This window comes from Streptomyces sp. NPDC043726 (genome assembly GCF_056436565.1).
Genome location: NZ_JBWKCI010000013.1, coordinates 112224 through 299705 on the forward strand (window position 1 = coordinate 112224; position 187482 = coordinate 299705).

Annotated in this window: 136 protein-coding genes and 5 pseudogenes (1 of these 141 cut by a window edge); 74 read left to right on the forward strand and 67 right to left on the reverse strand. The window is 71.8% G+C overall.

Annotated elements, in window-relative coordinates; translation table 11 throughout:
- Both AC068Z_RS32935 and AC068Z_RS32940 read right to left on the reverse strand, forming a co-directional pair.
- A protein-coding gene (locus AC068Z_RS32935; RefSeq protein WP_478563973.1) for an anti-sigma factor antagonist crosses the window boundary here: on the reverse strand, positions 1 to 52 show its beginning. The gene continues 329 nt to the left of window position 1, outside the view; the window shows 52 of its 381 coding nt (coding positions 1-52); the start codon lies at positions 50 to 52; its stop codon lies off the left edge, out of view.
- A 319-nt stretch (positions 53 to 371) separates the two neighbouring features.
- Complete coding sequence (locus AC068Z_RS32940; protein WP_478563976.1) at positions 372 to 1322, reverse strand: NADP-dependent oxidoreductase; 951 nt, start codon at positions 1320 to 1322, stop codon at positions 372 to 374.
- Positions 1323 to 1393: 71 nt separating this feature from the next.
- Between AC068Z_RS32940 and AC068Z_RS32945 the strand changes: the two genes are divergently transcribed.
- Positions 1394 to 2347, forward strand: a complete 954-nt coding sequence (locus AC068Z_RS32945; protein WP_478563979.1) for a GlxA family transcriptional regulator — start codon at positions 1394 to 1396, stop codon at positions 2345 to 2347.
- Between the two features lie 81 nt (positions 2348 to 2428).
- Positions 2429 to 3283 (forward strand): hypothetical protein, encoded by an 855-nt coding sequence (locus AC068Z_RS32950; RefSeq protein WP_478563982.1) that lies wholly within the window; start codon positions 2429 to 2431, stop codon positions 3281 to 3283.
- Positions 3284 to 3286: 3 nt separating this feature from the next.
- Here the strand turns inward: AC068Z_RS32950 and AC068Z_RS32955 are convergent, their stop codons facing one another.
- On the reverse strand, positions 3287 to 3850 hold the full coding sequence (locus tag AC068Z_RS32955; protein WP_478563985.1) for a TetR/AcrR family transcriptional regulator: 564 nt from the start codon (positions 3848 to 3850) through the stop codon (positions 3287 to 3289).
- Positions 3847 to 4209, reverse strand: coding sequence for a DUF1304 domain-containing protein (locus AC068Z_RS32960; RefSeq protein WP_478563988.1), 363 nt, complete (start codon positions 4207 to 4209; stop codon positions 3847 to 3849). Before AC068Z_RS32960 ends, AC068Z_RS32955 begins: the two co-directional genes overlap by 4 nt.
- A gap of 237 nt (positions 4210 to 4446) precedes the next feature.
- Here AC068Z_RS32960 and AC068Z_RS32965 point away from each other — a divergent pair, with 237 nt between their 5' ends.
- The 5 genes from AC068Z_RS32965 to AC068Z_RS32985 are packed head-to-tail and all read left to right on the forward strand — an operon-like array spanning position 4447 to position 8833.
- Entirely contained in the window at positions 4447 to 6228 is a 1782-nt protein-coding gene (locus AC068Z_RS32965) for an ATP-binding protein (protein WP_478563991.1), read from the forward strand.
- Positions 6225 to 6635: a roadblock/LC7 domain-containing protein gene (locus AC068Z_RS32970; RefSeq protein WP_451730456.1), complete on the forward strand. Its 411-nt coding sequence runs from the start codon at positions 6225 to 6227 to the stop codon at positions 6633 to 6635. The genes AC068Z_RS32965 and AC068Z_RS32970 overlap by 4 nt, the downstream gene beginning before the upstream one ends.
- On the forward strand, positions 6632 to 7003 hold the full coding sequence (locus AC068Z_RS32975; RefSeq protein WP_478563995.1) for a DUF742 domain-containing protein: 372 nt from the start codon (positions 6632 to 6634) through the stop codon (positions 7001 to 7003). Before AC068Z_RS32970 ends, AC068Z_RS32975 begins: the two co-directional genes overlap by 4 nt.
- Entirely contained in the window at positions 6984 to 7589 is a 606-nt protein-coding gene (locus tag AC068Z_RS32980; protein WP_478563998.1) for a GTP-binding protein, read from the forward strand. Before AC068Z_RS32975 ends, AC068Z_RS32980 begins: the two co-directional genes overlap by 20 nt.
- Entirely contained in the window at positions 7586 to 8833 is a 1248-nt protein-coding gene (locus AC068Z_RS32985; RefSeq protein ID WP_478564001.1) for a cytochrome P450, read from the forward strand. The genes AC068Z_RS32980 and AC068Z_RS32985 overlap by 4 nt, the downstream gene beginning before the upstream one ends.
- Positions 8834 to 8907: 74 nt before the next feature.
- Here the strand turns inward: AC068Z_RS32985 and AC068Z_RS32990 are convergent, their stop codons facing one another.
- The 3 genes from AC068Z_RS32990 to AC068Z_RS33000 form a co-directional block, all read right to left on the reverse strand.
- Positions 8908 to 10638 carry a hypothetical protein gene (locus AC068Z_RS32990; protein WP_478564004.1) on the reverse strand — a complete coding sequence of 577 codons (1731 nt, stop codon included), beginning with the start codon at positions 10636 to 10638 and terminating at the stop codon, positions 8908 to 8910.
- Between the two features lie 235 nt (positions 10639 to 10873).
- Positions 10874 to 12505, reverse strand: a complete 1632-nt coding sequence (locus AC068Z_RS32995; protein WP_478564007.1) for an amidohydrolase — start codon at positions 12503 to 12505, stop codon at positions 10874 to 10876.
- Between the two features lie 138 nt (positions 12506 to 12643).
- The gene (locus AC068Z_RS33000) at positions 12644 to 14140 is read right to left on the reverse strand and encodes an APC family permease (RefSeq protein ID WP_478564010.1); all 1497 of its coding nucleotides are present in this window, start codon (positions 14138 to 14140) and stop codon (positions 12644 to 12646) included.
- A gap of 124 nt (positions 14141 to 14264) precedes the next feature.
- On the opposite strand from AC068Z_RS33000, the gene AC068Z_RS33005 reads away from it, so the two are divergent.
- The 3 genes from AC068Z_RS33005 to AC068Z_RS33015 all read left to right on the forward strand — a co-directional run bounded on the left by AC068Z_RS33005 (position 14265) and on the right by AC068Z_RS33015 (position 15988).
- The gene (locus tag AC068Z_RS33005) at positions 14265 to 14978 is read left to right on the forward strand and encodes a TetR/AcrR family transcriptional regulator (protein WP_478564013.1); all 714 of its coding nucleotides are present in this window, start codon (positions 14265 to 14267) and stop codon (positions 14976 to 14978) included.
- Between the two features lie 58 nt (positions 14979 to 15036).
- A complete protein-coding gene (locus AC068Z_RS33010; RefSeq protein WP_478564016.1) occupies positions 15037 to 15501 on the forward strand; it encodes a pyridoxamine 5'-phosphate oxidase family protein in 465 nt (154 codons plus the stop codon).
- Between the two features lie 94 nt (positions 15502 to 15595).
- Positions 15596 to 15988: a VOC family protein gene (locus AC068Z_RS33015; protein WP_478564019.1), complete on the forward strand. Its 393-nt coding sequence runs from the start codon at positions 15596 to 15598 to the stop codon at positions 15986 to 15988.
- Positions 15989 to 16058: 70 nt separating this feature from the next.
- Here the strand turns inward: AC068Z_RS33015 and AC068Z_RS33020 are convergent, their stop codons facing one another.
- Positions 16059 to 16340 carry a DUF4235 domain-containing protein gene (locus AC068Z_RS33020; protein ID WP_478564360.1) on the reverse strand — a complete coding sequence of 94 codons (282 nt, stop codon included), beginning with the start codon at positions 16338 to 16340 and terminating at the stop codon, positions 16059 to 16061.
- A 66-nt stretch (positions 16341 to 16406) separates the two neighbouring features.
- Positions 16407 to 17420: a glutathione S-transferase family protein gene (locus AC068Z_RS33025; RefSeq protein ID WP_478564022.1), complete on the reverse strand. Its 1014-nt coding sequence runs from the start codon at positions 17418 to 17420 to the stop codon at positions 16407 to 16409.
- Between the two features lie 91 nt (positions 17421 to 17511).
- On the opposite strand from AC068Z_RS33025, the gene AC068Z_RS33030 reads away from it, so the two are divergent.
- Entirely contained in the window at positions 17512 to 18480 is a 969-nt protein-coding gene (locus AC068Z_RS33030; protein WP_478564025.1) for a cation diffusion facilitator family transporter, read from the forward strand.
- Positions 18481 to 18541: 61 nt separating this feature from the next.
- Here the strand turns inward: AC068Z_RS33030 and AC068Z_RS33035 are convergent, their stop codons facing one another.
- Together AC068Z_RS33035 and AC068Z_RS33040 are read right to left on the reverse strand one after the other, a co-directional pair.
- The gene (locus tag AC068Z_RS33035) at positions 18542 to 18991 is read right to left on the reverse strand and encodes a nitroreductase family deazaflavin-dependent oxidoreductase (protein WP_478564028.1); all 450 of its coding nucleotides are present in this window, start codon (positions 18989 to 18991) and stop codon (positions 18542 to 18544) included.
- Between the two features lie 43 nt (positions 18992 to 19034).
- The gene (locus AC068Z_RS33040) at positions 19035 to 19961 is read right to left on the reverse strand and encodes a sigma-70 family RNA polymerase sigma factor (RefSeq protein WP_478564031.1); all 927 of its coding nucleotides are present in this window, start codon (positions 19959 to 19961) and stop codon (positions 19035 to 19037) included.
- Positions 19962 to 20027: 66 nt separating this feature from the next.
- On the opposite strand from AC068Z_RS33040, the gene AC068Z_RS33045 reads away from it, so the two are divergent.
- The gene (locus AC068Z_RS33045) at positions 20028 to 20705 is read left to right on the forward strand and encodes an FMN-dependent NADH-azoreductase (protein ID WP_478564034.1); all 678 of its coding nucleotides are present in this window, start codon (positions 20028 to 20030) and stop codon (positions 20703 to 20705) included.
- A 2-nt stretch (positions 20706 to 20707) separates the two neighbouring features.
- Here AC068Z_RS33045 and AC068Z_RS33050 read toward each other — a convergent pair whose 3' ends face one another.
- Positions 20708 to 21259: a TetR/AcrR family transcriptional regulator gene (locus AC068Z_RS33050; RefSeq protein ID WP_478564037.1), complete on the reverse strand. Its 552-nt coding sequence runs from the start codon at positions 21257 to 21259 to the stop codon at positions 20708 to 20710.
- Positions 21260 to 21369: 110 nt separating this feature from the next.
- Between AC068Z_RS33050 and AC068Z_RS33055 the strand changes: the two genes are divergently transcribed.
- From AC068Z_RS33055 to AC068Z_RS33065, 3 genes are all read left to right on the forward strand, one after another.
- Positions 21370 to 21816, forward strand: a complete 447-nt coding sequence (locus tag AC068Z_RS33055) for a nuclear transport factor 2 family protein (RefSeq protein WP_478564040.1) — start codon at positions 21370 to 21372, stop codon at positions 21814 to 21816.
- 9 nt (positions 21817 to 21825) lie between these two features.
- Positions 21826 to 22362: a flavoprotein gene (locus AC068Z_RS33060; protein ID WP_478564043.1), complete on the forward strand. Its 537-nt coding sequence runs from the start codon at positions 21826 to 21828 to the stop codon at positions 22360 to 22362.
- A gap of 332 nt (positions 22363 to 22694) precedes the next feature.
- Positions 22695 to 23612, forward strand: coding sequence for a PfkB family carbohydrate kinase (locus tag AC068Z_RS33065; RefSeq protein WP_478564046.1), 918 nt, complete (start codon positions 22695 to 22697; stop codon positions 23610 to 23612).
- Between the two features lie 344 nt (positions 23613 to 23956).
- Here AC068Z_RS33065 and AC068Z_RS33070 read toward each other — a convergent pair whose 3' ends face one another.
- The gene (locus AC068Z_RS33070) at positions 23957 to 24811 is read right to left on the reverse strand and encodes a hypothetical protein (RefSeq protein WP_478564049.1); all 855 of its coding nucleotides are present in this window, start codon (positions 24809 to 24811) and stop codon (positions 23957 to 23959) included.
- A 184-nt stretch (positions 24812 to 24995) separates the two neighbouring features.
- Here AC068Z_RS33070 and AC068Z_RS33075 point away from each other — a divergent pair, with 184 nt between their 5' ends.
- The gene (locus AC068Z_RS33075) at positions 24996 to 25964 is read left to right on the forward strand and encodes an aldo/keto reductase (protein ID WP_478564052.1); all 969 of its coding nucleotides are present in this window, start codon (positions 24996 to 24998) and stop codon (positions 25962 to 25964) included.
- A gap of 1 nt (position 25965) precedes the next feature.
- On the opposite strand, the gene AC068Z_RS33080 is transcribed toward AC068Z_RS33075, so the two are convergent.
- Complete coding sequence (locus AC068Z_RS33080; RefSeq protein WP_478564055.1) at positions 25966 to 26760, reverse strand: phytanoyl-CoA dioxygenase family protein; 795 nt, start codon at positions 26758 to 26760, stop codon at positions 25966 to 25968.
- Positions 26761 to 26829: 69 nt separating this feature from the next.
- On the opposite strand from AC068Z_RS33080, the pseudogene AC068Z_RS33085 reads away from it, so the two are divergent.
- From AC068Z_RS33085 to AC068Z_RS33095, 3 genes and pseudogenes are all read left to right on the forward strand, one after another.
- A pseudogene (locus AC068Z_RS33085) lies at positions 26830 to 27063 on the forward strand (helix-turn-helix domain-containing protein); the annotation flags it as partial.
- A gap of 534 nt (positions 27064 to 27597) precedes the next feature.
- Positions 27598 to 28152, forward strand: a pseudogene (locus tag AC068Z_RS33090) (helix-turn-helix domain-containing protein); the annotation flags it as partial.
- A 206-nt stretch (positions 28153 to 28358) separates the two neighbouring features.
- A complete protein-coding gene (locus AC068Z_RS33095; protein WP_478564058.1) occupies positions 28359 to 30125 on the forward strand; it encodes a ricin-type beta-trefoil lectin domain protein in 1767 nt (588 codons plus the stop codon).
- Positions 30126 to 30127: 2 nt separating this feature from the next.
- Here AC068Z_RS33095 and AC068Z_RS33100 read toward each other — a convergent pair whose 3' ends face one another.
- Together AC068Z_RS33100 and AC068Z_RS33105 are read right to left on the reverse strand one after the other, a co-directional pair.
- The gene (locus tag AC068Z_RS33100; RefSeq protein ID WP_478564363.1) at positions 30128 to 30772 is read right to left on the reverse strand and encodes a DUF4232 domain-containing protein; all 645 of its coding nucleotides are present in this window, start codon (positions 30770 to 30772) and stop codon (positions 30128 to 30130) included.
- 82 nt (positions 30773 to 30854) lie between these two features.
- Positions 30855 to 33230 (reverse strand): SpoIIE family protein phosphatase, encoded by a 2376-nt coding sequence (locus tag AC068Z_RS33105; RefSeq protein ID WP_478564061.1) that lies wholly within the window; start codon positions 33228 to 33230, stop codon positions 30855 to 30857.
- A 254-nt stretch (positions 33231 to 33484) separates the two neighbouring features.
- Between AC068Z_RS33105 and AC068Z_RS33110 the strand changes: the two are divergent.
- The 6 genes and pseudogenes from AC068Z_RS33110 to AC068Z_RS33135 all read left to right on the forward strand — a co-directional run.
- Positions 33485 to 33961, forward strand: a pseudogene (locus AC068Z_RS33110) (glycoside hydrolase family 2 TIM barrel-domain containing protein); the annotation flags it as partial.
- Positions 33962 to 34115: 154 nt separating this feature from the next.
- Positions 34116 to 34505, forward strand: a complete 390-nt coding sequence (locus tag AC068Z_RS33115; RefSeq protein WP_478564064.1) for a discoidin domain-containing protein — start codon at positions 34116 to 34118, stop codon at positions 34503 to 34505.
- 164 nt (positions 34506 to 34669) lie between these two features.
- Entirely contained in the window at positions 34670 to 36913 is a 2244-nt protein-coding gene (locus AC068Z_RS33120; RefSeq protein ID WP_478564067.1) for a glycoside hydrolase family 9 protein, read from the forward strand.
- Between the two features lie 35 nt (positions 36914 to 36948).
- The gene (locus AC068Z_RS33125; RefSeq protein ID WP_478564070.1) at positions 36949 to 38067 is read left to right on the forward strand and encodes an effector-associated domain 2-containing protein; all 1119 of its coding nucleotides are present in this window, start codon (positions 36949 to 36951) and stop codon (positions 38065 to 38067) included.
- A gap of 27 nt (positions 38068 to 38094) precedes the next feature.
- A complete protein-coding gene (locus AC068Z_RS33130) occupies positions 38095 to 38277 on the forward strand; it encodes a hypothetical protein (protein ID WP_478564073.1) in 183 nt (60 codons plus the stop codon).
- Between the two features lie 137 nt (positions 38278 to 38414).
- Positions 38415 to 40271 (forward strand): HEXXH motif domain-containing protein, encoded by a 1857-nt coding sequence (locus AC068Z_RS33135; protein WP_478564076.1) that lies wholly within the window; start codon positions 38415 to 38417, stop codon positions 40269 to 40271.
- On the opposite strand, the gene fxsT is transcribed toward AC068Z_RS33135, so the two are convergent.
- The 6 genes from fxsT to AC068Z_RS33165 all read right to left on the reverse strand — a co-directional run bounded on the left by fxsT (position 40214) and on the right by AC068Z_RS33165 (position 50094).
- On the reverse strand, positions 40214 to 44032 hold the full coding sequence (gene fxsT / locus AC068Z_RS33140) for an FxSxx-COOH system tetratricopeptide repeat protein (RefSeq protein ID WP_478564079.1): 3819 nt from the start codon (positions 44030 to 44032) through the stop codon (positions 40214 to 40216). The genes AC068Z_RS33135 and fxsT overlap by 58 nt on opposite strands.
- The gene (locus tag AC068Z_RS33145) at positions 44029 to 44964 is read right to left on the reverse strand and encodes a MoxR family ATPase (RefSeq protein WP_478564082.1); all 936 of its coding nucleotides are present in this window, start codon (positions 44962 to 44964) and stop codon (positions 44029 to 44031) included. Before AC068Z_RS33145 ends, fxsT begins: the two co-directional genes overlap by 4 nt.
- Before the next feature lie 26 nt (positions 44965 to 44990).
- Positions 44991 to 46448 carry a VMAP-C domain-containing protein gene (locus AC068Z_RS33150; RefSeq protein WP_478564085.1) on the reverse strand — a complete coding sequence of 486 codons (1458 nt, stop codon included), beginning with the start codon at positions 46446 to 46448 and terminating at the stop codon, positions 44991 to 44993.
- Between the two features lie 132 nt (positions 46449 to 46580).
- Positions 46581 to 48056, reverse strand: coding sequence for a cytochrome bc1 complex cytochrome b subunit (gene qcrB, locus AC068Z_RS33155; RefSeq protein WP_478564088.1), 1476 nt, complete (start codon positions 48054 to 48056; stop codon positions 46581 to 46583).
- Positions 48053 to 48958 carry an RNA polymerase sigma factor SigJ gene (gene sigJ / locus AC068Z_RS33160; protein ID WP_478564366.1) on the reverse strand — a complete coding sequence of 302 codons (906 nt, stop codon included), beginning with the start codon at positions 48956 to 48958 and terminating at the stop codon, positions 48053 to 48055. Before sigJ ends, qcrB begins: the two co-directional genes overlap by 4 nt.
- A gap of 413 nt (positions 48959 to 49371) precedes the next feature.
- A complete protein-coding gene (locus tag AC068Z_RS33165; RefSeq protein ID WP_478564091.1) occupies positions 49372 to 50094 on the reverse strand; it encodes a 2OG-Fe(II) oxygenase in 723 nt (240 codons plus the stop codon).
- Positions 50095 to 50279: 185 nt separating this feature from the next.
- Between AC068Z_RS33165 and AC068Z_RS33170 the strand changes: the two genes are divergently transcribed.
- The 3 genes from AC068Z_RS33170 to AC068Z_RS33180 all read left to right on the forward strand — a co-directional run bounded on the left by AC068Z_RS33170 (position 50280) and on the right by AC068Z_RS33180 (position 52927).
- Complete coding sequence (locus AC068Z_RS33170; RefSeq protein ID WP_451728510.1) at positions 50280 to 50525, forward strand: hypothetical protein; 246 nt, start codon at positions 50280 to 50282, stop codon at positions 50523 to 50525.
- Between the two features lie 3 nt (positions 50526 to 50528).
- Positions 50529 to 50906, forward strand: a complete 378-nt coding sequence (locus AC068Z_RS33175) for a toxin Doc (RefSeq protein ID WP_478564095.1) — start codon at positions 50529 to 50531, stop codon at positions 50904 to 50906.
- 434 nt (positions 50907 to 51340) lie between these two features.
- Positions 51341 to 52927 carry an RICIN domain-containing protein gene (locus AC068Z_RS33180; RefSeq protein ID WP_478564098.1) on the forward strand — a complete coding sequence of 529 codons (1587 nt, stop codon included), beginning with the start codon at positions 51341 to 51343 and terminating at the stop codon, positions 52925 to 52927.
- Here AC068Z_RS33180 and AC068Z_RS33185 read toward each other — a convergent pair.
- From AC068Z_RS33185 to AC068Z_RS33205, 5 genes are all read right to left on the reverse strand, one after another.
- The gene (locus tag AC068Z_RS33185) at positions 52920 to 53885 is read right to left on the reverse strand and encodes a 2-hydroxyacid dehydrogenase (RefSeq protein ID WP_478564101.1); all 966 of its coding nucleotides are present in this window, start codon (positions 53883 to 53885) and stop codon (positions 52920 to 52922) included. The two genes, AC068Z_RS33180 and AC068Z_RS33185, sit on opposite strands and share 8 nt — an antisense overlap.
- Entirely contained in the window at positions 53882 to 55051 is a 1170-nt protein-coding gene (locus tag AC068Z_RS33190; protein ID WP_478564103.1) for a lactate 2-monooxygenase, read from the reverse strand. Before AC068Z_RS33190 ends, AC068Z_RS33185 begins: the two co-directional genes overlap by 4 nt.
- 77 nt (positions 55052 to 55128) lie before the next feature.
- Positions 55129 to 55824 (reverse strand): alpha/beta fold hydrolase, encoded by a 696-nt coding sequence (locus AC068Z_RS33195; RefSeq protein ID WP_478564106.1) that lies wholly within the window; start codon positions 55822 to 55824, stop codon positions 55129 to 55131.
- The gene (locus AC068Z_RS33200) at positions 55821 to 57410 is read right to left on the reverse strand and encodes a purine-cytosine permease family protein (RefSeq protein ID WP_478564109.1); all 1590 of its coding nucleotides are present in this window, start codon (positions 57408 to 57410) and stop codon (positions 55821 to 55823) included. Before AC068Z_RS33200 ends, AC068Z_RS33195 begins: the two co-directional genes overlap by 4 nt.
- Before the next feature lie 162 nt (positions 57411 to 57572).
- The gene (locus tag AC068Z_RS33205) at positions 57573 to 58145 is read right to left on the reverse strand and encodes a hypothetical protein (RefSeq protein ID WP_478564112.1); all 573 of its coding nucleotides are present in this window, start codon (positions 58143 to 58145) and stop codon (positions 57573 to 57575) included.
- A gap of 324 nt (positions 58146 to 58469) precedes the next feature.
- Here AC068Z_RS33205 and AC068Z_RS33210 point away from each other — a divergent pair, with 324 nt between their 5' ends.
- Positions 58470 to 58904, forward strand: coding sequence for a protease inhibitor (locus AC068Z_RS33210; protein WP_478564115.1), 435 nt, complete (start codon positions 58470 to 58472; stop codon positions 58902 to 58904).
- A gap of 179 nt (positions 58905 to 59083) precedes the next feature.
- Here AC068Z_RS33210 and AC068Z_RS33215 read toward each other — a convergent pair whose 3' ends face one another.
- The 4 genes from AC068Z_RS33215 to AC068Z_RS33230 all read right to left on the reverse strand — a co-directional run bounded on the left by AC068Z_RS33215 (position 59084) and on the right by AC068Z_RS33230 (position 61895).
- Positions 59084 to 59884: a VOC family protein gene (locus AC068Z_RS33215; RefSeq protein ID WP_478564118.1), complete on the reverse strand. Its 801-nt coding sequence runs from the start codon at positions 59882 to 59884 to the stop codon at positions 59084 to 59086.
- A gap of 132 nt (positions 59885 to 60016) precedes the next feature.
- The gene (locus AC068Z_RS33220) at positions 60017 to 60214 is read right to left on the reverse strand and encodes a CDGSH iron-sulfur domain-containing protein (RefSeq protein WP_478564121.1); all 198 of its coding nucleotides are present in this window, start codon (positions 60212 to 60214) and stop codon (positions 60017 to 60019) included.
- Positions 60195 to 60848 (reverse strand): HemK2/MTQ2 family protein methyltransferase, encoded by a 654-nt coding sequence (locus tag AC068Z_RS33225; RefSeq protein WP_478564124.1) that lies wholly within the window; start codon positions 60846 to 60848, stop codon positions 60195 to 60197. The genes AC068Z_RS33220 and AC068Z_RS33225 overlap by 20 nt, the downstream gene beginning before the upstream one ends.
- A gap of 21 nt (positions 60849 to 60869) precedes the next feature.
- The gene (locus tag AC068Z_RS33230; RefSeq protein ID WP_478564127.1) at positions 60870 to 61895 is read right to left on the reverse strand and encodes an iron-containing redox enzyme family protein; all 1026 of its coding nucleotides are present in this window, start codon (positions 61893 to 61895) and stop codon (positions 60870 to 60872) included.
- A 74-nt stretch (positions 61896 to 61969) separates the two neighbouring features.
- On the opposite strand from AC068Z_RS33230, the gene AC068Z_RS33235 reads away from it, so the two are divergent.
- The gene (locus AC068Z_RS33235; RefSeq protein ID WP_478564130.1) at positions 61970 to 62578 is read left to right on the forward strand and encodes a flavodoxin family protein; all 609 of its coding nucleotides are present in this window, start codon (positions 61970 to 61972) and stop codon (positions 62576 to 62578) included.
- Positions 62579 to 62653: 75 nt separating this feature from the next.
- Here AC068Z_RS33235 and AC068Z_RS33240 read toward each other — a convergent pair whose 3' ends face one another.
- Complete coding sequence (locus tag AC068Z_RS33240; protein ID WP_478564133.1) at positions 62654 to 63676, reverse strand: Ppx/GppA family phosphatase; 1023 nt, start codon at positions 63674 to 63676, stop codon at positions 62654 to 62656.
- A 97-nt stretch (positions 63677 to 63773) separates the two neighbouring features.
- Positions 63774 to 65276: an MFS transporter gene (locus AC068Z_RS33245; protein WP_478564136.1), complete on the reverse strand. Its 1503-nt coding sequence runs from the start codon at positions 65274 to 65276 to the stop codon at positions 63774 to 63776.
- 264 nt (positions 65277 to 65540) lie between these two features.
- Between AC068Z_RS33245 and AC068Z_RS33250 the strand changes: the two genes are divergently transcribed.
- On the forward strand, positions 65541 to 65873 hold the full coding sequence (locus tag AC068Z_RS33250; RefSeq protein WP_478564139.1) for an effector-associated constant component EACC1: 333 nt from the start codon (positions 65541 to 65543) through the stop codon (positions 65871 to 65873).
- A gap of 7 nt (positions 65874 to 65880) precedes the next feature.
- Positions 65881 to 67326: a caspase, EACC1-associated type gene (locus AC068Z_RS33255; protein ID WP_478564142.1), complete on the forward strand. Its 1446-nt coding sequence runs from the start codon at positions 65881 to 65883 to the stop codon at positions 67324 to 67326.
- Between the two features lie 124 nt (positions 67327 to 67450).
- Here the strand turns inward: AC068Z_RS33255 and AC068Z_RS33260 are convergent, their stop codons facing one another.
- The 5 genes from AC068Z_RS33260 to AC068Z_RS33280 form a co-directional block, all read right to left on the reverse strand.
- A complete protein-coding gene (locus AC068Z_RS33260; protein ID WP_478564145.1) occupies positions 67451 to 70267 on the reverse strand; it encodes an NHLP bacteriocin export ABC transporter permease/ATPase subunit in 2817 nt (938 codons plus the stop codon).
- Position 70268: 1 nt separating this feature from the next.
- Entirely contained in the window at positions 70269 to 72491 is a 2223-nt protein-coding gene (locus AC068Z_RS33265) for an NHLP family bacteriocin export ABC transporter peptidase/permease/ATPase subunit (RefSeq protein WP_478564148.1), read from the reverse strand.
- Positions 72488 to 73291 (reverse strand): hypothetical protein, encoded by an 804-nt coding sequence (locus AC068Z_RS33270; RefSeq protein ID WP_478564151.1) that lies wholly within the window; start codon positions 73289 to 73291, stop codon positions 72488 to 72490. Before AC068Z_RS33270 ends, AC068Z_RS33265 begins: the two co-directional genes overlap by 4 nt.
- A gap of 74 nt (positions 73292 to 73365) precedes the next feature.
- Entirely contained in the window at positions 73366 to 73581 is a 216-nt protein-coding gene (locus tag AC068Z_RS33275; protein ID WP_451728454.1) for a type A2 lantipeptide, read from the reverse strand.
- Between the two features lie 478 nt (positions 73582 to 74059).
- Positions 74060 to 74473 carry a PaaI family thioesterase gene (locus AC068Z_RS33280; protein WP_478564154.1) on the reverse strand — a complete coding sequence of 138 codons (414 nt, stop codon included), beginning with the start codon at positions 74471 to 74473 and terminating at the stop codon, positions 74060 to 74062.
- A 188-nt stretch (positions 74474 to 74661) separates the two neighbouring features.
- On the opposite strand from AC068Z_RS33280, the gene AC068Z_RS33285 reads away from it, so the two are divergent.
- Complete coding sequence (locus AC068Z_RS33285) at positions 74662 to 76032, forward strand: S1 family peptidase (RefSeq protein ID WP_478564157.1); 1371 nt, start codon at positions 74662 to 74664, stop codon at positions 76030 to 76032.
- A gap of 105 nt (positions 76033 to 76137) precedes the next feature.
- On the opposite strand, the gene AC068Z_RS33290 is transcribed toward AC068Z_RS33285, so the two are convergent.
- The gene (locus AC068Z_RS33290) at positions 76138 to 78288 is read right to left on the reverse strand and encodes a SpoIIE family protein phosphatase (RefSeq protein WP_478564160.1); all 2151 of its coding nucleotides are present in this window, start codon (positions 78286 to 78288) and stop codon (positions 76138 to 76140) included.
- Between the two features lie 692 nt (positions 78289 to 78980).
- Between AC068Z_RS33290 and AC068Z_RS33295 the strand changes: the two are divergent.
- A pseudogene (locus tag AC068Z_RS33295) lies at positions 78981 to 79376 on the forward strand (LuxR C-terminal-related transcriptional regulator); the annotation flags it as partial.
- On the opposite strand, the gene AC068Z_RS33300 reads toward AC068Z_RS33295, so the two are convergent.
- From AC068Z_RS33300 to lanKC, 4 genes are all read right to left on the reverse strand, one after another.
- Positions 79302 to 81332 carry an ATP-binding cassette domain-containing protein gene (locus AC068Z_RS33300; protein WP_478564163.1) on the reverse strand — a complete coding sequence of 677 codons (2031 nt, stop codon included), beginning with the start codon at positions 81330 to 81332 and terminating at the stop codon, positions 79302 to 79304. The pseudogene AC068Z_RS33295 and the gene AC068Z_RS33300 overlap by 75 nt on opposite strands.
- Positions 81329 to 83119 (reverse strand): ABC transporter ATP-binding protein, encoded by a 1791-nt coding sequence (locus tag AC068Z_RS33305; protein WP_478564166.1) that lies wholly within the window; start codon positions 83117 to 83119, stop codon positions 81329 to 81331. The genes AC068Z_RS33300 and AC068Z_RS33305 overlap by 4 nt, the downstream gene beginning before the upstream one ends.
- 95 nt (positions 83120 to 83214) lie before the next feature.
- Complete coding sequence (locus AC068Z_RS33310) at positions 83215 to 83331, reverse strand: SapB/AmfS family lanthipeptide (RefSeq protein WP_451728442.1); 117 nt, start codon at positions 83329 to 83331, stop codon at positions 83215 to 83217.
- A gap of 56 nt (positions 83332 to 83387) precedes the next feature.
- Positions 83388 to 86102 carry a class III lanthionine synthetase LanKC gene (lanKC, locus tag AC068Z_RS33315; protein WP_478564170.1) on the reverse strand — a complete coding sequence of 905 codons (2715 nt, stop codon included), beginning with the start codon at positions 86100 to 86102 and terminating at the stop codon, positions 83388 to 83390.
- A 193-nt stretch (positions 86103 to 86295) separates the two neighbouring features.
- Here lanKC and AC068Z_RS33320 point away from each other — a divergent pair, with 193 nt between their 5' ends.
- The 6 genes from AC068Z_RS33320 to AC068Z_RS33345 all read left to right on the forward strand — a co-directional run bounded on the left by AC068Z_RS33320 (position 86296) and on the right by AC068Z_RS33345 (position 93044).
- On the forward strand, positions 86296 to 88749 hold the full coding sequence (locus tag AC068Z_RS33320) for a SpoIIE family protein phosphatase (RefSeq protein WP_478564173.1): 2454 nt from the start codon (positions 86296 to 86298) through the stop codon (positions 88747 to 88749).
- 132 nt (positions 88750 to 88881) lie between these two features.
- Positions 88882 to 89301 carry a CBS domain-containing protein gene (locus AC068Z_RS33325; RefSeq protein ID WP_478564176.1) on the forward strand — a complete coding sequence of 140 codons (420 nt, stop codon included), beginning with the start codon at positions 88882 to 88884 and terminating at the stop codon, positions 89299 to 89301.
- A 38-nt stretch (positions 89302 to 89339) separates the two neighbouring features.
- The gene (locus AC068Z_RS33330; RefSeq protein ID WP_478564178.1) at positions 89340 to 90407 is read left to right on the forward strand and encodes a glucose-1-phosphate thymidylyltransferase; all 1068 of its coding nucleotides are present in this window, start codon (positions 89340 to 89342) and stop codon (positions 90405 to 90407) included.
- A complete protein-coding gene (rfbB, locus tag AC068Z_RS33335; RefSeq protein WP_478564181.1) occupies positions 90404 to 91384 on the forward strand; it encodes a dTDP-glucose 4,6-dehydratase in 981 nt (326 codons plus the stop codon). The genes AC068Z_RS33330 and rfbB overlap by 4 nt, the downstream gene beginning before the upstream one ends.
- A complete protein-coding gene (rfbD, locus tag AC068Z_RS33340; RefSeq protein ID WP_478564184.1) occupies positions 91381 to 92256 on the forward strand; it encodes a dTDP-4-dehydrorhamnose reductase in 876 nt (291 codons plus the stop codon). Before rfbB ends, rfbD begins: the two co-directional genes overlap by 4 nt.
- Positions 92253 to 93044: a class I SAM-dependent methyltransferase gene (locus AC068Z_RS33345; RefSeq protein WP_478564187.1), complete on the forward strand. Its 792-nt coding sequence runs from the start codon at positions 92253 to 92255 to the stop codon at positions 93042 to 93044. Before rfbD ends, AC068Z_RS33345 begins: the two co-directional genes overlap by 4 nt.
- On the opposite strand, the gene rfbC is transcribed toward AC068Z_RS33345, so the two are convergent.
- Both rfbC and AC068Z_RS33355 read right to left on the reverse strand, forming a co-directional pair.
- Positions 93041 to 93637 carry a dTDP-4-dehydrorhamnose 3,5-epimerase gene (gene rfbC, locus AC068Z_RS33350; RefSeq protein WP_478564190.1) on the reverse strand — a complete coding sequence of 199 codons (597 nt, stop codon included), beginning with the start codon at positions 93635 to 93637 and terminating at the stop codon, positions 93041 to 93043. The two genes, AC068Z_RS33345 and rfbC, sit on opposite strands and share 4 nt — an antisense overlap.
- 4 nt (positions 93638 to 93641) lie before the next feature.
- On the reverse strand, positions 93642 to 95570 hold the full coding sequence (locus tag AC068Z_RS33355; protein WP_478564193.1) for a glycosyltransferase family 2 protein: 1929 nt from the start codon (positions 95568 to 95570) through the stop codon (positions 93642 to 93644).
- A gap of 126 nt (positions 95571 to 95696) precedes the next feature.
- Between AC068Z_RS33355 and AC068Z_RS33360 the strand changes: the two genes are divergently transcribed.
- The gene (locus AC068Z_RS33360) at positions 95697 to 96197 is read left to right on the forward strand and encodes a metallophosphoesterase family protein (protein WP_478564196.1); all 501 of its coding nucleotides are present in this window, start codon (positions 95697 to 95699) and stop codon (positions 96195 to 96197) included.
- Between the two features lie 111 nt (positions 96198 to 96308).
- Here AC068Z_RS33360 and AC068Z_RS33365 read toward each other — a convergent pair whose 3' ends face one another.
- Positions 96309 to 97418, reverse strand: a complete 1110-nt coding sequence (locus AC068Z_RS33365; protein WP_478564200.1) for an XdhC family protein — start codon at positions 97416 to 97418, stop codon at positions 96309 to 96311.
- Between the two features lie 119 nt (positions 97419 to 97537).
- Here AC068Z_RS33365 and ddaH point away from each other — a divergent pair, with 119 nt between their 5' ends.
- The gene (gene ddaH, locus AC068Z_RS33370; protein ID WP_478564203.1) at positions 97538 to 98431 is read left to right on the forward strand and encodes a dimethylargininase; all 894 of its coding nucleotides are present in this window, start codon (positions 97538 to 97540) and stop codon (positions 98429 to 98431) included.
- Between the two features lie 63 nt (positions 98432 to 98494).
- Here the strand turns inward: ddaH and AC068Z_RS33375 are convergent, their stop codons facing one another.
- The 6 genes from AC068Z_RS33375 to AC068Z_RS33400 form a co-directional block, all read right to left on the reverse strand.
- Positions 98495 to 99541: a zinc-binding alcohol dehydrogenase family protein gene (locus tag AC068Z_RS33375; RefSeq protein ID WP_478564206.1), complete on the reverse strand. Its 1047-nt coding sequence runs from the start codon at positions 99539 to 99541 to the stop codon at positions 98495 to 98497.
- A gap of 170 nt (positions 99542 to 99711) precedes the next feature.
- Positions 99712 to 100650 (reverse strand): ketoacyl-ACP synthase III, encoded by a 939-nt coding sequence (locus tag AC068Z_RS33380; protein ID WP_478564209.1) that lies wholly within the window; start codon positions 100648 to 100650, stop codon positions 99712 to 99714.
- Positions 100647 to 100895 carry an acyl carrier protein gene (locus tag AC068Z_RS33385; protein WP_478564212.1) on the reverse strand — a complete coding sequence of 83 codons (249 nt, stop codon included), beginning with the start codon at positions 100893 to 100895 and terminating at the stop codon, positions 100647 to 100649. The genes AC068Z_RS33380 and AC068Z_RS33385 overlap by 4 nt, the downstream gene beginning before the upstream one ends.
- 50 nt (positions 100896 to 100945) lie before the next feature.
- On the reverse strand, positions 100946 to 101194 hold the full coding sequence (locus AC068Z_RS33390; protein WP_478564215.1) for a biotin/lipoyl-containing protein: 249 nt from the start codon (positions 101192 to 101194) through the stop codon (positions 100946 to 100948).
- On the reverse strand, positions 101191 to 102171 hold the full coding sequence (locus tag AC068Z_RS33395) for an alpha-ketoacid dehydrogenase subunit beta (protein WP_478564218.1): 981 nt from the start codon (positions 102169 to 102171) through the stop codon (positions 101191 to 101193). The genes AC068Z_RS33390 and AC068Z_RS33395 overlap by 4 nt, the downstream gene beginning before the upstream one ends.
- Positions 102171 to 103076, reverse strand: a complete 906-nt coding sequence (locus AC068Z_RS33400) for a thiamine pyrophosphate-dependent dehydrogenase E1 component subunit alpha (RefSeq protein ID WP_478564221.1) — start codon at positions 103074 to 103076, stop codon at positions 102171 to 102173. Before AC068Z_RS33400 ends, AC068Z_RS33395 begins: the two co-directional genes overlap by 1 nt.
- A gap of 400 nt (positions 103077 to 103476) precedes the next feature.
- On the opposite strand from AC068Z_RS33400, the gene AC068Z_RS33405 reads away from it, so the two are divergent.
- From AC068Z_RS33405 to AC068Z_RS33450, 10 genes are all read left to right on the forward strand, one after another.
- On the forward strand, positions 103477 to 103692 hold the full coding sequence (locus AC068Z_RS33405; RefSeq protein ID WP_478564224.1) for an MbtH family protein: 216 nt from the start codon (positions 103477 to 103479) through the stop codon (positions 103690 to 103692).
- A 156-nt stretch (positions 103693 to 103848) separates the two neighbouring features.
- Positions 103849 to 104418, forward strand: coding sequence for an LmbU family transcriptional regulator (locus AC068Z_RS33410; RefSeq protein ID WP_478564227.1), 570 nt, complete (start codon positions 103849 to 103851; stop codon positions 104416 to 104418).
- A 35-nt stretch (positions 104419 to 104453) separates the two neighbouring features.
- The gene (locus AC068Z_RS33415; RefSeq protein WP_478564230.1) at positions 104454 to 106013 is read left to right on the forward strand and encodes an amino acid adenylation domain-containing protein; all 1560 of its coding nucleotides are present in this window, start codon (positions 104454 to 104456) and stop codon (positions 106011 to 106013) included.
- A 16-nt stretch (positions 106014 to 106029) separates the two neighbouring features.
- The gene (locus AC068Z_RS33420; RefSeq protein WP_478564233.1) at positions 106030 to 106263 is read left to right on the forward strand and encodes a phosphopantetheine-binding protein; all 234 of its coding nucleotides are present in this window, start codon (positions 106030 to 106032) and stop codon (positions 106261 to 106263) included.
- A 9-nt stretch (positions 106264 to 106272) separates the two neighbouring features.
- A complete protein-coding gene (locus AC068Z_RS33425; RefSeq protein WP_478564236.1) occupies positions 106273 to 107460 on the forward strand; it encodes an NAD(P)/FAD-dependent oxidoreductase in 1188 nt (395 codons plus the stop codon).
- A 69-nt stretch (positions 107461 to 107529) separates the two neighbouring features.
- Entirely contained in the window at positions 107530 to 115311 is a 7782-nt protein-coding gene (locus tag AC068Z_RS33430) for an amino acid adenylation domain-containing protein (protein ID WP_478564239.1), read from the forward strand.
- Positions 115308 to 123089: an amino acid adenylation domain-containing protein gene (locus AC068Z_RS33435; RefSeq protein WP_478564242.1), complete on the forward strand. Its 7782-nt coding sequence runs from the start codon at positions 115308 to 115310 to the stop codon at positions 123087 to 123089. Before AC068Z_RS33430 ends, AC068Z_RS33435 begins: the two co-directional genes overlap by 4 nt.
- Positions 123090 to 123094: 5 nt before the next feature.
- On the forward strand, positions 123095 to 128080 hold the full coding sequence (locus tag AC068Z_RS33440) for a non-ribosomal peptide synthetase (RefSeq protein WP_478564369.1): 4986 nt from the start codon (positions 123095 to 123097) through the stop codon (positions 128078 to 128080).
- A complete protein-coding gene (locus AC068Z_RS33445) occupies positions 128077 to 128823 on the forward strand; it encodes a thioesterase II family protein (RefSeq protein WP_478564245.1) in 747 nt (248 codons plus the stop codon). The genes AC068Z_RS33440 and AC068Z_RS33445 overlap by 4 nt, the downstream gene beginning before the upstream one ends.
- Positions 128816 to 130048, forward strand: a complete 1233-nt coding sequence (locus AC068Z_RS33450) for a cytochrome P450 family protein (RefSeq protein ID WP_478564248.1) — start codon at positions 128816 to 128818, stop codon at positions 130046 to 130048. Before AC068Z_RS33445 ends, AC068Z_RS33450 begins: the two co-directional genes overlap by 8 nt.
- An 87-nt stretch (positions 130049 to 130135) precedes the next feature.
- On the opposite strand, the gene AC068Z_RS33455 is transcribed toward AC068Z_RS33450, so the two are convergent.
- The 6 genes from AC068Z_RS33455 to AC068Z_RS33480 all read right to left on the reverse strand — a co-directional run bounded on the left by AC068Z_RS33455 (position 130136) and on the right by AC068Z_RS33480 (position 135879).
- Positions 130136 to 131062: a phytanoyl-CoA dioxygenase family protein gene (locus AC068Z_RS33455; protein WP_478564251.1), complete on the reverse strand. Its 927-nt coding sequence runs from the start codon at positions 131060 to 131062 to the stop codon at positions 130136 to 130138.
- 299 nt (positions 131063 to 131361) lie between these two features.
- Positions 131362 to 132153 carry an ABC transporter permease gene (locus AC068Z_RS33460; protein ID WP_478564254.1) on the reverse strand — a complete coding sequence of 264 codons (792 nt, stop codon included), beginning with the start codon at positions 132151 to 132153 and terminating at the stop codon, positions 131362 to 131364.
- On the reverse strand, positions 132150 to 133112 hold the full coding sequence (locus AC068Z_RS33465) for an ATP-binding cassette domain-containing protein (RefSeq protein WP_478564257.1): 963 nt from the start codon (positions 133110 to 133112) through the stop codon (positions 132150 to 132152). The genes AC068Z_RS33460 and AC068Z_RS33465 overlap by 4 nt, the downstream gene beginning before the upstream one ends.
- A 217-nt stretch (positions 133113 to 133329) precedes the next feature.
- Positions 133330 to 134172: a DUF4097 family beta strand repeat-containing protein gene (locus AC068Z_RS33470; RefSeq protein ID WP_478564260.1), complete on the reverse strand. Its 843-nt coding sequence runs from the start codon at positions 134170 to 134172 to the stop codon at positions 133330 to 133332.
- A gap of 92 nt (positions 134173 to 134264) precedes the next feature.
- Entirely contained in the window at positions 134265 to 134783 is a 519-nt protein-coding gene (locus AC068Z_RS33475) for a toxin-antitoxin system HicB family antitoxin (protein WP_478564263.1), read from the reverse strand.
- 259 nt (positions 134784 to 135042) lie between these two features.
- Entirely contained in the window at positions 135043 to 135879 is an 837-nt protein-coding gene (locus tag AC068Z_RS33480; RefSeq protein WP_478564266.1) for a putative nonproteinogenic amino acid hydroxylase, read from the reverse strand.
- A 298-nt stretch (positions 135880 to 136177) separates the two neighbouring features.
- Here AC068Z_RS33480 and AC068Z_RS33485 point away from each other — a divergent pair, with 298 nt between their 5' ends.
- From AC068Z_RS33485 to AC068Z_RS33550, 14 genes are all read left to right on the forward strand, one after another.
- Positions 136178 to 136444: a phosphopantetheine-binding protein gene (locus AC068Z_RS33485; RefSeq protein ID WP_478564269.1), complete on the forward strand. Its 267-nt coding sequence runs from the start codon at positions 136178 to 136180 to the stop codon at positions 136442 to 136444.
- Positions 136441 to 137691: a cytochrome P450 gene (locus AC068Z_RS33490; RefSeq protein WP_478564272.1), complete on the forward strand. Its 1251-nt coding sequence runs from the start codon at positions 136441 to 136443 to the stop codon at positions 137689 to 137691. The genes AC068Z_RS33485 and AC068Z_RS33490 overlap by 4 nt, the downstream gene beginning before the upstream one ends.
- Positions 137688 to 138425 carry a thioesterase II family protein gene (locus tag AC068Z_RS33495; protein ID WP_478564275.1) on the forward strand — a complete coding sequence of 246 codons (738 nt, stop codon included), beginning with the start codon at positions 137688 to 137690 and terminating at the stop codon, positions 138423 to 138425. The genes AC068Z_RS33490 and AC068Z_RS33495 overlap by 4 nt, the downstream gene beginning before the upstream one ends.
- On the forward strand, positions 138422 to 141448 hold the full coding sequence (locus AC068Z_RS33500) for a type I polyketide synthase (protein WP_478564278.1): 3027 nt from the start codon (positions 138422 to 138424) through the stop codon (positions 141446 to 141448). Before AC068Z_RS33495 ends, AC068Z_RS33500 begins: the two co-directional genes overlap by 4 nt.
- Before the next feature lie 7 nt (positions 141449 to 141455).
- Positions 141456 to 146897: an SDR family NAD(P)-dependent oxidoreductase gene (locus AC068Z_RS33505; protein ID WP_478564281.1), complete on the forward strand. Its 5442-nt coding sequence runs from the start codon at positions 141456 to 141458 to the stop codon at positions 146895 to 146897.
- Positions 146894 to 153283: a type I polyketide synthase gene (locus tag AC068Z_RS33510; RefSeq protein ID WP_478564284.1), complete on the forward strand. Its 6390-nt coding sequence runs from the start codon at positions 146894 to 146896 to the stop codon at positions 153281 to 153283. Before AC068Z_RS33505 ends, AC068Z_RS33510 begins: the two co-directional genes overlap by 4 nt.
- A 1-nt stretch (position 153284) precedes the next feature.
- Entirely contained in the window at positions 153285 to 156389 is a 3105-nt protein-coding gene (locus tag AC068Z_RS33515; RefSeq protein ID WP_478564287.1) for a type I polyketide synthase, read from the forward strand.
- Between the two features lie 142 nt (positions 156390 to 156531).
- On the forward strand, positions 156532 to 159759 hold the full coding sequence (locus tag AC068Z_RS33520) for a non-ribosomal peptide synthetase (RefSeq protein ID WP_478564290.1): 3228 nt from the start codon (positions 156532 to 156534) through the stop codon (positions 159757 to 159759).
- Positions 159760 to 159885: 126 nt separating this feature from the next.
- Positions 159886 to 161235, forward strand: a complete 1350-nt coding sequence (locus AC068Z_RS33525) for a lysine N(6)-hydroxylase/L-ornithine N(5)-oxygenase family protein (protein ID WP_478564293.1) — start codon at positions 159886 to 159888, stop codon at positions 161233 to 161235.
- On the forward strand, positions 161232 to 162002 hold the full coding sequence (locus AC068Z_RS33530) for a thioesterase II family protein (RefSeq protein WP_478564296.1): 771 nt from the start codon (positions 161232 to 161234) through the stop codon (positions 162000 to 162002). Before AC068Z_RS33525 ends, AC068Z_RS33530 begins: the two co-directional genes overlap by 4 nt.
- 228 nt (positions 162003 to 162230) lie before the next feature.
- A complete protein-coding gene (locus tag AC068Z_RS33535) occupies positions 162231 to 163823 on the forward strand; it encodes an AMP-binding protein (protein ID WP_478564299.1) in 1593 nt (530 codons plus the stop codon).
- Between the two features lies 1 nt (position 163824).
- Positions 163825 to 164097 carry a phosphopantetheine-binding protein gene (locus AC068Z_RS33540; RefSeq protein WP_478564301.1) on the forward strand — a complete coding sequence of 91 codons (273 nt, stop codon included), beginning with the start codon at positions 163825 to 163827 and terminating at the stop codon, positions 164095 to 164097.
- A gap of 50 nt (positions 164098 to 164147) precedes the next feature.
- Entirely contained in the window at positions 164148 to 166133 is a 1986-nt protein-coding gene (locus tag AC068Z_RS33545; protein ID WP_478564304.1) for a B12-binding domain-containing radical SAM protein, read from the forward strand.
- Positions 166134 to 166156: 23 nt separating this feature from the next.
- Positions 166157 to 167431 carry a valine--pyruvate transaminase gene (locus AC068Z_RS33550; protein WP_478564307.1) on the forward strand — a complete coding sequence of 425 codons (1275 nt, stop codon included), beginning with the start codon at positions 166157 to 166159 and terminating at the stop codon, positions 167429 to 167431.
- A 73-nt stretch (positions 167432 to 167504) separates the two neighbouring features.
- On the opposite strand, the gene AC068Z_RS33555 is transcribed toward AC068Z_RS33550, so the two are convergent.
- Positions 167505 to 168242 carry a class I SAM-dependent methyltransferase gene (locus AC068Z_RS33555; protein ID WP_478564309.1) on the reverse strand — a complete coding sequence of 246 codons (738 nt, stop codon included), beginning with the start codon at positions 168240 to 168242 and terminating at the stop codon, positions 167505 to 167507.
- Between the two features lie 280 nt (positions 168243 to 168522).
- Positions 168523 to 169686, reverse strand: a pseudogene (locus tag AC068Z_RS33560) (IS701 family transposase); the annotation flags it as partial.
- A 749-nt stretch (positions 169687 to 170435) separates the two neighbouring features.
- Between AC068Z_RS33560 and AC068Z_RS33565 the strand changes: the two are divergent.
- Entirely contained in the window at positions 170436 to 171032 is a 597-nt protein-coding gene (locus AC068Z_RS33565) for an LmbU family transcriptional regulator (protein ID WP_478564312.1), read from the forward strand.
- A 50-nt stretch (positions 171033 to 171082) separates the two neighbouring features.
- Here the strand turns inward: AC068Z_RS33565 and AC068Z_RS33570 are convergent, their stop codons facing one another.
- A complete protein-coding gene (locus AC068Z_RS33570) occupies positions 171083 to 171727 on the reverse strand; it encodes an FMN-binding negative transcriptional regulator (protein WP_478564315.1) in 645 nt (214 codons plus the stop codon).
- Positions 171728 to 171948: 221 nt separating this feature from the next.
- Between AC068Z_RS33570 and AC068Z_RS33575 the strand changes: the two genes are divergently transcribed.
- On the forward strand, positions 171949 to 173118 hold the full coding sequence (locus AC068Z_RS33575) for a serine hydrolase domain-containing protein (RefSeq protein ID WP_478564318.1): 1170 nt from the start codon (positions 171949 to 171951) through the stop codon (positions 173116 to 173118).
- 77 nt (positions 173119 to 173195) lie between these two features.
- On the opposite strand, the gene AC068Z_RS33580 is transcribed toward AC068Z_RS33575, so the two are convergent.
- A complete protein-coding gene (locus AC068Z_RS33580; protein WP_478564321.1) occupies positions 173196 to 174710 on the reverse strand; it encodes an FAD-dependent monooxygenase in 1515 nt (504 codons plus the stop codon).
- Between the two features lie 292 nt (positions 174711 to 175002).
- On the opposite strand from AC068Z_RS33580, the gene AC068Z_RS33585 reads away from it, so the two are divergent.
- The 4 genes from AC068Z_RS33585 (at position 175003) to AC068Z_RS33600 (ending at position 180928) form a co-directional block, all read left to right on the forward strand.
- Positions 175003 to 176973, forward strand: a complete 1971-nt coding sequence (locus AC068Z_RS33585; protein ID WP_478564324.1) for a GTP-binding protein — start codon at positions 175003 to 175005, stop codon at positions 176971 to 176973.
- A gap of 72 nt (positions 176974 to 177045) precedes the next feature.
- Complete coding sequence (locus AC068Z_RS33590) at positions 177046 to 178899, forward strand: cellulase family glycosylhydrolase (RefSeq protein ID WP_478564327.1); 1854 nt, start codon at positions 177046 to 177048, stop codon at positions 178897 to 178899.
- A gap of 59 nt (positions 178900 to 178958) precedes the next feature.
- Complete coding sequence (locus AC068Z_RS33595; RefSeq protein ID WP_478564329.1) at positions 178959 to 179738, forward strand: MerR family transcriptional regulator; 780 nt, start codon at positions 178959 to 178961, stop codon at positions 179736 to 179738.
- The gene (locus AC068Z_RS33600; protein WP_478564332.1) at positions 179735 to 180928 is read left to right on the forward strand and encodes a nucleotide disphospho-sugar-binding domain-containing protein; all 1194 of its coding nucleotides are present in this window, start codon (positions 179735 to 179737) and stop codon (positions 180926 to 180928) included. The genes AC068Z_RS33595 and AC068Z_RS33600 overlap by 4 nt, the downstream gene beginning before the upstream one ends.
- Here AC068Z_RS33600 and AC068Z_RS33605 read toward each other — a convergent pair whose 3' ends face one another.
- Positions 180929 to 182191, reverse strand: a complete 1263-nt coding sequence (locus AC068Z_RS33605) for a YncE family protein (protein WP_478564335.1) — start codon at positions 182189 to 182191, stop codon at positions 180929 to 180931.
- 177 nt (positions 182192 to 182368) lie between these two features.
- On the opposite strand from AC068Z_RS33605, the gene AC068Z_RS33610 reads away from it, so the two are divergent.
- Together AC068Z_RS33610 and AC068Z_RS33615 are read left to right on the forward strand one after the other, a co-directional pair.
- On the forward strand, positions 182369 to 183025 hold the full coding sequence (locus tag AC068Z_RS33610; RefSeq protein ID WP_478564338.1) for a TetR/AcrR family transcriptional regulator: 657 nt from the start codon (positions 182369 to 182371) through the stop codon (positions 183023 to 183025).
- 75 nt (positions 183026 to 183100) lie between these two features.
- Entirely contained in the window at positions 183101 to 183925 is an 825-nt protein-coding gene (locus AC068Z_RS33615; RefSeq protein WP_478564341.1) for a tetratricopeptide repeat protein, read from the forward strand.
- Positions 183926 to 183928: 3 nt separating this feature from the next.
- Here AC068Z_RS33615 and lpdA read toward each other — a convergent pair whose 3' ends face one another.
- The 4 genes from lpdA to AC068Z_RS33635 form a co-directional block, all read right to left on the reverse strand.
- A complete protein-coding gene (gene lpdA / locus AC068Z_RS33620; protein WP_478564344.1) occupies positions 183929 to 185341 on the reverse strand; it encodes a dihydrolipoyl dehydrogenase in 1413 nt (470 codons plus the stop codon).
- Positions 185342 to 185457: 116 nt separating this feature from the next.
- Positions 185458 to 186663, reverse strand: a complete 1206-nt coding sequence (locus AC068Z_RS33625; protein WP_478564372.1) for a glycosyltransferase — start codon at positions 186661 to 186663, stop codon at positions 185458 to 185460.
- Positions 186664 to 186709: 46 nt separating this feature from the next.
- On the reverse strand, positions 186710 to 187048 hold the full coding sequence (locus AC068Z_RS33630; protein ID WP_478564347.1) for a hypothetical protein: 339 nt from the start codon (positions 187046 to 187048) through the stop codon (positions 186710 to 186712).
- On the reverse strand, positions 187045 to 187482 hold a 438-nt coding region (locus AC068Z_RS33635), incomplete at its 5' end, for a cbb3-type cytochrome c oxidase subunit I (RefSeq protein ID WP_478564350.1). The genes AC068Z_RS33630 and AC068Z_RS33635, both read right to left, overlap by 4 nt.

Sequence of the window (187482 nt, forward strand, 5' to 3'; positions counted from 1 at the left end):
GGTCCTGGCGTACGCGCAAGTGACGGCTGAGCGGCGCAGGCTCCTGCGGCACGACGACATCGCCTCCAACCTGCTCCTGTGGCGGCGGGGTTGCAGGTCACCGGGGGCCGGGGTGACATCGTGCAGCGAGCGTACGAGCGCAGGGCCGTCACCGGGGCGCCGAGTGAGAGCAAAACCGTTCCCCGCACTGCAAGTTACCCTCGATGGAGTGAATCTGCGCATGTTCGATTGACATATGTCTGTGAATATCGAATGAGAGCTTTCGATGGGCCGTCGAAGCCTCTACGACAGCGCGCCCGCGCGCCTGTGGCTGCAGGCGCGCGGGCGAGGCGGCCGGACCGTGCCGGTCTTCCCGCCACTGTCCGGTCAGGTCAGTCGACCACCAGGACCAGCTTCCCGGTCGTCCGGCCGGTGTCGCCGAGCCGGTGTGCCTCGGCGGCCTCGGCCAGCGGGAAGGTCCCGGCGATCGTCGCGCGCAGGGCGCCCCGCTCGACGAGGTCGGCTACGGCCTTCATCCCGGAGTGCGAGGCGTCCACCAGCATCCGCAGGGCCCGCACGCCGAGGCGCTCGGCCTCCGTGTACAGCTCGTCCGAGCCGACCGGCAGGATCGACACCACCAGCCCGCCGGGACGCAGCACCCGCAGCGAGCGCAGGCTGTAGTCGTCGCCGATGGTGTCCAGGACGACGTCGACGTCCCGCACGGCCTCGGCGAAGTCGGTCGAGCGGTAGTCGATCAGCTCGTCCGCGCCCAGCTTCCGCAGGAAGTCGTGCTTGCCCTCGCTCGCGGTGCCGATGACGTAGGCGCCGCGGTCCTTGGCGATCTGCACGGCCGCGTGCCCGACCCCGCCCGCCGCCGCGTGGATCAGCACCCGCTGCCCCGGCCGCAGGTCGGCCGTCTCGATCAGCGCCTGCCAGGCGGTGAGGGAGACCAGCGGCAGCGCGCCGCCCTGGACGTGGTCGATCACGGCGGGCTTCAGGGCGAAGGCGCGGGCCGGGCCGGTGACGTACTCGGCGTGCGAGCCGTGGCCGAACGGGTACGGCAGCATGCCGAAGACCTCGTCGCCGGGCTGGAAGCGGGCGACCCCGATGCCGACCGCCTCGACCACGCCGGAGACGTCCCAGCCGAGGACGAAGGGCGGCTGACCGAGGAAGCCGCCGTTCTCGCGGTGCTTCCAGTCGGTGGGGTTCAGTCCGGCCGCCCGTACGCGGACCAGGATCTCGTTCGGGCGGGGCGTGGGCCGCTCCAGCTCGGCTTCCTTCAGGACCTCGGGACCGCCGAGGACGTCCTGGGTGATGGCTCGCATCGTGTTCACAGTGCTCATGGTCAACCAGCGTGCCGGGCGCCGCCCGCTGGGAAAATGGCAAGATGGCCATCATTCGATAGGATCGTGCCATGCGAACGGAACGTGTGGTCGTCCTGGCGCTCGACGGCGTCTACCCCTTCGAGCTGGGCATCCCGGCCCGGATCTTCGGCGCGGCCATGGGCCGCTACGAGGTGCTGACCTGCTCCGTCGACGGCCGGCCGGTGCGCAGCAACGCCGACTTCACCATCGGCGTCGAGCAGGGCCCCGACATCCTGGCCACCGCCGACACCGTGGTGATCACGGCGATCGACCCCTACCGGATCCCGAAGGACCTGCCCGACGAGGTCGGCGCCGCCCTCGCGCTGATCCCCCCGACGGCACGCATCGTCTCGATCTGCACCGGCGCCTTCGTCCTCGCCGCGGCCGGACTGCTCGACGGACGCAAGGCCACCACCCACTGGCACGTGGTCGAGCACTTCCGGCGCCGCTTTCCGCACATCGACCTCGACCCGGACGTCCTCTTCGTCGACGACGGCCGGGTCCTCACCTCGGCCGGCGCGGCCTCCGGTGTCGATGTCTGCCTGCACATCGTGCGCAAGGACCACGGCAGCGAACTGGCCAATCTGGTCGCCCGTTCCTGCGTCGTCCCGCCGTTCCGCGACGGCGGCCAGGCCCAGTACATCCCGCAGCCCGTGCCGGAGCCGGGCGCCGCCAGTACGGCCGCCACCCGTGTCTGGGCCCTGGAACGCCTCGGCGAACCGCTGACGCTGGCCGATCTCGCCGCCCACGCCCGGATGAGCGCCCGCACCTTCGCCCGCCGCTTCAACGACGAGGTCGGCCTCAGCCCCGGTCGCTGGCTCATCCAGCAGCGCGTCGCCCGCGCCCGCCACCTGCTGGAGGCCAGCGACCTGCCGGTGGACCACATCGCCGGCGAGGTCGGCTTCGCCACCGGCGCCTCACTGCGCCAGCATCTGCACGCCGCGATCGGCGTCTCGCCGCAGGCCTATCGCCGTACCTTCCAGGAGTCCTCCCGCCAGGGCTGAACGTTCCCGGCCGCCGCCGAACGTTCCTGGCCGCAGCCGCGTCGGAGGAGCGAGGAACCGAACGGCGGACAAGGGGTGGGGATGCGCGCGAGGCTGATGGCGGTGGCGATCACGGTGGCCGTGACCGCGGTGGGCTGCGGTGACGACGGGGAGGGCCTGGTCGTCGAAGGGGCGGCACCGGCCACGCCGTACGACGGGCCGCTGCACGTGCCGGTGCGGAACCTCGACGAGGACAGCCCGGCGGCGGCGCGGGCCGGGTCGGGCGCCGCGGGCCGCGCCCTGGAGTGCGACGGGGAGATCTACTCCGGCGGCGGCGCCGACCGGTGGAGCGAGGGCGACGGGGGCTCGACGCCGGCGGAGGGGCTTCAGGTGTACTTCGACATCGAGCAGCCCGACGTGCCGCGCACCGGCTACCGCGAGGAGCGCAAGGAGGGCGACCGGGTGCTGTACTCCCTCGACGTCGAGGGCCGCACCAAGGTCGCGGTCGTCGTCGCCAAGGACGGGAGGAACCGGCCCGGTTGGGGACCGGAGACCAGCGCCTCCTGCGACCCGGCCGAACTCCCCGCGAGCTTCACCGACTCCCAGTGGTACGAGATCTGGACCGACCGGGACGGCGGGCGGGTGCCGGTCACGACCGTGCACAGCAACGCGGGCCCGGACCACTGCGACTGGCAGCGGGCCCACTTCCTGGCGATGGGCCGGGGCGTGGACGCCAAGACGTACGCCCGCGATCCGGCCGGTGTGCTGCCCCCGGGTGCGCTCACGTCCCCCTACGACGGGGACGTCCGGATGCCCGCCGACGCCCGCGACACCGGACACCGTTACGAGGAACGGGAGTTGTGGCTGGTCAAGGACGACCCGGCGAAGGTGTACGTCCGCACTCCCGACGGCGTGGAGGCCTGGCCGCGGCTGGCGGACGGCTTCGGCTGCAAGTGACCGTCAGCGGCTCGCGTGCAGGGCGACCAGCAACTGCCAGACCTGGTGGGCCACTTCCTCGGAGGTGGCCTCGATCAGGCCGTGCAGCCAGTCGGCCAGCACTCCGGCGAAGGTGGCGGCGACGGCGGACGCGACGAGGGGGGCGTCCGCCGCGCCCGCCAGTTCCCGCTCGCGCAGGCTGTACGCCCTGAGGTCGCGGTGCAGGACCCGGCCGAGTGGGCCGCCGCCGCCCGGGGCGAGCAACTCCCGGTAAAGCGCGGAGTGCGGGGCGAGGGAGGCGAAGAACTCCACGAGCGCGGGCGGCGCGTGCACCGGGTCGGGGCGGCCCCGCCAGGCGTGCAGGGCCTCCACGGCCTCGCGCACGACGTCCGCGCAGGCGTCGACGGCCAGTGCCTCCAGGCCGTCGTAGTGCAGATAGAAGGTGGCCCGGCCGACTTCGGCGCGGCGTACCACCGCGGCCACCGAGACCCGGGCCAGCGGCCATTCGGCGCACTCGTCGAGCAGGGCCCGGCGCAGCCGTTCCCGGGTGCGGGCGGTCCTCGGGTCCGCGGGCGGGGGCGCGCTCATCCGGCCACCAGGACGGCGGCCAGGGCGAGTGCGCCGGGCAGGGCCTGCGCCACCAGGATGCGGCGGTACGCGGTGGCCGCGCCGAACACCCCCGCGATCACCACGCAGACCAGGAAGAAGACCTGGACGCGGTAGCCCGTCGGGTCGTCCGCGACGAGCCCCCAGACCAGGCCGGCGGCCAGGAAGCCGTTGTACAGACCCTGGTTGGCGGCGAGCGGAGCGGTCGTGCGGGCCAGTTCCGGACCGAAGCCGTGCAGGGACCGTCCGGGCTTCTTCTGCCACAGGAACATCTCCATCACCAGGATGTAGAGGTGCAGCGCGGCCACCAGGCCCACCAGCACGTTCGCGACCGCGTCCATGATCGTTCCACTCCTTCACCGATAGACAGGTGTCCATAATAACCAGACACCTGTCCAGGTTCATGAATGACCGATTCCTGGCGGAGAGTGACGGAACCCTCACCTCCGTGGACCGGGAGTGGTTGATCCTTTTGCCCTCCAACCCGATAAGCTCCCCTACGGCGCCGCGAGTTGACCCGGTAGTGCGGCCCTCTTGCACACCCCCCCTGTTCGATCGCGTTGGTTCGAAGGATGCAGATGGAACTCGCCACTCCGCCCCCGGCGGCGCGGGCCCCTGTCGCCTGGTACAGCTGGTGGCTGATGCCGCTGGCCTTAGGAGGCGGGACGGTCGCCGCGACCTTCATGAGCTCCGAGGGAATAACCGCCGCCGTCGCGGGTGCCGCGGCCACCGCGGCGAGCAGTGTGTGCGTACGGCTGCTGATCCGCACCCGGACGCAGGCACGCCGCGCCGAGAGCGAGTTCCGCACCGCGCAGGCCGAGCACTCGCAGCAGTGGCAGCAGCACGTGGCGGGCCTGGAACGGAAGTTCGCCGCCGAGCGGGTCGCCCAGGACGCCGAACGCGCCGCCGTGGAAGGCCGGTTCGCCGAGCAGGCCGCCGGTTACGAAGCACAACTCGCCGAGCAGGCGCGGGCGTTCGAGGAGAGGCTCGCCGAGCAGGTGCGGGCGTTCGAGGAGCGGCTCGCCGGACAGGCCCAGTCCTACGAAGCCCAGCTCGCCGACCAGGCCGACGTCTTCAAGGACCAGCTGAGCCACCAGTACGACGCGGTGGCCCGGCTCGCCGGGGAGCAGTTGCCCGACGCGCTGGAGCGGCTGCGCGCCGGCGAGGCGGTCGACGACCTGCTGCCGGTGACGAACCAGTGCGCCAAGGTCAGCACCGAGCTCCAGGCCGAGCTGCGCAAGGTGCTCAGGACCGCGCTGATCGGCGTCGAGGCCGAGTTCAACCGCTCGACCTCCGCCGAGCAGGCCGTGATCAGCATCGGCAACCGCATCCACGTCCTGACCAGCAAACTGCGTGGCCGGCTGCACGAGATGCAGGGCGAGCACGGGCGGCTGCCGTCCGTGGCACGCGGCCTGATGGAGCTGGACCAGGCCATCGGCCCCGCCGACTGTCTCGCCGCCAGCGTCGGCGTGCTCGGCGGCTCCGACCGCCCGGGCCGGCAGTGGCAGGAGCCGCAGCGTCTGCTCAGTGTGGTCCGCGGCGGCATCGGCCGGATCAAGGACTTCCACCGGGTCGAGGTACGCCATCTGCCCGAACTCGGCGTCGACGGCGGCCTGGTGGACCACCTCACGCTGATCTTCGCCCACCTGCTGGACAACGCGGCCCGCTACTCGCCGCCCACCGAGCCGGTGGTCGTCTCCGGCAAGGAGGTGCCCAACGGCGTCGGCATCGAGATCCAGGACTCCGGCAAGGGCCTGAGCGAGGAGAAGAAGCGCGAGGCCGAGCACGCCCTGGCCGGCACCGCGGCGGGCGCGGGCCTCGGCGGCATCTCCGAGGACGCCAGCATCGGCCTGCGGGTCGTCGGCAGCCTGGCCCGCCGCTACGGCATCCGCGTCACCTACGCGGACTCGCCGTGGCTCGGCACCTCGGTGGTCGTCGTGGTCCCGCACAAGTACTTCAGCCCCCTGGCCGCCTCCGCCGCACCCACCGCGTCGGCCGCTCCGACCGTCCCGGCGCCCCGGACCGCGGCGACCGCCACCGGACTCGCGGCCCGCGCCACCGTCGCCTCCGCGCCGGCCGGGGCGGACGCGGGTGACGGCGTGGAGACCACGCCCGGTGGCTTGCCCCGGCGCCGCAGCAGGCGGAGCGAGGCGGCCCGCCACGAGCCGGCCGAACGCACCGAACGCAGCGAGGGGGCCGCGGTCGCGGCCGTCCCGCCGGACGCGTCCTTCGCCGGCCTGGCCGCCTTCGCCACCGCGGGCCGCGAGCCCGGCGCGGGCGGGCCCGGCGACGGCCCCGACGCCACCGCGGGCCGCGAGTCCACCGAGCCCCAGACCGAAGAGAGCGACAAGTCCGTATGACGCAGCAGGGAACCGACGTGAGCTGGGCGCTCCGCGATCTGGTGGAGTCCATCCCGGAGATCCGCTTCGCGCTGGTGGCCTCCAGCGACGGCAAGGCCATCACCTCCTACGGCGCCGAAGACCCCGACGACGTGGACCGCTTCGCCGCCGTGGTGGCGGGACTGCAGGCGCTGGCCCAGCCGGTCGCCGAGCAGTTCCCCGCCTACGCGGGGCAGCTCAGGCTGGCCATGATCGAGGTCGACGGCGGCCACCTGTTCGTCGTACGGGCCGGGGTCGAGACGTATCTCGGCGTGCTCGCCCGCGAGGGCCTCGACCAGGGGCTGCTCGGACATCAGATGAGGGACCTGGCGCGCAGGATGGGCGAGTTGCTCGGCACCACTCCGCGCCTGGAGGAGCACTCTGGATGAGTGCTCCCCGCCGGCCCACGGATCCGTCCGGTCTCGAGCGCTACTACGTCCTCACCAAGGGGCGCAGCGGACCGGGCGGTTCGGCGTCCAGCCTCGACGTGGCGACCCTCATCGTGACCCTCACGGCCCCCCTCCCGGGGATGCAGCACGAGCACGAGGAGATCCTCCGGCGCTGCCGCGATCCGCTGTCGGTGGCCGAACTCGGCGCCCATCTCGGATTGCCCTTCAACATTCTCGCGGTGCTGCTGGCGGATCTGCTCGAGGCAGGCCGCGTCGAAGCCCGTGACCCCATCCCGGCGCACGGCGCCGGCCGCGGGCCCGACCTCGCGCTCCTTGAGGAGGTACTCAGTGGACTTGAAAGGCTTTGACCACCCCGGCGGGCCGGCCTCCGGTGCCACCCGCTCGGTGAAGGTGATGATCGCCGGCGGGTTCGGCACCGGGAAGACCACCATGGTCCGCTCGGTGAGCGACATCAAGCCGCTCACCACCGAGGAGACCCTCACCCAGGCGAGCGCCGACGTCGACCACCTCATCGGGGTCGCCGACAAGACCGAGACCACCGTCAGTCTCGACTTCGGCAAGATCAGCATCAACGAGAGCCTGATGCTGTACCTGTTCGGCACCCCGGGCCAGGAGCGGTTCTGGTTCCTGTGGAACGGCCTGTTCAAGGGCGCGCTCGGCGCGGTCGTCCTGGTCGACACCCGCAGGCTCGCCTCCAGCTTCCGGGCGATCGAGGAGATGGAGCGCCAGGAGGTGCCCTTCGTGATCGCCCTGAACGTCTTCCCCGACTCCAAGGAACACCCCATCGAGGAGATCCGGGACGCCCTGGACATCTCCCCCCACACCCCGATCGTGGTCTGCGACGCCCGCGACCGGGCCTCCAGCCGTGACGTGCTGATCACCCTGATGCGTCACTTGAAGGAACGCTCCGTCGTCGCCCTGGAGCCCCGATGAACGACCAGAACCCCGACACTCCCGAGACTCCCCGCGGCTGCCCGGTCGCGCACGGTTCGGCCGAACTGGTCCGGCTCTACGGGCCCGAGGCCGCGACCGACCCGCGCGCCATCTACGAGCGGCTGCGCAAGGAACACGGCTCCGTCGCCCCGGTGCTGCTGGAGGGCGACATCCCCGCCTGGCTGGTCCTGGGCTACCGGGACAGTCGGCGCGTGCTCGACAACCCCAGCCAGTTCGCCCGGGACGGACGGATCTGGCGGGACTGGCGGGAGGGCCGGATCGCGGAGAACTCCCCGCTGATCCCGATGCTCGCCTGGCGCCCCGACTGCGTGTCCCAGGACGGCGAGGCCCACCGCCGACTGCGCGGCGCCGTCAAGGACGGGCTGCAGTCCGCCGCCGACCGCGGTATCCGGCGCCACGCCACGCACTTCGCCAACAAGCAGATCGACACGTTCGCGGGCACCGGCCGCGCCGATCTGGTCGCGGACTACGCCGACTTACTGCCGATGCTCGTGATCGCCCGCGTGCTGGGGCTCGCCGAGGCGGAGGGGCGGCGCCTGGTCGAGTCCTGCGCCCAGGTGATGAAGGGCGGCGAGGACGCCGTCAGGCACGACGGTGTGATCCGGGAGATCTTCGGTGAACTCGCCGAGCGCAGGCGGTCCGAACCCGGCTCCGACCTCGCCACCGGCCTGCTGGAGCACCACGCGGCGCTCGACCACGACGAGGTCGTGCTGCACCTGCGCGCGGTGCTGATCGCCGCGCACGTCACGACCAGCCTGCTGGCCCGGGTGCTGGAGCTGGTGCTGACCGACGCCTCCCGGCTCTCCGGGCTGATCAGCGGTCAGCTGAACATCTCGGCGGTGGTGGAGGAGGCCATGTGGAACTCCCCGCCGCTGGCCGTCCTGCCGGGGCGGTTCGCCGCCAGCGACGTCGAGTTGGGCGGGCACCGCATCGAGGAGGGCGACCTGCTCGTCCTCGGTCTCGCGCCGGGCAACCTCGACCCGGAGATCCGGCCCGACCCGAGCGTCTCGGTGCACGGCAATCAGGCGCACCTGGCGTTCGGCGCGGGCCCGCACGAGTGCCCCGGGCAGAACATCGGGATGTCCGTCATCGAGGTCGCGGTGGACGTCCTGCTGCACCGGCTGCCGGGCCTGCGGCTGGCCGTGCCGCCGGAGGAGCTCACCTCGACCGCGTCCACCTGGATGTCCCCGCTGGACAGCCTGCCGGTCGAGTTCGCCGTATAGGACCTGGGAGGACGCCGCCCGGCTGAACAAACGGCCGGGCGGCGTCCTCCTGTTTCCGGGACGAGATCCCGGCGTCAGCCGTCGAGCCAGTCGCCCGCCACGTCCCCGGGACGGTGTCCCGTGGCGTTCCAGAGGAAGTGCGGGTGGGCACAGCCGAACATGTAGGCGAGCAGTGCGGTGTCCTCCCGCCCGGTCCGCGGGTCGTGCAGGGTGTGGTAGTACTCCGCTCCGACCGCGCCGGAGTCCTCCTGGATTTGGCGAGCGCGGGCCGTGTCCGGTGCGGCGCCGGCCGCCTCCACGGCGGCGAGGTAGGTGCGGCGCAGGATGTCCCAGGTGGTGTCGACGTTGCCGTGCCAGGGGCCGTGCAGCGCTTCGAAGGCGTGCAGCTCGGCGTCGAACAGCTCCCACGTTCCGGGGTGTTGGACCCGGCAGCGCGCGGACAGCTCCGCGGTCCCGGGGCTCAGGGCCGGTGCGGTGGGCCGGGGGGCGATGGTGAGGGTCGTTCCGTGGGTGAGGATGCCGGTGCACGCGTTGGGCTGCAGGTCGCACAGCGGGCAGTCCTCGGCCGGGGGCAGGTTCTCGGTGATGCCGTCGAACCACAGGGCGTGGCGCCCCGTCAGCCCCATCCAGACGATGGTGCTGGGCATCAGCCAGGAGTTCCACATCGTCTCGTGCGCCTCGGGCAGGCAGCCGTACTTGATCAGGGCGATGGCACCGGCGGCGTAGAGGGTCTTGGTGTGGGTGGGCATGTCGGCGAGCCAGAAGTTGCTGATCTCGCCGGTGAGCGCGTCGGCCCGGACGTCGGACATGTCGTCGACGACGCGGCACAGCAGCAGGGAGGCGAGGTGTTCCTCCTGCCAGAGCTCGGTGTCGGGTGAGACGTGCCAGAACAGGCAGTCCATCATCTGCAGGAGCGAGTAGGTGCTCTGGCCGAGCGGGTTGGTCTGGGGGAGGACGACGTTACCCGCGTCGTGCTGCTGCAGCCAGTACTCGTCGACGGACCTCTTGTGGGCGGCGAAGAGCCCGCAGACCAGGGCCCGTGCGGTGTTGGTGCTGAAGTTCTCGGCCAGGCGGCCTTCGATGAGCCGGGTCAGGTGCGTGGTGTCGATGGTGTCGATCACGCGCTTGTACTCGTGGAAGAGCAGGATGTCGTCCTCGAAGCGGTGGCGGTAGCCGAGGTCGCCTTCGAGGTCGTTCATCAGCCGGGCCAGAACCCAGCCACCGGTGAGGACGCTGTCGAGTTCCCGGTGGTACGGCCAGGTCTTGACGGCGAGGGGACGGCCGGCGCTCTGCCGCCAGCCGTAGTCGGCCAGTGTGCGCTCGGGGGGCGTCGGCAGCCGACGGCACAACACGCATTCGCATACGTTGGTCCGCTCCTCCTCGCGCGGCGGGGCGAATGCCCGGCTCCGCCACGCCCCCTCCAGCATCGCGCAGGTCAGCCGGCAGACCTCGGCATCGGTGCTGACCTCGGGGAAGGCCGTCTCGATCAGGCGCAGGCCGGCGTCGAGCCGGCGCAGCCTGGCGCGGCCCTCCTCGTCGGGCGGGAGGAACGCGCGGGGCGCGGGCCGGAGGGCCCCCTCCACGTGCAGCGTGGTGCCGGATCGAGGGGAGCCGAGTGCTTCGAGCCGCCGTTGGGCGGCGTCCTGGCGTTCTCGGAACTCCTCCGTGCGTGTTCTGGCGAGTTGTGCGAAGAGGCGGGCCAGGGCGCTGCCCGCCTCCTCCGGCTGGAACAGGACGCCTGGCCGCGCCGGGACGGGGCTGCCGGTGGATATCTCCGGATCACTGCCTACGACTCGAGATCTCACACCGGGTTCCCTTCAAGCGGTGGTCCTGGCAAGGGAATCGACCGGCCGTGTGGTGGTCGGCCGGTCGATTCCGAGGGCGTGCCGAAGGGCAGGTCGAACCTGACGTCCTGGGGCATGGGGGTGGGGTCCTTTCGAACTCGCTTGCCCGATACGCAAGTTGAATCGAGAAGCGGAACGAGACTTCCCAGTCCGAAAACGATCTACACCGTGACCATGCCGTGATCTCCGTTACTGCTCAACCCTGTTGAGCTGCGTATACTCGCGCGCCCCCGACAAAGGTCTGCACCACTCGCGTGTCGGCGATCTCCTCCGGCGGCCCGGCGAACGGGTCGCGGTCCAGGACCACGAGATCCGCCAGCGCCCCCGGGCGCACCTGACCGGTGTCGTCGAGATGGTTCACATACGCCGATCCGGCCGTGTACGCGGTCAGCGCCTCGGCGAGCCCCAGCCGTTCGTCCGGCAGGAACACCGGCCCCGAGCCCCCGGGCTCTACCCGGTTCACCGCCACATGGACGCCCTGGAGCGGATCGGGGCTGCTGACCGGCCAGTCGCTGCCCGCGGCGAGCCGGGCCCCGGAGCGCAGCAGCGCGCCGAACGGGTACTGCCACCCGGCCCGTTCGGGCCCGAGGAACGGGATCGTCAGCTCGTCCATCTGCGGCTCGTGCGCCGCCCACAGCGGCTGGATGTTCGCCGTGGCGCCGAGCGCCGCGAACCGCGGCACGTCGGTGGGGTGCACGACCTGGAGATGTGCCAGGTGGGGCCGCGTGTCGCTCGGCCCGTTGGCGGACCGCGCCGCCTCGATCGCGTCCAGCGCGTCGCGTACGGCCCGGTCGCCCAGCGCGTGGAAGTGGCACTGGAAGCCGAGCGCGTCCAACTCGGTCACGTACTTGGGCAGTTGGCCCGGGTCGACGAAGCTCGTGCCACGGTTGGCCGTGGCGCAGCCGCACTTGTCCAGATACGGCTCCAGCAGCGCGGCCGTGCCGTTCTCCGCGACCCCGTCCAGCATCAGCTTCACGGTCCCGGCGCGGAACCGGCCGTGGCTCAACGCCTGCCGACGCTCGACGAGTTCGGGGATCTGCTCGGCGCCCCGGCCGCGGTCCCACCACAGGGCGCCGACGACCCGCGCGGTCAGCGAGCCGTCGCGGGCCGCCGCCAGATACGCCTCGGCCGGGTCGTCCATCCCGAGGAAGTCCCCGACGAGCGCGTCCTGCCAGGCCGTGATGCCGAGCGCGTGCAGATGGCGCTGGGCGTGCAGCAGTGCGGCGAGCCGGTCCTCGGCCGTGGCCGGGGGAGTGAGCCGCCCCACGAGCTGCATCGCGCCCTCCTGGAGCGTGCCGCTCGGCGCGCCGGACGCGTCCCGTTCGATCCGCCCGTCCGCCGGGTCGGGCGTGTCGCGGGTGACCCCGGCGAGTTCCAGGGCCCGGCTGTTGACCCAGGCGCCGTGATGGTCGCGGTTCGGCAGGTACACCGGCCGGTCGGGCACCACCGCGTCGAGGAGTTCCCTGGTCGGCGTACCGCCCTCGAACGCCTCCATCGACCAGCCGCCCCCGGTGATCCACTCCCGCTCCGGGTGCGCCTCGGCGTAGGCCCGTACGGCGGCGACCGACTCGGCGGCCGTTCTCGCCCCGGTCAGATCGCACTGCGTGAGCTCGAGACCCGCGGGAACGGGATGGACGTGCGCGTCCTGGAACCCGGGCAGCAGCAGCCGCCCGGCGAGGTCGACGATTTCGGTGCGCGGCCCGGCGAGTTCCCGTACCTCGTCCCGTCCTACGGCCGTGATGCGATCGCCGGTGACGGCCACCGCGGTGGCGGTCCGGCCCTCGGGGGTGAGGACGGGGCCGCCCGTGAAGATGAGATCTGCGTGCATGTTTCGCTTTCCTCGGAAGGTCGGAGGCAAGTCAACTACGGTTCGGTGGCGCCCCTTCGAGGGCGCGGGGCTGTATCGAACTGCGGCTCCGCCGCGCGGGTGCGACCAGCCACGATGGCGCCGCATCCGACCGACGGCCTATCGCGGCACGCCCAGCGCAGCGGGCAGCGCTTCGGCGTCGGTGCCCCGGCCCGTGCGGAAGTACGGCGACTTGCGCACGAAGCGGGCCCAGGCGGCGGCCAGGAAGCCGGAGGCGATCATCGCCAGGGGAGTGGCCAGCAGGAACCAGCCGTTGTTCGCGCTGACTTGGAAGTGGTCGGCGGAGGTGGCGAAGGACCAGCCCAGGTAGCCGCCGAGCCCGAGCAGGGTCAGTGCGCTCAGCGTGGGCAGCACCACCGCGCGGATCCCCTGCCGCCAGTCCTCGCGCAGAAGGGAGCGGAAGCGGACGGCGGCGGCGAGCGCGGTGAGCGCGTAGGACAGGGCGACCACGATGCCCACGGCGCTCACCGTCGCCATGATCATGTCCGCGAGCCGCGGGATGACCAGGGCGAGCGTCGCGACCGCCGCCGCGAGCGCGCCGATCAGCAGCGTCCCGGCGGCCGGAGTCCCGTACCGGGGGCTGACCTTGGACCACACCGGTCCGAGCGTACGGTCCCGGCTCATGGCGAACATGCCCCGGGCCGCCGGGATCACCCCCGCCTGGAGCGAGGCGACCGCCGAGAACATCAGCGCCACCAAGGGCAGCGCCGCCAGCGGCTGGTCGGCGAGCCGCTCCCCGAAGAAGGCCAGGCCCTCGGCGCCGTGACCGGCCAACTCCTCCTCGGACAGGACGCGCTGGAAGGCGACAGAGCCGAGCAGGAACAGCGCCAGCATGGTGAACAGGGTGGTGAAGCCGGCCTTCGAGGCCTCCCGGGGGTCGCGCACCTCCTCGTTGACGGTGAACGCCGCCTCGAAGCCCCAGTAGCAGAACACCGACAGCAGCAGTCCCTGGGCGAGCGCCGTCGGTGACGGTATGGCGAACGGGTCGAACCAGCTCAGGCTGAAGTCGTGCGGCCCGGTGACGATGCCGTAGCCGCAGAAGCCGAGCAGGACGGCGTACTCGAAGACCAGCAGCCAGCCCTGGAGGCGGGCCGCCTTGCGGACGCCGGTGACGGCCGTGACGGTGACCGCCGCCAGGACGCCGATGCCCACCGCGGTGGTCTGCGCGGTCGACCCCGGATCCAGGTCCAGGCCGCCGAGCCGGTGCACGCCCGCGTCCTCGGCGAGCTGGATGATCGCCGAGCCGGTGACCGCCGTGGTGTAGGCGAGGAAGGCCACTGTCGCCACGAGGGTCACCCAGCCGACCATGAAGCCGAGCCACGGATTCAGCGAACGGCCCACCCACACATAGCCGTTGCCCGCGTTCGGCTCCACCCGGTTGAGCCGCGCGTAGGCGCCCGCGATGCCCAGCACGGGCAGGAAGGCCAGCAGCATGATCGCCGGCAGGTGCAGGCCGACGACTCCGGCGGTGACCCCGAGGCCGATGCCGATGCTGGTGGTGGCCGCCGTGCTGGAGGCGGCGATGGCGACGCCGTCGAGGACGCCGAGGGATTTGCGCAGCGCGGGTGGGTCCAGGGCTGGGGGTGTGTCGGTCATGGCGGGCTCCGCTCGCACCAGGGGGCCGCGTTCGGCCCCGGTGACCGCACATGAAACTGGCCGCGCACTTCACAGGTCAACGGTGTTGTCATAAGGTGCGGCCACCCGGACCGAGGGAGGCAGCATGACCGACCGTGTCGTCCCCGCCGCCGACCGGCGGCGCAGGCGCCCCACCAAACAGGGCGTCGTGCTGTCCGAGGAGCTGATCGTGGCCACCGCGCTGCGGCTGATCGAGGAGCACGGCGCCGAGGCCCTGTCCGTACGCCGCCTCGGCCGCGCCCTCGGCGCCGACCCCAGCTCCCTGTACCGCTACTTCCGGCACACCGACGACCTGATGCTCGCCATCGCCGACGAACTGATCGGACGGACGCTGCGGACCTGGCGGCGCACCGGCGACTGGCGGGCCGACCTGCGCGAGCTGGGCCTGCGCATGCACGCGGGAGCGCTCGCCCATCCCCGGGCCGCCGTGCTCAGCGCCTACCGGGTGACCGGACGGGCGCACGAGATCGAGGCCGTGGAGACCGGCCTCGGCGTGCTGCGGCAGGCCGGCTTCCCCGACGCCGACGCGGTGCGCGTCTACCACGCCTTCGTCGACCAGGCCCTCGCCTTCGGCGCCCTGGACTCCGCCAGCAGGGCCCTGCCCCGGGCGGCCCAGGACGCCGAGTACGCCGTATGGCAGGCGACGTACGCGCGGCTGCCCGCGGACACCCACCCGCACATCGCCGCGACCGCTCCTCATCTCGTCGCCGACATGCGGCGCAGTTCCTACCCGGCGGCGCTGGAGCTGCTGCTGAGCGCGGCGGCGGCGGAACTGGCGGAAATCCGGGGACGTATGTGATCATCCGCTGCGAGACTGGGCCGCACCGAACACCCGCTCGTCCTGGAGGCAGCCCGCGATGACCCCGCCGCCCGCACGTCCCGCGAAGCAGCGCAAGCTCGACACCCTGCACCGCCTGGAGCACGACGAGGACGTGTGGGTCGCCACCGCCGCACCCGACGGGGGAGCGCCCTATCTGGTGCCGCTGTCCTTCCTGTGGGACGGCGAGACGCTGCTCCTCGCCACCCCGGCCGCGAGCCCCACGGGCCGGAACCTGAAGGCGACCGGAGTGGTGCGGCTGGGGCTCGGGCCGACCCGGGACGTGGTGATGATCGAGGGCGGTGTCGAGGCGCTCACGCCGGACGGGCTGCGTGAGGGCGAGGGGGACCGGTTCGCCGCCACGACCGGTTTCGACCCGCGCGAACTCACCACCGCCTACCTGTACTTCCGGGTGCGTCCGCAGCGCGTCCAGGCGTGGCGCGAGGCGAACGAGCTCGCCGGGCGCGAGCTGATGCGCGACGGGGCGTGGCTGGTCGCGGACTGACGGGTCGCGGACTGATTTCGGCGGGCCGGGATATCCGGACGGTAAAGGGCGCGGGGCAGTTCGGCCCCGCGCCCGTGGACCGTACGGAGGAGACATGGCACTGGTGAAAGCGGGGGTCTTGGTGCTCGACTGTGCCGAGCCCGAGAAGCTCGCCGTTTTCTACACGGAACTGCTGGAGGGTGAGCAGACGGAGGCGAACGCCAACCGGGTGGAGATCCGGGGCGCGGACGGCACCCGGCTGGCCTTCCGCCGCGATGTGAACGCCACCCCGCCGAGCTGGCCGCGCCCGGAGAACTCACTCCAGGCCCACCTCGACTTCGTGGTGGAGGACCTGGACGAGGCCGAGCGCAGGGTGGTCGGCCTGGGCGGGCGCCCGCTGGACACCAAGGACGCCTCGGGTCCCTTCGAGGAACGCGGCTACGCCGACCCGGCCGGCCACTCCTTCACCCTGCGCAAGGTGACACCCACGTCGCCGAAACAGGGCTAGGCCCTGTCGTCAGACGCGCGCGGCCCGCCCTCCGGGCGGACGACGGGAAGGTGACGACAGGGCCCAGGGCTCAGGCGTTCACCTCGGCCTTGGCCTTGGCCTTCTTGATCTCGTCGCCGGAGGGCCACACGCCCGTGGACCGTTCGACGGCCTTGGCGCCGGTGCGGTTCAGGGCGCTGCGGACCACCGCGAAGATGGCGCCCTGGATCGCGGCCGCCAGGAGGACCTCGCCCCAGCCGCGCTCCCGGTCCAGGGCATCGGGGGCGTCGTCCTCGTGGCGGATCGCCTTCCAGGTCGTCTTGAAGACGAGTCCCGCCAGGGCGCCGCCCGCCCAGCCCATCGCGAACCCCATGGGCTTGTAGGCCAGGGGGAGTTTGAGCTTCTGCTGCTTCTGCTTGGCCACGTCTGCCTCCTTGATTCAGGGTCGTCCTCGGTCCGCTACCCGCTCGGCCGCGGGTACAGGCCCGGGCGGTGTTCCCGTGCCGAAGGGCCGACCGCCCAGCCTCTCGCGCCCGTGCGGGCTCCGCCAGCCGGACAGGTCCGGTCCGAGGGGCACGACACCGGTCGGGTTGATACCGGTGTGCACCTGGTAGTAGTGCCGTTTGATGTGATCGAAGTCGACGGTGTCCCCGAAGCCGGGCGTCTGGTACAGGTCCCGGGCGTACGCCCACAGCACCGGGTCCTCCGCCAGCTTCCACCGGTTGCACTTGAAGTGACCGTGGTAGACGGCGTCGAACCGCACCAGCGTCGTGAACAGCCGGATGTCCGCCTCCGTGATGGCGTCCCCGACCAGATAGCGCCGCTTCTCGAGGCGCCGCGAGAGCAGCTCAAGCCGCCGGAACACGCCCGCGCAGGCCGCCTCGTACTCCTCCTGGTCCACCGCGAACCCGGCCCGGTACACGCCGTTGTTGACGTCCTCGTACACCTCCGCCATCACCTGGTCGATCTCCTCCCGCGACCCTGCGGGATACAGATCGGGAGCCCCCTCCCGGTGCAGGGCCGCCCACTCGGTGGCGAGGTCCAGGGTGATGCGCTGGTAGTCGTTGGTGACCAGCTTTCCGCTCGGCACGTCCACGATCGCGGGCACGCTCACCCCGCCGGGCGCGTCCGGCTCGCGCGCGTCGTAGGCCTCGGCGAGGAAGCGGATGCCGAGCACCGGGTCGCGGCCCTCCGGGTCGAGCGTGAAGCGCCAGCTGCGGTCGTCCTGGATCGGGTCGGCGACGGCCAGCGACAGCGCGTCCTCCAGGCCGAGCAGCCGCCGGGAGATCACCGCCCGGCTCGCCCAGGGACAGGCACGGCTGGCGACCAGCCGGTAGCGGCCCGCCTCCACCGGCCAGCCGTCCCGGCCGTCGGCGGTGATCCGGTCCGCGAAATGGCTCTTGGACCGGGTGAACGACTTGTGGCCGTATGCCGCGTTGCCGTCGTCGGGCATGTCGTGCTCCTCCCTCTCGGACACTCCCCGGGTCCCCCGTTTTCGGCGGTCGGCACGGTGTGATCGGCTCCTTGTGGGGCATTCGGCGGGGATGAGCGACAAGGAGAGGACCGCGGACCGCGGGACGCGGGTCACCGTGCTGGTGGCGCTTGCGGCGAACCTGGTCATCGCGGTGGCCAAGGCGGTCGGCGGACTGCTCGCCCAGTCCCCGGCCCTGCTGTCGGAGGCGGCCCACTCGGTGGCCGACAGCGTGAACGAGGTCTTCCTGCTCGCCGCGCTGCGCCGCAGCCGCCGTCCCCCCGACCGGCGGCACCCCTTCGGCTACGGCAAGGAACGCTTCTTCTGGTCGCTGCTGGCCGCCGTGGGGATCTTCGTCATGGGTGGCTGCTTCTCCTTCCTCCAGGGCGTCGAGGCCTTACGGAACGGCGGCGAGGAGAAGCTGGAGGGCTATGTCGCCGGAATGATCGTGCTCGCCGTCGCCCTCCTCGCCGAGGGGGCCTCGCTGGCGCGGGCCCTGTACCAGGCGAACCGGCAGGGCGGCCTCGCCGCGGGCGGCCTGCGCGACCCGGCGCTGCGCACGGTCGTCGCCGAGGACGGCACCGCGGTACTGGGCGTGACCCTCGCCCTGACGGGCATGGCCCTGCACATGGTCACCGGGCAGGTCGTCTACGAGGCCGCCGCCTCCCTCGCGATCGGGGGGCTGCTCGTGTACGTCGCCTACCGGCTCGGCCGCGACGCCCGGGCCCAGTTGATCGGCGAGGCCGCCGACCCCGAGGCCACGGACCGGATCCGGGCCCTGCTCCGGGAACAACCGGAGATCGACAGCGTGGAGGCGCTGTTCACCATGAAGACGGGCCTGGAGACGGCCCTGGTGGCCGCCCGGGTCGATCTGATGCCGGGCCTGGACAGCGAAGAGGTCGAGGAGGTCGCCGTACGGATCAAGCGGGCCGTCGCCGACGCCGTACCGGAGGCGGAGCAGATCTTCCTGGACATCACCGACCGTGCCGCCCAGGAGGCACGGGAAAGCCCCGCCGCGACGGGGGAACGCGGCGGGGCCTGACACGCGGGTGCCCGGCGGACGCGGGTTCATGCGTCCCCGGCGCAAGATTTCTCCCGGCGGGTCAGTCGCCGTCGACCGGCTCCAGGACGAAGACGGGGATCTCGCGGTCGGTCTTCTTCTGGTAGTCGGCGTACGGCGGATAGGCCGCGACCGCACGCTCCCACCACTCGGCCTTCTCCGCGCCGGTGATCTCACGGGCCGTCATGTCCCGCTTGTCCGGGCCGTCCTGGAGCTCCACCAGGGGGTCGGCCTTGACGTTGTGGTACCAGACCGGGTGCTTGGGCGCCCCGCCCAGCGAGGCGACCGCCGCGTACCGGCCCTCGTGCTCGACCCGCATCAGCGGCGTCTTGCGGATCTTGCCGCTCCTGGCGCCCCGGGTGGTCAGCAGGATCACCGGCATCCCGGTGTCCCGCAGGGTCGTCCCCTTGGTGCCGCCGGAGCTCTCGTACAGCTCCACCTGCTCGCGCACCCACTGGGTCGGGCTGGGTTCGTACTCGCCCTCGAGAGGCATGGCATCGGTCCCATCGTCGTGTTCGTGCGACTGGCAACCCCATTCAACACAGATGCGTGCGCGTTTCATCCGTCCTGGTGGTCCGAGTCGGCCCCTCGGGGTCGAGAACGGCCACCTCGATGTCGCGCAGCCGCTCCGGGGCGGCGATCACCTCGTACCCGGCGATCCGCTCCCCCTCGACCCGCACCTTCAGGGCGAGCAGCAGCCGGCCGCGCGGGGCGACGACGATGCCGACCCGCCCGTCGACGAGGGCCGTTGCCGCCCACCGGGCGCGGTCCCGCAGCAGCGCGGTCCCCTCCGCCACGGCTCGGGCGCCGCGCAGTTCGGGCGCCATCCCGGGCGGCAGCGCGGCGGGGTCCGCGTGACGCACCACGCCGGGGGCGAGGACGTCGAGCAGGGCGCCGATGTCCCCGCCCCGGGCGGCGGCCAGGAACGCCTCGACGACCCGTCGGTGCCGGTCGAGTTCGGCGCCCCGCACCACGGGTGTGCCCCGCACCTTGTGGCGGGCGCGGCTGGCCAGCTTCTTCGCCGCCGGCCGGGAGCGGCCCACGACCGGGGCGATCCGGTCGAAGGGCACCCCGAAGAGGTCGTGCAGCACGAACGCGACCCGCTCGGCCGGGCCCAGCCGGTCCAGGACGACCAGCAGGGCGAGGCCCACCGAGTCGCCGAGGACCGCCGCGTCCTCCGGGCCACCCGTGTCGCCCTCCCGCTCCGGCGGCCGCTCCCCGAACGGCTCCTCGCGCCGCGCGGCGGGCGCGCGGAGCATGTCGAGGCAGATCCGGGAGACGACCGTGGTCAGCCAGGCCGACAGACTGTCGATGCCGTCGTCGCCGGTACGCACCAGCCGCAGCCAGGCCTCCTGCACGGCGTCGTCCGCCTCGTCGGGCGAGCCCAGCAGCCGGCCGGCGATGGCCCGCAGACGCCCGCGCTCCGCCTCGAACCGCCGTGCCAGCCTCTCGTTCCCGGCCATGGGTCACCTTTCCTCGCCGAATGCCGTCACCTCTGTGACGCATCCCGCCGCACAGAGGTGACCGTGATGAACCTGCTGCACATCGACTCCAGCGCCGACACCGCCGCCGACTCCGTGAGCCGACGGCTCACCGCGCTGTTCGCCACCACCTGGCGTGCCGCGCACGGCACCGGCCGGCACCGGCACCGCGACCTCTGCGCGGACCCCGTGCCTCCGCTGACCGCGGCCCAGGCCACCCTCGGCCGACGCGTCCAGCGGGCCGGCCTGCTCGCGCCGGAGAAGGTGCCCGCACTCATCGAGAGCCCCGCGGAGGAGAGGGAGTGGGCCCTGACCCTGCCCCTGATCGAGGAACTGCGCGCTGCCGACACCCTGCTGCTCGGGGTGCCGATGTACAACTTCGCGGTGCCCGCGGCGCTGAAGGCATGGATCGACCGGGTCACCTTCCCCGGCGCGTTCACCGCCCCGGACACCGGGGAGAGCCTGCTGAGGGACCTGCGAGTGGTGGCGGTCCTGGCGCGCGGCGGCGGCTACGGGCCGGGCACGCCGCACGAGCACGACGACTTCCAGACGCCGTATCTGAGGGCCTACTTCGGCAATCTCGGCGTCGCCGCGGAGAACCTCCACCTGGTCGCGGCCGAGCTGACCATGGCCTCGCGGATGCCGCACCTGGCCCATCTCGCTCCCCTGGCCGAGGACTCCCTGTCCCGCGCCCGCGCGACGGTGACCTCCCTCGCGGCGGCCTGACCTCAGCGGGACTCCACCAGCCGCCGGGCCGCCTCCCGGGCCTCGGCGGCCGGACGCCTGCTCCCCGTGATGCCCGCGGTCACCATGGCGCCCTCGGCGAGCAGGAAGAGCGGCCCGGTCAGGTCCTCCGGCAGTCCCGCGTCGGCGACGAGACCGGCGAGGTAGTCCCGGAACGCCCGCTTGTGCGCCCGGACCTGCTCCGCCACCCGGTCGGAGGTCGTACCCAGCTCGCCGTAGGAGTTGATCCACGCGCACCCGCGGAAGCCGTCCTCGCCGAACCACCTCTCCAGCCAGTCGAAGACGGCGAGCAGCCGCTCCACGGGGTCCTCGGTGCGCGCCACATGGGCGGCGAGCCGTTCGCGCCAGCGTTCGTCGCGACGCTCCAGATACGCCTCCACCAACTGCTCCTTGGCGGGGAACAGTTGGTACAGCCGCTTGAGCGAGACCCCCGAGGCGCCACGGACGGCGTCCATGCCGACGGACTGGATGCCCCGGCCGTAGAACAGCTCCTCGGCGGCGTCCAGTGCCCGCTCCCGGGCGGTTGCGCTGTCCATGTCCGGCCACTCCCCGCACGACGGCTGCTTGACGCGAGAACGTGCGTTCTCCTACCGTGCCGATCGTAGCGGAGAACGCACGTTCTCCCGAATCCGCCCAGGAGGCCCCCATGACCGATCGCCCGCCCCTGCCGCCCTTCACCCACGAGAGCGCCGCGCGGAAGGTGCGCGCGGCCGAGGACGCCTGGAACACCCGCGACCCGCGCAAGGTGGCGCTCGCCTACTCCGAGGACTCCGTCTGGCGCAACCGCGACACCTTCCTCACCGGCCGCGCCGAGATCGTCGAGTTCCTCACCGCGAAGTGGGCGCGCGAGCGGGAGTACGCGCTGCGCAAGGACCTGTGGGCCTTCGACGGCGACCGCATCGCGGTCCGCTTCCAGTACGAGTGCCTCGACGCCGACGGCCAGTGGTGGCGGTCGTACGGCAACGAGCTGTGGGAATTCGACGAGCACGGACTGATGACCCGGCGCGAGGCCAGCATCAACGACGTCCGCATCGAGGAGCACGAGCGGCGCATCGCCGGGGCGCGAAGGGAGGAGCCGCTGCCGGTTCAGTAGGGTGCACGGATGAGCGAACAGACCGGGAAACCCTTCCTCTACGTCGTCGTCTGTGCCGCCGGAATCGCCGCCGGCGTGGGCAAGCTCGTCACCGCCGCGCAGGAGCGGGGCTGGGAGGTAGGGGTCATCGCGACGCCCGTCGCGATGAACGGCTTCTTCGACACGGCCGCCGTCGAGGCGCTGACCGGCCGCCCGATCCGCTCCGCCTGGCGCACCCCCGCCGACCCGCGCCCGTTCCCGCCGCCCGACGCGGTCGTCGTCGCGCCCGCCACCTTCAACACCGTCAACAAGTGGGCGGCGGGCCTCGCCGACACCCTCGCCGTGGCCACCCTGTGCGAGGCGTACGGCCTGGGCGTCCCGGTCGCCGCCCTGCCCTGCGTGGCCGACTCGCTCGCCGTCCACCCCGCCTATCGGGACAGCCTGGTACGGCTGCGCGACATGGGCGTCCGCTTCGGCGAGCCCTACACAGGAGAGCCCCAACAGGACGGCAGGCGGCCGGACTTCCGCTGGGAAAGGGCGCTCGACCTGCTCGCTCCGGCCGCGTGAACATCCCGGCCACGGGTACCGAGGCGGGCCGGAACCCTCACCGGACCACGGCGCGTCGGAGTCCTCGGCGCCGACCAGGCTGAGGCCGAGTGGGCAACGGGCAGACCCGCGCCGAATCCCTTGCCCCGCACTCCTTCCTGCCCCGCACCCGCGCCAAGCCGCTCGGCGTCCGGCTCCCCGGCACCGTGGGCGACCGCGGCCTGCGGCTCCGCCGTGCACGAGGCCGACGCCACCTGCTGAAACCAACTTGCCGAAATTTCCTGCAAGTTATTGCAGTCCCTGTGCCGGGCTGTTTGACTCACCTCTCCGAGCCGAGAGGAACGACGCGACCCATGAGCACCGAGACCGACGTCCTCGTCCTGGGCGGCGCGGGCGTGGACACCATCGTCCACGTCCCCGACTTGCCCCTCCCGTACGCCGACAGCTACATGATCCGACCCGGCATCAAGACCCGCGCCGGACAGAGCGGGGACTTCGTCGCGGTCGGTCTGACCGCCCTGGGCCTGCGCACCCACCACCTCGACATGATCGGCGACGACCCGGAGGGCGACCTGGTCCGCGCCCTCCACCAGGAGCACGGCATCGCCCTGACCGCCGTACCGCAGCCCGCGGGCACCAAGCGCGCGGTCAACCTGGTCGGCCCCGACGGGCGGCGGCTGTCCCTGTACGACGACACGCGCTCCCGTCCGGACGACCGGTTCCCCGAGGAGACCCTCCGCGCCCTGGCCGCCGACGCCCGCCACGCGCACGTCGTCATCACCCACCCGTGCTCCCAGGCCCTGCCCGTGCTGCGGGAGGCCGGACTCACCGTCTCGACGGACCTGCACAACTGGGACGGCGTCAACCCCTACCACGAGCCCTTCGCCCTCGCGGCGGACCTCGTCTTCGTGTCCACCACCGCCCTCGCCGACCACGAGGCGACCATGCGGGACATCGCCGCGCGCGGCCGGGCCCGTGTCGTCGTCGCCACGGCCGGCGCCGAGGGCGCCCACATGCTGGTCGACGGCACGCTCACGCACGTGCCCGCCGCGGCGCCGCCCGCCCCGGTCGTCGACTCCAACGGCGCCGGCGACGCCTTCGCCGCCGCCTTCCTGTTCGGCTGGCTGGCCGGCGAGGACCCCGACCGGTGCGCCCGCTACGGCGCCGTCGCCGGTGCCTACGCCTGCACGGTCCCGTCCACCCGCGCCGACGCCATCGGCCGCGAGGAACTCCTCGCCCGGGCAGCGGAGTTGGACGGTGACCTCGTATGACCGGTCACGGCTACGGCGTCGTCGTCAGCGGCGGGGCAGCGATACGGGCTGCGTCCTGGCCTCCCCGCTGAGCGAGGACCCGGACCACACGGGGCGTGCCTGCCGGACTACGGCCCCGATCACCCCTGGCGGCACAGCCTGCGGGACGCCCACGCCCTGCCGAGGGACGACGTCCGCGAGCACCGTACCGAGGCGCACCGCATCCGGGCCCGCGTGCCGGGCGGCCCCGCCTGGTCGGTCGCGGCCATGGCGCCGTACCGGCAGCGGGCCGTCGGGCCGATCCGCGCACCCTGCGCCGTCGGGGAGCGCCCCTGCGGGCCTGAGCGCGGGGTGAGTCGCAGGGCCTAGAGGCAATCCACCGTCGGCCCGGCCAGCATGCCGCCGGTGTAGAGCGCCTGTCCCTCCGGCATCCAGTAGCCCAGCTTCGACACGACGGTGGAGCAGGTGTCGCGCAGCGCGACGCGGACCACCACGGTGGCGGGGCGGCCGGGTTGGAGGTCGTTGAGGGCGCAGTCGAGGGCGTACAGGTTCCGGGTCGTCGCGGGGCGGCTGCCGACCAGCGGATTGACGCACCGGGCGTCGTCCGTGGCCAGCTCCACCCCCGACGCCTCCTCGCCGATCAGCCCGAACCGCGCGCTGCCGTCACCGCGTTCGCTGTCGCGGTGCACCGTGTACGTCAGGGTCGTCGCCGTACCGCGCCGCAGGGTGCTCCGGTCGACCTCGACGCGGTGCGTCGGCGCGGACTTGGGGGCGCTCAGCGTGAGCGTGGCCCGCACCGTGCCCCGCAGGTCCACGCCCGCGGGGTCGGAGCGGACCCGGACGTCCGCCTTGACGTCGTACGTGCCCGGTCCCGGGTACTCCCGCGAGCCGGGCAGCGTGCCGGAGGCGACCTCCTGACCGGCGCGCCGGGCCGTCCACGTACCCGACGTCAGACACACCGGACGGGCGGGCAGCGCGGCCCGGCGGCAGGTCGCGGGCGCCGAGACCGCCATCATCGGCGTACCGCCGCCCAGGCACAGCGACACCGAGGCCCGCTGCCCGCCCGGCCCGTGCAGGGTTCCGGCGGGCGCGCAGAGCGTCGCGGGGCCCTCGGCGGCGGGCGCGGGCGACGGGTTCGGCGCGCCCCACGCGGGCGCCACGACACCGAGCGGCAGCAGCGCGGCCGCCCCGAGCAGAGTCCTCAGCCTGATCAGACGCATCCGCACCGCGATCCTTCCGCACGCTCGCGACCGGCCGGCGCCGGTCGTCCGCACCGAGGATGCGCCGAGGGCACGGCCGAACTGCCGCTCCCACGCCGCACGGTCACCCTGCGGGCAGCAATGCGCTCCACCCCGGACGCCGTACGCTCGCCTCGTACCGACCCCGAAGGCAGGAGCAGCAACGATGCAGTACGTGAAGCTCGGTTCGACGGGCCTGGACGTGTCGCGGATCTGTCTGGGCTGCATGACCTACGGGCTGCCCGACCGAGGCGTGCACGAGTGGACGCTCGACGAGGAGGCCTCCCGTCCGTTGATCCGTCAGGCGCTCGAAGCGGGCGTCAACTTCTTCGACACCGCCAACGTCTACTCCGACGGCACCAGCGAGGAGATCGTGGGCCGGGCGCTCGCCGACTTCGCCCGGCGCGACGACTACGTGCTGGCCACCAAGGTGCACGGCCGGATGCGGCCCGGCGCCAACGGCGGCGGCCTCTCCCGCAAGGTGATCATGACCGAGATCGACCACAGTCTCAGCCGCCTCGGCACCGACTACGTCGACCTCTACCAGATCCACCGCTTCGACCCGCACACCCCGGTCGAGGAGACCATGGAGGCGCTGCACGACCTGGTGAAGGCCGGCAAGGTGCGCTACCTCGGCGCGAGTTCGATGTACGCCTGGCAGTTCTCCAAGATGCAGTACACGGCGGAGCGGCACGGCTGGACCAAGTTCGTCTCCATGCAGAACCACTACAACCTCCTCTACCGCGAGGAGGAGCGCGAGATGATGCCCCTGTGCGTGGACCAGGGTGTCGGCGTCCTGCCCTGGAGCCCGCTGGCCCGGGGCCGCCTCACCCGCGACTGGGGCACCGTCACCGAACGCAGCGCGAGCGACGACTTCGGCAGCCGCCTCTACCGGGAGAGCGACCGCACGATCGTCGAGGCCGTCACCCGCGTCGCGAACGACCGGGGCGTCAACCGCGCCCAGGTGGCCCTGGCCTGGCTGCTGCACCGTGACCCGGTGGTGGCCCCCATCGTCGGCGCCGCCAGGTCGCAGCACATCGAGGACGCCGTGGCGGCGGTGGAGCTGACCCTCAGCGAGAAGGAGATCGAGGAGCTGGAGCGGTCGTACACGGCCCGGGACATCGTGGGCCACTGACCTAGTGCGGTCCGTGCGGCTCGAACTCCGTGCCGCACGGACCGGCACCCGCGCTCTCCGGCAGCTCGATCCGCTCGCCCCGCATCGACAGGGTCCGGTAGTACGCCCCGATCCGCTCGGTCGACCGCCCGACGTAGTGGCCGATGAACGACCGCCGGAACCGGTCGGCGCTGCGGTTCGGGCGCGAGCCGTGCACCAGACTGCCGTTGAAGAACAGCACGTCCCCCGGCGCCATGTCGACCGGCACGGCTTCGAGGCCCGGCGGCGGCGGAACGTACTCCCGCGCGAACGACACCCCCTCGTCGGCCTCTTCGGGACAGAACAGCTCCATCCGGTGCGTTCCCGGTACGACTTCGAGGCCGCCGTTCTCCCGGTCGATCTCGTCGCAGGCGATCCACGCCGCCACACAGGTCCCCGGTTCGACCCGCAGATAGAAGTTGTCCTGGTGCAGGGCCTGCCCCCGGGCTCCCGGCGGTTTGAAATAGAACATGCTCTGGGCCGCCAGCACCTCCTCGCCCAGCAGCTCTTCGAGCACCGCGCGCAGCCGGGTGTCGAGCAGCACCTCCATCGACAACGCGTCGATCTCGTGCGGGTGCATCACCCGCGGATACTCCCGGAGCGGATCACCGTCCGCCGGACGCGGCTCGAAATGCCCCGGCACCGGGCCCGCCGCGTGCAACGCCGTGAACCGCGCGCACAACCGGTCGATCTCGTCGTACCGGAACAGTCCGCGCGCGACCATGAACCCGTCCGCGCGGAACCGCCGGAGTCCGGCGGTGATGTCCGTGGCTGTCATGCGTCCACTCCTTCGGTCAGGGGCATCCGTACGTCACGCTAGGCGGACGCCGGTTCGAGGAGGATGCCCATGCGTGCTGACGGATTGCCCAGGACCGCTGCCGGGGCCGGCGATCCGGCCCCGCCGCCCGGCCTGGTGGTCGTCGGCCGCTTCGACCAGCCGACGGGGTACGGCGTCCACCGGCCGGGCGGCGCCGACAGCTGGCTGTTCACCTGGACCACCGCGGGCCGGGGCCACCTGCGCCAGGGCGCGACCGAGACCCTCGCGTCCCCCGGCGACCTCGTCGTGCTCGCCCCCGGCGTCGCCCACCGCTACGGCGTCGCACCGGGTGCCGGCCACTGGGAGTTCTGGTGGGCGCACTGCACGGTCCGCCCGACGTGGCACGCCTGGCTGCGACCGTACGCCGCCGGGGACGGGCTGTACGTGATCACGCCGCGGCCAGGGCCACCGGAGGGCCGGGTCGAGGCTCCGCAGTCCGGCCGGGGTGCGGCGCAGCCCGCGGGGGCCGAGGCGGCGCCCATGGGGGTTGTAGCGGCCGACGACCGGTGCGAGACCGCGCCCGCGGGGGTCGAGGCGGCCTACGGCCGGTGGGAGTCCGCGCCCGCGGGGGTCGAGGCGGCTTACGGCCGGTGGGAGTCCGCGCCCGCGGGGGTCGAGGCGGCTTACGGCCGGTGGGAGTCCGCGCCCGCGGGGGTCGAGGCGGCTTACGGCCGGTGGGAGTCCGCGCCCGCCGGGGTCGAGGCGGCTTACGGCCGGTGGGAGTCCGCGCCCGCGGGGGGCGGGGCGGCCCATGACCGGTTCGAGGCTGTGCGCGCCCGGCTCCCGGTGCCGTACGCCCGTGTCGAGGCCGCGTTCCGGCGGATGCGCGCCGATGCCCGGTGGACCGGAAGCGGTGCGCCGCCCGGCCCGGGGGCCGAGGAGGACCGGGTCGCCGTGGCGCACGGGTCGGCGGCCCGTGAGCTCGCCCTGTGCGCTCTGGAGGAGGTCGTCCTGCTCACCGCCGCGTCCGCGCGCGAGCAGCCGGCCCCGCCCGGTGTCGACGCCCGGATCCGGCGTGCCGAGGAGCTGATCGCCGCCGATCCGGGTGCCCCGCACACCGTCCGCTCGCTGGCCGGGCAGGTGGCGCTGTCGCCCTCCCGGTTCGCCCATCTGTTCACCCGGCAGCTCGGCCAGTCGCCCATGCGTGCCCTGCGCGAGGCGCGGCTGCGCCATGCCGCGCGGCTGCTGGAAGGCACCGATCTGTCGGTGGAACGCGTCGCGGCGGCCTCCGGATTCGCCAGTCCTTTTCACTTCAACCGGGTGTTCCGTGAACGCTATGGGACACCGCCCGGCGCCTACCGGATGAACGGTCCAATGGCCGTCGGCACGGACGAGGGGACTGACGCGCGATGATTTCCGGATGCCTTGCTGACAGAAGTTCAATTTGCCGCGCGTCGCACCCGACTCACAAAACCCCGGCAACTCTTGTTCCCTGTTGCTGACCTGTGCAAAGGTGTGCCTCGCTCCCTTGTGTCGCATGCTCCGAAAGAGCCGCGCCCGGAGCATACCCCTTGGTATGGACCTTTAAATGCCGCATGTTCCTCCGGAGGAATGCCGCCGTGCACGACGCAGGCCTGTCGAATTCCCCAGGAAACGCTCGCCCCCTCGAATTGACCGACGCTCAACTGAGCGCCGAACTCAAGAAGTGGACGGGAGCGTCCCCCGCGCTCCACCCGGTGGGCGAGCTCCTGGACCGGCACTGGGCGGCGGGCTTCGCCTACGCGCGGCTGTGCACCAGCACGCCCCGCGCCGCGGGCATGCTCACCACGGCGGCGTTCACCCGGCTTTTCGGACAGACCCTGCGCCAGACCGGCCCGACCTCCGCCTGGCGTCCCCAACTCCTCGTCACCGTACGGCGGGTGGCGGGGGAGTGGGACACCGACCAGCGTCGCGAACTGCTCCACCCGGAGTTGCTCGCCGACTCCGCCGACGGCGAGCGCGCCGTGGCCCGGCTGCTGCCGCCGGCCGACCGCCGACTGCTGTCCGGAGCCTTCCAGCGGCTGCCCCAGTCGGCCCGCTGTCTGCTCTGGCACACCGAGGTCGAGGCCGAGCCGCTGGGGACACCCGCCGGACTCCTGGGCCTGGACGAGGAGGGCGCCCGCGTCGAACTCGGCCGGGCCCGCGACCGGTTGCGCGAGGAGTGCCTCCAGGTCCACCGCGAGCTGGCGCCCGACCAGGAGTGCCGGCAGTATCTGCGGCTGCTGGACGTCACGTACCGGCGCGGCGGCGCCGACGTGGACCCCGATCTGCGCGCGCACCTGGACGGCTGCCGGCACTGCCGCGACACCGCAGGCCAACTGGACTGCTTCAACCACGGACTCGGCCTCGCCCTCGCGGAGGCGGTGCTCGGCTGGGGCGCGCGGGAGTACGTGGAGTCCCGCGCGTACCGCGCGGAGGACGAGAGCGCGCCGGTCGAGGCGGCGGCCGTGCTCGGGGAGGACTTCGGCGCGGGACAGCCGGCCGACGCGCCGCGGCCGTCGTGCAGCCGCAAGGCCCGCAAGGCGGCCCGGCGTGCGGTGCGGCGGCGCAACCTCACCGTCGCCGTCGTGACCGTCGGCGCGCTGGTCGTCATACCGCTGCTGCTGTGGTCCGCCCTGGGCTCGGAGGACGGCGGCACCCCGGACGGCGCGGGCCGCTCCGCGGAGGCGGCAGGCCGTACTCCGACCACCGGCCCCTCCTGGGCCGGGGCGAAGGAGGCGGCGAAGGGCACGCTGACCGGACGCCTGCACAACATCGCCTCCGGGCTGTGCGTCGGCGTCGTGGGCGGCAAGATCGTCGAGGGCGCCGAGACGGAACTCGCGGAATGCTCGGCGCAGGCCGGCCAGCAGTGGGTGTACGAGACCGACGGCCGCCTGCGCAGCGCCGCCGAGCCGGAACTGTGCCTGGACTCCCACCTCGGCTACTCGGTGCGGCTCGCGCCCTGCACGCGGACCAGGAAGGTCCGCTACGACTTCACACTCCAGGGCACCCTGGTCCCGCGCTGGGACCAGGAGCTGGCCCTCACACCCGCCGCCACCGACGGCTCGGGCGCGCTGGTCCTCAAGACCCGCAAGGACGACGCCGCCCAGCGCTGGGTGATCGACACCTCAAAGCCGGAGCTCCAGCTGGAGGCGGTCAACTGGGACGCCCCCGCGACCACTCAGGCCCCCCGGCCGACCCCGACCCCCACCCCCACGCCGTCGAAGACCCCGAAGGCCACCCCGACCCCGACGCCCACGCCGACCCCCTCGGCCTCCGACGACTGCCACACGAACCCGTACGCCTGCGACTGGGGCGACGGCAACGGCTGGGGCGGCGGTGGCGGCTACGGCGACGGACGCCGCTGACGTCAGGGCCCCGAGCCCGGCGCGAACACCGTCAGGGTCACCGTGGAGGCGTTGCCGGACACGGGCACCGCACCGGCCGTCCAGGGCACCTCGATCGGCTTCCGCTCGTCCGGCGGGGTCACCAGCAGCGCCGCCGGGCGGGCCGTGCGCGCCCCGCTGATCTCCGGACTCGAGTACGACAGACCCGCCCAGGCGCTGTCACCCGGCGCCAGCGTCACGCGGGCCGGCGTGCCGGGGGCCCGCTCGGGGTCCGGGCCGAGCTGCTCGCCGGACGCGTCCACGAAGGCGGCGCCCGGATAGCCGTACACGGTGCAGGTGCGCGCGGAGGCGTTGGTCAGGACGACCGGGAAGTTCCGCTGACCGGCCCCGGGATCCACGCGGCCGACCTCGGCACGCAGCTGGCCGGTGTGGCAGCGGCGCGGCTTCTGCGCGGCCCCGGGGGCGGAGGGCGAGGACGCCGGTGCGCTGCCCAGGGCGGCGGAAGGGGACGGCGCCGGTTCCGTGGTGGTGGTTCGTTGGCTCGGGGAACCGCTCGTGGGCCCGCGCTGCGGAGCGGTGCTCGTGCCGTCGGCGCCGCCGCACGCGCCGAGCAGCGCGACCGCGCTCGCCAGCAGGGCGGCCCGGCGCACGGACGAGGACGTGTCCATGGTCTCCACGCTCCTGAGGGTTCGTCACGTCTCCGGGTGTCCGCCGGGCCGCGGGGAGAAACCACTTCGAGCGTACGCCCGCTCAGTCCTCGTCCAGGATCCCCAGTTCCGCCCAGATCGTCTTGCCGTTCTCGTGGTGCCGGCTGCCCCAGCGCTGGGTGAGCTGGGCGACCAGCAGCAGCCCTCGGCCGCCCTCGTCCCAGGTCTTGGCCCGGCGCAGGTGCGGGGCGGTGTGGCTGGAGTCGGACACCTCGCAGATCAGCGTGGCCGCGTCATGGATCAGCCGCAGCCGGATCGGCTGGGCGCCGTACCGGATGGCGTTGGTGACCAGCTCGCTCACGACCAGCTCGGCCGTGAACGACGCGCCGCTGAGCTCCCAGGCGGCGAGCTGCTCCACGACCTGCTTGCGGATCGGCCCGACCAGGGACGGGTCGGCCGGGATGTCCCACGTGGCGACCCGGTCGGCGGGCAGTCCCCGGGTACGGGCCAGCAGCAGCGCCACGTCGTCGGCGACGCCGCCGGACGGGAGCAACGCGTGCAGGATCCGGTCGCAGGTCTCGTCCAGCGAGTCGGAGGGGATCGCGAGGGCGTCCAGCAGCAGCGCGTGGCTGGTGTCGACGTCGCGGTCGCGGTTCTCGATCAGTCCGTCCGTGAAGAACGCCAGCAGACTGCCCTCGGGCACAGCGACCTCGGCCGACTCGAACGGCAGCCCGCCGAGCCCCAGCGGTGGCCCCGCGGGCAGCTCGATCCGCCGGGGAGGGCCGGTCGGCGGCATCATCACGGGTGGCGGATGCCCGGCCCGGGCCAGCGTGCAGCGCCGGGACACCGGGTCGTACACGGCGTACAGGCAGGTGGCGCCGACCTCGCCGGTGCCGTCCTCCCCGCCGGTCTCCCCGGAGAGCCGTACCACCAGGTCGTCGAGGTGGGTGAGCAGCTCGTCGGGGGCCAGGTCGATGTCGGCGAGGGTGCGTACGGCGGTGCGCAGCCGGCCCATGGTCGCCGAGGCCTGGATGCCGTGCCCGACGACGTCCCCGACGCACAGCGCGACCCGCATCCCGGACAGCGGGATGACGTCGAACCAGTCCCCGCCCACGCCGGAGCGGGCCGCCGGCAGATAGCGGGAGGCCGCCTCGACGGCGGGTGTGCGGGGCAGGCCGCGCGGCAGCAGGCTGCGCTGGAGGGCGAGGGCCGTCTCGCGCTCGCGGGAGTAGCGGCGGGCGTTGTCCACGCAGATCGCGGCCCGGGCCGTGATCTCCTCGGCCAGCAGGACGTCGTCGGCGGTGAACGGGTCGGGGCGCCGGAACCGGGTGAGCACCGCGACGCCGAGGGTCTGCCCCCGGGCCCGGATCGGCACGGACATCGTGGAGTGGATGCCGTACTCCCTGACCCGCTCGCCGCGGGCCCGGTCCTGGCTCAGCCAGGTGTCCAGGTCGCCGGAGGGCACCGAGGCGACGACCGTGCGGCCCGCCGTCAGGGAGGCGGCCTGCGGGGACTCCGCCGGGTACAGCTGCCGGTGCCCGGGCTTGACCACCGCCTCCGGGCTCCCCGGGTTCACCGAGCGGTGCGCGGCCCGGCGCAGCCCCATGGGCGCGGTGACGGGCGTCGGCGGGCCCGTGCCGTCCTCGTCCGGGTCGAGCAGGTCGACGCTGACGAAGTCGGCGAGCGCGGGGACGCACACATCGGCCAGTTCCTGTGCCGTCCGGGTGACGTCGAGGGTGGTGCCGACGCGCACGCTGGCCTCGTTGACCAGCTGCAGGCGCTCCCGGGAGAGGTAGTTCTCGGTGAAGTCGTGGGCGGCCAGGCACACGCCCCGCACCCGGCCCTCGGCGTCCGTGACGGGCGCCATCCGGGCCAGCCAGGCGTGCGCCCGCTCCTCGCCGCCGGTGCGCATAAACGTCTGCACGTCCCGGGCCCGGCCGGTGGCCAGCACCCCGGCCATCTGCTCCTCGAGCTCCTCGCTCTGCGCCTTGCCGCCGATCTCGGAGATCCTCAGCCCCTGGATGCGCTCCTTGGGCAGCCCGATCACGTCCGCCATGGCGTCGTTGAGCCGGCGCAGCCGCAGCCGCTCGTCGTAGACGGCCGTCGCGCACGGGGACTGGATGAGTGCGGCGGTGTCCAGGGGATCGTCGGGGGCGTACGGGCCACCGGCCTCCAGCGGTGTCACCACGAGCCAGTGAGCCGGACGGTCCGCGTGCGGGGGCCGGTAATGGGCCAGCAGCCACACCCGCACCCGGTGGCCGTCCTGGTGGCACAGGGGGACCGTGCCGTCCCAGCGGGGGCCGGACGGGACCGGCAGCGAGCCGTCGGCGAGCAGCTCGGCGGCGGGCCGTCCCACGACGTCGGCGGCCGGCCAGCCCAGCAGCCGCCGCGCACCGGCGTTCCACTCCACCAGCGTGCCGCGTTCGTCGATGACAGCCCGGGCCGTCGCGGCGTCGTCGATCGGGTCGTGCGGGCTCATCGTCGCCACTCCAACGCGGACACTCACAGTGATCGGTGGTCACGTGAGTTCCCAGCCTAGTGCGTCCGGCCCGTCGGCGGACCGGGAACGCCTGTGCGGGTGGTCGAACGGTCAAGGTCGAATTCCGGCCGTTCTGCCCTGCTGGACGCAAGCGCTTTCTCCCGACCCTTGATGATGTTGTGCGCCCGCCCGTCAAAATCTGCGTGGTCACGATCAGTTGTGAGTACTTCTGTGCCCGGATGAGGGAGAGCCGTATGACGGTCACTCGCAGATCGGTTCTGATCGCCTCCACGGCCGCCCCGGCGGCGGGGGCGCTGCTGGGTGCGGAGGCGCGGGCCGCCGAGACGGCCGGCCACCGCTCCGGCCGCCGCACGGTGCCACTGCGCGACGGCTGGCGGTTCGCCCTGGTTGACCCGGGCGGGATCACCGACCCGAGCGGCGCCTACGCCGAGGCCGCGAGCCCCGCGCACGATGACTCGGCGTGGCGGGAGGTGGCCGTGCCGCACGACTGGAGCATCGAGCTCGCCCCGACCACCGAGCACGGCACCACCAGCGGCACCGGCTTCTTCCCCGGCGGCCTCGGCTGGTACCGCCTGGCCTTCACCCTGCCACCCGCCCTGGCCGGCCGGCGGATCTCGGTGGAGTTCGACGGCGTCCACATGGACTGCGTCGTGCACTGCAACGGCACCGAGCTCGGCCGCCACCCCTACGGCTACACCGGTTTCGCCTGGGCTGCGGACCGGAACGCTCATCGTACGGACCACCCGGGCCGACTCGGCCGCGCTCACCCCCGCGGCCGAGTTCGAGCCCGACCTTCCCCCGCCGCTGAACCACCCGCAAGCGGACGCCAGTTACTCCGGCCGTCCTGACACCCTCCCGGCCGCGATGCTCGACGGCGACCCGGCCACCGGCTGGTCCAACGGCTTCCACAAGGCGCCGACCGCCCTGCTGCCGGCCTTCGACGGCGCCCGCGCCGAGGACTGGGTCAGCGTCGACTTCGGACGCGCCCGGACCTTCGACCGGGCCGAGGTGTCGTTCACCGTCGACGCCACGCACAGCCTGCCCAGCGCCGTCGAGGTCGACATCTGGGACGGCCGCCGATGGATTCCGGCCACCGGCGTCTCCGTCGACTGGGCCACCGCCTCCGACGCTCCGAGCGCCGTCACCTTCGACCCGGCGCGCGGCTCCCGGCTGCGCCTCACACTGACCAGCGCGCACCCGGGTCAGCCGCGGGGTGCTGTCCGCATCAGCAAGTTGACGGCGCCGGGCGTCTGAGCGGGGCATCCGCGCCGTTCGCGCGGTCCGCGTCGGTCCGGACGGGGAAGCAGTCCCGTCCGGACCGTTGACGGCGCGTCACACCTGCCACAAGCATGTCCTGCGTCCGCCTCTGGGAGCGCTCCCATCGAGCGTCACCCGCACCTCCTCCGAGGAGCCCAGACGTGAAACGACGCAGAACCGCCCTCCTGTCCCTGACGGCCCTGCTGGCCACGGGACTCACCGCACTCCCCGCCGCGCAGGCCGGCGCCGAAGAGGTCGAACAGCTGAAGAACGGCACCTTCGACACCACCACCGAGCCCTGGTGGACGACCAGCAACCTCACCGCGGAACTGTCCGAAGGGCAGCTCTGCGCCGACGTGCCCGGCGGCACCGCCAACCGCTGGGACGCCACCGTGGGCCAGAACGACATCACCCTGGTCAAGGGCGAGTCCTACCGGTTCTCCTTCACCGCGAACGGCTCGCCCGAGGGGCACGTGGTGCGCGCGATCGTCGGCCTGTCGGCGGCGCCGTACGACACCTGGTTCGAGGTGTCACCGGAGCTGAGCGTCTCCGGGAACGCCTACTCGTACACCTTCACCTCGCCCGTCGACACCCCCCAGGGCCAGGTCGCCTTCCAGGTCGGCGGCAGCGCGGACCCCTGGCGCTTCTGCGTGGACGACGCCTCGCTGCTGGGCGGTGTGGCACCGGAGCCGTACGAGCCGGACACCGGGCCGCGCGTGCGCGTGAACCAGGTCGCCTATCTGCCCGCGGGGCCCAAGAACGCCACCCTCGTCACCGACGCGACCGAGCGGCTGCCCTGGCGGCTTCAGCGGGCCGACGGATCCGTGGCCGCGCGCGGCTGGACCGTGCCGCGCGGCACCGACGCGTCCTCCGGACAGAACGTCCACTCCATCGACTTCGGCGCCCACCGCAGCCGCGGCACCGGCCTGACCCTGGTCGCCGACGGCGAGACCAGCCGCCCCTTCGACATCGACGCGAGCGCCTACGAGCGGCTGCGCCTGGACGCGGCGAAGTACTACTACACCCAGCGCAGCGGCCTCGCCATCCGCGACGACCTGCGCCCCGGCTACGCCCGTCCCGCCGGCCACGTCGACGTCGCGCCCAACCAGGGCGACGGGAACGTGCCCTGCCAGCCGGGCGTGTGCGACTACACCCTCGACGTCACCGGCGGCTGGTACGACGCCGGTGACCACGGCAAGTACGTCGTCAACGGCGGCATCTCGGTGTGGGAGCTGCTCAGCACCTACGAGCGCGCCCTGCACGCCCGCACCGGTGACGCCGGCAAGCTCGGCGACGGCACCCTCGCCATCCCCGAGAGCGGCAACAAGGTGCCCGACCTCCTCGACGAGGTCCGCTGGGAGCTGGAGTTCCTGCTGAAGATGCAGGTGCCGGACGGCCGGCCGCTGGCGGGCATGGCGCACCACAAGATCCACGACGAACAGTGGACCGGCCTGCCGCTGATGCCGCACGCCGACCCGCAGAAGCGCGAACTGCACCCGCCGTCCACCGCGGCCACCCTCAACCTCGCGGCGACGGCAGCCCAGGCGGCACGCCTGTACAAGCCGTACGACAAGGCATTCGCCGCGAAGGCCCTGGCGGCCGCCCGCAAGGCCTGGGCGGCGGCGCTCGCCCACCCCGACCGGTACGCCTCCGAGAGCGACGGCATCGGCGGCGGCACCTACGCCGACAACAACGTCACGGACGAGTTCTACTGGGCGGCGGCGGAGCTGTACCTCTCCACGGGAGAACGGGAGTTCGCAGACCGCGTCCTGAACTCGCCCGTCCACACCGCCGACATCTTCGGCCCGCTCGGCTACGACTGGGCCAGGACGGCGGCAGCGGCCCGCCTCGACCTCGCGACCGTGCCGAACAGGCTCCCCGGCCGGGACAGGATCCGCCAGTCGGTCCTCAAGGGCGCCGACCGCTACCTGACCACGCTCAGGTCACAGCCGTACGGCATGCCCTACGCCCCCGCCGGCAACCTCTACGACTGGGGCTCCAACCATCAGATCCTCCACAACGCCGTGGTCATCGCCACCGCGTACGACATCTCCGGAGCCTCGAAGTACCGGGACGGCGCGCTGCAGAGCATGGACTACCTCTTCGGCCGCAACGCGCTCAACATCTCGTACGTGACCGGCTACGGTGAGGTCAACTCCAAGAATCAGCACGCCCGTTGGTACGCCCACCAGCTCGATCCCAGCCAGCCCAACCCGCCGGCCGGCACTCTCGCGGGCGGACCGAACTCGAGCATCCAGGACCCGTACGCCCAGTCCAAACTCCAGGGCTGTGTGGGTCAGTTCTGCTACATCGACGACATCCAGTCGTGGTCGACCAACGAGCACACCATCAACTGGAACTCGGCGCTCACCCGGATGGCTTCCTTCGTGGCCGACCAAGGATGACCCGTTGAGCCCGTTCGGGCGGCACACTGGGGCGCATGAACTCGCCGGTCCCGCAAGCCGATCCCCGTCGTACGACCGTCGTGGCCGTCGGAGTCGACGCCTACGAGGCGGGGAAGGACTGGGCCCTCGACGGCCCGGTCTCCGACGCGCTGCGGTTCGCGGACTGGTTCGTCGAACGGGGTGTGCCGCCCGAGCGGATCACGGCGCTGCTGTCCGCGCCGCCCGGGCGGGCCGTCGCCGAGACGCCGTACAAGGTGCTCGGCGCGGACCGTTCCACCGTGCACAACACGCTCCTGCGCACGGTCGCGGCGGACGAGAGCGAGCTGCTCTGGGTGGTGTGGGGCGGCCACGGCGTGGTGGACGCCGAGGGCCGCCGCCGGCTCTTCTACGCCGACGCCACCGCGCACGACCCGCTCAACCTCGACTTCGACGCGCTCCTGACGTACTACCGCGCGGCACCCCGCCACCCCCGCCAGATCTGGCTCGTCGACGCCTGCCAGCTCCTGCACAACCCCTGGCGGTCCCGGCGCGGGCTCCCCCGGGAGGACTACGGCACACCGATGCCGAGGACGGCCCGCGATCAGGCGGTCCTCTTCGCGGCCCGCCCGGGCGAGGCGGCGAAGAATCTCCCCGGCACCGGGACGGGCCTGTTCAGCCGGGAGGCGCTGGCGGTGCTGCGGGAGGACGAGGCCGGCTGGCCGCCGGACCCCGGCGTGATGATGGACCGCCTGCGCGAGAGATTCACCCGACTGCGGGCGGACGGACTGGCGGCGCAGACCCCGACCTACGTGTGGTCCCGCACCTGGGACGGCGACGAGGGCCAGCTGCTCTCCCGCGGCGGCCCCGAGCCGGCGGCCCTCTCACACACCGACCTCACCCCCGACCGCCTCCGCACCCTGACGGACGCCCTGCTGGCGGTGGCGGAGTTCGTGGAACCCCAGGGCCGCGAGGAGATCCTCGGCCTCCTGAGGATCGGCGTCCGCTCCGCGATCCCCCGGCACGCGCGCGCCCGCATGGACACCATCAGCATCCTCCGCACCTGCGCCGGCCGGCCGGGCGCCCTGCGCGAGTTGGCGGAGACGGTGCTGTTGTGCGCCGGGGGGAGCGCGGAGGGGGAGACGGCGCATCGGTTGCTGGTCGAGGCGTCTGCGTGAGCGCGCGGGGTGGCTTACCATCGCCCCATGTACGAGTCCTGTGATGCGGCGGAGCCCGCGAGCGTCGAATCCTGGCTGCCCCGCCTGTCCCACCTGTCGCTGGACGAACTTCCCCAGGTCGGCGGAGCCGCGCTGCGGCCCGCGATGGAGATGTTGATGACGAGCGTGGAGCGGCCGTTCAGTACGCGGGGTGGCAGCGAGGGCAGTTGACCGACTTCCGACTTCATCGCCGAATCGGCAGGTAGTGTGCGCGGCACGTCGGAGCCGACCGATACGACGTCATGGACACCGTGGGTGAGGAAGCGTTCGTGCGCACGTCATGTGAAGCCGCTGAGGAATCCGAGAGATTGCGACCTCACCGTCTCGACGAGCATTCCCTCGCACAGCTCTGCTCGACCGGGGAGCATCTCCAGGCCACGCGTGCGCTGCTCGACGCCGAGTACAGCCGACGACTGCTGCTCCTGCGTGTGCTGGTGGACGAGGTGGCCGCCCGCCCGGCGGTGACCGGGGATCTCGCGCCGGTGCGGGAGGCGTGGGACCTGCTCGTACGGGCCCAGCGCCGCCGCCCCGAAGCGGTGCACCGGCTGCTGATGGACCCCCAGACCGGGCTGTGGGCGGCCCATGTGCTGCGTCGGCTGCGCGGGTCGCGCGGCGGGGCGCCGCTGTGGACGGACGTGGGCCACTTGCACGCCCTCGCCGCCGCTGGTGCGGTGCTCGCCGAGGTGGACTGCCGGATCCGGGTACCGGTCCTGGACGGCGCTGTCCTGCTGCCGTGCCTCGGCCGGGCGGAGGCGGGGGGCGACGCGCCCTGGGGCGTGGCCGAGGTGCGTGTGCTGGGCGGGACGGCCTGGATCCGGACGCGGGACGACCGGCCCGTCGTACAGGTACCGGCGGACCCCACCCGGGACGCGGCCGGTTGGTCGGGACTGCGCCGACTGAACGTCACCCACCGCGGAGTGACCCTTGCTCTCACCGTCGACGACCTGGCCCGCTACCCCGTCATCGCCGGTGCCGCCGGTCCCGAGCGGCTGGACGAGGCGGCGCTACGGCACTGGCGGAGCGGACTCGAGCGGGCGTGGGCCCTGCTGGTCGAGGACCACTGCGAGAGCGCCGAGGCCCTCGCGGCCGGACTCTTCTCGCTCGTTCCCCTGCCGCCCGCGGAGCGCTTCCGGCCGCGCAGCGCCTCGGCGTCCGAGGCCTTCGGCTGCGTCGTGCTCTCCGCCCCGGACACCGAAGGGACCGACGACGAGGCGACCGTGGAACTCGCGGTCACCCTGGTTCACGAGTTTCGCCACACCTTGCTCAATGGCCTCATGCACCTCACCCCGCTGGCCGACGACTGCCCCGACCTCTTCCACGCGCCCTGGCGGGACGACCCTCGGCCCATGACGGGTGTACTGCACGGGGCGTTCGCCTTCTCCGGCGTCGCCCGCTTCTGGCGGGTCCGTGCTGCCCGCGACAGCGGCGCCGCAGGTGAACGGGCCCGCTTCGAGTTCGCGCTTTGGCGGCGCCAGTCCCGCGCTGCCCTCGAAGCCCTGCACGACCAGCCCGCGTTGGCGGCCACCGGCCGCAGACTGGTGCGCGGCCTGCTCGCCGACCTGAGCTCATGGGACGACGATCCGGTACCCGAGTCGTCCCTCCTGCTCGCCGAGCGGGCCGCCGACCATCAGCGGGCCGCCTGGCGTGCCCATCACGTGGTGCCCGACGACACGACGGTGCGCTCGGTCGCCGACGCCTGGCTGCGAGGCGACCGGCCGCCGGTCCTGGCCGCCGAGGACACCGGCGGTAGCGTCGTCACGGATCCCGACGGCTGCCGCCTCGACGTCTACGCCCACCTGGTCCGCCTGCGGATCGCCGACCCGCGCGCCTTCGCCGCGGCACGGGACGGTGAACCCCGGCCCAAGGGCGTCACCCCGGCCGATCTCGCGTACGTCTCCGGCGACTTGGCCGCGGCCGGGAAGCTGTACGCCGAGGACACGACACGGCCCGCCGCCTGGGGTGGACTCGGGCTGGTGCTCGGTCACCAAACGGTGGCCGAGCGGCCCGAGTTGCTGCGTGCCGTCTCCCGGGCGATCGCACGGAGTTCGGGCCGGACTCCGTCACCTGTGGACCTGACCGACTGGCTGACCGACGCCTGGCAGGGCGCTCACAGCGGCAGCGGATCTATGTCGCAGTCCGCGCGGGTCTCCCAGTCCACGGCTTGACGCACGGCGGGGTGGTGCGCCCCGAGCACCCGGTTCAGCCGCTCCGTTGTCGCACTGTGCAGGCGCTCGGCCTCCTCGAGCTCGCCCAGGGCGCGTAGATCCAGCGGGAGGTTGGCTGCGCAGGCCAGGGTCGAGGGATGGTCCTCGCCGAGGACCTCGGTGGAGATCGCCAGTGTTCGCTTGTCGAGATCCCGGGCCGCCGTGAATTCGCCCAGCGCGTGCAGATCGCTGGCCAGGTTCGTCGCGCACACCAGGGTCGACGGGTGGCGCTCCCCGAGGACGCGGCGCAGCTCCGCGAGCGCCCGTTCGTCGACGGCCCGCGCGGCATCGGTGTCGCCGAGCAGCCGGTACGTCACAGCGAGGTCGACCTCGGCCGACAGGGTGTGCGGATGCGTGGGTCCGTAGGTGTCGGCGTACTGCTGGTGGATCCGTACGCCGAGGTTCCGTGCGGTGATCAGCTCGCCCGCCTGCCGCAGGTCGATCGACAGCTCCAGCGTGGACGCGATGGTTCGCGGGTTGTCCTCGCCGTACCGTCGGATCAGGTCGGCCTGAGCGCGTTCGGCCGTGGCCCGCGCCTCCGCGTGCTGGCCCGCCTTGCGCAGCGCCACCGCCAGGTGCCGGAGGTTGGAGAGGGTGAAGGGCCGGTCCGGGCCGAGCAGTCTGAGCGCCCGCTCGGTCAGCTCCCGCTGATAGGTGAGGGCGGTGTGGTAGTCGCCCAGCTCACGTATGTCGAGGATGAGACTGAGCCAGGTCACCAGGGCCGCCACGTGGTCCTCGCCGTACATCTGCTGCTTGGCCTCCCAGGTCCGGGTGTCCAGCTCTCGGGCCCGGGCGAAGTCCCCGACGAGCCGGAGGCTGACGCCGAGGTTGTGGGCCGCGCGCAGCGTCTCGGGATCCTCCTCGCCGAGCAGCCGCACGTAGCGCTCGTGCACCGACTCGGACAGCTCGAGGGCGGCGGCGAAGTCGCCCTTCACGCGCCGGTCGATGGCCACGTTGCCAAGTGCGTCCAGGGTGTCCTCGTGGTCCTCGCCGACCGAGCGCCGATAGGCCGCCAGCACCTCGTCGTTGACGGCCGCCGTATCGCCGTAGCGGCCCAAGTGGAACAGCACCACCCCGAGCCACCGGCCCGCCTCCAGGGTCTGGGAGTCCTCCTCCCCGATCTCCCGCCGCCAGGTCGTGTAGGCGGACTCGGCGAGTTGCAGGGCGGCGTCGTAGTTCCCCCAACGCGTCAGGTAGCGCACCTCGTTGACGACCAGCGCGCGCACCCACGCGTCGCTGGAGCCGACGGCGTCGGAGACGATCAGATGCGGGTACAGCTCGCCGTAGCGCTGCCAGTTCCTCGGATCGTTCGCGTCGCCGGGGTCGTTGGCCGCGAGCAGCAGATGGGCGCCGTGGCGCATGCGCTGCTGCTCGGCCTCCGTCATCCGGGATATCAGCGCGGTCTGGACGAGGCGGTGCATCTGGAGCGAGTTGTGCCGCGGATCGAACCGGGCCAGCGAGTACCGGCCGATCTCCCGGACGGCCTGGCCCAGCCGTATCGGGTCCCGCAGAACGGTGTCGAGTTCGGGAGTGATGGCGACGCCCCGGTGCCCCCCGAACAGATTCCGCGAGATCGACTCCGGCGCGCAGAACGCGCACAGCTGCAACAGCTGCATCGCCGCCGGGTTCTTCGCCTCCAGTTGGTCCAGGGAGACGTTCCACGCCGCGATGACCGGCAGCTGGTAGTCGAGGGGCGCCGCCAGGCCCAGCAGGTCGACCTGCTTCTCGTCCAGCAGCCGCAGGTACTCGTCCGCGGGCATCCCGGTCTCGGCCCGCCAGGCCGCGGCCTGTTCGATGGCCAGGGGGAGGTCGCCGAGCGCCTCCGCCAGGCGGTCGGCCTCGGCGTCGGTGATGTCCGGGCCGCGCCGGCGCAGCAGATCCACGCTCTCCTCGCGCCGGAAGACGTTCACCTCCAGCGGTTTGGCCACGCTCGCCCACTGCGGATTGCGGGAGGTGACGAGGATGTTGCCGGGACCGCCGGAGGGGAAGTAGGGCCGTACGGCCTCGGGGCTGTCCGCGTTGTCGAAGACCAGCAGCCAGTTGTCGTACGGCTCACCCCGGCGCAGCGCTTCCAGGACCGCCGTCACCGACCAGGTCGCCTCGCTGCCCGCCTCGAGACCGAGCCTGGGGGCCAGCTCCACGAGAGACAGCGCGATTTGCGCGGTGCGCTCGGCGGAGATCCACCAGACCAGGTCATAGTCCCCGAGGTGCCGGTAGAGGTACTCCACGGCGAGCAGCGTCTTGCCGACCCCGCCCATTCCGTGCAGCGCGTTCGGCAGCACCGCGGTCGCCTTCTCCTTGCGGAGCCTGCGGTGCAGGGCGTCCAGCAGCTCCTCGCGGCCGGTGAAGTTGGGGTTGCGCTGCGGCACGTTGCCCCACACCGCCGGGGTGTTCCGGCGGTCGGCCAGTCCTGGGGGCGCGCCGGGCGGGACGTCGGTATGCGGCTGCGGTGCGTTGCTCTGCTGGTTCACCTGGTCCTCCTGCTTCCGCAGGTGCGAAGGGGGCGGGACGCTCGTGGGCCTGCGGTGCGGGGTCATGGCCTGGGCGTCGTGGGTGCGTGGCGCGTCGTGGGACGCGGAGGCCAGGAGCTCCAGCTCCCGAGCCTGGGCGGCGTGCGGACCGGACAGGGCGTGCAGTACGGCGATCTGCGGCTCGGCCCAGGCGGCGGCCTCGGCGCTCAGTACGAGCAGGCGCTCGAGCTCCCCGGCCAGCAGCTCGGGCACCTGCCACAGGAAGCGGGCCGCCGGACCGAGGGCGGCGCCCACCAGGTCGACGACCTGGTGCAGGTCCTCGGTGCGCCCGGCGGCCAGGAGTTCACCGCGGACGTCGGGGGCGAACTCGTAGGCGAGGCGCGGTCCGCGGGTCGCGGGTGGCGGGGCGTGGAGCGGGTGGACGAGCCCTTGGGTGAGCAGTTGGGTGAAGTCGGCGATCCGGGCCCCGGGGCACAGCCGGGTCAGCACCTGTCCGATCAGGGGCACCGCGAGGGGCGCCGCGGCGAGCAGCGTGGCGAGGTGCAGGACCTCGGGCGGGACCGAGCGGCGGAAGGAGGCGACGCGTTCGGCGGCCGTGGCTTCGGGGCTGTTCCCGTCGGGCGCGGGGCCTTCCCCGTGCGGGGCCACGAACGTCAGCGGGAGCCGGGTCCAGGTGCCCCGGGCCGCGGTGATCAGCCGTACCCAGGACGCCAGGGCGCGCGGCGCCAACTCCAGTACGGGAACCGGCAGGTAGGGGCGGCTGTCCGGCCGCGCGCCGAGGCCGACCTGGCGCGGCCGAGTGCCGTGCCCGCGGTTCGGCGTGCCGGGGCCCCCGGAGCGCAGCGACAGCGGCCAGGTCGGCACGCCGGACTCCGGCCAGGCCTGGTGCGGCAGCAGATGGACCACGGCCAGGGCGCCCGCGCCCGCCCACCGGTGCAGGACGTGCGCGCGGGCGCCGGAGCGCCAGCCGGGCGCGTTGCCGTCGGTGACCACCAGGGACAGCCGCGTGGAGGACGGTGGGCCGGGAGGCAGAGCGCGCAGACTCCGGCGGTCCACCCGGCGGAACGCCCGCGAGCGCCGCAACAGCTCGGTGAACTCCACGGCCGTGTCGTGCCAGACCGCCATGCCGGGGTCCGGGTCCACCGCGACGACCAGGTCCCATGCCGGTGAACCGCGCTGTGCGCGCAGCCCGCGTAACACCCGCAGGATGCCCTGCGGATCGGTGATGTCCGTCCAGCGCGTGGACGTCATGGCCCCTCCATGGCGGCCCGCTGCCAGAGAAGGTGGAGGGCCGCGATTCCTTCCTCATCCCCTTCCCGGATGACGCCGAGGGCATCCGTGGCCGCGAGGTACAGGGCGTCGAGGAGCCGCGCTGCCGGGACCCGATGCTCTACGGCCAGGTCGACCAAGCGGTTGAACGGGCGTTCGGGGACATCCGGGAACCGGGACGCGGCGAGCGCCGCCAGCGTCTGCGATGCCATCGGCCGCAACTCCAGCCGGACGCAGTGCCGTAGGAACCCGGGAGGCAGGTCGCGCTCACCGCCGGTCGTGGCGACGACGAAGGGCGGCTCGTGGCACCGTACGAACCCGTCGCGGACCGTCGCCTTACCGCCCGGCTCCCAGGTGTGCACCAAGGTGCTTGCCGTGCCGAGGAGTTCGGGGACGGCGAACTCGCCGTCGTGCAGGACTGCCAGCACTTCGTCGGGGAGGTCGAAGCAGCCCCGGTCGAGGTCGTCGATGAGGACGACACGCGGTAATCGGCGAGGAAGCAGGGCGGTGCCCAGCGGACCCAGCCGTACCGTGCCGGGTCCCGCGGGGCCGTGCAGGCCCTCGCCGAGCGTGCTGGCGCCGGTGATCGGCCAGCGCAGCACCGGACCCAGGCCCAGTTCTCGGGCGATGCGGTGGGCGAGCGCCGACTTGCCGGTGCCCGGCTCGCCCTCGACCAACAGCGGGCGGCGCAGCAGGAGCGCGCTGTTGACCTGCCTCACCTCGTGAGGGTCGGGGGTGCGCGGGGTCCGCGCGCTGCCGAGGACTCGGTCGGCCGCCTCGTCCCCTGGTGGCGGCGGTGGTTCGTCCGGGCCACCGGAGTAGACCCGCCAGGGCGGTGGCGCGGGCCAGCGGCGGTCCCGCTCGGCCGGGTCGAGCGGGACGCCCGTGCCCCGGTAGAGCGACCAAGAGTCCATGGCGGGTTCCTCCTTGCGCGGCGCGGTCACAGTGGTTTGCGGTCGGGGTCGTCCCACAGCACCGCGAGGTGCCGCCCGATGTGGTGCTCCGGGGCACCGGAGCCGAGCGCGGCGGCCTGCCGGCGGAAGCGGGTGATGCGGGGCAGGAGGTCGGCGACGCCACCGGCGAACAGCTCGCCGAGCACCTGCCGGAACTCCGTCGTCGACTCGTCGGCGCGATGCCAGACGACCACCGGATATCCCGTGCGCAGCGCGGTCTTGAACTCGTGGCAGCCGTGCGCGCGGCCCTCCTCGGGGGGCTCGCTCAGCACGACCGCGACATGCTCGTCGTCCGAGAGACCGGCCGTCACCCGGTCCGGATGGTGCGGGCTGTCGTCGGGGACGCTCATGTAGACGGAGCCGGCCCTCGGCTCCTGCTCCAGCCGCTGCCAGCGCAGCCGCCATCGGCGGTGCCAGCGCTGGTCCAGCAGCCGGTCCAGACTGCGGATCACCACCGCGGGATAGCTCACGCCGAGCTGCAGCCGCGGGTCCTCGGCGGCGTCCAGAGGCCAGGACTCGACCGGCAGGTTGATCAGTTCCAGGGGGAGCACGAACTCCAGCCGCAGCTGTCCCGGGCGGTCACCCTCGGCCCGTTCCACCTCGGAGATCACCCCGCTGACCGTGTGCTGGAGATCGGCGAAGGGGATCGTCGTGGTGTCCCGGCGGCCCTCGAAGTCCGGTCCCCGGGCATCGGAGTGGAACCAGTACGACACCGTGTAGTGGCCCTCGTCGAAGGGCGCGGGCATGATCCGGATGGCGAGGTGCTCGTCGTGCGGGGCCGGTTGCCGCTCCGCGGTTCTGCCGTACCGTCTGCGGTCGAGGGTGTCGCCGAACTCCCAGCGCACAGCGCGCCGCCGGTTGATCGCGCGGATCTCGTGGCACAGCGCGGTGTCCATCCAGGTCGCCGCCTCGTCCAGGTACGCCATCCAGGGCGGCACCTCCTGCGGAGCCGTGTTCTGGCCCACCAGGTAGAGGAAGTCCGACCACGGGGTGGTGGAGTAGGGCGGCGGGGTCCGTAATCGGGATTCCGTCGCGCGTGCCACCATGCGCGGGCGCTCCTCCTCGGGGAGCGCCAGCGTCTCCAGGGACTCCGCCAACAGCGGCCAGGACGCGACGAATTCGTCCGGCAGGTGGTGCGCGGCCCGCCACTCGTCGCGGAGCCGGAACATCGCCAGCGACTCCGCCGAGTCGGGTTCCAGCAGGTCCAGGACCTTGGCGAGGCAGGCCAGGCCCTGACTGCCGTGCGTGCTGTTCATACAGAACGTCAGCAGGGCGACGTACTGTTTGCGCGGGATGGGGTAGCGGGCGAGCTGCCCGTTGTGGCCGAGCCCGTCGAGCACCAGATCCAGGAACTGATCCCGGTCCCCCGACGAGCGCAGACCGTCACAGCCCACCAGGACGTCCACGGCGGTGCGCCGTATCCGGTCCTCGATCTCCTCGCGCAAGGAGGCCCCCCTCCGACGCCCCGCCCGGGGCGCGCTCCCTCGCCTGTCCGACGGCTCGCTCGTACCGTCAGTGACACAAGATTAGGGGCCACGGTCGCTGACGGAAGAGGATCGGCGGAGCTGCGGGTGAGGTCAGGGAAGCTCCGCCCTGGACTCGTGCTCGACGAACTCGCGGGGGCGTTCGTGGGCCGTGAGGGTGTGCAGGCGGGACTGGTCCAGGGGTTCGTGGAGTTCGACGTACTCGCCGTGCGGGAGGCGTTTGACGATGCCCGTCTCCCGGCCGTGGGCGATCAGTTCCCTGTCGCGGAGCTGGAGGCCCAGGCAGATGCGGCGGGTGAGGACGAAGACCGCGGCCGGGAGGACGAAGACGGCGACGCGGATGGTCCAGGTCACCGTGTTGATGGACAGGTGCAGCTTGGTCGCCACGATGTCGTTGCCGCCGCCCGCCAGGAGGATCAGATAGAGGCTGATCCAGGACGCGCCGAGGCCGGTGCGGACCGGGTGGTTGCGGGGGCGGTCGAGGAGGTGGTGCTCGCGCTTGTCGCCCGTGATCCAGGACTCCAGGAAGGGATAGACGCCGATCAGGATCAGGAGCAGGGGGAAGACCACGATGGGGATCAGGACGCCCAGGACGAGGGTGTGGCCCCACAGGTTGATCTCCCAGCCCGGCATCACCCGCACCAGGCCCTCCGCGAAGCCCAGGTACCAGTCGGGCTGGGCGCCCGTGGAGACCTGGTCGGCGCGGAACGGGCCGTACGCCCAGACCGGGTTGACCGTGGCCACCGCGGCGAGGACGGTCAGGGTGCCGAAGACCAGGAAGAAGAAGCCGCCCGCCTTCGCCAGGTACACCGGCATGAACGGCGCGCCCACGACGTTGCGCTCGCTCCGGCCGGGGCCCGCGAACTGGGTGTGCTTGTGGTACACGACCAGTAGGACATGGGCGACGACCAGCGCCGCCATGATGCCCGGCAGCACCAGGATGTGCAGCGAGTAGAAGCGCGCCACGATGTCGTCGCCCGGGAACTCGCCGCCGAACAGGAACATCGACAGGTACGTCCCCACGATCGGCACCGACAGCAGCGCGCCGTTGACGAACCTGAGGCCCGTGCCGGACAGCAGGTCGTCCGGGAGCGAGTAGCCGAACAGGCCCTCGAACAGGCCGAGGAACAGCAGCAGCCAGCCGAACAGCCAGTTCACCTCACGGGGTTTGCGGTACGACCCCGTGAAGAAGTGCCGCATCATGTGCACGAGCATCCCGGCGACGAAGACCAGCGCCGCCCAGTGGTGCAGCTGGCGGATGAGCAGTCCGCCGCGCACGTCGAAGCTGATGTCGAGGGTGGAGGCGTACGCCTCGGACATCCGCACACCGTTGAGCGGGAGGTAACTGCCCTGGTACGTCACCTCGTTCATCGACGGGTGGAAGAAGAACGTGAGATAGACGCCGGTCAGGATCAGCACCACGAAGCTGTACAGGCAGATCTCCCCGAGCAGGAAGGACCAGTGGTCGGGGAAGACCTTGCGCAGGTATTTGCGGCCCAGCGCGTGGACGCCGAGGCGGCCGTCGAACCAGTCGGCGACGCGCTCGCCCTTCGAGGCCTCCGGCTTCATGCCTCCTCCTCTTCGCCGCGCTCGACGTGGGTGAGCTTCTCGGGGTTGCTGACGATGTAGACGCCCGAGATCCGGTCGCCCTCCGGGGTGAGGTCCATGACCATCACGGCGAACGGCGCGTCCCCCTCGAACAGCACCGCGGCGTCGTCGCCGTTGACGCGGCGGTAGCGCACCTCCAGTTCCCCGATGCCCTGTTGGGCCGCGTGGCCGGTGAGCAGCCGGACCACCTTCTCCCGCCCCCGCACCGGGCGCAGCCCGGCCGGCTTGCGGTTGCCGCCGCCGTCCGACCACACGGTGACGTCCGGCGCGAGGATCTCCATCAGCGCGGCGATGTCCCCGCCGAGCGCGGCTCGTACGAACCTCTCGGTCGCCTCCCGCCGCACCCGCGGATGTGCCTCGTACCGCGGCCGCCGCGCGTCCACGTGGGCCCGGGCGCGCCGGGCCAGCTGCCGTACGGCCGCCGGGGTGCGGTCGAGGATGCCGGCGATCTCGGCGTGCGGGTAGCCGAACACCTCGTGCAGCACGAACACCGCGCGTTCCAGCGGGGTGAGCGACTCCAGGACCACCAGCATCGCCAGCGACACCGACTCGCTGCGCAGGGCCGGGTCGTCCGCGCCCTCGTCGGACGCGACCAGCGGCTCGGGCAGCCAGGGGCCGACGTAGGTCTCCTGGCGGCGGCTGATCGCGGCGCGGCGGCGCAGCGCGTGGTTGACGGCCGCGCGGACGAGGTACGCCCGCGGATTGTCGACCCCGTCGAGCGGCTCGCCACCGCCCCGGGCCGTCCAGGACAGCCAGGTCTCCTGCAGCACGTCCTCGGTGTCGGCGACGCTGCCCAGCACGTTGTAGACGACGCCGAACAGCAGCTCGCGATGGTCGACGAACACGCCGGTGGCCCGGTCCAGACGGTCGTGGGTCTCGGGACGGTGGTCGGTCTCGGGACGGTGGTCGGTCTCCGGCCCGTGCTCGGTCTCGGGACCGGCGTGGGTCTTCGGACGGTGGTGGGTCTGCGGGCGGTCATGGGTCTTCGGACGGTGGTCGGTCCCGGGACCGTCGTGGGCCTCGGGGCGGGCTCGGGTCTCCGGCCGGTCTTCGGTGCTGGTCCGGGCGGCTGTCTCCGGGGAGTCGCCGGTTCCGGTTCGGGCGGCTGGCTCCGGGTGGTCGCCGGTTTCGGGCCGGGAGGGCGTCTCGGCCCGGGCGGCGGTGTCGGGAAGAGGTGTCTCGGACATACGGGGGCCTCCGCAGCGGTGCGCTCACCACTGAGAGGCGCCGAGGATCCGGTTCTGTGACATCGGATGGCCGGTTTGTGACCCAGGTCTCACTTGGCGTCGTGGAACACGATGCCCAACGCGTGCCGCCGGCCCGAGCGGACCGTACTCACCCCGTGCCGCATCGCCCCCGCCGACCAGCCGCGCTTTCCGCGCACCGGGCGTTCGCGCGTGGTGAAGACCAGCCCGTGGCCCTGCCGGAGCGCGGTCGCGGTACCCCGGGACTGGGCGCGCGGACGCTGCTCCACCATCAGGAACTCCCCGCCGGTGTAGTCGGTGCCGTACTCGTCGAGGCCCACCACGACCTGGAGCGGGAAGACGAGGTCTCCGAAGACGTCCCGGTGCAGGGCGTTCCAGTCGCCCTCCGTGTAGCGCAGCAGGATCTGTGCCGAGCGGCCCTGGCCCGCCGCACGGCAGTGCTCCAGCCACTCGGACACGGAGTCGGGCCAGGGCGCCGGGCGGCCGAGACGGGCCGCCCAGTCGCGGGCGATCGGCAGCAGGCGGGGGTAGAGCGCGGTGCGCAGCGCGGCCACCGGGGCGGGGAGATCGTGCGTGAAGTAGCGGTACTCGCCCGAGCCGAAGCGGTGGCGGGCCAGGTCGACGGTGGTCCGGAACAGCTCCGGCTTCTCGTACAGCGCGGCCAGGTCGCGGCACTCCGCGGGTGTCAGCAGCGGTGCCGTCGGCGCGCTGCCGTGCACGTCCAGCTCGGCGGCGAGCGCGGCCCAGTCGGTGGCGGCGACCCTGCGGCGCGCGGTGGGAGCGGCGAACGACATGGTTTCCTCCTTCTCGCGTCCGGGCCCGCGGTTCTCGGCTCCGGGCCCGCGGTTCTCGGCTCCGAGTCTGCGGCGCGGCCCGCCCGGCGACCGGCGGGATTCGGACACTGCCCTCAGGTACCGCTGTGCACCGCATCTGACCTGGGTGTATTTACGGGTAAGTACCCGCGCGGTACCGTGAGGTCATGCCAGCTCTCAACGTGGAGTTCAGCGACCGCGAACTTGAGGACCTGCGGCAGATCGCCAAGGAACGCGGTACGTCGATGAAGGCGCTCGTACGGGAGGCGGCGGCGGCCGACATCGCCCGGCACCGCGCTCTCCAGGAGGGCGCGGAGGCCTTCCGCCGGTTCTTCGCCTCGCACGCCGACGAGTTCGCGGCGGCGTTCCCGGACGACGAACCACCCACCAAGGGCGAGGGGCGGGCCGCCTGACCGATGGGACCCGTCCTCCACATCGACGTGCCCTGGCTGCTCCAGCGGCACGAAGAGGTCCTGCCGGACCAGCCCACGATCAACGACTTCTCGGCGCTGGTCGCGGCCGTCGCCCGGCACCGGGTCGACCCGCCGCGCCTCGGTGTGAACTCCGACGCGGCCTGGCGGGCCGCCGCGCTGCTGCACACCCTCGCCCTGCTCAAGCCACTGCCCTCGGCCAACGCCCGGTTCGCCTGCGCCACCGCCGTCGCCTACATGTTCGTCAGCGGCGTCGGTATCGATCCGCCCTACGGCGCCCTGGTCGACCTGACCCGGGATCTGATCGACGGCAAGACCGACGTCTTCGGCGCGGCCGACCGGCTGCGCTCCTGGCAGATCTGAGGCCGCCGACCGGGCCCGCCCCCCTCGGGGCCGCCGGCCGAGGGCGGAGGAACGGGGCCGGCGGCCCTTGCGCACAGGAGAGCCGCCGTCCTGTGCGGGGCCTTCCGAGGGGCCGGTTCCAGTTCACTACGCGCGCGCGAGCACCGGGAGCGTGCGTGCTGCTCCGGCGCGGGTGTGTGTTTCACACGGGGCGCAGGGCAAAGGCAAAAGTCCGTGCCGCTGACGGGAGTTGCCCTCGTTTCTGACTTTCTTTCAAAGGTGCGGATGTTGCCCGAGTGCCTTGTTGGGTGTGAGTGTTTTGTGCGAGGGTTAAGTGCCCGTGCGGGGGGTAAAAGCCGGGTCGCATTCGAACCGATGGGGGATCGGGCCGGATGGGGGTCGGTGAATTCACGCTCCCCGCGCTGTTCTCTTGCGCGTGGGAAGGAATCCGCTCTGTGCCCACCCCCCACCCCCCTCGCCCCCCTTACCCCCCGCCCACCGGCGTCCCCGAGGAATCCGACGACGGCCTCGCCGGCGGTCTCAGAGGCAGACCGGACGGTGAGACGGCCCCCTCCGTCGCCCTGCTGATGGCGCGACACTGGCGGTCCGCCCAGGAATACGCGGTGATCTGCCTCGCCTCCCGGTCGGATCTCGCCGCCATGGTCACCGCCGCCGCGTTCCATCAGGTCCTCGACCGGCTGGCGCTCGGCGAACCGGCGACGGCGCTGCGTCCCCGGCTGCTGGTCGCGGTGCGGGACACGGTCCGGATCTGGGCGGCCGAGGAGCGAATATCGGCCGTTCTGCCGGATCTCGGGAAACCCGCCGGAGGCCGCGGTATGCGGGCCGCGAAGTCCCTGACCCCGGAAAATCGCAAGTTGGCCGGACGTTCATTCAACGCCCTTCCGGGACTGGCCCGTTGTCTGCTGTGGCACACCGAGGTGGAGTCGGAACCCATAACCGTGCCCGCCGGACTGCTGGGCATGGATACCGACACCGCGTCGGTCGCCCTCGAACAAGCGCGTGAAAAATTCCGCGAAGGTTGTGTGCACGCCCACCGGGAACTCGCGCCGACGAAGGATTGCCGCTTCTACAACCGCCTCCTCGACGTCCCCATTCGCCGCGGCGGAGCCCTGTTGCCGGATGTCGAGCAGCACCTCTCACAGTGCCGCTACTGCCGTTCCGCCGCCGAACAACTGAGCCATTTCGAGGGCGCTTTGGGCACCCTGCTCACCGAGGCCGTCCTCGGCTGGGGCGCCCGCCGCTATCTGGAGTCCCGCCCGGGACGAACCCAGCCGAGCAACCGCCCCCGAGGTTCGGCCCGGCACGGCCGCGGACGGCGGCGCCTGATGCCCCGTGTCCCCGCCCCGGTGCGCCGGGTGGTGGAGGGGCCGCGTCCGTCCCGGGTGCTGCTCACCGGTGTCGGCGTCGCCTCCGCAGGGCTGCTCGCCTCGGTCCTCGTGGCCAGTGGCTGGTCCGACGACGACGGCACCGCCCCGGCCGCCTCCGCCACCAGCGGCGGCACCGGAGCCAAGGCCCCGCCCACGGTGTCCTCCGCGCCTCCGGGCACCGCCCAACTCCCCGTTCCGCCGCAGCGGACCAGGCTGCGCAACGCCGGCGCCGATCTGTGCCTGGACATCCGCGACGACCCGGAGAAGGGAGCCGGTACCGAACTCGCGGTCTGCTCCGCGGCGCGGACCCAGCAGTGGTCGTACGAGAGGGACGGGCTGTTGCGCAGCGCCGCCGCGCCCGAACTGTGCCTCGACTCGCATGTGGACGCCGGTGTCGTGGTCCTCGGCCGGTGTGCCGACGCGGACGACGAGCGCGCCGACGATGTGCGCTACGACCTGACCGTGCAGGGCGAGTTGCTGCCCCGCTGGGACGAGCAGCTCGCGCTCACCTCGACCAACGGCACGGCGGGCGCTGACATCGTGGTCAAGGTGCGCGACGGCTCCGACGACCAGCGCTGGCTGGCCGATCCGGGGGCGTCGGCGGACCCGGGCTCGCTCTCGGTCGCCGCGCCCCCGTCGGAGCGGCCTAACTGACCACGTCCCGAGGTTCCCGGCCCGACAGATGGCCGGTCACGTTCTCCACCGCGGCCAGCGCGATGCGCACCAGCGTTTCGCGGGTGACCCCGCCGGCGTGCGGGGACAGCACCACGTTCGGGGCGCGCAACAACCGCAGGGCCGGGGTGGGCGGTTCGGGGTCGAAGACGTCGATGCCCGCCCCGGCCAGGGCGCCCTTCTCCAGGGCGTCCGCGAGGGCGTCCTGGTCGATCAGGGCGCCCCGGGCGGTGTTCACCACGAACGCCGTCGGCTTCAGCAGGGCCAGCCGATCGGCGCTGAGCAGGTGCCGGGTGGCGTCGGTGAGCGGTGCGTGCAGGGAGACGTAGTCCGCGGTGCGCAGCAGGTCGTCGAGGGGGAGGTGGCGGGCGCCGCCCAGGCTCGCCTCCGTCTCCTCGGCGACCCGGTCGCGTCCGGCGTAGACGACGTTCATGTCGAAGGCCACCGCGCGGCGGGCGACCTGTCGGCCGATCTGGCCGAGGCCGACTATGCCGAGGGTCTTGCCGGACAGTTCGGTGAGCGAGCGCTGCAGACGGGGCAATGCCCAGTCGGCCTCGACGAGCGCGGTGTGGGCGGGGATCAACTGCTTGGCGAGGGCGAGCATCAGGGCGAAGGTCTGCTCGGCGACGTTCTGCGCCTCGGCGCCGCTGGAGCCGATGTTGCACACCTTCACACCGCGCTCGCGGGCGGCGGCCAGATCGACGTAGTCGAAGCCGTGGCTCGCGCACTGCACGAGTTCCAGCTCCGGTGCCGCGGCGAGGTGTTCCGCGGTCACGGGGGCGAGCCCGGTGATGATCACCCGCGCGGAGCGCAGCGCCGCCGGGTCCTCGTCCGCCGTCTCGACGACGGTCACGTGGGCGTCGGCGGGGAAGAGCGTGGCGAGTCCTGCTCCGGTGCCACGGCCGCCCACGTGCGGGGCGATGACGGCGAGCACGTTCATACGGACTCCTCGACGAGGTCGGCGGGGCTCAGGCCGGCCGGGCCCGCGTGCCCCGACAGGGCGAGGGTGAGGTCGAGTTCGGCGAGCAGACAGCGGATGACGTGCTCCACGCCCGCCTGTCCGTCGAGGCCGAGGCCGTAGACGTAGGGCCGTCCGACGAACACCGCCCGCGCGCCGAGCGCTAGGGCCTTGAAGATGTCGTCGCCGGTGCGGACACCGCTGTCGAAGAGCACGGTCAGCCGGTCGCCGACCGCCGCCACGACTTTGGGCAGCGCGTCGGCTGCCGCGACCGAACCGGCCACCTGCCGGCCGCCGTGGTTGGAGACGACGACGCCGTCCATCCCCGCGTCGGCCGCCGCCCGCGCGTCGTCCGGATGCAGGATGCCCTTCAGGACGATCGGGCCGTCCCAGTTCTCGCGCAGGAACGCCAGATCCGGCCAGGTCTTGGCGGGGTCGGCGAACATGCCCACGAAGTGCATGACCGCGGCGTTCGGGTCCTCGTGCACCGGCTTGGCCAGGCCTGCCTGGAACGCCGGGTCGGTGAAGTAGTTGGCGGTGCCCACCCCGTGCAGGAACGGCAGGTAGGCCTGGTCCAGATCGCGTGGCCGCCAGGCCAGCAGCGGAGTGTCCAGGGTGACCACGAGGGCGGTGTACCCGGCCGCCTTCGCCCGGTCGAGGAAGCTACGGGCCACCTCGGGGTCCTTGGGCCAGTACAGCTGGAACCAGCGCTCGGCGTCCCCCATGGCTTCGGCGACCTGCTCCATGGGGGTGCTGGACGCGGAGGACAGGACGAAGGGCACGCCCTGCGCCGCGGCGGCACGGGCGGCGGCCGACTCGGCGTCCGGGTGCATGATCGACAGCACGCCGACCGGTGCCAGCGCCAGCGGAGCGGGCAGGTTGCGGCCCAGGACCTCGACGGACAGGTCCCGCTCGTGGACGTCGCGCAGCATGCGCGGCACGATCCGGCGCCGCTGCAGGGCGGCCCGGTTGGCGCGGGCGGTGCCGCCGTCCCCGGCGCTCCCGGCGACGTAGCCGACCGGGCCCGGGCCGAGGCGCTGCTCGGTCAGCTCCTCGAGCCGGGTCAGATCGGTGGGCAGCCGGGGTACGGCCCCCGTCATCCCGTTGAGATAGATCTCGTACTGGAAGTCCGCCCAGTGCTTGGCCATGTCGTACGTCCCGCCTCTCGTCGCTGAGAACGCGCAAGTACGCAGACCATACCGACCGGTAGGCAGGAGGGGAGGGGTCAGGTCCGGGTCGCCGACTCGTGCAGGACGCGGGCCAGTTCGCGCGGCTGCGAGAACATCGGCCAGTGCCCGGTGTCCATCCGCACCAGCTCCCACCGGTCGCTCTTGAGCGCCTCGGCCACCGCGTCCGGCAACTCCTCCCCGTCGAGGAGGCACTTGACGTAGGTCGCGGGCAGTTCCCCGGCCGGGCGCGCGAGTACGGCCGGTTCGGTGGCCGTCGCGCCGGGGTGCGGGGTGGCGCCGCCGAGGAAGCGGGCGATCTGCTCGTCCGTCAGCCCCTGCCCCGCGCAGTCCTCGGGGGCGAGGGGCATCCAGAAGCCGTCGTGCTCGGCGATGGACCGGCGTACCTCGTCGCTGGGCCAGCCGGACAGGGCGGACTCCCCGTCGACCGGGACCATCGCGTCGACGAACACCACCCGGGCCAGCCGGTCACCGATCCGCTCGGCGGCCTGCCCGACCGGCACACCCGCGTAGCTGTGCCCGACCAGGACCACGTCCCGCAGGTCGAGGCGCTCGACCTCGTCGACGATGTCCTGGACGTGCGTCCGCTGCCCGGCGGGCACGCCCCGCTTCTCGGCGAGCCCGGTCAGGGTCAGGGGATGGACCTGGTGCCCGGCGGCACGCAGTTCCGCCGCCACCTCGTCCCACGCCCACGCCCCGAGCCATGCCCCCGCCACCAATACGAATCGCGTCATGCCCGCAACGTAGCCGAGGGGTCCGACAATGCCTCCGCGGCGCCCGGCCCGGTGATCGGCGGCACCGGGGTGTCGGCGGTCCGGGCGAGCCGCGCGCCCTCGGGCCCGTAGACGGCCCGGGGTTCGGGGAACAGCCGCAGCAGGGTCAGGAACAGCACGGCGGCCACGGCCATGGACAGCGGCAGGCTGATGTCGACGCCGTTGGCCAGGTCGCCGAACGGGCCGACGAACTGGCCGGGGATGTTGGTGAACAGCACGCCGAGCAGCGCGGAGACCCACCACGCGGTCATGCCGCGCCAGTTCCAGCCGTGCGCGAACCAGTAACGGCCGCCGCGCTGGCGGCGGTTGAAGACCTGGAGGGCCTCCGGGTCGTACCAGCCGCGCCGGGTCCAGAAGCCCAGCATCATCACGACCATCCACGGCGTGGTGCAGGTGATGATCATCGTGGCGAAGGTGGAGATCGACTGCACCAGGTCCAGGCCGAACCGCCCGATGAAGATGAACGCGATGGCGAGCACGCCGACCAGCACGGTCGCCTGCACCCGGGACAGCCGCGGGAACACCGAGGAGAAGTCGAGCCCGGTGCCGTACAGCGCCGTCGTGCCGGTCGACATGCCGCCGATCAGCGCGATCAGGCACACCGGCAGGAAGAACCAGCCCGGCGAGATCGCGAGGAGTCCGCCGACGAAGTCCGGGGCGGCCGGATCGACGTACTCGGGCGCCTTGTTCGCGATGATGCTGGCGGTCGTCAGGCCGAAGACGAACGGCAGCAGGGTCGCGATCTGGGAGAGGAACGCGGCGCCGATCACCTTGCGGCGCGGGGTGCTCGCGGGGATGTAGCGCGACCAGTCGCCGAGGAACGCGCCGAACGACACCGGGTTGGACAGCACGATCAGTGCGGCGCCGATGAAGGACGGCCAGAACAGCGACTGCGTCTCCGCGTCGGCGGAGTCGGTGAACACGCCCGCGTACGACGGATCGAAGTCACCGGCGAAGGCGACGGCGCCGAGCACGAACAGCAGGCTCGCCGAGACCACCGCGACCTTGTTGACGAAGAGCATGAACCGGAAGCCGTACACGCAGACCGCGAGGACGAGCCCGGCGAACAGCGCGTAGGCGACGACGTACGACAGGTCGCCGCGGCTCAGCCCGAACAGCCGGTGCGCGCCGCCGACCAGGGCGTCGCCGGAGCTCCACACGGAGATCGAGAAGAAGGCGACCGCGGTCAGCAGGGAGAGGAACGAGCCGACCACGCGGCCGTGCACGCCGAGGTGCGCGGAGGAGGAGACGGCGTTGTTGGTGCCGTTCACCGGGCCGAACACGGCCATCGGGCACAGGATCAGCGCGCCCGCGACCACACCGAGGAGGGTGGCGGCCAGGCCCTGCCAGAAGGAGAGCCCGAACAGGATCGGGAAGGCGCCGAGGACGCAGGTGGAGAAGGTGTTCGCGCCGCCGAACGCCAGCCGGAAGAGGTCCAGCGGGGTGGCGGTGCGGTCGGCGTCGGGGATGCGGTCCACGCCGTGGGCCTCGACCTCCGTCAGTGACGGGGGAGTGGACGACGACGGCGACGGGGGTGTCGGGGACAAGGAGGGCTCCAGCGGGAACGCGGCGGTGGAGCGCGGGGTGGCGCGGCGGCGGGGAAGGGGACGGCCGGTCGCCGGCGCGGGGGTGTGCGCGGCGGGCGGAGGCCGTCCCTCAGGGATCTGCCGACCGTACGGCCGTGGTCAAGGCCGGTGCCAGGTGATGTTTCATCCATCTTTCGGCTCGCCGGTGGACGAATCCTCCACCGGCGGCCCGGCTTCGGTGTCGGGCCCCTGCGCCCGTACCCGCTGGACGTGCTCCAGGGAGTCGCGCAGTTCGGTGAGCCAGTCGTCGGTGTGGCGCTGGACCAGGCGGACGCACCAGGCCAGGGCCTCGCTGCGGCTGCGGGCCACCCCGCCGGCGATCAGGGTGTCGAGCACCTGACGCTCGGGCTGCCGCAGCCGGGTCATCACAGGCGCGGCGACATGGGTGAACAGCGCGCGCTCGGTGCCGCACTCCACACCCCAGGACACCTTGCGTCCGAACCGGTGCTCGGCCTCGCGGGCCACCGCCATCCGGGCCTCCCGGGTGCGTTCCCGGAACTCCTGGACCCTGCCCTGCACGGCGGCGTCCCGCTCGGCGTCCGAGGCGTCCTCGGCGAGCCGGGGTTCGGGGATGCGGCCGATCACCGTGATCTCCTCGCGGTCGACCGAGACCTCGGTCAGCCGCTCGAAGAGATCGTCGGGGAGGCGGCCGGCGAACCAGCCGCGCAGCTTCTCTCGTTGCTCTGTCGTAATCATGTAATGACGATTACTCCGCCCGAACATGAACACAAGGGGTCGCGGAGAGATCGGCCGAGAGCGGAATCGGAATGTTTCAGGCCTATTGCGGAGCGCAGGGAATCAGGCCACTTGGCTGCTTCGGGCGATCAAGAACCGCCCCGCCAAGGGGTTGGAACGTTCGAATTCCGTTACTTCACGCCACTGATTCAACACGCAAGGTTACTGAAACGCATGGGGTCGATGTGTGTTCCGGCGGCGGACTCGGCAGAGTGGCGGTCGCCGGTTCCGGCCCGATCGGGCGGGCTCCGGCACACCCCCGATTCGAGCGGAAGGATGCACACAATGCGGAACACCGCGCGCTGGGCAGCGACCCTCGGCCTGACGGCAGCGGCCGTCTGCGGCCCTCTCGCCGGAGCCGCCCCCGCGGCTCCCGGCAACGCGCCCGCCTCGCTTTACGCCCCCTCGGCGCTCGTGCTCACCGTGGCCCACGGTGAGAGCGCGGCCCTCGCCGCCCCGGAGCGCGCCGTCACCCTCGTCTGCGCCCCCTCGGCCTCCGGCACGCACCCGGCGGCCGGCCAGGCCTGCGCCGAACTGCGCGCGGCCCAAGGGGACTTCGACGCGCTCGCGAGCGACGACGACATGCTGTGCACCAGGGAGTACAACCCCGTCGTCGTCACGGTCTCCGGCGTCTGGCGGGGCGAGCGGGTCTCCTATGAGCGGACCTTCTCCAACGAGTGCGTGAAGAGCTCCCTCGGCGCGAGCGTCTTCGCGTTCTGAGGGACCGGGATCGCACGGTCTCGTGTGCACCAGTGCAGCGGCCCGCAGATGGGGAGTGCGAGTCCTGTCGCGGGGCCGGTGATCTCGTCACGAGGGCCGGCCGGGCGGAGTGGGGCCGCCCGGCCGGCACCTCGGGTTCCGCTGCTCGACCGGCCGGTCCCGTCAGGGGCCGGCCGCTGCTACTTCGGCTCCGGCCTGAGCACCACGAAGTCCGCGCCCGACGGGTCCACGCAGACGGCCAGGCGGCCGACGCCCTCCGAGTCCTCGGGGCCCATCTGCACGCTGCCGCCGTTCTCGGTGACCCGGGCGACCGCGGCGTCGCAGTCCTCGACGTCGAAGACCGGGTGCCAGTACGGCTTGCCGCTCGCCAGCGTCAGATACTCCTTGGGCATGCCCATGATGCCGCCCTGCATCCGCTCCTCCGGCTGGTCCGCCGGGGTGATCAGGGTGTACTTGCCGGAGTCGCCCGGCAGGTCCATGTCGCTGTACCACCAGCCGAAGACATCGCCGTAGAACTTCTTCGCGGCCTCGGCGTCGGTCGTGTATAGCTCGGTCCACGACAGCGAGCCCGGCTTGTCCACCAGCTCCACGCCGCCGTTCGTGCCGGGCTGCCAGACGGCGAACTGGCCGCCCAGGGGGTCGCTGAACTGGGCCATGCGGCCCCAGTCCTCGAGGTCCATCGGGGCGACCCGCACGGTGCCGCCCGCCTTCTCGACCGCCTGGGCGGTGGCGTCCGCGTCGGCGACGTTGTAGTAGATCATCCAGGCCGAGCGCGCCCCCTCCTCGGTGAGCTTGCCGAGCCCGGCGACGATCTTGCCGTCCCTGCGGAACATCCCGCCTTCCATGTCCTCGCCGCCGCCCTCCATGGCCTCGTACTCCCAGCCGAGCACGGCGCTGTAGAAAGCCGCGGCAGCCGGTACGTCGGGGGCGCCGAGGTCGAGCCAGCAGGGGACACCGGGGACCGGGTCGGTGGTGATCATGAGCTTTCCCTTCGGAGATCCGTGTCAGGTCAGCCTGGCACCGGCCCGTCCGTCACGCAGGACGAGCGGGGGGCCGTACGGCCGACTCCTGCCCTCTTGGACTCCGCCCGGCCGCGGAACTCATCGCGGGCGTCAGGCCCTCTTCCGGTGACTGGTGTCGCACCACGGGTAGCACCGGCTGCGGCGGCAGGTGCACAGGGCGACCTGGAAGCGGTCGGAGCGCACCACGGTGCCGTCCTCCAGCTCGACCTCGACGGGCCCCTCCACCAGCAACGGGCCCCGGCGCTGGACCTTGATCCGGCGGGGCGGTTCAGACCGGGCGTTCGGCACGGACCACCACCAGCTCTTCCCGTTCCTCGGCCGCGGACAGCATTCCCTTTTGTCGCAGCCACTGTTCGCGCGTGCGCAGCACCGGTCCGAGGGGGATCCGGCGCCGCCGGGACACGGCCGCCTTCAGCCCGGCCGCGCGCAGCCGGTCCACGGTCTCGCCGGGACCGCTGAGCGCCGAGTGCACCAGCAGCAGCACCCCGCCGGGCCGCAGCAGCGCGGGCGCCTCCCGGCAGATGCGGTCCACGACAAGTCGTCCGTCGAGGCCCGCGTCCCAGGCCCGGGCGGCTCCGCGCGGCCGGGCATCGGCGGCGGGAGTCGGCACGTAGGGCGGATTGGCGAGGATGAGGTCGTACGACTGTCCCCGCACGGGTGCGAAGAGGTTGCCGTGCCTCACCCGCACCGGGAGACCGGTGAGCCAGGCGTTCAGCCGCACCGTCAGCACCGCCCGCCACGACACGTCCACCGCGGTCACACGTGTGTCGCGGCACGCGGCCCGGAGCGCCAGGGCGCCGGAACCGGCGCCCACGTCCAGCACCTCCGCGCCGGCGGGCAACGGCTCGTCGGCGAGCGCGTCGGCCAGCAGTTCGGTGTCCTCTTGAGGGGCGTAGACGCCCGGTAGCACCAGAAAGTTCACGGCGCCCGGGTACCCGGAGAATCAGGAGATAAGGGGTGTTTTAGAAATCTCGTGTGATCCGAGTGGCATGCGCAGTGCCGAGCGGCCCGCGCGCCAGTCGCCGAGCAGCCGCTCCGCGAGCCGGTCGTCCAGGTGGCCGGTGGCGGCGATGCCGAAGGCCACGTCCCGCGCCAGCTGCGGCTCCTCCTCGAGCAGACCGCCGATCACGTCGTGCCGCACGACCTGCTCGTGCACCGCGTCCGCCTCGACGTGCTCGGCGTAGAAGTGCTCGGCGGCGGGTCCCGCCCCGGTGCGGCGCATCGCCTGCGCCAGCCGCCGCGAACCGGGGGAGGAGGTGATCTCCACAGACGCGAAATGGCCGACGAGAGCGCCCCGGAGCCGTCGGTGCAGCCCGAACAGCGACATGAGGTTGACGGTGGCCAGCGTCTCCGGGCCGGCCGCGTCCAGATAGTGGCCGTACGCCGTGTCCAGGCCGAGGTCCGTCATCAGGTCGGCGAAGAGGCGGGCGTGGACCCGCTCGGGGCGGCCGCCGCCGTACTCGTCGAACTCCACCGCAGCCATCCCCGCCTTCGCCCGGCCCCACAGCCGGGGCAGCACCCAGGCGTGCGGGTCGGCCTCCTTCAGGTGGTACAGGGAGCGCAGCGCCGCGTACTCGCGCAGCTGCCACAACTCGCCCTCGGCGCTCAGGAAATGGCTCAATCCCGTTCCCTCGACCGGCTCGACGAGAAGGTCCGCGAGCGCGTCCTCCACGCTGTCGTGCGCGGGGGCGTCCGCGCGCAGGGCGGACAGGAACCGGTGCTCCAGCGCCGCGCGGGTGCGCAGCAGGTCCGGGTCCCACTCCCGGTCGGCGGACACCCCGGCGAAGCCCCGGTAGTGCAGCTCGTAGCAGACATACAGGGCGAGCTGGAGATCGTCGCCGTAGGGGGCGGCGCCCGCCAGGTCGCCGTTGCCCGGCAACGGGCCCGCGTCACGCAGGTGCCGGACGACGGCCTCGGAGACCGGGCCTCGGGTGGTCGGCAGGCAGGGGGCCTGCTGATCGTGGTTCATGCGCGCCGGGTACCCGAGGTGCGCGAGGCCATCCGTGCGCGTGGAGTCGGCCCGGACGGGTACTCCGGGGCGGCATGAAGGCACTTGTGATCAACTGCACCCTGAAGCGGTCCCCGGAGCCGTCGAACACCGAGGCGCTGGCCCAGGTCGTGGTCGAGGGGCTGACGAAGGAAGGCGTGGACGTCGACGTCGTACGGGCCGTCGACCTCGCCATCGAGCCCGGCGTCACCACCGAGGCGGTGCGCGAGGGCGACGACTGGCCCGGGGTCCACGCCCGGCTGATGGACGCCGAGATCCTCGTCGTCGCCTCGCCCACCTGGCTGGGGCGTCCGTCCTCGGTGGCCCAGCGGGTGCTGGAACGGATGGACGGCCTGCTCTCCGAGACCGACGACGAGGGCAGGCCCGTCGCCTACAACCGGGTCGCCGGAGTCGTCGTCACCGGCAACGAGGACGGCGCGCACCACGTGATCAGCGAGATCTCCGGGGCGCTCGCCGACCTCGGCTACACGATCCCGGGCCAGGCCTGGACCTACTGGCACCTGGGACCGGGCGCCGGCCCCGACTACCTCGACGAGGAACGGGGCCGTGAGTGGTCGCACCGCACCGGACGGGCCATGGCGGCGAACCTGTACGGCGTGGCGCGCGCCCTCGCGGAGCGGCCGGTGGGGCCGCCGCCGTCGTAGCGCGTCCGCGTAGCCAGTCGCCCTCGGACTCCTCCTGGAGCCGTGGACCCTCCGTCCCCGGCTTCCGCCCGGCCCTCAGCTCGTCACGCCCGCGACGTCCGAGCCTCCCGCGACGCGCAGCGGTACCGGGCCGGGCGGCGGCTCGCCCTCGACGCGGGCGACGCTGGTCCACCAGGAGGCGCCGTCCTCGATGTGCCGCAGCAGGATCCCCTCGCGGATCGCCCAGGGGCAGACGGTGACCGTGCGCAGGCCGGTCAGCTTCATCACCGTGTGTCCGACCACCGCGCCGGCCAGGCTCTGCGCGGCGCGGGGCGCGGAGATGCCGGGCAGCCGGGCGCGTTCGGCGGCGGGCAGCGTGGCCAGCCGCTCGATCGCGACGCGCAGGTCGCGGCGGTGCATCAGGCGTTCCATGAACGGGCCGTCCCGTCCGGGCGCCGCCCCGCACAGCCGGCCGAGCTGCTGGAAGGTCCGCGAGGTCGCCACCGCCGTGCGCGGGCCCTCCCAGCGGATCCGGGCCGCCACGTCCCGCAGTTGATGGCGCACCTTGCGGCGCAGCGCCCGTACCTGCTCGGCCGACGGCGGATCGTCGCCGTCGAAGAACTCATGGGTCAGCCGTGCCGCGCCGAGCGGCAGCGAGGCCGCGAAGTCCGGCAGCCGGCCCCGGCCGAAGGCCACCTCCAGCGAGCCGCCGCCGATGTCCACCAGCGCCAGCGGCCCCGACCGCCAGCCCATCCACCGGCGCGCCCCGAGAAACGTCAACTCGGCCTCCAGCTCGCCCGGCAGGGTGCACAGGTCCACGCCCGTGCGCGCCCGGACCGTGCTCAGGACCTCGCACCGGTTCGGGGCGGCCCGCACCACGGCCGTGGCGAAGGAGAGGGGTTCGGCCGCGCGCCAGCGGAGCGCGGTACGGCTCGCCTCGGCGACCGCCCCCACCAGCTGTTCGACGGCCTCTTCCGGAATCGCGTCCCCCGGTCTGACGTACTCGGACAGTCTCAGCCGCCATTTGGCGGTGTGCACCGGCAGCGGTACGCCGTCCTTGGCGTCCGCCACCACCAGCCTCACTGTGTTCGAGCCCACATCCACCACGCTGATTCGCATGGCGCCGTGAGTACCCGGATTTTCGACAGATCGAACGAAGGGCCGCCGTCTCCCTGCGGACGGCGGCCCTTCTGCGGCTCCGGGCGACCGGATCCGGTCACATGTGCACGACGGGTGCGGCGGAGGAGTCCTGCTCCGGCACACCGCGGCGGAAGAGCAGGAAGGAGATCACCGCTCCGGCCGCGAACAGGCCCGCCGACCACCAGAAGGCGGTGGTGTAGCTCTCGATCGTCGCCTGGGCCTGGACCACCTTGCTGGTGGCGTCGTGGCCGGCCAGGTAGTCCGTCGCCGCGCTCGCGGCGAGCGTGCTCAGCAGGGCCGTACCGATCGAACCGCCCACCTGCTGCATGGCGTTGACCGTCGCGGAGGCCACTCCGGCGTCCTCGGCCGCGACTCCGCCGGTGGCCAGCTGCATCGTCGTCGGCATCACCAGGCCGAGGCCGAACCCGATCACGATCAGCTGCGGCAGCACATGGCTCAGGTACGACGAGCCGACGCCGATGTCGGTCAGCCAGGCCATGCCGGCCGTGGCGATGCCGAAGCCCAGCGGAATGAGGGCCTTCGGGCCGATCCGCGGCAGCAGCGCCGTGGTCCCGAGCTGGGCCGCCACCATGAGGGCGGCGACCATCGGCAGGAACGCCACGCCGGTCCTGGTCGGGCTGAAGCCGAGGTTGAGCTGGAGGTAGTAGGTGAGGAAGAGGAACACACCGAACATGCCCGCGCCGGAGATCAGTACGGCGAGGAACGAGGCGCCCCTGCTGCGGTCGAGCAGGATCCGCAGCGGCAGCAGCGGGTGGGCGGCCCGGGTCTGCCACCAGGCGAACGCGGCCAGCAGTGCTCCGCCCGCGAGCAGGAAGCCCCAGGTCAGCGGGGAGCCCCAGTCATGGGTCTCGGCGTTGGAGAAGCCGTAGACCAGGGAGAACAGACCTGCGGCGACCAGGATCGTGCCCGGCACGTCGAGCTTGGAGTTCGCTGCGTCGCGGTGGTTGGACAGCAGCATCCAGCCGCCGACGAGGGCGATCACGGCGATCGGCACGTTGACGTACAGAGTCCAGCGCCAGTCCAGGGCGTCGGTCAGCACCCCGCCGAGGAGCAGGCCCACCGCGCCGCCGGCGCCGGCGATGGCGCCGTACACGCTGAAGGCCCTGGCTCGTTCCCGGGCGTCGGTGAACGTGGTGTTGAGCAGGGAGAGGGCGGCCGGTGCGAGGAGCGCGCCGAAGACGCCCTGCAGCGCGCGGGCGATGACCAGCATCTCGAAGCTGGTGGCGGCGCCGCCGAGCGCGGAGGCCCCGGCGAAGCCGATGACGCCGATCAGGAAGGCGGGCTTGCGGCCGAAGAGGTCCGCTATCCGGCCGCCGAGCAGCAGCAGGGAGGCGAAGGCCAGCGCGTAGGCGGTGACGATCCACTGCCGGTTGCCGTCGGAGAAGCCGAGGTCGGCCTGGGCCGAGGGCAGGGCGATGTTCACGATGGTGGCGTCCAGCACCACCATGAGCTGCGCGACGGCGACGATCGCGAGGATCCACCAGCGCTTGGCGGAGGCAGCGGGCGGCGCCTCCGCGGCGCGCACGGGCGCGCTGTCGGTCAGAGTCTTGTCGGGCATGAGGAAACCACTCCAGGGAACGTCGTTCGGACGGGCCACGTCTGAACGAAACGGTTTCGTACACATCGAGGCTAGAACAGTTTCAGCGAAACGGCAACGTTTCGTTGGCGAGGGGGGCGGGCTACGCCGGGCCGGAATGTCGGGCGGGTGGAGGAGGCGTGCCCGCGTGGGGCGGTGGCCTGGGGTGCGGAACTCCTGTGGACGTGCTGGGGGTTGTGCCAATGTGTGGGCATGCGTGCTGAACGGGGGACGGGGGATGAGGCCATGAAGATCGCCATCACCAGCACCGCGGGCGAAGCGGACCTGCGGTCGCTGTATCTGTGGCTGCGGGACGACTCGTACGTGCGACGCCACGCGCGTGTGGGGATACGGGCCGAGCAGCCCGCCCCCGGTCGCATGGGCTCCGCCCTCGACGTTGTCCAACTCGTCCTGGACAGCGGCTTCCAGCTCGGCAACCTCGCCCTGGCCTGGGCCGCGTGGCGCGCGACGCGCCCGGCGCCGGCGGAGATCACGTTCGAGCGCGACGGCATCAAGGTCACACTGTCAGGTCAGGATCCCGAGACCGCCGCCCGGCTGCTGGCGGAACTGGACCGGTAGCGGGCGTATGGACACCGCCGCCCCCGACAGATCCGCCGCCGTCCTGATCGGCGTGAGCCGGTACGACCATCTGCCACCCCTGCCGGGCGTCCGGGGCAACGTCATGGACCTCGCGGCCCAGTTGCGGGATCCGGCGGTATGGGGTCTGGCGGACGAGCGGTGCCGGGTGGTGCTGGAGCCGGGGGATGCCACGACCGCCTTCGCTCCGCTGCGGGAAACAGCCGACCGCAGCCTCGACACCCTGCTCGTCTACTACGCGGGCCACGGCCTGATCGACCCGAACCGGGGCGATCTGTGGCTCGGCCTGCCCCGGTCCGCCGTCGGGCGCCCGGACACCTCGATCCCGTACTACTGGCTGAGCCAGGAACTGCTGGGGCTACGGGTCGAACGCCGGATCGTCATCCTCGACTGCTGCTACAGCGGACGGGCCCTCGGCATGATGGGCGACGCCCAGGCCGCGGTGGCCAACGGGGCGGTGATCGAGGGGACCTATCTCATCGCTTCGGCCGAGGAGTCGGCGCAGGCGGTGGCTCCGCCGGGGGCGCGGCACACGGCCTTCACCGGGGAGTTGATCAGTCTGCTGGCCCATGGCGTGTCGGACGGGCCCGAACTGCTGCCCCTGGACGCCGTGTTCCAGCACCTCGCCGACGCCTGCCGCTCGCGGTCCTTCCCGCTGCCACAGAAACGGGTGCGCAACTCCGCCGGGGAACTGCCCCTCTTCCGGAACAGGGCGTACGCGCCGACGTCCGCCGGTCGACGGCTCGCCGACCGGTACGAGCTGGGCCCGTTGACCGAGACCGACTCCGTCACCGAGACGTACCGGGCCCGCGACATCGCGCTCGACCGGCCCGTGATGATCAAGATGATGCGTTCCGAGGCGGCGGCCGACGCGGGTCTCACGGCCGGTTTCCGGGAGCGCGCCAAGGCCCGCGTGGGGTTGCGGCATCCCTTCGTGGCCGTCCTGCACGACATCGGCACGGTGAGCCGGAACGGCATCGCCTGTCCCTACCTCGTCACCGAGGCGGTCGCCGGTGAGACGCTGGGAAGCTTCGTACGGCGGCACCGGAACCATCCCGAATGGGTCGTCGCCGTCGTCGCCGAGCTGCTCGGAGTCCTCGAACACGCCCATGGCCGGGGGGTCTTCGGGTGGCGCCTCGATCCGGACCGCATCCTGTTCACCCCGGAGAACCACATCAAGGTCGTCGACCTCGGCGACGCGCCGGAGGGCCACGACGACCTCCTGGAAGCGGGCCGTCTGCTGGCCACGCTGCTCACGCGTCCCGCGTCGAGCCCTTCGCAGGAGCTGATCGATGTCGTTCGGCAAGCGCAGTCCGTCCATCCCGCACACCGGTTCCACAGCGCCGGCGAACTGCGTCAAGTGCTCGACTCACTGAGGGGAAGAGCGACGGGCGACCGGTCGGTCCGTGCTGAGCCCGTGCCGGAGACCTGGTGATCCGCTTCGCGGACGGTTCGCACAAGTTTGCATTCCAGTGAACAGTGAGGATTCCGGCTGTGCCGGACCCCACCTGCCGGCGCTGCCGGACTGAGCGACGTCGGACCGAGAACCAGGCCGACTCCTAAGCCAACTGACGCCGCACCAACTCGTGCAACCGCCCACCCGTGTCCGCCAGCAACTGGCCCGGCGTCCCCTCCTGGGTCACCTTGCCGTCCTCCATCACGATCACTCGGTCGGCGTCCAGGACCGTTGACAGGCGGTGGGCGATGACGACGCGGGTGGCGTTGAGGGACTTGGTGCTTTCGATGACCGTCCGCTGGGTCTCGTTGTCCAGCGCGCTCGTCGCCTCGTCGAAGAAGAGGATTCGCGGGCGGCGGATCAGGGCCTGGGCGATCATCAGGCGCTGGCGCTGGCCGCCGGAGATCGCGCCACTGCCCGAGACGATGGTGTGCAGGCCCATCGGCATGCGCTTGATGTCCTCGGCAAGCCCCGCCATCTCCGCCGCGGCCATCGCCTCCTCCGGCGTGTACGGCTCGGTGCCGCAGATGACGTCGAGGATGGAGCCGGTGAACGGCTGCGCGTGCTGGAGGACGACACCGCACTGGCGGCGCACCGCCGACTGGTCCAGCGCCGCCAGGTCCTGGCCGTCGTAGAGGACACTCCCCGAGACCGGCTTGTCGAAGCCGATCAGCAGGCGCAGGAGGGTGGACTTGCCGCAGCCGCTCGGGCCCACGATCGCCACGAACTCGCCCTGACGGACGGAGAAGGACACGTCGTCCAGGACCAGGGGACCGTCGTCGGAGTAGCGGAAGGACAGGCGGCGGGCCTCGATCGCGCCGGTCAGCGGGCCCGGGCGGGTGCTCGCCGTGCGGACCTCCGGGGTCGCGTCCAGCACCGGCTTGATCTCCTCGAACAGCGGCAGCGCGGCCACCGCCGAGACGGCGGCGCCGGTGAGCTGGGTGACGGAGGTCAGCAGCATCGTCACCGAGGTGTTGAAGGTGAGGAACTCCGCCGCCGACATCGACCCGCGCGCCGGACCCGCCAGCAGCATGAACATCAGCAGCGTGCACAGCGGCAGGTACACCGCGCCCAGCACCGTGGTGAGGTTCTTGATCCGGCCGACCCGCTGCTGGAGTTCCCGGCTGCGGGCGAACTGCGCGGCCCACGCGGCGTACGCGTAGTTCTCGGCCGCCGCCACCCGCAGCTTGGGCAGCCCGCGCAAGGTCTGGAAGGCCTGGTTGTTCAGCTTGTTGCCGAGCACCACGAGCCGCCGCTGCCAGCGCACCTGCCAGAGGCCGAGCCCCAGGAACACCCCCGCGATCACCACCAGCATGCCGATCGCCGCCAGTGCCATCGGCACGCTGAACCACAGCAGCAGGCCCAGGTTCATCGCGCCGACCGTGACCGACTGGGCCACCGTCGGGCCGACTCCCGCCAGCAGCCGGCGGATCGCGCTGACGCCCATGGCCGCGCTCGCCAGTTCACCCGTGGAGCGCTCGGTGAAGAACTTCGTCGGCAGGCGCAACAGCCGGTCCCAGACCGCCGGTTGGAGGGTGGCCTCGATCCGGCCCTCCAGCCGCAGGATGGTCAGGTTCTGCAGCAGCATGAAGGCAGCCGCCACCACGCCGCTGACCATCACCGCCAGACACACCTGCACGATCGGACCGGTCTGCGCCTTCGGCACGAACTCACCGAGCACCTTGCCCGTCGCGATCGGCACCAGCGCGCCGATCGCCACCGTCACCAGCCCGCTGATCAGCAGGTTCGTCAAGTCCCCGCCGGTGCCGCGCATGCTGAAGCGCAGCAGCCTCAGCGGGCTGAGCGCACGGTCGGGCAGCGGGCGGTAGAACATCACCGCACGCGGCTCGAACTCCTCCGCGTTGGCCTTCTCGACCGGGGTCTCCCGGCCCGTCGCCGGATGGACGGCGACATAGCCGCCGCGCCGCCACAGCAGCGCGACCGGCGCCCCGGACAGGGCGCGGTGGCCGACCAGCGGGCCGACGTTGTCCCGCCACCAGCTGCCGTCGAGACGCACCGCCCGGGTGCGGACGCGGGAGGCGAGCGCCACCCGCTCGACCGGGTCGAGCCGTTCGCTTTCGGTGCCGCTCTGCGCGGGCTCGGCCAGCGCGATCCCGGCCGCCTCGGCGACCAGCTTGCAGGCCGCGTAGCCGGCGTCCGCGTCGGCGGCCGTCGTGCGCTGCCCCGACCGCTTGCCGATCGACGCCAGCAGTGTCCGGTCGGCCTGGGCGCGGACCGCCTCGCCGGCCCTGATGCCCGCCGCGGTGCGCGTCTCGTGAGTGCGCTCCAGCTGCTCGATCCAGCGGTCCAGGGTGGTCAGCAGGCGGTACTGCTGGTCGACCATGCTCTGCCAGACCGCCGGGTCCATCAGCAGGTCGGCGGCGGCCTCGTGGCCGTACAGGGAGCCGTACTGGACGCTGCCGGGCGGCACCTGCATCCAGAACACGTCGTCGTCGGTGATCGCGGCGGCCCGCTCGCCGGCCATCGGCGCCTGGAAGAGGATGGACAGACTGCGGCCGACGCCGAGGGCGAGGGCGTACTCCAGCGGGCTCGTCGTCGGCGGGACGTACTGCGGTTGGCCGTACTCGTCGTAGGACCAGGTCTGGGTGTGCGCGGGCTGGTGCAGCTCGCGCAGCCCGATGCGATGCACCACGCAGTCCCTGAGCGGGCGCGCGACCAGGGTGTGCTGCGGGCCCGCGACCGGACCCAGCAGCAGCGAGCCCGCCTCGAGCCGGCCCAGGTGGTGCCAGTGGCCCTGCTGTCCGGCGTCCACCGCGAACAGGTCCACCGCGCCGGACGCCACCAGCCACAGCACCTGCGGGCCTTCGAGGTCGAGGCGGTTGAACCCGGCGCAGTCGAGGCGCGTGCCCAGCTGCCCGAGCGCGTCGAGAACGAGGTCACCCTCGTGTACGGAGGTCATCTCACCGCTCCCTGACCAGCGCCGCGTACGCGCCGCCGCGCGCCACGAGCTCCTCGTGCCGGCCACGCTCCACGATCGTGCCGTGCTCCAGTACGACGATCTCGTCGCTGTCGCGCACGGTGCTCAGCCGGTGCGCGATCACCACACAGGCGCAGCCGCGCCTGCGCAGGTTGTCCATCACCACGAGTTCCGTCTCCGCGTCCAGCGCGCTCGTCACCTCGTCCAGGACGAGGATGCTCGGCCGGCGCACCAACGCCCGTGCGATCTCCAGGCGTTGGCGCTGCCCGCCGGAGAAGTTGCGGCCGTCCTGCTCGACGCGGCTGTGGATGCCGCCGGGGCGGCGCGTCACCACGTCGTACAGGGCCGCGTCCCGCAGCGCCTCGATCACCGCGTCGTCGGGGACGGAGGGGTCCCACAGGGCCACGTTGTCGCGGACGGTGCCCTCGAAGAGGAAGACCTCCTGGTCCACGAAGGAGACGGAGGCGGCGAGGGCGCCGCGCGGGATGTCCTCCAGGCGCTGTCCGTCGATGCGGATCACGCCCTCCCAGGGCGTGTACAGGCCCGAGATCATCCGGGACACGGTGGACTTGCCGCTGCCCGAACCGCCGACCAGGGCGACCTGCCGGCCGGGGCCGACGGTCAGGTCGAAGCCGGTCAGCAGGGGCTTGTCCAGCGGGTTGTAGCCGAAGCTGATGTTCTGCAGCTCCACATGCCCCTGGAGCCGGCGCGTGGAGTCGGCGCCGCCGGGGCGGTCGTAGAGCGGGTCCGCCTGGAAGTTCTCCACGTCCTTCAGCCGGGCCACGTCGGCCGCGAAGTCCTGGATGCGGCCCGCGACGCCGTTGAGGCGGGTCAGCGGGGCGGTGAAGCGGGTGACCAGGGCCTGGAAGGCGACGAGCAGGCCGACCGATATGTGGCCCTCGACCGCGCGCATACCGCCGATCCACAGGATCAGCGCGCTGTTCAGCGTCGCGAGCGTCGGCGCGACCACGCCCAGCCAGGCGCTCGGCACCCCGAGACGCTGCTGTTCCTCCAAGGTGGTGGCGTGCTGGCCCGCCCACTTGCGGAAGTAGCCGTCCTCCCCGCCGGTCGCCTTCATCGTCTCGATCAGCTGAAGGCCGGTGTAGGCGGTGTTGGTCAGCCGGGCGCTGTCCGCGCGCAGTTTCGCCGTACGGGTGGCGCGCAGCCGGATCACCACGCGCATCGCCACGATGTTCAGCAGGGCCACGCCGATGCCGACGAAGGTGAGCTGCGGGTCGTAGGTGTAGAGCAGGAGCGCGTAGAGGACGACGACCACCGCGTCCACGCCCGCCGCCGCGAGGTCGCGGGACAGGGTCTCGGCGACCGCGTCGTTGGACTGCAGGCGCTGGACCAGGTCGGCGGGGCTGCGCTGGGAGAAGAAGGTCACCGGCAGCCGCAGCAGATGGCGCAGGAAGCGGGCGCTGGAGAGGGTGGAGGAGATGATCCGGCCGCGCAGCAGGTTCGCCTGCTGCAGCCAGGTCAGGACGACCGTGAGGAGCACGGACGCGCCCATCGACGCGAACAGCACGCCGAGCAGGGAGGTCTGGCCGCCGATCAGGAACATGTCGATGTAGGTGCGGCTGAGCGCGGGCACGGCGGCGCCGACCACCACCAGCAGCAGGCTCGCCAGGACCGCGGCGGGCAGGGTGCCCGCGGTGCCGCGCAGCCGGGCCGGCATGGCGCCGAGGATCCCCGGCTTGCGGCCGCCCCTGCTGAAGCCCTCGCCGGGCTCCAGCACCAGCACGACACCGGTGAAGCTGCCGTCGAAGTCCTCCATCGGCACGAGACGGCGGCCCTTGCCGGGGTCGTTGATGTAGACGCCGCGGCGGCCGAAGCGGCGCCCCATGCCGTCGTAGACGACGTAGTGGTTGAACTCCCAGAAGAGCACGGCCGGGGTACTCACCTCGGCGAGGGCGGCCGTGTCCATCTGCATGCCCTTGGCCGTCAGGCCGTAACTGCGGGCGGCCTTGAGCAGGTTGCTGGCGCGCGAGCCGTCGCGGGAGACGCCGCAGGCGATGCGCAGTTCCTCCAGCGGGACGTGCTTGCCGTAGTGCCCGAGGACCATGGCCAGGGAGGCGGCGCCGCACTCGACGGCCTCCATCTGGAGCACGGTGGGCGTGCGGACGGTCTTCGCCCTGCCCTTGGGCACGGGTCGCTTGGGCGGGGCGGCGCGGCGCCGGCCCCGGGTGTCCTGGGCGGTGCTCACGGCAGCAGCCAATCGACGGGACGCTGGTCGGCGAGCCGCACCGAGGCTTCGGCCAGGGTCATGGAGGTCAGGGAGAAGGGCGGGCCGTCGGCGGAGGACCACTGGTAGCCGCTCTTGGTGGCCTCCTTGTCGAGCCTCACCAGTACGGCCACCGGCCTGCCGTCCTTCGTGAACTGCTCGCCGAGCTGGCTGTCGCCGAGGAAGGAGGTGATGGACTGCGCGGACTGGGCGGAGCGGTCCACCGACTTCACATGGCCGCGCAGCACGCCGTACTCCTGGGTGGGCACCGACTGGACGGTGAGGTCGACGGCGGCGTCGTCGGGGATGGCGGCCGCGTTCTCGGCGGGCACGTACACCGTCGCGTACAGCGGGTCCTCGGCATGTGCCACCTTCTCCACGGCGGCCACGTTCGCGCCGGTCGAGATGATCTGCCCGATGGTGGCGGCGAGCGCGGTGACCCGGCCGGCGGCGACCGTGCGCACGACGGTCTCGCCCTCGGCCGTACGGACCTTCAGGACGGGGGAGTCGGCGGGCAGCCGTTCGCCCTGCTCGGCGAGGACCGCGGTGACCTGGCCCGCGACCGGGCTCTGCAGGATGTAACTGCCCTGCCCGTGGGTGAGGATCGCCGGCGCGCCGACCGTGGAGGTCACCGAGCCGGTCACCGCCCACACGGAGGCCGCCGCCATGACGACGACCGTCACGGACAGCGTGAGCCAGCCCTGGGGGCGGGCGAAACGCACCGGAAGGTCGAGCTCCTCCGGCGACTGGAGCTTGGCGAGGGCCTGTTGGCGGAACTGCAAGGGACTTCCTTATGGCACGCGAAGAGCCCGGAGCCGGGGGGCGGCTCCGGGACTCGACGTCACAAAAGGTGCGATCAGAGACCGGCGACCAGGTTCGTGACCGGGGCGGTGTTCAGGCCGGTGGCACCCTCGACCGTGCCGACGACCGTGTCGACCAGGCCGGAAACCGGGGCGATGCCGTCCACCAGGCCGGTGACGGTGCCGAGGGCGTTCACGGAAAGGCCGCCGGAGACGTTGTCGAGGTCGGCGTCCGAGATCTCGACGGTCTCGACCTGGGGGGTGGAGTTCATGATGGAACTTCCCTTCGTATGGGTATTTCACAAGGGGGGAGCGGCCCCCTCTGGGGGACAGATGACGGCCGCGACCGCGGGCGCCCGGCACCCGTTTCCGGGTGCCGTTCGCGGCTCCCGCGGTGCGATGGATCAAAGCACGCGGCGGGTGCGGGCTTCCAATCAAACTCTGGCCTCACCAGGGCACTTGAGTCTCAGAGGTGGTCATCCGTGAGGGTGCGCGCACGGCTTGTCGGCGAGTTCTTCACATGCGCCACGGCATCGCCCCGGGCGCGCTCTTGTGGGGCGGGAGTCGAATCCGACACTCCCGCCCCAATGGTGTAACCGGGGGTAGCGGGTTGTGGGGGAGTGTGGTCCCCGGTGACTTGGTTGGGCATTCGATGTGCAGATTCGCTGAAGCCGGGATTCCGCTCCGTGTTCGTGACGGAAGGCGACGAGATGAACGCTTTCCGTGTCGGTGTGCGGGCTGGTGTCCCGCTCAGCCCAGCAGCGCGTAGACCGTGCTGGCGCGGGCCGCGATCTCGCCCGTGCCGCCGTCGGTCATCGTGATGTCGGCGAACGCCATCCGGCGGCCCAGTTTGGTGACCGCCGCCTCGATCAGGACATCCGCACCGGACACCGCGCGCTGGAACGAGGTGGACTGCTGGACGGTCGTCATCGGCCCGTACGCCCCGCGCGCCGCCGACACGGCGATGACCGTCGCGGTGTCGGCCGCCGCCATCAGGGCCTGGCCCGACAGCGCCCCGCCCTCCCGGGCCAGCCGGTCCGACCAGGGCAGACGCAGGATCGCGCGGTGCTCGTCCAACCCCTCCACGGCGAGGCCGAGTTCCAGCACCCAAGGGGCGAAGTTGTCGGCGAGGATCTTGTCGGCTTCGGCGGTGGTCATCGTCATATGGGGGATTGTTCCCGGCGATCGTGACCGGGACGCGGGCCTTGGCCGAATCGGTGGTCCGACTGGGGCGCGGGGAAACGGAATTGAACGCCCCGCGTGACCCGTGCGTACCAGTGGCCATCCAGGCGCCCCGAACAGCCGCCCGACGAAACGGCGGCACGGTCCCCGTCCCCAGGAGGTCGAGAAGGTTGAGTCACAAGCGAATGCCGAAGCGCAAGGCCGCGATAGCGGTGGGCGGTGTGGCCGCGCTCGGAGCGGCCGCGATCCTGCTGCCCAACGCGAACGCGTCCCAGGACGGCGCCTCGGACGACGCCGCGGCGCCGAGGACCCTGAAGGCGGCGGACGCCTCGGACCTCGCCTCCCAGCTCGCCGGACTGCTCGGCGACGCCTTCGCCGGTTCGTACTACGACGCCGACAGCCAGCAGCTCGTCGTCAATGTCATCCCCGGTGACAACAACAACGTCATCGTGCAGGCGAAGAAGGCGGGCGCGAAGGTCCGCGAGGTCGAGAACAGCCTCGGCGAACTCGACGCCGGCGCGCAGACCCTGAAGTCCGAGGCGACCATCCCGGGCACCGCCTGGGCCGTCGACCCGCGCACGAACAAGATCCTGGTCACCGCGGACTCCACGGTCACCGGGGCCAAGTGGGACCAGCTGGAGTCGACCGTGCAGAGCCTCGGCTCCGGCATGGCGACCATCAAGAAGTCCCAGGGCACCTTCAAGACCTTCCTCTCCGGCGGCGACGCCATCTTCGCGGGCGGCGCGCGCTGCTCCGCGGGGTTCAACGTCACCGCGGGCGACGGCAGCCCGGCCTTCCTGACGGCCGGTCACTGCGGGGTCGCGGCGGCCGAGTGGTCGGACGCGGAGGGCGGCGCGCCGATCGCCACGGTCGACGCGGAGACCGCGACCTTCCCCGGTGCGGGTGACTTCGCGCTCGTCAAGTACGACGACCCGGCGACCCAGGCGCCGAGCGAGGTCAACGTCGGTGGCGGACAGACCGTGCAGATCAGCCAGGCCGCCGAGGCCGAGGTCGGTCTCCAGGTCTTCCGGATGGGCAGCACGACCGGGCTGAGCGACGGTCAGGTCCTCGGTCTCGACGCCACCGTCAACTACCCGGAGGGCACGGTCACCGGGCTCATCCAGACCGACGTCTGCGCCGAGCCCGGTGACAGCGGCGGCTCGCTGTTCACCCAGGACGGCCTCGCGATCGGCCTGACGTCCGGCGGCAGCGGCGACTGCACGGTGGGCGGCGAGACCTTCTTCCAGCCGGTCACCACGGCCCTAGAGGCAGTCGGCGCGACCCTCGGCGCGGGCGACGCGGCGGGCGGCGCCGGCGAGGAAGCGGGCGCGGGCGAGGAAGCGGGCGCCGGTGAAGAAGCGGGCGCGGGCGAAGAGGCCGGCGCGGGCGAGGACGCCGGGGCCGGTCAGGAGGCCGGCGCGGGCGAAGAGGCAGGCGCCGGTGAAGAGGCTGGCGCGGGCCAGGAGGTCGGCGGCGAGGACGCCGGGGCCGGTGAGGAGGCCGGCGCGGGTGCCGAGTCCGACCTGAACGAGTCGCACTGACCCACACCCACCCCCAGTCCCGAGTGGCCGGCCCTTCGGCGGGAGGGCCGGCCACTCGCGTGCCGACACCGGTAGGCCGGACTCGGCCCACTCCGCCGACTCCCCTCAGTGTTCCGCTCGTAGCAGCAGTACCGCCACGTCGTCGAGGCGGCCTCTTGGCATCGCGCACGCTTCGACCAGGTGGTCGGCCAGGTCGGCCAGGGGGAGGTCGCCGGTCTCGGCGAGGACGACGCTGAGGTCGGCCAGCGCGTCCTCGATGTCGGTGCCGGGGGATTCGATCAGGCCGTCGGTGTAGAGGAGCAGGACGGAGCCGGGGGCGAAGTCCACCTCCGTCGTCTGGTAGACGGCCGAGTCGTCGATGCCCAGCAGCGGGCCTCCGGCCAGATCCAGTACCCGCACCCGCCCGTCCGGCCGTCTCAGCAGCGGCGGCGGATGACCCGCCCGGGCCATCACGGCCCGCCCGTGCTCCGGTTCGAGCCGCAGATACAGACAGCTCGCGAACAGATCGGCGCCCAGGTCGATCAGCAGCCGGTTGGTGCTGCGCATGACCTCCTCGGGCGGCTGCCCGACCGCGGTGTACGCGCGTACGGCCGTACGGATCTGCCCCATCAGCCCGGCCGCCGTCACATTGTGGCCCTGCACGTCCCCGATCACCGCCGCCGCCTGCCCCTGCATCGGCACCAGGTCGTAGAAGTCTCCGCCGATGTCCATGCCCTGAGTGGCCGGCAGATAGCGGGCGGCCGCCGAGATGCCGGGCAGCGGCGGCAGCGAGTGCGGCAGCAGCGCCGCCTGCAGGCCGTGCGCCAACTGGTGCTTGGCGTCGTAGAGCAGCGCCCGCTCCAGCGCCTGCGCGATCAGCCCGCCCAGACTCGTCAGCACCGCCCGCTCGTCCGCGGGGAAGGGATGCGGCTCGGCGTAGGCGAGCACGGCCGTGCCGACCGGCCGGCCGGAGGCGATCAGCGGCAGATAGGCCCAGGCCGCGAAGCCGTCGGGAGTGGCGTGCCGGAGCGGATACAGCCGGTCCAGCTCCTGCCGGTCCTCGAAGAACGCCGGCACCCCCGTGGTCAGGGCATGCGTGCCCGGGGTCCGCTCGGTGAGCGGCAGCCCGTCGAACCGCTCAACGACATGCGGGTCCGGATAGCCGTGGTGGCCCAGCACGTGCAGCCGGCCCGCCCGGGACCCGAGCATGACCAGCGCCTGGCTGCCCACGGCCGGCGCGACCTCGTCCGCGACCAGCTGCACCACGTCCTGCACGCCCACCGCCTCGGTGAGCGCCCCCGCCAGGCTCAGTACCTGGGAGATCGTGACCAGCCGGGAGGGCGCGTCGGCGGTCGGCCGGTGCCCCCGGCTCATCTCCGCCACCGCCCGCGCCCGGGTGACCCGGACGCTCAGCCCCGTCGTGCTCGGGTACAGCCGGAACGAGAGCCAGTCGCCCGGCGGCCGCAGCGCCACGAACGACGTGGTCTGCTGGCTGAACAGCGCGGCCCGGTAGCGGTCCTCGTAGACGGGGTCGTTGAGCCACGGCACCGACGCCCACAGCTGGGTGCCGAGCAGCTTGCTCACCGGTACGCCGATCAGCTCGGCCGCCGCCGAGTTGGCGAAGCAGATCCGGCCGTGCAGATCGAGCGAGCACAGCCCGTACGGCAGCCGGGCCACCATCCGCGCCGACTCCACCGTGCCGAGCGAACCGGCAGCGCCCGCGAAGGCCGACGACGAACCGAGGAGATCCGGCTCCGGCAGCAGCGGGACGCTGTCCTCCAGTGCGCGCGCCAGCCGGGCGGCGAGCCGGTCACAGGCGGCGGTCAGGTGGGTGCGCTCCCATTCGGAGAGCTCGGGCGGATGCGAGCCCGGCCAGGTCACGAAGACCGCGCCGTACGCGGTGGAGTCGGTCGCCACCGGCAGCGCCGCCAGCGCGAACGGATAGGGCAGGACGACGGAGATCCGCGGATACATGCGGGCCATCTCCTCCTCGCCGCCGACCCACACCAGCCGCCGTTCGCGCACCGCGTCGGCCACCGGGATCGGCGCGCTGACCCCCACCCGCTCCCACGGTGCCGCGAAGGCCCGGGGCAGCCCCGCCATCACCGCCATCTCCAGCACCCGTTCGTCGGCGCCCAGCAGATAGACCGCCCCTGAGTGCGCGTGGACCTCGTCCATCATCGAGGCCAGGGCGAGCGACAGCAGCGGGCGCCCGACCCGCGTCCTGGCGGAGGCCGGTGCCTGGGAAGACGGTTGTCCGTCGGACACGCCGACCACCTCCTCGCACGGCCGGGCGACGAGTCCCAGGCATCAAATCTCCTCCTTGTCGGCTCGCGGCGCACGGCGAGCGGTCCCTGCGCACGGTGAGGCGGCCCCTGGGCACGGTGAGGCGGCCCCTGCGGCCGGTGAGGCCGTCCCCTGCACGGTGAAGCGACCTTTGCGCACGGTGAGGCCGTCCCCGTGCACGGTGAGGCCGTCCCCACGCCTGGTGAGGCCGTCCCCACGCCCGGTGAAGCGGCCCATGCGCACGGCGCGGCGATTCCCCGCGCACGGTGAAGCGGTCGCTCGCGCACGGTGAAGCGGCATCGCGCGTACGGCGAGCGGTGCCCGGCGACCGGCGTACCCGCCCCTGGGCCACGGCGAGGGGCACCCGCCTACCCCCTTGTCCCCGGCCCATGCCCCCACATTCGATGCGCGCCGGGGAGTACGGGCGCCGGGTGTGCGCCCCCGCGCACCCGCGTGGCCGGATCTCCGCGCGCCCGGAGGGAGTGAGGGGCGCTAACAATGGGACCCGCGCTCAACCACCGAGAAACCGGCGTCAACGGACTGAAGGGGCGGCAGTGATCCGGGTGCTGTTGGTGCACGACTCGTGCTTAGTGAGGTCGGTCCTGGCGGAGTGGCTGTGCCGGGAACCCGACCTCACCGTTTTCGACAGCCCGTGGAGCACCGCGCCCTCGCGCGTGCGGTCCATGCGGCCGGACGTCTGCGCGGCCGACCTGGAGTGCTCGGACGCCTACGGCATCCCGCCGCTCGGCGAGCTGTGCGCGCGCGGCCCCGACCCCGAACCGCCCCGGCTGCTGGTGCTGGCCGCGGCCAACCGGCCAGGCCTGCTCAAGCGGGCGGCCGAGGTCGGGGCGCTCGGTTATGTGGACAAGGAAGGCACACCGGAGAACCTGGTGCGCGGCATTCGGCGCGTCGCCCAGGGAGAACGTTTCGTCAATGACTCGCTGGGCTTCGGCTTCCTCAAGGCGGCGCAGATGCCGCTGACCAGGCGGGAGTTGAGCGTGCTGTCACTCGCCGCCGAGGGCGCCTCGGTCGCGGAGATCGCCGGGAGCCTGCACCTGTCCCACGGGACCGTGCGCAACTACATGGCGGCCATCACCCGCAAGACCGGGGCCCGCAACCGCATCGAGGCGATCCGCATCTCGCAGGGCGAGGGCTGGGTCTGACCGCTTCGCGGCCGTCCAGCCGCCGACCAGCTCCCGGTACGGCGCCGAGCGGCGCACCAGCTCGTCGTGAGTGCCGTAGGCCGCGCGCCGGCCGTCCAGCACGAGCACCCGGCCGGCCCGGCGGGCCGAGCTGATGCGGTGCGCGACGACCACCAGGGTGCCGCCGGGGCGGGCCGCGAAGGCGCGCTCGGCCCGTTCCTCCGCCACCGCGTCGAGGTGGCACGTCGCCTCGTCCAGCAGCGCCAGGGGCGCGGGCGCGAGATACGCCCGGGTCAGCGCGACGAGCTGTCGTTCCCCGGCCGACAGGGCCGCGGGATCCACGTGCCCCTCGGGCCCGCCGAGCGCCTCCAGCAGCGGGGTGAGCCCGACCGCGTCGGCGGCGGCGAGCAGCTCCGCCTCGGGTACGGGGTCGGTGCGCAGCAGGCCCAGGTTCTCGGCGAGGGTGCCGGTGACGACGTAGGCCTCCTGCGGGATGAGCACCCGCAGCGCGGTGCGCTCCGGCCCGGTCGCGGGCCGGCCGGCGACCCTGACCGTCCCGTGCCGGGTTTCCAGCAGTCCGGCCACCAGCGCGGTGAGCGTGGACTTCCCGATACCGCTCGGGCCTACGACGGCCAGGTGGGCGCCGGCCGGGAGGTCGAGGTCGAGACCGTCGATGACGGGGGCGCTGTGGGGGCCGTAGGCGAAGGTGACGGCGGAGAGGGAGAGGGCGGGGGCGGGGGAGCGCCCGTGCCGCTCGCCGGGGCCGGTGGAGGGGCCCGAGCCGGGCTCGCTCGGCCGGCCTGGGCGGAGCGCCGCGGGCGAGGGCTCCTCGCGCGCCCCCGTCTCCGTGCCCGTAGCCGCCCCCGTCCTCGTCTCCGTCTCCGTGCCCGTATGCGTCTCCGTCTCCGCACCCGCACCCGTCCCCGTTCCCGCGGAGTCCTCCCGCACCAGTCGCCGCAGTACCACCGCCAGCCGTGAGCCGCTGGTGCCCAGGCCGTGGACGAGGTTCTGGAGGGCGGGGAGCAGTGACTGGGTGACGTAGGCGAGCGCGCCGACCAGGGCACCGGCGGTGACGCCGTGGGTGAGGAGCCAGGGCGCGGCGACGAGCAGCAGCACGATCGGCAGCTGACCGCCGACCGCGAGGGAGGCCACCCGCAGGACGCCCCAGCGGGCGAGGGAGCGCGCCGCCCGCAGCTCGGCCTCGATCCGGCCGTCCGTTCCGGCTGCGACCTGGTGCTCCGCCCCGGCGGCGGTGATGTCCCGCAGCCCCGGACCGACGGCACCGAGGTCGGCGGCCAGGGCCTCGTCCGTTGCGAGGAAGGTCTCCTGCCGGCGTGCCAGGGGCCGCAGGCTCGCCGCGAACAGGCCGATCCCGAGGACCAGCGGCGGGCCGACGACCAGCAGGAGCAGCGGATCGAGCGAGAGGAGTCCGACGAGCGCGCCGACGGAGGTGAACAGGAACGAACGCGACACCATCACCAGTCCGGCGAACGTGTCCCGGGCGATCTCCACCTGCTGGGTGAGCCCGGACAGCGACCCGCTGTCACCCTGCCGCACCCCGCGCGCCACGACCCGCGCGACGAGCCGGTCCCGCAGCGGTTCCACCAGTGCCGCCACCGCCGCGTACACCCGGGCGGTGCCGTACGCCCCGACGACCACCCCGAGGGCGGCCACCCCGAGCCAGGCGAGCCCGGTCTGCGTCCGCCCGGCCAGGAACCCGTCGTCCAGGGCACGGGCCGGCGCGTACCCGGTGAGGAAGGTCTGCCCGGTCTCCAGCACGGACCAGCCGGTCAGCCGCAGCAGCACCCGCCACCGTTCGCGCAGAAACCGGATCCCGAGCCGCGAGACCGCCACGTCGCCCCGCAGCCCGTGTCCCGGCTCTCCCTCGCTCATGTCGCCGCCTCCTCGCCCCCGAACACCGCCCGGTACTCCGGGTCCCGCCACAGCTCCTCGTGCGGGCCCACGGCCCGGACGCGGCCCCCGTCCAGCCAGGCGACCGTTTCCGCGCGGGCCGCCGTGGCCGCGCGGTGGGCCACCAGCAGGCGGGTGCTGCCGGGGTCGCCGTTCACCAGTGCCGCCGCGATGTGGGCCTCGGTCACGGTGTCGAGGCTGGAGAGGGCGTCGTCGAGGATCAGCAGCCGGCCGCCGTGGGCGAACGCCCTGGCCAGGCCCACCCGTTGGGACTCCCCGCCGGAGAACGGGGCGTCGGCGACCGCGGTGGCGTAGCCTTCGGGCAGTCGGCGTACGAACTCGTCCGCGCGGGCCGTCACGGCCGCCGTGCGGACGACGTCGGGGGAGGGTGCGGCCACGCCCAGGGCGATGGTGTCCTCGACCGTGTCTCCGAGCAGGGCGGGCCGTTCGAAGGCGTATCCGACGGACCGGCGCAGCTCCTCACGGGTCAGCTCGCGCAAGGGCGTCCCGTCCAGCCGCACCTCCCCGGCGTCCGGTTCGGCGAGCCGTCCCGCGACCGCGGCGAGCAGTGACTTGCCCGCGCCGGAACGGCCGACCACCGCCAGCGTCGTCCCGCCGGGCACGACGAGGTCGACCCCGTCGAGCACGGTCCGCCCCGAGCGCCGCGCCGTCACACCGCGCAGTTCGAGACGGCCCGGACCCGGCGGCAGCCGGTGCTCGCCGTGCGCGGGCGCGGGCTCGGCCAGGACCTCGTCGAGCCGTCCGCTCGCCGCCCGGGCCCTGGCCAGGCCCGCGAGATGGCCGACCAGCAGGCCGACCCCGGTCGCGAGGACCGCGTACCGGGAGGCGGCCAGCACCTCGCCGACCGTCAGCCGTCCCCGCGCCAGCAGCACACCGGCGACGGCGACGACCCCGAGCTGGAGCAGCGGCGCCACCGCCACGGCCTGCCCGGCGGCCCGCCCCTGCACCTGCCACATGCGGTGCCCGGCCCGGGACAGTTCGGGCAGCGGCCGCAGGATCCGCGCCGTCTCGCGCTCCGCAGCCCCGGCCGCCGCGATGGTCCGGCTGCCGCCGACGGCCTCCGCGAGCGCGGCCGCGATACGTCCCTGCACCTGCTGGTACCGGGCCACGCATTCCGTGGTGTTACGGCCCAGCGTGCGCAGCAGCAGCGCCAGCACCGGTGCCCCGGCGAGGAACACCGCCGCGAGCCAGGGGTCGATCAGGGCCAGCGCCACGATGCCGCCGACCGGTCCCGCGAGCGCGGCGAACAGCGCGGCGCGGGCGCCGGGCGCGGTTCCGGCCTGCGCCGCGTTGCCGACCAGCCGGGCCACCAGGTCTCCGGAGCCGAACCGGTCGGCTGCCCGGGGACCGACGGCCAGGACGTGCCCGGTCAGCCGCCGCCGCAGCCAGGCGGTGGTGCCGGCGTCGAGCGTGCCGCTGAGGACGGTCTGGCAGGCGTCGAGGAGGGCGAGGAGGACCACGATCCCGGTGCAGTACAGGATCCAGCGGGTCGCCGGAGCCCCGGCCAGCAACAGGTCGAGGGTCCGCCCCAGGGCGGCCGGCAGCAGCAGCCCGCCACCGATGGCGGCCGTGCTGACCAGGCAGAGGGCCAGGGCCCGGGCGGGGGCGGGGCCGAACGGTCCGGGGAGCGCGCGGTTGCCGCCGGCGGAAGTCTTCGCGTGTTCTTCGGGTGCCGCGGCTGCTCTGCGCCCCGCGCGGGCCTCGCCCCGGTCCGCGGCTGTCGGCTCGCGCTCTGCGCGATGCGTCATACGGCCTCGCCTCTTACCGTTCGGTGGACGCAGAACCCCGGGCGGCCCTCCCTCGTGGGGAGCGGCCGCCCGGAGCCCTCAGCGTGCGGTGCGCGTCAGAGGCAGAGCAGGACGCTCGTGGTGCTGACGCAGGACAGCAGGCTCACGGTGCTGTTCGCGGTCGTCTCGGTGTGCTCCTCGGACTCCATCGTCTGCAGGTCGAGAAGGGCCATGACGGTCTCCTTGTCATTTCGTGTCCGTGGGGACGGGATGGGGTTTCACGACTCCGTCAGCTCGCGGAGCCGCGTTCAGTGGGCCGCCTCAGCGGCGGCAGGAACGGCAGGTGTGCCGTCTTCGGGGCGTCCAGGGCGGCGCCGAGGGCGAGCAGGCAGCCGGCCGTGCCGGTGCTCAGGTCCATCGACAGCCGCATCATCTGGTGCCCGGGGAAGGCCAGTTGGCCCTGGTAGGACATCGAGAACCAGCCGAGCCCGGCGATCTGCTCCGCCAGCCGCCGGGGTTCGGCGCCCGGCGCGGTCGTGCGGGCCAGGTGCAGGATCATCCCGGCGCGCCCCTGGAACAGGCCCGGCATGGCATAGAACCGGCAGGTCGCGGCGGCCAGCACACCGGTGCGGGCGGCGTCCAACTCGGCCGCGGCGTCCGGTGCGTGCGCGACGTAGTCGTCGAGGACCATGCCGATCCCCGCGCTGCCGTCACCCAGGTACGGCAGGGTCCGCCAGCCGTCGTCGACCTCCAGCGCACCGCCCTCGCGGGTCGCGCAGCACTCCAGGTCCTGGCGCAGGGCCACTCCGGCCGCCGCCAACAAGCCCGGATCACCGGTGTGTTCGTACTGCCGCAGCAGGAACAGCGCCGGTCCGCTCGCGCCGCGGCGCAGCCCGACCCGGCGCCGCCGCCGTTCCGCGGGCGGTTCCGCGAGCCGTCGTACGAGGATGTCGGCGGCCTCGGCGGCCCGCTCGGCGAGTTCCGTCTCGCCGGTCGTGCGGGCCAGCTCGCCGAGGACCAGGCCGAGTCCGGCCAGCCCGCCGTACAGGTCGGAGGAGAGGTTCTGCCAGCGCTCCGCGAGGATCCCGTGGACGAGGTCCAGGGCGTGCTGCCGGTGGCCGAGCCGGTCCAGGACGCAGGCGACGCCGGCCAGACCGTCGTACAGCCCGAGGGGCGTCCCGGCCGGGGGCGGGGCGGTGCGGGCGAGGAGCCAGCGTTCGCCCTCCTCGTAGCGCTCGGCGCCGACCGAGTCCAGCGCGTACAGGACGCCGGCCGCGCCGTGCGCGAGGCCGAGTCCGCCGCCGTCGGAGAACTGGGCGACGTCCCCGGGGAAGAGCCGGTCGTCGCGCTCCGGCGTCGCCGAGGCGAGGATCGCCTTGACCATGGAGTCCCGGCTGCAGGGCCAGTCGCCCGGAGCCACGAAGGAACTGGGCGTCACGGAGGGGCTGGCCGTCACGGCGGAGACCGGCCTCGCGGAGGCGCTGGCCGTCACGGCGGAGACCGGCGTCGCGGAAGGGCTGGGCGTCGCGGACGCAAGCGGCGGGGACGCCGCGCCCGGCGCCACGTCGCGGGTGATCTCCCGGACCGCCTCGTCGAGGAACTCCCGCGGCACGTCGGGGAACTGATTGGCGATCACCTCGGCGAGATGGGCCGCCTTGGCCCGGTCGACCACGAAGAGCGAGGTGACCGGCAGGAACAGGGACAGCCGCAGACAGGCCAGCGCGTAGCGGTCGACGTCGACGCCGGTGCGGTCCGGCGGGGCGAAGAAGCCCGGGTGGGCGACGACTTGACGGCCCTTCTCCGACGCGGGCGCGGCGGCCTCGAAGTCGAGCAGGGACACCGACTCCTCGTCGGGCGCGACCATGATGTTGAAGACGTGCAGGTCGTTGAAGACGATCCCGCGCTCGTGCACGGCCGCCACCGCCCGCTCCACCATCCCGTGCACCCGCACCGCCCACGCCGTGTAGTCGGCGACGGCCGCGGGGTCGGGGTCCCGGGTGAGCAGGGGATGCCGTTCGCCGAAGAAGGAGTTGAGCGGGCGCCCCTCCAGGAAGTCCATGACGAGGAACCGATGGTCGCCCAGGGTGAACCAGTCCCGCACCTCGGGCACCACTCCGGTGCCCGCGAGCCGCTCCAGCGCGTCCTTCTCCCGCTCCAGACGGGCGATCGCGTCCGCCCCGTCGGCGGCGAGCCCGGCGTGCGGCCGCCCCTCCTTCAGGACCACCCGGCGCCCGTCCCGGCTGTCGGTGCCCGAGTAGACCCCGCCGCCGTTGGAGAAGTGCAGCGCCTTCTCGATGCGGTACGGCAGTTCCCCGACCGTGGTGGTGTTGCGGGCCGCCAGATGCGGCTCCAGGAACTCCGGCAGCTTCACCCATTCGGGCACCTGGAAGGAGGGAGCCCGCCGGTCCGGGACCAGCCGGCCCTCGCCGTCGCGCACCGCCGGCACCAGCGAGCCACGCTCGTCGACGACGAAGGAGCGCGCGAAGGCGCCGTAGCGGACGTAGAGCGGTCCGTCGTGCCAGCGCAGGTCCGTGAGGATGTACGGCCCCTCGAAGCCCTTCAGCAGGTCGCCCAGCTCGGTGAGCACCCGGTGCAGCTGCTCCTCGTCGGCCGGGTAGACGGTGACGAACTTGCCGCTGCCGTCCCGTCCGGCGTACTTGGCGTTGCGCAAGTGGAGCAGATGCGGGCCCGGTAAGAACTTGAACGGGATGCGCGCGGCGACGCAGTAGTCCCACACCAGCGCGGCGATCCGCTCCGCGTTCGTCCGGGTGGCGGACACGTGGATCTTCCAGCCCTGGGCCGGTCCGGTCGCCGGCGCGCCGTCCGCGTCGAGCGGCGTCCAGGTCAGCCAGTCCCCGATGCGGGCGGTCTCCCACCCGTCGGGCACCGCCCGGCGTGCCGCCTCGAACAGGGGTGCCGCCTCCCCGCCCGACGTCGAGAGCCGGTCCGGCGTCTCGTAGAAGTGCCGGTCGGCCAGCGCGTACACCTCGTACCGCTTGTCCATGCCTCCCCTTCCGTGGAACCGGCACTGAGCCTTCCAGCGGGCCCATGGCCCTGGACAGTCACGTCTGTCACGACCTCGATGTGCGGAACGCACGCGTTAAGTCTTGTTCGGGCCGCTTTCGAGCCCGTTCTCGCTCGAGACCGCGTCGAACGACGGGTCACAGGGGCTGCGCAGGTGTCTCATAAGCGCTGTAATGGCCAACGTGGGTGGCGAGGGTGCTGCGGGACGCAGATCGAGAAGGCAGCGTGCCGAAGATGCCCTCAGCACGGTCACCGGCGAGTCCGACGCGCCCGGCCGGCTGCGCCGCATCCTCGAACAGGCCCTCGTCTTCGCCCACGCCTCCCTCGCCGCCGTGTACACGCTGACCGAGAACGGCGAGCTGCTGTGCCTGGTCGAATGGGCCGGGGCCCCGCGCACCCAGTACGGACTGCGGGACAGCTACGCGGTCACCGGCGGATCCCCGGTGGCCGACGCGCACCGCACTGGGCGGCCCGGCTGGCTCGGCCCGAAGGAGCTCGCCGACCGCGCCCAGTCCCGGCGGGCCTCGGCCGGCGACTACCATCTGGCGGTCCTGCCCGCGCCCGGCGAGGACGGCGCGGGCTGTCTGGTGGCCGTCAGCGAGCACCCCGACGGCTTCGACACCGAGGACCGCGACTGCCTGGACCTGATCGCCCGCGCCGTCGCCTACCCCGCGCCCCTGGAGTGGGCCGAGGGCGGCGAACTGCCCGCCAACGCCTTCAGCCTCGCCATGGACACCGGCCGCGTCGACGTCGGCGCCGACATCCTCGACCTGTTCGGGATGGTGCCGGAGGGGTTCGACGGCAAGGTGGAGACCCTGCTCGGTCTCACGGTGCCGGAGGACCTGCCCTCGCTGATGTCGGTCGTCGAGGCCGACCACATGTCCATCGGCGACCGCGAGCTGGAGTTCCGGGTGCTCCAGCCCACGGGACCGCCCAAATGGCTCAGGCTGCGCGGCCGGCTGCTGCCCGGCGGTGAAGGGCAGCCGGCCCGGCTCGAGGGCACCGTCGCCGACGCTTCCAAGCTCCGCTCCGACGTCACCGACGTGGCCCGTGTGCAGCGCCTGGCCGCCTCCCTGGCCACCGCCGGAACCGTCCGTGACGTCAGCCAGGCCGTGGTCGCCGCGCTGCGCACCCCCCTGCGCGCCGACCGCATCGCCCTCGCGGAACTGGAGAACGACCGCCTCGTCGTCACCGTCCTGGACCCGCCCGAACCGGAGTCCTGGCCCGAGCTGTGGCGCATGGAGTGGCGCACCGAGTGGCCGGACGCGCCGGTGCGCGCCATGCCGACCCTGGCCGGCGCGCTGCGCGAGGGCCGCGCCCAGATCTGGCCGGCGGGCACCCCGCTGGAACCCGCCCTCGCCGATGTCGGCCCCGGCGGCCTGGCCGTGCTGCCGCTGCCCGCCGCGGGCCGGATGGCGGGCGCCTGTCTGATCGGCTGGGACACCCCGCACCACTTCGGCCCCGACGAACGGGCCCTGCTCACCGCCTCCGCCGGACTCGCCGGGCAGGCCCTGATGCGCGCCCACGCCTTCGACGCCGAGCACGAGCTCGTCGGCATGCTCCAGCGCCAGCTGCTGCCCCGCAGGCTGCCCAAACTCCCCGGCGCGGAGGCCGTGGCCCGCTATCTGCCGAGCACCGCCGGTCTGGAGCTGGGCGGCGACTGGTACGACGTGATCCCGCTGCCCGACAACCATGTCGCCCTCGTCATCGGCGACGTCCAGGGCCACAGCGCGGCCGCCGCCACTCTGATGGGCCAGATGCGCACCGCCCTGCGGGCCTACGCCGCCGAGGGCCACCCGCCGGACGTGGTCGTCTCCCACGCCAACCGGCTGCTCATGGAGCTGGAGACCGACCTCTTCGCCACCTGCGCCTACGTCGACGTCGATCTGGAGGAGGGCACCGCCTGGTGCGTGCGCGCCGGGCATCTGCCGCCAGTGTTGCGCCACCCGAACGGCGCAACGGACATCGCCGAGGCCGAGGGCGGTCCCCCGCTCGGCGTGATGACCCAGGCCGAGTTCCCGATGAGCCCGCTGCGGCTCCAGCGGGGCACGCTGATCGCCCTGACCACCGACGGCCTCGTGGAGTCGGTCGAGGCCGACATCGACGAGGGGATGGACCGCTTCGCCCGCGAGCTGGCCGGCTCCGACCCCGCCCGTCTCGGCCTGGTCGCCGACGCCCTGCTCGGCAACGCCCAGCGCAGCGACGACGTCGCCCTGCTGCTCATGCGCTACGACGGCATGGAGCTGCGCCCGCGGCGGGAGAGCTGGACCGTGTGGCGGGTGCCGGAGGCGGTCGGCCACGCCCGCCGCTTCACCCGGCGCGCCCTGCGCTCCTGGGGCCTGGCCGAGCAGACGGACGCCGTCCTGCTGGTCGTGTCGGAACTCGTCACCAACGCCCTCGTCCACACCGAGGGCCCGGTCCGCCTCGACCTCACGCTGATCAACAGCCGGCTGCGGGTCGCGGTCGCCGACACCTCGCCCCGCAGCCCCGTGAAGCCCAGGAGCATCGGCTGGGAGGCCACCGGAGGCCGAGGCATCCTCCTGGTCGAGGCCATGTCGACGACCTGGGGGACGCTCCCGGTCAGCGGCGGCAAGCAGGTCTGGAGCGAGATCCAGCTGCGGGGCTGAGCCGGTGAGGCGCTGAGCCGCCGAGCCGGGGGTACCCGGGCGGTACCCGGGCCGCGTCGAGCCCGCGAAGAGGTCGATCCCACGACGAGGTCGACCCCGCGACGACGTCGACCCCCGACGAAGGAGTACGTCATGACTCAGCACGTCCGCGACATCATGACCGGCGCCCCGGCCACCGTGGGCCCGCAGGCCTCCGTGGCGGCGGTGGCCCGCATCATGCGCGACCGGGACCTCGGAGCCGTCCTCGTGGTGGACGACGACCGGCTGCAGGGCCTGGTCACCGACCGTGACCTGGTGGTCAGGGCCGTCTGCGAGGGCGGCGACCCCGAGGAGACCACCGTCGCCGGAGCGTGCAGCGACGACCTGGTCACCGTGGGGCCGGACGACGAACTGGTCCAGGCGGTACGGCTGATGCGCGAGCACGCCGTACGGCGGATTCCGGTCGTCGACCACGGCCGTCCCGTGGGCATGGTCTCCCTGGGCGACCTGGCCATGGAGCGCGACCCCGAGTCCGCGCTGGGCGACATCAGCGTGGCCCGCCCTAACACCTGACCGGTCGGTTACGCCGAAACGACGCTATGGTGAACCAGATGAAGGCTCTCGTGCTGTCCGGCGGAGCCGGCACCCGGCTGCGGCCGATCACGCACACATCGGCCAAACAGCTGGTCCCGGTTGCGAACAAGGCTGTGCTGTTCTACGGGCTGGAATCCATCGCCGAAGCGGGCATCACCGAGGTCGGCGTCATCGTCGGCGACACCGCCGCGGAGATCCAGGACGCGGTGGGCGACGGCTCCAAGTTCGGCCTCCAGATCACCTACATCCCCCAGGAACGCCCTCTGGGCCTGGCCCACGCGGTGCTCATCGCACGGGACTGGCTGGGTGAGGACGACTTCGTGATGTACCTCGGCGACAACTTCATCGTCGGCGGCATCCGCGCCCTCGTCGAGGAGTTCCGCTCCGAGCGCCCCGACGCCCAGATCCTCCTCACCCACGTCCCCGACCCGCGCGCCTTCGGCGTCGCCGAACTCGACGGCTCGGGACAGGTCGTGGGCCTGGAGGAGAAGCCCGAGCACCCCAGGAGCGACCTCGCGCTGGTCGGCGTCTACCTCTTCACCCCCGCGATCCACGCGGCGGTGCGCGCCATCGAGCCGTCCTGGCGCGGCGAGTTGGAGATCACCCACGCCATCCAGCACCTCATCGACGCCCGCGCCGACGTCCGGTGCACGGTCATCAAGGGCTACTGGAAGGACACCGGCAACGTCGACGACATGCTGGAGGTCAACCGGACCGTTCTGGAGGGCCTCGACCGGCGGATCGACGGCGAGGTCGACGAGGCGTCCGAGACCGTCGGACGGGTGGTCGTCGAGAGGGGCGCCCGGGTCGTCAACTCCCGCATCGTCGGGCCCGCCGTCATCGGCTCCGGGACGGTCGTGGACAACTCCTACGTCGGCCCCTTCACCTCCATCGCTGAGAACTGCCGTATCACCGACAGCGAGCTGGAGTTCTCCATCGTGCTGCGGGACTCCTCCATCGCCGGCGTCGGGCGGATCGAGTCCTCCCTGATCGGCCGGCACGCCGAGGTGACCCCGGCGCACCATGTGCCCAGCGCCCATCGATTCGTCCTCGGCGACCACAGCAAGGTGCAGATCCATCCATGAACCTCCTCGTCACCGGTGCCGCCGGGTTCATCGGCTCGGCCTACGTCCGCATGCTGCTCTCCTCCGACGCGCCCGACGCGCCGCGGATCACCGTGCTGGACAAGCTGACCTACGCCGGCAGCCTCGACAACCTCCCCCTGGACCATCCGCGGCTGGAGTTCGTGCAGGGCGACATCCGCGACGCCGAACTCGTGGGCAAGCTCACCGGGCAGGCCGACCAGGTGGTGCACTTCGCCGCCGAGTCCCATGTGGACCGCTCGATCACCGGCGCCTCGGACTTCGTGCTGACCAATGTCGTGGGCACCCAGACCCTGCTGGAGGGCGCCCTGCGGGGCGGGGTGTCGACCTTCGTGCACATCTCCACCGACGAGGTCTACGGCTCGGTCGACACCGGCTCCGCCGCGGAGGAGCACCTGCTGCGGCCCAGTTCGCCGTACTCCGCCTCCAAGGCCTCCTCCGACCTGCTCGCCCTCGCCTACCACCGCACCCACGGCCTGGACGTGCGGGTGACCCGCTGCTCCAACAACTACGGTCCGCGCCAGTTCCCCGAGAAGGTCATCCCGCTGTTCGTCACCAACCTCCTCGACGGCCTCCAGGTCCCGCTCTACGGCGAGGGCCTCAACGTCCGTGACTGGCTGCACGTCGACGACCACTGCCAGGGCGTCGAACTCGTCCGCGCCAAGGGCCGCCCCGGCGAGGTCTACAACATCGGCGGCGGCACCGAACTGAGCAACAGGGAACTCACCGGAATGCTCCTGCAGGCCTGCGGGGCGGACTGGGAGCGGGTGACCCGGGTCGAGGACCGCAAGGGGCACGATCTGCGGTACTCCGTCGACTGGAGCAAGGCCCGCACCGAACTCGGCTACCGGCCCCGGCACGACTTCCGCACCGGGCTCGCCGCGACCGTCGAGTGGTACCGGGAGAACCGGAGTTGGTGGGAGCCGCTCAAGCGGCGGGCCGGCGAGGAGCACGGATGAGGTGGCTGATCACCGGCGCGGGCGGCATGCTCGGCCACGACGTCGTCGGGGAGCTGCGCGGACGCGGCGCCGACGTCACCGGGCTGGACCACGCGGCCCTGGACATCACCGAACCCGCCTCCGTGGAGCGCGCGTTCGCCCGGAGCAGGCCGGAGATCGTCGTCAACTGCGCCGCCTACGCGGCCGTGGACGACGCGGAGTCGAACGAGGCCGAAGCCCTGCGCGTCAACGGTGACGGACCCCGCCTCCTGGCCCGCGCCTGCGCGGCGCACGGCGCCCGTCTGGTCCACCTCTCCACCGACTACGTCTTCTCCGGCACGGGCCGCACCACCCCGTACCCCGAGGACCACCCGCCCGCCCCGCGCACCGCCTACGGCCGCACCAAACTCGCGGGCGAGCAGGCCGTGCTCGAAGAACTCCCGGAGGCGAGCGCGGTGCTGCGCACCGCCTGGCTCTACGGCGTCCACGGCAAGAACTTCGTCCGCACGATGATCGGCATCGAGGCGAGCCGCCCCACCGTCGACGTCGTCGACAACCAGCGCGGCCAGCCCACCTGGAGCGCCGACGTCGCCGCGCGCATAGCCGACCTCGGCCCGCGCCTCGGCCCGGACGTGAACGGCGTCTTCCACGCCACGAGTTCCGGTGACGCCACCTGGTACGAGCTGGCCCGGGAGGTGTTCCGGCTGCTCGGCGCCGACCCCGACCGGGTGCGCCCCACCGACACCACGCCCTGGCCCCGGCCCGCGCCGCGCCCCGAGTACAGCGCCCTCGCGCACGGCCGCTGGCGGACGCTCGGACTGCCGCCGCCGCGCGACTGGCGTACCGCCCTGCACGAGGCACTTCCCCGCATCCGCAAGGAGTCCCCTTCGTGAAACGCCACGAGTTCCTCAAGGAACTGCACAAGGTCACCGCCAACCGCAACTACCTGGAGATCGGCGTCAACGACGGCCGCAGCCTCCGGCTGTCCAGGGTGCCCAGCATCGCGATCGACCCGGCGTTCAAGGTGGTCACCGAGATCCGCTGCGACGTCCACCTGGTGAAGGCCACCAGCGACGACTTCTTCGCCCGCGCCAACCCCCTCGCGCACCTCAAGGGCGGCCGCCACCCCGTACGGAACCTGCGCCGGGGCCGCAGCCCGCTCGGGCACTGGCGGCGCGCCACCCTCGACCTGTCGTTCATCGACGGCATGCACCTGTTCGAGTACGCGCTGCGGGACTTCATCAACATCGAGAAGCACTCCGACTGGGCCAGCGTGATCGTCTTCGACGACATGCTGCCCCGCAACATCGACGAGGCCGCCCGCGACCGCCACACCGGCGCCTGGACCGGCGACGTCTACAAGCTCAGCGAGATCCTCGCCCGCTACCGCCCCGACCTGGTCACGGTCCTGGTCGACACCCGACCCACCGGCCAGCTGGTCGTGTTCGGCGCCAACCCGCGCAACACGGTCCTGCGCGACCGCTACGACGAGATCGTGGCCGAGTACGACCTGCCCGACCCGCAGAAGGTGCCCGAGACGATCCTGGAGCGCACCGGAGCGGTACGCCCCGAGGAACTGCTCGGGGCGAGCTTCTGGCGGCCCCTGGCCCGCGCCAGGAACATCGGAGTCCGCCGCTCCCGGGGCTGGGACCCCCTGCGACAGGCGCTGGAACGCCTTTAACCGCCCCGCACCTGCCGGTAGCGGGCGGCGCAGTCCGTGTACGACGGCAGCAGACCGGTGCGCAGGGCCTCGGCCAGGGTCGGGGCCTCGGCGTCCTTGGGGGACACCACCGGCGCCACGCCCTCGGGCCAGGGCAGGCCCAGGTCCGGGTCGAGCGGGTGGACACCGTGCTCGCGGTCCGGGGCGTAGCCGGTGGAGCACAGGTAGACCACGGTCGCGTCGTCGGTCAGCGCCATGAAGGCGTGTCCGAGGCCCTCGGCGAGGAACACCGCGTGCCGGGTCCCGTCGTCGAGGCGGACCGCCTCCCAGTGCCCGAACGCCGGGGACCCGGTGCGCAGATCGACCACGACGTCCAGGACGGCGCCGCGCACACACGTGACGTACTTGGCCTGACCGGGCGGCACGTCGGAGAAGTGCACCCCGCGCACCACGCCGCGCCGGGAGACGGAGCAGTTGGCCTGCGCGAGCGTGAGGTCGTACCCGGTCGCCTCGCGGAACTCCGCACCCCGGTACCACTCGTGGAAGCTGCCCCGGTCGTCCGGGAACACCTTGGGTTCCAGCACCCAGGCCCCGTCGATCCCCAGTGCGCGCACCCCGTCACCTCCGTGGAGCCCTGAACAGGGCCTTCACCTTGCGGACCGTCCGGCGCAGCACACTCGGCCGGGGTGTGCGCCGTACCTGCACCCCGTGCGCCCCGGCGCGCAGCGCGAACGGCAGTGCCAGCAGCCGCGGTTCGGGGCCGTCCGGGACCGGGCCGAGCGCCGTGCGCCAGGTCGTGCCGCCCATCACCAGGGCGGGGAGCGCGGCCGTCAGCAGGGCACCCGACGCGCCGGGCGGCGCCGGGGACAGCGTGGCGGCCGCGTCCAGTTCCTTGCCCTTGGCGGTCAGCCGCAGCAGCACGTCCGTCCCGTCCGGCACGTACAGCGGCAGCGGGACGCTGAGCCGGTCGTGCGTGACGGTGACCTCCTCCGGCGTGATCCGGCCGAGCCCGAGGCTCCGGGTCGCCCGGTCGACGTCCAGGGCGAGCGAGTTGTGCCGGGCCGTCCAGTACGGCAGCACCACCCGGCCGGCGACGACACCGGCGTACGCCGTGGGGCGCTCGGTGCGCGGGGCCGGAGCGAGCCGGCACTCCTTGGTCCAGCCGCCCAGCTTCACCCGGACCACGGTGTCCCACAGCCCGCCCGCCGGCGCGGCGCCGTCGGCCGCCCGCGCCGGGTCCACGCTCGCCGTCGCCCGCAGCACCAGCCGGAACCGCCCCCGCTCCTCGGTCGGCACGGTCTCCCGGGTGAACTGCGCCGGCTGGAAGTACTGGGCGGCGCTGGCGCGTTGACGCAGCAGCAGGTCGGCGGTGGCCGAGCCGAACCGGGAGACGGTGTCGGCGCCCACCCAGGCGATCGCCTCGGTGACGTCCTTCGGCGGCGCCTTGAGCGGATCGCCGCCGCCGGCCGCGCTGAATGTCAGCGGCGCCCCGCCCGAGTGGTACTCGGCGGCGAAGGAGACCCGCAGGACGCCGTCCTCCCACTCCAGCCCCTCGGGCACGGCCTTGAGGACGACGCCCGCCTCCCACTCGGCGAACGCCTCCACGTCGTCGTAGCGGTCGGCGGCGATCAGCGCGGCCACCACCTGCTGCGTGGGCTGCAGACCGCTCGCCACGCCGGGCCCGAAGCGCTCGACGACCACGGAGTGGATCTCCCGGAACAGCTCCTTGCGATAGTCGGCGGGCATGGCCAGCAGCCTCTTGCCGCGCATCCGCTCGACCATCTCCACCCGCAGCCAGCGGCGGAACAGCCGGTCGCGCACCGGCCCCGGCTCGGTGTACCGCTCGACGACGTCCAGGGCCTCGCGCAGGTTCTTGAAGTAGCCGACCGGGTCGAAGCGCTGGAAGCCCGCGTTGGCGTCGTCGTCGCGGCGGACGTGGTAGTAGCAGACGTAGTCGCTGAGCACCGAGACGTTGTCCGCGCGCAGGAACGCCTCGGTGACGAAGACGTGATCCTCCAGGCGCCTTCTGCCCTCGGGGAAGCGCAGGCCGATGCGGTCGAGGAAGGCGCGGCGGAACATCTTGTGCGGGGTGAGGCTGTCGATCAGCGGCGCGCTCTCCACGGTGGCCCGCGGATGGCTGCGGCGGAACAGCTCCACCGGCACTCCGCGGCCCCGGCCGGCCATCTTGCCGATGACCACGTCGGCGCCGTTGGCGACGCCGTAGTCGTACATGCGCTCCAGGGCCTCGTCGCCGAGGTGGTCGTCGTTGTCGACGAACATCACGTACTCGCCGTGGGAGGCCTCGATGCCCACGTTGCGGGGCTTGCCCGCCCAGCCGGAGTTCTCCTGGTGCACGACCGTCACCCGCGGGTGCTCCGCGGCGAGCTCGTCCAGCCGGCCGGGCGTGTCGTCGGTGGAGCCGTCGTCGACGAAGATCACTTCGTACTCGTCCGGGGGCAGGGTCTGCCGCAGCAGCGAGGAGACGCACTCCTCGATGTACGGTCCCGGGTTGTACACGGGAACGATGACGCTGACCTTGACCGGCATCGCGCTCGAAGTCCCCTCGGGTCGTCGCCTGCCTTGCTGGGTGCGGCACGGTGCGCCTCGCCCGATGCTAACCCGCCCCCGGGCGCTTGCCACCTCCGCCCGGGCGTGTGCCCGTAGCCTGGCGGAGTGCGACTGCTGCTGATGTCCGACACCCACCTCCCCAAGCGCGCCCGCGCACTTCCCGAGCCGCTCCTGGCCGAACTCGGAGAGGCCGACGCGGTGATCCACGCGGGCGACTGGGTCGACACGGCCACCCTCGACCTGCTGGAGCGCCGAAGCCGCCGGCTGATCGCGGTGTACGGCAACAACGACGGCCCCGAACTGCGCGCCCGCCTCCCCGAGGTGGCTTACGCCGACCTCGGCGGCCTGCGGTTCGGCGTGGTCCACGAGACAGGACCGGCCCAGGGCCGCGAGGCGCGCTGCGCCGCCCGCTTCCCCGATCTGGACGTCCTGGTGTTCGGCCACAGCCACATCCCGTGGGACACCGCGGCCCCGAACGGGCTGCGGCTGCTCAACCCGGGCTCCCCCACGGACCGCCGCCGCCAGCCGCACTGCACCTACCTCACCGCGTCGGTCGCCGACGGCAGCCTCACGGACGTGGAACTGCACCGCCTGCCCCCGCGTTGACGCCTGCCCCGGCACAGCAGCATGGGGCGTCTCCGGTTCCGTCAGGCGTTCCGCCGGACCGGACCCACCGTGCCCCGGACCTGCTCGAGGCGCAGTTCCACGAATCCTTCCTCAGCCGACCTCGGGCGGATGGTGGATCGTGCCCTCCGTCACGGTCAGCGGTGCCCCGCTGCCGCCCCAGCGCAGGGCGACGATCTCGGCGGCGACCGACACCGCGACCTCCTCCGGTGTACGGGCCCCCAGGTCGAGTCCCACCGGTGAGCGCAGCCGGGACAGCTCGGCCCCGGTGAGCCCGGCCGCGGCCAGCCGCCGCATCCGGTCGTCGTGGGTCCGGCGGCTGCCCATCGCCCCGATGTACGCGGCGGGTCTGCGCAGCGCCTCCTCCAGCAGCGGCACGTCGAACTTCGGGTCGTGGGTGAGCACGCAGATCACCGTGCGCCCGTCGGTGTCGGTGCCGTTCAGATAGCGGTGCGGCCAGTCCACGACCACCTCCACGCCCGCCGGGAAGCGCTTGGGCGTGGCGAAGACCGGACGGGCGTCGCACACGGTGACCCGGTAGCCGAGGAAGGCGCCGATCCGGGCGACGGCGGCGGCGTAGTCGATCGCGCCGAAGACCAGCATCCGCGGCGGCGGGGCGAAGGAGTGCAGGAAGACGGCGACGGTGTCCTCGCGGCGCTCGCCGTGCGGCCCGTAGTGGCGCAGCTCCGTGACGCCGAGGGCGAGTTCACCCCGGGCGTCGGCGGTCACCGCCGCGTCCAGGCCCGGCTCGCCCAGCGTGCCGAGGACCCGGTCCGGCCAGACCGCGAGGCTCGCCCCGCGCCGCGCGGGTCCGTCGGCCACGGACGCCACGGTGACCGGCTCCCCGGCGGCGACGGACTCCGCGACGGCGCCGAAGGCCGGATCCGACTCGGGCGTGACGGCCCGCACCAGCAGCGTGATCTCGCCGCCGCAGGTCAGTCCCACCGCGAACGCGTCCTCGTCGCTGTACCCGAAGGTCTCCAGGCGGGCCTCGCCGCTCGCCACCACCTCCTGGGCCAGCGCGAACACCGCCCCCTCGACGCACCCGCCCGACACACTCCCCACCACCTCGTCGCCCGGCCCCACGGCCATCGCGGCCCCCGGATCGCGCGGCGCGCTGCGACTCGTCGCGACGACCGTGGCGAGCCCGAAGGGCGCGGCGGCCGCGTACCAGCCGCCCAGAACAGGCAGTACGTCACGCATCCTCGGCTCCTCTCACCGCCGCGAGGCCAGTTTCGCAGCTCCGAGAGTATGTTTACCCACTGAACAAAGTGTGATTATCCCGCTGCCTGAGATTTGCACGGGTATTCCGCACGATCCTTATGGGCAGTATTTCGGCGCAATATGCGGACTGTCCTGTCACCAGGACGGCAGGGGATGACCAAGAGAAGGAGATTCGAGTGGAGAAGCGGCAGGCTCGTTCGCGGCATTACCTCATGTGCGAGCCGACATTCTTCGAGGTCACGTACTCGATAAATCCGTGGATGAATCCGTCGCGCCCCACTTCCACGGCACTGGGACTCGCCCAGTGGAAGACGCTGCACGACCTGCTGGTCGACCTGGGGCACACCGTCGAGCTGATCGAACCCGTCGCCGGGCTGCCGGACATGGTGTACTCCGCCAACGGTGCGACGGTCGTGGACGGCCGTGCCCTGGTCGCTCGCTTTCGGTACGAGCAGCGCGTGGAGGAGTCGCCGGCGTACCTGGAGTGGTTCCGGACGCGCGGGTGGGAAGCCCGGCAGGCCGAATTCGTCAACGAGGGCGAGGGTGATTTCCTGTGCGCGGGCGACGTCATCCTCGCGGGCAGTGGTTTCCGCAGCGAGCCCGACGCGCACCACGAGGCGGCGCGGTTCTTCGGGAAGCCGGTACTCGGTCTGACGCTGGTCGACGACCGGTATTACCACCTCGATACGGCGCTCGCGGTGCTCGACGAGAAAGAAATCATGTACCACCCCGAGGCGTTCTCTCCGGAAAGCAGGGCGCTGCTCGCGGAGCGTTTCCCGGACGCCATTGTCGCGGACGCGTCCGACGCGGCGGTATTCGGTCTCAACGCCGTGTCCGACGGCCTTCACGTCCTCGTCGCGCAACAGGCCCAGCGGCTCCCCGGCCAGCTCCGGGAGCGCGGATTCCAGCCCATCGGCGTCGACATGACAGAACTGCTCAAGGGCGGCGGCGGTGCCAAGTGCTGCACCCTGGAACTCCGCGAGCGCTCCTGAAGCGGCCGGCCCCGATGCCGGTGCGGGCCTCGGGGCCGGCCCCTTGCCGCCGGCTGCCGCGGGTCAGAGTGGGTTCACGCGGTACAGCGGGAAGTACGAGCCGATCCTGTCGTTCGCGTAGTCGTCGGCCAGCCGGGGCACCTCGTCGAACTCGTAGATCACGTCGGATCCCTTCGGCGCTATCCAGCCCTCGCCATCCATGAAGTCACGGATGCCGGGCGAGTCCGGCATCCGCCAGACATGGGTGTTCACATGGATGTGCCGGCTGATGGACTCGGCTCCCCGCAGATGCGACACCCGCATCCCCGCCTTCCAGCCGCACGTGGTGACGACGCCCTCGCGGCCCAGCGCCGCGAGGGTGACGTCGTACAGGGGCTCGCCGATGTTGTCCACGAAGATCGAGGCCCCGTGGCCGTCGCTGAGGTCGGCGACGAGGTCCAGGAAAGCTGCGACCGACGTCCGGCGCCGCCGGCTCCGCTCCCGGTCCGCGCGTTCGCGCCGGCCCGGCAGGGAGAGGTCGGGGAACCGTCGGCGGTCGACCGGGGTGATGCCGTGCTCCCGCAGGAGGGCGAGCCGCTCGTCCGAGCCCGCCGTCATCGCCACCCGGAACCCCGCCCGCCGGGCGAGCAGCAGCTCGGCGAAGGCCACGCCGCCGCCCCACCCGAACACCAGGTGGCCGGCCGGATCGTCGTCGGCCACCTGGGTCCGCCAGCAGCCGTACGCCTTCTGCCAGTTGTCCCAGGCGGTGAAGTAGCGGCCGTACGCGGCCCACTGGGCCAGCGAGTGCGCGGTGCCGTCCGGGACCGGCAGGAGCAGGCGCGCGTCCATCTTGGTCCGCCTGGCCAGCAGCCCTATGGTGCCGGGGCAGTCGTAGGCATAGGCGAGTTCGGCGTAGTCGTAGCGGTCGCGCTTGCCGAACGGCATGAGCAGGCACAGGTCGCCTTCCCGGACCGGCAGGTCCCGGCCGCCCCGGCGCACGTCGAGCACCCGAACGACGCCCAGGTTACCCAGGACCACCGAGTCCTCGCCCCGGCTGCTGCACACGTCGATCGGTGAACGGGTCAGCGCGTGGTCCATGTTGGCCTCCCAGGAGCCCAGGATCGGCTCCACCAGCGCCTCGCCCTCCTCCAGCGGGCCGAAGGAGAACCGGTCGCGGCGCAGCGCCCCGCCGGGGCCGCCTCGATGGGAGCCGGCCGTCGCGCCGGAGGGCAGAACCCAGGCTTCTGGTGTGTGGATGACAACCTCCTGTGATCGATGACGTCCCCTGGTTCACCGCGCGCTCAGGGCAGCGGGACGGCAGTCAGCCGGTAGTCCACCGCGACCCCGCCCCACGCCTCGCCGGCGCCGTAGGCCACGGCCCCGAGCCGGCCCGTCGCGGGCAGCGCCCCGGCGTCCAGTTCCGCCGCGAACGCCAGCGGGATCGAGGCGGACGATGTGTTGCCGGAGTTCTCGATCCGGTTCACGAAGGGCACGTCGAGGTGGGCACTGAAGCTGCGGACCTGTTCCAGGATGCGGCTGTTGGCCTGGTGGCCGACCAGGGCGGTCGGGGCGGGGCCGTGGTCGAAGAGGAACTGCGCCGATTCGGACATACGACGCACGGCACGGTCGTACACCTGCATCCCGTCGAGAGCGATGCCGCCCGCCTCGGTCTCCCGCATGAGCGCCTCCTGGGAGCCGTCGCAGCCGGCCACGTGGCAAGAGCCCCTGAAGTCCGCCTGGTTCTCCAGGAGGACGGCCGCGGAGCCATCGCCGAAGAGGCAAGCCGTTTGCCGGTCCGTGCGGTCCACCATCCGGGACATGGCCTCCACCGAGCACACCAGAACCGACCGCGCCTGCCCGGCGTCGCAGAGCGAGAGCCCGGTGACCAGGCCGTAGACGAAGCCGCAGCAGGCCGCGTTCATGTCGAGGGCCATCACCGAGGGCCCCAGCCCCGCGAGTTGGGCCACCTTCTGCGCGACACCGGGTATGCGCTGCCGTACCGAGGTGCTGACGACGATCAGGGCGTCGATCGCGGAAGGCTCGCGCGTCCTGGTCACGATCGGCGCACAGGCCTCCGCCGCCACCTCCGCCAGCGGGGTCTCGTCCGGCAGCCAGGCGCGGGACCCGATGCCGCTGCGGCGCCGGATCCACTCGTCGGTGAGCCCGATCGACGCGAACTGGTGGTTGTCGATCCGCCGGCCCGGCTTCGCGGTGGCGATGTCGACGATGCCCGCGCTCATCCCCGGCTCGCCAGCTTCACGAAGTAGGCGGCGAACTCGTCGAGGAAGGCGAACCCCGCGGTCTCCTTGAGATCGCCCTTGACCTGGAGCTCGCGCTCCAACCGCTGGTGCAGCTCGACCAGGTCGAGCGAGTCGAGGTCGAGCTCGCCGACCGGCCGGGCGAGGTCCTCAGGGCCCAACGACGGGTCGCGCTCGCGCAGTTTGGCCAGCATGGTGTCCGCGATACGGCTTTCGATGTCGCTCATGTTCCCTCTCCGTTCGGTTGACCGGCTTGTCGGATCCCGGGGCGCGGGGACTACTCGGCCGCCAACCGGTACAGCAGCTCACCGGACTTGAGGACTGTGCCGGCCGTGGCGCAGTGGACCGCGACTCTGCCGTCGCGCTCCGCCACGATCTCGGTGCTGGCCTTGTCGGTCTCGACGACCGCCACGGCGTCCCCCCGCTCCAGCCGGTCACCGACACCGGCGACCCACTCGATCAGCAGGGCCTCGCCCAGGCCGTGCCCGAAGTCGGGGACGCGCATGTCCACGAGGGAATCGCTCACTTCGTCATCACCAGCACCTCGTCCTTGATCTCCTGCACACCGACCAGGTAGTCCTTCTCGAAGTCCGCCGGGGGATAGGCACGGCGGGCCGGCGCCAGCCTGCGGACCGGACCGCGGAGTGCGGCAAAGCCCTGCTCGGCCACCGACGCGGCGATCTCGGCACCGATGCCGACGTCCTTCGACCCCTCGTGCACGACGAGCAGCCGCCCGGTGCGGCGGACGGACTCCAGCACCGTCGCCATGTCGACCGGGGCCACCCAGCGCAGATCCACGACCTCGACGTCCACCTCGGGGGCGAGCGTGTGTGCCGCCTCCAGCACCTCGTGGGTGATCGCGCCGTACGTGACGACCGTCAGCTCGGTGCCCCGCCGCACCACCCGGGCCGCCGTCGGCGACCTCGCCGGCTCGGGATCCCGGGCGGCCGTGTCGCGCCGCCAGTACAGGCGGATCGGCTCGTACATCACCACCGGTGAACCGAGTGCCACCGCGTACCGCAGGATCTGGTCGGCGTCCTCGCCCGTGGAGGGACACGCCACCGAGATCCCCGGGAAGCGGGCGAACAGCGCCTCGTTGGACTCGCTGTGGTGCTCGACGCCCCGGAATCCGCCGCCCGTCGGGATCCGCACCACCAGGCTCGGGCTCACCTGCCCGTTCCACCGGCCGCCGATCCGGGCCGCCTGGGTCACCAGCTGGTTCACCGCGAGCAAGGTGAACCCGTCGAACTGGATCTCGCACACCGGTACCAGGCCGCTCATCGCCATGCCGACGGCCTGGCCGACGATCGTGGACTCGGCCAGCAGCGAGTCGCGCACCCGGTCCGCACCGAAGCGGTCCCGAAGACCCCGGGTCACCCGGAAGACGCCGCCGAGGCGTCCGATGTCCTCGCCGAGCAGCAGCAGTCTCGGATCCTGTGCGAGCAGGTCGGCGAGGGTCGCGTTGATCGATTCCGCCAGACAGGCGGAGCGTACGGTACCCATCACGCGTACTCCTTGACCAACCGCTCGCGCAGTTCCCGTACTTCGGCGTCCACGTCGGCGAGCCACCGCGCGTCCACCACCCCCGTGCCGCTCAGCCGTGTTGCATAGGCGGTCACCGGGTCCGCGGCCCTGGTACGGGCGATGTCCTCGGCGCTGCGGTACACCTCCTGGGCGTCGGAGCCGCTGTGCCCGTGGAAGCGGCCAGCCTGTATCTCGACGAGGTACGGCGCCCGCCGCCCGCGGACATGAGCGGTGGCCCGGGAGCACGCCGAGAACACCGCCTCCGGATCCTGGCCCGCGATCCGCGCGGACTCGATCCCGAAACCCCGGGCGCGTTCGGCCACCGAGGTGCGCATCTGCTCCTCGGCCGGCTTGGAGATGGCCCAGCCGTTGTTCTGGCAGACGAACAGCACCGCCGCCGACTCGACGGCGGCGAGGTTCATCGCCTCGGACATGTCTCCCTCGCTCGTGGCACCGTCGCCTATGTACACCACGACGAAGTCCTCCAGCGCTTGCAGCCGCTGCCCGATCGAGTAGCCGACGGCGTGCAGTGTCTGCGCGGCGAGGACCAGCGTGTAGGGGAAGAAGCGCAGCCCGCGCGGGTCCCAGCCGCAGAACGTGCGGCCGGCCCACTGCGCGAGCAGCTCGTCCGGCCCCACGCCCCGCAGCAGCGCGACCGCGTGCTCGCGGTAACTGGGGAAGACGGTCGCGGCCGGGCCCGCCGCGAGCGCGGAGCCGACCTGCGCGGCCTCCTGGCCCTGGCACGACAGCCAGAGGTCGAGCGCGCCCTGCTTCTGCAGCCGGCGCGCCTCCTCGTCGATGCCTCGCGCCACCAGCATGTGGCGCAGCAGCGACCGCCGTGTGTCGTCGTCGGGTTCTGTCGCGTACTCGGATTCTGACTTCAAGGCCATTGATCACCAGTCGCAGGTTCGTCGATGAGCTTTCTGTCGCCTTGCAATTGGCTGCGCGCGCTCTCGATCGCATCGGCGCCAGGAGATTGGGTGAACCCGAATTCGAGCGGGCCCATTCACGGGCCACCGCCCGGTCATGGTGGCACACAACCCCGGAGGGATACAGGTTCGGACGGGCGAGAAGGAGTGCGCCGATTCTGCTGCCCTTGCGGCATTGACGGGCGCGTCTTACGGTCCCGTACCGTGACAGCGGCATCCCCGACGAGTGCGGATGCCGGGTGTCCCGTCGACAGGACAACGCCGCCGGTGAACTCGCCCGGCACCGGCGATTTCCTCTCCCGAACCACCCTGTTTTCCCATCCCGAGTCACCCCGTGACCGTAAGGACGGTGGCAGTGAGCACGAACCCCTTCGACGACGAGAACGGCCGCTTCTACGTCGTGGTCAACGACGAGGAGCAGCATTCCCTGTGGCCGGTGTTCGCCGAGGTGCCCGGAGGCTGGCGCGTGGTCTTCGGCGAGGCGGCCAGGGCCGAATGCCTGGACTACGTCGAGCGGAACTGGACCGATCTGCGCCCGAAGAGCCTGCGGGAGGCCATGGCGGCGGACTGAACACCGGCCGGGCCAGCGAAAGGAGCTGAGGCGGATGAAGGTTGTGGGGGACATGCGGTGACGACCGCGAGCAGTCACGAAGTGGGATCGGAGGGTCCTGGCGGTGGGGCGGCGCAGCGCGATGTCGTGCTTCCGTTCGTCGGAAACCAGGCGACGGTGCGGACGACGGGAATGGCCTTCCCGCCGGATCTGTCGCAGCGGTCCTGGGAGCGGATCGGGGCCAGTCTGCGGGAATTCACGAATTCCTCGGCGTGGTGGCTGGCCGACTGGCTGATCTTCGGAGAATCCACCTACGGGCTGCGGCGCTACCGCGAGGCGATCGACCGGACCGGGCTCGACTACCAGACGCTGCGCAACTACGCCTGGGTGGCCCGGCGGTTCGAGCCCCACCGCCGGCGGGCCGGTCTCAGCTTTGCCCACCATGCCGAGGTGACCCGCCTGTCGCCGCCGGAGCAGGACTACTGGCTGCGCAACGCGGAACAGCGCAAGTGGTCGCGCAACGAACTCCGCAGGGCGGTCCGCGCCGGTCTGGCCGAGCAGCGGCAGGCACCCCGGCCGGCCGAGCCGGCGGGCGTCGACAAGGGGCGGCAAGAGGTCACCACGCTCACCATCGAGCTGTCCGCCGGACAACTGGACTACTACTCGAAAGCGGCCGCCGCGCACGGTCTTCCCGTCGACCAGTGGGTGACCCGGGTGCTCGACGCGGCCGACCGGCGCATCGCTTAGCGGCGCTCGAACACCCGTCACATCGGAGTCGGTTGATGATCCTCCAGGGAAAACGGGTCCCCCTGCCCTCGGTGCCCGTCGTCCACCATCGGTTCGAGGCGCACGCGCAAGCCACCCCCGACGCCGTCGCCGTGTGCTGCGCCGGGCAGCGGCTGACGTACGCGCAACTCGACGCGCGGGCCAACCGGTTCGCGCACTTCCTGACGGCGCGCGGACACGGCCGGGGCGCGAAGATCGGGGTCTGCCTCGACTACTCGTCCGACATGCTCGTCGCGATCCTCGGCACGCTGAAGGCCGGCGCCGCCTACGTGCCGTTCGACCCGTCCTACCCCGCGCAAAGGCTCCGGCTGCTGCTGGGCCAGGTGCCCGACCTCGCCCTGATCGTGGCCTCGCCGGCGACGGCCGCGCTGGTCGAGTCGGCGGCCGTCGAGGTCGTCGACCCGCGGTGGCCGGCCGAGCACCTCGAAGGACTCCCGGTGACCCGTCCTGACGTCCGGGTCACCGGGGACGACGTGTGCTACGCGGTCTTCACCTCCGGGTCGACCGGCACGCCGAAGGTGACCGCGGTGCGGCACGAGGGCTGGTTCAACCTGCTGAACTGGCTGACGCTCGAATACGGCCTGCACGCCGGCTCGCACAACCTGGTCGTCAGCGCCTTCGGGTTCGACCTCTCGCAGCGCAGCCTGATGCTGCCGCTGTTCTGCGGTGCCACCCAGTACCTGATGGCGAGCCGGAACTTCGACGCCGCGATGGCCTACCGCATGCTGAACCAGCACGACATACGCGTGGTGAACTGCGCCTCCAGCACCCTGTACGTGCTGGTGGACTGGGAGCGAGCGCGGGGTGGCGACGCCCTCACCCGGCTCGACTACATGCTGTTCGGCGGTGAGCCGCTGCATGCCGAACGGCTCCTGGACTGGGCCCGGCAGGAGGGGAACACCTGCACCCTCCTGCACCAGTACGGCGTCGCCGAGTGCACGGACGTGGCGACCTCGTTCGACCTCGCCGACTACCGGCCCGGCGACCACGACATCCCCCCGGTCGGCAGGCCCGCCCACAACACCGACATCCACCTCCTCGACGAGGGGATGCGCGAGGTCGCGGCGGGGGAGTACGGCGAGATCTGCATCTCCGGGACCAGTGTCGGAGCGGGATACCTCGGCGGCACAGCGCCCGAGTCCGCGCGCTTCACGACGGTCGAGGTCGACGGCGAGCCCAGGCGGCTGTACCGCACGGGAGACCGCGGCCGCGTGAACGAGGAGGGGGACCTCGTCGTCGCGGGCCGGATGGACGCGCAGGTCAAGGTGCGCGGCATGCGCATCGACCCGGCGGACGTCGAACGCGCGCTGGGCAGGCTGGCCGGGGTCCGGCAGGCCGCCGTGGTGGTGGACCGCACCGCGTCGGGCGAGACCGAGCTGGTCGCGTTCATCGAGCCGGCCGGCGACGACCTCGCCGAGAACGACGTGCGCGCCCGGCTCCTCGAGACACTTCCGCGGAACATGGTCCCGGCCCGATTCCTCAATATCCCACGCATTCCGCTCAGCCCGCACGGGAAAGCGGACCGGGCAGCGCTGTCCGCGGAATTCCTTGATTAACAGCGAGAGGGCTGTGATGATTGCCGACAGCGTACGCACCATTTGGTGCCGGGAACTCCAACGCGATGACATATCGGTCGACGACGATTTTTTCGCCCTGGGCGGCCACTCCCTGATCATGGCCAAAATACAGGGGGATTTCATCGAGGAACTGGGTGTCGAGGTTCCGATGGACCAGATGTTCCTCAACCCGACAGTGGCGTCGATTTCCGCGTACATCGAATCCCTGGGCACGGTAACCCAAAAGTAAGAGAGGGCCATGTACGACGTAGTTGTCATAGGCGCCCGTTGTGCCGGCTCGCCGGCGGCCATGCTGTTCGCCCGGCAGGGGTACCGCGTCCTGCTCCTGGAGAAGGCGCGGTTCCCGCAGGACACACTGTCCTCGCACTACATCCACCAGCCGGGGGTGGCGCTGCTCGAGCGGTGGGGGCTGCTGCAGGAACTCCGCGCGGCGGGCTGTCAGCCGATCGACCACCAGAGCTTCGAGGCGCCGGGCGTCCGCCTGGACGGCTTCTCCCTGCCCGTCGACGGCCAGCGGACCACGTACGCGCCCAGGCGGTTCGTGCTCGACCCGATCCTCGCGGCCGGTGCCGTGGCGTCCGGGGTGGACTTCCGGGAGGGCTGCGCGGTCCACGACCTGCTGTACGAGGACGACCGGGTCGTCGGCGTGCGGTACACGACGCCCGGTGGCGCCGAGGCGACGGAACGGGCGCGCCTGGTCGTGGGCGCGGACGGCATGCGATCGCTGGTGGCCCGCAAGGTCGGCGCCCCGTACGTGATCGAGCACCCGCGGATGACATGCACCTACTACACCTACTGGGCCGGGGTCCCCGCGCACTTCGAGCTGTACGAGAGGCCGGGGCGCTGGATCGGTGTCATCCCCACCAACGCCGACCTGAAGCTGATCATGGCCTACTTCCCGCAGAGTGAGTTCGCCGAGGTCCGCACCGCGGTGGAACCCGCCTTCCTCGAAGCCGTGCGCACGACCGCCCCCGAGTTGTACGAGCGGATGTCGGCGGGCAGCCGGGTGGAGCAGCTGTACGGCACCGGGCACCAGGAGAACTACTTCCGCAAGGCCTACGGGCCCGGCTGGGTGCTCCTCGGCGACGCCGTGCACCACAAGGACTCCATCACCGCCCGCGGCATCACCGACGCCTTCATGCAGGCACGGTCGCTCACCGAGCACATCGGGGACGGACTGCACGACGACGCCGCGCTGAACGCGGCGCTGAAGCGCTACGAGAACGAACTGACCGACGTCTTCCTCAACTTCTACCAGGGCGCGCTCAACGTGGCCGAGCTCAAGCCCCAGGGCCAGGTCGAGATGCTGCGGAGTCTGGTCGGTCACCAAGAGCTGATCGACCGGTACTTCTCCACGCTGTCGGGCGCGATCTCCTTCGACGACTTCTACAACGACCAGCTCCTGGCGGTTCTCGACCAGAGCTGAGTGGCGGATGGCTCCCTCGCAGCTCCTTCGTAGTGCTGCCTCGTGGTTCAGCCGATTTGGAGACAGAGAATGATCCCGTTGTCGTTCGCACAGCGCCGGCTGTGGTTCGTGGACCGGTTCGAAGGCCCGTCGGCGACCTACAACGCCGCTTTCGCCCTGCGGATGACCGGTGAACTGGGCGTGTCCGAAATGGAGTCGGCACTCCGCGACGTCGTCGACCGGCACGAGGTCCTGCGCACGGTGATCGTCGAGGACGAAGCCGGCGTCCCGCACCAGCAGGTGCTCCCGTCCGGCCAGAAGCCGATCGGCCTGCCGCTGGTCGCACTCACGGAGGAGGAACGGGGGGCGGCCGTCCAGGAGTTGGCCACAGCGCCCTTCGACCTGGCAGCCGACGTGCCGATCCGCGCCACGCTGCTGCGGTGCGGACCGCGGGAGCACACCCTGGTGCTGGTGGTGCACCACATCGCCGTGGACGGGGAGTCCCTGGGGCTTCTGCTGCGCGATCTCGTCGTCGCGTACACGGCCCGCAGGTCGGGTGGCCCTCCGGCGTGGGAGCCGCTCCCGGTGCAGTACGCGGACTACACGCTGTGGCAGCAGGACGTACTCGGCGACGAGTCCGATCCGGGCAGCCTGGCCGCCGGACAACTGGCCTACTGGCGCGAGGCCTTGGCGGATCTGGCGCAGCCCCTGGCCATGCCGACGGACCGCCCGCGCCCTCGGGCGATGAGCCACCGCGGGCGCCTGGTCCCCCTCTCGATCGACGCCAATCTGTTCGGGGCCGTGGAGAAACTGGCCGCGCAACAGGACACCACGGTGTCGATGATCATGCACTCCGCACTTGCGGTGCTCCTGCACCACCTCGGATGCGGAGACGACGTGCCCCTCGGCGCGCCCATCGCGGGGCGAACCGACGAGGACCTGCGCGACCTCGTCGGGTTCTTCGCCAACACCTGGGTGCTGCGCGTGGACCTCTCCGGGAACCCGACCTTCCGCCGACTGCTGCAGCGGGTGCGGGAGAGGTCCCTGGCCGCGTACGACAACCAGGACATGCCGTTCGAGCGGCTGGTGGAGCTGCTCAACCCGGACCGGTCCACCGCCTACCACCCGTTCTTTCAGGTGATGCTCGCCTGGCAGGAGCCGCTGGGGGAGCCGGCACTGCCCGGCCTCGACGTCCAGGCCGAGGAAATCGACACCGGGACGGCCAAGTTCGACCTGTTCTTCAACATGGTCCCGAACGGTGGCGGCGGGGCGAGCGGATACGTGGAGTACGCCACCGACCTGTTCGACAGGGAGACCGTCGAGAGCCTCGCGGACCGGTTCGTCCGCGTCCTCGGCCGGCTCGTGGCCGGCCCGGAGCGCACGATCGGCGAGATCGACGTGCTCGACGAGGCCGAACGCGTCCGGCTGCTCACCGAGTTCAACGGCCACAGCACAGCGGTGTCCGGGCTGACGGTCCCGGAGCTGTTCGAGAACCAGGTGGCCAGAACGCCGGACGCCACGGCGATCGTGTGCGACGAGCGGACGCTGACGTACCGGGAACTCGACGACCGGGCGAACGCCGTCGCCTGGGAACTGATACGGCGCGGAGCCGGCCCCGACGACCTCGTGGTGCTGGCGCTGCCGCGCAGCGAGGACCTGGTGGCCGGTCTGCTCGGCATCCTCAAGTCCGGTGCCGGGTACCTGCCGATGGACCCGCAGTACCTCGGCGGCCGGGCGGAGAGCGTGCTGTCCGAGGCGGCTCCGCGTTTCGCGGTCACCGACACCGCGACCTGGCGGGAGTTGCCCCCCAACGACGTCTTCGCCGTCCGACTCGACCACCGCGCGGCGTGGGACCCGCCGTCGGGGGCACCGGCCGACGCGGACCGGATCGCGCCGCTGGATCCGGACCACCTGGCCTACGTGATGTACACCTCGGGCTCCACCGGCAAGCCGAAGGGCGCCGCGATCACCCACCGCAACGTCGTCAACGGCGTGCAGGAGCTGGTGCGCGTACTGGACGCGCCGCCCGGGTGGCGGATGCTCAGCGGCACCTCGGTGAACTTCGACGTCTCGGTGTTCGAGCTGCTGACCACCCTGACCACCGGCGGCACGGCCGAGGTGGTACCGAACCTGCTGGCGCTCGGGGAGCGGGACTCCTGGGAAGGCGACGTGATCAGCGGGGTTCCCTCCGTGCTCGGAGAACTGATCGGTGACCTGGACAAGGCCCCCGGCATCCGCTCCGTCGTCCTCGCCGGTGACGTGCTCCCGGCCCGGCTGGTGCGGCAGGTGCGCGAGGCGCTGCCCGGCGTGCAGATCGTGAACGGCTACGGCCAGAGCGAGAGCTTCTACGCCACCTCGTTCGCCCTCGCGGGGAACGAGGAATGGACGGAGAGCGAGGTCGCGCCCATAGGAACCCCGCTCGGCAACATGCGCGCCTATGTGCTGGGTCCGGGACTCGCCCCGGTGCCGCAGGGCGTGGTCGGCGAGCTGTACGTGGCGGGTGTCTGCCTGGGCCGCGGCTACCACGGCCGCGCGGGCCTGACCGCCGAGCGGTACGTGGCCGACCCGTTCGGCCCCGTGGGCGAGCGGATGTACCGCACCGGTGACCTGGCCCGCTGGAACGCGCGCGGCCGGCTGGAGTGCGTCGGCCGCAGCGACGGTCAGGTCAAGGTGCGCGGCTTCCGCATCGAGACGGCCGAGGTCGAGGCCGTGTGCGCGCAGCACCCCGGGATCAGCGAGGCGGTGGTGATCAGCCGGGAGGCGCCCGCGGGCGGGCGGCGGCTCGTCGCGTACGTGGTGCACACCGGCGAGGGCGCCGTCGGCGACGACGGCGCCGGCGGCATCGGGGACGTCGACCTCCAGTCCGGTGCCTCGGCCGCCGAACTGCGCAGGTTCGTCGCGGCACGGCTGCCCGACTACATGGTGCCCTCCGCGTTCGTGGTGCTCGGCCGGCTGCCGCTCGGGCCGACCGGCAAACTGGACCGCTCGGCGCTGCCCGAACCGGAGTTCGGCGGCGAGACCTACCAGGAGCCGCGCACCGGGACAGAGGCGATCATCGCCGCGTCGTACGCGGATGTGCTCGGCGTGGAGCGGGTCGGCGTCGACGACGACTTCTTCGCCGTGGGCGGGGACAGCCTGCGCTCGATCCAGGTGGTGGCCCGAGCCCGGGCCCGGGGCCTGGAGCTCACCACGCGCGAGATCTTCGAATGCCGTACGGCGGCCCGGCTGGCCGAGGTGGCCACCGCTCGCGGGGACCGGACGCCCGCGCCCGCCGAGGACGAGGACGGTGGCGTCGGCCCGATGCCGCTGCAGCCGGTGGCACGGCAGGTGTTCGAGCACGGCGGCGGGATGAACCGGTTCGCGATGGCGCTGGCGCTGGAGCTGCCCGCGGGGATCGACGCGGCCGGACTGGCCGCGACACTCGACGCCGTGCTCGACCGGCACGACCTGCTGCGCGCACGGCTCGTGCGGGGCGACGAACTCTCCCTCGACGTCCGCCCGGCGGGCACCGTGCGGGCCGCGGACCTGATCCACCGGGTTCCCTGCGACGGCCGTTGGGAGGAGCCGGCCTCGCTCCGGGCGGCCGAGGCGGAGCTGGACGACGCGGTCGGGCGGCTCGACCCGGAAGCCGGGACCATGGCCGACTTCGTCTGGTTCGACGCGGAGCCGGGCACGGGTCGGCTGCTCTTGGTGCTGCACCACCTGGTGGTGGACGGCGTTTCCTGGCGGATCCTCATGGCGGACCTCGCCGAGGCCTGGCAACAGGTCCGCTCCGGCCGTACGCCACAGCTGCCCGCGGTCGGCACCTCGGCCCGGCGGTGGGTCTCGGCGCTGCGCGACGAGGCGTTCGCACCGGAACGGGAAGCGGAACTGACGTACTGGCTGGACCTGCTCGAAGGCCCCAACCCCCCACTGGGAACAAGAGCGTTCGACCCGGCGGTGGACGTGATGTCCACGGTCGACAGCGTGCGGGTACGGCTGCCCGCCGAGGTCACCGAGGCGGTCCTGACCCGGCTTCCCGCGGCTTTCCGGGGCACCGGGACCGACGTGCTGCTGGCCGCGTTCGCGCTGGCGGTGAACCGGTGGAGCGGCGCGGACCGCTCGACCCTGGTCCGGATGGAGGGACACGGCCGCGAGGAGGACGTCGTCCCCGGCGCCGATCTCTCCCGCACCGTCGGGTGGTTCACCAGCATGTACCCGGCCCGGATCGACGTACGCGGGGTGGACCTGGACGACGTGCTCGCGGGCGGCCCCGCGGTCGCGAAGGCGGTCAAGCTCGTCAAGGAGCAACTGCGCGCGGCCCCGGACAAGGGTCTCGGCTTCGGCATGCTGCGCCACCTCAACCCGGAGACCGCAGCACAGCTCGCGGAGTGCCCGGTGCCGCAGCTCGGGTTCAACTACATAGGCCGGATCTCCGACGCCGACGTGCCCGAAGAGCTGCGCGCCGACGGATGGGGCCCGGCGTCCTGGTCCGCCGAGCTGGTCCCGCTGCCCGACCCGGATCTGCCCGCGCTGTCGGCGCTTGAGGTCAACGCGGTCGCCACGGACGCCGCCGACGGCACCCGCCTGCAGGCGGCCTTCGTGTTCCCCACCGGGGTGCTGTGCCGCGAGCGGGCCGCCGAACTGGCCGACCTGTGGGCCGAAGTACTGCACGGCATGGCCGTGTACGCCGCCCGGCCGGAGGTCGGCGGCCTGACCCCCTCCGACGCCCTCCTAGTCCCGGTGCGCCAGGACGAGATCGAGGCCTGGGAGGCACGCTACGGCCGACTGGCCGAGGTGTGGCCGCAGGCCCCGGGACAGTCCGGGATCCTGTTCCAGGCCGCGCTCGCCGACGGCTCCTTCGACGTCTACCACATGCAGTTCGTGCTCCACCTGTCCGGTCAGGTGGACCCGGAGCGCATGCGCTCGGCCGGACAGGCGCTGCTCGACCGCTATCCGAACCTGCGCTCCGCCTTCGTCGCCTCGGCAGGCGGCGACCCGGTGCAGCTCGTGCCGGAGCATGTCGCCCTTCCGTGGCGGCACATCGTCCTGACCGACCGGAGCGAGGCCGAGCAGGAAGCGGCGCTCGACCGGTTCCTCGCCGAGGACCGGTCCGACCAACTCGACCCCACCCGGCCGCCGCTGCTCCGCCTGGCGCTGATCACCACAGGGCCGCGGCACGCGAAGCTCGTGATCACGGCCCACCACGCCCTCTTCGACGGCTGGTCGTCACCGTCGGTGATCATGGATCTGATCCGGCTCTACGCGGGGACGCGCCGGCTTCCCCCGGTCCGCGGCTACGGCGACTACCTGGCCTGGCTCGCCACCCGGGACCGGGCCGCGTCGGCCGCGCGCTGGGCCGCCGAGCTGGCCGGCTTCGAGCAGCCGACCCTCGTGGCCCCGAACACCGCACTCCAGGAGCCCGCGTCCGCCGTCGGTCGGGTGGAGGTGCCCCTGTCGATCGACAAGGGCCGTGAACTCGCCCGGCGCGCCGCCGAACTCGGGATCACGCTCAACACCCTCCTCCAGGGCGCCTGGGCGATCCTGCTCTCCAAGCTGACCGGGCAGCGGGACGTGGTGTTCGGGGCCGCCGTCAACGGGCGCCCGGCGGACCTGCCCGGCTCGGACGAGATGGTCGGCCTGTTCATCAACACCCTGCCGGTCAGGGTGCTGTGCCCGCCTGACCACACCGTGGCCGACGTCGTCACCGAACTCCAGCAACGGCAGACCCGCCTGCTCGACCACAACCACTACGGCCTTGCCGACATCCAGCGCGAGGTGGGGCTGCCCACCCTGTTCGACACGATCGTCGTGTTCCAGTCCTACCCGATCGACCGCGAGGGCATGGTCGACGCGAACATCGCGGCGGGGTTCACGATCGACGGCATACGGCCGTTCGCGGGCTCGCACTACCCGCTCACCCTCAACGCCTCCGACCCCTACCTGCGGCTCTCCCTCGACTACCAGAACAACCTCTTCGACCGTGGCTCGGCGGAGGCGGTCGCGGCGCGGCTGGTGCGGGTGCTGGAGCAGGTGCTCGCCGATCCGCGGTCGCCGGTCGGCGACATCGAGGTGTTGGCGCCGGACGAGCGCGAGCGGCTGCTGCGCCAGGTCAACGACACCGCGCACGCGGTGGCCGAGGACACCCTGCCGGACGCCTTCGAGGTCCAGGTCGAGCGGAGTCCGGACGCGATCGCGGTGATCGGTGAGGACGAGACGCTGACCTACGCGGAGTTCAACCGGCGGGCCAACCAGCTTGCGCACTGGCTGCTCGAACAGGGCGCCGGGCCCGAGCGGATCGTCGCGGTGCGCATCCCGCGCTCGGTCGCGATGGTGGTGGCGATCCACGCGGTGGTCAAGGCGGGCGCGGCCTATCTGCCGATCGACCCCGAGTTGCCCGAGGAACGGGTGCGGCAACTGCTGGACGGGGCGAAGCCGCTGCTGGTGCTGGAGGCCGGCCTGCCGGACGTATCGGAGTACGCGCAGGCCAACCCCGAGCGGGACCTGTCGCCGGACCATGCCGCTTACGTCATCTACACCTCCGGATCCACGGGCGGCCCCAAGGGAGTGCAGGTCGCCCACTGCTCGATCATGAATCGGCTGAGGTGGGGGCTGGCGCACTTCGACGTCACGGCCGAGGACCGCGTGCTGCTGAGCACGACGGCCAGTTTCGACGTGTCGGTGCCGGAGCTGTTCGCTCCGCTGCACGCGGGCGCCGCCGTCGTGGTCGCCCGCCCGGACGGACGCCGGGATCCCGCCTACCTGGCCGAGTTGATCCGACGGGAGCGGGTGACCGGCGCGGACTTCGTGCCCTCGCTGCTGGAGGCGTTCCTCGCCGAGCCCGCCGCCGCGCAGTGCACCAGCCTGCGCTGGATCGAGGTCGCGGGCGAGGCGTTCCCGGCCGCGCTGGCCAACAGGACCGCCGAACTGCTGCCGGGGTGCGGGGTGTTCAACCTGTACGGGCCCACCGAGGCGTCGGTGGAGGTCACCGGATGGCGGCATCTGCCCGGCGCGGACAAGGTGCCGATCGGCACCCCGATCTGGAACACGCAGATCTACGTGCTGGACGCGGCGCTGCGCCCGGTCGCGCCCGGGGTCACCGGTGAGCTCTACCTGGCCGGTGCCGGACTGGCCCGCGGCTACCTCGGACAGACCGCGCTGACCGCGCACCGGTTCGTCGCCTGCCCCTACGGGCCGCCCGGCACCCGGATGTACCGCACCGGGGACGCCGTGCGGTGGAACCACGACGGCCAGGTCGAGTACCTCGGCCGCACCGACTTCCAGGTCAAACTCCGCGGCTTCCGCATCGAACTGGCCGAAGTGGAAGCGGCGTTGACCGCGCACCCGGACGTGGCCGGCGCGGTGGCCGTCGTACGGGAGGACCGCGCAGGCGACCAGCGGCTGGTCGCGTACGTCGTACCGCGCGAGGGGGCGGACCCGGCCGGGGCAGACGCCGTGACCCTGACGGAACTGCTGTGCAGCCGGCTGCCGGAGTACATGGTGCCCTCGGTGATCGTTCCGATCGCCGGATTCCCCACCACATCGAGCGGCAAGCTCGACCGGGCCGCGCTCCCCGCGCCCGGCCACATCGAGGCCGCGACCGGACGCGGACCGCGCGACCACAAAGAGGAAGTCCTCTGCCGGCTGTTCGCCGAGCTGCTCGGCGTGGAGCGGATCGGCATCGATGTCGACTTCTTCAGTCACGGCGGACATTCGCTGCTGGCCACCAGGCTGATCGGCCGCATCCGCAGCGAGCTCGACGTCGACGTGAAAGTCACCACGGTGTTCCGCAATCCGACCGTCGCCCAGCTGGCGGCGCGGCTCGACGAGCCGGCCAAGTCGAAACGCCGCCCTCAGCTGCGCCAGATGACCGTTCAGGAGAAGCGTCGATGATCCCGTTGTCCTTCGCCCAGACCCGGCTGTGGTTCCTCTACCGCCTGGAAGGACCGTCCCCCACCTACAACATCCCCTTCGTGCTGCGCCTGGAGGGGGAACTGGACACCGCGGCCCTGATCGCCGCGGCGCGGGACGTCGGGACCCGGCACGAGAGCCTGCGCACCCTGATGGTGGAGAACGCGGACGGCACGCCGGAACAGCGGGTGCTGCCGCCGCAGGAGGCGGCCTTCCGGTTCCAGGTGGTCGACGTGGCCGCGGACGCGGTGGACCACGCGATTCAGGAGATCGCGAGCGAGGGCTTCGCCCTCGACACGGAGCTTCCCTTCCGGGCGACCGTGCTGCGGGTCTCCCCGCAGGAGCACGTGCTGGTGTGCGTGTTCCACCACATCGCCGCCGACGGGGCGTCGATGGCGCCGTTCCTCCGCGACCTGGTGACGGCGTACACGGCTCGTCGGCAGGCAAACGCGCCGGAGTGGCAACCCCTTCCGGTGCAGTACCGGGACTACACCCTGTGGCAGCGGCAGCTGCTCGGCGACGAAGCGGATCCGGAGAGCATCTCCGCCGAACAACTCGATTACTGGCGAGAGGAGTTGGCGGGAGCCCCGCAGCCGGTGCAGCTGCCGCTGGACCGGCCGCGGCCGACGGCCGCCGACCACCGCGGCGGAGACGTCCCGTTCGAGCTGGAGCCCGAGCTGCTCTCGGGGCTCCAGAAGCTCGCCGTGGACCGAGGCGCGACGCCTCCGATGGTCGCCCAGGCCGCGCTCGCGGTGCTGATGCATCACCTCGGCGCGGGCGACGACCTGACGATCGGCAGCCCGATCGAGGGGCGCGCCGACGAGCAACTCGACGATCTGATCGGCTTCTTCGCCAACACCTGGGTGCTGCGAGCCGATCTGTCGCGCAACCCGTCCTTCGGCGAGCTGCTGGATCAGGTGCGGGACAAGGCGCTGGCCGCGTACGACAACCAGGACGTGCCGTTCGAGCGCCTGGTGGGGCTGCTCAACCCGGAGCGCTCCACCTCCTACTCACCGCTGTTCCAGGTGATGCTGGCCTGGCAGTTCGGCTGGTCGGGGATCGAGATGCCCGGTCTGCGGGTCACCCCGGTCGCGACGGGCACCGACACCGCGAAGTTCGACCTCTTCTTCAACATCATCCCGGACCTGTCGTCCGGGCGGGCGTACGGGCGGCTGGAGTACGCGACGGAGCTGTTCGACCACGCCACGGCCGTGAGCTTCGCCGACCGCTATGTGCGGGTGCTGCGGCAGGTCGTCGCCGATCCCGGCGTACGGCTGGGCGGGGTGGACGTGCTTGCCGACGCCGAGCGGGACTGGCTGACGGCACTCAACGAGACCGCGGCACCAGTGCCGCGGCTGACCCTGCCGGAACTCGTCACCGCCCAGGCGCGCCAGAACCCGGACGCGACCGCTGTGGTGTGTGGGCGGACCGAGCTGTCGTACGCGCAGTTGGAGGCCCGCGCGGGCCGACTGGCCGCGCTGTTGCGCGAGCGCGGGGTCGGGCCGGACAAGGTGGTGGCCGTCGCGTTGCCGCGGTCGGCGGACCTCGTGGTCGCTCAGCTCGGTGTGCTCAAGGCCGGCGGCGCGTACCTGCCGATCGATCCCGACCATCCCACCGCGCGCGTCGACCTCCTGCTGACCTCGGCCGAGCCGGTGCTGGTGCTGACCGACCGAGGGACGGCGGCGGCCCTGCCGGAGTGCCGGCCACCGGTGCTCCACCTCGACGATCTGCGCCTCGACGCACCCGGCGGCGCGGCCCCCGACCTCCTCATCAGACCGGACAACCTGGCGTACGTGATGTACACCTCCGGTTCCACGGGCAAGCCCAAGGGCGTCGCCATGACCCACGCCACCGTCGTCAACGGCGTGTGGCACTCGCGGGCCATGGCAGGGCTCGAACCGGGATCCCGGATGCTCGCCGCGACCTCGGTGAACTTCGACGTCTCCGTCTTCGAGACGTTCACCGCCCTCGCCGCAGGCGCGAGCGTCGAGATCGTCCGTGACGTGCTCGAACTCGCCGAACGCGACCGCTGGTCGGGCACCACCGTCTGCGCCGTGCCCGCGGTGTTCACCGCCCTGCTCGGCCCCATCCTCGCCAGGGAACCGGGCGCCCTCGACCTCGAACTGCGGACCGCGATCCTCGGCGGCGACCCGCTCACCGCCGACGTGGTCCGCCAGGTGCACCGGGCCTTCCCGGACGTCCGCGTCGTCCACGCCTACGGACAGACCGAGAGCTTCTACGTCACCAGCCACCCCGTCCCGCAGGAGTCGGCCGAAACCGGCGTGACCCCGATCGGACGACCGCTCCCCAACATGCACACCTACGTCCTGGGGCCGGAACTGACGCCGGTCCCGCCCGGCGTGATCGGGGAGGTGTACGTGGCCGGCGGACTCGCCCGCGGCTACTACCGGGGCGGCGCGGCGACCGCGGAGCGGTTCGTCGCCAGCCCGTTCGGTCCCCCCGGCGCACGGATGTACCGCACCGGCGACCTGGCCCGGTGGGACCGGGACGGCCGGCTGAACTACGAGGGACGGGCCGACAGCCAGGTCAAGGTGAACGGCATCCGGGTCGAGCCGACCGAGATCGAGATCGTCCTCGCCCGGCATCCCTCGGTCGGCCAGGCGGTGGTCACCGCGTGGCTGGACCACACCGGCACCACACGGCTCGTCGGCTACGTGGCGCCGCCGGAGGGGACCGCGGACGAGGACATCGTCCGGCAGGGCGCTGTGTCGGTGGCCGAGCTGCGGCGGTTCGCCGCCCAGCGGCTGCCGGACTACATGGTCCCCGCCCAACTCCTCGTCCTCGACCGGCTGCCGCGGACCGTGACCGGGAAGCTGGACCGCGCCGCGCTGCCCGAGCCGGAGTTCGGGCGCACCGAGTACCGGGCGCCGCGCGGCGGGACGGAGCGGGTGCTGGCCGAGGTGTACGCCGATGTGCTCGACGCCGGGCCGGTGGGTGTCGACGACGACTTCTTCGCCAGTGGCGGGGACAGCATCCGGTCCATCCAGGTGGTCGCGCGGGCCAAGGCGCGCGGTGTGGTGGTCAGTACGCGGGAGGTCTTCGAGCAGCGCACGGTCGCCCGGCTCGCGGAACTGGTCGAAGGCCGGTCGCACGAGGAGCCTTTGGGGCTGGCCGAGCTGCCGGGCGGCGGGGTGGGCTGGGCTCCGCTGCCCCCGACGGCGGCGCACGTGCTCGCCTCCGGCGGCGGTCTGCGCCGCTTCTGCATGTCGGCGATGCTGACCCTGCCGCAGGACATCGACCGTGCGGGACTGGTCGCGACCCTGCAGGCCGTCCTGGACCGGCACGACGGCTTGCGCTCCCGGCTTGACCGGGAGCGGCCGGGCCTGCTGATCGGGCCCGTCGGCAGCGTCGACGCGGGCGGGCTGGTGCGGGAAGTCCGCCACGGCGACACCGACGCACAGGCCGAGCTGGACGCGGCCGCGGACCGCCTCGATCCCGACGCGGGGGTGATGGCGCAGTTCGTGTGGTTCACCTCCGACGCGGAGGCGGACCGGCTGCTGATCGTGCTGCACCACCTCGTCATGGACGGGGTGTCGTGGCGGATCCTGGTACCGGACCTGGTCTCGGCCTGGAAACGGGTCCGCGACGGCCTGCTCCCGCAACCGGCGGGAGGGGGGACGTCGTTGCGGCGGTGGACGCACGCCCTGACCGAGGAGGCGGCCGCCCCCGAGCGGGTGGCGGAGCTTCCGCTCTGGCAGGAGATCCTCGCCGGGGACGAACCCCTGCTGGGTGCACGGGAGCTGGACCCGGCGCGTGATGTCGCGGCCACCGTGGACACGGTCCGCGTCACGGTGCCCGCCGACGTGACGGATGCCCTGCTGAACACGGTGCCCACAGTGTTCCGCGGCGGTGCCGACGACGGCCTCCTGGCCGCACTCGCCCTGGCCGTGACCCGCTGGCGCGAGACGCGAGGCCTGCCCGAGTCCTCGACGCTGGTCCGACTGGAGGGCCACGGCCGCGAAGAGCACGTGGTGCCCGGCGCCGACCTGTCGGGCACGATCGGCTGGTTCACCGCCATGTACCCGGTGCGCCTCGACCTGACCGGCATCGACGTGGCGGACGCCCTCGACGGCGGGCCGGCCGCCGGGAAGGCGATCAAGGCCGTCAAGGAGCGGCTGCGGACGGTACCCGACCACGGCATCGGCTTCGGCCTGCTGCGCCACCTCAACCCCGGCACCGCCGCCGCGCTGGCCGAGGCGCGCGAGCCGCAGATCGGCTTCAACTACCTCGGCAGAGCCTCCGGCGCTGACATCCCGGAGGACCTGCGCGGCCTCGGCTGGACCCCGGACAGCGCGTACCAGGACCTGATCCCGGCGCCGGACGCCGACATGCCGGTGCCGTCGGCTCTGGAGATCAACGCGCTCGCCACCGCCACCCCCGACGGCGAGCAACTGACCGCCCACTTCGGCTTCCCCGCCGGTGTGCTCTCCCGCGAGGACGTCACCGAGCTGGCCGCCCTCTGGGTCCGGGCACTGACCGCCCTGGCCCGGCACGCCGTCACCCCCGAGGCCGGCGGACTGACCCCGACCGACGCGCCCCTGGTCGGCGTGGACCAGAACGAGATAGAGGCCTGGGAAGCACGCTTCGGCAGACTGGCCCGGGTATGGCCCACGACCCCGGCCCAGTCCGGGATCCTGTTCCACACCCTGCTCGCCGAGGCATCGTCGTACGACCCCTACCACGTTCAGCTGGTGTTCCAGCTGTCCCGCGACGTCGACCCCGCGCGGCTGCGCCGGGCCGGGCAGGCGCTGTTGGACCGCTACCCCAGCCTGCGCGCCGCGTTCGTCAACCGGGCGGACGGCGATGCCGTCCAGGTCGTCCCGGAGTCGGCGACCCTGCCGTGGCGGTACCTCGACCTGACCGGTGCCCCCGAGGCGGAACGCACCGAGGCCTTCGAGCGGTTTCTCGCCCAGGACAGGGCCGCTCACTTCGACGCGGGCACCCCGCCCCTGATCCGGCTGGCGCTCGTCGCCGTCGAACCCGGCAGGCCCGAACTCGTCCTGACCGCCCACCACACGCTCTTCGACGGCTGGTCCACGCCCCTGCTGATGCGGGACCTGCTGTTGCTCTACGCCTCCGACGGCGACCCGGCGCCGCTGCCCGCCCTGCGCGACTACGAGGACTTCCTCACCTGGCTCGACCGCCAGGACCACGAGGCGTCCGCGGGCGTGTGGGCGGCCGAGCTCGACGGGATCGAAACACCGACCCTGCTCGCTCCCGACGCCGCGCCCACGGACGCCGAGAGCCGTGACCAGGTCGACATCACGCTTCCGGCCGACGAGGCGAGCGCACTGCGCCGACTGGCCGCGGATCTCGGCATCACCGCCAACACCCTGATCCAGGGTGCCTGGGCGCTGCTGCTCGGCCGGCTCACCGGCAGCCAGGACGTCGTCTTCGGCGCCACCGTCTCCGGGCGTCCACCCGCGGTGCCGGACGTCGAGTCGATGGTCGGGATGTTCATCAACACCGTTCCGGTACGGGTGAGTTACGCGCCCGGCGACACCGTCGCCGAGATCCTCACCCGGCTGCAGAGCCGGCAGGCCGCTCTCGCGGAGCACTACTACTGCGGGCTCTCGCAGATCCAGCAGTCCGTCGGCCTCCAGACCCTCTTCGACACGCTGGTCGTCTTCGAGTCGTACCCCATCGACCGGGAGGGCCTCAGCGCGGCCGGGGAGGCCGCGGACGGGATCACCTTCACCGGCTTCCGGCCCTCGGCGGGCAACCACTATCCGCTGTGCCTGGCGGCAGCGGTCGACCCGGCCCTCGAACTCGTCCTCCAGTACACGCCCGAGGTCCACGACCGGGCCACGGTCGAGAAGCACGCGGCCCGTCTGGTCCGCATCCTTCGGCAGATCGCGACCACCCCGGAGCTGACGGTCGCTCAGCTCGACATCCTGGAGCCGGCCGAACGCGACTGGCTGCTCGGCGAGTTCGACGAACCGTCCACCAAGGACGCGGGCACCACGATCACCGGGCGCGTCGAGGTGCAGGTGGCGGGCACTCCGCACGCCCTCGCCGTGGTCGCCGGGCGAGAGTCGCTCACCTACGCCCAACTGGACGCCCGCGCCGAGCGGCTCGCCGCCGAGCTGGCCCGGCACGGAGTGGGGCCGGAGACCGTGGTGTGCCTGGTCCTGCCGCGCACCGCGACCGCGGCAGTGGCCCTCCTCGGTGTGCTCAAGGCGGGCGGTGCCTATCTCCCGGTGGACCCCGCGTTCGCCGCTGCCCGCCTCCCGCACATCCTCCCCGGTGCCCGGCCGCACCTGGTGCTGGCCGACACCGACACCCGCGGCCTCGTGCCCGCCACGGACATCCCCGTCCTCGTCCTTGGCGACCTCGACCTCGACGCCCCGGCCGAGGCGGCCCAGGAGGGCACGCAATCCGGGGCACGGCCCCAGGCGGGACCCGACAACCTCGCGTACGTCGTCTACACGTCCGGCTCGACCGGGGTGCCCAAGGGCGTGAGCGTCACCCATGCCACCGTCGTCAACGCCGTGGACGCCCTGGTCGCGCACGCAGGCATGGAGTCCGGACGGCGGGTGCTGCTCGCCGCGTCGTTCGGCTTCGACGTCGCCACCTTCGAACTGTTCTCCGCGCTCACCACCGGCGGCAGCGTCGAGATCGTGCGCGACGTGCTGGAACTGGCGGAACGCGACAACTGGGACGTCGACGTCATCTGCTCGGTGCCGTCGGCCTTCGCCGAACTCGTCGACCAGCTCGGCGACCGCATCCGGCCCACCGCGCTGAACATCTCCGGCGAAGTGCTGACCCCGGCCCTCGCGCAGCGGGTGCGCGCACTTTGGCCGAAGGCTCGCGTCATCAACAGCTACGGCCCCAGCGAGACCTTCTACGCCACCGCCCACCTCCTGGACCCCGACGAGCCGTACACCGGCGGTGTCCCCATCGGCCGTCCGTTCCCCGGAGTCCGCGGTTACATCCTCGGACCCGGCCTGGATCTGCTTCCCCCGGGCACGCCGGGCGAGCTCTATCTGGCCGGAGCCGGACGCGGCTACCAGGGCCAGCCCGGCATGACCGCCGACCGGTTCGTCCCCGATCCCTACGGGGCCCCCGGCTCCCGCATGTACCGCACCGGCGACCTCGCGAGCCTCACCGCCGAGGGCGAGCTGCGGCACCTGGGGCGCATCGACGCCCAGGTCAAGATCCGTGGCTACCGCGTCGAACCCGGAGAGGTCGAAGCCGCCCTGACGGCCCATCCCCACATCGCCCAGGCCGCCGTGGTGACCCGGCACTCCGGCACCACCGGCTACCTGGCCGCGTACCTCGTCCCGGCGCCCGGCGAGAGCGCCCCCGACGCGGCCGTCCTGCGTACCCACCTGGCGGAGCGGCTGCCCGACTACATGATCCCGTCCGTGTGCATACCGCTCGACCGGCTGCCCCTGTCCGCCAACGGCAAGCTCGACCACAAGGCCCTGCCCGCCCCCGACCTCACCCCCGCCACGCCCTTCCGGGCGCCCAAAAGCCCTCGCGAGGAGGCACTGGCCAGGCTGTTCGCCGAGGTGCTCGGCGTCGAGCGGGTCGGTGTCGACGACGGCTTCTTCGCCCTCGGCGGGCACTCCCTGCTCGCCACCCGGCTGATCACCCGCGCTCGCGCCGAGCTGGGCATCGAGATACCCATCCGCAAGATCTTCGACCTGCCGACGGTGGCCGAACTCGCCGCGTGGTCTCAGGAGTCGGCTGTTCCCCTTCGCCCCAGTCTGCGCAAGATGCTCGTAGAGGAGTGAGTCCAGTGATTCCGCTGTCGTACGCACAACGCCGTATGTGGGTTACGTACCAACTTGAAGGCGGGGCGGAGACCTACAACATCTCCCCGACGTTCCGGCTGACGGGACCGCTGGACCAGGACGCTCTCGTCGCGGCCATCCGGGACGTGGTCGAACGGCACGAGATCCTGCGCACCACATACGTGACGGACGAGAACGACGAGCCGTACCAGAAGATCCTCTCGCTCGCCGAGGCGGCGGTGCGGGTACCGGTGGCCGACGTGGCGCCCGAGGACCTCACCGGCGCGGTCGACGAGGCCATCGCGCACCACTTCGACCTGGCGGCCGAGATCCCCTTGCGGGCCACCCTGTTCCGCTGCGCGCCCGAGGAACACCTGCTGGTCCTCCTCATCCACCACATCGCCTCGGACGGCGTCTCGGGCGGAGTGCTGGCACGGGACCTGACCACCGCCTACACCGCGCGCCTGGACGGCCGGGCGCCGGCGTGGGAGCCGCTGTCCGTGCAGTACAAGGACTACACGCTGTGGCAGCGCGAGCTGCTCGGCGACCCGGCGGACCCGGACAGCCTGGCCGCGCGGCAGACCGCCTACTGGCGTACGGAGCTTCAGGGCGTGCCGCAGCCCCTCACCCTGCCGCTGGACCGTCCGCGGCCGGCCGAGCGCAGCCTGGATGGCGACACCGTCCCCGTCTCGGCCGGCGCGGAGGTGGCGGCCGGGCTGCAGAAGCTGGCCGACGAACGCGGCATGACCATGTCGATGGTGCTGCAGACCGCGCTGGCGGTGCTGCTGCGCAAGCTCGGCGCCGAGGACGACGTGACCATCGGCAACCCGATCGCCGGGCGCACCGACGAGGCGCTCGCCGATCTGGTCGGTGTCTTCGTCAACACCCAGGTGCTGCGGGTGGACCTCTCCGGCGACCCGTCATACTCCGACCTGCTGGCCCAGGTGCGCGACAAGGCCCTGGCGGCCTACGAGCACCAGGACGTGCCCTTCGAGATGCTGGTCGAGCTGCTCAACCCCGACCGCTCCGCCGCGTACCAGCCGCTGTTCCAGGTGACCTTCGCCTGGCAGAACTTCGCGAAGCAGGACTTCGAACTCCCCGGACTCGACGTGGAGTTCGAGCAGCACCTCGTGTCGGCCGCCATGTTCGACCTCTTCTTCAGCATGGCCCAGGACGACTCCGGGGCACTGCGCGGCGACATCATGTACGCGACCCAGCTGTTCGACCGGGACACCGTCGAGGCCATCGCCGCCCGGTTCGTACGCCTCCTGGAGCAGCTGGTCGCCGCACCGCTGTCACCGGTGAGCGGAATCGACGTGCTGGCGCAGGACGAGCGCGACTGGCTGGTACGGCGCGTCAACGACACCGCGCATCCGGTGGCCGAGGGCACGCTGCCGCAGGCGTTCGAGGAGCAGGTGGAGCGGACCCCGGACGCGGTCGCGGTGGTCGGTGAGCGAGAGACGCTGACGTACGCGGAGTTCAACCGGCGTGCCAACCGGCTGGCGCACTGGCTGGTCGAGCAGGGCGCGGGGCCTGAGAGGATCGTCGCGGTGCGCATCCCGCGTTCCGTCGACATGATGACGGCGATCTACGCGGTGTCCAAGGCGGGTGCGGCGTACCTGCCGATCGACACCGAGCTTCCCGAGGACCGGGTACGGCAGTTCCTGGACAGCGCGAAGCCGCTGCTGGTGCTCGACGAGGACCTGCCGGACGTGTCCGGCTGCCCGGAGACGAATCCGCGGCGGCGCCTCCTGCCGGACAACGCCGCGTACGTGATGTACACCTCCGGCTCCACCGGCGGCCCCAAGGGCGTGCCGGTACAGCACCGCTCGATCATGAACCGGATCAAGTGGGGTCTCGCGCACTTCGACGTCACACCCGAGGACCGGATGCTGCTGAGCACCACGGCGAGCTTCGACGCGTCGGTGCCGGAGCTGTTCGCGCCGCTGCAGATCGGAGCCTGTGTCGTCGTCGCCCGCCCGGACGGACGCAAGGACCCGGCGTATCTGGCCGAGTTGATCGAGCGGGAGCGGGTGACCGGCGCCGACTTCGTGCCCTCGCTGCTGGAGGCGTTCGTCGCCGAGCCCGCCGCGCAGAAGTGCACCACCCTGCGCTGGATCGAGGTCGCGGCCGAGCCGTTCCTGGCCCCGCTGGCCAACCGGTTCACCGACCTGCTGCCCGGCTGCTCCGCGAACAACCTGTACGGCCCCACCGAGGCGACCGTCGAGGTGACGGCGTGGCAGCACGTGCCCGGCTCGGACAAGCTGCCGATCGGCGCGCCGATCTGGAACACCCAGGTCTATGTGCTGGACGAGGCACTGCGCCCGGTCCCGGCCGGGGTCACCGGTGAGCTGTATCTCGCCGGTGCCGGACTGGCCAGGGGCTACCTCGGGCAAACCGGGCTGACCTCGGAGCGGTTCGTGGCCTGCCCCTTCGGGGAGCCGGGGAAGCGCATGTACCGCACCGGCGACGTGGTGCGCTGGAACAAGGACGGGCAGGTCGAGTACATCGGCCGCACCGACTTCCAGGTCAAGATCCGCGGGCTGCGCATCGAGCTGGGCGAGATCGAGCAGGTGCTGGCCGGGCATCCCGCCGTGGCCCAGGCGGCGGTCGTGGTGCGCGAGAACCAGCAGGGCGACAAGCGCCTGGTGGCCTACGTGGTGCCCGACCCGGAAGCCGCCGAGGCCGACGCCGGTGACCAGGTGGAGGAGTGGCGCCAGGTCCACGACGACACCTACGACAAGTCCCGCGAGGAACCCTGGGGTGAGGACTTCCAGCTGTGGAAGTCGGCGTACGACGGCGAGCAGATCCCGCTCGAACAGATGCGGGCCTGGCGGGACGCCGCGGTGGCGCAGGTGCTGCGGTTCGCGCCGCGGCGGGTCCTCGAGATCGGCGTGGGCGCCGGCCTGCTGCTGTCGAGGATCGCCGGCGAGGTCGAGGAGTACTGGGGCACCGACATCTCCGCGACGGTGCTGGACCGGGTCCGGGCCCAGGCCGAGCAGGCCGGTCTCGGTGACCGGGTCCGGCTGAGTGCCCAGGCCGCCGACGACGTGTCCGGGCTGCCCAGGGGCGGTTTCGACACCGTGATCCTCAACGCGGTCGTGCAGTACTTCCCCAGCGCCGCCTACCTGGACCGGGTGCTGCGCGAGGCCGTGGAACTCCTCGCCCCCGGCGGCCGCGTCATCGTCGGCGACGTCCGCAACGCGGCCACGCTCCGGCTGATGCTGACCGCGGTGCAGCGGGCCGCGCGGCCGCACGCCTCGGCGGAGGAGCTGCGGGCGATGGTGGAGCAGGCGGTGCTGGGCGAACGGGAGTTGGTCGTCGCCCCGGAGTGGTTCGCCGCATGGGCGCGTGAGCACGCGGGCGGTGTGGACATCCGGCTGAAGCCGGGGCGGGAGCACAACGAGCTGACCCGGCACCGCTACGAGGTGGTCCTGCACAAGGATCCGGCCGGCCTCCTGGACCTGACGGACGCGGCCACGGCTGCCTGGGGCCGGGAGGTGCCGGACCTGGCCCGCCTGGGCGAGCGCCTGCGGCGGGTCGGCGACGCCCCGCTGCGGGTGACCGGGATACCCAACGCGCGGCTGATGGAGGAGTTCGCGGCGGCCGCCTCGGCGGGTGTGCTGAACGCGGTGGCTCCCGCCGTCGCACCGGTCGATCCGGAGGACCTCGCCGCATGGGCGCGGCAGCAGGGCCGGGAGGCGGTGCTGACCTGGTCGGGCGAGGACGCCCACACCTTCGACGCGGTGCTGCTGCCCGAACAGCGGGCCGTCTCCGGCGGGTTCGTGCCCAGCGGTGTGGTCCGGCGGACCCGGGTGAACGCCCCGGCCCTCGCCAAGTCGATCGGTCCGCTGGTGGTCGAGCTGCCCCAGTACCTGCGGGAGCGGCTGCCGGACTACATGGTCCCGGCCGCGGTGGTGCCGCTGCCGGAGCTTCCGATGACCATGTCCGGCAAGCTCGACCGGCGGGCGCTGCCGTCGGAGGCCACGACCACCACGGGCGACGGAGAACCGCGCAACGCCCACGAGGAGAAGCTGTGCGCCGTCTTCAGTGAACTGCTCGGCGTGGAGAGCGTCGGCATCGACGACGACTTCTTCATGCTCGGCGGGCACTCGCTCCTGGCCACCCGGCTCAGCGCCCGCATCCGCAAGCAGTTCGGCGTCGACATGCCGGTCCGGACGATCGTCCGCTACCCCACCGTGTCCGAACTGGCCGCTCTGGTGCTCGTCGGCGGCATCCCGGACGAACACGTCGACTCGTTCGCGGTCGTGCTGCCGCTGAACAGGGACCCCGGTACCGGCAAGCCGCCGGTGTGGTTCTTCCACGGCGGCGGTGGGCTCGGCTGGGCGTACTTCACCTTCGCGCCCTACGTGCAGGACCGGCCGGCCTACAGCCTCCAGTCCCGCGGCTTCCAGGGCACGGAGCCGCTGGCGGGATCGGTGGAGGAGATGGTCGACGACTACCTCGCCCAGATCCTCAAGACCCAGCCGGAAGGGCCCTACCACCTGATCGGCTGGTCCTTCGGCGGCCCGGTCGCGCACGCCGTCGCGGAGGCGCTGGACCGGCGCGGGCAGGAGGTCGCCCTGCTGGCCATCCTGGACACCCAGCCGGCCAGCGACGCGCCGGAGAACGGGTTCCAGGCCGTGGCCGGCCGGACGCAGGAGCTCTACCGGGCGGACATCGAGGAGGTCTTCGGCAAGTTCATGAACACCGGCAACATGGACGACTTCCTGGAGAACATGTCGAAGGTCGGCGCCAACAACCTGAACAGGATGGCCGAGTTCCAGTCGCCAGTCTTCCGCGGCGACGTGCTGTACTTCAATGCCACGCTGGACCGGCCCGAGGGGATCCCGACCTACGCGCCCGACTGGCGGCCGTTCGTCCTCGGCTCCATCGAGGAGTACGACGTGGACGCCTCGCACCACGACCTGCACATGCCCAAGCCGGCGGGCCAGATCATGAAGGCCATCGTCGACAAGCTGGCGTGGTGACGGGGGACGTGGGCGAGCGGGACCAGGCCGCGCTGCTGTGTGTGCCGTTCGCCGGAGCGGGACCCTCGTTCTTCCACCCATGGCGTGAACAGGCCGTCGGCCGCTGGCGTGTGGTCCCGGTCGAACTGCCCGGACGGGAGCGGCGGATCCTCGAGACGCCGTACCGGAACGTCGTCGAAGCGGCCAAGAACGAGATCGACGGCGTCGCCGCGGCCCTCGGCGAGGGAACGCGGACCGTGCTGTTCGGGCACAGCCTGGGCGCGGTGCTCGCGTACGAGCTGGCGCACCTGCTGAGCGCACGCGATGTGCGCGTCGAGCGGCTGGTCGTCAGTGGGTCGCCGGGGCCGTGGACCCAGCGGGAGCGGCGGGCGACCGGGCTCGAGGACGACGAGTTCCTCGCCAGGGTCGAGGAGTTCGCGGGATTCCGGCACGAGGCCCTCGACCACCCGGAGATGCGCGAACTGATCCTCCCCGTCCTCCAGGCCGACTGCGAAATGCACGAGAACTATGTTCCGAGCTTCGACGAACCGCTGTCGGTGCCGATCTGCTCGATTCGGGGAAGTTCCGACGGACTGGTCTCGGCGGAACAGGCACGGGAATGGCGCAGAGCGACGACGGGCGAATTCAGCTGGGCGGAACTCCCGGGCGATCACATGTACCTGGTCGATCACGCCCGGGAGGTGCTGGACCTGATCGAGGCGGAATCCGTACCGAGAAATGAAGGAGAAGACGATCATGGCTGAGCCGATCGTGAGCCTGCTCAACCCCGAATTCGAAGAGGATCCCATCGGTGCCTTCGCACGCCTGCGGGAGAAGTCCCCGCTCGTCCGCATCGGATTTCCCGGCGGACCGCCCGTCTGGCTGATCACGCGCAGCGAGGAGTTCAAGGAGGCGTGGAGCGACCCGCGGCTCGTGACGAACATCAGCAATGTGCCGGGTCATCGGGGACCCAGCATCGCGGACCAGGCGCTCATGTCCCTCGACGTACCGAAGGAACTCCTGCGCTACTTCACGTCCAACTTGATGCTCCAGGACGGCCCGGCACACGCGCGGCTGCGCCGGCTGGTGGCGCCCGCGTTCAGCGTCCGGCGCATCAAGGCGCTGCGGCCGCGCATCGAGGAGGTCTCCACCCGGCTCCTCGACGCCTTCGCAGAGAAGGGATCCGGCGACCTCCTGAGGGAGTACGCCACACCGTTGACCGGCGCCGTCATCTGTGACCTCGTCGGCATCGACGAGCCCGACCAGCCGCAGATACGGCAGTGGATGGACGAATACGCCAACATCGACGCCGACTTCACCACGAGCGCCGTGGGGCTGTTCGACTACACCAAGCAGCTCATCGAGCGACGCCGGGCCGAGCCCACGGACGACATGATCTCCACCCTGGTCCATACGACCGACAAGAACGGCGACCGCCTCACCGAGGACGAGATCATCTCGATGGTGGGCGTCCTGGTGAACGGCGGCTACCATTCCACGGCCCACTTCATCCCGAACGCGGTGCTCACCCTCCTCGAGAACCCCGACCAGCTGGCCCTGCTGCGTGCCAGGCCGGAGGCGCTGCCGCACGCCATCAACGAGTTGATGCGGATCGCCAACCCCATTCCGAGCGCCGGACCGCGGTACGCCGCCGAGGACATGGAGCTGGCTGGCGTCCCGATCTGCAAGGGCGATGCGGTGACGGGCTCCCTACAGTCCGTCAACTACGACCCGCGCGTCTTCGCCGAGCCCGAACGGTGCAACGTGGAGCGTGAGTTGAAGCGCGGCGAAGGGCATCTGGCCTTCGGTGCCGGCCCGCACCGCTGCATCGGCGCGGCGCTCGCCGAACTCGAGGGCGAGGTGGCCATCGACCACCTGTTCCTGAAGCGTGGGACTCTCGAACTCGCCGTGAAGAGCAGCGAACTGCGGTACCGCGAGGTCATCCCCGGCGGCGCCCGGCTGTTCAACAGGTTTCCGGTGCGCCTGTGAGGACGCGCGGGTGAGGACCTGGCCGACGGCACATACGGAGGCCCCCGAACGCATCTCGTTCGGGGGCTCCCGTGTGCGCGGTCGCGGTCAGCGCTTCACCGTGCCCGCGCGCAGCCGGTCGATCATGTGCCGGGTCGTCTCGATCGGGCTCTCGTCGGGCAGGTCCCGCGAGCGGGCCGGAAGAGCCTTGTTGAGCTCCGTGACCTTGTCGCTCCACTCGTCCCGTCCGGCGAAGGGGATCGTCTCCCCGTCCTGGTAGACGGGGAACGGGCGATAGCTGTTGAGGCCGGCCGAGTCGGTTCCGCGGACGAGCAGCGGGTCGAGGTAGACGCCCTCGCTGTGGATCCGCGTGGCCGTCGAGATGTAGCCGATGTCGAGTCCGCACCGCCGCTTGGCGGACGTGTTCGCCTCCGAGCAGTGCAGCAGGTGCGGATGGTGGATCGAGACGTCACCCGGCTGGAGCTCGATCTCCACGACTCCACGCTTCTCGGCCCACTCCCGCACCAGGTTCTCGTCGGATGCGGAGAACAGCATGTTGGGCTCGTCTGTACGGACCGACGGTTTGTGCAGCGGCAGTTCGTGACTGCCGGGGATCATCCGCAGGCAGCCGTTCTCCACGGTGCTCTCGTCGACGGCGAGCCACACCGTCAGGGCCTCCATGGGGCTCAGCGTCCAGTACGCGCCGTCCTGGTGCCACAGCACGGGCTGCCCGTCGTACGGCGGCTTGCAGATGTAGTGGGCGGTGAAGCACGCCACGTCCGGGCCGAGGAAGAATTCCGCGATGTCCACCAGACGGGAGTCCGAGACCAGACGTGCCCAGAAGGCGTCATTACGGATCAGGGGGTGATGGAAGTGCTCCGGACGCAGATCCGGATATTTACGGGTGAGCCATTCGACGTGGGCACGTGCCTCGTCGAGCAGTTCCGACGGCACGACGTTGCGGATGATGGAAAAGCCCTGCTCGGCGTATTCAGCCGCAGCCTTCTTCAGAATGTCATCGCCAATTTTGTTCATGCGCCGGCTCCTTCTCGGGTTTCGGCCCACGCGGGATTCACCTCCGCGGTTCCTCGGCAGTTCAATACTCTGCCCGGGGCGGCAGGAGGGTGTCAATCGTGGACCCGCCCACGGCATATCCGACAGAAATCCCCGTGGATCTCCCCATGAAATGGTGAGCCTCGGTGATGCAAACAATGGCAATTGAGGCGCGGCTGTCCTGCTGACGGGACATAAAGAGGGGCGGCGTACGCCGGCGTGGTGCCGACGGACGCCGCCCCTGGGCGATACGAGCGGCGGAGGGGGACCGCTCGTGGCGCCTACTTCGGGTCGCGGTTGAACTGTGCCTGCGACCACTTGTAGCCGAGGACGATGAGGCCCAGGCACCAGGCGAGGGCGATCCACCAGTCGTTGCCGATCTCGGTGCCGAGGAGCAGGCCTCGCAGGGTCTCGTTGGCGGGGGTGAAGGGCTGGTACTCGGCGATCGGCTGGAACCAGCCGGGCATCGTGTCAGCGGGGATGAAGGCGCTGGAGATGAGGGGCAGGAGGATCAGCGGCATCGCCATGTTGCTGGCGGCCTCGGCGTTGGGGCTGGCCATGCCCATGCCGACCGCGATCCAGGTGAGCGCCAGGGAGAACAATGCCAGCAGTCCGAAGGCCGCCAGCCACTCGATGACGGTGGCGTCGGTGGAGCGGAAGCCGATGGCCACGGCGACGGCGCCGACGAGAACCAGACTGAGGAGCACTTGGAGCACGCTGCCGACGACGTGTCCGATGAGGACCGAACCGCGGTGGATGGCCATGGTGCGGAAGCGGGCGATGACGCCCTCGGACATGTCGGTGGCGACGGACACCGCGGCCCCGATCACGGTGGAGCCGATGGTCATCATCAGAATGCCGGGGACGATGTAGGCGATGTATACGGAGCGGTCGGCCTGGCCGCCCGCGATGCCTTTGCTCATGACGTCGCCGAAAATGTACACGAACAGGAGCAACAACATGATCGGGGTGAGGAGCAGGTTCAGGGTGAGGGAGGGGTAGCGCCGCGCGTGCAGGAGGTTGCGGCGCAGCATGGTGTGCGAGTCCCGGACGGCGAGCGAGACGGAGCTCATCGAGCGTTCTCCTTGGTCTGGTTGGGGACCTTGGCGTCGTCGGTGAGGGCGAAGAAGACGTCGTCGAGGTCGGGGGTGTGCACGGTGAGTTCGTCGGCCTCGATGCCGGCCGAGTCGAGCCAGTCGAGGATGGAGCGCAGCTCGCGCTGGCTGCCGTCGCTGGGGAGTTGCAGGGCGAGGGCCTCGTCGTCGCGGGCCGCCTGGTGGAGGGTGTCCGCGGCGGAGTGGTAGGCGGCGGGGGCGGTGAAGCGGAGCCGGATGTGTCCGCCGGGGATGAGCCGCTTGAGCTCCTCGGCGGTGCCCTCGGCGACGATCTTGCTGTTGTGCAGAACCGCGATGCGGTCGGCGAGTTCGTCTGCCTCTTCCAGGTACTGAGTGGTGAGGAAGACGGTCGTGCCGTCGGAGACCAGCTCGCGGATGATCTGCCACATGGTGTGGCGGGAGCGGGGGTCGAGACCGGTGGTGGGCTCGTCGAGGAAGATGATCCGAGGGTTGCCGACCAGCGTCATGGCGAGGTCGAGGCGGCGCTTCATGCCGCCGGAGTAGGTGGAGGCGGGCTTCTTCGCGGCGTCGGCGAGGTCGAAGCGCTGAAGGAGTTCGGCGGCCGTGCGGCGGCCCTCGTCCTTGGGCAGGTGGTGCAGGTCGGCCATGAGGAGCATGTTCTCCTCACCTGTGATCAGCCCGTCGACGGCGGAGAACTGTCCGGTGACACCGATCGCGGCCCGCACGGCCTGCGCGTCGGTGGCGAGGCTGTGCCCGCCGACACGGATCTCACCGGATCCCGCGTCGGGGCTGATCAGAGTGGAGAGGATCTTCACGGCGGTGGTCTTGCCGGCGCCGTTCGGGCCGAGCAAGGAGAAGATCGTTCCTTGCGGTACGGCGATGTCGATCCCGTCGAGGACGGTCTTGTCGCCAAAGGACTTGCGCAGTCCGTTCGCCGCGATGGCCAGGTCGCTCATGACAGGTGCCCCTTAGGGATGGCGGTGGGTGAGAGGCTGCAGACGGAGAAGTCGCCGTAGCCGGTGATGGCGTGGATGCCGCGCCCGGTGTCGGTGCCGGCGCTGTTGTCCGGGGACTCGGGCGGCAGTGCGCGAGGCGAAGAGATCGCCGGACGCCTCCAGGTCGCCGAGCCCTTGGATGTGGGCATGACAGATGCAGGGGTGGTGGCGGTGGTGCTCAGGGCTTCGCGTGGAAGATGTCGATGTTCCCCCAGTTGGTCCGCACGCGGACGCGGACGGAGTCCTCGGTCGGCTCGGGGGCGTCGGCCGAGTCGAGCGTGTTGCGCACCTGACCGTGCTTGGTGTTGAGATCGAGCCAGGCGGCGGTGCCCTCGCGGATGCCGATCTCGACGTTGCCGTTCGAGGTCTCCAGCTGGATGCTGCCGCGGGCGACTTCGGCGAGCCGGACGACACCGTTGGTGGTGGCGCCGGTGACCGATGCCTCGGCGCGCCCGATGTCGATGGCCCCATTCGTGCCGTTCAGCTGCAGCTCGCCGGTCACGGCGCCGACGGTCGTGGTGCCGTGCGAGCTCTTGAGCACGGCGGGGCCGTTGATGAGCCCGACGCGCACGTTGCCGGTGCTGCTGGTGATCTCCGCCATTCCCTCGATCCGGTCGACGGTGCTCGATCCGTGCTGTGCCTTGAGCTTCAGCGCGCCGGTCGTGTCCAGGCGGACGTCACCGGCCGAGGTCTTCAGCAAGACCTCGCCGAGCCGGCCCTCGCCGATCACGTGGACCCCCTCGCCGTCCAGGTCGAGGTTCGAGCCCGTGGGGAGTTCGACCGTGACGTCGACCGTGCCGCCGCGCCCGAGCATGTTGGCCTTGGGGGTGCGGACGCTCAGAGTGCCGTTGGTGCAGGAGACCTCGGTCTGGTCGGCTGTCCGGGTGTCCAGATCCTTCTTCGGGTCGCGGGGTCGCACCTCGACCACGGTGTCGAGGCGGTCGCTCGCGGTGAACCGGATGGAGCCGGCGTACACGTAGGCGGTGACCGAGATGGGTTCGAGGGTGTCGAAAGAAGGCATGGCTGTCCCGTCCTCATGAGTCCTTGGATCGTCCCCGCAGGTGGGACGTGATGGGGCGCTGTGCTGTGGTCCGTCCTGGGGCGTGGGCGCGGCTAGCGCACCCAGCCCGTGAAGCTCTGTCCGAGGTTGCGGGTCCGCTCCGTCGGCCGTGGCCGCCCGCCGCCACTGTCGACCGCGGCCGACACGGCTCGCACCAGCCACGCGTTGACCGACAGGCCTTCGCGGCTCGCGGCCTCTTCGGCGCGCGCCTTGAGATGGGCCGGCAGACGCAGGTTGACGCGGGCGGTGCCCCCCTCCTCGCCCTCGGCCGGAGCCGGGGCTCTCAGCGGTTCGAGCGGCTCGGAGGGTTCCGCGGGACCGCTGTCGGTAAGGGGTGGCGTCACCACGAAGTCGGGGTTGGTCCCGCGCAGCCGTACGTCGACCGACCCGGGGGCGAGCTCGCGGGTGATCTCGTCCATCGCGTCGGAAAGCACGTTGAGCATGGCCAGCCGGGTCGCCGACTCCAGGGGAGCGGTGAGTCGCCGGGCCAGCTCGCGGGCTTCGTCGCCGCCGGCCTCGGCGGCCACCGCGAGTTCGCGGCGAAGGGTGTCGACGTACGGCGTGAGGTCCATGGTGCCATCATGGCACCACGATGACGCCACGGCAAGTCTGAAAGGTGCCTGACTGCTGAACGAGTCATGCTGGTTCGCGAGAGGACTGCTCTGACCTGGCCAAAGGGGTGAAAGGAAGTCTGCGTCATCGTGACACACCCACTGGCGCCACGTGGCGCCACGTGATGTCACGTGGCGCCAAGCGGTGCCATCGCTCGTCCGGCAGCACAGACGGGCCGGAACGCGTGATCGCGTTCCGGCCCGTCTGTGCTGCCCTTCCTCACCAGTCGAACGCCTCTCCGTCGGCCCGCTTCTCGATGCAGTACCTGCGGAAGGCCTGGGCCTTCGCGACGACGGCCGCGTACCCGGACCGCCGCGCGGCCTCCTCGTACCAGTCGAAGACGGCGGCAGCAGGCGCGTGCCGCTCGTAGTGGAGTGCCGCGAATCGAGGGAAGTCCGAGCGCATGGATTCCCGGGTCATCGTCCGGCCGGAGTCCACGAGTTCCTCGATCTCCGCCGCTGTCGCCTCGGGGCGCTCGATGACGCGGATCGGATCGGCCGTGGGCATGTCGTCGCGGATCGTCACGGGCTCCTCGGCGTCCGCGAAGTCGAGACACAGGGAGAGACGGGCGGTACTCGCCGTGCTGCGCGCCGAATGCGGCACAGTCGTGTGTATCTTCCACACCTCCCCGCGGCGGAGGTGATAGACGATGTCGTTCTCGGAATGGAGGGATTCCTCGCTGGTCCGCAGCGGTACCTGTACCCGGGTGCCGGGTTCGGCGAATTCGAGAAAATCCACATGCGGAGCCATGATGCCGTCGCGGAGGCTGAAGACGCGCACCCACTGCAAGCGGTCCAGGGAGAAATGCCCGGTCACCAGGGACATGATGCCGGGCAGCTGCTTGCCCAGTTCGGTGAGGGCCAGCCCGTCGCTGTGCGGGCGGAAGGCGATGTCGGACTCGGCGCCGCTGCCGTTGGCCAGCACATGGCACGACCAGGCCCCGAACGTGAGGGCGTCGTACTCCCCGCTGTACTCGTGGCGGTCCACGACGGACAACTCGGAATCCAGATCGTAGGAGTCGATGGGCAGCACCGCAAGCCGTTGCGACTTAAGCAACGAAATCCCCTTCACTGCATGATTTTTTGACGCTCCGACCGTCACCATAAGACGAGCAGACCGTCACCAGAATTCGCAGGCTATCCGCACGGAACGGTTAATAGCCAGAGAAGCCCGGTTGTCGCCGGCTGTCCTGTCGGCGGGACAACCGGATGCCCGGGCGCACCGCACGGCCATCTCTTGCGCGGGGTTTCCTCGGCTATTTACCTTGGCGGCACGAGCCACTCGCCCGGCGGAGACGGAAAGGCTGCCAATGGAATTGGGGCCGCAGGTCCACCAGCAGGACGGATCGGAAGAGGTGCCGGCGTCACAAACCGCGCCCGCGGGCGCGCAGATCTCACTCGCGCACGAGATCGCGGCGCTGTGGGGGGAATACCTCGACGGCCGCGAGGTCGGCACGGACGACGACTTCTTCGCGCTCGGCGGCAATTCCCTGATCGGGATCAAGATCATCGACCGAGTCCTCCGGGACTACGGTGTCGAATTGTCCGTACGCGACTTCTATGTCGCGCAGACCCCGGCCCGGGTCGCCGAGTTGATCGCGCAGGGGAGGCCGCGGACGTGAGGCTGACTCCGGGGACCGGGAACGACCTCGATCTCGGCCGGGTCGACCTGTTCGACCTCGATCTCTACACCTCGGGCGATCCGCACGCCGTCTGGGACGTCATGCGCAGATCCGCCCCTCTGCACCACCAAGTCCTCCCGGACGGACGGGAGTTCTGGTCGGTGACGCGCTACGACGACGTCTGCCGCGTGCTCGGCGACCACCGTGACTTCACCTCGGAGCGCGGCACGGTCGTCACCCACCTCGGCGTCGACGACGTCGCGGCGGGCAGGCTGATGACGTCCACCGATCCACCGCGGCACACCCAGGTCCGCCGAGCGATCGGCGCCAGGCTCACCGCGCGGGCGGTGGCGCCCTGGGAGGACCGGATCCGGCATGCGGTCGTACGCTTCCTCGAACCCGCGCTGGACGGCGGCACGTTCGACCTGGCCGAGCGGGCGCTGCTCCTCCCGGCGATCGTCACGGGCCCGATCCTGGGCATCCCGGAGCGGGACTGGGACCAACTCGTGCAGCTGACCGCGATGGTGACCGCCCCCTGCGACCCGCACTTCCAGCACGGCAGCGAAGCCGCCACGCTGGCCATCGCTCACCACGAGCTCGTCACCTACGTCACCGAGTGGGTCGCCCGGCGGCGCGCGGCCGGCAACGAGGACGGCAGCCTCCTCGACCACCTGATGAACGCCCGCGTGGGAGACGCACCGCTGACCGACGAGGAGATCGCCCTCGACGGCTACAGCATCCTCCTGGGCGCCAACGTGACGACCCCGCACACTGTCTCGGGCACGGTCCACGCCCTCGTCGAGCGGCCCGAGCAGTTCCAGAAGGCGCAGGCCGACCCCTCGCTGGTTCCGAACCTCGTCGAAGAGGGACTGCGCTGGACCTCGGCCGCGTGCAACTTCATGCGGTACGCGGTGCACGACACCGAGATCGGCGGGGGCACCGTCCCCGCCCGGGGCGCGGTCGTCGCATGGATCGGCTCCGCCAACCGGGACCACTCCCAGTTCGCGGATCCGCACACCTTCGACATCACGCGGAGCGCCGCCAAGCGCCATGTCGCGTTCGGCTTCGGGCCGCACTTCTGCATCGGCGGACCGCTGGCCCGGCTGACGCTGCGCGTCTTCTTCGAGGAGCTGCTGCAGCGCTTCGGGTCCATCGAACTCGACGGCGAGCCGCAGCACTTGCGGTCGTTCTTCATCGCCGGAATGACGCACCTCCCCATCGTCGCCCAGAAACGACAGACACCATGACATCCGGCCCCGCCGCCGCCACGTCCCCATGGTTCGTCCGGCCGCACTCCACCGACCCCGCCGCCCGCGTCTTCTGCTTCCCCTACTCCGGCACCGGGGCATCGGCCTTCAGCGCCTGGCCGGACGCCCTCGACGACACCGAGATCTGCCCGCTGCAGTTCCCCGGCCGTGAGAACCGGCTGGGCGAACCCCACTACGGCACCTACGAGAACCTCGCCGCCGACCTGATCGGCCCGCTGGTCCCGCTGCTCGACCGGCCGTTCGCGTTCTTCGGGCACTGCGCGGGCGCCCTGGCCGCCTACGAGACGGCCCTCCGGCTCGCCGAACTGGGACTGCCCGGTCCGCACCGCCTCTTCGTGTCGGGCCAGCCGGCGCCGCACGACGCCGGCCGGGACCGGATGCTCACCATGGCCGAGCCCGAACTGCGCGCCGAGGTCGAGGCGTTCGTCCGAGGCCGGGGCATCGAGCCGCGGCCGGACATGATCGACATGGGGCTGGCGGTGCTGCTCAGCGATCACGCCGCCGCGCGCCGGTACCACCGGGCCGATCCGGTCGCGGTGGGCTGCCCCGTCGTCGTACTGCACTGGCGTGACGACCCCGACGTGCGCCTCGACCAGCTCCAGGGATGGCAGCGGTACGCGGACTCGGTCGACATCCGGGTCCTCGACGGCGGGCACCACGAGTTCGCGAAGGCGCCCGACGAACTGCGGAGGTTGTTGACCCGTTGGCGATGAACGCAGTGCGGCCCGAGGTGGCCGTCATCGGCATGTCGTGCCGCTTCCCCGGCGTCTGGGGCCCGGCGGAGTTCTGGCACCTCCTGTGCGACGGGAAGTCGACCGTCGCAAGGTTCCCCGAGCACCGGACAGCCCCCTCGAACCTCACTTCCCACCCCGACACGGCCACGTTGAGCGCGGGCTCGTTCTTCGAGTCCGTCGACGGATTCGACGCGCCGTTCTTCGACATCGGCCCGGCGGAAGCGGCCGCCATGGACCCCGTGCAGCGGCTCGGGCTGGAACTCGCCTGGGAGGCTGTGGAAGACGCCCGGCTGTCCGCGGCCTCGCTCGCCGGACGCGAGATCGACGTCCTGGTCGGCGCCGCTCCCTCCGGCTACGACGTCCTGCGCCGGCAGTCGGGCAGCGACCGGGACGACCACTACACCGCGCTGGGCTCCAGCGGCGCGCTGATCGCGAACCGGATCTCCGGCCTGCTCGACGTCCGCGGCATGAGCCTGTGCGCGGATTCCGGCCAGTCCTCCTCCCTGGTGTCGATGGTGCTGGCCTGCGACCGGATCGGCGCGGGCGCGATTGACATGGCGCTCGTGGGCGGCGTGAACCTGATCGTCGATCCGGAGGCGGGACTGGGCCTGGCGAATCTGGGCGCCCTCTCGCCCGACGGCCGCTGCTTCACCTTCGACGAACGGGCGAGCGGTTTCGTACGGGGTGAGGGCGGCGGATTCGTCCTGCTGAAGCGGCTCGACCGCGCCCTCGCCGACGGCGACCGCGTCTACGCGGTGGTGCGCGGCTGGAGTGCCGGCAGCGGCGGCGCCTCCTCGCGCATGCCGGATCCCAGCCCCGGAGCACAGGCGGCGACCGTGCTGTCCGCTCTCGACCGCGCCGGTGTTCGGTTCGAGGGCGTCGACTACGTCGAGGCCCACGGCACCGGTACCCGGCTCGGCGATCCGGCCGAACTGTCCGGCCTTCGCGAGGTGTTCCGCGCGACCGGCCGCGGCCGCCCGCTGGTGATCGGCTCCGTGAAGACGAACGTGGGACACCTGGAGCCGGCCGCGGGCATCGTCGGCTTCCTGAAGACCGCACTGTGCCTGCACCACTCCCGGCTGGTCCCCAGCCTGAACTTCCGGTCCCCGAACCCCGCCGTCCCGGACTTCCACGACGACTTCGAGGTCCTCACGGCGGCCCGCCCCTGGCCGGGTGCGCCGGACCGGCCGCGCCGGGCAGGGGTCTCGGCGTTCGGGATGGGCGGCACGAACGCGCACGTGATCCTCGAAGAGGCACCTCCGGCCCGGACGGAACCCCGGACCACCGGCCAAGGAGGCCTGCCGTGGGTGCTGTCCGCCCGCTCGGAGCAGGCCCTGCGTGAGCAGGCGGCACGGCTGCGGGATCTCGTGACCGCGGGGGCGTCGCCGTCGGCGGCCGACGTCGGGTACTCCCTGGTGTCGACGCGGGCCTCGTTCGAACACCGGGCCGTGCTGCTGGGCGGTGACCGTGCACAGGCGCTGGGCAGGCTGGCGGCGGGCGAGGACCCGGCAGGAGTGATCCGCGGGGTGACCGCGGGGGCGGTGGCGCCGGTGGTCTTCGTCTTCCCCGGCCAGGGCTCGCAATGGGTCGGCATGGGAAGGCAGTTGTACGCCGAGTCGGAGGTCTTCGCGCGCGGCATCGACGACTGCGCGGATGCCCTGGCGCCGTGGGTGGACTGGTCGCTGGTGAAGGTGCTGACGGGTGCGGAGCCGGCCGCTTCGTTCGAACGGGTGGACGTGGTCCAGCCGGCGCTGTTCGCGGTGATGGTGTCGCTCGCGCGGGTGTGGCGGTCGCTGGGTGTGGTCCCCGAGGCGGTGGTCGGGCACTCGCAGGGCGAGATCGCCGCGGCCTGTGTGTCGGGCGCGTTGTCGCTCGCGGACGCGGCCAAGGTCGTGGCCGTCCGCAGCCGGGCCCTGACCGAACTGGCCGGCCAGGGCGGCGGGATGAGCGCGGTGTCGGCGTCTCCCGGGTGGGTCGAGGAACGGTTGGGGCTCTGGTCCGGGCGGCTCGCCGTGGCCGCCGTCAACGGGCCGGCGTCGGTGGTGGTCTCCGGGGACGACGAGGCGCTGGACGGGTTCGCCGCGGCGGCTCACGGCGACGGGGTCCGGGTACGGCGGGTCAAGGTGGACTACGCGTCCCACTCCCATCACGTCGAACGCATCCGTGAACGCCTGCTGGTGGACCTCGCGGACATCTCGCCGCGGGCGACCGCGGTTCACTTCCACTCCACGGTCACCGGCAAGATGCTCGGCCCCCACGCGCTCAAGGGCTCGTACTGGTACGACAACCTGCGCTCGATGGTGCGGTTCGGCGCGGTCGTCGAGCGGTTGATGCGCGAGCGCGGCGGAGCATTCGTGGAGGTGAGTCCGCATCCGGTGCTGACGGTGGCGATGGAGGAGACCGCCGACTCGCTGGGCGCCGCACCCCTGGTGGTGGGCACCCTCGACAAGGACGACGGGAGCGCGGGCAGGGTCCTCGCGGCACTGGCCGAACTGCACGTGCGCGGTGTGCCGGTGGACTGGACGGAGGTCTTCGCCGCGCACCGGCCCCGCCGGATCGACCTGCCCACCTATCCCTTCCAGCGGCGGCGGTACTGGCTGACGGCGCCCGAGGACACCGGCTCCACGGACCCCGGTCCCACCCCGCGGCCGATCGGATCGGAGGCGTCGGCCCTGCAGCTCGTGTGCGCCGCGGCGGCGGCGGTGCTGAGCGCGAAGGGCGCCGGCCCGACGGAGGCCGATCTCACGGCGAGGTCGACCGAGACCTTCAAGGACCTCGGGTTCGACTCGTCGATGGCCGTGCGGCTCCGCAACCGGCTCACCGAGACGGCCGGCGTCAGGCTGCCGGCCACGGTCGCGTTCACCTATCCGACCCCGCAGACGCTCGGGCGCCACCTCTTCTCCCTCCTCGCGCCGGAGGTGCCCGAAGTCCGGGACACCCAGAGCCCGGAAAGTCGCGAAGACGACGAACTGTTCGAACTGATCGACCGCGGATACGTCTGAGCAAGTCATGGGGGAGGCCCAGGTGGAAGACGTCGACAAGCTCCGGTCCTACCTTCGACGTGCCGTCAGCGACGCGCAGACGCTGCGCGAGCGGGTGCGCGAGCTGGAGGAGGCCGCCCGCGAGCCCGTCGCGGTCGTGGGCGCGGGGTGCCGCTTCCCGGGCGGGGTCACGTCCCCGGACGAGCTGTGGCGGCTGGTGTCCGACGAGGTGGACGCGATAGGCGGCTTCCCGCGCGACCGAGGCTGGGACGTGGAGGCGCTGTACGACCCGGACCCCGACGCGCGCGGGAAGACGTACACCCGCTCGGGCGGGTTCCTGTCCCACCTCGCCGACTTCGACGCGCCGTTCTTCGGGATCAGCCCACGCGAGGCGCTCGCGATGGATCCGCAGCAGCGGCTGATGCTGGAGACGTCGTGGGAGGCGCTGGAGCGGGCGGGAATCGACCCGGCCGGGCTGCGGGGCTCGGCGACCGGGGTGTTCACCGGGATCTACGGGGTCGACTACGGCCCGCGGCTCGGCGGCGGTGGCGGCCAGGAGACGGAGGGTCTCGCGATCGGGGGGACGTACACCAGCGTGGCCTCGGGCCGGGTGGCGTACGTGCTGGGGCTGGAAGGCCCGGCGGTGTCGGTGGACACCGCCTGCTCCTCGTCGCTGGTGGCGGTGCACCAGGCCGTGCGCTCTCTGCGGGCGGGGGAGTGCACCATGGCGCTGGCCGGAGGGGTGTCGGCGCTGCCCACTCCGGGGCTGTTCGTGGAGGCATCCAGGCAGCGGAGTCTGTCGGCCGACGGCCGGTGCAAGTCGTTCGCGGAGGCGGCCGACGGAACCGGCTGGGGCGAGGGCGCGGGAGTCCTGGTGCTGGAGCGGCTGTCGGACGCGCTGCGCAACGGACGCCGGATCCGGGCGGTGATCCGGGGCTCGGCGATCAACCAGGACGGCGCCTCCAACGGGCTGACGGCGCCGAACGAACTGGCGCAGCGCCGGGTCATCCGGGCGGCCCTGGCCGACGCCGGCCTCGCGGCGGGCGACGTGGACGCGGTGGAGGCCCACGGGACGGGCACGAAGCTGGGTGACCCCATCGAGGCGGAGGCGCTGCTGGCCGCCTACGGGTCGGACCGGGACCCCGGCAGCCCGCTGTGGCTGGGCTCGCTGAAGTCGAACATCGGGCACACGCAGGCGGCCGCGGGCGTCGGCGGAATGATCAAGATGATCATGGCGATGCGCCACGGGGTGCTGCCCAGGACCCTGCACGTGGACCGGCCGACCCCGCACGTCGACTGGTCCGCGGGGACGGTGCGGCTGCTGACCGCGGCGAGGAAGTGGCCGGGCGCACCGGGGCGGCCCCGGCGCGCGGGAGTGTCGTCGTTCGGGGTCAGCGGGACGAACGCGCACGTGATCATCGAGGAGCCGCCCGAGACCGTCGAGTGGACCCCCGCCGATGTCCTCGGCGCGGTGCCGTGGGTCCTGTCGGCCCGGTCCGCCGAGGCGCTGCGGGAACAGGCAGAGCGGCTGCGGGACGGTCCGGCCACGGACCCGCCGACGGCCGCTGTGGGGCACTCCCTGGTGACGACGCGCTCTCTGTTCGAACACCGCCGGGTCGTCATCGGCGCGGACCGGGAGGAACTCCTCGCCGGCCTGGCCGCCGTCGCCGACGGCAGCCGCAATCCGGCCGGTGTGGTGTCCGGCGTCGCCGGACCGGTCGGCAGGACGGTGTTCGTCTTCCCCGGCCAGGGCTCGCAGTGGGCCGGTATGGGACGTGAACTGTGGGAGTCGTCCCCGGTGTTCGCCGAGCGGATGCGCGCGTGCGACGACGCCTTGGCGCCGTGGGTGGACTGGTCGTTGACCGACACGGTGTGCGGCGGCCCGAAGGCGGGGGACCTGGACCGGATCGAGGTGGTCCAGCCGGTGCTGTTCGCGGTGATGGTGTCGCTGGCGCAGGTATGGCGGTCGCTGGGGGTGACACCGGACGCGGTGACCGGCCACTCCCAGGGCGAGATCGCCGCCGCCTGCGTCGCCGGCGCCCTGACCCTGCCGGACGCGGCGCGGATCGTGGCCGTACGGTCCCGGATGCTGGCCTCCACGGCTCAGGACGGCGGTATGGCCGGGATCGTGCTGCCCGAACACCGGGTACGGGAGCTGCTGGAGCGGACGGGGTCCCGGGCCGCGATCGCCGCGGTCAACGGACCGTACTCGACGACGGTCGCGGGCGAGGCCTCGGCGGTCCGGGAACTGGCCGCGATCTGCGAGTCCGAGGGCGCCCGCGTGCGCTGGATCCCGGGCGGCGTACCCGGCCACTCACCGCTCATGGACCAGTTCGAGGACCAGCTCCTCGACGCGCTGGAAGGAATCACCCCCACGTCCTCACCGGTGGAGTTCTACTCCACGGTGCGGGGCGGACCGATCGACACCGCGGAGCTGGACCCCGCCTACTGGTTCCGCAACATACGCGAGCCGGTCCGATTCGAGGCAGCCGTGAAGTGCCTCCTGGGCGCGGGGTACGGCGCGTTCGTCGAGGTCAGCCCGCACCCGCTGCTCACGATCAACATCCAGGACATGCTCGACCACACCCCCGGCGCCCAGGGGGTGGTGGTCGGCTCGCTGCGCCGCGGCGACGGCGGCCTCAAGCGCCTGTACAGGTCGGCGGCCGAGGCATTCGTGGCGGGCGTCGCGGTGTCCTGGGAGGCGGTGTTCCCCGGCCGGGACGGCTGCCCGGCCGAGTTGCCCACGTACCCCTTCCAGCGGCAGCGCCACTGGCTGGACACACCCGCGGAGACCACCACCCGCACCACCTCGGACCACCCGCTCCTCGACGCCGTCGTCGACCTGCCCGAGGACGCGGAGCCCGCAGGGGTGGTGGGCGGCGGGCGCCTGTCGCCGCGGCACCACCCCTGGCTCTACGACCAGACGGTCCACGGTGCCGTGGTGGCACCGGCGTCGGTGCTGGTGGAGCTGGCGGCGTGGGCGGCCCACCGGGTGGGAGGCGACGTCGTCGACGAACTGACGCTGGAGACACCGCTGGTGCTGTCCCGGACGGCCGACCGCGAGATCCGGGTCGTCGTCGACAGCAAGGGGGCCCTCGGCGTGCACTCCCGGGGTGAGGGCGAATCCGCGTGGATCCGGAACGCCGTCGGGTCCGTCACCGGAGGATCCCGTGCGGCGGAGGAACTCGTTCCGTGGCCTCCCGAGGGCGCGGTCGAGGTGCCGTTCGAGAAGGACGACTGGCTGCGGCACGTCTGGCGCCGCGACGACGTCCTGTACGCCGATGCGGGCATACCCGCCGAGGGTGGCACGGATGCGCGTGGCTTCCGGATCCACCCGGCGCTGCTCCACGCAGCGCTGCGCGCGATCGGCCTCGGGCGGTTCGTCGACGACACCCGGCCCGGGGACTGGCTGCCCTACCGCTGTACGGGGATCCACCTGAACTCCGCCGGACCGGCGACCGCCCTGAGGGTCCGGCTGGCGCCCGCAGGTGAGAACGCGGTCTCCGTCGCCGTATGGCATCAGGACGGAACACCGCTCGGTGGCGTGGACTCACTGCTTCTGCGGCCCGCTGACAGCGGGCGGCTGACCGAGCTGGACTCCGACCACCGGGGAGCGCTGTTCCGAGTGGACTGGACACCGTTCCCGGTGCCGCCCGGGACGGCCGCCGGTCACTACGCCGTGGTGGGCCCGTCCGCGTCGGGCCGGGACGCGGCGGCCCATGCCTCCCTCGGTGAACTCGCCGCCTCCGCCCCGACGATCCCCCCTGTCGTCATCGCCCGGGTGGACACGGCGGCCGACGGCGACACCCCCGCCGCTGCCGAGCGGAACGTCCACCAAGTGCTGCGCTGGACGCGGGACTGGCTCGCCGACGAGCGGTTCTCCGACTCCCGCCTGGTGGTCGTGACCCGCGATGCCGTCCACGACGACCACGTGGCCCACACCGACCCCGCGGCGGCCGCGGTCTGGGGATTCGTGCGCAGCGCGCAGACCGAGAACCCGGGCCGGTTCGTGCTCGTCGACACGGACGGCGAGGCCGCCTCACATGCCTGCGTTCCGGCCGCCGCCGCGAGCGGGGAACCCCAGCTCAAGATCCGGGCCGGCGTCATGACCACCCCTCGGCTGGTCCCCGTCCGGGGCGCCTCCACCCGTCGCCCGCCCCTCGACGGAACCGTCCTGATCACCGGCGGCACCAGCGGTCTGGGAGCGATGCTGGCCCGCCACCTCGTGCAGCGGCACGGCGTGCGCCGACTGGTGCTCGCCGGCCGGCGCGGGCCGGCGGCACCCGCGGCGGCCGGGCTGCAGGAGGAACTGACCGCGGCGGGGGCGCACACCCAGATCGTCGCCTGCGATGTCACCAGCCGTGGCTCCGTCGCCCGACTGATCGACGCGGTGCCCGACGAGCATCCGCTGACGGCGGTCGTCCACTGCGCGGCCGTACTGGACGACTCAGTCGTCGAGGCACTCACCGAGGACCGGGTGGACGAGGTACTGGCACCGAAGGTGCGCGGCGCCTGGTACCTGCACGAACTGACCCGGCACCTGGACCTGTCCGCGTTCGTGCTGTTCTCCTCGGTCGCGGGCGTCCTCGGAACGGCGGGGCAGGCCAACTACGCGGCGGCCAACGCCTTTCTCGACGGGCTGGCTCACGTCCGCCGGGCCGAGGGCCTGGCGGCCGGCTCGCTGTGCTGGGGCTACTGGGCGGAGCGCACCGAGGCGGGCGCCGGCCTCGGCACGGGGGACGTCGAACGACTGCGGCGGCAGGGCGTGCGGCCCCTCGCGTCGCACGAAGGGCTCGCCCTCTTCGACGCGGCGCTCTCGCGCGAGGAGCCGGTGCTGGTGCCCGCGCGGCTGGACCCGTCGGCCCCGAGCCCGCTGCTGCGCGACCTGGCGGCGCCCCCCTCCGGCCGGAGGAAGCGGGAAGCCGTCGACGCCGGACTCGCGCAGCGGGTGAGCGAGCTGTCCGGGACCGATGCGCGAGGAGTGCTCCTCGACGCCGTGCGGGCGCAGACCGCGCTCGTGCTCGGCCACGCCGACACCGAACGGGTCCGTCCCACCGTGGCGTTCCGGGACCTGGGTATCGACTCGCTCATGGCGCTGGAGCTGCGGAACAAGCTGGCGGAGGTGACCGGCCTGAAGCTGTCCGCCACGCTCGCCTTCGACCACCCGAACCCGAGCGCCCTCGCCCGGTTCCTCGCCGAGGGCCTCCAGCCCGGCGCCGCGCCGGAGTCGCCGGCCACCCGTCTCGCCAAGGAGATCGAAGGACTGGGCGCCCGGCTGACGGGCGCACTGCGCGAACTCGGCGAGGAGGACAGGACCACCATCGCCGCCCTCCTCGGCGAGCTGCACGGCCGGGTCCGCACGGCGGCGGGCGACACCTCACCGTCCGGCCTCGTCGACCGGATCAGTTCGGCATCAGCCGGCGAGCTTCTCTCGCTGCTGGACAAAGAGCTCGGCCAGGGAGAGCGATGACACACGACAACGATGCCGATGTTCTCGACTACCTCAAGCGGACCTCGATCGAGCTGATCGAGACCCGTCGGCGCCTGAACGAGCTGACGCAGGCCGCCGCGGAGCCCATCGCCATCGTCGGTGCCGGCTGCCGTTTCCCGGGCGGGGCGACGTCGCCGGAGGCGCTGTGGGAGCTGGTGGCGGCGGGCCGGGACGTGGTCTCGGGCTTCCCCGACGACCGCGGCTGGGACCTGGACGCCCTCTACGACCCGGAACCGGGTCGGCCGGGCACCTGCTACACCCGCTCCGGCGGATTCCTGTACGACGCCGGTGACTTCGACGCCGACTTCTTCGGGATCAGCCCGCGGGAGGCGCTGGCCGCCGACCCTCAGCAGCGGCTGCTGCTGGAGACCTCCTGGGAGTCCCTGGAGCGGGCCGGCATCGACCCGCGGACCCTGCACGGCAGCAGCACTGGTGTCTTCGCCGGCATCGCGTACTTCGGATACGGCAACCACTTCCACACCCCCGAGGCCATCTCCGGCTATGGGCAGACCGGTTCACTGCTCAGCGTGGCGTCCGGGCGGGTGGCGTACGCGCTGGGGCTGGAGGGTCCGGCGCTGTCGATCGACACCGCGTGTTCCTCGTCGCTGGTGGCGGTCCACCAGGCCGTGCAGTCACTGCGGCAGGGCGAGTGCACGCTGGCGCTGGCCGGGGGCGTCACCGTCATGGCGACGACGCAGGTCTTCCGGGAGATGTCGCGGCAACGGGGCCTGGCGGCGGACGGCCGGTGCAAGGCCTTCGCCGACACGGCGGACGGCACAGGCTTCTCCGAGGGGGCGGGCATGCTCGTCCTGGAGCGGCTGTCGGACGCACGGCGGAGCGGACGCCGGATCTGGGCGGTGATCCGGGGCTCGGCGATCAACCAGGACGGGGCGTCCAACGGGCTGACCGCACCGAACGGCCCCTCCCAACAGCGAGTGATACGCGCGGCGTTGGCGAACTCCCGGGTCCGGGCGGACGAGGTGGACGTGGTCGAGGCCCACGGCACCGGTACGGTATTGGGCGACCCGATCGAGGCGCAGGCGGTGCTGGCCACCTACGGACAGGACCGCGATCCCGACCGGCCGCTGTGGCTCGGGGCGTTGAAGTCGAACATCGGGCATGCGCAGGCGGCCGCGGGCGTCGCCGGCATCATCAAGATGATCATGGCGATGCGTCATCGGACGATGCCCAAGACACTGCACGTGGACCGTCCGACGACCCGGGTGGACTGGTCGGCCGGGGCGGTGGAACTGCTGACCGGCACCATGAAGTGGCCGAGCGTCCCGGGACGGCCCCGGCGCGCGGGCGTGTCCGCCTTCGGGGCCGGCGGCACCAACGCGCACCTGATCCTGGAGGAGCCGCCCGAGGAAGAGGCGGCGCCCTGCGCCTCCGAGCCGCTGAGCGGGCCGGTTCCGTGGGTCGTGTCGGCACGCTCGCAGAGCGCACTGCGGGCGCAGGCGGAGCGGCTGCACGACTTCGCCGCCACCGACCTGGACGCCGACATCGCCGACATCGCCGGGTCGTTGGTGTCCACCAGGTCGCGGTTCGAGCACCGTGCGGTGGTGCTGGGGCGCGACCGGGGCGAACTCATGCTCGGTCTCGCCGCGGTGCGCGACGGCACGGAGTCCGCCGCGGTCGCGCGGGGTGTGGCCGGTGAAGGCGGTCGTACCGCCTTCCTGTTCCCCGGCCAGGGCACCCAATGGCAAGGCACCGCGCGGCAGTTGTACGACACCTACCCCGTCTTCGCTCACACCCTCGACGAGGTCTGCGCACACTTCGACACCCATCTCCCTTACAGCCTGCGGGCGTTGCTCCTCGCCGACGCGCCCACGCAGGACGGAGCGGCCCGCACGGACATCGCACAGCCGGCGTTGTTCGCGCTGGAGGTCAGCCGATACCGGCTCCTGGTGGCGCTCTGCGGGCGGCCGGGCCACCTGATCGGCCACTCCGTCGGAGAGATCGCCGCCGCTCATGTGTCGGGCGCCCTGGACCTCGACAGTGCGACCCGGCTGGTGGCCGCGCGCGGGCGGGCCATGCAGAAGGCCGAGCGGGGCGCGATGCTCGCGGTACGCGCCTCGGAGGACCGGATCGGCGCCCTCCTCGGCCCCTACGACCGGATCGGCGTCGCCGCCGTCAACGGCCCGGAGTCGATCGTGGTCTCGGGTCACCGCGACGAGGTCCTCGACCTCAGGGACCGTCTCGTCGCCGACGGCACGTCGGCGAAGCTCCTCGACGTCGACCACGCCTTCCACTCCCCGCTCATGGACCCGGTCCTGGAGGAGTTCGCGAGCACCATCGGCGCACTCCCGGCCGGCGCGATGACCATCCCGGTCGTCTCGACGAGACTGGGCCGCGAGGCCACGCTCGAGGAACTGACCTCCACCGCCCACTGGGTACGGCACATCCGCGAACCCGTGCGCTTCCACGACGCCGTGGAGCACGCCCGTACGGCCGGGACCGGCACCTTCCTCGAACTGGGCCCCGGTGCGACCCTCACGAGCATCACCAAGGAGGCGTTCGCCGCGGAGGGCGTGGACGACGCGGTGGTCCTGTCGGCGGCCCGGCGGGGCCGGAACGCGGTGGAGACGCTCGTCGGCTCGCTGGCCCACCTGCACGTCCGGGGCGGGGACGTGGACTGGGACGCCCTGCTCGGACCCCGCCGCCGGGTGGACCTTCCGACGTACGCGTTCCAACGGCGCCGGCACTGGCTGGACTTCCAGGCCGGGACGGGGAGGGCGGACGTCCGCTCCGCCGGTCTGACGGCGCCGGACCACCCCTTGCTGGGCGCGGTCGTCCATCACCCCGGCACCGACGAGGTGATGTTCACCGGCCAGTGGTCCCCGCGCACCCACGCATGGCTCGCCGATCACGCCGTGTTCGGCTCGGTCGTCGTACCGGCGACGGCCTACCTGGACCTGGCGCTGTGGGTCGGCGACGCCGTCGGCTGCACCGCCGTCGGCGAACTCTCCTTGGAAGTGCCCCTGATCCTTCCCGACCCGGGCGACGTGCGGGTGCGGATCGTCGTCGGCACGGCGGACGAGAAGGGGCACCGCTCCCTGGACGTGTACGCGAGGCCCGCCGGCGACGGGCCGGCGGCCGGCGACTGGACCCGGCATGCCGTGGGGAGGCTCGCGCCGGGCGCGACGCCGACGGCCCCACGGACCGACGAGGCGGCATCCCTCGCCGTCTGGCCACCGTCAAAGGCGCGGCAACTGCCCATCGACAGCCTCTACGACTCCTTCGCGGACGCGGGCTTCGACTACGGCCCGGCCTTCCGGGGACTGCGCGAGGTGTGGCGGCGCGGTGACGACCTCTTCGCCACGGCCACCTTGCCCACGACCGCCGCCGGTTCGGCCGCCTCCGGGTTCGCCCTGCATCCGGCGCTGCTGGACTCGGCACTGCACGCCGTCGTGGCGGGCGGGGTCGTCGAGATCGGGCGCGACCAGGGCTGGATGCCGTTCTCCTGGTCCGGGGCGGAGCGGTACGGGGAGTGCGGCCCGACCGTGCGGATCCGGATCTCCCCGGCCGGTGAGGCCGCCGTGTCGGTGACGGTCGCGGACGAAGACGGCCGCGGAATCGCGCACACCGCGGCGTTGACCTTCCGGCAGGCGAGCCCCGGGCAACTGCACGTGGCGCGCGCCAGAACCGGACAGTCGCTGTATCAGGTGGCATGGCGACCGGTCCGCTCGCCCGAGCGGACGACCCCTCGAGGGCGGTGGGGCGTGCTCGGCGCGAAGGACGGGCCGGCGTCCCGCCTCGCCGACGTGCCCGAGTTCTACACGTCCTTCGACGACGTGCTCGCGGGGGAGGCACCCCGGCATCTCGTGCTCTGCGTGGACGATCTCGTCGACACCGAGCCCGACCCGATCGCCGTGAACACGCGTGTGCTGGCGCAGGTCCAGCGGTTCCTCGCCGAGGACGCGCTCGCCGGATCCACGCTGGCGGTCCTCACCCGCCTCGCCACCGGTGCCCGGGAGACCGTCGACAACCTCCCCGGCGCGTCCGTCTGGGGCCTGATCCGGTCCGCCATGACCGAACACCCCGGCAGGTTCCGGCTGTTGGACCTCGACGACGAGGAGCCCTCCTGGGCGCTCATGCCGGCCGCACTCGCCCTCGACGAACCCCAACTGGCACTCCGGGGAAGCGAGTTGCTCGTCCCCCGGGTGGCGGAGACCTCACCCCCGGGCAACCGGATCGAGCCGCCGACGCCGGGCGCGCAACGGTTGGGCATTCCCCGCAAGGGGACGCTGGAGAACCTGACCTGGGTGCCGTGCCCCGAGGTGGAGGCGCCCCTGACGAGCGGGCAGGTCCGCGTCGAGGTGCACGCGGCCGGGCTCAACTTCCGGGACGTCACGATCGCGCTGGGACTGGTGGAACGGACGGCCATCGACGCCGGGATCGGCAGCGAGGGCGCCGGAACCGTGCTGGAGGTCGCGGACGACGTCACCGCTCTCGCCCCCGGCGACCGGGTGACGGGCATCTTCTCCGGCGCCTTCGGCCGCGTCGCCGTGGCCGACCACCGCCTGCTCATGCCCGTCCCCGACCAGTGGAGCTACGCCGAGGCCGCGTCCGTGCCGGGCGCCTTCCTCACCGCCTGCTACGCCCTCTTCCACGTGGCCCGGCTGGAGAAGGGCCGGCGCATCCTCGTCCACGCCGCGGCGGGCGGCGTCGGGATGGCCGCCGTACAACTCGCCCAGCACGTCGGTGCCGAGGTCTACGGGACCGCGAGCCCGGCCAAGTGGCCCGCCCTGCGCGCCCTGGGCCTGGACGACGCGCACCTGGCCTCGTCGCGGGACGTGGGGTTCGCGGACGCCTTCCTCGACTCCTCGGGCGGCCGCGGGATGGACGTCGTACTGAACTCCCTCGCGCATCACTTCGTCGACGCCTCGCTGAAGCTGCTTCCCGGAGGCGGCGACTTCGTGGAGATGGGGAAGACGGACGTACGCGATCCCGAGCGGGTGGCGGCCGATCATCCAGGCGTCGACTACCGGGCCTTCGACCTCTACGAGGCAGGCCCGGATGCCATCCACGAGATGTTCCGCACCGTCATGGAACTGTTCGCCGACGGGCGGTTGCACCTGAACCCGATCGCCGTCCGCGACATCCTCGACGCGCGCAGGGCGTTCCGCGAGATGAGCCAGGGCCGCCACACCGGGAAGATCGTCTTCGATCTCGGGACAGGCTTCGGCGGCGGGACCGTGCTGGTCACCGGTGGGACCGGGGGAGTGGGCTCGCTGATCGCCCGGCATCTCGTCACCGCACACGAGGTCCGCAGCCTGGTGCTGGCGAGCCGTCGGGGCATGGCGGCCGAAGGCGCGGTCGAACTGGTCGCCGAGCTGACGCGGGCGGGCGCGGTCGTCAAGGTGGTGGCCTGCGATGTCGCGGACCGGGACGCGGTGGCCGGACTGCTCGCGGACATGCCGCCCGGGTATCCGCTGACGGCGGTCGTGCACGCTGCGGGCGCCCTGGCGGACGGCACCGTCGAGTCGCTGACCCCGCGGAGCCTCGACCGCGCGCTGCGCGCCAAAGTCCTCGGCGCGATCCACCTGCACGAGCTGACCCGGGAACACCCTCTCTCCGCGTTCATCCTGTTCTCGGCCCTCGCGGGCACGCTCGGCACCGCCGGGCAGGCGGGCTACGCGGCGGCGAACGGGTTCCTGGACGGTCTGGCGGCGTGGCGCAGGGCCCGCGGTCTGGTCGGCACCTCACTGTGCTGGGGCTGGTGGGAGGAGCGCAGCGGCATGACCGGGCACCTGGCCGAGACCGATCTCGCGCGGGTCCGCAGGCTCGGCGTCGCCGCGATGCCGACCGCCGAGGCGCTGGCTCTGTTCGACGCGGCGCGCGCCGTCGACCACCCGGTCGTGATCCCGGCCCGGCTGGACGTCGCCGCCCTGCGCGACAGGAACGGTGAGGAGCCGCCGCCCCTCCTCGGTGAGCTCGTCGCCGCAGGTCGCCCGGCGCGCGAACGGGTGGGCAGGACCGCAGGCGGCGGCCTGCCCGCTCGGCTCGCCGCCCTGCCGGATGCCGAGGCGGAGACGGCCGTACTGGACTGGGTCCGCGAACAGGTGGCGGTCGTGCTCGGGCACCCGGCCGGTACGCCTCTCGCCGCCGACCAGCCGTTCACCCAGCTCGGATTCGACTCGCTGACCTCCGTCGAGCTGTGCAACCGGCTGGCCTCCGCGACCGGACTGCGCCTGCCGACCACCCTCGTCTTCAGCTACCCCACACCGCGCGAGCTCGGCGAGCACATCGCCGGACTGCTGCGACCGGCCCCGAGCGCGGGCCCGGACACCGGTGCGGAGGAACTGGCCGCCATGGACCTGGAAGCACTCGTCGACCTGGCTCTGGACGAGAGGGGCAACTGACATGGACGACTCCGTGGACCGTACGGCGGCGGGCGGGACCCGGGTCGAACGGGCGCTGCGCACCCTGCTGGAGGAGCGCGACCGCCTCCGGCAGGAGAACGAGGCCCTCAGAGCCCGCCACAGCGAACCGGTCGCCGTGGTGGCCATGGCCTGCCGCTACCCGGGGGGCGTGACCTCGCCCGAGGAACTGTGGGAGATGGTCCGCGACGGCGTGGACGCGGTGGGCGAGTTCCCCACGGACCGCGGCTGGCGCGACCTGTACGACCCGGACCCCGACAGGTCCGGCAGCTCGTACGTGCGGCACGGCGGATTCCTGACGGACGTGGCCGGCTTCGACGCGGGCTTCTTCGGCATCAGCCCGCGTGAGGCAATGGCCATTGATCCGCAGCAGCGCCTGCTCCTGGAGACCTCGTGGGAAGTCTTCGAGCGGGCGGGCATCGTGCCCGCACAGGTGCGCGGAACCGACGTCGGCGTCTTCACCGGGGTGAGCTCCTCCGAGTACGGCTCCCGCTTCCTGGAAGGGGGCGGGAGCGAGCTGGAGGGCTACCTGATGCACGGGAGCGCGCTGAGCGTCGCCTCAGGCCGGGTCGCGTACGAACTGGGCCTGACCGGACCTACGTTGTCCGTGGACACGGCCTGCTCCTCGTCGCTGGTCGCCCTGCATCTGGCGGTACGGTCCCTGCGCGCGGGCGAGTGCTCGCTCGCGCTGGCCGGCGGGGCGCTGGTGATGTCGACGCCCGCGATCTTCGTGGAGTTCTCACGACAGCGCGGACTGGCGGCCGACGGCCGGTGCAAGTCCTTCGCGGACGGCGCGGACGGCACCGGCTGGGCCGAGGGAGTGGGCGTGCTGCTGTTGGAGCGGCTGTCCGACGCCCGCCGGGCCGGCCACCCGGTGCTGGCCGTCGTCCGCGGCAGCGCGGTGAACCAGGACGGCGCCAGCAACGGCCTGACCGCGCCCAACGGCCTGGCCCAGCAGAAGGTGATCCGGCAGGCTCTGGCCGACGCGGGGGTCGCGCCCCGGGACGTGGACCTGGTCGAGGCCCATGGCACCGGAACCGCGCTGGGCGACCCGATCGAGGCGGGCGCGCTGCTCGCGACCTACGGACAGGACCGGCCCGAGGACAGGCCGCTGTGGCTGGGTTCCCTGAAGTCGAACATCGGTCACGCCCAGGCCGCGGCCGGGGTCGGCGGGATCATCAAGGCGGTGCAGGCCATGCGTCACGGCTACCTGCCGAAGACCCTGCACGTAGGCACGCCCTCACCCCACGTGGACTGGTCCTCGGGCGCGGTCGAACTGCTGCTGGAGGGACACGAGTGGCCCCGCGCGGACGGCCCGCGCCGGGCCGGTGTCTCCTCGTTCGGCGTCAGCGGCACCAACGCGCACGTGATCCTGGAGGAGGCGGCACCGCCCCAGCAGCCGGCCGAGCCCGGCCCGGCCGTCGCCGGCGGTCTGGTGCCGTGGACCGTGTCGGGCCGGAACACGGCGGCGCTGGGACGGCAGGCGGGCAGGCTGCACGACTTCGTCGAGGCGAACCCGACCGTGGATGTCGCCGACACCGGCTGGTCTCTGGTGTCGAGCCGGACGGCCTTCCAGCACCGTGCGGTCGTCCTGGGCCGCGACCGGCACGAACTGCTCGGCGGACTGGCGTCGGTGCGCGACGGCACCGAGTCCGCCGCGGTCGTGCGCGGGACCGCCGGGCAACTCGGCGGAATCGTCTTCATGTTCCCCGGTCAGGGATCCCAATGGGTCGGCATGGGACGCCAGTTGTACGCCACCTTCCCCGTCTTCGCCGACAGCCTCGACGCCTGCGCCGGCGCGCTGACGGAGTGGGTCGACTGGTCGCTGACCGACGTGGTGCGCGGTGCGGAAGGCGCCCCTACGCTGGACCGGGTCGACGTGGTGCAGCCGGCGCTGTTCTCGGTGATGGTCTCCCTGGCCGCCCTGTGGCGGTCCTGGGGCGTGGAACCGGCCGCCGTGGTCGGACACAGCCAGGGCGAGATCGCCGCCGCCCATGTCTGCGGCGCGCTGTCGCTGCGCGACGCCACCAGGATCGTGGCGCTCCGCAGCAAGGCACTGCTGGAGCTCATCGGCCACGGCGGGATGGCGTCGGTGGCGGAGTCCGCGGAACGCGTGGCCGCGCGCCTCGCGTCCTGGAACGACCGGTTGGGTGTCGCCGTCGTCAACGGTCCCCGCTCCGTGGTGGTGTCCGGAGAGCCCGGTGCCCTCGATGAATTCGTCGAGAAGATGACCGCGGAGGGCATTCAGGCCAAACGCATATCGGTCGACTACGCCTCCCATTCCCACCAGGTCGCCAGGGTCCGCGACCAGGTGATCGAACCGCTCTCCGACATCCGCCCGCAATCGTCGACGCTGCCCTTCTACTCGACCCTGTTCGGTGAAAAGGTTGATACCGCGGAGCTGAACGATGTCTACTGGTACGAAAATCTCCGCGAGAAAGTCCTCTTCGAAACATCCGTCCGGCGACTGGCCGAGGACGGCCACCGGGTGTTCGTCGAAATGAGCCCCCACCCCGTCCTGACCGTCCCGGTGCAGGAGATCGTCGAGGACCTCGACGACACGCTCGTCCTGTCCTCGGCGCGGCGGGACCGGGGAGAGGCGCAGGCACTCCTCGACTCGCTGGCCCAGCTGTACGTCCGGGGCGGGCGCGTGGACTGGGACGCCTTCTTCGGGGCGCGCCGACGGGTGGAACTGCCGACGTACACGTTCCAGCGGCAGCGGTACTGGCTGAACTCCGCCCACCCGGGGGTGACGGCACAGCTGGCCGAGGCGGAGCCGCCGACAGCCGATGACGAGCCTCTTTCCTTGCCGGACGCGTTCTCCACGCTCCCCGAACGAGACGCGGAGGCACTCGTACTGGACCATGTCCTGGGGAAGATCGCCGTCGTGCTCGGACACCCCTCCGGTGAGACGATCGACCCCGACCAGGAGTTCAGGGAACTCGGCTTCGACTCGCTGCTGTCGGTGGAGTTGAGCAAGCGGCTGGCCGCGGCGACCGGGCTCCGACTGCGGGCGAACATGGCGCTGAGATACCCGACCGCGCGGCTGATCGCCGGGCACATCGCCTCCTCTTTCCGCGCCCGGTAACTGTCCCGTCGGCAGGACACCCCCGAGTGCCCCGACGGGCCCTCAGCCCCGAACCCGATTGTCTTGACCGGTACTTCCCGCGTCCGTGAAGGTGGAGGCGATCTCGAATTCCGCCGAATCCCGGACCTGTTCGCTTGAGGAGATGATCCGTGTGCGCTCGTTCGGTGCGTCGTCTGCGCAAAAGGGAATGTGGCTGGCGCAGAGAATGACCCCCGACACGCTGAACCACGCGCTGTTCATGTGGGACGTGGACGGTGAACTGGACACGGCGGTCATGGAATCCGCATTCCGTCACGTACTCGGCGAGGCGGAAGTGCTGCGCGTCAACTTCATCGAAGTCGACGGCGAACTGCGGCAGATACCCCGGGAACTGGGGGACTGGCAGCCGTTCTTCATGGATGTGAGCGACACCGCCGATCCCGAGGAGACGGCCCGCGAGGCGCTGGCCGACCTGGTGAGGCAGCCGTTCGACCTGGAGCGGGATCTGCTGTTCCGGCTCGGAGTGGTGAGACTCGCGACGGACCGCTCCCTCGTGGTGGTCGCCTACCATCACCTCGTCTCGGACGGGTACGGCGCGGGCGGCCTGCTGTCGCGGCGCCTCGCGGAGGTCTACACGGCGCTCGTACGGGGTGCGCGGATACCGGAGTTGCCGCAGCCGTGGGACGCCGAGCCGTTCGCGGCCGAGTCGGCCCAGTACCGTGACTCCCCGGCCTTCACCGAGGACACCGAGTTCTGGCGCTCCTACCTGGCGAACGCGCCGGGACCCGCGCAGGTTCCCCGCATCGCCCTGCCCGAAGTGGCGCGGACCGTGCTGTCCGAGCGCACTGGCACCGCCGACCGCTGGGGCCAACTGGCCGACGCCATCGGCATGGTGAGCCGGACGCTGACCATCTCGCGCGCCGAGGCGGACAACTGGACCGACGCCGCGAAGTCCATGGGCGTGTGGATGTCGTCGCTGCTGACCGCAGCCGCGGCGGTGTACTTCCGGCACCGCTGCGACCGCCCCGAGTTCCTCCTCTCGATGGCCGTGGCCAACCGGACCGGGGCGGCGAGCAGCACGCCCGGCCTGGCGGTCAACGTGGTGCCGCTGCGGGTGCGGGTTCCGCTCGGCGCCACCTTCGGGGAGATTGCCGACTCGGTGGTCGACGAGACGTACGAGATCTTCGGCCACATGGCCTGCCACTACTCCGACATCCAGCGCGCGAGCGGCATCGGCCTGAGCGGACGCGGCAGTTTCGGCGCCGTGATCAACGTCGTCGAGTTCGCCGAGCAACTCCACTTCGCCGGCCGCCCCGCGCATCACCTCGGCGCAACGACCGGTGCCTTCGACGAACTGTCCATCGGCGTCTACACCGACGGAAGCGCCGACAGCGATCTCTTCCTCCGCCTCGACGCCCCCGCGACCCTGTACTCCGCGGCGGAACTGCGCTTCATCGGCCTGGAGCTGATCGCGTACACGCGTGCCCTGCTGGCCGCCGACCCCCAACTGCCGGTCGGTGCGCTCGACGTGGTCGCGGGCGCCCAGCGGGACCAGGTGCTGAGAGCGCCGAACGCCGCGGAAGTCCCGGTGCCCGAGCTGACGGTTCCCGAGCTGTTCGCCCTCCGGGTCGAGCAGGCTCCCGACGCCGTCGCGGTGCTCTCCGGGGAGTCCGCCCTCTCGTACCGCGAGCTGGACGAGAGGTCCGGCCGCGTGGCCGGGGCGCTGCGCCGCCGGGGCGTCGGACCCGAGACGGTCGTGGCGGTGGCGATGCCCCGCTCGGTGGACCTGGCCGTCGCCCTGCTGGGCGTGGCGAAGGCGGGCGGAGCCTACCTGCCCGTCGACCCGGCGGCGACCCCGGAGCGGGTCCGGCCGGTCGTGCGCGAGACCGGGGTGCGAGTCCTGCTCGCGGCAGCGGCGACGGCCGAAGCGCTCTGCGCCGATCCGGACGTCCCGGTGATCCGGTTCGACGACATCGCCTCGGAGGCCACGGGCGACGACGGTGCACCGGTCTCCGTGCACCCGGACAACCTGCTGGCCGTCATGTACGGTTCCGCAGCGGACGGCACGCCCACAGCGGTCGCCGTCACCCACGGGAACATGCGGCGGTCCGCCCTGGACCGGCAGTGGCGCGAAGGCAGCCGCGGCACCGTCCTGTGGCACTCCTCGCACACCTCCGAGGCGCTCGTGCTCGAACTGTGGGCGCCGCTGCTGAACGGCGGCCGGGTCATGGTGGCTCCGCCGGTCGACCTGGACATCGACACGCTGGCCGAACTGCGCGCGGTGCACGAGCGCTTTGCGCTGTGGCTGCCCGTGGGCCAGTTCTCGGCGATCGCCGCCGAGCACCCCAAGAGTCTCGCCGGCCTGCGCGAGGTGTGGACCGGCGGTGACCGCGTGTCCGCGGCCGCGCTGCGACGGGTGCGGGAGGCCTGCCCCGATCTCACGGTCGTGACCGGCCACGGCCCGACGGAGACGACGGTGTTCCCGGTGGCCCACCGCCTGGCCGGGGACGCCCCGGCGGACCACGTCGGCGCGGCCGGCCAGGCCGCGGACCACTCCGCCCTCTACGTGCTCGGGCCCGGCCTGGCGCCGGTGCCCGTGGGCGTGACCGGCGAGCTGTACGTGGCGGGCTCCGGCCTCGCCCGCGGCCTTGCCGGGCGGCCCGGGCCGACGGCGGAGCGGTTCGTGCCCTGCCCGTTCGGTCCTGCGGGCGGTCGCATGTACCGGACCGGGGACCGGATGCGCTGGGTCGCCGACGGCCGCCTGGAGTACGTGGGCCGGGCCGGCACCCGGACGGAGGTACGCGGTGCGACGGTCGAGCCGACGGAGATCGAAGAGGTACTGTCCGAGCACCCCGGGCTCGTCCGGTCCGTGGTGGTCGCCGGGCAGGACGACTCCGGGCAACGGCGGCTGGTCGCGTACGTGGTTCCGGTGGGTGAACGCGGAGCCGGGCCCGCGGCCGAGGAACTGCGCCGGTACGCCGCGGAGCGGCTGCCGGAGTCCATGGTGCCGTCCGTGTTCGTGGTGCTGGACAGCCTGCCGGTGACGGTCGGCGGAAGAGTGGACCGGGCAGCGCTGCCTGAACCCGTCTTCCACGACAGGAAGTACCGGGCACCTCGCAACCACACCGAGCGGGTGCTGGCCGAGGCCTTCGCCGACGCGCTCCAACTGGACCGCGTGGGCATCGACGAGGACTTCTTCGACCTCGGTGGCAACTCGCTGCGGGCGATCAGGCTCGTCGGTCTGATCCGCGCGGAGCTGAATCTCGAAGTCTCCATCCGCACCTTGTTCGCGGCACGCACCATCGCCGGTCTGTCGGACAGGTGGAAGGACCTCGCCCGGTCGAGCAGGCCGGCGCTGCGCAGGAGAACCAAGGACGGCGAAGCCCTCTGAGCATTTTACGTGTGAATTCATGTCCCGCCGACGGGACATGAATGCGGCAGGCGTACTTGAATGGCTCATCGTGCCGGGTCTACGTTGGCGGCGCGACCGATGGAAATGCCAGCGGGAGAATTCTCTATGAGTAATCGTGAAAACGAGATCTACGACGTGGTCGGCATTGGGTTCGGTCCGTCCAACCTGTCGCTCGCCATCGCCTTGCAGGAGTTCGGGGCGCATGGCCCGGAGAACCGGATCAGCAGCCTCTTCTTCGAGCGTCAGTCCTCTTTCGGCTGGCACCGCAACATGCTGCTGCCGTCGGCGACCATGCAGATATCCTTCCTCAAGGATCTGGTCACCTTCCGCAATCCGACGTCGAGTTTCAGCTTCGTCGCGTATCTGCACGCGTCGGGGCGGCTCCCGCAGTTCGTGAACAACCAGGACTTCTTCCCCACCCGCCAGGAGTTCCACCAGTACCTGGAGTGGGCGCAGTCGAGGGTGGCCGACCGCATCGTGTACGGCAGCGAGGTGACGTCGATCCGACGGCCGCCGGACGCCGCCGCGGAGCTGTCGGACCGTCTGCTGCTGGAGGTGGCGGACAACGCCGGCCGGCCCGGCCGCGTGGTCGAGGCCCGCAACGTGGTGATCTCCACCGGCCTGGTCCCGAGCATGCCCGAGGGAACCGAGCGCGACGAACGGGTCTGGCACAGCTCCGAGTTCCTGGAGAAGTACCGCCGGACGGACCCCGGGGAACTGCGCCGGGTGGCGGTGGCCGGAGCGGGCCAGAGCGCCGCCGAGATCACCAGGTTCCTGTACGACGAGCTGCCGCACGCCGAAGTCTGCGCGATCGTTCCGTCCTACGGCTACTCCGTCGCGGACGACACCCCCTTCGCCAATCAGATCTTCGATCTGAGGGCCGTCGACGAGTACTACTTCGGCACCGAGCAGACGCGAGAGGCGTTCTGGCGGTACCACCGCAACACGAACTACTCGGTCGTCGACGACGAGGTGATCCGCGACCTGTACCGCAGGTCGTACGACGACGACGTACGGGGCGTCAGCCGCCTGAAGTTCCTCAACCTGACGAGGGTCACCGGTGTGAAGCGCGCGGGCACCGAGACGCGCGTGTCCCTCCAGGAGGGCTCCGACGGCGGGGTGCGCGAACTCGACTTCGACCTGCTGGTCTGCGCGACCGGCTACGACGCGATGGAGCCGACGGACCTGCTCGGCGACCTCGACCGGTACTGCCTGCGCGACGAGGCCGGCCGGTACCGGGTGGAGCGGGACTACCGCATCGTCACCGAGCCCGGCATGCGCTGCGGCATCTACCTCCAGGGCGGCACCGAACACAGCCACGGCCTGACCTCCTCACTGCTGTCGAACATCGCGATACGCAGCGGCGAGATCCTCGACTCGATCGTCGCCAGGCGCACCGAGGCGAACGACGAGGGCGCGGTGCTCGCCGAGGCCGGAAAGGGAATGTTCCGATGAGTGATCCGGTCGAGGACCGGTGGCTGCGCCGCTACCGCGACGACGACGGCTGCGAGACGAAGCTGCTCTGCTTTGCCGCGGCCGGCGCCGGCGCGAGCGCGTACCGCAGCTGGGCACGGGGGCTGCCGCCTGACGTCGCCGTGCTCGCCGTCCGCTATCCGGGCCGCGAGGACCGGTTCGGCGACCCGTTCGCACCCCGGTTGGAGGCCCTCGCGGACGAGATAGCCGACGCGCTCGACGGGCTGACACGGCATCGGCTGGTGATGTTCGGTCACAGCATGGGGGCCTCGGTGGCGCACGAGGTGGCACTGCGCTTCCAGGAACGGGGTCGCGCTCCGGCCGCCCTGTGCGTGTCGGGCAGGCGGGCGACGCACGCGCTGGCCGGCCGGCAGATGATCTCCGGCACGGACGAGGAGATCATCGCGCATGTCGTGGGCTTCGACGCGAGCCGTGCCGCGGTGTTCGCCGACCCCGACCTGCGGGAGATCGTGCTCCCGGCGGTCCGCGCGGACTACCACCTGGTGGACGACTACGCCGGCGGCCCGCGGCCCCTCCTCGACTGTCCGGTCTACGGCTACACCGGCGACGCCGATTCCGAAGTGACGCCGGAACAGATGCACCGCTGGGGGGAATTGACGCACGATGCCTTCCGGCTCCGCGTACTGCCCGGGGGGCATTTCTATCTCAGGGCCGAAGAACCCGCTTTGCTGGCGGATCTGAACGACGTATTGGACGACATCAAGTGCCGTACAAAGACGGTCACTTGACCTGTGCAATGCCGTGGTACGCTGATTTCCGTGGCACGGTAATGCGTATCGGTGAGTGATGACATCACCGCCCAATTCCAACGTGCCGACTTCCGCTCGGTCGTCGGAAGCTGAGCCAGGGAAAGTCGCGTCGAATCCGGCAACGCCCTCTTGAGTAAACACGCTTGGTTCTCACGAGCGTCCTCGGCCTAGGGATGGCAGATGGCAAGTAAACCGACAGCGCTGACTGTGCCCCGACCGCTCCCCTCACTGTGGGGCGGTCCGGCCGACCCGCCGTGCCTGCTCGAGGCACTGGCAACGACCGCGGCGAAACGCTCGGGCGAGATCGCGGTCCGTGACGAGGACCGTGAACTGACCTACGGGGAACTGACCTTGTGGATCGGCGGCGTCGCAGCGGCCCTCGCGGACCAGGGCATCCGCCCGGGTGACCGGGTGGCGATCACCGGCTCACGAAGTGCCGCGATCGTGGCGGCGATGCTGGCCACGGTGTACATCGGTGCCACCTACGTGCCGCTGGACGCCGACTATCCGGTCAAGCGCCTGGAGCACATGAGCGCCGACAGCGGCGCCAGGCTGCTGCTGTTCGCCGACCAGGAGCCCGAGTTCGCGACCGGCGTGCGGACCCTGCGCATACCGCCGCTGCCCGCGGCCCCGGTCACGCCCGGCGCCGCGGCCATGCCGCCGCACTCCTGCCAGGCTGACCTGCCCGTGTACATCATCTACACCTCCGGGTCCACGGGACTGCCCAAGGGCGTCGCGCTCCCGCACCGCTCCATCGACAACATGGCGCACTGGCAGCGAAACCATTCGGTGCGGCCCGATCTGCGCACGGCCCAGTTCACGCCGCTCAACTTCGACGTGTGGTTCCAGGAGGTCCTCGGCACGCTGTGCGGCGGGGGAACCCTGGTGATCATGCCCGAGTCGCTGCGCCGTGACCCGATCGCGCTGCTCGACTGGCTGGCGGACAACCGGATCGAGCGCCTTCACCTGCCGTACGTGGCCCTGAACATGCTCACCACCGTCGCCGCCGCCGCCGACTCGCTCGACGGCCTCGCGCTCCGGGAGGTGAACCTCGGCGGCGAGCAACTCGTCTGCACCCCGGTCCTCAGGGACTTCTTCCGCCGGCTGCCGAACTGTCGGCTGAACATTCACTACGGCCAGAGCGAGTCCGCCATGGTCACCGCGCACACGCTGACCGGGCCGCCGGAGGACTGGCCGACCCTGCCGCCGATCGGGAGTCCGCTGCCCGGATGCGAGGCGATCATCGATCCGGCCGACCAGGACGAGCCAGGAGTGGGGGAGCTGCTGGTGGCGGGCCTGCCGCTGTCGACCGGCTACCTCAACCAGCCCCGCCTCAACGCGGCGCGCTACATCCCCCTGAACCTCACCCGGCACGGCCAGAACCGGGCCTTCCGCACCGGAGACCTGGTGCGCGTCGAGGACGGCGTCATCCACTACGTCGGCCGTGCCGACAACGAGGTGAAGATCCGCGGAGTCCGGGTGAATCCCCTCGAGGTGGACGCCTGCCTGCTCGAACAGCCCGGAGTCACCGAAGCGGTGTGCGTACCCCTCCAGGTCGCTGAGGGTTCCCGTCAGCTGCGGGCCGCGGTCACCGTCGACGGGGAGGAAGACGCCTTCGACGCCGGCCGGGCACTGGCCGCCCTGACCGAGCTGCTGCCCGGTCCCTCGGTGCCCGTGTCCGTCACGGTGCTGCCGGAGCTTCCCCGCACACCGAGCGGCAAGGCGGACCGCAAGGCGGTTGCCCGGACACTCGCGGAGATCCACCTTCAAGGCAAGACGTCAGCGCAGACAGGGGTGTGACATGGAAGGCGACTTCGAGACGGAGACGGAACGCCGGCTCGCAACGATCTGGGCCGATGTCCTCAAGATCGACAAGGTCGGGCGCGACCAGGACTTCTTCGGCCTCGGCGGGGATTCGCTGCTCGCCACCAAGGTGGTTCTGGCGGCCCGCCGCGTCTGGAACATCGACTTCACCGTACGGGTGCTCATCGACACCCCGGTCCTCGCCGGTCTGGCCGGACGCATCGACCAGTGGGTCGCGGAGGACACCGGGACCCCCAAGCAGACTTCATAGCCACGTAATTCGACGAGACAGCGGCACAGGATTCGGGGCGGAGGTCCGGAATGCTCATCGAAAGTATCCCGACTAGGGGCGGGGTCAAAGACCAGGAGCGCAAGAAAGTCGTGCTCGTCGAAATCCCCACCTACGAGAACATCCTTCCGCTCGCGTCCGGCTACATCCAGGCATGCGCGCAGGAGGACATCGAGGTGGGGCCGGCCCACACCTTCGAAATAGTCTCCTACCCGGTGACCGACGACCGGCACAAGCTGCTGGAGGAACTGGCGGGGAAGTACGCGGACATCTATACCTTCAGTTGTTACATCTGGAACATGAAGCTGGTCAGCTGGCTGCTGAGGGAGCTGCGGGAGAGGCAGCCGGACGCCCACTACCTGCTCGGCGGCCCGCAGGTGATGAATCACGCCGCGACCTATCTGGCGGACGCGCCGGCGAACGTCTACATATGCAACGGCGAGGGGGAGCGGACGTCCGTGGAGCTGCTCAGGCAGCTCAACAGCCCGACGCCCGACATCCGCCAGGTCCCCGGACTCAGCTTCTGGTCCGACGGCGAGCTCGTCACCACCGAGCCGGCGCCGCGGATCAGCAACCTCATGGAGATTCCGTCCCCCTTCCTCACGGGCGTCTTCGACGGCCGCGAGTTCAGCATGGGGATCCTGGAGACGAACCGAGGGTGCCCCTTCCGCTGCACCTTCTGCTACTGGGGCGCGGCCACCAACTCGAAGGTGATCAAGTTCGAGGAGGAGCGGATCCGGGCCGAGCTGGACTGGATCGCCGACAACGGCCTCTCCGGGCTCTTCATCGCCGACGCGAACTGGGGGCAGTCGCCACGGGACGTGGAGATGACCGAGCACATCGTCAAGCGCAAGAAAGAGGTCGGCTATCCACTGGTCGTCTACATGGCGGCCACCAAGAACCGGCCGGAGCGCATGGCGCAGATCACCGAGATATTCGTCCGCGGCGACCTGATGGTGACCCAGCCCATCTCGCTGCAGACGCTGAACCCCGAGGCTCTCAAGCTCATCGAGCGGTCCAACATCCGCGAGGAGACCTTCGTCGAGCTGCAGCGCACGCTCAGGGAAAAGCAGATCAGCTCCTACGTCGAACTGATCTGGCCGCTCCCGGGCGAGACCCCCGAGTCGTTCAAGGACGGTCTGACGAAGCTGTGCCGGTCCTACGCCGACACCGTCATCGTCTATCCGCAACTGCTCCTGCACAACACGCCGATGTTCAACCAGGTCGAGGAGTACGGCCTGACGACGGAACCGGTGCCGAGCGACGTGTCCGAGGCCGAGGTCGTGGTCGCCACGAACTGGGTGTCGAAGGACGAGTGCCGCGACGCCTACTGGCTGTACCACGCGATGCACACGATCTACAACATGCGGGGGCTGTTCCTGCTCTCCGGCTATCTCGACACCGCCGGCATCGTCTCCTACGGCGACCTGTTCGACAGCGTCGCGCGTTTCATGCGGCAACAGACGGATTCCGAGGTGCTCGACCTCATCTCCCGGTCACTGGCCGACCTGACCAACTACGACGTGCTCCTCAGCGGCAAGATCGGGCACATGATCCTCAGCACCCATCGTGAGGAGTTCGACAAGGTGCTGGTCGACTACGTCACGACTCAGGAGTGGTGGTCCGACCCGATGGCCCGGCAGGCGTTCGAGATGGACCTGCTGGCACGGCCGTACATCTACCGCGAACCGGTCAGCGTGCCGGACTACGACTTCACGGAGGTCACCGTGCAGGGCCTGGGCGATGCCGAGACCTTCCTCGTGGAGGTGTCCGCCGAGCTGGCCCGGCTGCTGACGGAGCGGGAGATGCTCGAGGCCGGTGTGCACGGCGACGGTGAGTCGGGTCGGGTCAGGCTGGGGATCAACCACCATGCCCGGCAGAAGATGCCGTACATGCCGCAGCGCAGCCTCGAGCACAACGCCAACTACTGCCACGGCACCGTCCTGCGGTTCCGCGAGATTCTGCCCTTCGTCGAGGTCCGCACACCCGACACCGCTCAGGCACCGGCCGCCGGCTGAGCGTCAGGAAAGGACCACGTCCCGTGGAGCTGTCCCGATCCGGAACCAAGATGGCCAGCCTGTCAGGACTCCGGCTCATCATGGACGACATCGCCACCACCACCGGCTCCGACACGGGAACGGAGTGGCTCAACCTGGGCATAGGCAATCCCGCCGCCATACCCGAGGTCATGGACACCTGGCAGCGGATGACCTCCGAGGCACTGGCTTCCTCCTTCGGCGAGGTCAGCTGCAGCTACGGACCGTCTCGCGGCCTGCCGGTACTCGTCGACGCCATCGCCGGATACTTCAACAGCCGTTACGGCTGGAGTGTGGGGCCGCGCAACATCGTGGTGGGCCCCGGCAGTCAGATGCTCTGCTTCATCGCCGCGGCACTCTTCACCGGGGCGGGTGCGACGAGGGACACCCAGCTGGTCCTGCCGATCACCCCGGACTACACCGGATACCAAGGGCTCTCCCTGACACCCGGTGGAATCCGGGGTGTCGAGCCCCTGCTGCGGCTCGAAGGCGACCGGTCCTTCCGCTATCTGCTGGATCTGCCCGCCGTCGAGAGCCTGACGGACGTCGGGCTCATGCTGTTCTCCAGCCCGAGCAATCCGGCCGGCCGCTGCGCGTCGCCCGACGAGATCCAGCGGCTCGTCTCGGCCGCCCGGTCCCACGACGTTCCGCTCGTGGTCGACAACGCCTACGGAGCTCCGTTCCCGGGCATCGGCGCACTGTCCATGGCGCCGGTGTGGGACGAGCGGGTCATCAATGTCTTCTCGGTCTCGAAGGCCGGGCTTCCCGGGGAGCGTCTGGGCTTCGCCGTCGCCGACGAGCGCTACATCGATCCGATCGTCTCGTTCCTCTCCAACTCGGCGCTGCACGCCCCCCAGCTGGTGCAGTCGGCACTGGCCCACGCGCTGCGGTCCGACGTGCTCGACAAACTGGTCGCGTCCATCATCGGCCCCTTCTACGCAGAGCGGCGCAAGTCCGTCGAGGCGCTGCTGGCTCGGGCACTGCCGAAGGACGTCTCCTGGCACCTGCACGCCGCCGACGGAGGCATGTTCTGCTGGCTCTGGGTGGACGAGGAGTGGTTCGACGACCTCCGGCTGTACGAGCTGCTCAAGCGCAGAGGCGTCTTCGTCGTGCCGGGGAGGCACTTCTTCACCGACGTCGAGCACAGCCCGGGCCTCGGCCGCCACCCCCGACAGTGCTTCCGCATCAGCATCACCCCCGATCCGGATGTCATCGCCGCCGGCATCGAGGTGATCGCGTCGGCGTTGGACGACATGCGCGCCGCGAGCACCGCACCGTGACGGTCCAGCCACCGGACACGAAGAATGCTCCAGGGCGGTCGGAGGGACCGCCCTGGAGCATTCTTCGTGTCCGTCAGCTCACCTTGGGCGCCGAGTCCAGCTGCACCGCGACGGACAGATAGCTCGACGCGAACGAGAAGTAGTGGAACTTGACGTCGAACGCGTCCACGAACTCCATCAGAGCCCGGTACTCGTGCTTGCGCCACCCGGGGTAGTTGAGGAACTCGTCGAAAACGATGATCGAGCCGGCACGCAGCCGAGGGGCGAGTCCGAACAGGACCGTGCGCGCGCTGGAGTACAGGTCCGAGTCGATGTGCACGAGAGCCACCGGTTCGTCGGTGCCCGCCAGGTACTTCGGCAGCGTGTCCTCGAACAGACCGACGTGCAGCTGCGCGTTGGACGGAAGACCGGTCGGCAGCCGCCCCTCGGTGCTGTACGTGCCCACCGGACTGTCATGGGTCCAGTCCTCGGGCAGACCCTTGAACGAGTCGAAGCCGTGCACCGTGCGGTCCTCGAACTCCTCGCAGAGGATGGCCAGGGTCTGGCCTCCCATGACACCGAACTCGAGCACGTCGCCGTCTGTCCTCACCGAGAGGCAGGCATGCCGGAGGAGATTCTCCCGGCCGCCGAGATTCTGTGCCGACGCGAAATGCTCTTCCAGAAAGCGGGCCGCGTCCACCACCGAAATTATCTTTGCCATGCGCGCGTAGTCGGTCAGCAGGCTTGTGATGTCCATTCCGTTGAGGTCCGGCAGCAGGCGACTGAGCTCCGGAAGCACTGGCAGCAGGCCTTCGGTTACTTCGTCGTCCATGATCCTCCTCGACTCGATTCACTGAACAGGACGGTACAGAGGGCCGTTCCGCGTGACAATGGAGAGCAGGTCGATATTCGCCGGCCAGAAGAATGCGGCGGAAATTCCATTGGCGCCGTCGGATTTTCCGCCGCGTAGTGGCACCCTTTATCGGCACGGCTGTCCCGCCGACGGGACAGCCGTGGAGAGCTCTCTAGGCCGGAGACGTCCCGGTGCGCTCTCCCGCCGAGCAGCAGTGGGGCGTCGTGTGGCCGGGACACTGGCTGTCCCGTCGGCGGGACGGCACCACGGAGCTGAGCCCGTTCAGGTGCTGGAAGGCGTACGCGGCGGACACGAGGGCCATGTGGTGGTACCAGCCGGGGAACGACCGTCCCTCGAAGTCCAGCAGCCCGAAGTCCCGCCGCATGGAGCCGATCGCGCTCGCCGTCCCGCTCTGGAGTGCGGCGATCGAACCGACGTCCGCGACGGCCCCGTGGGCGAGGCTGGTGAGCCACAGAGGGCGGGGACGGTCGTGGCCCACCTCGGTGGAGAGCCGGTAGGCGGGGCCGGGGTAGCGGCCCGGAGAGCTGCCTGGCAGATACACGAGCGAGGTCTGGACCGGTGCGCTGCGCGGCAAGCCGTCCGGCAGGCCGACCACGGCCGTCTCCTGGCCCCGCGTGTGGACCAGGGTCCTCGCGCTCACGGGCGTGGGGGCTTTCTCGCCCGCGGGCAGCACCGCCAGGTGCGGCGGCACGGCGACGACGAAGTCCTGGCGTCGCTCGGCGAGTTTGTGCACCAGACATCCCACGTCGGGTTCGTCGCTCATGTCGACGAGGACCACGGAGGACGTGGAGCCCGTGCGGGCTGACAGGCGTTCGACGAGTTGGAGTGCCTGTGCCCACAGCGGCTGGTACTCCTCGGAGTCCGGAATGCGTGCCTCCGCACGGCGCTCGGGGTCGCGTGTCCAGGACGTGGGCAGGTGCAGGCTCCAGTCGACGGGCACCTGCACGCCGCCCACGTGCAGGAACGCCCCCAACCCCAGCTGGCAGTTGAGCGTACGGCCCGAGGACAGGTCGAAGTAGCGATGGACGCCTACGGACCGGTCACCGCGCTTGGGCAGGACGGCCCGGCCGATGGACCAGACCGGGGCGGGGCGGCGCCGTGCCACCCAGTGCGTCAGTTCCGCCATCACCTCGTCGAAGTCCCACGGGCTGAGATTGACGAACTGGCGCAACGACTGCGCGACGGACGGATCGCGGGAGATCACGGTGGCGAGTCGGCGCACCGATTTCTTGCCCGGCGTGGCGAGCAGGCCTTTCAGATAGACATGCGCCCACTTGCGTTGGTCGATTCGGCGCAGGCTCTTGAAGATCGTCCTGCTGTAGCGATGCAGGGCTAATTCCGAGTCGCCGGCGCCGGCGGTGTGGCGGGAAGTCGACGAGCCATCCGATTGGACCGCATCCATGCCAACAATAACTCCCCCGACGTTACCGAGCGTTGGGGGGAGTCTAGGGCGAACGTCAGTGCGGCGCCACTATCCGGCGATGCTCCAGTACGGCTTGAGCCGGCCCTGGGAGCCTGACGCGGCACGTAGGCAAGGAGTGCACGGACAGGTGACAATGGCCAGATTCCGATCACTTTTTGTTGGGCCGAGCACTTGCCTTCTTGCCAGGATGGCTTGTCCAACCCTCCGCCGCAGCCTTCGAGCGCTGCGGGCATGAGGTGGTGACCTGCGGTGAAGCGTGATGATTCCGCTTCGGTGGGTGGCCGGCCGTGACCGTCGTCATGGCCGACTCGGACCGTCATGGGCTCTGTGCACCCATTGAATCACGCCATTCCGTGGAATAGGGCGCTAAGATTTCATTAAGAGGTTCGAACTTCGCAAAGTCGCGTTCGAAGGTGTCTGGATCCTTGAACTGGTCAACGTTGCCGGGATCTACTCGGGAGCGCGGCGGCTGGTCATCCCGACCTTGCGGAGGAATCCACGCATTGGCCGGTTCGGGCTCATCGGGATCGACCGTTTCCCTATCTGACGGGAAGCCATCGCGAACACACGAAATACACGTGCGTTGCCACGGAGGCGTGATGACGAGTCGGGCCGAGGGAAACAGAGACCCCAAGGCGCTCATGTCCGAAACGACCACGGATACCATGTCCGGGGCCCGGAAAAATGCCCGGGCGGAATCGCGGCGCGATCAGGTACTCACCACAAAGGTGGGCCTGCACATACCGTTAGGACTCTCCTTCGAGGAGTGGGAACGCGCCGGACGTCAGCTTTCCGGGCTGCTCAACTCATCGTCCTGGTGGCTCGGGGACTGGCTTGTCTACGGCAAGGACCAGTACGCCGACCGCTACGACCGCGGCATCCGCGCGGCCGGTCTGCAGTATCAGACGCTGCGCAACTACGCCTGGGTCTCCCGGCGGTTCGAACTGCACCGGCGCCGGCCCGCCCTCAGTTTCCAGCACCACGCCGAATTGGCTTCGCTGCCCGTCGACGACCAGGAGACCTGGCTCGATCGTGCCGAGCGGATGAAGTGGAACACCAAGCAGCTGCGCGATGCCATTCGGGCAGAGCGCGCGGGCACCCCGCAGCGGACCGGTGACGTGGCGACGACCCGTCGGCTCGCCGTGCCCGACAACCGGCTCCAGTGGTGGCACAAGGCGGCCGCCCATGCCGGCGCCGAGCTGGAGGAGTGGGTGACGGCCACGCTCGACGCCGCCGCCAAACAGCTGCTCGAAGAGGTCGACCGGCCACTGACCCGTGCGGCGAGGGTGCTGGAGACACGCGGAGGCGCCCTCCCGGCACAGTGAACAGGGGGTCCGCACCGTGGGGTGCGGACCCCGCCACACGGCGAGGACCACTACGGCAGGCGGCTCATGAGATCCGCCGTCTGCGTGTGGCGGGTGCATCCGCGCTCGGCGAACGACCGCTCGACCCGTTCGCGAATCTCCGGGCGCTGCTCCTGGCTGAGCTTGAACATTCCCTCGGCCTTGGTGACCCGGACGCGGAAAGCGCCCACACCGGGCACTATCTTCCGGAAATAGTCGACGGATTCACTCATGTCCCAGCTGTCGCCGAATTCCTTCTCGAATGCCCGTACCGTTGCCTGTACGACGCCCAGTGTCTCCTCCGTCGAATCGATCTTCTCCACCACTCCGTGGGCGTGCACCGAGGTGAAGTTCCATGTCGGGGCGGCGGGCGTGATGTCGTAGACGGTGGGCGAAACGTAAGCGTGCGGGCCCGTGAAGGTCAGCAGGATGACCGATCCGTTCTCCAGTTCCGCCCAGTGTGGATTGGCTCGGTTCATATGGCCCAGCAAGGGCATGTCGGCCAAGTCCGCGGCGGCCGGTCCTTCCCAGTCCGGATCGGTGATGATCGGAAGATGGGTGGCGCGCGGTCCGTGGGTGGGAGTTCCGTTGCTCACCATCAGCGCCAGCGGGTTGCCGCGCATCAGGTCGACCATCCATGAAACGTCAGGTTCCCGGTAATCGCTGGGGACGAACATACAGCACTCACCCTTCATGCGGCGCTGCGAGAATACGGCGGAATGGCCTGAGAATCCGTCACAGTGTCCTGTCGACGGGACAATCGGGCTCTCCATCATGGCCCGTAGCCGTCGACGGTGCAATGAAGGCATAAGAATTTCCACCGGGTAAAACAACTCTGTTCCCCCTTCCGATGTATTTCCGGAAAGAGGGTGGACGGACTTTCCACAGGAGTACGGGAATGGCGATACGGAAGAGATCGAGGACCGGCGTGGTGGCCCTGGCGGTTCTCGCGATGGCGGGAACCGCTTTCACGGGTTCCGCGCAGGCATCGCGGGACACGGCCTCCGCGGCGGTCGACCACAGTGCGACACAGCTCGCGATGGACGCGGCCGTGCGGGCAGGCGTTCCTGGCATCACCGCCGCAGCACGCGATGCCGACGGCGTCTGGAAGTCGGCGTCAGGGGTGGGGAACCTGAACACGGGTGCACCGCGTGGCAGGAACGACCGGTTCCGCGTCAGCAGCATCACCGACACGTTCGTGGCGACGGTCCTGCTTCAGATGGTGGCCGAGAAGCGGCTCGATCTCGACGACACCGTGGACCGCTACCTGCCGGGCCTGGTGTCCGGCAACGGCAACGACGGTCGTCGGATCACCGTGCGACAGCTCCTGAACCACACCAGTGGTCTGTTCGACTACCTCGCCGACCCGGCGTACAGCGAGAAGTACCTGGCGGGAGACGGCTTCCTCCGGCACCGGTACGACACTCTGACGCCCGAGCAGCGTGTGCAGGCGGGGCTTTCCCACGAGCCGCTGTTCGCGCCGGGCGCCAGGCACTCGTTCTCCACCACCAACGACGTACTGGCCGCGCTGATCGTCGAGAAGGTCGGAGGCGGATCGTACGAGGACGAGGTGCGTGAGCGCATCATCGAACCCCTGCGGCTCAACGCGACGTCCCTGCCCGGGAACGGCGTCCGGCTGCCCAGGCCCAGCAGCCGCGGCTACTCCAGGTTCTTCCCCGCACTGCCGGACTGGATCGATGTCACCGAGGTCAACGGGTCCCAGCTCTGGGGCAGCGGCGACATCATCTCCAGCGCGGCGGATCTGAACCGCTTCTACGGCGCCCTGATGCGCGGAAGGCTGCTGCCGCCGCGGCAGCTGGAGGAGATGAAGAAGAGCGTCGTCAACCCCGATTTCCCGGGCGCGTCCTACGGCCTGGGCATCGAGCGGTTCGAGCTCGGCTGCGGCACCACCCTCTGGTACCACGACGGAGGCATGGCGGGGTGGATCACCCTGGCCGCCACCACAGAGGACGGCCGCCATCAGTTCACGCTCAACTACAACGCCGACTGGGGGGCGCAGACCGTCCTCTCCGTCGTGAACGCCGAGTTCTGCACTCCCTCTCCCTGACACCCGGGGGGACGACCCCATCTCCACGCCCGTGCTCGACGGCGGGCGTGGAGGAACCGGTCACCTCGGGCGCCGTCTCACCGCTGGAGGGCCGGCCCGAACCAGGTGGCCAGGGCGGTCCGGAGGGCAGAGGCGTCGAAGGAGCCCGCGTCGGCGGCCCAGGCGACATGTCCGTCGGGGCGGATGAGGAGCGCGGCGGGGGCGGGGATGTCGCCGACGGCCGGGACGGGCCAGTGGTCGTCCTGACTGCGCGCCTCGACGAGGTCGACGCGATCGGCCCAGCCCTGAGCGACCGCCGCCGTCTCGGCGCTGCCGCGCAGGTCGAGCAGTACGGGGTGGGCGGGGTGCAGCAACTCGTAGACGCGGAGGGCACCGTCGGGCGTCTTGAGGTCGGCGTCGGGGACCCGGCGGCCCGCCAGCGGGTGCTCGCTGTCGACCTCGTACCGGATGGCCACCGCGGTGATCATGTCGCGCAGATGCCGGTTGACGTCGTCGAACACCATGAGCGAGCCGAACACCTCGCGCAGGGCGTCCATGTCGGTGCCGGGGCGGGCCAACGCCGACTGCGCCCGGGTGTTGTGCAGGAGGCGTTCCCCGACCGGATGCCGTTCGCTGTGGTAGGTGTCCAGCAGGCTCTCCGGGGCCCGGCCGCGCGCCACGGCCGCGAGCTTCCAGCCGAGGTTGACCGCGTCCTGAACGCCTACGTTGAGCCCCTGTCCGCCCGCCGGGTAGTGGATGTGCGCCGCGTCCCCCGCGAGCAGCACCCGGCCCTTCCGGTACTGGGCGGCCTGCCGTGCGGCGTCACCGAACCGGGAGAGCCACCTGGGATTGCGCATGCCGTAGTCGGTGCCCGCGAGTCTGACCAGCGACTCCCGGAGCTGCTCGAACGTCACGGAGTCGTCCCGGTCCGCGACACCGTCGTACTCGGACGTGATCACCCGGTGCCAGCCCGGCTCCAGGGCGAGCGCCGAGAAGTGGCCACCCGGACAGCGCTGCATGAAGATGAAATCCTGCGGCAGATCGGGGAGTTCGACATCGCCGAGCAAGGCGGTCATCGTCGCCGGAGTGCCGGGGAATTCGATGCCCGACAGTCGGCGCACCGAGCTGCGCCCGCCGTCGCAGCCCACAAGGTAGCGGGCGCGCAGAGTCGTGGACTCCGCCTCCGCCGAACGCAGTTCGACTGTCACGCCCGCCTCGTCCTGGCGGAGACCGGTCACCTCGGCCGCCCACCGAACCCGCACGCCGAGCTCGGCCGCCCACTCCTCCAGCAGCCCTTCGATGGTGGACTGAAGGATCATCAGGGGGAGGGGGTGCCTGGACTCGAACTCGTCGAAGTCCAGCCAGAGGCCGGAGAAGTGGCCCACCGGTGTCAGGTTGCCGGCCGCCAGAAAGCGGTCCAGGACTCCTCGCTGGTCCAGCACCTCCAGGGTGCGCGCGTGTATCCCGCCGGCTCGTGACTCACCCGTTCGTCGCGGAAGGCGTTCGGCCACCACCACCTCTGCGCCGGCCAGTCGCAGTTCGCACGCGAGCATCAAGCCCGTAGGCCCGGCGCCCGCGATCAGCACATCCGTGTCCGTGCTGGCGTGTCCCACGTCGTCGCTCCCTCGTTCCGCCGTGCCGCTCACCTCGTCGACGCCTCCACGTTCCCGACGGTGGATCAGCAGGTCAAGGCAGTGCCGTGCGAGGGGAACCGGGCCGCGGGGGACTTGTCCCGTCCCGCCGGCGGGACAGCGCGCCCTTTGAGAATTAATCCGTTGCCGGCGCCGGGGCGTTCCTGCTGCACTGAACGGAACCGAGCCGTCATGCACCGAGGAGCTTCCATGCGCACTGCGTTCATGTCCCGCCAGGAAGGAACGACCCCCTCATCGAAGGACATGACGCTTCGTGCCGTTGCTCAACCTCGGAATCCTCGCCCACGTCGACGCCGGTAAGACCAGCCTGACCGAGCGGCTGCTGCACTCGGTCGGTGTCATCGACGAGATCGGCAGCGTCGACGCCGGGACCACCCGGACCGACACCCTCGCGCTGGAGCGCCGGCGCGGGATCACCATCAAGTCCGCCGTCGTGTCCTTCCCGGTCGACGACGTGACGGTCAACCTCATCGACACCCCGGGCCACCCGGACTTCATCGCCGAGGTGGAGCGCGTGCTCGGCGTCCTCGACGGGGCCGTGCTGGTCGTCTCCGCCGTCGAGGGGGTCCAGGCGCAGACCCGGGTCCTGATGCGGACCCTGCGCAGGCTGCGCATCCCCACCCTCATCCTCGTCAACAAGATCGACCGGCGCGGGGCCGGGGAGCGGGAAGTCCTGCGCGCGCTCACCCGGCGCCTGGGCGTCGCGGTCGTGCCGATGGGCCGCACCAGCGGGCTCGGCACCCGCGAGGCGGCGTTCACCCCGGAGCTGGGCCCGGCCGCGCTCGACGCCCTCGCCGAACACGACGACGACCTGCTCACCGCCTACGTCGAGCACACCGTCACCGAGGACCGTCTGCGCGCCGCCCTCGTCGACCAGACCCGGCAGTGCCTGGTCCATCCGGTGTACTTCGGCTCGGCCGTCACCGGAGCGGGCGTCGACGCGCTGATCGGCGGCATCCGGCAGCTGCTGCCCGCCGCCGCGGGGGACCCGGACGGCCCGCTCTCCGGCACCGTCTTCAAGGTCGAGCGGGGCCCGGCGGGCGAGAAGATCGCCTACGCGCGGATCTTTTCCGGCACGCTCGGCGTCCGTGAGCCGCTCCTGTTCGGCGACGCCCGCCAGGAGGGCAAGGTGACCGGGGCCGGCGTCTTCGAGCACGGCACCGACGTCCGCCGCGACACCGTCCCGGCGGGCCGGATCGCCCGGCTGTGGGGCCTGTCCGACATCCGGATCGGCGACACCCTCGGCCTGCCCCGCGAGGCGGAGAGCCACTCCTTCGCCCCGCCCACCCTGGAGACGGTCGTCGTGCCCGGCCCGGACGCCGACCCGAGGGCCCTGCACGTGGCGCTGACCCAGCTCGCCGAACAGGACCCGCTGATCGGCCTTCGCCACGACGAGGCGCGCCGGGAGATCTCCGTCTCCCTCTACGGCGAGGTGCAGAAAGAGGTCGTCCAGGCCACGCTCGCCGACGAGTACGGCCTCGACGTCACCTTCCGCGAGACGACACCGCTCTGCGTCGAGCGACCGGTCGGGACCGGCACCGCCGTCGAGTTCAACAAGAAGGACGGCAACCCCTTCCTGGCCACGGTCGGTCTGCGGGTCGAGCCCGCGCCGCCCGGCAGCGGGGTCACCTTCGCGCTGGAGGTGGAGCTCGGCGCCATGCCGTACGCCTTCTTCAAGGCCGTCGAGGACACCGTCCGCGAGAGCCTCGGCCAAGGCCTGCACGGCTGGCGGATCCCCGACTGCGCGGTCACCATGACGCACTCCGGCTACTCGCCCCGGCAGAGCCACGCCCACCAGGGCTTCGACAAGAGCATGTCCAGCACCGGCTACGACTTCCGCGGACTGACGCCACTGGTCCTCGTCGAGGCGCTGCGCCGGGCGGGCACGCGGGTGTACGAGCCGATGCACCGCTTCCGCGTCGAGGCCCCGGCCGACACCCTCGGCGCCCTGCTGCCGGTGCTGGCAGCGCTCGGCGCGGTACCGGCGTCCACCGGGACCCGCGAGGCGACCTGCGTCCTGGAGGGCGCGGTGCCGGCGGCCCGGGTGCACGCACTGGAGCAGCGGCTGCCCGGCCTGACCCGGGGCGAGGGCGAGCTGGAGAGCGCCTTCGACCACTACGCGCCGGTCGTCCGGGGGACGGTTCCGCAGCGGGCGCGCACCGACCACAACCCGCTGAACCGGAAGGAGTACCTGTTGAACGTGACGCGGCGAGTGGGCGGCTGAGCTGACTGACAGTCAACTTACCTGTGAGTCAGAAGTGTTGACGGAGCCCTGAGCGCGCCTGACTGTAGGGGCATGCCGACTGTCCGGACGCGTCTGCTCGTTGTCCTGGTCGTCCTCCTAGGATCCCTGGCGGTGACGGGCCCCACTCCCGCCACCGCCGCCTCCCTGCCCGGCTCCCTCTGGTTCGACGAAACGCCCCTCACCGTCCACAACGGCCGCTTCACCGACGGACACGGCCGCGAGGTCGTGCTGCGCGGCTACAACGTCTCCGGCGAGACCAAGCTCGCCGAGAACGGCGGCCTGCCCTTCGCCTCCGTCGCCGACGCACGGAAGTCCGCCGCCGCGCTGCGCGCCCTAGGCGGCGGCAACACGGTCCGCTTCCTGCTCTCCTGGGCCTACGCCGAACCCGTGCGCGGCCAGGTGGACACCGCCTACCTGTCCGCCGCCACCGCCCAGATCGGTGCCTTCCTCGACGCGGGCATCCGCGTCTACCCGGACTTCCACCAGGACCTCTACTCCCGGTACCTCTTCGACCCGGACAGCTGGTACACCGGCGACGGCGCCCCCCAGTGGGCCGTGGACGCCGGGAACTACCCCGACGAGTACTGCGGCATCTGCCCGTTCTGGGGCCAGAACATCACCCAGAACGAGGCGGTCAAGCAGGCGTCGTACGACTTCTGGCACAACAGGTACGGCCTCCAGGACGCCTTCCTCGCCACCGCCCGGGCGACGATGACATACCTCCGGCAGAACCTCGGCACGGCACGGTTCGCGGGCGTCGTCGGCTTCGACCCGTACAACGAACCGCACGCGGGCGTGTACGACTCCGGGCAGACCAGCCGCGCCTGGGAACGGGACGTGCTGTGGCCCTTCTACGAGCGGTTCCGGGCCCGCATGGACGCGGCCGGCTGGCAGGACAAGCCCGCCTTCGTGGAGCCCAACCTCTTCTGGAACGCCAACCTCGACTTCCAGAAGCAGGAGGGCGGCCTGCTGGACGCCGGACAACTCGGCCCGCGCTACGTGTTCAACACCCACTTCTACGACCAGAAGGCCATCTCCGGGATCTTCATGTGGGGCAAGGCGCGGGACGGGCAGTACGCCGGTGACTTCGGCACCGTCCGCGACCGGGCCGCGGCGACCGGGACCCCCGCGATCGTCAGCGAGTTCGGGCACCCGCTGTCCGGCACGGTCTCCGACAAGGCCCCGACCGTCCTGAAAGCCATGTACCAGGCCCTCGACTCCCGTCTGCCGGGCGCGAGTTGGTGGGCGGACCCGACCGCCTCCGGCCCCGTCCTGTCGGGCAGCCAGTGGCAGTGGGACATCTACCACGGCCGCCACCACGAGCTGATGAACGGCAACCCCGACAAGGTGCTCACCGCCGGTGACGCCTGGAACGACGAGGACCTCTCCGCCGTACGCCTCGACGACTCGGGCACCCCCGTCCTGCGCCAGGACGCCCGCCTCCTGGACCGGGTCTACCCGAGCGCCACCTCCGGCACCACCGTCGCCTTCACCTACGAGGACCGCTCCCGCGACGGCTCCACCACCCTGACCTGGAACCCGGTGCCCAGCACCCTGCCGAGCGTCGCGCGCCTGGTCGGCACCGGCCAGTACGCCCTGCTGATGTGGCGCTCCAACGGCGGCTCGGCGCCCACCGAGTTGCACCTCCCCGCCTCCTTCCCGACCGGCTCCACCACCGTGGTCTCCGACCTCGGCACCGCGTACGCCCCGCCCGCCTACACCTCGACGACCCCGGTCGCCGTGGCCCCCGAACCCGGCGGCACCGGCAGCCGCCGACTGCTGCTCACCGACTCCGACTCCGGCGCCCCGCACTACGCGCTGGTGACCAACGGGGCCTCGGCCCCGTCCGCCGACCTGCTCACCGCCGCCCGCGCCGAGCTGACGGCGTGGGCCGCCGCACGGTGACCGATTGACCCTCCCCTTACGTCAGGGCGCACGCTGTACCCCGTCGAAAGGGCAGGTGAATGAGTTACTCCGTGGGGCAGGTCGCGTCCTTCGCCGGGGTGACCGTGCGCACGCTGCACCACTACGACCGGGCGGGACTCCTCTCGCCCAGTGGCCGCAGCGGCGCCGGTTACCGGCAGTACAGCGACAGCGACCTGGCCCGGCTCCAGCAGATCCTCTTCTACCGCGAACTCGGCTTCTCCCTCGACGAGATCGCCGGGATCCTCAAGGACCCCCAGGCCAACGCCCTGGAACAACTGCGCTCCCGAGTGCGGCAGTTGAGTGAGGAGATCGACCGCCTCAAACGCCTCGCGGAAGTCGCCGAGCAGGCGATCCAGGTCCAGCAGACGGGAGTCTCTCTCACCCCCGAGGAACGGTTCGAGGTCTTCGGCGAGATCCGCTTCGACCTCAGCTATGCCACGGAGGCACAGCTCAAGTGGCGGGACTCCGAGGGGCAGCGCGAGTCGATGGCCCGTGCCGCCGCCCACAGCAAGGACGACTGGAAGCAGCTGATGGGCGAGGCGGCGGCCTGGCGCGGGGAACTCCTCGCCGCCTTCGACGAAGGGGAACCGGCCGACGGCGAGCGCGCGACGGACCTCGCCGAGGAGCACCGGCTGCACATCGCGCGCTGGTTCACCACCTGCCCACCCGACATGCACTGCCGCGTCGCCGACGACTTCGCCGCCGATCCACGCGCCTTCGCCCTCGTCGTACCGCCTTCCCAGCAGCGGCCGGGGCTCGCCGCCTATCTCCGCAAGGCCGTTCACGCGAACGCGGCCCGCCGGGCGGTGACCGAATGAGGATCCTCATCGCCGCCGCCGGATCGCGCGGGGACGTCGCCCCGTACACCGGCGTCGGGGCCGCGCTGCGGGCGGCCGGACACCAGGTCGCCCTCGCCACGACGGAGAACTTCGCCCCCCTGGCCCGGGAAGCGGGGCTGGAGGTCCGCGTCCTCCCGAGCCGCCCCGAACCGCCGGGCGACGTCTCGGACGGACGGCGGCTGATGCGCGCCGCGGCCGCCTTCGTCACCGACCTCGGCGAGGGCTTCGCCGAGGCGCTGGCCGCGGACACCGACCTGCTCCTGCTGTCGGCCACCACGGCCCCGCTCGGCTGGCATCTGGCGGAGGCCACGGGCGTGCGCACCCTGGGCGCCTACGTCGTCCCGGCCCATCCGACCGGCGCCTTCCCGCCCGTGGTGACGGGTGGGCGCTCCCTGGGCCGCCTCGGCAACCGGACGGCGGGCCGCTTCGCGGTGCGGATGGCGGACCGCGTCTACCGGGACGGGGCCGCCGGACTGCGTCAGCGCCTGGGACTGCCACCCGTCGCTGCCGCCGCTGTGCGCCGACGGCAGGAATCGGCCGACTGGCCCGTGCTGTACGGCTTCAGCACGGCACTGCTCGCACGTCCGGGCGACTGGCGGCCGGGCCTCGACGTCGTCGGCACCTTCTGGCCGTACGTCGCACCCGGCGCGTCCCTTCCGGCGGACCTGGAGGACTTCCTTGCCGCCGGGGCGCGGCCGGTGTTCGTCGGGTTCGGGAGCATGGCGGGCGGGGAGGGGGAGCGGCTCGGCGGGATCGCGGTGCGGGCCCTGCGGCGGGCCGGGCTGCGGGGGGTGCTGCAGCTGGGCGGTGCCGAGGTGGCGGGCGACGACATGATGGCCGTGGGTGATGTGCCGCACGCGCTGCTGTTCCCCCGGACGGCGGCCGTGGTGCACCACGCGGGCGCGGGCACCACGGCCGCCGCCCTGCGCGCCGGAGTGCCCGCCGTGCCGGTCCCGGTGGCGGCGGACCAGCCGTTCTGGGCGGCCCGGCTCGCCGCGCTCGGCGCCGCCACCGCGCCGGTACCGTTCGGGTCGCTGACCGAGGAACGGCTGGCGGAGGCGCTGCGCGAGGTCGTGCGCCGGCAGACGTACGCCCGCGCCGCCGCCGTCGCCGCACGGCACATGGCGACGGAGGACGGCGCGGGCGCGGTACTGAAGGCGATCGGCTGATCAACGGGCGGCCGGGGAAGTCCAGTCGGCCCGCACCTGTCCGAGCCGGACGCGCTGGGGGTGGTCGCCGACGGGGACGGAGACCCGCTTCCGCCCGGTGGCGAAGTCGATGGCGGTGACCTGGTCGGTGCCGCTCTCGGAGACCACACAGGACCTGCCGTCGCCGCTGACCGTCGCCCAGTAGGGCTTGGACGCGGTGACCAGCGGGCCCTCCTGGAGCGTGGCACGGTCGACGACGGTCGCGTAGTCGTCCATCGTGCCCGCGACGCAGAGCTTGCTGCCGTCCGGGCTCATCGAAATGCCGTGGTGGCGCGAGTCGTTGACGAAAGTGGTGCGGTCGTCACTGGTCGCGGGGTTCTTCGGCAGGGTCTTGGTGCGGACGATCCTGTCGGCGGCGAGGTCGTACTCGAAGAAGCCGTTGAAGAACGACACCTGGAAGTACAGCTTGGACTCGTCCGGTGAGAACACGGCGGGCCGGACGGCGCCGGAGTAGTCGGTGAGGCCGATGGCGTCGAGCCGGTCCCGCATGTCGATGGTCTTGACCCGCTGGTACGTCGTCGCGTCGACGACCGTGATGTAGCGGTTGCCCTTCGTCCAGTCCAGCCAGGGGGCGTCGGTCTGCGTGTTCACGTCGCCGATCGCCATGTTGTAGAGGTACTTGCCGTCCCGCGTGAAGATGTTCTCGTGCGGCTTGTCGCCGGTGGCGAACTTGCCGAGCTCCTCGCCGGTGGTGATGTCCAGCACGTGCACGGTGTTCGAGGTGGACGCGGACACCGCGACCCGGCGGCCGTCGGGGGAGACCGCCATGTGGTCGGCGCGGTAACCCGACACCGGGAAGCGCCAGTTGACGGAACCGGTCGCGAGGTCCAGGGAGACGACGTCGGCGAAACTGGGCCGGGAGGCGACCACCGAGGCGCCGTCCGGCGTGGAGTACATGTCGTCCACGAACTGGTCGTGGCCCTCGCCGACGCTGTTGCGGATCGCCATGAAGTAGATCCACTTGATCGGATCGGCGTTGATCTCCGCCATCCGCCGGTCCTTGTCGGGGATGACGTTGATCCGCCCGATCTTCGCGAAGTCACCGCTGGAGCGGATGACATCGGCCGTGCCGTCCCAGTTGTTGCCGACGAACAGCACCTCGCGCAGTGCGGCGGCCTCGGAGTCCGCCGAGGCGGCGCCGGCGGTCGAGGGGGCGGTGACGGACAGGACGAGGGCGGCCGCGACGGCGGCGGCACGCAGGTGCCTGGTTCTGCTGGCGGGCATGGTGCTCTCTCCTCTGGTGTGAGGCGTGGGGATGGCGTGCGCATGCCAAAGCGGAGGTGCGGAGTCTGAATACGGCTTCGTTCAGAGTTTAACTTACTGGAAAGTAAGGAGAGGGGCCCCTTCTCCACAAGACTGCGTACACGACAAAATGGCGAACACCCAAGGGGAGGAGGGGTGGTGGCGGGCAGGCTCAGGGCGCCGACCGGCCGCTACGGCGGCAGGTCCGCCGAGGAGCGGAAGGCCGAGCGCCGTCGCCGCTTCCTGGACGCCGCGCTCCAGCTCTTCGGCGACACCCCCGGCTACCGCGGCACGACGGTCGCGGCACTCAGCGAGACGGCCGGACTGTCCACACGCCAGTTCTACGAGGAGTTCCGCACCCTGGAGGACGTATTGGCCGCCCTCCACCTCCAGGTCAACCACTCGGCGGAGCAGGCGGTCATCGCGGGCGCCGCGTCCGTGGGCGACGCGCCGATCGCCGACCGGGCCGCCGCGATCTTCCGCGCGTACGCCTCCCATGTGACGGCCGATCCACGCCGGGTGCGCATCACCTTCGTCGAGATCATCGGCGTGAGCCCTCGCCTGGAGAAGCAACGCCTGGCCCGCCGCGCCCGCTGGGTCGACCTGATCTGCGCCGAGGCGGAAGCCGCCGCGGCCAGGGGAGAAGCGGCAGCCCGCGACTACCGCATCGCCGCGACCGCCTTCATCGGCAGCGTCAACGGCCTCCTCCACGACTGGACGGCGGGCTGGGTGGCCGCGACCCTGGACGAAGTCGTGGAGGAACTGGTCCGCCAACTGCTGGCCATTCTGCGGCCGGTGGGGTGGGAGGGGGCCTAGCACCCAGGGGGTCCGGCGCCGAGGGGCCGGGCAGCCGCCTCCGTCGTGGGCGAGCGTGATCCGTATGCTCCGGGCATGAGATTCTTCCGGTCGCGAGGCCGTGCTGACTCCGGGCCCTCGGGATCCCCTCTGGGGCAGGCAGCGGCCCTGATCCAGGCAGGGCGCTACGCCGAGGCGGAGCGCGAGGCGCGTGCCGTGGCGGCTGCCCGCCCGTCGCGCGATGACCCGTACGCGCCGCTGGCGTTGAGCGTCGCCGCGCTCGCGATGGGTGCCCAGGGGCGCCACGCCGAAGCCATGGACGAGTACGACGCGCTGGTGCCCGTGTTCGGCAGGGTCTTCGGCGTCGAACACCCGCAGACGCTGAAACTGCGCTCGGACCGGGCCCAGGCGCTCACCGCGCTCGCCCGGCACGCCGAATGCGAGGCGGAGTGCGCGGCCGTCGCCCGGGCGGCGGCCCGCGGTAATGGGCCGGAGATGCCGCGCCTGGCCGCGGCCGCCCGCAACGGACTGGTCTACGCCGTCAACGCCCAAGGCCGGCACGCGGAGGCCGAGGCGCTGGCCCGCGACGCCCTCGCCGCCCATCCGGCCTCGGACCGCTTCGGGCTGGTCCTGCGCCTCGGCCTGGCCCGCAGCCTCAACGGCCAGACCCGCCACGAGGAGGCCCTCGCCGAGGCGGAGCGCGCCGACGCGCTGCGCCTCCGACTGCCCGGGCACGAGAGCCGCGCGGAGACCGGTGCCGTCGAACTGGCCCTCGCCACCGCCCTGCTGGGGCTGGGCAGCCGTACCGAGGCCCGGGCGCGCGCGACCGCCGCGCACGACGCCTGCCTGGCCGCCTTCGGCCCCGGCCACCGCCGTACCGCCGAGGCCCGCGAGCTGCTCGACCGGATCGACGCGGCCTGACCCTCACATGTTGATCATGTGACCGGCCAGGCCGTGCACCGCTTCCTTGACGGCCTCGCCGAGGGTCGGATGGGCGTGGACGTTGCGGGCGACCTCGTGCACGGTGAGGTCCCACTGCTGGGCCAGGGTGAGCTCCGGCAGCAGCTCGGTGACGTCCGGGCCGATCAGATGGCCGCCGATGAGCTCGCCGTACTTCGCATCGCTGATCAGCTTCACGAAGCCGGTGGTGTCACCGAGGCCGTGGGACTTGCCGTTGGCGGTGAAGGGGAACTTGGCGACCTTGACGTCGTAGCCGAGTTCGCGGGCCTGCTCCTCGGTGTAGCCGAAGCTGGCGATCTGCGGCTGGCAGTAGGTGGCGCGCGGGATCATCGCGTAGTCGAGTTCCATGGTCTCCGCGTCGGCGATCGTCTCGGCGGCGATCACACCCATGGCCTCGGCCGTGTGCGCGAGCATCAGCTTCGCGGTCACGTCGCCGATGGCGTAGATGTGCGGGACGGAGGTGCGGCAGCGGCCGTCGACGTCGACGGCACCCCGCTCGGTCACCGTCACGCCGGTGTTCTCCAGGCCGTATCCGGAGACGTTCGGGGCGAAGCCGATGGCCTGCAGGACCTTGTCGGCCTCCAGGACCTGCTGGGCGCCGTCCTTGCCCGTGACCGTGACCCGGACCTGGGGGCCGGACTCGTCGATGGCGTCGACCCGGGTGGAGGTCAGCACGTCGATGCCCAGCTTGCGGTACTGGCGGGCGAGTTCGGCGGAGACCTCGGCGTCCTCCAGGGGCGCCATGCGGTCCAGGAACTCGACGACGGTCACCTTCACGCCGTAGTGGTGCAGGACGTAGGCGAACTCGATGCCGATGGCGCCGGCGCCCGCGATGACGATCGACCGCGGCAGGTCCTCGGCGAGGATCTGCTCCTCGTACGTCACCACGCGCGCGCTGCGCTTGGTGCCGGGCAGCAGTTTCGGGGTGGCGCCGGTGGCGATGATGCAGTGCTCGAACCCGATGGTCCGCGTGTTTCCGTCGTAGTCGGTGACCTGGAGGGTGTGCGGGTCCAGGAAGGTGCCCCGGCCGTCCAGCTCGGTGATCTTGTTCTTCTTCATCAGGTAGTGGACGCCCTTGACCCGGCCGTCGGCGACCTTGCGGCTACGGCGGAAGGCCTCGCCGTAGTCGAAGGAGACCTGTCCGTCGACCTTGATGCCGAAGGTCTTCGCCTCGCGGGTGAAGATGTGCGCCAGCTCGGCGTTGCGCAGCAGCGCCTTGGTGGGGATGCAGCCCACGTTCAGGCACACGCCGCCCCAGTACCTCTCCTCGACGACCGCGACGCGTTTGCCCAGCTGGGCGGCGCGGACGGCGGCGACGTAGCCGCCGGGCCCGGCGCCGAGTACGACGACGTCGAATCGCTCGTCCTGCTCGACCATGCGAGGTACCTCTTCCACCGGATCGGTTTCCGTTCCGTGGTGGATTGTTCCTCCCCGCCGCGCGGCGCGCCACAGAGATCACATGCGTGTGGCGGAGATCGCCCGCCCCCGCCCGGCTACTTCGCGAGCCGCTCCACCGCCGCCACGACCGGCCCCGTGCCGTCCTCCGCACGGATCCGCTCCCCGAGGGCGCGTGCCCGCTCGCGGTGGGAAGGATGTCGTACGGCCTGTTCGAGGGCCGGGGCCAGGGCGGCTGCCGTCAAATCCCGCAGGGGCAGTCGGCGCGGGGCCACGCCGAGGGTGACCAGGCGCTGGGCCCAGAAGGTCTCGTCGAACTGGATCGGCACCGGTACCGCCGGGACCCCGGCGCGCAGTCCCGCGGCCGTCGTGCCGGCGCCCGCGTGGTGGACGACGGCGCCCATGCGCGGGAAGAGCGCGGAGTGCGGGACCTCGTCGATGGTCAGCATGTCGTCGCCGTCGGCCGCAAGCCCGCCCCAGCCGCGCTGGATCACACCGCGCAGTCCGGCCCGCCGCAGGCCACGGACGATCTCGGCGCTCAGCCGCCGGGGGTCCGGAACCGTCGCGCTGCCCAGCCCGACGAAGACCGGCGGCTCACCCGCGTCGAGGAAGTCCTCGATCTCCGGCGGGAGTCGGGTGTCCTGGTCGTACGGCCACCAGTAGCCGGCCACGTCGAGACCCGACGGCCAGTCCCGCGGGCGCGGCACGACCAGCGGGCTGAAGCCGTGCAGGACCGGCATCTCACGCAGGGCGCGGGTGCGGGGCAGGCCCAGCCGGGCCCGCACCGACGGCAGCGTGGAGGCGAAGATGCGGTCCATCACCAGGTTGACCCCGTGACCGGCCATGCGGTTGCCGACCGGGCCCAGGGAGCCGCCGCCCAGTACCGGAGGCGCGAACTCCCTGGTGGGGGCGAGCGGTTGGAGGTAGGCGCCCAGGCAGGGCAGGCGCAGGCCCTCCGCGATGGTCCGGCCGAGCGGGGCGAGGGAAGTGGACAGCAGGAGGACGTCGCCGGCCTGCGCGGCGGCCACCAGGTCGTCCGTCATCCGGCCCACCAGCGCCCGCGCCATGGCGGACACCCGCATCAGCTTTCCCACCCCGGTGTTGCTGCGGTGCAGGCCCCGGCCGCGTGTGGAGTGCAACTCCTCGCGCGGATCGACGGGCAGGGGATGGAAGCCCAGCCCCGCACCCGCCGCCAGCCGTTCGAAGCAGCCGTGCGTGACCAGGGTGACCTGATGCCCCGCTCGGGCCAGCGCATGGCCCAGTCCGGTGTAGGGGGCCGCGTCGCCCCGGGAGCCCGCTGTCATGATCGCTACGCGCACGACGGCCAGTATGGCCCCGGGAGCCGGGTTCTCATCGCAGCGCGACCACGAGTCCGGCCACGACCACGACTCCGGCGCACGCCAGCAGCCAGGCCGCGAGCAGCCGCCGTCGCAGCGCGCCGTACCGCTCCTCGTACTCGGCCCGCAACTCCTCCGCCCGCTCCGCGGTCCGCCGCCACGACTGCCGCGCCAGAGCCGTGTACTCCGCCACGAACCGCCGCTCCAGCTCGTCCCGTTGCGCCCCCGTCAGCCAGGGAGCCAGCGGGGCGCAGAAGCGCTCCGCCGCCGTACGGCCCTCCTCGTGGGTGGCGGCGACCAGCAGATACCCCTCGATCCGGCCGACCAGCTCACGGCCCTCCCGCGCCGTCACCGCGGGCTCAACTCCCGCACCGGAGCGGCGATCTCGGGGTGATGCAGGTCGTACGCCGGGGATTCGCTGCGGATGCGGGGGAGTACGGCGAAGTTGTGCCGCGGCGGCGGGCAGGAGGTCGCCCATTCCAGTGAACGGCCGTAGCCCCACGGGTCGTCGACCTCGACCTTCTTGCCGTACTTGGCGGTCTTCCACACGTTGTAGAAGAACGGCAGCAGCGACAGACCGAGGACGAACGAGAAGACCGTCGAGACCGTGTTGAGCGCGGTCAGGCCCTCCACCGCCAGATAGTCCGGAATCCGGCGCTGCATTCCGTTCGTGCCCAGCCAGTGCTGGACGAGGAAGGTGCCGTGGAAGCCGATGAACAGCGTCCAGAACGTGATCTTGCCGAGCCGCTCGTCGAGCATCTTGCCGGTGAACTTCGGCCACCAGAA

Coding starts and splice junctions, on each gene's coding strand:
- AC068Z_RS32940 (WP_478563976.1), bottom strand. CDS start 1,322: ATGAGCACTGTGAACACGATGCGAGCCATCACCCAGGACGTCCTCGGC.
- AC068Z_RS32945 (WP_478563979.1), top strand. CDS start 1,394: ATGCGAACGGAACGTGTGGTCGTCCTGGCGCTCGACGGCGTCTACCCC.
- AC068Z_RS32950 (WP_478563982.1), top strand. CDS start 2,429: ATGCGCGCGAGGCTGATGGCGGTGGCGATCACGGTGGCCGTGACCGCG.
- AC068Z_RS32955 (WP_478563985.1), bottom strand. CDS start 3,850: ATGAGCGCGCCCCCGCCCGCGGACCCGAGGACCGCCCGCACCCGGGAA.
- AC068Z_RS32960 (WP_478563988.1), bottom strand. CDS start 4,209: ATGGACGCGGTCGCGAACGTGCTGGTGGGCCTGGTGGCCGCGCTGCAC.
- AC068Z_RS32965 (WP_478563991.1), top strand. CDS start 4,447: ATGGAACTCGCCACTCCGCCCCCGGCGGCGCGGGCCCCTGTCGCCTGG.
- AC068Z_RS32970 (WP_451730456.1), top strand. CDS start 6,225: ATGACGCAGCAGGGAACCGACGTGAGCTGGGCGCTCCGCGATCTGGTG.
- AC068Z_RS32975 (WP_478563995.1), top strand. CDS start 6,632: ATGAGTGCTCCCCGCCGGCCCACGGATCCGTCCGGTCTCGAGCGCTAC.
- AC068Z_RS32985 (WP_478564001.1), top strand. CDS start 7,586: ATGAACGACCAGAACCCCGACACTCCCGAGACTCCCCGCGGCTGCCCG.
- AC068Z_RS32995 (WP_478564007.1), bottom strand. CDS start 12,505: ATGCACGCAGATCTCATCTTCACGGGCGGCCCCGTCCTCACCCCCGAG.
- AC068Z_RS33000 (WP_478564010.1), bottom strand. CDS start 14,140: ATGACCGACACACCCCCAGCCCTGGACCCACCCGCGCTGCGCAAATCC.
- AC068Z_RS33005 (WP_478564013.1), top strand. CDS start 14,265: ATGACCGACCGTGTCGTCCCCGCCGCCGACCGGCGGCGCAGGCGCCCC.
- AC068Z_RS33010 (WP_478564016.1), top strand. CDS start 15,037: ATGACCCCGCCGCCCGCACGTCCCGCGAAGCAGCGCAAGCTCGACACC.
- AC068Z_RS33015 (WP_478564019.1), top strand. CDS start 15,596: ATGGCACTGGTGAAAGCGGGGGTCTTGGTGCTCGACTGTGCCGAGCCC.
- AC068Z_RS33020 (WP_478564360.1), bottom strand. CDS start 16,340: ATGGGGTTCGCGATGGGCTGGGCGGGCGGCGCCCTGGCGGGACTCGTC.
- AC068Z_RS33025 (WP_478564022.1), bottom strand. CDS start 17,420: ATGCCCGACGACGGCAACGCGGCATACGGCCACAAGTCGTTCACCCGG.
- AC068Z_RS33030 (WP_478564025.1), top strand. CDS start 17,512: ATGAGCGACAAGGAGAGGACCGCGGACCGCGGGACGCGGGTCACCGTG.
- AC068Z_RS33035 (WP_478564028.1), bottom strand. CDS start 18,991: ATGCCTCTCGAGGGCGAGTACGAACCCAGCCCGACCCAGTGGGTGCGC.
- AC068Z_RS33040 (WP_478564031.1), bottom strand. CDS start 19,961: ATGGCCGGGAACGAGAGGCTGGCACGGCGGTTCGAGGCGGAGCGCGGG.
- AC068Z_RS33045 (WP_478564034.1), top strand. CDS start 20,028: ATGAACCTGCTGCACATCGACTCCAGCGCCGACACCGCCGCCGACTCC.
- AC068Z_RS33050 (WP_478564037.1), bottom strand. CDS start 21,259: ATGGACAGCGCAACCGCCCGGGAGCGGGCACTGGACGCCGCCGAGGAG.
- AC068Z_RS33055 (WP_478564040.1), top strand. CDS start 21,370: ATGACCGATCGCCCGCCCCTGCCGCCCTTCACCCACGAGAGCGCCGCG.
- AC068Z_RS33060 (WP_478564043.1), top strand. CDS start 21,826: ATGAGCGAACAGACCGGGAAACCCTTCCTCTACGTCGTCGTCTGTGCC.
- AC068Z_RS33065 (WP_478564046.1), top strand. CDS start 22,695: ATGAGCACCGAGACCGACGTCCTCGTCCTGGGCGGCGCGGGCGTGGAC.
- AC068Z_RS33070 (WP_478564049.1), bottom strand. CDS start 24,811: ATGCGTCTGATCAGGCTGAGGACTCTGCTCGGGGCGGCCGCGCTGCTG.
- AC068Z_RS33075 (WP_478564052.1), top strand. CDS start 24,996: ATGCAGTACGTGAAGCTCGGTTCGACGGGCCTGGACGTGTCGCGGATC.
- AC068Z_RS33080 (WP_478564055.1), bottom strand. CDS start 26,760: ATGACAGCCACGGACATCACCGCCGGACTCCGGCGGTTCCGCGCGGAC.
- AC068Z_RS33100 (WP_478564363.1), bottom strand. CDS start 30,772: ATGGACACGTCCTCGTCCGTGCGCCGGGCCGCCCTGCTGGCGAGCGCG.
- AC068Z_RS33105 (WP_478564061.1), bottom strand. CDS start 33,230: ATGAGCCCGCACGACCCGATCGACGACGCCGCGACGGCCCGGGCTGTC.
- AC068Z_RS33115 (WP_478564064.1), top strand. CDS start 34,116: ATGCTCGACGGCGACCCGGCCACCGGCTGGTCCAACGGCTTCCACAAG.
- AC068Z_RS33125 (WP_478564070.1), top strand. CDS start 36,949: ATGAACTCGCCGGTCCCGCAAGCCGATCCCCGTCGTACGACCGTCGTG.
- AC068Z_RS33130 (WP_478564073.1), top strand. CDS start 38,095: ATGTACGAGTCCTGTGATGCGGCGGAGCCCGCGAGCGTCGAATCCTGG.
- fxsT (WP_478564079.1), bottom strand. CDS start 44,032: ATGACGTCCACGCGCTGGACGGACATCACCGATCCGCAGGGCATCCTG.
- AC068Z_RS33145 (WP_478564082.1), bottom strand. CDS start 44,964: ATGGACTCTTGGTCGCTCTACCGGGGCACGGGCGTCCCGCTCGACCCG.
- qcrB (WP_478564088.1), bottom strand. CDS start 48,056: ATGAAGCCGGAGGCCTCGAAGGGCGAGCGCGTCGCCGACTGGTTCGAC.
- AC068Z_RS33165 (WP_478564091.1), bottom strand. CDS start 50,094: ATGTCGTTCGCCGCTCCCACCGCGCGCCGCAGGGTCGCCGCCACCGAC.
- AC068Z_RS33170 (WP_451728510.1), top strand. CDS start 50,280: ATGCCAGCTCTCAACGTGGAGTTCAGCGACCGCGAACTTGAGGACCTG.
- AC068Z_RS33175 (WP_478564095.1), top strand. CDS start 50,529: ATGGGACCCGTCCTCCACATCGACGTGCCCTGGCTGCTCCAGCGGCAC.
- AC068Z_RS33185 (WP_478564101.1), bottom strand. CDS start 53,885: ATGAACGTGCTCGCCGTCATCGCCCCGCACGTGGGCGGCCGTGGCACC.
- AC068Z_RS33190 (WP_478564103.1), bottom strand. CDS start 55,051: ATGGCCAAGCACTGGGCGGACTTCCAGTACGAGATCTATCTCAACGGG.
- AC068Z_RS33195 (WP_478564106.1), bottom strand. CDS start 55,824: ATGACGCGATTCGTATTGGTGGCGGGGGCATGGCTCGGGGCGTGGGCG.
- AC068Z_RS33205 (WP_478564112.1), bottom strand. CDS start 58,145: ATGATTACGACAGAGCAACGAGAGAAGCTGCGCGGCTGGTTCGCCGGC.
- AC068Z_RS33210 (WP_478564115.1), top strand. CDS start 58,470: ATGCGGAACACCGCGCGCTGGGCAGCGACCCTCGGCCTGACGGCAGCG.
- AC068Z_RS33215 (WP_478564118.1), bottom strand. CDS start 59,884: ATGATCACCACCGACCCGGTCCCCGGTGTCCCCTGCTGGCTCGACCTC.
- AC068Z_RS33230 (WP_478564127.1), bottom strand. CDS start 61,895: ATGAACCACGATCAGCAGGCCCCCTGCCTGCCGACCACCCGAGGCCCG.
- AC068Z_RS33235 (WP_478564130.1), top strand. CDS start 61,970: ATGAAGGCACTTGTGATCAACTGCACCCTGAAGCGGTCCCCGGAGCCG.
- AC068Z_RS33240 (WP_478564133.1), bottom strand. CDS start 63,676: ATGCGAATCAGCGTGGTGGATGTGGGCTCGAACACAGTGAGGCTGGTG.
- AC068Z_RS33245 (WP_478564136.1), bottom strand. CDS start 65,276: ATGCCCGACAAGACTCTGACCGACAGCGCGCCCGTGCGCGCCGCGGAG.
- AC068Z_RS33250 (WP_478564139.1), top strand. CDS start 65,541: ATGAAGATCGCCATCACCAGCACCGCGGGCGAAGCGGACCTGCGGTCG.
- AC068Z_RS33255 (WP_478564142.1), top strand. CDS start 65,881: ATGGACACCGCCGCCCCCGACAGATCCGCCGCCGTCCTGATCGGCGTG.
- AC068Z_RS33260 (WP_478564145.1), bottom strand. CDS start 70,267: ATGACCTCCGTACACGAGGGTGACCTCGTTCTCGACGCGCTCGGGCAG.
- AC068Z_RS33275 (WP_451728454.1), bottom strand. CDS start 73,581: ATGAACTCCACCCCCCAGGTCGAGACCGTCGAGATCTCGGACGCCGAC.
- AC068Z_RS33280 (WP_478564154.1), bottom strand. CDS start 74,473: ATGACGATGACCACCGCCGAAGCCGACAAGATCCTCGCCGACAACTTC.
- AC068Z_RS33300 (WP_478564163.1), bottom strand. CDS start 81,332: ATGAGCGAGGGAGAGCCGGGACACGGGCTGCGGGGCGACGTGGCGGTC.
- AC068Z_RS33305 (WP_478564166.1), bottom strand. CDS start 83,119: ATGACGCATCGCGCAGAGCGCGAGCCGACAGCCGCGGACCGGGGCGAG.
- AC068Z_RS33310 (WP_451728442.1), bottom strand. CDS start 83,331: ATGGCCCTTCTCGACCTGCAGACGATGGAGTCCGAGGAGCACACCGAG.
- lanKC (WP_478564170.1), bottom strand. CDS start 86,102: ATGGACAAGCGGTACGAGGTGTACGCGCTGGCCGACCGGCACTTCTAC.
- AC068Z_RS33320 (WP_478564173.1), top strand. CDS start 86,296: ATGGCCAACGTGGGTGGCGAGGGTGCTGCGGGACGCAGATCGAGAAGG.
- AC068Z_RS33325 (WP_478564176.1), top strand. CDS start 88,882: ATGACTCAGCACGTCCGCGACATCATGACCGGCGCCCCGGCCACCGTG.
- AC068Z_RS33330 (WP_478564178.1), top strand. CDS start 89,340: ATGAAGGCTCTCGTGCTGTCCGGCGGAGCCGGCACCCGGCTGCGGCCG.
- rfbB (WP_478564181.1), top strand. CDS start 90,404: ATGAACCTCCTCGTCACCGGTGCCGCCGGGTTCATCGGCTCGGCCTAC.
- rfbD (WP_478564184.1), top strand. CDS start 91,381: ATGAGGTGGCTGATCACCGGCGCGGGCGGCATGCTCGGCCACGACGTC.
- AC068Z_RS33355 (WP_478564193.1), bottom strand. CDS start 95,570: ATGCCGGTCAAGGTCAGCGTCATCGTTCCCGTGTACAACCCGGGACCG.
- AC068Z_RS33365 (WP_478564200.1), bottom strand. CDS start 97,418: ATGCGTGACGTACTGCCTGTTCTGGGCGGCTGGTACGCGGCCGCCGCG.
- ddaH (WP_478564203.1), top strand. CDS start 97,538: ATGGGCAGTATTTCGGCGCAATATGCGGACTGTCCTGTCACCAGGACG.
- AC068Z_RS33380 (WP_478564209.1), bottom strand. CDS start 100,650: ATGAGCGCGGGCATCGTCGACATCGCCACCGCGAAGCCGGGCCGGCGG.
- AC068Z_RS33385 (WP_478564212.1), bottom strand. CDS start 100,895: ATGAGCGACATCGAAAGCCGTATCGCGGACACCATGCTGGCCAAACTG.
- AC068Z_RS33395 (WP_478564218.1), bottom strand. CDS start 102,171: ATGGGTACCGTACGCTCCGCCTGTCTGGCGGAATCGATCAACGCGACC.
- AC068Z_RS33415 (WP_478564230.1), top strand. CDS start 104,454: ATGATCCTCCAGGGAAAACGGGTCCCCCTGCCCTCGGTGCCCGTCGTC.
- AC068Z_RS33420 (WP_478564233.1), top strand. CDS start 106,030: ATGATTGCCGACAGCGTACGCACCATTTGGTGCCGGGAACTCCAACGC.
- AC068Z_RS33425 (WP_478564236.1), top strand. CDS start 106,273: ATGTACGACGTAGTTGTCATAGGCGCCCGTTGTGCCGGCTCGCCGGCG.
- AC068Z_RS33430 (WP_478564239.1), top strand. CDS start 107,530: ATGATCCCGTTGTCGTTCGCACAGCGCCGGCTGTGGTTCGTGGACCGG.
- AC068Z_RS33435 (WP_478564242.1), top strand. CDS start 115,308: ATGATCCCGTTGTCCTTCGCCCAGACCCGGCTGTGGTTCCTCTACCGC.
- AC068Z_RS33450 (WP_478564248.1), top strand. CDS start 128,816: ATGGCTGAGCCGATCGTGAGCCTGCTCAACCCCGAATTCGAAGAGGAT.
- AC068Z_RS33455 (WP_478564251.1), bottom strand. CDS start 131,062: ATGAACAAAATTGGCGATGACATTCTGAAGAAGGCTGCGGCTGAATAC.
- AC068Z_RS33460 (WP_478564254.1), bottom strand. CDS start 132,153: ATGAGCTCCGTCTCGCTCGCCGTCCGGGACTCGCACACCATGCTGCGC.
- AC068Z_RS33465 (WP_478564257.1), bottom strand. CDS start 133,112: ATGAGCGACCTGGCCATCGCGGCGAACGGACTGCGCAAGTCCTTTGGC.
- AC068Z_RS33470 (WP_478564260.1), bottom strand. CDS start 134,172: ATGCCTTCTTTCGACACCCTCGAACCCATCTCGGTCACCGCCTACGTG.
- AC068Z_RS33475 (WP_478564263.1), bottom strand. CDS start 134,783: ATGGACCTCACGCCGTACGTCGACACCCTTCGCCGCGAACTCGCGGTG.
- AC068Z_RS33495 (WP_478564275.1), top strand. CDS start 137,688: ATGACATCCGGCCCCGCCGCCGCCACGTCCCCATGGTTCGTCCGGCCG.
- AC068Z_RS33500 (WP_478564278.1), top strand. CDS start 138,422: ATGAACGCAGTGCGGCCCGAGGTGGCCGTCATCGGCATGTCGTGCCGC.
- AC068Z_RS33505 (WP_478564281.1), top strand. CDS start 141,456: ATGGGGGAGGCCCAGGTGGAAGACGTCGACAAGCTCCGGTCCTACCTT.
- AC068Z_RS33510 (WP_478564284.1), top strand. CDS start 146,894: ATGACACACGACAACGATGCCGATGTTCTCGACTACCTCAAGCGGACC.
- AC068Z_RS33515 (WP_478564287.1), top strand. CDS start 153,285: ATGGACGACTCCGTGGACCGTACGGCGGCGGGCGGGACCCGGGTCGAA.
- AC068Z_RS33520 (WP_478564290.1), top strand. CDS start 156,532: ATGATCCGTGTGCGCTCGTTCGGTGCGTCGTCTGCGCAAAAGGGAATG.
- AC068Z_RS33525 (WP_478564293.1), top strand. CDS start 159,886: ATGAGTAATCGTGAAAACGAGATCTACGACGTGGTCGGCATTGGGTTC.
- AC068Z_RS33530 (WP_478564296.1), top strand. CDS start 161,232: ATGAGTGATCCGGTCGAGGACCGGTGGCTGCGCCGCTACCGCGACGAC.
- AC068Z_RS33540 (WP_478564301.1), top strand. CDS start 163,825: ATGGAAGGCGACTTCGAGACGGAGACGGAACGCCGGCTCGCAACGATC.
- AC068Z_RS33545 (WP_478564304.1), top strand. CDS start 164,148: ATGCTCATCGAAAGTATCCCGACTAGGGGCGGGGTCAAAGACCAGGAG.
- AC068Z_RS33555 (WP_478564309.1), bottom strand. CDS start 168,242: ATGGACGACGAAGTAACCGAAGGCCTGCTGCCAGTGCTTCCGGAGCTC.
- AC068Z_RS33570 (WP_478564315.1), bottom strand. CDS start 171,727: ATGTTCGTCCCCAGCGATTACCGGGAACCTGACGTTTCATGGATGGTC.
- AC068Z_RS33575 (WP_478564318.1), top strand. CDS start 171,949: ATGGCGATACGGAAGAGATCGAGGACCGGCGTGGTGGCCCTGGCGGTT.
- AC068Z_RS33590 (WP_478564327.1), top strand. CDS start 177,046: ATGCCGACTGTCCGGACGCGTCTGCTCGTTGTCCTGGTCGTCCTCCTA.
- AC068Z_RS33595 (WP_478564329.1), top strand. CDS start 178,959: ATGAGTTACTCCGTGGGGCAGGTCGCGTCCTTCGCCGGGGTGACCGTG.
- AC068Z_RS33600 (WP_478564332.1), top strand. CDS start 179,735: ATGAGGATCCTCATCGCCGCCGCCGGATCGCGCGGGGACGTCGCCCCG.
- AC068Z_RS33605 (WP_478564335.1), bottom strand. CDS start 182,191: ATGCCCGCCAGCAGAACCAGGCACCTGCGTGCCGCCGCCGTCGCGGCC.
- AC068Z_RS33615 (WP_478564341.1), top strand. CDS start 183,101: ATGAGATTCTTCCGGTCGCGAGGCCGTGCTGACTCCGGGCCCTCGGGA.
- lpdA (WP_478564344.1), bottom strand. CDS start 185,341: ATGGTCGAGCAGGACGAGCGATTCGACGTCGTCGTACTCGGCGCCGGG.
- AC068Z_RS33625 (WP_478564372.1), bottom strand. CDS start 186,663: ATGACAGCGGGCTCCCGGGGCGACGCGGCCCCCTACACCGGACTGGGC.